208 protein-coding genes, 5 tRNA genes and 2 pseudogenes are annotated in these 207,190 nt (G+C 71.1%); 91 read left to right on the forward strand and 124 right to left on the reverse strand.

Annotated elements, in window-relative coordinates; genetic code table 11:
- Nucleotides 1-180: 180 nt before the first annotated feature.
- On the reverse strand, nucleotides 181-1,236 hold the full coding sequence (gene trpD, locus QUG92_RS10275; protein ID WP_289458938.1) for an anthranilate phosphoribosyltransferase: 1,056 nt from the start codon (nucleotides 1,234-1,236) through the stop codon (nucleotides 181-183).
- 70 nt (nucleotides 1,237-1,306) lie between these two features.
- Here trpD and ctaE point away from each other — a divergent pair, with 70 nt between their 5' ends.
- From ctaE to QUG92_RS10300, 5 genes are all read left to right on the forward strand, one after another.
- Nucleotides 1,307-1,945, forward strand: a complete 639-nt coding sequence (gene ctaE / locus QUG92_RS10280; RefSeq protein ID WP_069710889.1) for an aa3-type cytochrome oxidase subunit III — start codon at nucleotides 1,307-1,309, stop codon at nucleotides 1,943-1,945.
- A gap of 21 nt (nucleotides 1,946-1,966) precedes the next feature.
- Entirely contained in the window at nucleotides 1,967-2,770 is an 804-nt protein-coding gene (gene qcrC, locus QUG92_RS10285) for a cytochrome bc1 complex diheme cytochrome c subunit (protein WP_069710890.1), read from the forward strand.
- 33 nt (nucleotides 2,771-2,803) lie between these two features.
- Nucleotides 2,804-3,871: a cytochrome bc1 complex Rieske iron-sulfur subunit gene (gene qcrA / locus QUG92_RS10290; RefSeq protein WP_069710891.1), complete on the forward strand. Its 1,068-nt coding sequence runs from the start codon at nucleotides 2,804-2,806 to the stop codon at nucleotides 3,869-3,871.
- The gene (qcrB, locus tag QUG92_RS10295) at nucleotides 3,871-5,565 is read left to right on the forward strand and encodes a cytochrome bc1 complex cytochrome b subunit (protein ID WP_182046667.1); all 1,695 of its coding nucleotides are present in this window, start codon (nucleotides 3,871-3,873) and stop codon (nucleotides 5,563-5,565) included. Before qcrA ends, qcrB begins: the two co-directional genes overlap by 1 nt.
- Before the next feature lie 175 nt (nucleotides 5,566-5,740).
- The gene (locus QUG92_RS10300; protein WP_289458941.1) at nucleotides 5,741-6,700 is read left to right on the forward strand and encodes a phosphodiesterase; all 960 of its coding nucleotides are present in this window, start codon (nucleotides 5,741-5,743) and stop codon (nucleotides 6,698-6,700) included.
- 286 nt (nucleotides 6,701-6,986) lie between these two features.
- Here QUG92_RS10300 and QUG92_RS10305 read toward each other — a convergent pair whose 3' ends face one another.
- The 4 genes from QUG92_RS10305 to QUG92_RS10320 form a co-directional block, all read right to left on the reverse strand.
- Nucleotides 6,987-8,540, reverse strand: coding sequence for a stealth conserved region 3 domain-containing protein (locus QUG92_RS10305; protein ID WP_182046665.1), 1,554 nt, complete (start codon nucleotides 8,538-8,540; stop codon nucleotides 6,987-6,989).
- An 86-nt stretch (nucleotides 8,541-8,626) separates the two neighbouring features.
- Nucleotides 8,627-9,073: a DUF6804 family protein gene (locus QUG92_RS10310; protein ID WP_259346147.1), complete on the reverse strand. Its 447-nt coding sequence runs from the start codon at nucleotides 9,071-9,073 to the stop codon at nucleotides 8,627-8,629.
- Nucleotides 9,073-9,657, reverse strand: a complete 585-nt coding sequence (locus QUG92_RS10315) for a GDSL-type esterase/lipase family protein (protein ID WP_289458950.1) — start codon at nucleotides 9,655-9,657, stop codon at nucleotides 9,073-9,075. Before QUG92_RS10315 ends, QUG92_RS10310 begins: the two co-directional genes overlap by 1 nt.
- Nucleotides 9,654-11,186 carry an SDR family oxidoreductase gene (locus QUG92_RS10320; protein WP_289458951.1) on the reverse strand — a complete coding sequence of 511 codons (1,533 nt, stop codon included), beginning with the start codon at nucleotides 11,184-11,186 and terminating at the stop codon, nucleotides 9,654-9,656. The genes QUG92_RS10315 and QUG92_RS10320 overlap by 4 nt, the downstream gene beginning before the upstream one ends.
- 42 nt (nucleotides 11,187-11,228) lie before the next feature.
- Here QUG92_RS10320 and deoC point away from each other — a divergent pair, with 42 nt between their 5' ends.
- The 3 genes from deoC to QUG92_RS10335 all read left to right on the forward strand — a co-directional run bounded on the left by deoC (nucleotide 11,229) and on the right by QUG92_RS10335 (nucleotide 13,783).
- Entirely contained in the window at nucleotides 11,229-11,984 is a 756-nt protein-coding gene (deoC, locus tag QUG92_RS10325) for a deoxyribose-phosphate aldolase (protein ID WP_289458953.1), read from the forward strand.
- 131 nt (nucleotides 11,985-12,115) lie between these two features.
- The gene (locus QUG92_RS10330) at nucleotides 12,116-13,105 is read left to right on the forward strand and encodes an ROK family protein (protein ID WP_289458955.1); all 990 of its coding nucleotides are present in this window, start codon (nucleotides 12,116-12,118) and stop codon (nucleotides 13,103-13,105) included.
- Nucleotides 13,106-13,228: 123 nt separating this feature from the next.
- The gene (locus tag QUG92_RS10335) at nucleotides 13,229-13,783 is read left to right on the forward strand and encodes a type IV toxin-antitoxin system AbiEi family antitoxin (RefSeq protein ID WP_182047526.1); all 555 of its coding nucleotides are present in this window, start codon (nucleotides 13,229-13,231) and stop codon (nucleotides 13,781-13,783) included.
- On the opposite strand, the gene QUG92_RS10340 is transcribed toward QUG92_RS10335, so the two are convergent.
- The gene (locus QUG92_RS10340) at nucleotides 13,770-16,112 is read right to left on the reverse strand and encodes a RelA/SpoT family protein (protein ID WP_289458956.1); all 2,343 of its coding nucleotides are present in this window, start codon (nucleotides 16,110-16,112) and stop codon (nucleotides 13,770-13,772) included. The two genes, QUG92_RS10335 and QUG92_RS10340, sit on opposite strands and share 14 nt — an antisense overlap.
- A 235-nt stretch (nucleotides 16,113-16,347) precedes the next feature.
- On the opposite strand from QUG92_RS10340, the gene QUG92_RS10345 reads away from it, so the two are divergent.
- Entirely contained in the window at nucleotides 16,348-17,058 is a 711-nt protein-coding gene (locus tag QUG92_RS10345) for a hypothetical protein (protein ID WP_289458957.1), read from the forward strand.
- Between the two features lie 81 nt (nucleotides 17,059-17,139).
- Here QUG92_RS10345 and QUG92_RS10350 read toward each other — a convergent pair whose 3' ends face one another.
- The 16 genes from QUG92_RS10350 to ybaK form a co-directional block, all read right to left on the reverse strand.
- Nucleotides 17,140-17,487: a rhodanese-like domain-containing protein gene (locus tag QUG92_RS10350; protein WP_289458958.1), complete on the reverse strand. Its 348-nt coding sequence runs from the start codon at nucleotides 17,485-17,487 to the stop codon at nucleotides 17,140-17,142.
- Complete coding sequence (gene secF / locus QUG92_RS10355; protein WP_182047524.1) at nucleotides 17,487-18,491, reverse strand: protein translocase subunit SecF; 1,005 nt, start codon at nucleotides 18,489-18,491, stop codon at nucleotides 17,487-17,489. Before secF ends, QUG92_RS10350 begins: the two co-directional genes overlap by 1 nt.
- Nucleotides 18,491-20,242 carry a protein translocase subunit SecD gene (gene secD, locus QUG92_RS10360; protein ID WP_182047523.1) on the reverse strand — a complete coding sequence of 584 codons (1,752 nt, stop codon included), beginning with the start codon at nucleotides 20,240-20,242 and terminating at the stop codon, nucleotides 18,491-18,493. Before secD ends, secF begins: the two co-directional genes overlap by 1 nt.
- A 94-nt stretch (nucleotides 20,243-20,336) precedes the next feature.
- Nucleotides 20,337-20,732, reverse strand: coding sequence for a preprotein translocase subunit YajC (locus tag QUG92_RS10365; RefSeq protein ID WP_182047522.1), 396 nt, complete (start codon nucleotides 20,730-20,732; stop codon nucleotides 20,337-20,339).
- 177 nt (nucleotides 20,733-20,909) lie between these two features.
- On the reverse strand, nucleotides 20,910-21,938 hold the full coding sequence (ruvB, locus tag QUG92_RS10370; protein WP_289458960.1) for a Holliday junction branch migration DNA helicase RuvB: 1,029 nt from the start codon (nucleotides 21,936-21,938) through the stop codon (nucleotides 20,910-20,912).
- Nucleotides 21,935-22,555 (reverse strand): Holliday junction branch migration protein RuvA, encoded by a 621-nt coding sequence (gene ruvA, locus QUG92_RS10375; protein WP_182047520.1) that lies wholly within the window; start codon nucleotides 22,553-22,555, stop codon nucleotides 21,935-21,937. The genes ruvB and ruvA overlap by 4 nt, the downstream gene beginning before the upstream one ends.
- Nucleotides 22,556-22,565: 10 nt before the next feature.
- A complete protein-coding gene (gene ruvC / locus QUG92_RS10380) occupies nucleotides 22,566-23,189 on the reverse strand; it encodes a crossover junction endodeoxyribonuclease RuvC (protein ID WP_069710906.1) in 624 nt (207 codons plus the stop codon).
- A 3-nt stretch (nucleotides 23,190-23,192) separates the two neighbouring features.
- Entirely contained in the window at nucleotides 23,193-23,957 is a 765-nt protein-coding gene (locus tag QUG92_RS10385) for a YebC/PmpR family DNA-binding transcriptional regulator (RefSeq protein ID WP_069710907.1), read from the reverse strand.
- 126 nt (nucleotides 23,958-24,083) lie between these two features.
- Entirely contained in the window at nucleotides 24,084-24,680 is a 597-nt protein-coding gene (gene pdxT / locus QUG92_RS10390) for a pyridoxal 5'-phosphate synthase glutaminase subunit PdxT (protein ID WP_411469369.1), read from the reverse strand.
- Nucleotides 24,674-25,594, reverse strand: a complete 921-nt coding sequence (pdxS, locus tag QUG92_RS10395; protein WP_069710909.1) for a pyridoxal 5'-phosphate synthase lyase subunit PdxS — start codon at nucleotides 25,592-25,594, stop codon at nucleotides 24,674-24,676. Before pdxS ends, pdxT begins: the two co-directional genes overlap by 7 nt.
- Nucleotides 25,595-25,606: 12 nt before the next feature.
- Nucleotides 25,607-26,245 (reverse strand): HIT family protein, encoded by a 639-nt coding sequence (locus QUG92_RS10400; protein ID WP_182047518.1) that lies wholly within the window; start codon nucleotides 26,243-26,245, stop codon nucleotides 25,607-25,609.
- A complete protein-coding gene (thrS, locus tag QUG92_RS10405; protein WP_289459136.1) occupies nucleotides 26,245-28,233 on the reverse strand; it encodes a threonine--tRNA ligase in 1,989 nt (662 codons plus the stop codon). Before thrS ends, QUG92_RS10400 begins: the two co-directional genes overlap by 1 nt.
- 94 nt (nucleotides 28,234-28,327) lie before the next feature.
- Nucleotides 28,328-28,870: an adenine phosphoribosyltransferase gene (locus QUG92_RS10410; protein WP_069710910.1), complete on the reverse strand. Its 543-nt coding sequence runs from the start codon at nucleotides 28,868-28,870 to the stop codon at nucleotides 28,328-28,330.
- 217 nt (nucleotides 28,871-29,087) lie between these two features.
- The gene (locus QUG92_RS10415) at nucleotides 29,088-29,321 is read right to left on the reverse strand and encodes a hypothetical protein (protein ID WP_182047517.1); all 234 of its coding nucleotides are present in this window, start codon (nucleotides 29,319-29,321) and stop codon (nucleotides 29,088-29,090) included.
- Nucleotides 29,322-29,958: 637 nt separating this feature from the next.
- Nucleotides 29,959-32,532: an ATP-dependent Clp protease ATP-binding subunit gene (locus QUG92_RS10420; protein WP_289458962.1), complete on the reverse strand. Its 2,574-nt coding sequence runs from the start codon at nucleotides 32,530-32,532 to the stop codon at nucleotides 29,959-29,961.
- 119 nt (nucleotides 32,533-32,651) lie between these two features.
- Nucleotides 32,652-33,137: a Cys-tRNA(Pro) deacylase gene (ybaK, locus tag QUG92_RS10425; RefSeq protein ID WP_069710913.1), complete on the reverse strand. Its 486-nt coding sequence runs from the start codon at nucleotides 33,135-33,137 to the stop codon at nucleotides 32,652-32,654.
- Between the two features lie 67 nt (nucleotides 33,138-33,204).
- Here ybaK and QUG92_RS10430 point away from each other — a divergent pair, with 67 nt between their 5' ends.
- Both QUG92_RS10430 and QUG92_RS10435 read left to right on the forward strand, forming a co-directional pair.
- Entirely contained in the window at nucleotides 33,205-33,495 is a 291-nt protein-coding gene (locus tag QUG92_RS10430) for a DUF6412 domain-containing protein (protein WP_182047515.1), read from the forward strand.
- 56 nt (nucleotides 33,496-33,551) lie between these two features.
- Complete coding sequence (locus QUG92_RS10435; protein WP_289458963.1) at nucleotides 33,552-34,289, forward strand: YidC/Oxa1 family membrane protein insertase; 738 nt, start codon at nucleotides 33,552-33,554, stop codon at nucleotides 34,287-34,289.
- 24 nt (nucleotides 34,290-34,313) lie between these two features.
- On the opposite strand, the gene QUG92_RS10440 is transcribed toward QUG92_RS10435, so the two are convergent.
- Entirely contained in the window at nucleotides 34,314-34,625 is a 312-nt protein-coding gene (locus tag QUG92_RS10440) for a hypothetical protein (protein WP_182047513.1), read from the reverse strand.
- Between the two features lie 125 nt (nucleotides 34,626-34,750).
- Between QUG92_RS10440 and QUG92_RS10445 the strand changes: the two genes are divergently transcribed.
- Nucleotides 34,751-35,632: a hypothetical protein gene (locus tag QUG92_RS10445; RefSeq protein ID WP_182047512.1), complete on the forward strand. Its 882-nt coding sequence runs from the start codon at nucleotides 34,751-34,753 to the stop codon at nucleotides 35,630-35,632.
- A 237-nt stretch (nucleotides 35,633-35,869) separates the two neighbouring features.
- Nucleotides 35,870-37,231, forward strand: a complete 1,362-nt coding sequence (locus QUG92_RS10450) for an MFS transporter (protein WP_289458964.1) — start codon at nucleotides 35,870-35,872, stop codon at nucleotides 37,229-37,231.
- A gap of 300 nt (nucleotides 37,232-37,531) precedes the next feature.
- Here the strand turns inward: QUG92_RS10450 and QUG92_RS10455 are convergent, their stop codons facing one another.
- The 5 genes from QUG92_RS10455 to QUG92_RS10475 all read right to left on the reverse strand — a co-directional run bounded on the left by QUG92_RS10455 (nucleotide 37,532) and on the right by QUG92_RS10475 (nucleotide 42,978).
- Nucleotides 37,532-39,817, reverse strand: coding sequence for a carboxypeptidase-like regulatory domain-containing protein (locus QUG92_RS10455; protein ID WP_289458965.1), 2,286 nt, complete (start codon nucleotides 39,815-39,817; stop codon nucleotides 37,532-37,534).
- Between the two features lie 83 nt (nucleotides 39,818-39,900).
- The gene (locus tag QUG92_RS10460; protein ID WP_289458967.1) at nucleotides 39,901-40,371 is read right to left on the reverse strand and encodes an NUDIX hydrolase; all 471 of its coding nucleotides are present in this window, start codon (nucleotides 40,369-40,371) and stop codon (nucleotides 39,901-39,903) included.
- Nucleotides 40,372-40,408: 37 nt separating this feature from the next.
- Nucleotides 40,409-41,449, reverse strand: coding sequence for an SGNH/GDSL hydrolase family protein (locus QUG92_RS10465; RefSeq protein WP_289458968.1), 1,041 nt, complete (start codon nucleotides 41,447-41,449; stop codon nucleotides 40,409-40,411).
- Nucleotides 41,450-41,571: 122 nt separating this feature from the next.
- The gene (locus QUG92_RS10470) at nucleotides 41,572-41,928 is read right to left on the reverse strand and encodes a PRC-barrel domain-containing protein (RefSeq protein ID WP_069710920.1); all 357 of its coding nucleotides are present in this window, start codon (nucleotides 41,926-41,928) and stop codon (nucleotides 41,572-41,574) included.
- Nucleotides 41,929-42,003: 75 nt separating this feature from the next.
- Nucleotides 42,004-42,978 (reverse strand): glycosyltransferase family 9 protein, encoded by a 975-nt coding sequence (locus tag QUG92_RS10475; protein WP_259346284.1) that lies wholly within the window; start codon nucleotides 42,976-42,978, stop codon nucleotides 42,004-42,006.
- 61 nt (nucleotides 42,979-43,039) lie between these two features.
- Between QUG92_RS10475 and QUG92_RS10480 the strand changes: the two genes are divergently transcribed.
- The 7 genes from QUG92_RS10480 (at nucleotide 43,040) to QUG92_RS10510 (ending at nucleotide 50,137) form a co-directional block, all read left to right on the forward strand.
- Nucleotides 43,040-43,591, forward strand: coding sequence for a D-glycero-alpha-D-manno-heptose-1,7-bisphosphate 7-phosphatase (locus QUG92_RS10480; protein ID WP_289458970.1), 552 nt, complete (start codon nucleotides 43,040-43,042; stop codon nucleotides 43,589-43,591).
- 41 nt (nucleotides 43,592-43,632) lie between these two features.
- On the forward strand, nucleotides 43,633-44,691 hold the full coding sequence (locus QUG92_RS10485; RefSeq protein WP_289459137.1) for a glycosyltransferase family 9 protein: 1,059 nt from the start codon (nucleotides 43,633-43,635) through the stop codon (nucleotides 44,689-44,691).
- 134 nt (nucleotides 44,692-44,825) lie between these two features.
- The gene (locus QUG92_RS10490; protein WP_069710923.1) at nucleotides 44,826-45,827 is read left to right on the forward strand and encodes a glycosyltransferase; all 1,002 of its coding nucleotides are present in this window, start codon (nucleotides 44,826-44,828) and stop codon (nucleotides 45,825-45,827) included.
- Entirely contained in the window at nucleotides 45,824-47,218 is a 1,395-nt protein-coding gene (locus tag QUG92_RS10495) for a glycosyltransferase (protein ID WP_289458974.1), read from the forward strand. Before QUG92_RS10490 ends, QUG92_RS10495 begins: the two co-directional genes overlap by 4 nt.
- Entirely contained in the window at nucleotides 47,215-47,841 is a 627-nt protein-coding gene (locus tag QUG92_RS10500) for a D-sedoheptulose-7-phosphate isomerase (RefSeq protein ID WP_069710924.1), read from the forward strand. The genes QUG92_RS10495 and QUG92_RS10500 overlap by 4 nt, the downstream gene beginning before the upstream one ends.
- Nucleotides 47,838-49,295, forward strand: coding sequence for a PfkB family carbohydrate kinase (locus tag QUG92_RS10505; protein WP_289458975.1), 1,458 nt, complete (start codon nucleotides 47,838-47,840; stop codon nucleotides 49,293-49,295). The genes QUG92_RS10500 and QUG92_RS10505 overlap by 4 nt, the downstream gene beginning before the upstream one ends.
- Before the next feature lie 137 nt (nucleotides 49,296-49,432).
- Nucleotides 49,433-50,137, forward strand: a complete 705-nt coding sequence (locus QUG92_RS10510) for an SDR family oxidoreductase (RefSeq protein ID WP_069710925.1) — start codon at nucleotides 49,433-49,435, stop codon at nucleotides 50,135-50,137.
- A gap of 291 nt (nucleotides 50,138-50,428) precedes the next feature.
- Here the strand turns inward: QUG92_RS10510 and QUG92_RS10515 are convergent, their stop codons facing one another.
- Nucleotides 50,429-51,550, reverse strand: coding sequence for a glycosyltransferase family 9 protein (locus tag QUG92_RS10515; protein ID WP_289458976.1), 1,122 nt, complete (start codon nucleotides 51,548-51,550; stop codon nucleotides 50,429-50,431).
- A 158-nt stretch (nucleotides 51,551-51,708) separates the two neighbouring features.
- Here QUG92_RS10515 and QUG92_RS10520 point away from each other — a divergent pair, with 158 nt between their 5' ends.
- From QUG92_RS10520 to QUG92_RS10530, 3 genes are read left to right on the forward strand one after another with little or no spacing between them, the layout of a single operon-like run.
- Nucleotides 51,709-53,133 carry an aldehyde dehydrogenase family protein gene (locus tag QUG92_RS10520; protein ID WP_289459138.1) on the forward strand — a complete coding sequence of 475 codons (1,425 nt, stop codon included), beginning with the start codon at nucleotides 51,709-51,711 and terminating at the stop codon, nucleotides 53,131-53,133.
- The gene (gene rfaE2, locus QUG92_RS10525; protein ID WP_289458977.1) at nucleotides 53,130-54,686 is read left to right on the forward strand and encodes a D-glycero-beta-D-manno-heptose 1-phosphate adenylyltransferase; all 1,557 of its coding nucleotides are present in this window, start codon (nucleotides 53,130-53,132) and stop codon (nucleotides 54,684-54,686) included. The genes QUG92_RS10520 and rfaE2 overlap by 4 nt, the downstream gene beginning before the upstream one ends.
- Entirely contained in the window at nucleotides 54,683-55,573 is an 891-nt protein-coding gene (locus QUG92_RS10530) for a glycosyltransferase (protein ID WP_289458978.1), read from the forward strand. Before rfaE2 ends, QUG92_RS10530 begins: the two co-directional genes overlap by 4 nt.
- Nucleotides 55,574-55,667: 94 nt before the next feature.
- Here the strand turns inward: QUG92_RS10530 and phoA are convergent, their stop codons facing one another.
- A complete protein-coding gene (gene phoA / locus QUG92_RS10535) occupies nucleotides 55,668-57,359 on the reverse strand; it encodes an alkaline phosphatase (protein ID WP_069710927.1) in 1,692 nt (563 codons plus the stop codon).
- Nucleotides 57,360-57,591: 232 nt separating this feature from the next.
- On the opposite strand from phoA, the gene QUG92_RS10540 reads away from it, so the two are divergent.
- Together QUG92_RS10540 and QUG92_RS10545 are read left to right on the forward strand one after the other, a co-directional pair.
- The gene (locus tag QUG92_RS10540; protein ID WP_182047483.1) at nucleotides 57,592-58,185 is read left to right on the forward strand and encodes a molybdopterin-dependent oxidoreductase; all 594 of its coding nucleotides are present in this window, start codon (nucleotides 57,592-57,594) and stop codon (nucleotides 58,183-58,185) included.
- On the forward strand, nucleotides 58,182-58,979 hold the full coding sequence (locus QUG92_RS10545; RefSeq protein ID WP_289458980.1) for a ferredoxin reductase: 798 nt from the start codon (nucleotides 58,182-58,184) through the stop codon (nucleotides 58,977-58,979). Before QUG92_RS10540 ends, QUG92_RS10545 begins: the two co-directional genes overlap by 4 nt.
- Nucleotides 58,980-59,022: 43 nt before the next feature.
- Here the strand turns inward: QUG92_RS10545 and QUG92_RS10550 are convergent.
- Nucleotides 59,023-59,094 (reverse strand) — tRNA-Gly (locus QUG92_RS10550).
- 280 nt (nucleotides 59,095-59,374) lie between these two features.
- Between QUG92_RS10550 and QUG92_RS10555 the strand changes: the two genes are divergently transcribed.
- The 4 genes from QUG92_RS10555 (at nucleotide 59,375) to QUG92_RS10570 (ending at nucleotide 63,117) form a co-directional block, all read left to right on the forward strand.
- Nucleotides 59,375-59,581: a hypothetical protein gene (locus QUG92_RS10555; protein ID WP_069710929.1), complete on the forward strand. Its 207-nt coding sequence runs from the start codon at nucleotides 59,375-59,377 to the stop codon at nucleotides 59,579-59,581.
- A gap of 163 nt (nucleotides 59,582-59,744) precedes the next feature.
- A complete protein-coding gene (locus tag QUG92_RS10560; RefSeq protein ID WP_289458982.1) occupies nucleotides 59,745-61,265 on the forward strand; it encodes a GNAT family N-acetyltransferase in 1,521 nt (506 codons plus the stop codon).
- Nucleotides 61,262-62,035, forward strand: coding sequence for an amino acid ABC transporter ATP-binding protein (locus QUG92_RS10565; RefSeq protein WP_289458984.1), 774 nt, complete (start codon nucleotides 61,262-61,264; stop codon nucleotides 62,033-62,035). Before QUG92_RS10560 ends, QUG92_RS10565 begins: the two co-directional genes overlap by 4 nt.
- 62 nt (nucleotides 62,036-62,097) lie before the next feature.
- Nucleotides 62,098-63,117, forward strand: coding sequence for a transporter substrate-binding domain-containing protein (locus tag QUG92_RS10570; protein WP_289458985.1), 1,020 nt, complete (start codon nucleotides 62,098-62,100; stop codon nucleotides 63,115-63,117).
- Nucleotides 63,118-63,415: 298 nt separating this feature from the next.
- On the opposite strand, the gene QUG92_RS10575 is transcribed toward QUG92_RS10570, so the two are convergent.
- The 5 genes from QUG92_RS10575 to QUG92_RS10595 form a co-directional block, all read right to left on the reverse strand.
- Entirely contained in the window at nucleotides 63,416-64,567 is a 1,152-nt protein-coding gene (locus QUG92_RS10575) for an LLM class flavin-dependent oxidoreductase (RefSeq protein ID WP_289458986.1), read from the reverse strand.
- Nucleotides 64,564-65,928, reverse strand: coding sequence for an NtaA/DmoA family FMN-dependent monooxygenase (locus QUG92_RS10580; protein ID WP_289458987.1), 1,365 nt, complete (start codon nucleotides 65,926-65,928; stop codon nucleotides 64,564-64,566). The genes QUG92_RS10575 and QUG92_RS10580 overlap by 4 nt, the downstream gene beginning before the upstream one ends.
- Nucleotides 65,925-67,136, reverse strand: a complete 1,212-nt coding sequence (locus QUG92_RS10585; protein ID WP_289458988.1) for an LLM class flavin-dependent oxidoreductase — start codon at nucleotides 67,134-67,136, stop codon at nucleotides 65,925-65,927. Before QUG92_RS10585 ends, QUG92_RS10580 begins: the two co-directional genes overlap by 4 nt.
- A gap of 129 nt (nucleotides 67,137-67,265) precedes the next feature.
- Complete coding sequence (locus tag QUG92_RS10590) at nucleotides 67,266-67,787, reverse strand: hypothetical protein (RefSeq protein WP_289458990.1); 522 nt, start codon at nucleotides 67,785-67,787, stop codon at nucleotides 67,266-67,268.
- A gap of 83 nt (nucleotides 67,788-67,870) precedes the next feature.
- Complete coding sequence (locus QUG92_RS10595) at nucleotides 67,871-69,145, reverse strand: fibronectin type III domain-containing protein (RefSeq protein ID WP_289458993.1); 1,275 nt, start codon at nucleotides 69,143-69,145, stop codon at nucleotides 67,871-67,873.
- Between the two features lie 231 nt (nucleotides 69,146-69,376).
- Here QUG92_RS10595 and QUG92_RS10600 point away from each other — a divergent pair, with 231 nt between their 5' ends.
- On the forward strand, nucleotides 69,377-71,242 hold the full coding sequence (locus QUG92_RS10600; protein ID WP_289458994.1) for a glycoside hydrolase family 43 protein: 1,866 nt from the start codon (nucleotides 69,377-69,379) through the stop codon (nucleotides 71,240-71,242).
- 56 nt (nucleotides 71,243-71,298) lie between these two features.
- On the opposite strand, the gene QUG92_RS10605 is transcribed toward QUG92_RS10600, so the two are convergent.
- From QUG92_RS10605 to QUG92_RS10615, 3 genes are all read right to left on the reverse strand, one after another.
- A tRNA-Val gene (locus QUG92_RS10605) sits at nucleotides 71,299-71,373 on the reverse strand.
- A gap of 15 nt (nucleotides 71,374-71,388) precedes the next feature.
- Nucleotides 71,389-71,462, reverse strand: a tRNA-Cys gene (locus QUG92_RS10610).
- Between the two features lie 82 nt (nucleotides 71,463-71,544).
- Nucleotides 71,545-71,616, reverse strand: a tRNA-Gly gene (locus QUG92_RS10615).
- 458 nt (nucleotides 71,617-72,074) lie between these two features.
- On the opposite strand from QUG92_RS10615, the gene QUG92_RS10620 reads away from it, so the two are divergent.
- The 5 genes from QUG92_RS10620 (at nucleotide 72,075) to QUG92_RS10640 (ending at nucleotide 78,869) form a co-directional block, all read left to right on the forward strand.
- Nucleotides 72,075-72,147, forward strand: a tRNA-Val gene (locus tag QUG92_RS10620).
- Nucleotides 72,148-72,245: 98 nt separating this feature from the next.
- Nucleotides 72,246-73,763, forward strand: coding sequence for a DUF3375 domain-containing protein (locus QUG92_RS10625; protein WP_182047478.1), 1,518 nt, complete (start codon nucleotides 72,246-72,248; stop codon nucleotides 73,761-73,763).
- Nucleotides 73,760-74,548: a DUF4194 domain-containing protein gene (locus tag QUG92_RS10630; RefSeq protein ID WP_289458996.1), complete on the forward strand. Its 789-nt coding sequence runs from the start codon at nucleotides 73,760-73,762 to the stop codon at nucleotides 74,546-74,548. The genes QUG92_RS10625 and QUG92_RS10630 overlap by 4 nt, the downstream gene beginning before the upstream one ends.
- Nucleotides 74,545-77,910: an ATP-binding protein gene (locus tag QUG92_RS10635; protein WP_289458997.1), complete on the forward strand. Its 3,366-nt coding sequence runs from the start codon at nucleotides 74,545-74,547 to the stop codon at nucleotides 77,908-77,910. Before QUG92_RS10630 ends, QUG92_RS10635 begins: the two co-directional genes overlap by 4 nt.
- Nucleotides 77,911-78,578: 668 nt before the next feature.
- The gene (locus QUG92_RS10640; RefSeq protein ID WP_289458999.1) at nucleotides 78,579-78,869 is read left to right on the forward strand and encodes a hypothetical protein; all 291 of its coding nucleotides are present in this window, start codon (nucleotides 78,579-78,581) and stop codon (nucleotides 78,867-78,869) included.
- Between the two features lie 202 nt (nucleotides 78,870-79,071).
- Here QUG92_RS10640 and QUG92_RS10645 read toward each other — a convergent pair whose 3' ends face one another.
- On the reverse strand, nucleotides 79,072-80,535 hold the full coding sequence (locus QUG92_RS10645) for a peptide MFS transporter (RefSeq protein WP_289459001.1): 1,464 nt from the start codon (nucleotides 80,533-80,535) through the stop codon (nucleotides 79,072-79,074).
- 209 nt (nucleotides 80,536-80,744) lie between these two features.
- On the opposite strand from QUG92_RS10645, the gene QUG92_RS10650 reads away from it, so the two are divergent.
- From QUG92_RS10650 to QUG92_RS10660, 3 genes are all read left to right on the forward strand, one after another.
- Nucleotides 80,745-82,850, forward strand: a complete 2,106-nt coding sequence (locus QUG92_RS10650; RefSeq protein ID WP_289459003.1) for an acyl-CoA dehydrogenase family protein — start codon at nucleotides 80,745-80,747, stop codon at nucleotides 82,848-82,850.
- Between the two features lie 84 nt (nucleotides 82,851-82,934).
- Nucleotides 82,935-83,513, forward strand: a complete 579-nt coding sequence (locus QUG92_RS10655; RefSeq protein WP_289459006.1) for a DNA-binding protein — start codon at nucleotides 82,935-82,937, stop codon at nucleotides 83,511-83,513.
- Nucleotides 83,510-84,070, forward strand: a complete 561-nt coding sequence (locus tag QUG92_RS10660; protein WP_289459007.1) for a hypothetical protein — start codon at nucleotides 83,510-83,512, stop codon at nucleotides 84,068-84,070. Before QUG92_RS10655 ends, QUG92_RS10660 begins: the two co-directional genes overlap by 4 nt.
- Before the next feature lie 6 nt (nucleotides 84,071-84,076).
- Here QUG92_RS10660 and csrA read toward each other — a convergent pair whose 3' ends face one another.
- The 13 genes from csrA to QUG92_RS10725 form a co-directional block, all read right to left on the reverse strand.
- Nucleotides 84,077-84,352 carry a carbon storage regulator CsrA gene (csrA, locus tag QUG92_RS10665; RefSeq protein WP_069710943.1) on the reverse strand — a complete coding sequence of 92 codons (276 nt, stop codon included), beginning with the start codon at nucleotides 84,350-84,352 and terminating at the stop codon, nucleotides 84,077-84,079.
- A gap of 4 nt (nucleotides 84,353-84,356) precedes the next feature.
- Complete coding sequence (locus QUG92_RS10670) at nucleotides 84,357-85,340, reverse strand: hypothetical protein (protein WP_289459008.1); 984 nt, start codon at nucleotides 85,338-85,340, stop codon at nucleotides 84,357-84,359.
- The gene (locus QUG92_RS10675) at nucleotides 85,315-87,369 is read right to left on the reverse strand and encodes a flagellar biosynthesis protein FlhA (protein WP_289459009.1); all 2,055 of its coding nucleotides are present in this window, start codon (nucleotides 87,367-87,369) and stop codon (nucleotides 85,315-85,317) included. The genes QUG92_RS10670 and QUG92_RS10675 overlap by 26 nt, the downstream gene beginning before the upstream one ends.
- A complete protein-coding gene (locus QUG92_RS10680; protein ID WP_289459010.1) occupies nucleotides 87,366-88,577 on the reverse strand; it encodes an EscU/YscU/HrcU family type III secretion system export apparatus switch protein in 1,212 nt (403 codons plus the stop codon). The genes QUG92_RS10675 and QUG92_RS10680 overlap by 4 nt, the downstream gene beginning before the upstream one ends.
- 6 nt (nucleotides 88,578-88,583) lie before the next feature.
- Nucleotides 88,584-89,360 (reverse strand): flagellar biosynthetic protein FliR, encoded by a 777-nt coding sequence (locus QUG92_RS10685; RefSeq protein WP_069710947.1) that lies wholly within the window; start codon nucleotides 89,358-89,360, stop codon nucleotides 88,584-88,586.
- A 2-nt stretch (nucleotides 89,361-89,362) separates the two neighbouring features.
- Nucleotides 89,363-89,635, reverse strand: coding sequence for a flagellar biosynthetic protein FliQ (locus QUG92_RS10690; protein ID WP_069710948.1), 273 nt, complete (start codon nucleotides 89,633-89,635; stop codon nucleotides 89,363-89,365).
- On the reverse strand, nucleotides 89,635-90,402 hold the full coding sequence (gene fliP / locus QUG92_RS10695) for a flagellar type III secretion system pore protein FliP (protein WP_289459139.1): 768 nt from the start codon (nucleotides 90,400-90,402) through the stop codon (nucleotides 89,635-89,637). Before fliP ends, QUG92_RS10690 begins: the two co-directional genes overlap by 1 nt.
- A gap of 53 nt (nucleotides 90,403-90,455) precedes the next feature.
- On the reverse strand, nucleotides 90,456-91,052 hold the full coding sequence (locus tag QUG92_RS10700) for a FliO/MopB family protein (RefSeq protein ID WP_289459012.1): 597 nt from the start codon (nucleotides 91,050-91,052) through the stop codon (nucleotides 90,456-90,458).
- A 3-nt stretch (nucleotides 91,053-91,055) separates the two neighbouring features.
- A complete protein-coding gene (fliN, locus tag QUG92_RS10705; RefSeq protein WP_289459013.1) occupies nucleotides 91,056-91,763 on the reverse strand; it encodes a flagellar motor switch protein FliN in 708 nt (235 codons plus the stop codon).
- The gene (locus tag QUG92_RS10710) at nucleotides 91,760-92,641 is read right to left on the reverse strand and encodes a flagellar motor switch protein FliM (protein WP_182048044.1); all 882 of its coding nucleotides are present in this window, start codon (nucleotides 92,639-92,641) and stop codon (nucleotides 91,760-91,762) included. Before QUG92_RS10710 ends, fliN begins: the two co-directional genes overlap by 4 nt.
- 141 nt (nucleotides 92,642-92,782) lie before the next feature.
- Nucleotides 92,783-93,715 carry an OmpA/MotB family protein gene (locus QUG92_RS10715; RefSeq protein WP_182048045.1) on the reverse strand — a complete coding sequence of 311 codons (933 nt, stop codon included), beginning with the start codon at nucleotides 93,713-93,715 and terminating at the stop codon, nucleotides 92,783-92,785.
- Between the two features lie 2 nt (nucleotides 93,716-93,717).
- The gene (locus QUG92_RS10720; protein WP_069710953.1) at nucleotides 93,718-94,533 is read right to left on the reverse strand and encodes a motility protein A; all 816 of its coding nucleotides are present in this window, start codon (nucleotides 94,531-94,533) and stop codon (nucleotides 93,718-93,720) included.
- A gap of 1 nt (nucleotide 94,534) precedes the next feature.
- Nucleotides 94,535-94,837, reverse strand: coding sequence for a flagellar FlbD family protein (locus tag QUG92_RS10725; protein WP_182048046.1), 303 nt, complete (start codon nucleotides 94,835-94,837; stop codon nucleotides 94,535-94,537).
- 234 nt (nucleotides 94,838-95,071) lie between these two features.
- Between QUG92_RS10725 and QUG92_RS10730 the strand changes: the two genes are divergently transcribed.
- The 3 genes from QUG92_RS10730 to QUG92_RS10740 all read left to right on the forward strand — a co-directional run bounded on the left by QUG92_RS10730 (nucleotide 95,072) and on the right by QUG92_RS10740 (nucleotide 99,610).
- A complete protein-coding gene (locus QUG92_RS10730) occupies nucleotides 95,072-96,652 on the forward strand; it encodes a helix-turn-helix domain-containing protein (protein ID WP_289459015.1) in 1,581 nt (526 codons plus the stop codon).
- Nucleotides 96,653-96,825: 173 nt separating this feature from the next.
- The gene (locus QUG92_RS10735) at nucleotides 96,826-97,950 is read left to right on the forward strand and encodes a DUF475 domain-containing protein (protein WP_289459016.1); all 1,125 of its coding nucleotides are present in this window, start codon (nucleotides 96,826-96,828) and stop codon (nucleotides 97,948-97,950) included.
- Nucleotides 97,951-98,029: 79 nt separating this feature from the next.
- On the forward strand, nucleotides 98,030-99,610 hold the full coding sequence (locus QUG92_RS10740) for a Na+/H+ antiporter (RefSeq protein WP_069710956.1): 1,581 nt from the start codon (nucleotides 98,030-98,032) through the stop codon (nucleotides 99,608-99,610).
- A 145-nt stretch (nucleotides 99,611-99,755) separates the two neighbouring features.
- Here the strand turns inward: QUG92_RS10740 and QUG92_RS10745 are convergent, their stop codons facing one another.
- The gene (locus tag QUG92_RS10745) at nucleotides 99,756-100,382 is read right to left on the reverse strand and encodes a DUF2625 family protein (protein WP_289459017.1); all 627 of its coding nucleotides are present in this window, start codon (nucleotides 100,380-100,382) and stop codon (nucleotides 99,756-99,758) included.
- A 320-nt stretch (nucleotides 100,383-100,702) separates the two neighbouring features.
- On the opposite strand from QUG92_RS10745, the gene QUG92_RS10750 reads away from it, so the two are divergent.
- Nucleotides 100,703-100,945 carry a hypothetical protein gene (locus tag QUG92_RS10750; RefSeq protein ID WP_289459018.1) on the forward strand — a complete coding sequence of 81 codons (243 nt, stop codon included), beginning with the start codon at nucleotides 100,703-100,705 and terminating at the stop codon, nucleotides 100,943-100,945.
- Here the strand turns inward: QUG92_RS10750 and QUG92_RS10755 are convergent.
- From QUG92_RS10755 to QUG92_RS10765, 3 genes and pseudogenes are all read right to left on the reverse strand, one after another.
- Nucleotides 100,913-101,257, reverse strand: coding sequence for a hypothetical protein (locus QUG92_RS10755; protein WP_182047966.1), 345 nt, complete (start codon nucleotides 101,255-101,257; stop codon nucleotides 100,913-100,915). The two genes, QUG92_RS10750 and QUG92_RS10755, sit on opposite strands and share 33 nt — an antisense overlap.
- A 23-nt stretch (nucleotides 101,258-101,280) precedes the next feature.
- A complete protein-coding gene (locus tag QUG92_RS10760) occupies nucleotides 101,281-101,667 on the reverse strand; it encodes a VOC family protein (protein WP_182047965.1) in 387 nt (128 codons plus the stop codon).
- 221 nt (nucleotides 101,668-101,888) lie between these two features.
- Nucleotides 101,889-102,512 (reverse strand): annotated as a pseudogene (locus QUG92_RS10765) (helix-turn-helix transcriptional regulator); the annotation flags it as partial.
- A 114-nt stretch (nucleotides 102,513-102,626) separates the two neighbouring features.
- Between QUG92_RS10765 and QUG92_RS10770 the strand changes: the two are divergent.
- Entirely contained in the window at nucleotides 102,627-103,103 is a 477-nt protein-coding gene (locus tag QUG92_RS10770) for a cupin domain-containing protein (protein ID WP_289459019.1), read from the forward strand.
- A 21-nt stretch (nucleotides 103,104-103,124) separates the two neighbouring features.
- On the opposite strand, the gene QUG92_RS10775 is transcribed toward QUG92_RS10770, so the two are convergent.
- The 6 genes from QUG92_RS10775 to QUG92_RS10800 form a co-directional block, all read right to left on the reverse strand.
- Entirely contained in the window at nucleotides 103,125-103,904 is a 780-nt protein-coding gene (locus tag QUG92_RS10775) for an FAD:protein FMN transferase (protein WP_259346272.1), read from the reverse strand.
- Entirely contained in the window at nucleotides 103,901-104,452 is a 552-nt protein-coding gene (locus tag QUG92_RS10780; RefSeq protein WP_259346271.1) for an FMN-binding protein, read from the reverse strand. Before QUG92_RS10780 ends, QUG92_RS10775 begins: the two co-directional genes overlap by 4 nt.
- Nucleotides 104,449-105,903 (reverse strand): ferredoxin reductase family protein, encoded by a 1,455-nt coding sequence (locus QUG92_RS10785; RefSeq protein ID WP_289459021.1) that lies wholly within the window; start codon nucleotides 105,901-105,903, stop codon nucleotides 104,449-104,451. Before QUG92_RS10785 ends, QUG92_RS10780 begins: the two co-directional genes overlap by 4 nt.
- A gap of 124 nt (nucleotides 105,904-106,027) precedes the next feature.
- A complete protein-coding gene (locus QUG92_RS10790; protein WP_182047962.1) occupies nucleotides 106,028-107,392 on the reverse strand; it encodes a sensor histidine kinase in 1,365 nt (454 codons plus the stop codon).
- A 5-nt stretch (nucleotides 107,393-107,397) separates the two neighbouring features.
- Entirely contained in the window at nucleotides 107,398-108,081 is a 684-nt protein-coding gene (locus QUG92_RS10795) for a response regulator transcription factor (protein WP_182047961.1), read from the reverse strand.
- A gap of 77 nt (nucleotides 108,082-108,158) precedes the next feature.
- Nucleotides 108,159-108,890 carry a FadR/GntR family transcriptional regulator gene (locus tag QUG92_RS10800; protein ID WP_289459024.1) on the reverse strand — a complete coding sequence of 244 codons (732 nt, stop codon included), beginning with the start codon at nucleotides 108,888-108,890 and terminating at the stop codon, nucleotides 108,159-108,161.
- Nucleotides 108,891-108,974: 84 nt separating this feature from the next.
- Between QUG92_RS10800 and QUG92_RS10805 the strand changes: the two genes are divergently transcribed.
- The 3 genes from QUG92_RS10805 (at nucleotide 108,975) to QUG92_RS10815 (ending at nucleotide 112,359) form a co-directional block, all read left to right on the forward strand.
- The gene (locus QUG92_RS10805) at nucleotides 108,975-109,889 is read left to right on the forward strand and encodes a proline iminopeptidase-family hydrolase (protein ID WP_289459025.1); all 915 of its coding nucleotides are present in this window, start codon (nucleotides 108,975-108,977) and stop codon (nucleotides 109,887-109,889) included.
- Nucleotides 109,890-110,041: 152 nt separating this feature from the next.
- Nucleotides 110,042-111,433 (forward strand): APC family permease, encoded by a 1,392-nt coding sequence (locus QUG92_RS10810; protein ID WP_289459027.1) that lies wholly within the window; start codon nucleotides 110,042-110,044, stop codon nucleotides 111,431-111,433.
- Nucleotides 111,430-112,359 carry an acetamidase/formamidase family protein gene (locus QUG92_RS10815; protein ID WP_289459028.1) on the forward strand — a complete coding sequence of 310 codons (930 nt, stop codon included), beginning with the start codon at nucleotides 111,430-111,432 and terminating at the stop codon, nucleotides 112,357-112,359. Before QUG92_RS10810 ends, QUG92_RS10815 begins: the two co-directional genes overlap by 4 nt.
- A 166-nt stretch (nucleotides 112,360-112,525) precedes the next feature.
- Here the strand turns inward: QUG92_RS10815 and QUG92_RS10820 are convergent, their stop codons facing one another.
- Nucleotides 112,526-113,083 (reverse strand): DUF6611 family protein, encoded by a 558-nt coding sequence (locus QUG92_RS10820; protein ID WP_353063042.1) that lies wholly within the window; start codon nucleotides 113,081-113,083, stop codon nucleotides 112,526-112,528.
- Nucleotides 113,084-113,220: 137 nt separating this feature from the next.
- Here QUG92_RS10820 and QUG92_RS10825 point away from each other — a divergent pair, with 137 nt between their 5' ends.
- The 3 genes from QUG92_RS10825 (at nucleotide 113,221) to QUG92_RS10835 (ending at nucleotide 115,969) form a co-directional block, all read left to right on the forward strand.
- Nucleotides 113,221-113,988 carry an inositol monophosphatase family protein gene (locus tag QUG92_RS10825; protein WP_289459030.1) on the forward strand — a complete coding sequence of 256 codons (768 nt, stop codon included), beginning with the start codon at nucleotides 113,221-113,223 and terminating at the stop codon, nucleotides 113,986-113,988.
- Nucleotides 113,989-114,239: 251 nt separating this feature from the next.
- Nucleotides 114,240-114,923, forward strand: coding sequence for a DUF1345 domain-containing protein (locus tag QUG92_RS10830; protein WP_289459031.1), 684 nt, complete (start codon nucleotides 114,240-114,242; stop codon nucleotides 114,921-114,923).
- A 203-nt stretch (nucleotides 114,924-115,126) separates the two neighbouring features.
- Nucleotides 115,127-115,969 carry a glycoside hydrolase family 16 protein gene (locus QUG92_RS10835; RefSeq protein WP_289459032.1) on the forward strand — a complete coding sequence of 281 codons (843 nt, stop codon included), beginning with the start codon at nucleotides 115,127-115,129 and terminating at the stop codon, nucleotides 115,967-115,969.
- Between the two features lie 91 nt (nucleotides 115,970-116,060).
- Here QUG92_RS10835 and QUG92_RS10840 read toward each other — a convergent pair whose 3' ends face one another.
- From QUG92_RS10840 to QUG92_RS10850, 3 genes are all read right to left on the reverse strand, one after another.
- The gene (locus QUG92_RS10840; RefSeq protein WP_289459034.1) at nucleotides 116,061-117,959 is read right to left on the reverse strand and encodes an ABC transporter ATP-binding protein; all 1,899 of its coding nucleotides are present in this window, start codon (nucleotides 117,957-117,959) and stop codon (nucleotides 116,061-116,063) included.
- Nucleotides 117,960-118,125: 166 nt separating this feature from the next.
- Nucleotides 118,126-118,605 carry a MarR family transcriptional regulator gene (locus QUG92_RS10845; protein WP_289459036.1) on the reverse strand — a complete coding sequence of 160 codons (480 nt, stop codon included), beginning with the start codon at nucleotides 118,603-118,605 and terminating at the stop codon, nucleotides 118,126-118,128.
- A 62-nt stretch (nucleotides 118,606-118,667) separates the two neighbouring features.
- A complete protein-coding gene (locus QUG92_RS10850) occupies nucleotides 118,668-119,309 on the reverse strand; it encodes a response regulator transcription factor (RefSeq protein ID WP_069710973.1) in 642 nt (213 codons plus the stop codon).
- Between the two features lie 190 nt (nucleotides 119,310-119,499).
- Here QUG92_RS10850 and QUG92_RS10855 point away from each other — a divergent pair, with 190 nt between their 5' ends.
- From QUG92_RS10855 to QUG92_RS10875, 5 genes are read left to right on the forward strand one after another with little or no spacing between them, the layout of a single operon-like run.
- Nucleotides 119,500-120,414 carry a bacteriorhodopsin gene (locus tag QUG92_RS10855; protein ID WP_289459037.1) on the forward strand — a complete coding sequence of 305 codons (915 nt, stop codon included), beginning with the start codon at nucleotides 119,500-119,502 and terminating at the stop codon, nucleotides 120,412-120,414.
- Nucleotides 120,401-121,672 (forward strand): lycopene cyclase family protein, encoded by a 1,272-nt coding sequence (locus QUG92_RS10860; protein WP_289459038.1) that lies wholly within the window; start codon nucleotides 120,401-120,403, stop codon nucleotides 121,670-121,672. The genes QUG92_RS10855 and QUG92_RS10860 overlap by 14 nt, the downstream gene beginning before the upstream one ends.
- Nucleotides 121,669-122,775, forward strand: coding sequence for a Brp/Blh family beta-carotene 15,15'-dioxygenase (locus QUG92_RS10865; protein WP_289459039.1), 1,107 nt, complete (start codon nucleotides 121,669-121,671; stop codon nucleotides 122,773-122,775). Before QUG92_RS10860 ends, QUG92_RS10865 begins: the two co-directional genes overlap by 4 nt.
- The gene (locus tag QUG92_RS10870; protein ID WP_289459040.1) at nucleotides 122,772-123,875 is read left to right on the forward strand and encodes an AI-2E family transporter; all 1,104 of its coding nucleotides are present in this window, start codon (nucleotides 122,772-122,774) and stop codon (nucleotides 123,873-123,875) included. Before QUG92_RS10865 ends, QUG92_RS10870 begins: the two co-directional genes overlap by 4 nt.
- A 25-nt stretch (nucleotides 123,876-123,900) precedes the next feature.
- Nucleotides 123,901-124,827, forward strand: coding sequence for an aminoglycoside phosphotransferase family protein (locus QUG92_RS10875; RefSeq protein WP_289459042.1), 927 nt, complete (start codon nucleotides 123,901-123,903; stop codon nucleotides 124,825-124,827).
- Nucleotides 124,828-124,907: 80 nt separating this feature from the next.
- Here the strand turns inward: QUG92_RS10875 and QUG92_RS10880 are convergent, their stop codons facing one another.
- From QUG92_RS10880 to QUG92_RS10890, 3 genes are all read right to left on the reverse strand, one after another.
- The gene (locus QUG92_RS10880; RefSeq protein ID WP_434533046.1) at nucleotides 124,908-125,660 is read right to left on the reverse strand and encodes an ABC transporter permease; all 753 of its coding nucleotides are present in this window, start codon (nucleotides 125,658-125,660) and stop codon (nucleotides 124,908-124,910) included.
- A gap of 730 nt (nucleotides 125,661-126,390) precedes the next feature.
- Nucleotides 126,391-127,494, reverse strand: a complete 1,104-nt coding sequence (locus QUG92_RS10885; RefSeq protein WP_289459044.1) for a UvrD-helicase domain-containing protein — start codon at nucleotides 127,492-127,494, stop codon at nucleotides 126,391-126,393.
- Entirely contained in the window at nucleotides 127,481-129,166 is a 1,686-nt protein-coding gene (locus tag QUG92_RS10890; protein WP_289459045.1) for an ATP-dependent nuclease, read from the reverse strand. The genes QUG92_RS10885 and QUG92_RS10890 overlap by 14 nt, the downstream gene beginning before the upstream one ends.
- A gap of 790 nt (nucleotides 129,167-129,956) precedes the next feature.
- Here QUG92_RS10890 and QUG92_RS10895 point away from each other — a divergent pair.
- On the forward strand, nucleotides 129,957-130,982 hold the full coding sequence (locus tag QUG92_RS10895) for a helix-turn-helix domain-containing protein (protein ID WP_289459046.1): 1,026 nt from the start codon (nucleotides 129,957-129,959) through the stop codon (nucleotides 130,980-130,982).
- A 143-nt stretch (nucleotides 130,983-131,125) separates the two neighbouring features.
- On the forward strand, nucleotides 131,126-132,136 hold the full coding sequence (locus QUG92_RS10900) for a hypothetical protein (RefSeq protein ID WP_289459047.1): 1,011 nt from the start codon (nucleotides 131,126-131,128) through the stop codon (nucleotides 132,134-132,136).
- Here the strand turns inward: QUG92_RS10900 and QUG92_RS10905 are convergent.
- Nucleotides 132,129-132,767 (reverse strand): hypothetical protein, encoded by a 639-nt coding sequence (locus QUG92_RS10905; RefSeq protein WP_289459048.1) that lies wholly within the window; start codon nucleotides 132,765-132,767, stop codon nucleotides 132,129-132,131. The genes QUG92_RS10900 and QUG92_RS10905 overlap by 8 nt on opposite strands.
- 417 nt (nucleotides 132,768-133,184) lie before the next feature.
- Here QUG92_RS10905 and QUG92_RS10910 point away from each other — a divergent pair.
- Together QUG92_RS10910 and QUG92_RS10915 are read left to right on the forward strand one after the other, a co-directional pair.
- Nucleotides 133,185-133,850 (forward strand): annotated as a pseudogene (locus tag QUG92_RS10910) (malate:quinone oxidoreductase); the annotation flags it as partial.
- Nucleotides 133,851-134,150: 300 nt separating this feature from the next.
- Nucleotides 134,151-134,297 (forward strand): hypothetical protein, encoded by a 147-nt coding sequence (locus QUG92_RS10915; RefSeq protein WP_289459049.1) that lies wholly within the window; start codon nucleotides 134,151-134,153, stop codon nucleotides 134,295-134,297.
- A gap of 9 nt (nucleotides 134,298-134,306) precedes the next feature.
- Here QUG92_RS10915 and QUG92_RS10920 read toward each other — a convergent pair whose 3' ends face one another.
- The gene (locus QUG92_RS10920; RefSeq protein ID WP_289459050.1) at nucleotides 134,307-134,963 is read right to left on the reverse strand and encodes a response regulator transcription factor; all 657 of its coding nucleotides are present in this window, start codon (nucleotides 134,961-134,963) and stop codon (nucleotides 134,307-134,309) included.
- Nucleotides 134,963-136,006, reverse strand: a complete 1,044-nt coding sequence (locus QUG92_RS10925) for a sensor histidine kinase (RefSeq protein ID WP_289459051.1) — start codon at nucleotides 136,004-136,006, stop codon at nucleotides 134,963-134,965. Before QUG92_RS10925 ends, QUG92_RS10920 begins: the two co-directional genes overlap by 1 nt.
- A 295-nt stretch (nucleotides 136,007-136,301) precedes the next feature.
- On the opposite strand from QUG92_RS10925, the gene QUG92_RS10930 reads away from it, so the two are divergent.
- From QUG92_RS10930 to QUG92_RS10940, 3 genes are all read left to right on the forward strand, one after another.
- Nucleotides 136,302-137,102, forward strand: coding sequence for a COG4705 family protein (locus tag QUG92_RS10930; RefSeq protein ID WP_289459052.1), 801 nt, complete (start codon nucleotides 136,302-136,304; stop codon nucleotides 137,100-137,102).
- A 68-nt stretch (nucleotides 137,103-137,170) separates the two neighbouring features.
- On the forward strand, nucleotides 137,171-137,845 hold the full coding sequence (locus QUG92_RS10935; RefSeq protein ID WP_289459053.1) for a DedA family protein: 675 nt from the start codon (nucleotides 137,171-137,173) through the stop codon (nucleotides 137,843-137,845).
- A gap of 8 nt (nucleotides 137,846-137,853) precedes the next feature.
- Nucleotides 137,854-138,603: a COG4705 family protein gene (locus QUG92_RS10940; protein WP_289459054.1), complete on the forward strand. Its 750-nt coding sequence runs from the start codon at nucleotides 137,854-137,856 to the stop codon at nucleotides 138,601-138,603.
- A gap of 637 nt (nucleotides 138,604-139,240) precedes the next feature.
- Here the strand turns inward: QUG92_RS10940 and QUG92_RS10945 are convergent.
- Both QUG92_RS10945 and QUG92_RS10950 read right to left on the reverse strand, forming a co-directional pair.
- Complete coding sequence (locus QUG92_RS10945; RefSeq protein WP_289459055.1) at nucleotides 139,241-139,666, reverse strand: cupin domain-containing protein; 426 nt, start codon at nucleotides 139,664-139,666, stop codon at nucleotides 139,241-139,243.
- A 63-nt stretch (nucleotides 139,667-139,729) separates the two neighbouring features.
- On the reverse strand, nucleotides 139,730-140,698 hold the full coding sequence (locus tag QUG92_RS10950) for an aldo/keto reductase (RefSeq protein ID WP_289459056.1): 969 nt from the start codon (nucleotides 140,696-140,698) through the stop codon (nucleotides 139,730-139,732).
- A gap of 150 nt (nucleotides 140,699-140,848) precedes the next feature.
- Here QUG92_RS10950 and QUG92_RS10955 point away from each other — a divergent pair, with 150 nt between their 5' ends.
- Entirely contained in the window at nucleotides 140,849-141,226 is a 378-nt protein-coding gene (locus tag QUG92_RS10955) for a DUF2255 family protein (protein WP_289459057.1), read from the forward strand.
- Between the two features lie 30 nt (nucleotides 141,227-141,256).
- Nucleotides 141,257-141,586 carry a carboxymuconolactone decarboxylase family protein gene (locus tag QUG92_RS10960; protein WP_289459058.1) on the forward strand — a complete coding sequence of 110 codons (330 nt, stop codon included), beginning with the start codon at nucleotides 141,257-141,259 and terminating at the stop codon, nucleotides 141,584-141,586.
- Here QUG92_RS10960 and QUG92_RS10965 read toward each other — a convergent pair.
- Nucleotides 141,577-142,479: a helix-turn-helix transcriptional regulator gene (locus tag QUG92_RS10965; RefSeq protein ID WP_289459059.1), complete on the reverse strand. Its 903-nt coding sequence runs from the start codon at nucleotides 142,477-142,479 to the stop codon at nucleotides 141,577-141,579. The genes QUG92_RS10960 and QUG92_RS10965 overlap by 10 nt on opposite strands.
- Before the next feature lie 108 nt (nucleotides 142,480-142,587).
- The gene (modA, locus tag QUG92_RS10970; protein ID WP_289459060.1) at nucleotides 142,588-143,391 is read right to left on the reverse strand and encodes a molybdate ABC transporter substrate-binding protein; all 804 of its coding nucleotides are present in this window, start codon (nucleotides 143,389-143,391) and stop codon (nucleotides 142,588-142,590) included.
- A 32-nt stretch (nucleotides 143,392-143,423) separates the two neighbouring features.
- Between modA and QUG92_RS10975 the strand changes: the two genes are divergently transcribed.
- The 6 genes from QUG92_RS10975 (at nucleotide 143,424) to QUG92_RS11000 (ending at nucleotide 149,082) form a co-directional block, all read left to right on the forward strand.
- Nucleotides 143,424-144,344 (forward strand): class I SAM-dependent methyltransferase, encoded by a 921-nt coding sequence (locus QUG92_RS10975; RefSeq protein WP_289459062.1) that lies wholly within the window; start codon nucleotides 143,424-143,426, stop codon nucleotides 144,342-144,344.
- Nucleotides 144,341-145,513, forward strand: coding sequence for an MFS transporter (locus QUG92_RS10980; protein ID WP_289459063.1), 1,173 nt, complete (start codon nucleotides 144,341-144,343; stop codon nucleotides 145,511-145,513). The genes QUG92_RS10975 and QUG92_RS10980 overlap by 4 nt, the downstream gene beginning before the upstream one ends.
- A gap of 10 nt (nucleotides 145,514-145,523) precedes the next feature.
- On the forward strand, nucleotides 145,524-146,474 hold the full coding sequence (locus QUG92_RS10985; protein WP_289459065.1) for a GlxA family transcriptional regulator: 951 nt from the start codon (nucleotides 145,524-145,526) through the stop codon (nucleotides 146,472-146,474).
- Between the two features lie 222 nt (nucleotides 146,475-146,696).
- Complete coding sequence (locus QUG92_RS10990) at nucleotides 146,697-147,383, forward strand: phosphatase PAP2 family protein (RefSeq protein WP_289459066.1); 687 nt, start codon at nucleotides 146,697-146,699, stop codon at nucleotides 147,381-147,383.
- A 110-nt stretch (nucleotides 147,384-147,493) separates the two neighbouring features.
- Nucleotides 147,494-148,420 (forward strand): sensor histidine kinase, encoded by a 927-nt coding sequence (locus QUG92_RS10995; protein WP_289459068.1) that lies wholly within the window; start codon nucleotides 147,494-147,496, stop codon nucleotides 148,418-148,420.
- Nucleotides 148,417-149,082 (forward strand): response regulator transcription factor, encoded by a 666-nt coding sequence (locus tag QUG92_RS11000; RefSeq protein WP_289459069.1) that lies wholly within the window; start codon nucleotides 148,417-148,419, stop codon nucleotides 149,080-149,082. The genes QUG92_RS10995 and QUG92_RS11000 overlap by 4 nt, the downstream gene beginning before the upstream one ends.
- Nucleotides 149,083-149,121: 39 nt before the next feature.
- On the opposite strand, the gene QUG92_RS11005 is transcribed toward QUG92_RS11000, so the two are convergent.
- Together QUG92_RS11005 and QUG92_RS11010 are read right to left on the reverse strand one after the other, a co-directional pair.
- Nucleotides 149,122-150,600, reverse strand: a complete 1,479-nt coding sequence (locus QUG92_RS11005) for a glycosyltransferase family 39 protein (RefSeq protein WP_289459071.1) — start codon at nucleotides 150,598-150,600, stop codon at nucleotides 149,122-149,124.
- Nucleotides 150,601-150,661: 61 nt separating this feature from the next.
- The gene (locus tag QUG92_RS11010) at nucleotides 150,662-150,790 is read right to left on the reverse strand and encodes a hypothetical protein (RefSeq protein WP_289459072.1); all 129 of its coding nucleotides are present in this window, start codon (nucleotides 150,788-150,790) and stop codon (nucleotides 150,662-150,664) included.
- Nucleotides 150,791-150,895: 105 nt separating this feature from the next.
- Here QUG92_RS11010 and QUG92_RS11015 point away from each other — a divergent pair, with 105 nt between their 5' ends.
- Genes QUG92_RS11015 through QUG92_RS11030 form a run of 4 tightly spaced genes read left to right on the forward strand, consistent with a single transcriptional unit; the run spans nucleotide 150,896 to nucleotide 154,051 of the window.
- A complete protein-coding gene (locus QUG92_RS11015) occupies nucleotides 150,896-151,462 on the forward strand; it encodes a DUF2127 domain-containing protein (RefSeq protein ID WP_289459073.1) in 567 nt (188 codons plus the stop codon).
- A complete protein-coding gene (locus QUG92_RS11020; RefSeq protein WP_289459074.1) occupies nucleotides 151,459-152,088 on the forward strand; it encodes a DedA family protein in 630 nt (209 codons plus the stop codon). The genes QUG92_RS11015 and QUG92_RS11020 overlap by 4 nt, the downstream gene beginning before the upstream one ends.
- Nucleotides 152,085-152,858, forward strand: coding sequence for a phosphatase PAP2 family protein (locus QUG92_RS11025; RefSeq protein WP_289459076.1), 774 nt, complete (start codon nucleotides 152,085-152,087; stop codon nucleotides 152,856-152,858). Before QUG92_RS11020 ends, QUG92_RS11025 begins: the two co-directional genes overlap by 4 nt.
- Entirely contained in the window at nucleotides 152,855-154,051 is a 1,197-nt protein-coding gene (locus QUG92_RS11030; protein WP_289459077.1) for an MFS transporter, read from the forward strand. The genes QUG92_RS11025 and QUG92_RS11030 overlap by 4 nt, the downstream gene beginning before the upstream one ends.
- Here QUG92_RS11030 and QUG92_RS11035 read toward each other — a convergent pair.
- From QUG92_RS11035 to QUG92_RS11045, 3 genes are all read right to left on the reverse strand, one after another.
- Entirely contained in the window at nucleotides 154,045-154,296 is a 252-nt protein-coding gene (locus QUG92_RS11035; RefSeq protein WP_289459078.1) for a DUF6458 family protein, read from the reverse strand. The two genes, QUG92_RS11030 and QUG92_RS11035, sit on opposite strands and share 7 nt — an antisense overlap.
- Before the next feature lie 211 nt (nucleotides 154,297-154,507).
- Entirely contained in the window at nucleotides 154,508-155,107 is a 600-nt protein-coding gene (locus QUG92_RS11040; protein ID WP_289459079.1) for a DUF305 domain-containing protein, read from the reverse strand.
- Between the two features lie 106 nt (nucleotides 155,108-155,213).
- Entirely contained in the window at nucleotides 155,214-155,669 is a 456-nt protein-coding gene (locus tag QUG92_RS11045; protein WP_289459081.1) for a hypothetical protein, read from the reverse strand.
- A 204-nt stretch (nucleotides 155,670-155,873) separates the two neighbouring features.
- Between QUG92_RS11045 and QUG92_RS11050 the strand changes: the two genes are divergently transcribed.
- On the forward strand, nucleotides 155,874-156,362 hold the full coding sequence (locus QUG92_RS11050; protein ID WP_289459082.1) for a DUF4396 domain-containing protein: 489 nt from the start codon (nucleotides 155,874-155,876) through the stop codon (nucleotides 156,360-156,362).
- Nucleotides 156,363-156,418: 56 nt separating this feature from the next.
- On the opposite strand, the gene QUG92_RS11055 is transcribed toward QUG92_RS11050, so the two are convergent.
- The 5 genes from QUG92_RS11055 to QUG92_RS11075 form a co-directional block, all read right to left on the reverse strand.
- A complete protein-coding gene (locus QUG92_RS11055) occupies nucleotides 156,419-156,706 on the reverse strand; it encodes an antibiotic biosynthesis monooxygenase family protein (protein WP_289459083.1) in 288 nt (95 codons plus the stop codon).
- Between the two features lie 22 nt (nucleotides 156,707-156,728).
- Nucleotides 156,729-157,637: a cation diffusion facilitator family transporter gene (locus QUG92_RS11060; RefSeq protein WP_434533047.1), complete on the reverse strand. Its 909-nt coding sequence runs from the start codon at nucleotides 157,635-157,637 to the stop codon at nucleotides 156,729-156,731.
- Between the two features lie 143 nt (nucleotides 157,638-157,780).
- Nucleotides 157,781-158,143 carry an ArsR/SmtB family transcription factor gene (locus QUG92_RS11065; RefSeq protein WP_289459086.1) on the reverse strand — a complete coding sequence of 121 codons (363 nt, stop codon included), beginning with the start codon at nucleotides 158,141-158,143 and terminating at the stop codon, nucleotides 157,781-157,783.
- 91 nt (nucleotides 158,144-158,234) lie between these two features.
- Nucleotides 158,235-158,450 (reverse strand): hypothetical protein, encoded by a 216-nt coding sequence (locus tag QUG92_RS11070; protein ID WP_289459087.1) that lies wholly within the window; start codon nucleotides 158,448-158,450, stop codon nucleotides 158,235-158,237.
- Nucleotides 158,451-158,661: 211 nt separating this feature from the next.
- Complete coding sequence (locus QUG92_RS11075; RefSeq protein WP_289459089.1) at nucleotides 158,662-159,654, reverse strand: aldo/keto reductase family protein; 993 nt, start codon at nucleotides 159,652-159,654, stop codon at nucleotides 158,662-158,664.
- A gap of 500 nt (nucleotides 159,655-160,154) precedes the next feature.
- On the opposite strand from QUG92_RS11075, the gene QUG92_RS11080 reads away from it, so the two are divergent.
- From QUG92_RS11080 to QUG92_RS11090, 3 genes are all read left to right on the forward strand, one after another.
- Complete coding sequence (locus tag QUG92_RS11080) at nucleotides 160,155-160,691, forward strand: MmyB family transcriptional regulator (protein ID WP_289459090.1); 537 nt, start codon at nucleotides 160,155-160,157, stop codon at nucleotides 160,689-160,691.
- Between the two features lie 137 nt (nucleotides 160,692-160,828).
- A complete protein-coding gene (locus QUG92_RS11085; RefSeq protein ID WP_289459092.1) occupies nucleotides 160,829-161,113 on the forward strand; it encodes a hypothetical protein in 285 nt (94 codons plus the stop codon).
- 221 nt (nucleotides 161,114-161,334) lie between these two features.
- On the forward strand, nucleotides 161,335-161,532 hold the full coding sequence (locus tag QUG92_RS11090) for a hypothetical protein (RefSeq protein ID WP_289459094.1): 198 nt from the start codon (nucleotides 161,335-161,337) through the stop codon (nucleotides 161,530-161,532).
- Between the two features lie 322 nt (nucleotides 161,533-161,854).
- Here the strand turns inward: QUG92_RS11090 and QUG92_RS11095 are convergent, their stop codons facing one another.
- Nucleotides 161,855-162,865, reverse strand: a complete 1,011-nt coding sequence (locus QUG92_RS11095; protein ID WP_289459096.1) for a S66 peptidase family protein — start codon at nucleotides 162,863-162,865, stop codon at nucleotides 161,855-161,857.
- A gap of 86 nt (nucleotides 162,866-162,951) precedes the next feature.
- Here QUG92_RS11095 and QUG92_RS11100 point away from each other — a divergent pair, with 86 nt between their 5' ends.
- Entirely contained in the window at nucleotides 162,952-163,416 is a 465-nt protein-coding gene (locus QUG92_RS11100) for a GNAT family N-acetyltransferase (RefSeq protein ID WP_289459097.1), read from the forward strand.
- Nucleotides 163,417-163,552: 136 nt separating this feature from the next.
- On the opposite strand, the gene QUG92_RS11105 is transcribed toward QUG92_RS11100, so the two are convergent.
- Nucleotides 163,553-164,359: an isocitrate lyase/PEP mutase family protein gene (locus QUG92_RS11105; RefSeq protein WP_289459098.1), complete on the reverse strand. Its 807-nt coding sequence runs from the start codon at nucleotides 164,357-164,359 to the stop codon at nucleotides 163,553-163,555.
- A 340-nt stretch (nucleotides 164,360-164,699) separates the two neighbouring features.
- On the opposite strand from QUG92_RS11105, the gene QUG92_RS11110 reads away from it, so the two are divergent.
- Nucleotides 164,700-166,193: a toll/interleukin-1 receptor domain-containing protein gene (locus QUG92_RS11110; protein WP_289459099.1), complete on the forward strand. Its 1,494-nt coding sequence runs from the start codon at nucleotides 164,700-164,702 to the stop codon at nucleotides 166,191-166,193.
- A gap of 98 nt (nucleotides 166,194-166,291) precedes the next feature.
- Nucleotides 166,292-167,071 carry an alpha/beta fold hydrolase gene (locus tag QUG92_RS11115; protein ID WP_289459100.1) on the forward strand — a complete coding sequence of 260 codons (780 nt, stop codon included), beginning with the start codon at nucleotides 166,292-166,294 and terminating at the stop codon, nucleotides 167,069-167,071.
- A 22-nt stretch (nucleotides 167,072-167,093) separates the two neighbouring features.
- Here the strand turns inward: QUG92_RS11115 and QUG92_RS11120 are convergent, their stop codons facing one another.
- Nucleotides 167,094-167,579 carry a GNAT family N-acetyltransferase gene (locus QUG92_RS11120; protein WP_289459101.1) on the reverse strand — a complete coding sequence of 162 codons (486 nt, stop codon included), beginning with the start codon at nucleotides 167,577-167,579 and terminating at the stop codon, nucleotides 167,094-167,096.
- 256 nt (nucleotides 167,580-167,835) lie between these two features.
- Between QUG92_RS11120 and QUG92_RS11125 the strand changes: the two genes are divergently transcribed.
- Nucleotides 167,836-168,132 (forward strand): hypothetical protein, encoded by a 297-nt coding sequence (locus QUG92_RS11125; RefSeq protein ID WP_289459102.1) that lies wholly within the window; start codon nucleotides 167,836-167,838, stop codon nucleotides 168,130-168,132.
- 65 nt (nucleotides 168,133-168,197) lie between these two features.
- Here the strand turns inward: QUG92_RS11125 and QUG92_RS11130 are convergent, their stop codons facing one another.
- Both QUG92_RS11130 and QUG92_RS11135 read right to left on the reverse strand, forming a co-directional pair.
- Nucleotides 168,198-168,560: a hypothetical protein gene (locus QUG92_RS11130; protein ID WP_289459103.1), complete on the reverse strand. Its 363-nt coding sequence runs from the start codon at nucleotides 168,558-168,560 to the stop codon at nucleotides 168,198-168,200.
- Nucleotides 168,561-168,716: 156 nt separating this feature from the next.
- Entirely contained in the window at nucleotides 168,717-168,923 is a 207-nt protein-coding gene (locus QUG92_RS11135) for a hypothetical protein (protein ID WP_289459105.1), read from the reverse strand.
- A 172-nt stretch (nucleotides 168,924-169,095) separates the two neighbouring features.
- On the opposite strand from QUG92_RS11135, the gene QUG92_RS11140 reads away from it, so the two are divergent.
- A complete protein-coding gene (locus QUG92_RS11140; protein ID WP_289459106.1) occupies nucleotides 169,096-169,623 on the forward strand; it encodes a hypothetical protein in 528 nt (175 codons plus the stop codon).
- Between the two features lie 67 nt (nucleotides 169,624-169,690).
- Here the strand turns inward: QUG92_RS11140 and QUG92_RS11145 are convergent, their stop codons facing one another.
- Complete coding sequence (locus QUG92_RS11145; RefSeq protein ID WP_289459108.1) at nucleotides 169,691-170,599, reverse strand: alpha/beta hydrolase; 909 nt, start codon at nucleotides 170,597-170,599, stop codon at nucleotides 169,691-169,693.
- 49 nt (nucleotides 170,600-170,648) lie between these two features.
- Nucleotides 170,649-171,134 (reverse strand): Lrp/AsnC family transcriptional regulator, encoded by a 486-nt coding sequence (locus QUG92_RS11150; RefSeq protein WP_289459110.1) that lies wholly within the window; start codon nucleotides 171,132-171,134, stop codon nucleotides 170,649-170,651.
- A gap of 93 nt (nucleotides 171,135-171,227) precedes the next feature.
- Between QUG92_RS11150 and QUG92_RS11155 the strand changes: the two genes are divergently transcribed.
- Complete coding sequence (locus tag QUG92_RS11155; protein ID WP_289459111.1) at nucleotides 171,228-171,788, forward strand: RBBP9/YdeN family alpha/beta hydrolase; 561 nt, start codon at nucleotides 171,228-171,230, stop codon at nucleotides 171,786-171,788.
- Between the two features lie 456 nt (nucleotides 171,789-172,244).
- Here QUG92_RS11155 and QUG92_RS11160 read toward each other — a convergent pair whose 3' ends face one another.
- The 8 genes from QUG92_RS11160 to QUG92_RS11195 all read right to left on the reverse strand — a co-directional run bounded on the left by QUG92_RS11160 (nucleotide 172,245) and on the right by QUG92_RS11195 (nucleotide 177,087).
- Nucleotides 172,245-172,826 carry a hypothetical protein gene (locus QUG92_RS11160; protein WP_289459112.1) on the reverse strand — a complete coding sequence of 194 codons (582 nt, stop codon included), beginning with the start codon at nucleotides 172,824-172,826 and terminating at the stop codon, nucleotides 172,245-172,247.
- A 5-nt stretch (nucleotides 172,827-172,831) separates the two neighbouring features.
- A complete protein-coding gene (locus QUG92_RS11165) occupies nucleotides 172,832-173,860 on the reverse strand; it encodes a hypothetical protein (RefSeq protein WP_289459113.1) in 1,029 nt (342 codons plus the stop codon).
- Nucleotides 173,860-174,120, reverse strand: coding sequence for a hypothetical protein (locus QUG92_RS11170; RefSeq protein ID WP_289459114.1), 261 nt, complete (start codon nucleotides 174,118-174,120; stop codon nucleotides 173,860-173,862). The genes QUG92_RS11165 and QUG92_RS11170 overlap by 1 nt, the downstream gene beginning before the upstream one ends.
- The gene (locus QUG92_RS11175; RefSeq protein WP_289459115.1) at nucleotides 174,108-174,971 is read right to left on the reverse strand and encodes a hypothetical protein; all 864 of its coding nucleotides are present in this window, start codon (nucleotides 174,969-174,971) and stop codon (nucleotides 174,108-174,110) included. Before QUG92_RS11175 ends, QUG92_RS11170 begins: the two co-directional genes overlap by 13 nt.
- 34 nt (nucleotides 174,972-175,005) lie before the next feature.
- Nucleotides 175,006-175,281: a hypothetical protein gene (locus tag QUG92_RS11180; RefSeq protein WP_289459116.1), complete on the reverse strand. Its 276-nt coding sequence runs from the start codon at nucleotides 175,279-175,281 to the stop codon at nucleotides 175,006-175,008.
- Nucleotides 175,281-176,294 carry a hypothetical protein gene (locus tag QUG92_RS11185; RefSeq protein WP_289459117.1) on the reverse strand — a complete coding sequence of 338 codons (1,014 nt, stop codon included), beginning with the start codon at nucleotides 176,292-176,294 and terminating at the stop codon, nucleotides 175,281-175,283. Before QUG92_RS11185 ends, QUG92_RS11180 begins: the two co-directional genes overlap by 1 nt.
- A 10-nt stretch (nucleotides 176,295-176,304) precedes the next feature.
- Nucleotides 176,305-176,445, reverse strand: coding sequence for a hypothetical protein (locus QUG92_RS11190; protein ID WP_289459118.1), 141 nt, complete (start codon nucleotides 176,443-176,445; stop codon nucleotides 176,305-176,307).
- A gap of 165 nt (nucleotides 176,446-176,610) precedes the next feature.
- Nucleotides 176,611-177,087, reverse strand: coding sequence for a hypothetical protein (locus tag QUG92_RS11195; RefSeq protein ID WP_289459119.1), 477 nt, complete (start codon nucleotides 177,085-177,087; stop codon nucleotides 176,611-176,613).
- Between the two features lie 349 nt (nucleotides 177,088-177,436).
- Between QUG92_RS11195 and QUG92_RS17115 the strand changes: the two genes are divergently transcribed.
- A complete protein-coding gene (locus QUG92_RS17115) occupies nucleotides 177,437-177,955 on the forward strand; it encodes a helix-turn-helix domain-containing protein (protein ID WP_353063028.1) in 519 nt (172 codons plus the stop codon).
- Nucleotides 177,956-178,451: 496 nt separating this feature from the next.
- Here the strand turns inward: QUG92_RS17115 and QUG92_RS11200 are convergent, their stop codons facing one another.
- The 20 genes from QUG92_RS11200 to QUG92_RS11295 all read right to left on the reverse strand — a co-directional run bounded on the left by QUG92_RS11200 (nucleotide 178,452) and on the right by QUG92_RS11295 (nucleotide 198,631).
- Nucleotides 178,452-180,671 carry a hypothetical protein gene (locus tag QUG92_RS11200; protein ID WP_289459120.1) on the reverse strand — a complete coding sequence of 740 codons (2,220 nt, stop codon included), beginning with the start codon at nucleotides 180,669-180,671 and terminating at the stop codon, nucleotides 178,452-178,454.
- Nucleotides 180,664-181,854, reverse strand: coding sequence for a hypothetical protein (locus tag QUG92_RS11205; RefSeq protein WP_289459121.1), 1,191 nt, complete (start codon nucleotides 181,852-181,854; stop codon nucleotides 180,664-180,666). Before QUG92_RS11205 ends, QUG92_RS11200 begins: the two co-directional genes overlap by 8 nt.
- Nucleotides 181,855-182,345: 491 nt before the next feature.
- Nucleotides 182,346-183,650 (reverse strand): tyrosine-type recombinase/integrase, encoded by a 1,305-nt coding sequence (locus QUG92_RS11210; protein WP_289459122.1) that lies wholly within the window; start codon nucleotides 183,648-183,650, stop codon nucleotides 182,346-182,348.
- Between the two features lie 195 nt (nucleotides 183,651-183,845).
- On the reverse strand, nucleotides 183,846-185,021 hold the full coding sequence (locus QUG92_RS11215; RefSeq protein ID WP_069710977.1) for a flagellar hook protein FlgE: 1,176 nt from the start codon (nucleotides 185,019-185,021) through the stop codon (nucleotides 183,846-183,848).
- Nucleotides 185,022-185,076: 55 nt separating this feature from the next.
- Entirely contained in the window at nucleotides 185,077-185,508 is a 432-nt protein-coding gene (locus QUG92_RS11220; protein WP_069710978.1) for a flagellar hook assembly protein FlgD, read from the reverse strand.
- Between the two features lie 22 nt (nucleotides 185,509-185,530).
- Nucleotides 185,531-186,922, reverse strand: coding sequence for a flagellar hook-length control protein FliK (locus QUG92_RS11225; RefSeq protein ID WP_289459140.1), 1,392 nt, complete (start codon nucleotides 186,920-186,922; stop codon nucleotides 185,531-185,533).
- 5 nt (nucleotides 186,923-186,927) lie between these two features.
- A complete protein-coding gene (locus QUG92_RS11230) occupies nucleotides 186,928-187,674 on the reverse strand; it encodes a C40 family peptidase (RefSeq protein ID WP_182046725.1) in 747 nt (248 codons plus the stop codon).
- Nucleotides 187,671-188,102, reverse strand: a complete 432-nt coding sequence (locus QUG92_RS11235; RefSeq protein ID WP_069710981.1) for a flagellar FliJ family protein — start codon at nucleotides 188,100-188,102, stop codon at nucleotides 187,671-187,673. The genes QUG92_RS11230 and QUG92_RS11235 overlap by 4 nt, the downstream gene beginning before the upstream one ends.
- Nucleotides 188,102-189,433, reverse strand: a complete 1,332-nt coding sequence (locus QUG92_RS11240; protein ID WP_289459123.1) for a FliI/YscN family ATPase — start codon at nucleotides 189,431-189,433, stop codon at nucleotides 188,102-188,104. Before QUG92_RS11240 ends, QUG92_RS11235 begins: the two co-directional genes overlap by 1 nt.
- Entirely contained in the window at nucleotides 189,430-190,068 is a 639-nt protein-coding gene (locus tag QUG92_RS11245; protein ID WP_289459124.1) for a FliH/SctL family protein, read from the reverse strand. Before QUG92_RS11245 ends, QUG92_RS11240 begins: the two co-directional genes overlap by 4 nt.
- Nucleotides 190,061-191,110, reverse strand: coding sequence for a flagellar motor switch protein FliG (fliG, locus tag QUG92_RS11250; protein ID WP_182046729.1), 1,050 nt, complete (start codon nucleotides 191,108-191,110; stop codon nucleotides 190,061-190,063). The genes QUG92_RS11245 and fliG overlap by 8 nt, the downstream gene beginning before the upstream one ends.
- Nucleotides 191,107-192,783: a flagellar basal-body MS-ring/collar protein FliF gene (fliF, locus tag QUG92_RS11255; RefSeq protein WP_289459125.1), complete on the reverse strand. Its 1,677-nt coding sequence runs from the start codon at nucleotides 192,781-192,783 to the stop codon at nucleotides 191,107-191,109. Before fliF ends, fliG begins: the two co-directional genes overlap by 4 nt.
- Nucleotides 192,783-193,127 carry a flagellar hook-basal body complex protein FliE gene (gene fliE / locus QUG92_RS11260; RefSeq protein ID WP_069710985.1) on the reverse strand — a complete coding sequence of 115 codons (345 nt, stop codon included), beginning with the start codon at nucleotides 193,125-193,127 and terminating at the stop codon, nucleotides 192,783-192,785. The genes fliF and fliE overlap by 1 nt, the downstream gene beginning before the upstream one ends.
- Nucleotides 193,127-193,522: a flagellar basal body rod protein FlgC gene (locus QUG92_RS11265; RefSeq protein WP_069710986.1), complete on the reverse strand. Its 396-nt coding sequence runs from the start codon at nucleotides 193,520-193,522 to the stop codon at nucleotides 193,127-193,129. Before QUG92_RS11265 ends, fliE begins: the two co-directional genes overlap by 1 nt.
- Nucleotides 193,519-193,863 (reverse strand): flagellar basal body rod protein FlgB, encoded by a 345-nt coding sequence (locus QUG92_RS11270; protein WP_069710987.1) that lies wholly within the window; start codon nucleotides 193,861-193,863, stop codon nucleotides 193,519-193,521. The genes QUG92_RS11265 and QUG92_RS11270 overlap by 4 nt, the downstream gene beginning before the upstream one ends.
- A 311-nt stretch (nucleotides 193,864-194,174) precedes the next feature.
- Nucleotides 194,175-194,504, reverse strand: coding sequence for a hypothetical protein (locus QUG92_RS11275; protein ID WP_289459126.1), 330 nt, complete (start codon nucleotides 194,502-194,504; stop codon nucleotides 194,175-194,177).
- Nucleotides 194,494-194,970: a flagellar export chaperone FliS gene (gene fliS, locus QUG92_RS11280; RefSeq protein WP_083263636.1), complete on the reverse strand. Its 477-nt coding sequence runs from the start codon at nucleotides 194,968-194,970 to the stop codon at nucleotides 194,494-194,496. The genes QUG92_RS11275 and fliS overlap by 11 nt, the downstream gene beginning before the upstream one ends.
- Before the next feature lie 11 nt (nucleotides 194,971-194,981).
- A complete protein-coding gene (fliD, locus tag QUG92_RS11285) occupies nucleotides 194,982-196,385 on the reverse strand; it encodes a flagellar filament capping protein FliD (RefSeq protein WP_289459127.1) in 1,404 nt (467 codons plus the stop codon).
- A gap of 97 nt (nucleotides 196,386-196,482) precedes the next feature.
- Nucleotides 196,483-197,694 (reverse strand): flagellin N-terminal helical domain-containing protein, encoded by a 1,212-nt coding sequence (locus QUG92_RS11290; protein WP_289459128.1) that lies wholly within the window; start codon nucleotides 197,692-197,694, stop codon nucleotides 196,483-196,485.
- Between the two features lie 121 nt (nucleotides 197,695-197,815).
- Nucleotides 197,816-198,631 carry a sigma-70 family RNA polymerase sigma factor gene (locus QUG92_RS11295; RefSeq protein ID WP_289459129.1) on the reverse strand — a complete coding sequence of 272 codons (816 nt, stop codon included), beginning with the start codon at nucleotides 198,629-198,631 and terminating at the stop codon, nucleotides 197,816-197,818.
- Between the two features lie 458 nt (nucleotides 198,632-199,089).
- On the opposite strand from QUG92_RS11295, the gene QUG92_RS11300 reads away from it, so the two are divergent.
- The 6 genes from QUG92_RS11300 (at nucleotide 199,090) to QUG92_RS11325 (ending at nucleotide 204,451) form a co-directional block, all read left to right on the forward strand.
- Nucleotides 199,090-199,575 carry a flagellar protein FlgN gene (locus QUG92_RS11300; protein ID WP_182046735.1) on the forward strand — a complete coding sequence of 162 codons (486 nt, stop codon included), beginning with the start codon at nucleotides 199,090-199,092 and terminating at the stop codon, nucleotides 199,573-199,575.
- 7 nt (nucleotides 199,576-199,582) lie between these two features.
- Nucleotides 199,583-200,998 (forward strand): flagellar hook-associated protein FlgK, encoded by a 1,416-nt coding sequence (flgK, locus tag QUG92_RS11305; protein ID WP_289459130.1) that lies wholly within the window; start codon nucleotides 199,583-199,585, stop codon nucleotides 200,996-200,998.
- 2 nt (nucleotides 200,999-201,000) lie between these two features.
- Nucleotides 201,001-201,882 carry a flagellin N-terminal helical domain-containing protein gene (locus QUG92_RS11310; protein ID WP_289459131.1) on the forward strand — a complete coding sequence of 294 codons (882 nt, stop codon included), beginning with the start codon at nucleotides 201,001-201,003 and terminating at the stop codon, nucleotides 201,880-201,882.
- A complete protein-coding gene (gene fliW, locus QUG92_RS11315; protein ID WP_182046738.1) occupies nucleotides 201,879-202,247 on the forward strand; it encodes a flagellar assembly protein FliW in 369 nt (122 codons plus the stop codon). Before QUG92_RS11310 ends, fliW begins: the two co-directional genes overlap by 4 nt.
- A 275-nt stretch (nucleotides 202,248-202,522) precedes the next feature.
- Nucleotides 202,523-203,437, forward strand: coding sequence for a type IV toxin-antitoxin system AbiEi family antitoxin (locus tag QUG92_RS11320; protein WP_289459132.1), 915 nt, complete (start codon nucleotides 202,523-202,525; stop codon nucleotides 203,435-203,437).
- A 72-nt stretch (nucleotides 203,438-203,509) separates the two neighbouring features.
- Entirely contained in the window at nucleotides 203,510-204,451 is a 942-nt protein-coding gene (locus QUG92_RS11325) for a hypothetical protein (protein ID WP_289459133.1), read from the forward strand.
- Nucleotides 204,452-204,598: 147 nt separating this feature from the next.
- Here QUG92_RS11325 and QUG92_RS11330 read toward each other — a convergent pair whose 3' ends face one another.
- Nucleotides 204,599-205,567 (reverse strand): beta-ketoacyl-ACP synthase III, encoded by a 969-nt coding sequence (locus QUG92_RS11330; protein ID WP_289459134.1) that lies wholly within the window; start codon nucleotides 205,565-205,567, stop codon nucleotides 204,599-204,601.
- A gap of 57 nt (nucleotides 205,568-205,624) precedes the next feature.
- Nucleotides 205,625-206,017, reverse strand: coding sequence for a ChaB family protein (locus QUG92_RS11335; RefSeq protein WP_069710999.1), 393 nt, complete (start codon nucleotides 206,015-206,017; stop codon nucleotides 205,625-205,627).
- Nucleotides 206,018-206,115: 98 nt separating this feature from the next.
- On the opposite strand from QUG92_RS11335, the gene QUG92_RS11340 reads away from it, so the two are divergent.
- Complete coding sequence (locus QUG92_RS11340) at nucleotides 206,116-207,087, forward strand: aldo/keto reductase (RefSeq protein WP_289459135.1); 972 nt, start codon at nucleotides 206,116-206,118, stop codon at nucleotides 207,085-207,087.
- Nucleotides 207,088-207,190 lie beyond the last annotated feature (103 nt).

Below are 207,190 nucleotides of genomic sequence, written 5' to 3' on the forward strand. Positions count from 1 at the left end.
CATGGCGCTCACGCTAGGCGCGCGTCCCCGGGAGCGGCAGGCCCTGGTGGTGCCCCCGACGTCACGAACGGGAGGCGGGGGGGGGGGGCGCCCCCCCCCCCCCCGCCCGCGGGGGGGGGGGGGGGGGGGGCGGGCCCCCCGCCCCCCCCCCCGCGCCTCCCGTGCGTGCGCTGGTGGTGCTCAGGCAGCGGGTGCCGCGCCGACCCAGTCGGCGAGCTTGCGGGCCGCGGCGCCGGAGTCGACCGCGTCCGCCGCCACGACGAGCTGCTCGCGGAAGCGCTGCAGGATCGGCCGGTCGGCCTGCTCCGGGTCCTCGGCCAGGCGGAAGGACACGAGACCGGCAGCGGCGTTGAGCAGGACGATGTCGCGGACCGGTCCGGTCTCCCCGGCGAGCACGCGGTGGACGACCGCGGCGTTGTGCTCGGGGTCGCCGCCGAGCAGGTCCTCGGTGCGGGCGCGGGCGATGCCGAGGTCGCGGGGGTCGAGGTCGTGCTCGGTGACCCGCCCGCCCGTGACCTCCCAGATGTGCGAGTGCCCGGTCGTCGTGAGCTCGTCCAGCCCGTCGTCCCCCCGGAAGACCAACGCGGTCGCGCCCCGGGTCTGGAACACGCCCGTGATGATCGGCACCAGTTCGAGCTGTGCCACGCCCACGGCGTTCGCTTCGCAGCGCGCCGGGTTCACGAGCGGCCCGAGGAAGTTGAACACCGTCGGGACGCCGATCTCGCGACGGACGGGGGCGGCGTGCGCGAAGCCCGGGTGGAAGGCGCTCGCGAAGGCGAAGGTCAGTCCGACACGCCGGAAGGTGTCCGCGACGCGCACCGCGTCCATGGAGAGGTCGAGCCCGAGCGCGGCGAGGACGTCGCTCGACCCGGACTTCGAGGAGCTCGCGCGGTTGCCGTGCTTGACGACCGGCACGCCCGAGGCGGCGATGACGATCGCGGCCATCGTCGAGACGTTCACGGTGCCGACCACGTCGCCCCCGGTGCCGACGATGTCGAGCGCCATCGGGTCGACGTCCAGCGGTACGGCGGCGTCGAGGATCGCGTCGCGGAACCCGACGACCTCGTCGACCGTCTCGCCCTTCGCCCGCAGCGCCACGGCGAAGGCGGCGATCTGGGAGTGGGTCGCACGTCCCTGGACGATCTCCTCCATGGCCCACGTGGACTGCCTGATCGTGAGGTCCTCGCGTGCCATGAGGGCGCTGATCACCGCGGGCCAGGAGAGTGGGAGCGACATGCCTCGATCGTACTGAGTTCGGAAGACCCGCCAGTCTGCTGCGAAAACACTGTCACCGGTTTCGGCCATAATGGAACACGTGACTAGCACCCCTCTCTCCAGATCCGCCAGCGGTCCGGTCCTGAACAGGCCGAACGCCGTTGCCGTGGGGACGATCGTGTGGCTGGGCAGCGAGGTCATGTTCTTCGCCGGCCTGTTCGCGATCTACTTCACGCTGCGCAGCACGTCCCCCGAGCTCTGGGCCACCGAGACCTCCAAGCTCGACGTGCCCTACGCCTCCGTGAACACGATCATCCTGGTGCTGTCCAGCTTCGCCTGCCAGTTCGCGGTGTTCGCCGCGGAGCGCTTCCAGGTGCACCGCACGAGCTGGAACCCGAAGGACTGGGGCATGACGGAGTGGTTCTTCGTCACCTACTGCATGGGCGCGATCTTCGTCTGCGGCCAGCTCTTCGAGTACGCGCACCTCTGGCACGACGGGGTCACGCTGTCGTCCAGCGCCTACGGCTCCGCGTTCTACATGACCACCGGCTTCCACGGCCTGCACGTCACGGGTGGTCTCATCGCCTTCCTCCTGACCCTCGGCCGCGGCTTCGCCGCCAAGAACTTCGGTCACAAGGAGGCGACCACCGCGATCGTCGTGTCGTACTACTGGCACTTCGTCGACGTCGTCTGGATCGGCCTCTTCGCCGTCATCTACCTTCTCAAGTAGGAACTGGATAGCCCCCACCGCATGTTCAACAGAAGCAAGTCCAAGAAGGGCCGCCGCTCCCCGATGGCGACCGTGTCGCTCATCGTCGTGGGTCTGATGACCACCGGCGGCGCGTACGCGCTGTTCAGCTCGACGGCCAACGCCGACGACAGCACCACCACCGCTGCGTCGAGCCAGTCCCAGGTGAACGAGGGCGAGAAGCTCTTCGCCTCGAACTGCGCCACCTGCCACGGGCTCGACGCCCAGGGCACCGGCGAGGGCCCGTCCCTCATCGGCGTCGGCGCCGCTTCGGTCGACTTCCAGGTCGGCACCGGCCGCATGCCGATGGCTGCGCAGGGCCCCCAGGCCGAGGAGAAGCCCGCTCAGTTCACGGACGAGCAGGTCGACGCCATGGGCGCCTACGTCGCTTCGCTGGGCCCCGGCCCGTCGGTCCCGTCCTCGTCGCTGACGGACGGCAAGGGTGACGCGGCCGAGGGCGCCGAGCTCTTCCGCATCAACTGCGCCATGTGCCACAACGTGGCCGGTGCCGGTGGCGCCCTGACCGAGGGCAAGTACGCCCCGAACCTGCAGTCGGTGTCCGGCAAGCACATCTACGAGGCCATGGTCACGGGCCCGCAGAACATGCCGGTGTTCAACGACCTGAACCTCACCCCGGAGCAGAAGGCCGACATCATCACGTACCTCAAGTACGTGCAGGACAACAAGTCGCCCGGCGGGTTCGCCCTCGGCTCCCTCGGCCCGGTGGCAGAGGGTCTGTTCATCTGGATCTTCGGCCTCGGTGCCGTCGTCGCGATGACCGTCTGGCTGACGGCGAAGTCCAACTGATCGTCCGTGTCGAACGACACTGAAGGGAACACCATGGCAGAGCACGACGACGAGGCACTGAACTCGTCCTCGGCTGTCGAGAAGCACGGCACGACCAGCACCTCCGTCGGGACGGCTGTCGTCCCCGCCGAGCCGTTCGAGAACCCGGGCGAGCCGCCGCACCGCCCTCGCCGCACCGACGTCGACCCGAAGAAGCAGCGCCTCGCCGAGCGTCAGGTCGCGACGTTCTTCTACCTCTCCGTCGTGGGCAGCGTCCTCGCGATCGCGGCGTACGTCGCGTTCCCGATCGACCCCGAGGACTTCGGAACCGTCCGTGCCGGCAACCTCTGGCTCGGCCTCTCGATCGCGCTCGCCCTCCTCGCACTCGGCCTCGGCGCCGTCTACTGGGGCAAGTCGCTGGTCGTCGACCGCGAGATCTCGGAGATGCGCCACGGCACCCGTGGCACCGACGCGACCCGTGCCAAGGCGGTCGAGGCGTTCCAGCTCGCCGACAAGGAGTCGGGCTTCAGCCGTCGCAAGCTGATCCGCAACTCGATGATCGGTGCGCTGGCGGCCTTCCCGCTGCCCGGCATCGTGCTCGTCCGTGACCTGGCCCCCGCCGAGGACCCGAACGAGCTCCTGCGCCACACGTTCTGGAAGTCGGGCATGCGTCTGACCAAGGACCCGACGGGCTTGCCGATCAAGGCGTCCGACGTCACCATCGGTTCGGTGTTCCACGTCATCCCGGACGGCATGCTCGACTCCGAGCACATGCTCGAGGAGAAGGCGAAGGCCTCCGTCCTCCTCATGCGTCTCGACCCGAAGGACCTCAACCCCAGCAAGGGGCACGAGGACTGGGGCTACGACGGCATCGTCGCCTACTCCAAGATCTGCACCCACGTCGGGTGCCCGGTCGCGCTCTACGAGCAGCAGACGCACCACCTGCTGTGCCCGTGCCACCAGTCGACGTTCGACGTCTCGAACAACTGCGAGGTCATCTTCGGCCCGGCTGCACGTCCCCTCCCCCAACTTCCGATCGCGATCGACGACGACGGCTACCTGGTCGCACAGAGCGACTTCCACGAGCCGGTCGGGCCGTCCTTCTGGGAGCGTGAACGCTGATGACCAGCACCACAACCACCAGCGCACCGACGACGGCCACCCGGCCCGAGCCGACGCGCGGGTCCCGTCTCATCGGGGCCACCGCCAACTACATCGACGAGCGCACCAGCATCTCCGGCCTCGTGAAGGAGGTCGGGCGCAAGATCTTCCCCGACCACTGGAGCTTCATGCTCGGCGAGGTCGCGCTCTACAGCTTCGTCGTCGTCCTGCTCTCGGGAACGTTCCTGACGTTCTTCTTCCAGGCGTCGATGACCGAGGTCGTCTACAACGGCTCCTACGTGCCGCTCAAGGGCGTCGAGATGTCGACCGCCCTGCAGTCGACGCTGAACATCTCGTTCGACATCCGCGGCGGGCTGTTCGTCCGGCAGATCCACCACTGGGCCGCCCTGCTGTTCGTCGCCTCGGTGATGCTGCACATGGCCCGCGTGTTCTTCACGGGTGCCTTCCGCAAGCCGCGTGAGCTCAACTGGGTCTTCGGCTTCGTGCTGTGGGTCCTGGCCATGGCCGAGGGCTTCACCGGCTACTCGCTCCCCGACGACCTGCTCTCCGGCAACGGTCTCCGCATCATCGTCGGCATGATCGAGGGCGTCCCGGTGATCGGCGTCTGGATCGCCTACCTGCTCTTCGGCGGCGAGTTCCCGGGCACCGACATCGTCGGCCGCCTCTACACGCTGCACATCCTGCTGCTGCCGGCGATCCTCGTCGCCGTGCTGGGCGTCCACCTCGTGCTGGTCGTCATCAACAAGCACACGCAGTTCGCCGGACCGGGCAAGACCGAGGAGAACGTCGTCGGTGTGCCGATCCTCCCGGCGTTCGCCGCGAAGGCCGGTGGCTTCTTCTTCATCGTCGCGGGCATCCTGGCCCTCATCGCGTCGCTGTTCACGATCAACCCGATCTGGAACTACGGCCCGTACGACCCGTCCCCGGTGTCCGCCGGTACCCAGCCCGACTGGTACATCGGCTTCGCCGACGGTGCGCTCCGTCTGGTGCCGCCGCACTGGGAGGTCGTGTGGTTCGGCTACACGGTGTCGTTCAACATCCTCGCGCCGATCGCCGTCCTGATGGCCCTCATCATCGCGATGTTCGCCTACCCGTTCCTCGAGGCGTGGGTGACGGGCGACAAGCGTGAGCACCACCTCGCCGACCGTCCGCGCAACGCCCCGACCCGCACGGCCATCGGTGCCGCCGGCATCACGCTCTACGCGTCGCTGTGGGCCGCTGCCTCGTCGGACATCATCGCGACGCACTTCATGGTGTCGATCGAGCACGTGATCCACGTGATCCAGGCCACGACGGTCCTCGGCCCGTTCGTCGCCTTCTGGATCACGAAGCGTGTCTGCCTGGCGCTGCAGAAGAAGGACCGCGAGATCGTCCTGCACGGCTACGAGTCGGGCCGCATCGTCCGACTCCCCCACGGCGAGTACATCGAGGTGCACGAGCAGCTCGACGAGTACGAGCGCTGGAAGCTCCTGCAGTTCAACGAGTACAAGCCGCTCATGGTCCGCCCGGACGCGAAGGGTCGGATCACCGGCGTGCAGAAGGTCCGTGCGAACGTCTCCCGCTTCTTCTTCGAGGACCGCATCGCGCCGGTCACGAAGGCCGAGCTCGAGGCCGCGCACGCCGCACACCACGGCCCGGAGCTGGAGGGCGACCACCAGGCCCAGGCCCCGGCGCTCGGTGCGGCCAACCACTGAGTCCCGGCACCACCGAACGAGCCCCCCGACCACATAGTGGTCGGGGGGCTCGTTCGTTCCGGTTCGGCGAAACCCCGCTTCCGGTTCACCCCCAGTTCACGGTGTCGTGCTGGACTCGTCCAGGACGGTGTGGCAACGTGTTGCACCACGCATCCGCCAACGGAACGAGAGACCGATGGACAGCCGGACGGCCGAACACCCCAGGCCGAACCACTTCCTCCTCCACCTCAGCGACACCCACCTCGTGGCGGGTGACGGCGCGCTCTACGGCGACGTCGACTCCGCCGCGCGACTCTCCGCGATCATCGCCGACATCGAGGCATCGGGCACGCGGCCCGAGGCGATCGTCATCACCGGCGACGTGGCGGACAAGGGCGAAGCCGGTGCCTACGTGCGGGTCCGTGACATCGTGGAGCCGGCCGCCGAGCGCCTCGGTGCGCAGGTCGTGTGGGCCATGGGGAACCACGACGAGCGCGGTGCCTTCCGGCAGGAGCTCTTCGGTCTCCAGCCGACCGATCGTCCGGTCGACTTCGTCTACGACGTGAACGGCCTCCGCGTGATCACCCTCGACACGAGCGTGCCGGGGGCGCACCACGGCGAGGTCACCCCCGCGCAGCTCGACTGGCTCGCCGAGGTGCTGTCCGAGCCCGCGCCGCACGGCACGATCCTCGCGATGCACCACCCACCGGTCCCGAGCGTGCAGGACCTCGCCGTGCTCGTCGAGCTGCGCGACCAGGCCGCGCTGGCGGAGGTCGTCGAGGGATCGGACGTCATCTCGATCATCGCCGGACACCTGCACTACTCGACGAGCGCCGTGTTCGCGGGTGTGCCCGTGTCCGTGGCGAGTGCCACCTGCTACACGCAGGACCTCACGGAGTACCAGGGCGGGACCCGGGGGCAGGACGGCGCGCAGTCGTTCAACCTCGTGCATGTGTACGGCAACAACGTCGTGCACTCCGTGGTGCCGATCGGCCACTACTCGACGGTGGGTGAGCCGGTGTCCGCGGAGCAGACCGAGGCGCGTCTCGGTGCGGCCGGCATCACCATCGCTCCGGCCGTCGAGCCGGCGCCCGTCACGTCGAGCATCCCGGTGTTCACCCTTGACACGGTGCCCACCTCCCCCATCCGTCGCTGACGGTCATCCGTCTTCGACGGCCGGACGTCGCTGACGGCCATCCGAGCTTCCTGGCCGGACGTCGCTGCAGGCCGGACAGCGCTGTGAGGTGACGTCCCTGCCGGGCCCACGCCGAGCCTCCCGTCCGTCCCGCTGTGGCCGGTCCTGCCCGCCGAGCGGGCACGACGTGCCGCGCGCGGTCGTCCGGCGGGCACGACTCGTCGCGCCCGCGCGCCGAGCGTGACAGGAAGGACCCGCTCGCGCGGAGGCGACCGGCCCGGAACAGGCCGGACCGGCCGCAGCCCACTCAGTCGGTCGGCTGCTCCCACGGCGCCGGGAACGGGAAGTACTTCTCGAGGAAGTCCGTCACCCGTCGCGTGCGCTCCTCGTCGGAGACCTCCGGGAAGCTGCCGTCGTTGAGGCAGAAGAAGTCGACGTTCCGCTTCTTGAGCAGGTCCTCGAGCGCCTTGAGCCCGGACTGCATCGTCGTGTCGACGTAGCGGACCGGCGCGTTCTCCTGCACGATGGCCCGCCCTGTGAGCAGCGCGTAGTAGTGGTAGAGCGAGTTCGTGACGGAGATGTTCTCGGCCGCACGGAACCGCGAGGCCATCGTCGCGCGGAACTCGTCCGCGAACTCGTGCTCCATCTCGGTCATGATCGACGCCCGGAGCGGGGTCGGCGCGTGCTCGAGGTGCCGCGTGGTGACGGCGCCGAACCGCTGCTGCAGCAGGCGGCGGTTGACCCGGGCGGAGTTCTCGAACCCGCTGCGAGCCGGGTTGTTCGAGCCGAGCCCGATGCGGGTCGTCGCGAGGATGAACTTCGTCACCGAACCCGGGCTGAAGAACACCGACGGGTCCACGAGTCGCCCGAAGAACATGTCGTCGTTCGAGTAGATGAAGTGCTCGCTGATGCCCGGGATGTGGTGCAGCTGGGACTCGACGGCCTGCGAGTTGTGCGTCGGCAGCACGGACGGGTCGGCGAAGAACTCCTCGCTCCGCACGATCCGCACCTTCGGGTGGTCCGCGAGCCACGCCGGCGCCGGGGAGTCGGTGGCGATGTAGATGCGGCGGATCCACGGCGCGAAGGTGTGCACGGAGCGGAGCGCGTACTTCAGCTCGTCGATCTGCCGGAAGCGGGCCGGGGCGTCGTCGCCCTCGCCGAGCACGGCGTTCGCCTGCGCGGCCTGACGGGCGCGCTGGTACTCGATCGCGTTGCCGTCGACCCACGAGAAGACGATGTCGATGGGGAAGCGGATGTCGGAGACGTGGTCGTCGAACATGTGCTCGACCGTCCGCCAGGTGCGGCCGTACCGCTCGATGTCCACGAGCACGAACTCGTCGATCGGCAGGCTGCGGCGCATGAGCGCGTTCTCGACGGGCGCGAGCACCTCGGTGTCGGTGACGCGCCAGAACTCGAGCTGCACGCTCGTCTCGGCGCCGTACCGGAGGCGACCGAGGGGCTCGAGGCGGGGCCGGAAGACCCGGAGCACGGGCTCGTCGGCGTTGCCGAGGCCGTCGTCGACGACGAGGACCGCGGGCTCCCCCGGCGGCTTGGCGTAGAGCGGCTCGTTCGCGGCGGCCGCCATGACGGCGCTCTCGGCGCGCTGGCGGTCCCGCTCGTCGACCGCGATGACCGGCCGTCGGTCGTTGCCACGGATGAGCAGGTGGTCGACGTCACCGGCGGTGAGCGCGTCGTCGAGGAACAACAGGTCCTCGATCATCGACTGCTGGGGCGTGAGGTGCCCGTTGACCAGGGTCAGCCGTCCCTTGCGGACGACGACGTCGGGACGGTCGAGACCGCCGGAGGACGGTCGAGGGTTCAGCAGAGGACTCTCGGTCGCCGGCTCGGTCTCGTGGCTCATCCATGCCCTTCGGGTCGCGTCAGCCGGACCCCGTGCCCGGCTCCTGCGATCCTACCGTCCGCCGGGAGAACGCGAGCGCGTGCCGGTCACGGCCGGGAGGCACGCCCCGCGTCCGCCTCGCGGGGCACCTTGACCGAGATCCCGACCAGGATGAACGCCGCGGCTGCGACGAGCTGCAGGGCCGCCCAGACCTGTCCCGGGATCGGCACGACGACGACCGGGTTCCAGCAGACCGCGATCGCGGCCGTCAGGGCCACGGCCCACCACGCCCGGCCGCGGACCGCGAAGACGAGCACGATCAGGGCGAGCACCGTCACCCCCCAGCGGACGAAGACGAACGCCGACGAGTCGACGATCGCCACGAAGGCGACGAGGACCACCGCGGCGAGCAGCGACGGCGCGAGTGCGGGGCGCGTGAACGACGGTGTGCCGTCGGTCCCGGCGGTCGCGCCCGCCGGCCGTCGCGCGTCCGGACGGCCCGACGGCACGCCCTGCAGCGACGACCCGGCCGGTGGGCGTCCCTTGCGCGGCATCAGGCGCCGGTCTCCCCGAGGTCGATCGCCTGGATGGAGCGGGACATCGGGGGCAGGTCGCGGACGCGTTCGAGGGCCGGTAGGAGCTCGTCGACGACCGCGCGGTAGCCGTCCTCGGTGAGGTGCAGGCCGTCGTCGGTGTACCGGGCGTCCAGGTGGTCGTCGTCCGCGAGGGCCGGCCACAGGTCGAGGTACTGCGCGTGGCACGTCGCGACGAACTGGCGGAGGTGGCGGTTGGCCTCCTCGATCTTCGCGCACCAGTCGGCCTGCCGCGGCGGGATCGAGACGAGCAGCAGTCGGACCCCGGGCAGCTCGCGGCGGAGCGTCACGAGGATCGACTCCACGCCGCGGACGACGTGCTCGACGCTGGCGCGGTGGTTGCCGAAGTCGTTCGTCCCGATGAGGAGCACGATCACCTCGGGCTGCTCCGCGATGACGTCGTCGAGCCGGGCGAGCACGCCGTCGGTGGTGTCGCCACCGACTCCGCGGTTGCTCGTGCGTTCGCCGGGGAGCCACTGGTCCCACGACCCCTGCTCGGTGATGCTGTCGCCCAGGAACAGGACGCTGGGGTGTTCCGTGGTCATGCTGCCTCCTCGTGTGCCGGTTGCGGGTCCCCATTCTGCTGGGTCCAGTTCCGCCCCGTCGACTCGGTGTGTTCGGACTCGCGCTCGGCCGCCGCGGTGATGCGCTCGACCATGCCGGGGAAGATGACGCCGTGGAAGGGCAGGATGCCGTACCAGTACAGGCGCCCGGACAGCCCCTGGGGGAAGTAGATCGCCCGCTGGTGGTAGTCGCTCCCGCCGTCGTCGCTCGGCGTCACGGTCATCTCGAGCCAGGCGCGGCCCGGGGACTTGAACTCCGCACGCAGGCGGAGGTACCGGCCACGCTCGAGCTGCTCGACGCGCCACCAGTCGAGCGCGTCGCCCTGCTCGAGCCGGCGCTGGTCGCGACGGCCCCGGTTCAGCCCGACGCCGCCGGCGAGCTTGTCGAGCCACCCACGGGCGACCCACGCCAGCGGGAAGGAGTACCAGCCGTTCTCGCCGCCGATCGACTCGACGACCCGCCACACGTCCGCGGCGCTGGCCGAGGAGTGTCGCTTCCGGTCGTCCACGTACACCGTGTGTCCGGCCCACTCGGGGTCGCTCGGCAGCGGGTCGGCGGAGGTCGCCGCGAGGGTCGCGTTGCGCCAGCTCGTCTCGACCTCGCCGTCGCGCATCTTCGTCAGGGCGAGCCGCACGGCACGGCGGTAGGAGGTCAGGCCGCCCTCGGGACGGGGGACGACGTCGTCGATGTCGTGCTCGCGCTGGACGCACTCGAACTGCAGCGACTCGATGATCGGCGTCGCGAGCTTGCGCGGGATGGGCGTCACGATGTTGAACCAGTGCGCGGACAGCCCCGGGGTGAGCACGGGGAGCACCGAGAAGCGGCGCTGCGGCAGCCCGGCCTCGACCGCGTAGCCGTTCAGCATCTGGCCGTACTTGAGCACGTCCGGCCCGCCGATGTCGAAGGTGCGGTTCACGTCGGCCGGGATCCGGAGCGCCTCGACGAGGTAGTACAGGACGTCCCGCACGGCGATCGGCTGGATGCGGTTGCGCACCCACCGCGGCGCGGGCATCCACGGCAGGACGTCGGTGACGTGACGGATCATCTCGAACGAGGTGCTGCCGGAGCCGATGACGACACCCGCCTGGTAGGCGATGGTCGGCACGCCGGACGCGAGCAGCACGTCGCCCACCTCCTTGCGGCTGCGGAGGTGCTTGGAGAGCTCGCCGTCGGGGTGGAGCCCACCGAGGTAGACGAACCGACCGACCCCGGCGTCGCGGGCCTCGCGCGCCATCGTCTCGACGGCGTCCCGCTCGGCCTGCTCGAAGTCGCCGTCCGCGCCCATCGCGTGCGCCAGGTAGTAGACCGCCTCGATCCCCTGCACCGCGGCACGGACGGCCTCGGCGTCCTGCAGGTCGCCCGCGGCGATCTCCACGTCGTCGTGCCACGGCACGTCCTGGAGCTTGCGGGGCGTGCGGACGAAGACGCGGACGCGGTGTCCGGCCTCGAGGAGACGGGGGACGAGACGTCCTCCGATGTAGCCGGTTGCACCGGTGACGAGGACCTGCATGAGGGGCACGGTACGCCGGTCGCCTCCGGGTAGTCTTTCCGGGTGGACAACGCAGCAACCCCCGCAGACCAGGTCCGTCCCGCGCCGCTCGGCGCCGACGAGGTGCGGGCCCTCATCGACCACGCGATCCTCAAGCCGGAGCTGACCCGCGCCGACGTCGACGCGCAGCTCGACGAGGCCGCTGCGTACCGCGTGTTCAGCGTGTGCGTCCGTCCGAGCGACGTGGCCCACGCCGTCGAGCGCCTGCGGGGCACCGGGGTCGGCGTCGGCACCGTCATCGGCTTCCCGCACGGCACCACCACGACCGCCACGAAGGTCGCGGAGTCCCTGCAGGCCCTGGCGGACGGCGCCTTCGAGCTCGACATGGTCCAGAACATCGCCGCAGCACGCTCGGGTGACTGGGAGCGCGTCGAACAGGACGTCCGCGCCGTGGTCGACGCCGCCGGGGACACCGTCGTGAAGGTCATCCTCGAGACGGCGTTCCTGACCGACGACGAGGTCGTCGCGGCTTCGCGTGCCGCACAGCGTGCCGGTGCCGCCTTCGTGAAGACCTCGACGGGCTTCGCCGGTGGTGGCGCGACCGCCGAGCACATCCGGCTCATGCGCGAGACGGTCGGACCGGACACCGGCGTGAAGGCCTCCGGTGGGGTCCGCGGTCTCGACACGCTCGTCGAGATGGTCGAGGCCGGCGCCGACCGCATCGGCACGAGCGCCTCCGCCCGCATCCTCGACGAGCTCGGCCACCGTGCCGAGACGGGCGCAGCCTCCGCCCTCGGTGACGACACCACCTCGTACTGAATCCCCCGGGCCCGCACGAGGCCCGGACCAGCACCGCCTAACCCGACCCCGTCGCCCGGGTCGGCACGCACCGACGCGTGGACGCGTCGGACAGCCGCACCGGGCCTCCAGACCGCCGCATCGGAGCGCGCATGTCCAGCACCGCACCCCAGTCCCCCTCGTCCCCGTCGTCCCCGTCGTCCCCGTCAGGCTCGGCGCTCGCACTCGCCGTGGACCTCGGTGGCACCAAGGTCGAGGCGGCCTTCGTGACCGACCAGGGCGTCGTCGTGCCGGGCACCCGGCACCGCAGCCCGACCGGGCCGCAGCGGACGTCGGACGAGCTGCAGGCGGCGGTGGACGAGGTCGTCACCGCGACGCTCGCGACCCTGCCGACCGACGCGGTCCTCGTCGGCGTCGGCGTGGGGTCCGCCGGGCCGGTCGACGAGGAGCGGGGGCTCGTCTCCCCCCTCAACATGCCGGTCTGGCGCGGGTACCCGCTGCGTGACCGGATCGCAGCGCTCGTGCCGGACGGCGTCCCGGTGACGCTCCGGATGGACGGCCTCGCGATCACGCTCGCCGAGCACTGGGTCGGCGCCGCGCAGGGCTCGGACCACGTCATGGGCATGATCGTCTCGACGGGCGTCGGTGGCGGCCTCATCCTGCACGGCCGGACGGTCAGCGGTCCGACGGGCAACGCCGGCCACATCGGGCACGTCGAGTGCGGCGGGTTCGACGATCCCTGCGCCTGCGGCGGCACCGGCTGCCTCGAAGCGGTCGCCAGCGGCCCGAAGACCGTGGCCTGGGCGCAGCGTCAGGGCTTCGCCGGGACGACCGGCGAGGAGCTCTCCGCCGCGTACGCCGCGGGCGACGAGATCGCGGTCGCCGCGGTCCGACGGAGTGGGCGGGCCCTCGGGCAGGCGATCGCGGCCGCGACCAGCCTGGTCGACCTCGAGGTCGTGGCCATCGGCGGTGGGTTCTCCCACGTCAGCCCGGACCTGTTCACGTACGCCCGGGAGGCCGTGGCCGAACGGGTCGAGTTCGGCTTCGTGACGAAGGTCCGGATCGTGCCGACCGGGCTCTCGCAGGACGGTCCGCTCATCGGCGCCGGCGCCCTGGTGCACCGCGCCGATGTCCTGCGCTGAGCGGGGCGGCAGGGCGGGACCGCGCCGACGTCCTGCGCTGAGCGAGACCCCCGGGAAGGCCGGACGTCCACCGACCTGTGCACAGGGCCCCTGGACGCCCTGCCGGTCGGGCAGGATGAGCGGGTGCCGACCCCGCGCCTGCTGACCAGCGACGACTGGCCGGAGGCGGAGCTGCGCGCCGCGGTCCTCGCCGGCGAGCTCGTCGCCGTCGGACGGTGCTGGGCCTCCCCCGCCGAGCCGCAGGTCCCGGCGCTCCGGGCCGCTGCGCACGCGTGGCGGATCCCGGACCGGCGCCTGGTCGCGGGCGGGCGGTCCGCTGCCTGGATCTGGGGCGCGACGGCACGCGAGCCGGCCGTGCCCGAGGTCGTCGCACCGCCGAACCTGCGCGTGCGCGTCGACGCCGACGTCCGCCTGCGGGAGGTCCGGCTGGAGGACGGCGACGTGGTCGTGCTCGGGACCGTCCGGGTCACCACGCCGCTGCGGACCGCACTCGACCTGCTGCGTGCGCCCGGCCCGTTCGCCGCCGACGCGCGGGACTGCCTGCAGGGGCTCGTCGCGATCGGAGTGGTCGACCCCGATGCCGTCCGGGCGCGACTCGACGCGCTGGGGACGGTGCCGATGGTCCGTCAGGCGGCGCGGCGGCTCGCGGAGGTGACGGGGCCGGTCAGCCGGCGCTGACCCGGTACACGTCGTACACGGCGTCGATGCGGCGCACCGCGTTGAGCACGCGGTCGAGGTGCGTCGTGTCGCCCATCTCGAACACGAAGCGGCTGAGCGCGAGCCGGTCGGACGACGTCGACACGGTCGCCGACAGGATGTTCACGTGGTGGTCGGTCAGCACACGCGTGACGTCGCTGAGGAGCCCCGACCGGTCGAGGGCCTCGATCTGGATCTGCACGAGGAAGACCGACTTGGACGACGGCGCCCACTCGACCTCGATCATCCGGTCCGGCTCGTTCATGAGCGACTTCACGTTGGTGCAGGACGCCTGGTGCACGGACACGCCCTGACCGCGGGTGATGAACCCGACGATCTGGTCGCCCGGCACCGGGGTGCAGCACTTCGCGAGCTTCACCAGGATGTCCGGCGCGCCGCGAACGAGCACGCCGCTGTCGCTGTTGCGCAGCTGTCGGCTCGTCACCTGGCGCGGGAACGCCAGCTCCGGCTCGTCGGTCTCCGACTCCGTCTGGACGTTGCCGAGCACCTTCTCGATGACCGACTGCGTGGAGACGTGCCCCTCGCCGACGGCCGCGTACAGCGCCGAGACGTCCTCGTACCGCATGGACGACGCCACCTCGGCGATGGAGTCCTGGCTCATGATGCGCTGGAGCGGGAGGTTCTGCTTCCGCATGGCCCGCGCGATCGCGTCACGACCCTGCTCGATCGCCTCCTCGCGACGCTCCTTGGTGAACCACTGCTTGATCTTGTTGCGGGCCCGCGGGCTCCGCACGAAGGTCAACCAGTCCTGGCTCGGCCCCGAGTCCGGGTTCTTCGACGTGAAGATCTCGACGACGTCACCGCTGGAGAGCGCGCTCTCGAGGGGCACGAGTCGACCGTTCACCTTCGCACCCATCGTGCGGTGCCCGATCTCCGTGTGCACCGCGTAGGCGAAGTCGACCGGGGTCGCGCCCGCCGGCAGGCCGATGACCTTGCCCTGCGGGGTGAAGACGTACGTCTCCTTGGCACCGATCTCGTACCGCAGCGAGTCGAGGAACTCCCCCGGGTCGCTCGTCTCGGCCTGCCAGTCGGTGATGTGGGCGAGCCACGCCATGTCCTGGTCGTCCGTCGTCGACGCGCTGTCAACGTCGCGTCCCGCTGCCCGCTGCTTGTACTTCCAGTGCGCCGCAACACCGAACTCGGCCCGCTGGTGCATCTCGTGCGTGCGGATCTGGATCTCCACGGCGCGACCCTGGGGCCCCAACACCGTCGTGTGCAGCGACTGGTACAGGTTGAACTTCGGCGTCGCGATGTAGTCCTTGAAGCGCCCCGGCAGCGGCGTCCAGCGCGCGTGCACCGAGCCGAGCATGGCGTAGCAGTCGCGGACGGTCGGCACGAGCACGCGGATCCCGACCAGGTCGTAGATCTCGTCGAACTCGCGCCCCCGCACGATCATCTTCTGGTAGATCGAGTAGTACTGCTTCGGCCGGCCCATGACCTCGCCGCGGACCTTCGCGGCCTTCAGGTCCTTCTTGAGCGTCCCGATGACGTTCTGCACGAACTGCTCGCGGCGCGGCTGCCGCTCCTTGACCAGGCTGTCGATCTCGACGTAGAGCTTCGGGTGCAGGACCGCGAACGACAGGTCCTCGAGCTCCAGCTTGATCATCTGGATGCCGAGTCGGTGCGCCAGGGGCGCGTAGATCTCGAGCGTCTCCTTGGCCTTCCGCGTGGCCGACGCGGACTCGACGAAGCCCCACGTGCGCGCGTTGTGCAGGCGGTCGGCGAGCTTGATGACCAGGACACGGATGTCCTTCGACATCGCGATGACCATCTTGCGGACGGTCTCGGCCTGCGCACTGTCGCCGTACTTGACCTTGTCGAGCTTCGTGACGCCGTCCACGAGCATGGCGATCTCGTCGCCGAAGTCGGCCCGGAGCTCGTCGAGCTGGTAGTCCGTGTCCTCCACCGTGTCGTGCAGCAGCGCGGCGGCGATCGTGATGGTGCCGATGCCGAGGTCGGCCAGGATCTGCGCCACCGCGACGGGGTGCGTGATGTACGGCTCGCCGGACTTGCGCTTCTGCCCGTCGTGGGCGCGCTCCGCGACCGAGTACGCCCGCTCGATGAGCGTGACGTCGGCCTTGGGGTGGTGCGACCGCACCGTCCGGATGAGCGTGTCGACGGCGCCCGCGGGCTGCGCCCGCGAGAACAGGCGGGGCAGGAGGGACCGCAGGGACCCGAGGTTGCCGGTGGTCGTCGCGTTCAGCGGACTGGAGGGCCGTGGTGCGGAACCGGGACGGCTCGCGTCGGGCGACGGCGCACCCTGGGGCGAGGACTCACGGGTGTCCGTCATGTTGCGCCTCCAGCGACCGGTGTCCGGGTACGGTTCGACAAGCCTACGCGGGTCGCGCACGTGCCTGTGACCTGTTCGCTGACGGCCTCTCGTTGGACTGCTGGAGACTGGAGGAATCCCTGAGCACATGTGCAGGTGTATCTGAATGCGTCATTCGGGCCATTGACTTCCTACGAAGCCTGCCGATACGTTCCCGACGAGGACGGACAAGGGGCCCGTCCCGCGAACGGCATCAATGACGATGCTCATCGGGGAGAATTCAATGAAGAAGAAAACAATGCTTGCTGCTTTCGTCGTTCCGATGACAGCCGCTCTTCTCACGGTCGGTGCGCTGCCGGCCGACGCGGTGACTCCGAGCAGTGGCCACGGCGGCTACGTGGTCGTCGATCCGGCTGCGGCGCAGGTCACGGATCAGGGGGTGTTCTACCCGACCGGCAAGATCGGCGCCGACACCGTCGTGGTCGTTCCGGAAGCCGATGGTTCGCTGCCCAACGGCTTGACCACCTCGAAGCTGCAGCAACTCTACGGGTCCCGGGTAGCGCTTCCGGCGTCCGCACGAGGTGGCTCGGAGGCCACGTCCCAGCGCGTGACTGCTGCCGCCGCGTCGAATTACGCCTACCTCGCTTCGAGTGCATCCAGCTGGTCGAGGTCCTTCGCGGGTCCGAACATCATCGGTGCCGACGCCGCGGTGACGGTCAAGTACCGTTTCACCGTCGCGTCGTCAACGGCCCAGACGAACGCTGGTCAGGGCCTGGGCTACTACCGCGGCTACAACGGCAGTCAATTCGGGACCTGGTCGAAGTGGTACAACCTCGGGGTCGCCGACACCCGAACCCCGGGATCGACGAGTGTTCCGTGGGGAAATGTCTCCGCTCAGACGATGTTCCGCGCGAAGTGCGCCACATCGACGATCTGCAGCGGGTCCTTCTCCGCCAGCGGAGTCTGACTCCTGGCAGAGCAATGACAGAGAGGCGGCACCCGAGATGGGTGCCGCCTCTTCGTCTTCGTGTGCAGGGCAGGGTCAGGGTCAGTGCTCGTGACGCGTTTCGCCCTGGGCGTCGCGCACGACCGGCTGGCCCGCCTGCTCCCAAGCGACCATGCCGCCGGTCAGGTTCACCGCGGGGACGCCGGACTGCTCGAGGGCGGCGACCACCCGGGCCGACCGCGCCCCGGAGTGGCAGACGACGATCGCGGGCTGGTCGCCACCGTCGATCTCCTGCCAGCGGGCGACGAGCTCGGACATCGGCACGAGCGTCGCCTCGGGGGCGTGCACCTCGTCCCACTCCCCCTGCTCGCGGACGTCGAACAGTCGGGCGCCCGCGTCCAGCCGACGACGTGCCTCGGCGACGTCGACGTCGTGCACCTCGACCGCCATCAGGCGACCTCGGCCGCGGCGTCGACCTCGCGCTGGCGCTTCTCGGCAGCGCGGGTCTTCCTCGCGTCGGCCTCCTTGACCTTCGGCTCGTTCTCCCGCAGGTGCGCGTACATCGGCGACGCGATGAAGATCGTCGAGTAGGTGCCGACGATGATGCCGATGAAGAGCGCGAGGGAGATGTCGCGGAGGGTGCCGGCGCCGAGCACGTACGATCCGATGAAGAGGATCGCGGCGACGGGCAGCAGCGCGACCACCGAGGTGTTGATCGAGCGGACGAGCGTCTGGTTCACCGCGAGGTTGACCGACTGCACGAAGGTGCGGTGCGACTCCTGCGCGGTGTTCTCGCGCACCTTGTCGAACACCACGACGGTGTCGTAGAGCGAGTATCCGAGGATCGTGAGGAAGCCGATCACCGCGGCCGGCGTCACCTCGAGCCCGACGATGCCGTAGACACCGGCGGTGATGAGCAGGTCGTGCAGCAGCGCGACCATGGCGGACACCGACATCTTCCAGGTGCGGAAGTACAGCGCCATGACGACGGCGGCCAGCGCGAGGAAGATCACGAGGCCGCGGATGGCCTGCGCGAGGACGTCCGCACCCCAGGTGGCACCGATGTAGGTCGAGGCGACCTGGTCGTCGGACACACCGTAGGCCTGCGCGAGCGCGTCCTGCACGTCGCTCGTCTCACGGTCCGTCAGCTGCTCGGTCTGGACGCGGATGCCGTCCTGGCCGACCTGCGAGACGCGCGGGATGCCCTCGGGCACGATCGACTCGACCGTGCGGGTCGCGATGGACTGGTCGAGGTCCTTCGCGTTCGAGATCGTGAACTCGGAACCACCGGTGAACTCGATGCCGAGGTGGTAGCCGCCGCGGAGCCACGGCACCGCAAGCGAGACCACGATGGCGATGATCGCGACGAGGTACCAGGTCTTCCGGCGCCCGACGATGTCGTACGAGCGCTTGCCCGTGTAGAGGTCGCTGCCGAACTGGCTGAAGCTGGCCATCAGTCGTCCTTCCCGTCCGGCGTCGAGCCGTTGTCGCCGGAGGCCTGCTGGGCCTTCCGCTCTGCGATCGTCTGGCGGCGCTGGGCCTCGCCCGCACTCCGCTGGCGCTTGCCGTCGACGACCGGTGCGCGGAACTGCGCACGGCCGCGGTAGACGGCGCCGAGTGCGGACGGGTCGAGTCCGCTGAACCTGTGCCCCTCGCCGAAGAAGCGGCTGCGGGCGATGAGCTGCATCATCGGGTGCGTGAAGAGCACGACGACGACGATGTCGATCAGGGTGGTGAGGAGCAGCGTGAACGCGAAGCCCTTCACGTCGCTGACGGCCAGGATGTAGAGCACGACCGCGGCGAGGAAGTTGATCGAGTCGGACGCCAGGATCGTGCGGAGGGCCCGCCGCCACCCCGCCTCCACGGCGCTCTCGAGGCCGCGCCCGTCGCGCAGTTCGTCGCGGATGCGCTCGAAGTAGACGATGAACGAGTCCGCGGTGATGCCGATCGCGACGATCAGACCGGCAACACCGGCGAGCGACAGGCGGTAGTCCACCCGCCACGACATGATCGCGATGACCAGGTAGGTCAGCACCGCGGCCACACCGAGCGACAGGACCGTCACGAACGCCAGTGCGCGGTACTGGATCACCGAGTAGATGACCACCAGGATCAGACCGATCAGACCGGCGACGAGACCGCCGACGAGCTGGGCGGTGCCGAGCGTCGCCGAGATGTTCTCGTTCGACTGCACCTGGAAGTTGATCGGCAGGGCACCGTACTTGAGCTGATCGGCGAGGGTCTTCGACGACTCGGCGGTGAAGCCACCCGTGATCTGCGCCTTGCCGTTGGTGATCGCGGCGTTGGCCGCCGGTGCCTGGATGACCGTGCCGTCGAGGACGATGGCGAACTGGTTCTGCGGCGGCTGGAGCTGCACGAGGCGACTCGTGACCTGACGGAAGTCGTCCGAGCTCTGCCCTCGGAAGGTCAGGTTGACCGCCCACTCACCGGTCGTCGCACCCTGACTGTCGGTGGCGAGGCCCGAGGTCGCGTTGCTGATGCCCGAACCGGAGACCTCGACGGGGCCGAGGATGTACTTGGCGGCACCGTCCTGGTCACACGTGACGAGCGGCTCGTCGTCCGGCGCCGCGGTGACGTCGTCCGGCGCAGCGCAGTTGTAGTTCGTGTACAGGTCCTGGAGCGCCGGGGTCACCTGCGCGAGGTCACTGCCGTTGGTCGGCTTCGTGCTCGGGGTGGCGTCGAGCGACGCGGGCGGCGAGTACGGCGTCGGCGAGGCGGTCTTGCCGTCGCTCCCGCCGACCGCCGAGTTCGTGGCGGCTTCCGTGTAGAGCACCGGGCGGAAGGTCAGCTTCGCCGCGGCCTCGATCCGGTCGATCGTCGCCTTGTCGGGCTTGCCCGGGATCGACACCACGATGTTGTTCGTGCCCTGCGTGTTGATCTGGGACTCGGAGACGCCGGTCGCGTTGATGCGCTGGCGGATGATGTTGACCGCCTGGTTCAACTGCTGCGAGGTGACGGAACCGCCCTCGGTGTTCTGCGCCGCGAGCGTCAGCTGCGTGCCGCCCTGCAGGTCGAGCGCCAACTCCGGGACCCAGCTCGCGCCGGCGAACCACTCGTTGGTGTCGTCCTTGCTGTTGGCGGCGAGCACCGACGCGGCGGTGTTCAGGCCCGCCAGGGCGGCCATGATGATCACCAACCAGGTGAGCGAGCGCAACGCCTTCTTGACGGGTGTCGATCGTGCCACCGGTCGTCTCGTCTTTCTGTTCAGGACCGACGGCGGCGAGGCCGGCGGCAGGAGGTGTGGTCGCCGGGTCGGTGGACCCGGCGACCGGGGAGCATCAGTCTTCGGTCTTGCGCTTCGCCGGGTCGACCTCGTCGACACGCTCGCCGTAGACCGGCTCACCGTTCAGCTCGGCGACCGGCTTCGGGGCGGTGGTCTCGTCGTCGGCCACGACGGCGGTCTCGACGTCGGACGCGTCCTCGTCGACCACGCGCGACAGGGTCTGGCGGTGCACCGTCACGACCGTGCCGGGAGCGACCTCGACGTCCGCCGTGACCTTGTCGTCGTCGACGGACACGAGCGTGCCGTAGAGGCCGAACGAGAGCATGACGCGGGAGCCCGGGACCATCTTCGTCTGGAGCTCCGCCTGCTGCTTCTTGCGCTTGCGGCTGCTGTAGAACATGAACGCGGCGAACGCCACGATGATGACGATGAGGAAGAGTGATTGGTCCATGGGGGCGGTGCCTTCTCTGGTTGCTCGGATCCAGCCGGAGCGGTCGCTGCTCGGCTTCGGGCCGTAGCAGTCTAGGGCACGGGTGTGTCCGTGATCGGGCAGGTCACCGTGAGCGTCCTGACCGACTGCGAGGGCCGGTCGGGCGAAATACCGTGTACCAGCGTACCGTACAGGCGATCACTCGTCGAACAGGCCGAGCTGTCCGGCGGTGCTGTCCCCCGGGGTCATGCCGAAGTGCCGCCACGCCTGCGGGGTGGCGATCCGGCCACGCGGTGTCCGGGTGACGAGGCCGACGCGCACGAGGAACGGCTCGACGACCGACTCGATCGTCTCGGACTCCTCGCCGACGGACACCGCGAGGGTGTTCAGGCCGACCGGTCCGCCGTCGAAGCGCGTCAGCATGGTCTCGACGACGGCGCGGTCGAGACGGTCGAGGCCGAGGTCGTCGACGTCGTAGAGGTCGAGCGCGCCCTGCACGGCTGCCATGCCGTCCGTCGTGCGGTGCACGAGCGCGAAGTCACGCACCCGTCGCAGCAGGCGGTTCGCGATGCGGGGTGTCCCGCGTGAACGACCCGCGATCTCCCGGAGCGCCGAGCGGTCGATCGCGAGCTCGAGCAGGTGGGCCGCACGGATGAGGACCTGCTCGAGTTCGTCCTTCTCGTAGAACTCCAGGTGGGCGGTGAACCCGAAGCGGTCGCGGAGCGGGTTCGGCAGGAGGCCGGCACGGGTGGTCGCGCCGACGAGGGTGAACGGTGCGAGGTCGAGCGGGATGCTCGTCGCACCGGCACCCTTGCCGACCATGACGTCGATGCGGAAGTCCTCCATCGCGAGGTAGAGCATCTCCTCCGCCGAACGCGCCATCCGGTGGATCTCGTCGATGAAGAGGACCTCGCCGGGAACGAGCGAGGAGAGCACCGCGGCGAGGTCACCGGCGTGCTGGATCGCCGGTCCGCTCGACATGCGCAGCGGACGGCCGGACTCGTGCGCGACGATCATCGCGAGCGTCGTCTTGCCGAGCCCGGGCGGACCGGCCATCAGGATGTGGTCCGGGGTCCGGTCCTGCAGCGCGGCGGCCCGGAGGAGCAGGTCGAGCTGCCCGCGGACCTTCCGCTGCCCGACGAACTCGTCGAGCGACTTCGGGCGGAGCGCCCCCTCGAAGGCGAGCTCCTCCTGCGACTCGGCGCCCGCGGACGTGATGCCGCTCACCGACCGGCTCCGGCCGGACGCAGCGTCCCGAGTGCGGCGCGGAGCAGGGCCTGGGTGCCCATCGCCGCCGCACCCGGGTCGCCGGCGACGACGGCGTCGACCGCGGACTGCGCCGCGTCCTCGCGCCAGCCGAGCCCGACGAGGGCGGTCACGACGTCGACCGCCGCGGGGTGGGCGGTCGCCGCACCGGCGGTGGTGGGGAGGGCTGCCTGCTCGAAGGCGACGAGCTTGCCGGAGAGTGCGACCGTGATGAGCTTGGCGGTCTTGGGGCCGATGCCCGAGACCTTGCGGAACGCGGCGTCGTCCTCGCTCGCGACGGCGTTCGCGACCTGCGCCGGGTCCATGTGGGCGAGGACGCCGAGCGCGGACTTCGGGCCGACGCCGGAGACGCTGCGGAGCAGGTCGAACACCTGCAGCGCATCGGTCGACTCGAAGCCGAACAGCTGCTGCTCGTCCTCGCGCACGATCATCGCCGTGCGCAGGAAGACCTCGGCGCCGTGCCGCATGGTGAGGGCGTGCGCGGGCGTGACCGTGACGGCGTAGCCCACTCCCCCGACCTCGATCACGACGGCCGATCCGGCGACGTCGATGCAGGTTCCCCGGAGGCTCGCGATCATGCCCACGAGCCTAGGGCCGCCCGCCGACGAAGCCGGACCGCCGCGCGGCCGCAGCCTCGGCGCGCGCGAGGGGCGTGTCGGCGGTGCCTGCCTGCGCGTCGCGCCACGCACGCTGCGCCGGGGTGAGCGTCGCCGGGCCGGGGCCGACCCGGTCGGGTGATCCGAGCCTCCAGGCATGGCACACGGCCAGGGCGAGCGCGTCCGCGGCGTCGGCGGGCTTCGGTGCCTCGTCGAGACCGAGCACGCGCGCGATCATCGTCTGCACCTGCCGCTTGTCCGCGTTGCCGTAGCCGGTGACGGCGGCCTTCACCTCGGACGGTGTGTGCAGACCGACGGGCAGGCCCCGGGCCGCTGCTGCGTGCAGCGCGAGCCCGGAGGCCTGTGCGGTCCCCATGACGGTCCGGACGTTCGCCTGCGCGAACACCCGCTCGACCGCGACGGCGTCCGGACGGTGCTCGTCGATCTCGGCCTCGATGCCCTGCGCGATGCGCAGCAGCCGCTGCTCGAGCGCCATGTCGGCCGGCGTGCGCACGACCGTGACGTGCACCAGCCGGGCCCGCCGGTTCGGTGCGACCTCGACCACGCCGACGCCGCACCGGGTGAGCCCGGGGTCGACCCCGAGCACCCGGAGCACCGGCTAGTCCTCGTCCTCGTCGAGCTCGGCCTGGACGTCCGCGGGGATGTCGAAGTTGGCGTAGACGTTCTGCACGTCGTCGCTGTCCTCGAGCGCGTCGATCAGCTTGAAGACCTTGCGCGCGGTGTCCGCGTCGACCGGGACCTTCACGCCGGGCACGAACTCGGCGTCGGCGGAGTCGTAGTCGATGCCGGCGTCCTGCAGCGCGGTGCGGGCCGCGACGAGGTCGCTCGCCTCGGTGATGACCTCGAAGCCGCCGCCCTGGTCGACGACGTCCTCGACACCCGCGTCGAGGACGGCCGTCATGACGGTGTCCTCGTCGAGCCCGTCGACCTTCGTCACCGAGATGACGCCCTTGCGCGAGAAGTTGTAGGCGACGCTGCCCGGGTCGGCCATGGTGCCGCCGTTGCGGGACATCGCCGTCCGGACCTCGGCCGCGGCGCGGTTCTTGTTGTCGGTGAGGCACTCGACGAGCATCGCGACGCCGTTCGGGCCGTAGCCCTCGTACATGATCGTCGTGTACTCGATCGACTCACCGGTCAGGCCGGCGCCGCGCTTGATGGCGCGGTCGATGTTGTCGTTCGGCACCGAGGTCTTCTTGGCCTTCTGCACGGCGTCGACCAGCGTCGGGTTGCCCGACAGGTCGGCACCGCCCATCTTGGCGGCCACCTCGATGTTCTTGATGAGCTTGGCGAACGACTTCGCACGGCGCTGGTCGATGACCGCCTTCTTGTGCTTGGTCGTTGCCCACTTGGAATGCCCGGACACGGTGCTCCTTGGTCTCGCTGAAGATCCGGATCAGTTTACCGGCCCGGGAGGCACGGTGCCGCCCCGGCGCGCTGGTCGCGTGCAGCGTGTGGTCGGGGCGCGGCGGGGCAGGCGGAGCGGACCAGGTCAGGCGGAGCGGACCAGGTCGAGGAAGCGCCGGTGGAAGCGGTCCTCGCCGGCGACCTCGGGGTGGAACGCACTCGCGATGACGTTGTCCTGCTGCACCGCGACCACCTGGCCGTCGGACAACGCGCCGAGCACCTGCACCCCGTCGCCGTGCTCTTCCACCACGGGCGCACGGATGAACACCGCGTGCACCGGGGCGTCGCCGAGCGCCGGCATCGGGATGTCGGTCTCGAACGAGTCGTTCTGGCTGCCGAACGCGTTCCGCCGCACCGTGGTGTCGAGGACGTCGAGCGTCTGCTGCCCGGGGATGCCCGCGGCGATGCGCGAGGACAGCATGATCATGCCCGCGCACGTGCCGTACGTGGGGAGTCCGCCGCGGATCGCCGCCGACAGCGGTCCGGCCACGCCGAACGCACGGGACAGCTTGTCCATGACGCTCGACTCGCCGCCGGGGATCACGACGCCGTCGAGCGCCGCGATCTCCTCCGGCCGCCGGAGCGGCACGACGTCCGCGCCGAGCTCCGTCAGCGAGGCGATGTGCTCGCGGAAGTCACCCTGCAGCGCCAGGACCCCGATGCGGGGCCGGGCGCTCACCAGCCGCGCTCGGCGAGGCGGTGCGGCGCGGGAACGTCGGCGACGTTGATGCCGACCATCGCCTCGCCCAGCCCGCGGGAGACCTCGGCGATGACCTTCGGGTCGTCGTGGAAGGTGACGGCCTTGACGATGGCGGCGGCGCGCTTCGCAGGGTCGCCCGACTTGAAGATGCCGGAGCCGACGAACACGCCGTCCGCGCCGAGCTGCATCATCATCGCGGCGTCGGCCGGGGTGGCGACACCACCAGCGGTGAAGAGCACGACCGGGAGCTTGCCCGTCTGCGCGACCTCCTTGACCACGTCGAACGGGGCCTGGAGCTCCTTGGCCGCGACGTAGAGCTCGTCCTCCTTGAGGTACCGCAGCGCCGCGATCTCCTTCGAGATCGTGCGGATGTGCTTCGTGGCCTCGGACACGTCGCCCGTACCGGCCTCGCCCTTGGAGCGGATCATCGCCGCACCCTCGGTGATGCGACGGAGCGCCTCGCCCAGGTTGGTGGCACCGCAGACGAACGGCGTGGTGAAGTTCCACTTGTCGATGTGGTTGACGTAGTCGGCCGGCGAGAGGACCTCGGACTCGTCGATGTAGTCGACGCCGAGCTCCTGCAGGACCTGCGCCTCGACGAAGTGACCGATGCGGGCCTTCGCCATGACCGGGATCGACACCGCGGCGATGATCTCCTCGATCATCGACGGGTCGGACATGCGGGCGACACCGCCCTGCGCGCGGATGTCGGCAGGGACGCGCTCGAGCGCCATGACGGCGGTCGCGCCCGCTTCTTCCGCGATGCGGGCCTGCTCGGCGTCGATGACGTCCATGATGACGCCACCCTTGAGCATCTCCGCGAGGCCGCGCTTGACGCGGTCGGAGCCGGTGATCGAGGTGCCGTTGGTGCCCGGGGTGCTGGTGCTGTCGCTCATGATGCCGACAGTCTAGTCCGCGGCGGGCCAGCCCTCGGCGACGAGTCGGCGGGTGTCACCGAGCAGCTGGGACATCGACTTCGTCCGCGCGATGATCGGGAAGAAGTTCGAGTCCGAGGCCCACCGCGGCACGATGTGCTGGTGCAGGTGCGCGGCCACACCGGCTCCGGCGACCTCGCCCTGGTTCATCCCGATGTTGAAGCCGTCGCAGTGCGACACCGCCCGCAGCACGCGCATCGCCGTCTGCGTCAGTTCCGCCATCTCGCGGGTCTCCTCCGGCGTCGCCTCGTCGTAGAGCGGGACGTGCCGGTAGGGGCAGACGAGCAGGTGCCCGTTGTTGTACGGGAAGAGGTTGAGCAGCACGTAGGCGTGCGCACCGCGGGCGACGATCAGGCCGTCCTCGTCGGACATGCCCGGGGCGGCGCAGAACGGGCAGTCATCGTCGTGCCCGCGCCCCACGCCTTCCCGACCGGCGTCGATGTAGGCCATCCGGTGCGGGTTCCAGAGGCGCTGGAAGGCGTCCGGTACGGCGGCGCCGGTCGCGGCGTCGCGGATCACCAACCGCTCGTCGGCGGCCTCGGAACCGGCCACGTCGACGACGTGACCGGTCCCCGGGACCTGCTCCGGGCCTCCCGGCCGTTCCTGGTCCATCAGACCTGCGCGCGGTCGCGGATCGCGGTGAGGATGCGGTCCACCGCCTCGTCCACCGGCACGCCGTTGTCCTGGCGACCGTCGCGGAAGCGGAACGACACCGCACCGGCGTCGCGGTCGTCACCGCCCGCGATGAGCTGGAACGGCACCTTGGCCTTGGTGTGCGTGCGGATCTTCTTCTGCATGCGGTCGTCCGAGTGGTCGACCTCGGCGCGGACGCCGTGCGCGCGCAGCTTCGCGACGACCTCGTCGAGGTAGTCGCCGTACTCGGCCGCGACCGGGATCGCGACGACCTGCACCGGGGAGAGCCACGCCGGGAACGCGCCCGCGTAGTGCTCGGTGAGGACGCCGAAGAAGCGCTCGATCGAGCCGAACAGGGCACGGTGGATCATCACCGGGCGCTGCCGGGAGCCGTCCGGTGCCGTGTACTCGAGCTCGAAGCGCTCCGGCAGGTTGAAGTCGAGCTGCACGGTCGACATCTGCCACGTGCGGCCGATCGCGTCGCGGGCCTGCACCGAGATCTTCGGGCCGTAGAAGGCCGCGCCAGCGGGGTCCGGGACGAGCTCGAGGCCCGACTCCTCGGCGACCTCGCGCAGGGTGTTCGTCGCGACCTCCCACACGTCGTCGTCGCCGACGTACTTCTCCGGGTCCTTCGTGGAGAGCTCGAGGTAGAAGTCGTCGAGGCCGTAGTCGCGGAGCAGCGACAGCACGAACTGGAGGGTCGTGGTCAGCTCCTCCTTCATCTTCTCCTGCGTGGTGAAGATGTGGGCGTCGTCCTGCGTCATGCCGCGCACGCGGGTCAGGCCGTGGATCACGCCGGACTTCTCGTTGCGGTAGACCGTGCCGAACTCGAACATCCGCAGCGGCAGGTCGCGGTAGGACCGGGCCTGCGAGCGGTACGCCAGGATGTGCATCGGGCAGTTCATCGGCTTGAGGTAGTAGTCCGCCCCCTGCCGCGTGACGTTGCCGTCCTCGTCGCGGGCCTCGTCCATGTGCATGGCCGGGAACATGCCGTCCTTGTACCAGCCGAGGTGACCGGACTGCTCGAACAGGTCGCCCTTGGTGATGTGCGGCGTGTAGACGAAGGAGTAGCCCTCCTGCTCGTGCCGACGGCGCGAGTAGTCCTCCATCTCGCGGCGGATGATGCCGCCCTTCGGGTGGAAGATCGCCAGGCCCGAGCCGATCTCGTCCGGGAACGAGAACAGGTCGAGCTCGGCACCGAGCTTGCGGTGGTCGCGCTTCGCAGCCTCCTCGAGACGGAGCTGGTAGGCCTTGAGCTGGTCCTTGTCCGGCCATGCGGTGCCGTAGATGCGCTGCAGCTGCGGGTTCTTCTCCGAGCCGCGCCAGTACGCCGCCGCGACGCGCATGAGCTTCGAGGCGTTGCCGATCCACCGGGTGTGCGGCACGTGCGGGCCGCGGCAGAGGTCCTGCCAGACGACCTCGCCCGACTTCGGGTCGACGTTCTCGTAGACCGTCAGTTCGCCGGCGCCGACCTCGACGCTCTCACCGGAGTCGCCCTCGCCCGCGGCGCCCTTGAGCCCGATGAGCTCCTGCTTGAAGGGCTCCCCCGCCATCCGCTCGCGCGCCTCGTCGTCGGTGACGACGACGCGTCGGAAGCGCTGGGCCTGCCGGATGATCCGGTCCATGCCCTTCTCGATCGCCTTGAGGTCCTCCGGCGTGAACGGCTCGGTGACGTCGAAGTCGTAGTAGAAACCGTCGGTCACGGGCGGCCCGATGCCGAGCTTGGCGTCCGGGTTGATCTGCTGCACGGCCTGGGCGAGCACGTGCGCGGCCGAGTGGCGGAGGATGTCGAGGCCGTCCTGCTCCTGCAGGGTGACCGCCTCGGCGGTCTCGCCGTCCTGCACCGCCGCGTCGAGGTCCTTCAGGACGCCGCCGACGCGGATCGCGACCACACCACGCTCGCCGTCGAAGAGCTCGGTGCCCGTCGTGGTCGTCGTCGCGGTGCGGGGCTCGGGTGCCTGGGGCAGGTCTGCGGGCGCTGGTGCGACTGACTCGGTCACGATCGTGGTGCTCCTCGGTTGGTTCAGGGGTGGGTCAAGACTAGTGCGCGGCGGCGGACGCTCAGGCGGGGACGCGGCCGAGTGTGGTGACGGGCAGGCGGGGCTCGAGGCGCTCGCGACCGGCGAGTCCGTCGAGCTCGAGCAGCGACGCGAAGCCGACCGCCTCGTACCCCGCGCGCTCGAGCAGCGTGACGGTCGCCGCCGCGGTGCCGCCGGTGGCGAGGACGTCGTCGACGACGAGCACCCGCGTGCCCTGCGGCAGCTGCCCCGGGCGGAGTTCGAGCTCGGCCTCGCCGTACTCGAGCGCGTACTGCTCGCTGAGGACCTCGCCGGGGAGCTTGCCGGCCTTGCGGACGGTCAGCACACCGACCTGGTGCTGCGCCGCGATGCCGCCGGCGAGGGCGAAGCCGCGCGCCTCGATGCCGGCGACGGCCTGGAACCCGCCGCCGATCGCGAACGGCGCCGCGAGGGCCTCGCACACGCGGCCGAAGGCCACGGGGTCCGAGAAGACCGGCGTCACGTCGCGGAAGAGGATGCCCGGCTTCGGGAAGTCCGGGACGACGGCGGTGAGGCGTTCGACGAGTGCAGCTGCGGTTTCGGTCACCGGACAACGGTACGGGAGGCACGGGGGTGCGTCGTGCGCAGCCGGCCCCTCGCCGCGTGGCCGGCCCCTCGCCGCGTGGCCGGCCCCCACCGTCGAACCACGGAGACGACGTCGAACCAGGCGGGTGACCTGGTTCGACGTCGGTTCCGTGGTTCGATCACCGCCGCGACGAGCGCGGCGGTCGCGGGCGGGCGGGCGGGCTGGGCGCTGCGCCGCGTCAGCGCCAGAGGCGCATCGCGGCGCCCTGCGTGAGCCAGTCGAGCTCGCGCTCGCGCCGCTCGCGTTCGAGCCGCTGACGGGTCGCGAGGTCGACCGAGGGGCGGACGTGGTGCGTCCGACGACTCCAGATGATCAGCGACATGCCGATCCGGAGGGCGATGCGGTCGGCGAGCGTGACCCGGCTGCGCACCGCGCGGGTGCCGGGGGGACGGACGTCGGTGTCGTTCGACACGGTGGTGCCTTTCGTGGGTGCCCGAGGGCATGACGGAGAACCCGACCACCGAGCGCACGAATGCGTCGGGAACGGGTCAGCGAGATCGCCCGGAGAATGCGGGCGAGAATGACCGCAGGGCGCGCAGGAATGCGCACGGCTGCATTGTCGGTGACCGGTTGCGGTCACCGTGTGGAGTCGTCGCGTGAGACGTCCGCCGCTCGCGGTCCGACCTCGGCGCACGCGCACCGTGCCCGGTTGGCCGCCGTCAGCAGGACGGACGACCGCGGACGGCACGGTGTGTGCGGCCCGTCACAGCGGGGCTGTGCGGGCACGACCGGAGCGGCACCACGTCAGGGGTGCGACGACCTCGGTCGGTCGAGGGAGGACGGCTGGAGCGGGACGTCCCGCGTCAGTGCGAACGGAGCGGGGTGCCGTCGATCGCGCGGACTCCACGGAACGGGTTCATCGCGGTGATCATCATTGTCGGCCCCCTCTCGGTCTCGTACAGCCGGTGATGCTCGTGAACACTATCGGCGTCGGGAATGCGAGCGCAACCCTTTCTTCCCACATTTCTGGAATTGCATCGCAGAACACGCGGACGCAGCACGGCCCCGGTACCGCTGGGGTACCGGGGCCGTGCTGCGCGTGGTTGCGGCTAGACCGTTGCCGGGGCGGATGCGCGGGCCACGAGCCCGCCGTCCTCGACGTCGATCCGGACGGTGTCACCGTCGTGCGCCTGCTCGTCCACCACCAGGGTCGCGATGCGGTCGTCGACCTCGCGCTGGATCAGCCGCCGGAGCGGGCGGGCGCCGTACTCCGGCTCGTAGCCGTGCTCGGCGAGCCAGTCGGTTGCAGCGTCCGACACCGACAGGGTCATGCTCTGCGCGAGGAGCCGGAGCGCGGTGTCCTGCAGCAGCAGGTCGACGATCGACCGGAGCTGTCCGCGCTCGAGCTTGCGGAACAGCACGATGTCGTCGATCCGGTTGATGAACTCCGGCCGCATCGACTCGCGCAGCCGGCCCATGACGCGGGCGCGCAGGTCGTCCTCGGTGTAGCCGCCGTCCGCCGATGCCGAGAACCCGAGGGCCCCGGAGCGGGACGCGAGGAACTCCGACCCGATGTTCGACGTCATGATGACGACCGTGTTGCGGAAGTCGACCGTGCGCCCCTGCCCGTCGGTGAGCCGTCCGTCGTCCAGCACCTGCAGCAGCAGGTTGAAGACGTCGGGGTGGGCCTTCTCGACCTCGTCGAGCAGGATCACCGAGTACGGGTTGCGACGGACGCGCTCCGTGAGCTGCCCGGCCTCGTCGTAGCCGACGTACCCGGGAGGGGCACCGACCAGGCGGGACACGGTGTGCCGTTCGCCGAACTCGCTCATGTCGAAGCGGAGCATGGCGGACTCGTCGCCGAACAGCGACCCGGCGAGGGCCTTCGCGAGCTCGGTCTTGCCGACGCCCGTCGGGCCGAGGAACAGGAAGCTGCCGACCGGGCGACGCGGGTCGCCCATGCCGGTGCGGCTGCGCCGGACCGCGGTCGCGACGGCGCGCACGGCGTCGTCCTGGCCGACGACGCGCTCGTGGAGCTCGTCCTCGAGGGAGGCGAGCCGGGAGCGGTCGCCCTGCGTCAGGCGCGTCGCGGGGATGCCGGTGGCGCGGGACACCACCTCGGCGATGTCGGCCTCCGTGATCGTGCGGTCGGCGGGGGTCGGACGGGAGGCGCTGCTCCCGTCACCCGAGGAGGCTGCGGTGATCCGCGCCTCCAGTCCGTCGATCTCGTCGCGCAGGCGCGACGCCTCCTCGTACCGCTCGTCGGCCACCGCGCGGTCCTTGTCGGCATGCAGCTCGGCGACCTGGTCGCGGAGCGCCTCGGTGTCGACGTCGCCCGACAGGGCGAGACGACGACGGGCGCCCGCCTGGTCGACGAGGTCGATGGCCTTGTCCGGCAGGTGCCGGTCCGTGACGTAGCGGTGCGAGAGCTCGACCGCGGCGCGGAGGGCCTCGGGCGTGTACTCGACGTCGTGGTGCTCGGCGTACCGAGGGGCGAGCCCACCGAGGATCGCGACGGCGTCCTCGACGCTCGGCTCCCCCACCGTGACCGGCTGGAAGCGACGCTCGAGCGCGGCGTCCTTCTCGATGCGCCGGTACTCGTTCAGGGTCGTCGCGCCGACCAGGTGCAGGTCGCCGCGCGCCAGTCGGGGCTTGAGGATGTTGCCGGCGTCCATCGAGCCGCCCTCGCCGCCGCCGCCCGCACCGACGACCGTGTGGAGCTCGTCGACGAACACGATGAGCTCGTCGGCGTGTGCCGCGATCTCGTCCATCGCCTTCGTCAGGCGCTCCTCGAAGTCACCGCGGTAGCGGGTGCCGGCGAGCATGCCGGGCAGGTCGAGAGCGACCACGCGCTTGCCCTGCAGGAGGACGGGCACGTCGCCGTCGGCGATGCGCTGCGCGAGGCCCTCGACGATGGCCGTCTTGCCGACACCGGGCTCACCGATGAGGACGGGGTTGTTCTTCGTGCGACGGAGCAGGATCTCGACCGTCTGCTCGATCTCGTCGGCACGGCCGATCACCGGGTCGATGCGACCGTCGCGGGCGCGCTCGGTGAGATCGGTGCCGAACTGGTCGAGCGTCGGGGTGTCGCTCTCGGTCGTCGTGGTGTCGGGCATCGGGCGCCCCTCTCGTGCTGCTGCCGCGGCCTGCTGGGCGAAGTCCTGCACGGCCTGCGGGGTGACACCGGCGCTCGCGAGCAGCTGCCCGGCGACGGTGTCCTGGTCGGTGACGAGCGCGAAGAAGACGTGCTCGGGGTCGGTGTAGGTGCTGCCGAAGCCCTTGGCGGCCTGGGTCGCCTCGAGCAGGATCCGCTGCGCGGTGCCGGTCAGCGTCGGGCGCCCCTCGACGGGCTCGTCGGTCGGGGCGGGGAGGCGCTCCTCGACCTCGGCGGCGAAGCGCTCGGGGTCGACGCCGGCGTGGCGGAGCACCGCGGCGAAGGGGTCGGCGCCCACGAGCACGTGCAGGACGTGCAGGGCGTCGATCTCGCGCTGCCCCTGCGACGCCGCGTACTCGGCGGTGCGCTGGAGCAGGTCGTGCGTGCGGCGGCTGAGCAGCCGCGTGATGTCGACCGGTCGCCCGAACGGTACGGACCGCTGGGCGCCGGACTGCTGTGCCGCGAGCAGGCGGGCGAGGAACGCGTCGAACGCGTCGCTGCTGCCGGTCGGGCCGAACGTCTCTGGCAACGGGACCTCCTGGGGAACTTGAGTGCCTTCGACTCAATGCAACGCAGGAGGCGCCGGGTCATTCCCGGGAGGTGGAAGAAGTTGCGTCGGCTCGACTCAGGTCCGCGCCGGGGTCCTGTTCAGGTCCGCGCGATGGCCGCGGTCGAGGCGTCGGTGACGCGGACGAGGTCGGTCGGAGCGACCTCGATGTCGAACCCGCGACGGCCTCCGGAGACGAAGATGCTCGGGTAGGTCAGCGCCGACTCGTCGACGACCGTGCGGAGCGGCGTCTTCTGCCCGACCGGACTGATCCCGCCGACGACGTACCCGGTCCGCTTCTCGGCGAGGGCCGGCTGCGCCAGCGTCGCCTTCTTGCCGCCCAGGGCTGCGGCGATCGCCTTGAGGTCGAGTCGGTTCGCGACGGGGACGACCGCGACCGCGAGCTGCCCGTCGACCGAGACCACCAGGGTCTTGAAGACCTGCTCCTCGCGGAGGCCGAGCGCCGCGGCTGCTTCCTCGCCGAAGTTCGTCGCCGTCTCGTGGTGCTCGTAGACGTGCGGCGTGAACGGGATCCCCGCCCGCTCGAGGGCGAGGGTCGCTGGGGTGCTCGGCGATCCTGCGGTCATGCCTGTGATCCTGCCCGTCCACACCCGACGGTCCGCCGCGGCACGCGGGCGTTACGCTGAACCGACCATGACCGTCATCGAGCTCCTGCTGCGTGCCGTCGCCGCGCTCCAGCTCGGTGACGCCTCGGTGGCCTCCCCCGCGCCGCTGCTCGCCGTCGCCGCCCTCGGCCTGGCGGCGGTGGCCGCGACGGTCTTCGTCGTCCGCGTGCTCGCCACGGTGCTCGGGCTCGACGTCGACCCGACCGCCGACGGCCGGACGAGGGAGGCCGTCGAACGGCCGACGCGGATCGGGTGGCGGCACCCGGACGCCGATGGTCACGTGCGGTCGCGAGCGCCGGGCGCGGTGACGCCGGCCTGACCACCCGCGGGTGGTCGGGTCACGCGACCGCGTACCCCTCCACCGAACGGATCGTCATGGACGTCACCACCCTGCCCGTCGTCGGGAGCCTGCTGCACGCCGGCGCCGACCTGCTCACCGCCCTCACCGACGGGCTCGCGCCCGTCGCGGGGGCCGCCGCGGCCGCACTCGCGATCGTCCTCGTCACGCTCGCCGTCCGCACGGCGCTCGTCCCGCTCGCCGTGCTGCAGGTGCGGGCCGAACGGGACCGCCGTCGCCTGGCGCCGCAGATCGCAGCACTCCGCCGTCGGTACGGCAGCGACACGCGTCGGCTCCAGGAGGCGCTGCAGCGGCTGTACACGGCGGAGCACGTCTCGCCGCTCGCCGGCTGCCTGCCGGTGCTCGCGCAGGCTCCGGTCCTGTCGCTCGTGTACACGCTCTTCACCCACGCGTCCGTCGCGGGCGCCGCGAACGCCCTGCTCGACTCCACCCTCGTCGACATCCCGCTCGGACACACGCTCCTCGCGGTGCTGGCAGGACCGCTCTGGACGCACGCCTGGATCGTGCTCGTGCTGCTCGGCGTGCTCGCCGTCACGGTCGAGCTGTCGCGGCGTGCCGGTTCCCGCTGGAACCCCGTCGACGCACCGGTTCCCGGAACGCCCGGCGGCGGGACCGGGGCGGCCGTGGCCCGGTGGGTGCCGTTCGTCTCCGTCGCCTTCGCCGCGGTGGTCCCGCTCGCCGCGACGCTGTACGTCGTCACGAGTGCGGTGTGGACGCTCGGCGAGCGGGCCGTGCTGCGGCGACTGGTGCGCTGAGCTCGGTCGGTGCCGCCAGGGTGCCTAGCCGCCCTGGCCCTCCTGCTGCGGGCCCTGGTCGACCGGGTCGTACTCCGACCCGCGGCCCTGCTCCTCGTCGGGCGTCGGCACGTGGCGCTCGGTGCCGCTCCCCCCGGGGCTCGTCGCGACGTAGTCGGCCTCGCCGGACTGGGTGTCGTGACTGAGCGCCTCGAGGGTCTCCGGGTCGGCGTCGTGCCGGACGGCGTCGTGTCGTTCCTCGCCGGGCCGTTCGTCGTGTGGCGCGCCGTGCCGGTCCGTCGTGGGCGGGGTCGTCGGCACGTCGGTGGCGGACGCGGGGTCACGGTCGGGGCTCATGGCTCCCGTCTACCCCCTCGAACTGGGCGGGTACGCGGACCGGCCGGCCCCCGCACCGGGGCGGACGGCGCTGCGCCTCGGTGGGAACATGGGCGACGTCCGGTGCGTCCGGACCGGGAGTGCGCATGGCAGACGACGACGTCACCGCGGAACGGGCACGACTCGAGGCGCTCGCGTGGGGTGCCGGGTCGTCGGCCGAGGCCGCCGCTCGGGCGCGGGCCGCGCTCCGGGACCTCGACGTGCGACAGGACCCCGACGCGCGACCAGAACAGGACATGCGGACGGATCACGACGCCCGGCCGGAGCCCGACGCACGTCTGCACCGCGACACACGACCCGACCCCGGCACGCACCGGGCGTCCGACGGTGGCGCGGCGACGACGACGGGAGCCGAGCCGGCGGGACGGACCGGCACCGCCGGTACCGAGCCGGGGAGCGACGGGGGCGCGGTGGACGACGGGGGTGGGGCGGGCCTCCCGGCCGGACCGACGACCTGGCGGACACGAGCCCGCTCACTGCTCTGGACCGCGCGCCCGCGCGCCTGGATCGCGCTCGGTGCCGCGGCCGTGCTCGGCCTGACGTTCGCCGCCGGGACGCTCGTCGGCACCTCGCACGACCAGCCCGCCGCCGCGCCGAGCACGACGCCGAGTGCCGGGACGGTCACGCTCGAGGAGCTCCTCGACATCCCGCAGACGTACGCCGACCAGCTGCCGGGTCCGGTCGAGGCGCCGGTGAGCCTGCGGACCACGCGGCTCGTGTTCACGAACCGGGCGCTCGACGGCAGCTCGTTCGAGACGCCCTGGAACGTCTGGGCCGGCGTCGGCACCGACCGCGAGACCATCTGCCTGGTGGCGACCGCGAACCGACTCGAGTCGACGACCGCCTGCTACCCGCGCGAGGACGCCCTGCACGGGAACGTCTCGCTCTCGGCGCAGTCGATGAGCGGCACGCTGACCGTCACCCTGCGGGGCGGCGGCGTCCAGGGCACCGTGACGAACGAGAACTGACCGGGGAATGTCCGCTCCCGCGGTGCGTTGGAGCGCTCCTGTGACTTTCCGCGGGGGTCTCGCGCGATCCGGATGCAGCGTGCAACACTGGAGGAGCGCACTCGCCGTGGAGTCGTCCCACAACACCACGTCCGGGTCGGTCGACCCGGACGACGAACCGCGAGCGCGCCCCGCACCCCCACCGTCAGGACGGTGAGCTGCTGCGTGCTCCGGTGTCCCCCGGAGGAGGTCAGCAGCGTGTCCACCAACACCACCACCTCGGCCGTGTCGACGCACACGAGGCCGATCACCGTCACCAGCAGGTCCGTCGTCGGCATCGCCGTGCTCGGTCTCGCGACGTTCTTCGCGATCACGACCGAGCTCATGCCGGTCGGCCTGCTCGGCACCATGAGCCGTGACCTCGGCGTCTCCGAGTCCACCATGGGCGTCGTCGTGACCGTGTACGCGGCGGCCGTGGCGATCCTCGCGCTGCCGCTCACCGCGTTCACCGCGCGGCTCCCCCGCAAGGCGGTGCTCGTCGCCACCCTGGTCGGCTACGCGGTGTCGAACGTGATGGTCGCGCTCGCCCCGACCTTCGCCGTCGTCTGCGCCGGCCGCGTCGTCGGCGGTGTCGCACACGCGCTGTTCTTCTCGGTCGCGTCGGCCTACGCGACCCGCATCGTGCCGCCCCGGCTGGCCGGCCGGGCGATCGCCTTCGTCTACTCCGGCAGCTCGCTCGGCTTCGTCCTCGGGGTGCCCCTGGCGACCTGGGTCGCGCAGAGCACCGGCTGGCGGCCGGCCGTCGGCGGGGTCGCACTCGCCGCCGCGGCGCTCGCCGTGGTCGCCGTGGCGTTCCTGCCGAGCGTCGGCGGGAGCGCGTCGCCGCACATCGGTTCGCCGCGGGCGTGGGCACGCACCGGCCTGCTGGCCGTCGTGGTCGCCGACCTGCTGCTCTTCGCGGGCCACTACGTCGTCTACACCTACATCGGCCCCTACGCGATCGACGCCGGGCTCGACGCCGGCATGGTGAGCGGCGCACTCCTCGTGCTCGGCGGCACCGGGGTCGTCGGGCTCTGGCTCGCCGGGGTCTTCGTCGACCGTGCGCCGCGGCAGACGCTCGTCGCCGCCGTCGCCGTGATGGCGGGGGCCTTCGCCGTGCTGCCGTTCGTCCACGGCTCCCTGCTCGGCACCATGGCGGTCGCCGGCGTGTGGATGGCCGCGAACGGGACGACCGGCACGCTCTTCATGGCGGCGGCCATCCGGACCGGGGGCGTCTCCCCCGACATCGCCGGCGCGCTCGTGAACGGTGCCTCGAACATCGGGATCGCGGGCGGTGCGGCGATCGGCGGCCAGGCCCTCGGGCTCGTCGGGCTGCAGTACCTGCCGTTCGCGGGGGCCGTCGTGCTCGTGGGGTCGCTCGGCGTCGTGCTCGTGGCACGTCGCGGCTTCCCGGTGCACACGCACACGCAGGAGCACCTGTCGACGTCGTCGATCGAGGCGATCACGTCGTCGCTCGCGGTGGTCACCACCTCGGTGCCGGTGGTCAGCCGGGCGATCCAGACGCTGACCGGGTCGGTCGCCGTGAGCACGGGGTCGGTGCGCACGCGTCGCCAGCGCTGAGGCACGTCCCGCGCGCGGCGCTCGGCGGGCAGGTGCGCCGACTCGCCCGATCGCCGGTCGTCGAGGTTCCACGATCCCGGGACCTCGGCGCGGTCGACGTGGCTCCTCGGCACCCCGGGGCTGTGCTGACGGCGAGTCCTGGGACCTCGACGGTGCGCGGCGGGCGGATCGTGCAGGCCCTGTGGCCCGGTGACGCCGGCCGGGAGGCTCGGTGCGGCTCCGGCGGTGCGCCCCGCCTGGTCACGGAACGGGCCGGGGCGGGTCGGCAGTGCGCCGACCCGCCCCGTCCTCGTCACCGGGTCAGTCCTGCAGGTGCGTCGTGCGGCGACGGTTCCGCACGGCCCGGAACGTCAGCAGACCGCCGCCCAGCAGGACGAACGCGCCCGCGGCGATCAGCCCCGGCGTGAGCTCCGTACCGGTGAACGCGAGTCCACCGCCCGTCACGCTGCCACCCGCGCTGCCGACCGGCACGGTCGTCGGCCCGGTGCCCGGCTCGACCGGTGCGGTCGGAGCGGGCGTCGGCTGCGTGGTCGGGGGCACCGCCACGGCCGGCAGCGCGATCGCCAGCGGTGTCGGGGTCGCACCGACGGCGGCCGTCGTCACCGCCACGGGCTCGCTGGCGAGGTCCTCGACGCCAGCGATCACCGAGTAGGCGGTGCTCGGGCGCAGTCCGGTCAGGTCGAACGCGCCGTCCGCGTCCGTCGTGGCCTCGACGGGGCTGCCGTCGGCCGGGTCGACAGGCGTCGCGACGACCTCGGCTCCGCGCACGGCCGCGCCGTCGGCGTCCGTCACGGTTCCCGGCTGCTCCACGGTCGGCAGCGGCAGGACGAACGCGACCGGCGTCGGTGCGGCTCCGGACCCGGCCGAGGTGACGGTCCGGGGGGCCGCTCCGTCGACCGTCAGCACGTAGGGCGTCGCGGGCGTCAACCCGACGAGGTCGAACGACCCGTCGGCACCCGTGCTGCCCTGGACGTCGGCACCGGCACCCGCATCGACCGGGCGGGCGGTGACGGTCTTCCCGGCGACCGGCGTGCCGTCGGTGTACGTCACCGTCCCCGCCTGCGACACGGTCTGCGGGACCGGTGCGACGAAGGGGAAGTCCGCCGTCACCGTGCCGTCGGCCGGGACCGTGACGGCGACCTCGGTCGGTCCCGTGGCCCCCGCCACCGGAGCGACGGTGCGGACCGTGTAGCTCCCCGGACGCAGGCGGAGGTCGTACGAGCCGTCCGCCGCGGTCTCGACCGTCACGACGACCTGGTCGCCCTGCACGAGTTCGATCGTCACGGGCGAGGTCGGTGCCACGCCGTCGAGCGTCACACGACCGCTCACCGTCCCCAGCGGTGCCTGGACGACGATCGGCGGCACGGTCGCCGACGGAGCACCGTCCGCGCCCGTGGTCGCCGTCACCGGCGTCGCGCCGGCGGTGGTGGCGCTGATCGCCGTCCCCGCGGGCAGGCCCGAGGCGCTCCACCGCCCCTCGCTGTCGCTGACCACCTCGGCCAGGACCGTGCCCGTCGCCGGGTCGGTCACCGTGACGGTGGCGTCGGCGACCGGGAGGCCGTCCTCGTCCACCACGGTGCCGTCGACCTCGACCGTGCCGGGAGGCGTGCTGAAGGCGAAGTCGGCGCCGGTGACGTCGCTGCGCAGGGACACGGCGGCCGGTGCCCGGTCGACCGCCGCGTTGTCGGGCGTGGCGATCGACACCCGGTAGCCGTCGGCCTGCGTCAGGGCGTCGAACGAGTACGCGCCGTCGGCACCGGTCGTGGTGGTGTACTCGGTGCCGTTCGGTGCGGTCGCGGTCACCAGGGCCCCGGGCAGCGGAGCGCCGTCGAGGGTCGCGACGCCGGACAGGGACGAGGTGCGGTTCGCGAACCAGGTCTGGTAGACGGGGAACCCGCTCCGCTGCTGGTACGTGATCGTCAGGGTGCCGAGCGAGGCGGTCGGCGTGAACCACGCGGTGGCTCCGTCCGTGTCGCTCGCCGTCGGGTTGCCGACGAGGACGCCGGTCGTCGCGTTCCACGTCGGGACGTCCCGCCCGGTGGTACCGTCGCCGTCCGTGTCGCAGGACCAGCCGCCCGGTGAGCCCGCGGAACACGAGTTGTACGCCCCGGCGAAGCCCAGCTGCGCGACCGAGGCGGGGGTGCCGTCCGCGAGCGTCGCCGTGATGGTGGCCTGGTCGGCGTCGATGTCGCCCAGCACGAACGACCACCCGCCGGCGCCCGGGGTGCCACCCGCGAAGGTGTAGGTGGTGACGGCGGGGCTGGTCGCGTTGTCCGTGTCGGGTCGCTGGTTGACGTACGAGTTGCCCCGGCTGCTGCCGTACTCGGCTCCGGGCGGCGTCGAGGGCCCCTGCCAGGTCGACGCGCCGGAGACCACCTGCGTCTGGCGCGAGGTCGACGTGAACGTGGTCTCCGGGAAGCCCGGCAGCGCGACGGCTCCGCTGTACGCGCGGGCGGACCCGGCGACGGTGAAGACGCCCCAGTGCCCCGCGGTCGCGGCGGAGGCGCTCGTCACGCCGCTCACCGCCAGCCCGGCCCCGAGGACGACGGCGATGCCGCCGGCGGTGATGGTGCGCGATCCGCGCATGTGTGCTCCCCTGTGTCGGCGCCACCTGTCCTTGACGCTTCCTCAGGCTATCCGTGTCCCGCTGACGGGGGCCGGTTCCGAGGTCACGGATCGGTGACGGCGGACACCAGCCGGTCGAGTGCGACCACCTGTCCCGCCACGAGCAGCTCGCGCGCCTCGTCGACCGGGACCCACCGCGCCTCGTCGACCTCCGGCACCTCGACGAAGCGGCCGGACCCGCGCGGCAGCTCGAGCCGCACGGTGTTGCTCCGGACCACGTCGACGACGAACCCCTCGGCCGGCAGGGCGAACACCCGGACCCGCTTGCCCGACGCCTGGCGGACCTCGCCGAGGTCGACGACCTCTCCGTCGGGAGCCGCGACGCCGATCTCCTCGGCGAACTCGCGGCGGGCCGCGGCGAGGGCGTCCTCGCCCTCCTCGAGCAGTCCCTTCGGGATCGACCACGCCCGCGGGCGGCGCCGCCAGAACGGTCCGCCCATGTGCGCGAGGAACACCTGCAGGTCGCCGTCGTGCGGCGAACCGCGGTGCAGCAGGAGCCCGGCGCTGGTGACCACGGGTCGAGCGTACCGAGCGCCGGCGGGCCGGTACCGGTCAGCCCGCGGTGGTCCGCAGCGCGGCCGCGAGCCGAGCGGTGAGCCACGCGACGCCCCGGCCGTTGGGGTGGAGCGCCCCGGGCTCGAGGTCGATGCGGCTGAGGTCACCGGTGCCGGCCAGCGAGACGCCGGCGACGTACGGGCGGGCGGTCGCGCACGCCGAGTGGGCCTGCGAGCGGGCGAACACGTCGAGGAAGGTCACCCCGGCCGCCCGTGCCGCCGCCGCGGACACCTCGTCGAGCTCCTCCTGCACCCCGTGCAGGTAGCGCACGTCGGTGTCGGTGAACGGGTAGGTGTCGCGCGGGAACGAACCCGCGAGCGACCCGAGGTCGAGCGCGGACCGGAAGCACCCGCGCTCGAGCGTGTGCTCGGCGTCGGGGAAGATCGCCGGGTACCCGACGAGCACGACCTCGGCGTTCGGCGCAGCCCGGCGGACGGCCGCGAGCGTGTCGGCGATGCCGAGCGCGACCCGGGAACGGATGCGGACCTCGAGGTCGTCGACGCCGTCGTGCACCAGCGTGCTCCGGCAGGACGGGGCGTCGCGGCCGGAGAACACCGGTCCGCGCGCGGAGAGCGCCAGGCACGACGCGGCGGTCCCGAAGAGGTCGGCGTCGTTCCCGCCGATCGTCAGGGTGACGAGCCGGGTGCGCTCCGAGAGCGCACGGACCTGCGGCGGCACCCCGCGGAACTGGTGGCCGGAGACCACGTCGCGGCTGGTGGCCCCGGCGCAGCTGACGTCGGTCAGCGCGAGGCCGAAGCGCGCGGCGATCCGGTGCGGGAAGTCCCGCGCGGACTGCCCGCACGCGTTCGTCGGCAGCCGTGTCGGGTCCGGCAGGCCGTAGCCGGCCGAGTACGAGTCACCGAGCGCGACGTACTCGCTGCCCGGCGGGATCGCGGGGAGGGTCTCCGCGGGCTGGTCGGTCACCGGGTAGGGCTCCGGGACGGGCCACATGGGGGCCGCAGCGGCCCGCTCACCCGGTCCGGCACCGGGCGACCACGGGAGGACCACCGCCACCGCCACGACGGCGAGCACGGCCACGGCGGCGACGAGCCGCTTCGGGCGGGCGGTGCGCTTCAGGGGGTGCTCCAGGTGGACGAGAGACGGCGACGGGCGGGCCGAGGGCGGACGGGCAAGACTACCCGTCCGCCCTCGCCGTCACGTCAGCGGCGACCCAGGCGACGCTCTCCCCCGCTGCCGGTCTGGTACTGCAGCCCGTAGTGCTCGTACAGCACCGGCTCGGTCGACGCCTCGAGCTCGCCGTCGGTCGGGATGGTCGGCGAGTCCTTCACGAGCTTCTTCGAGAACGCAGCGCGCAGGTGCTTCGGCGCGACCGTCGCCCCGACGAGCGGCACGAACAGCAGCTTCTGGAACCCGGGCAGTCCGGTGGTCACGGCGCCGAACGCCGGGTCGGAGGTCGCGGTGTCGTAGTAGATGCTCTCGAGCGTGCCGATCTTGTCCTCGGTGTCGTCGACGACGGGCAGGCCGATCCAGTCACGGATGTTGGCGGCTTCGAACACGGGTGCTCCTTCCGAGCGGTGGTCCTTCGAGCTGGTGTGCTCCTCGGCGACGCTACCGGTGCGCCCCCGAGCGCTTCACACCGGCTGTGCCCGGACGGGCAGCGAGTCGACGGCGGCGAGCACGTCGTCGACCCCGACCGCCAGGAGCGCCGGGTCCGGGTCCTCGGCGAAGACGTCGCCGCGGCGGACCGAGGCGTCCGTGAGGACGACGTGCGGGCCCGAGGCCGGCGGCCCCCACGCCTCCGGCGGGGCGGGTCCGAACACCACGACCGACGGGATGCCGTAGGCCGACGCGAGGTGCGCGGCACCGGTGTCGACCGTGACCACGAGCGACGCCCCGGCGACCACGCCGGCGAAGGCCTGCAGCTCGAGCGCCCCCGCGAGGACCGCCGAGGGGTCGAGCCCGGCCGCCTGCGCGACGGTGGTGGCGCGCTCGACGTCGTCCGCGCCTCCCGTCAGGACGACGTCGAGACCGCGCTCCCGGAGCCCGCGCACCACGTCGGCGAAGCGGTCCGTCGGCCAGTGCCGTGCCCCGTGGAAGGCGCCGATGTGCACCACCGCGGCACCGGGCGCGACCGAGGGTGCCTGCGGGCGGGCGATGGCGACCTCGTCGGGGTCGGCGGGGATGCCGTGCCAGGTGACCAGGTCGGCCCAGCGCTCGCGCTCGTGCACGTCGTCCGGCCACTCCGGTCCCTCGTACCCGTGCGTCGGGTCGGCGTGGCCGATCACCCGTCGCGCGCCGAGCGCGGCGATCAGGTCCGACGACTCCGGTCCGGCACCGTGCAGGTTCACGGCGACGTCGACCGCGCCGGCCGGCGCGGCGATCGCGTGGTCGAGGCCGTGCTGGGCGAGGTGCACGTCCACCGGCAGCAGCTCGACGACCGGGGCGAGCCACGCGGTCGTCGCGAGCGTGATGCGGTGGCCGGGGAAGGCCCGGCGGAGCGCGTGCAGCGCGGGGACGGCGACGAGCGCGTCGCCGAGCTTGATGGCGCGGAGGACCAGGAGGTCCGGGCGGCCGTCGGACGGTGGCAGGGCGGGGACAGCGGTCACGGTACGACGGTATCCGGACTGCGCTGTGGCGGCACACGGCTCCGGACCGGTACCAAGGAGCATGGCTCTCGCGAAGGACCGCCTCGTCCGCGGTCTGCTCTTCGACCGTGACGACACGATCGTCATCGACGTCCCGTACAACGCCGACCCGCACCGCGTGGTGCCCGTGCCGGGTGCGCACCGGGCGGTCGAGCGGGCCCGGGCCGCGGGGCTGCTCGTCGGCGTCGTGACGAACCAGTCGGCGATCGCCAAGGGCCTGGCGACCCGGGAGCAGGTCGACGCGACCAACGCCCGCGTCGACGAGCTGGTCGGGCCGTTCGACGTGTGGTGCGTCTGCCCGCACGACGCCGGTGACGGCTGCTCGTGCCGGAAGCCCCGTCCCGGCATGGTGCTCGACGCGGCCGAGCGGCTCGGCGTCGACCCCTCGGAGCTCGTCGTGGTGGGCGACATCGGAGCGGACGTCGGCGCGGCCGCAGCGGCCGGAGCGCAGGGCATCCTCGTACCGACGGCCCGCACGCGCACCGAGGAGGTCGACGCGGCCACGACCGTCGCCGCAGACCTGGCCGAGGCCGTTGACCTCGTGCTCGCCCGCGTCCCCGCCCGACGCGCGTGAGCGCGGCGACGGCGGACGCCGACGCCCGGACGGGCGCGATGATGCCCCGGCCCCGCGTCCTGGTCGTCCGCCTCGACTCGTTCGGCGACGTCCTCGTCGCCGGCCCGGCCGTCCGGGCGGTGGCCGCCGGTGCCGCGCACGTCACGATGCTCTGCGGTCCGCAGGGTGCTCCGGCGGCACACCTGCTGCCCGGCGTCGACCGTGTGCGCACGTGGGCCGCCCCGTGGGTCACCGAGACGGCGCGGCCGATCGACGACGCGCTCCTCGGCGAGTTCCGTGCCCTGGTCACCGAGGAGCAGCCCGACGAGGCCGTCGTCCTCACCTCGTTCCACCAGTCGCCCCTGCCGGTCGCGCTGCTGCTCCGCCTGGCCGGCGTCGCCCGGGTCTCCGGGGCGTCGGTGGACCACCCGGGGTCGCTCCTCGACGTGCGGCTGCGCCCGGGCGAGGACCTGCCGGAGGACCTCCCGGAGCCGGAGCGCGCCCTGCGGATCGCGCAGGCGGCGGGCTTCGCGCTGCCCGCGTCGGACGACGGGAGGCTCGCGGTCCGGCACGACGCCGTCGCACCACCCGAGGTGGCCGCCCTGGACCGCTACGTGGTCGTCCACCCCGGTGCGAGCGTGCCGGCGCGGTCGTGGCCCGAGGACCACCACCGCGCGCTGGTGGCGGCCTACGCCGAGCGGGGCGTACCCGTCGTCGTCACCGGTAGTCCGGGCGAGCGCGCGCTCACGGCGTCGGTGGCCGGCGACACGGCGCTCGACCTCGGCGGCCGCACGTCGCCCGCCGAGCTGGCCGCCGTGCTCGCCGGCGCCGAGGTGGTCGTCGTCGGCAACACCGGTCCCGCGCACCTCGCCGCCGCGGTCGGTGCGCGGATCGTGAGCCTGTTCTCGCCCGTCGTGCCCGCGGTGAAGTGGGCGCCGTACGCCCCGGATGTCGAACTGCTCGGCGACCAGGCCGCCCCGTGCCGGCTGAGCCGGGCCCGCGACTGCCCGGTCCCGGGGCACCCCTGCCTGTCCGGAGTGCGCGTCGAGGACGTCCTCGCCGCCCACGAACGCCTGCTCGGCCGTAGCGTGACAGGGGTCCCGACCGCGTTCCGCGGATGAAGCGGAGAAGTCTGCGAAGGGGCGCAGCACTGCTTCCGTAGCGTGCGCCACTGCTCCTCCTGCTCCTGTCGGTCGGCACCCGCGCTGCGCGCGCGAGGCCGCTCGTGGGAACCCGATCGACCGAAAGGCCCTGCATGCGGATCCTCGTGTGGCACGTGCACGGCGGCTGGATGGACGCCTTCGTCCGCGGCCCCCACGAGTACCTCGTCCCGACCACCCCGGCCCGCGACGGCTGGGGCCTCGGGCGCGGCGGCCGTGACTGGCCCGACTCCGTGATCGAGATCGACCCGGCCGACGTCGCCGACGCCGAGGTCGACGTGGTCGTGCTGCAGCGCACCGAGGAACTCGAGGAGGCGCGTCGACTCCTGGGCGGCCGCTCGGTCCCGACGGTCTTCGTCGAGCACAACGCACCGCGGGTCGACGTCCCGAGCAGCCTGCACCCGATGCGGGACCGTGACGACCTCGTCATCGCGCACGTCACGCACTGGAACGCCCTCATGTGGGACTGCGGCACGACCCGCACCACCGTGATCGAGCACGGCGTCGTCGATCCGGGTCCGCTGTACACCGGCGAGCTCGAGCGCTTCGGCGTCGTCATCAACGAGCCGGTCCGCCGCGGTCGCGTCGTCGGCACCGACCTGCTCCCCCGCTTCGCCGAGGTCGCCCCCGTGGACCTCTGGGGCATGGGGACCGAACGGCTGCCGGAGCTCGGCTTCGGCGACCGCGTGGTCGCCCTCGGCGACGTGCCGGCCGACCCCATGCACGCGGCGCTCGCGCAGCGCCGTGCCTACGTCCACCCGAACCGGTGGACCTCCCTCGGCCTGTCGCTCATCGAGTCGATGCACATGGCGATGCCGGTGCTGGTGCTCGCGACGACCGACGCGGCGCGCACCGTCCCCGCCGAGGCCGGCGCGATCGCGACCGACGTCGAGGAGCTGGTCCGCGCCTCCAGGACTCTGCTGGAGGACCCCGAGGAGGCCCGCCGCCGCGGTGCCGTCGCCCGTGAGGCCGCCCTGGCGCGGCACGCGCTCGGCCGGTACCTGGGCGACTGGGACGACCTCCTCGACGACGCCGTCGCGCGTGGTGCGCGACGAGAGCACGCGGCGTCCGCCGCGCTGGAAGGGAGCCTCCGATGAAGATCGCGATGGTGTCCGAGCACGCGAGCCCGCTCGCCGTGCTCGGCGGTGTCGACGCCGGTGGACAGAACGTGCACGTCGCGGAGCTCTCCGGAGCCCTCGCCGACCGCGGCCACCAGGTGACCGTCTACACGCGGCGCGACGACGCCGACCAGCCCGTCCGTGTGCTGCTGCGACCCGGCGTCGAGGTCGTGCACGTCGACGCGGGACCCGCTCGGCACGTGCCGAAGGACGACCTGTTCCCGTACATGGGCACGTTCGCGTCGGTGCTCGCCGCCGAGTGGTTCGTCGACCGCCCCGACGTCGTGCACGGGCACTTCTGGATGTCCGGCCACGCGGCGCTCGAGGCCGTCAAGCAGGTGCAGGCCCGCACGGGTGGCATCCGGATCCCGGTCGTGCAGACCTTCCACGCCCTCGGCGTCGTGAAGCGCCGCCACCAGGGCACCGCCGACACGAGCCCCGCCGAGCGCGAGTGGATCGAGCCCGCCGTCGGCCGGAGCGTCGACCAGGTCGTCGCGACCTGCTCCGACGAGGCCTTCGAGCTCAAGGCCCTCGGCGTCCCGCTGCACGCCATCTCCGTGGTGCCGTGCGGCGTCGACACCGAACTGTTCCGACCGGACGGCCCCGTCGAGGAACGCGGCCGACCGTTCCGCGTGCTGACCGCGTCGCGCCTGGTCCGCCGCAAGGGCGTCGGCACCACGATCGCCGCGCTCGCGAAGCTCCTGGACGAGGGCCGCGAGGCCGAGCTCGTGGTGGTCGGCGGCGCCGGCACCGCCGGGTCCGACCTGGCCGACGACCCCGAGTACCAGCGCCTCGACGCCCTGGCCCGCTCGCTCGGGGTGCGCGAGCACGTCACGTTCCGCGGCCAGCTCGGCCAGCACGACATGCCGGCCGTCTACCGCAGTGCCGACGTCGTCGTCTGCGCTCCCTGGTACGAACCGTTCGGCATCGTGCCGCTCGAGGCGATGGCGTGCGGCCGACCGGTCGTCGCCTCCAGCGTCGGCGGCCTCATCGACACGGTCGTCGAGGACGCGACGGGGCTGCACGTCCCGCCCCGCGACGAGGACGCCGTCGCCGCGGCCGTCGGCGGCCTGCTCGACGACGCCGAGCGCCGCGAGGCGTACGGCCGGGCCGGCCGCGAACGCGCCGAGACCCGCTACACCTGGCACAAGGTCGCTGCCGACAGCGAGCGCGTGTACGAGCGGCTCGTCGCCGGCGGCGTGGCCGCCGGGAGCGGCGCCCCCGCACCGACCAGCGCCGCGGCCGCCACCGGCTCGGCGCCCGCGGAACCCGCGACCCTGACCCCGGGCTCCCGCCCCGGTCGCGCCGGACGGACCGCCCGCCCGACGCCCGCGGCACGGCCGCACCCGACGGAGAGGACCGCACGATGACCATCGAGCAGCAGACCGGCACCCGCGAGCCGGCGACCGAGAGCGACAGCGTCCGCACGGTCGTCGACCACGTGGCCGCCTCGGTGCCCGTGATCGCGTCCCTCGTGGACCACAAGGACCACATCGCCGCGTGGGCGGACGACATCGCCGCACGCCTGGTGGCCGGCCGTCGCCTGCTCGCCGCGGGCAACGGCGGTTCCGCCGCGGAGGCCCAGCACCTGACCTCCGAGCTGACCGGCCGGTTCGACGGGGACCGCCCCGCCTACTCGGCGATCTCCCTGCACGCGGAGAGCTCCGCGGTCACGGCGATCGGCAACGACTACGGCTACGACGAGGTCTTCGCCCGCCAGGTCACCGCGCACGCCCGCGCCGGTGACGTCGTCGTCCTGCTCAGCACGAGCGGCAAGAGCCCGAACCTGCTCCGCGCCGCCGAGGCGGCCCGCGCCGTCGGCGCCCGCTCGATCGCGATGACGGGCCCCGGCCCCAACCCGCTGGCCGAGGCGGTCGACGACGCCATCTGCATCGAGGGTCCGTCGGCGAACGTGCAGGAGGCCCAGCTGGTCCTCGTGCACGCGCTCTGCCGGGCCATGGAGCCGGCCCTCCGCCGCGGTGGCCGCCGGTGAGCGGCGCACAGCGCACCGGCGGTACCTCGCTGAGCACCGGCGGCGGTCTGCGTCGCCGGATCGTCGTCGTCGGCGACACCCTGCTCGACGTCGACGTGTCCGGCACGAGCGAGCGCCTCAGCCCGGACGCCCCGGTCCCCGTCGTCGACGTCCGCACCGACGACCGTCGTGCCGGCGGCGCCGGTCTCGTCGCGACGATGCTGGTCCGCGACGGCCACGACGTGACGCTCGTCACCGTCCTGAGCGACGACGACCGCGCAGCCGAGATCCGCGCCCTGCTGCCCGACGTGCGGGTCGTCGCCGGTCCCTCCGGTGCGCCGACGCCGGTCAAGACCCGCGTGCGGGTCGTCGACCACGCCCTGGTCCGCATCGACGAGGGCTGCGCGACGCCCCCGGTCCCCGAGACCACCGCCGAGATGACCGCGGCACTCGAGGGCGCCGACGCGATCGTCGTCGCCGACTACGGCCGCGGGGTCGCCGCGTCCGCGGGCCTCCGCGACGCGCTCACCGCCGCCGCCCGCACCACGCCCGTCGTCTGGGACCCGCACCCCAAGGGCGCCGCCCCCGTGGTCGGTACCGCGGTCGTCACCCCGAACACGTCCGAGGCACGTCGCTACACGGACGTCCCCGGCGAGGGCGTGCCCTTCGCCACCGACGCCGCCGCGGCGCTCGTCGACACCTGGGGCGTCGACGCGGTCGCCGTCACCATGGGCGACCGGGGTGCGCTCGTCGCGTCCCGCCGTCCCGCCGCGGACGGCGGTGCCGGATCCGGTGCGCTCGACAGCCGCTTCGTGCCCGCCCCGTCCGTCACCGCCGGCGACCCCTGCGGAGCGGGCGACCGGCTGGCGGCCGGCGTCGCGATCGCCCTCGCCGAGGGCGCGGACGTGACCGAGGCCGTCGAGGCGGGCGTGCTCGCCGCGTCCGAGTACCTCGCGGCCGGCGGCGTCACCGCGCTCTTCGCCGACGACGGACCCGCTCCCGTGGCGGTGCCAGGCGTCGACCGCGACGCCCTGCGCGTCGTGCACGAGGTGCGCAGCGCCGGCGGCACCGTCGTCGCGACCGGCGGGTGCTTCGACCTGCTGCACGCCGGGCACGCGCGGACGCTCTCCGCGGCCCGGGCGCTCGGCGACTGCCTGGTCGTCTGCCTCAACTCCGACGACTCGGTCCGAGCCCTCAAGGGTCCGGAGCGGCCGATCATGAGCCAGGACGACCGCGTCGAGCTCCTGCTCGCACTCGACTGCGTCGACGCCGTCGTCGTCTTCGACGAGCACACCCCGGACGAGGCGCTGCGCCGCTTCCGCCCGGACGTCTGGGCGAAGGGCGGCGACTACGCCGCCAGCGAGCTGCCCGAGGCGGCGACGCTCGCCGAGTGGGGCGGCCGGGTCGTCACGGTCCCGTTCCACCCCGGTCGGTCGACCACCCGCCTGGCCGCGGCCCTCGCCGCGGTCGGCTGACGCCCCACCCCGACCACGCGTCGGACGGGAGGCACGGGGCAGCCCCGCCCCGCGCCTCCCGTCCGACGCCCGTCACCACGAACGTCCCGTCGGCACCGCCGACGGACCGGCACCACGCCACTCCCGGAAGGAAGTCCATGCCCGTCCCCACCACCCCCATCGGCCGCGTCCTCGTCACCGGCGGTGCCTCGGGTCTCGGCGCGGCGGTCGTCGCCGCCGTCGCCGAGGCCGGCGGCACCCCGATCGTCCTCGACCTGCGCGTCGACGCCGTGCCGGAGGGCACCGACGCCGTCGCCGTGGACGTCACGGACACCGAGGCGACCGAGCGCGCCGTCCGCGAGGCGGCGGAGCGCCACGGCGGCCTCGACGCGGTCGTCACCGCGGCCGGCATCGACACCCCGGCCCCGATCGGTGCCATCTCGTCCGGCGACTGGGAGCGGATCGTCGGCGTGAACCTGCTCGGCACCGCCGCCGTCGTGCGGGCCGCGCTGCCCGCCCTCGAGGCGACGCACGGCCGGGTCGTCACGATCTCGTCGTCGCTCGCCCTGCGCGGCGTCGGCGACGGCACCGCGTACTCGGCGTCGAAGTTCGGCGTCCGCGGCTTCTCGCAGGCACTCGCCGCGGAGACCGCCGGCCGCATCGGCGTGACGAACATCATCCCGGCCGGCATGCGCACCGCGTTCTTCGAGGGACGCACCGAGCAGTACAAGCCGGGCCCGGACGCGCAGCTCATCGAGCCGGAGTACGTGGCGAACTCGATCCTGTTCGCGCTGTCGCAGCCGGCCGGCTGCGAGATCCGCGAGATGTCGATCATGCCGGCGACGGAGCCGAGCTGGCCGTAGGCGCTCGCCGGTAGGTCGACGGGAGGCGCGGTGCCGGACGGCACCGTGCCTCCCGTCGTCCGTGGGCCGTGCGCCCGGTGAGCGGCGCGCGCGGACCGGTCTGCGGGGGTTCCAGAATCCTGCGCTCTCGGCGTCACCACGCCCCGCTCCTGGAACCTCGGTGGACGCGAGCGGGGTGTCGTGGGACCCCGGCATCCGGCACGCGGGCACGTCGGCGCGAGCGTTCACCGCCGATCGAGTGCGGTCGAGGAGCCCCCACCGACGCCGGCGCCGCCCGCTCGCGGACCGACCTCAGCCCGCCGGCGGGACGATCCGGTCGCGCGGACGCACCGTGGCGAGCAGGTCCGCCACGTCCGCGAGCACCGCCTCGGACTGGACCTCGTCGACGTACGAGGGGTCGTGCTCGCAGCGCTCCGCGGTCCACCCGACCTGCGTGACGTCGACGCCGCACACCGGGCAGCGGGTGACGAAGGACATGTGCACGCGGTGGCGCCCGCGATCGACCGGTCCGGCGTTGACGACGTTCCCGAACCAGAACACCCCGACGGTCGGCGTCCCGACCGCGACCGCGAGGTGCCGCGGCCCGGAGTCGTCGCCGACCACGACGTCCGCCGCCGCGAGCACCGTCGGCAGGTCCGCCAGGGGCAGCGCGTCGGTGTGGTCGTGCAGGCGCTCGTGCAGCGCCGTGGGCACCGCCCCGAGGATCGCCTGCGACGCGGGCACGTCGGTCGCGTCGCCGACGAGCACGACGTCGTCGCCGGCATCGAGCCGTGCCGAGACGACCGCGGCGAAGCGCTCGGGACTCCAGCGGCGACGCGGGTCGGTCGCGCCCGGGTGCACCGCGAGCAGTCGCCCGGTCACGCCGAGCCGGTCGCGGACGGCCCGGCGTTCCTCGGCGGTGACGTGCAACCGCGGGTCGAGCGTGACCGGGGCGGCACCGGCGAGCGAGGCGACCTCGAGCCCGCGGACGACCTCGTGCTGGTAGTAGACGTAGCGGACCCACCGCTCGAGGACCTCGGCGTCCTCGGTGGCCGTGCCCACGGTGTGCCGGGCGCCGAGCCGCAGCAGGAACGGGTTCGAGTTCCGGCCGCCGCCGTGCAGCTGCACCGCGAGGTCGAAGCGGCCGCGCAGCCGCTGCTCGAAGTCCTCGAGCGTCGGGGCCCCCTCGCCGCCGTCACGCACCCCGGGCACGACCGGCAGCTCCTCGAACGCGTGCACGGCGTCCGTGCGCCCGCGCAGCACCGCCGGGGCCGTCGGACCGCCGAGCAGCGTGATGCGCGCGTCGGGGTACGCGGCGTGCAGCGCCTCGAGCGCGGGGACCGCGAACATCAGGTCCCCCAGCCCGCCGCCGCGGAGCACCGCGATCTCCCGGACGTCGTCGAAGCGTTCTCCACCGTTGCCGATCAGTTGCACCACACCCGTCTACCGGAGCGCTGCCGAGAGGAGCCGGAGCAGTGCCACCGTGAGCGCGGCGGTGTGCGCTCCACGGACGAGCGATCGGGAAACCGGGGCAGCGCTCAGGATCGTCCGAGGAACGTGGAGGAACTGCCCGTACATCCGTGAAGGACACCATGACGCTCGCCTCCCCGTCCCCCACCGCGACCGACGCCGACCACCTGGTGGTCACCGACCCCGTCGACGGCTCGATCGCCACGACGACGCCGCGCTCGACGCCGGAGGACGTGGAGAACGCCGTCGCGCGCGCCCGTGCGGCCGCCCCCGCGTGGGCACGCACGGCACCAGCGGAGCGCGGCGCCCTGCTGCACGCCGCCGCGGCCCACCTCCGTGCGCACGCCCAGGAGCTCGCCGACCTCAACACCCGCGAGACCGGAAAGGTGCCGGGCGACGCGCTGGGCGGCGTGGAGGCCGGCATCGGGACGCTCGTGCAGTACGCCGAGCTCGGCCCGGTCCACCGCGGCGAGGCCCTCCGCGGGCAGTTCGGTGCCGCCGACTGGTCGGTGCCGCACCCGCGCGGTGTCGTCCTGGCGCTGACGCCCTGGAACGACCCGGTGGCCGTGGCGCTCGGCATCCTCGGGGCAGCGATCGTCACGGGCAACACCGTCGTGCACAAGGGCAGCGAGCGCTGCCCCGGCACGATCGCCCGGCTGAACGCGCTGCTCGCCGAGGTCCTGCCCGACGGCGTCCTCGTGGGTGTGGACGGTGACGCGAGCACCGGCGAGGCGCTGCTGCAGCAGGACGGCATCGACGTCTACGCACACGTCGGCTCGACCGCGACCGGCGACCGCCTGACCGAGGTCGCCGCCACCACGCGCGCCCACGTCATCCGTGAGAACGGCGGCAACGACGCGGTCGTCGTCGACGCGGACGTCGACCCGACCTGGGCCGCGGCGCAGGTCGCCCTCGGGGCCTTCGCGAACACCGGGCAGATCTGCACGAGCGTCGAGCGGGTCTACGTGCACCGCGACCTCGCCGAGGAGTTCACCGCCGCGCTCGTCGCCGAGGCGGAGCGTCGGACGGCCTCCCCCGCGGCCGAGTTCGGCCCGCTCGTCGACGACCGCCTCCGCCGCACCGTCCAGTCGCACGTCGACGACGCCGTGCAGCGCGGTGCGACGGTCCGGACCGGCGGTGTCACCCCCGGCGGCACCGGGACGTTCTACCCGGCGACCGTCCTCACCGACTGCGCGGACGAGATGCTCGTGATGACCGAGGAGACCTTCGGCCCGATCGCCCCGGTCCGGGTCGTCGAGTCGTTCGACGAGGGGCTCCGCCTGGCCGCTGCCGACCGCTACGGCCTCGCCGCGACCGTCCTGACCGGCGACACGGGCAACGCCCTGCGTGCCGCCGCGGAACTGCCCGTCGGCACCGTCAAGGTGAACGCCGTCTTCGGCGGAGCACCCGGCGGCAGCGCCCAGCCCCGCGGTGCCTCCGGCGCCGGCTTCGGCTACGGCCCCCACCTGCTCGACGAGATGACCACGACCACGGTCGTGCACCTCGAGCCCGCGCCCGCCCGCACCACCTCCGGAGGCACCCGATGACCGCCGACGTCCGCCTGGTCCGTGACCTCGTCGCCACCGTCGACGACCGCGAGCCCCTCGTGGTCGTCATCGGCGACTGCATCCTCGACCGCTGGACCGTCGGCAAGGCCGAGCGCGTCTCGCGCGAGGCCCCCGCTCCCGTCGTCCGCGTCACCGAGACCATCGCGGTCCCCGGTGGTGCGGCGAACACCGCGGTGAACGCCCGTGCCCTCGGCGCCCGCGTCCGCATGGTCGGGCTGATCGGTGACGACGAGTCGGGCCGCGTCCTCCGCGAGCGGCTCGAGACCGCCGGCGTCGACACGACGTACCTGGTCGAGGTCCCCGGCGCGCGCACGACGACCAAGTCCCGCGTCGTCGGCGGCGACCGCGTCGTCGTCCGCGTGGACGAGCTCGCCGCGACGCCGGACGCCCACGCCGGGGCCCGGCTCGCCGGGGCCGTCGCGCGTGCCGTCCGCACGGCCGACGCCGCCGTGGTCTGCGACTACGACCTCGGCGTCCAGCCGGAGGACGTCGTCCCGGTGCTCGACCGCGACCGTCCCAGCGCGGTCGTGGTCGACGCGCACGACCTCACCCGGTGGGCGGCCCTGCACCCGGACCTCGTGACGCCGAACTCCGGCGAGACCGCGGGTCTGCTCGGCCGTGACCTCGGCGCCGGCTCTGCCCGCGTCCCGGTCGTCGTCGATGCCCGCGACGAGGTGCTCGCCCGCAGCGGCGCCCGCGCCGCGGTGGTCACGCTCGACCGTGACGGCACCGTCCTGCTCGAGCGCGGCGCGGACCAGGCCTTCCGCACGCGCGCGACGCCCGCGTCGGAGCAGCAGGCGTCCGGCGCCGGTGACACGTTCTGCGCCGCGGCGACCGTCGCCCTCGCCGTCCGGGCGCCGCTCCGGGACGCGATCGCCGTCGCCCAGGCAGCTGCCGACGTCGTCGTCCGCGAGGCCGGCACCTCCGTCTGCACGGCCGCCGCACTCGTCGAGTCGGTGACCGCACCGGCCGCGACCGTCGTCGACCACGACGACCTCGCCACCGCGGTCGAGGCCGCACGGGCGGCCGGCCGGCGCGTGGTCTTCACGAACGGCTGCTTCGACGTCGTGCACCGCGGCCACACCACCTACCTCCGGCAGGCGCGTGAGCTCGGGGACCTGCTCGTCGTCGCCCTGAACGACGACGACTCGGTCCGCCGGCTGAAGGGTCCGGAGCGTCCGATCAACACCGCGGAGGACCGTGCCGGCGTACTGGCCGCCCTCGCGTGCGTCGACCTGGTGACGGTCTTCGCGACGGACACCCCGATCCCGCTCATCGAGCGCCTGCGGCCCGAGGTCTACGTCAAGGGCGGCGACTACTCGCCGGAGATGCTGCAGGAGACCGGGGTCGTCCGTGCCTACGGCGGCGAGGTCGTCATGGTCGACTACGTGCCGGAGCACTCGACCACCGCCGTGGTCCGACGCATCCGCGAGGCAGCAGCGGCCACCGCGGCAGCGGCTGCTGCGGACGCCGGGACGGACGGCGCCGCGGTCGACACCGCCCCGGCCACCGAACCCGACCCGGCGCCGTGACCGTGGCGCGCTGGTCGGGCGCCTGGGGCCGTCCGGTCGCGGACGACGCGACGACGGCCGAGGTCGACGTCCTCGTCCCCACGGTCGGCCGCCCGGCGGAGCTCGCGACGACGCTCGCCGGACTCGCCGCGCAGACGGACGTCGCCTTCCGGCTCGTGCTGAGCGACCAGTCCGCGGGTCAGGACGCCGCCACCGTGCCGGCGGTCGCCGCCATGCTGCGCGTCCTGGAGGCACAGGGCCGCTCCGTCGTGCTGCTCGCGCACCCGGAACGGCGCGGCCTGGCGGAGCACCGGCAGCACCTGCTCGACCACGCCACCGCCCCCGCGGTGCTGTACCTCGACGACGACGTCTGGCTCGAGCCGGGCACCGTCCGTCGCATGCTCGACGCCCTGCACGACCTGGGGTGCGGCTTCGTCGGGAGCGCCGTGCAGGGCCTGTCGTACCTGCAGGACCGACGTCCGCACGAGACCGCCGTGTACGAGCCCTGGGACGGCCCCGTCGTGCCCGAGGTGGTCCGCCGCGGGACCCCCGCGTTCGACCGGCTGTCGCTGCACAACGCGGCGAACCCGGCGCACGTCGCGGCCGGGCTCGACGTCGAACCGGGCGGCTGGGTCCCCTACCGCGTGGCGTGGGTCGGAGCGTGCGTGCTCTACGACCGGGAGGCGCTCGAGACCGTCGGCGGCTTCGGCTTCTGGCCGGTGCTCCCGCCCGAGCACTCGGGCGAGGACGTCGTCGCGCAGTGGCGGGTCATGGAGCGCTTCGGCGGTGCCGGGATCCTGCCGTCCGGCGCGGTGCACCTCGAGAGTCCGACGACCGTGACCGACCGCCGGGTGGACGCCCCGGACGTCCTGTTCGACGACCACGAGCCGTCCACGCACCGCTCCTGACCGGGCGCGCCTCCGCAGAACGCAACCCCGGCGGTTCCCCGCAGCGCTGTTCCGCTGCGAGCAACCGCCGGGGTTGCGTGTTGCGAGGGGGACGTCAGCGCACGCGGACCTGCGCGGTGGCCTGACGACCGGTCTGCACACCGGTGAACGTCACCGTCGTGCTGCCCCGCTCGGCCTTCCACTGCACCGACGCTCGTCCGTCGACCAGGTCGAGCGTGCCGAGGTCGGTGTTCCCGGCCTGCACCCGGACCTGCCGGTCGCCGGCGAACCGGCTCGCGGTGAACGTGACCCGCTCCCCGCGGTGCGGCGACCGGTCGGACACGTCCACCCGGGCACCACGGCTCAGCGCGGCGACGTCCTCCGACAGGCGCAGTCCGTCGCGGATGGTGGAGAACGTGTCGGTCTGGTCGGAGAGTCCGACCACGTTCGCCGCCCCCGGGCCGTAGGCCGCGATGCGGACCTGTGTGCCGGTGTGCTGCTGCGAGGACCCGGCACCCGCCGTGCCGTAGGACACCTTCATCGTGGTGCCGTCGGCGGTGCGGAGCGCGGTCGACAGCGAGGTCGGCGGCGTGTTGTCGACGATCTGGCTCGAGTGGGCGTGGTCGGCGGTGGCGATGACGAGCGTGTTGCCGTCCTGCTTCGCGAACGCCAGGGCGGCCTGCACGGCCTCGTCGAAGTCGATCGTCTCGCCGATCTGGCCGCACGCGTCGGCCGCGTGGTCCTGCTTGTCGATGCTCGCGCCCTCGACCTGCAGGAAGAAGCCCTTGCCGGACTTCCCGCGGCCACGGTCGAGCAGCTGGATCGACTTGTTCGTCAGCGACTGCAGCGAGAGCCCCGTCGACAGGCGCGCCGGGTTCGCCGTGCAGGTCACCGGAGCCTGGTCCGCACCGCCGACGGTGGCCGTGGTCGGCGCGTACCGGGTCGGGAAGTTGCCCGGCGTGAAGAGCCCGAGGAGCGGCTTCGACTGGTCGGCGGCACGCACGCCCGCGAGCCCCGCAGCGTCGGACACGACCTGGTAGCCGCGCTGCTGCGCCTGCGAGACGAGCGTGTCGCCCTGCCACTGACCGGCCTTCGCCGTCTGCTGGAAGCTCGCCGAGCCGCCGCCGAGGGTCACGTCGGGGCGGGCGTTCAGCAGCTGCTCACTGATCGAGCCGAGGCCGCCGTTCTGCAGGGCGTCGCTGCCGCAGGAGGCGGTGTCCGGGCCGTAGCAGGAGCGGGCGCCGACGTGCGCGACCTGGACCGCCGGGGTGGCGTCCTGGATCTCGGCGGTCGAGACGTCGCCGGTGCGCAGGCCGTTCGCCTTCGCGAGCTCGAGCAGCGTCTGCTGGGGCTTCCCGTCCACGTCGACGGAGATCGCCCCGTCGTACGTCTTCGTCCCGGTCGCCCAGGCGCTGCCCGAGGCTGCCGAGTCGGTGACGTAGTCGGGCTTGCCCTTGTCCGCGCCGTCCTTCACGACCGAGTAGGTCGTGTAGGAGCCCGTGAGCGGCAGTGCGTCGAGTCCGGGCAGACGACCGGCGGCGCCGTACTGGTAGTTGCGGGCGATCGTGATCTCGGAGTCGCCCATCCCGTCGCCGATGAGCAGGATGACGTTCTTCGCGCCGGCGCGCTGGATCGCCTGCTGGACGGTGCGGGTCTGGTCGCCCTGGTGCCGCTGCGCGCCGCCGTGCTGGCTGAGCGCGAGCTGACCGACGGCCTCGGCCCCGGCGGGCACGGCGATGGCGGCTGCGACGAGCGCGGCGCCGAGTGCGAGCGCCCTGCGGCGTCGCTTGGTGGGAGTGGCGTGCATCAGGTGTTCCCCTCGTGATGGCACCCGTTCGGGTGGCATCACGAGGATGACCTGAGCAGCGACTCAGCAGGTGAACGGACGCGGACGCGTCGGTGAACCCTCGCCGCGGACGGGCGGAGACTCCGACGCCGGATGCGGCCACGCGCCTCCCGGCCGCCACCGGCACCCGCGTGACGCGCATCGGTGCCGCACGGCAGGATGGACGGGACCACCCGCGACCACGAGGAGCACCATGGCGACGTTCACCCGAGGGTTCGGCGGCCGACGCGACGACCGCGACGACCCCCGGATCCCACCTGGGCAGACGCTCGTGCGTGACTGGCCCGTGCTCTCCGCGGGCGCCACGCCGGACATCGCGCCGGCGGACTGGAGCTTCTCGATCCGCACCGAGGGCGGGCTGCACACCTGGACCTGGGACGAGGTGCACGCGCTCGGCGTCGAGGACGTGACGGTCGACATCCACTGCGTCACCCACTGGACCAAGCTCGACATGCCGTGGCGCGGCGTCCCGCTCGACCGGCTCTTCGCGCAGGTGGAGACGTCGCTCGACTTCTGCACGGTGCACAGCTTCGGCGGCTACACGACGAACGTGCCGCGCGACGAGCTGCTCGGCGGGCGGTCGTGGATCGCGTTCGAGGCGGACGGCGAGCCGCTGACGCCCGAGCACGGTGGCCCCGCCCGCCTGCTCGTCCCGCACCTGTACTTCTGGAAGAGCGCGAAGTGGGTGCGCGGCATCGTCATGCAGGCCGAGGACGAACCGGGGTTCTGGGAGAACGCCGGCTACAACATGCACGGGGACCCCTGGAAGGAGGAGCGGTACTGGTGAGCGCTCCCACCCCCGTCGACGGCCGGGAGGCCCGGGTCACCCCGGTCACGCCGGCCCCCGTCCGCAGGCGGCCGGCCTGGCACCCGGCGACGGTCGCCGCCGTGACGCAGGAGACGCCGAACGCGCGCCGCATCGTCCTCGACGTGCCGACCTGGCCCGGCAACGACCCGGGGCAGCACCTGGACCTCCGCCTCACCGCCGAGGACGGCTACCAGGCGTCCCGCTCGTACTCGGTCGCCTCGGCGGGCGAGGGCACGCAGGTGGTCCTCGCGGTCGACCGCGTCGAGGGCGGCGAGGTGTCCCCGTTCCTCGTCGACGCGATCGAGGTGGGCGACGCCGTCGAGGTGCACGGTCCGCTCGGCGGGTGGTTCGTCTGGCTGCCGGGTCGGTCGGAACGGCCGGTGCAGCTCGTCGCCGGGGGCTCGGGCATCGTCCCGCTGCTCCCGATGGTCACCGCGCACGCGGAGGCCGACGACCCGACGCCGTTCCGGCTGCTGTACGCGGTCCGGGCCCCGGAGGACGTGTTCTTCCGCGCGGAACTCGACGCGGCGCAGCGTCGGCACGCGCCGCTCGAGGTCACCCACGTGTACAGCCGGCGGGCGCCGGAGGGGTCGGACGCACCCGTGGGGCGCCTGACCCGGGACGCACTCGCACAGGCCGTCCTGCCGCCCGAGGCCGGAGCACTCGTGTACGTCTGCGGCTCGACGCCGTTCGTCGAGCAGGTGCTGCGGTGGCTCGCGGAGCTCGGGCACGACGTGTCCGACGTGCGGGCCGAACGCTTCGGCGGCGCCTGACGCGACGAAGGCCCCGGTCGGTGACCGGGGCCTTCGTGTTCCGAGCGGATGACGAGATTCGAACTCGCGACCCTCACCTTGGCAAGGTGATGCGCTACCACTGCGCCACATCCGCGTACGGGAACACTCTACCCCGCGATCGGCGTGCTGCGAGGATCCGACGCCGTGCCGGGCGCGTCGCGCAGTACCTCGGCGGCCCGCTCGGCGTGTCGACCGATCCGTTCCGCCGTCGGCTCCGGATGGTTCCTCGGTGCCACGAGCAGCGTCGCCCGCGTACCAGGGGCCACCCACCCCTCGTCCGACCGTCCGCGGTGACCCGAACGCTGCGGGCGGTCGGACGGTCTCCTCCTCCCGGCACCGGCGAGTTCACCGGAGCGGGGAGTTCACTGGGCCGCATGAGCTACGTGCACGACAACCCGGGCGGGACCGAGGCCCACGGCGTCGACCTGATCGACGGCGACTCCCCGGCGGTCCGGATCCTCGTCCACGGCGACCTGCCGACGACGATCGAGCACGAGGGTCGGACCTGGCTCGCGACCGGCGACGCCCACGACGACGGCGACGCGTCGGCTCCCCCGATCGCGATCTACCGGCCCGTCTGATCCGGGGCGGGCCGAGCGGTCCGCTTCCTCGCCGGGCTCGATCGTGTGACGCCGCGTTGCGTCCCGTGTCGACGGGTTGCGTCCCGTGTCGCCGGATTGCGCCGCGCGTCGGTCCGTTGCGCTGATCGTTGTCCCGCCCGGTGCACGGCCGTACGGTCGCGCCATGACCGACACGGCAGGGCTGACCCGGCACGCGAACGCACCGCGGCGACTGGTGTTCCGGACGACGACTCCGGACCACCCGGACGCGGCACCGCTGCTCGCCGACCTCGAGCGCGAGTACGACGCACGGTACGGCGAGGACCTCGGCGAACCGGCCTCCGTCGAACTCGCCCGGTGGCCGGCCGAGGACTTCGTCGCACCGCGCGGCGCCTTCGTCCTGCTCCACGAGGACGACCGGCTGGTCGCCGGCGGTGCCTTCAAGCCGTACGACGACGACACGGTCGAGCTCAAGCGGATCTGGACGGCGCCGGAGCACCGGGGCCGGGGCCTCGCCGCCCTCGTCGTCGCGGAGCTCGAGGCCGAGGCGCGGCGTCGCGGGTTCCGGCGGGTGTACCTGACCACCGGACCGCGGCAGCCCGAGGCCGTGCGGCTGTACCGGCGCGCCGGGTACACGCCGCTCTACGACACCGCCCGCCCGGCCGAGGAGGTCGGGATCCACCCGTTCGAGAAGCTGCTCGGACCGGCGCCGGCGCCTGACGACGGCGACGACGACACCGCCACCACCGCCCTCGACGCGGCGTCCCGTGCCGCCCTCGACCGACCGGTGCTGCCGCTCCGGCACCCGGTCCGGTGGGTCGCCGCGGCGCTCGTGCTCGTCCTCCTGCTCAACCTCGTCGAGACCCTCTTCACCAACGAGCAGTGGGGGTGGCCCGCGGTCGGCCGGTGGCTGTTCAGCCCGGCGATCCTGACCGGACTGCAGCTGACGCTCGTCGCCACGGCGCTGAGCGCGGTCATCAGCTTCGCGGGGGGTGTCGTCGTCGCGATCGCCCGGCTCTCCCGGAACCCGGTGCTGGCCGGGCTCGCGTGGGGGTACGTCTGGCTCTTCCGGTCGGTGCCGCTCATCCTGGTGCTCGTCTTCCTGTACAACCTGGGGTCCCTGTACCCGACGATCGGCATCGGGATCCCCTTCGGACCGCAGCTCGAGGTCCCCACGACGAACCTGCTGAGCGACCTCGCCATCGGCGTCGCCGCCCTCAGCCTGAGCGAGATCGCCTACGCGTCGGAGATCGTCCGCGCCGGCGTGCTGGCCGTCGACCACGGTCAGCAGGAGGCCGCGCAGGCGCTCGGCCTGTCGCGCCGTCGGCAGTTCGTCCGTGTGGTCCTGCCACAGGCGCTGCGGTCGATCGTCCCGGCGTTCGTGAACCAGGTCGTCGGACTGCTCAAGGCATCGTCGCTGCTGTTCTACGTGTCGCTCCTCGACCTGTTCGGCGTCGTGCAGAACCTGTCGAGCACCTACCCGACCGACATCATCCCGCTGCTCGTCGTCGCGACGATCTGGTACCTGGCGCTGACCAGCGCGGTGTCCGTCGTGCAGTACCACGTCGAGCGGTGGACGGCCCGCGGGTCCGTGCGCACGCTGCCGCCGACGCCGTGGCAGCGCGTGCGGGCAGCGATCCGGCGCGCCGCTCCGCTCGCCCGGGCCACTCCTCCGGCATCGATCGACGACAGGACCGTCTCATGAGTGCAGCCATCGGCATCCACGGCGCCGTCAAGGCGTTCGGCGAGCACGTCGTCATCGACGGCGTCGACCTCGCCCTGCCGGCCGGCAGCGTCACCGTGGTCCTCGGGCCGTCCGGATCGGGCAAGTCGACGCTCCTGCGGACGATCAACCGCCTCGAAGCCCTCGACCGGGGTGTCGTGACCGTCGGCGGGGAGCCCATCGGCGTCCGACTCCGGACGGGCCGGAACGGACTCCCCCGCTGGAAGGCGCTGCCGGAACGCGCCCTCCGCCGACAGCGGTCCCGCATCGGGTTCGTGTTCCAGCACTTCGAGCTCTTCCCGCACCTCACCGCGCTCGAGAACGTGGCGGAGGGCCCCGTCGCCGCCGGTGTCCCCGCCGCGACCGCGAAGGCCAGGGCCCGGGAGCTGCTCGACCGCGTCGGACTCGGCGACCGCGGTGCCACGCGGCCCCGGCAGCTCTCCGGCGGGCAGCAGCAGCGCGTCGCGATCGCCCGGGCGCTGGCCCTCGACCCGTCCGTCGTGCTGCTCGACGAGCCGACGTCCGCGCTCGACCCGGAGCTCGTCGGTGAGGTGCTCGGCGTGATCCGGGACCTCGCGGAGTCCGGCACCACGCTCGTCATCGTCACGCACGAGGCCGCCTTCGCCCGCGAGGTCGCCGACCACGTCGTGTTCCTCGACCACGGCCGGGTCGTCGAGCAGGGGCCACCGGCCCAGGTCATCGACGCCCCGCAGCACCCCCGCACGCGCGACTTCCTGTCCCGCGTCCACTGACCGTCCCGTCCGCCCCGTCCCGTCCGCCCGTCCTCGCACCGACCACGATCCTCAGGAGCACCATGTCCACGACCTCCCCCGCACGCTGGCGTCACCGCGCCGGAGCCCTCGTCGTCGCCGCCGGCGTCGTCGTCGCCCTCGCCGGGTGCGTCGCGAACGCGACGGCCGACGCCGGCGCCGGCGCGTCCGACGGCACGCTCACCATCGGCGCCGCGTCGAACGGCGCCGCGACGGAGACGAAGGTCACCGTCGCGGAGGACACGGAGCTGCACGACGCCCTGCCGGCCGACGTGAAGTCCTCCGGCAAGCTCACCATCGGCGTCGGCGCCCTGCCGTCCGGGTTCCCGCCGCTCGCCTTCACCGGCGACGACCAGCAGACACTGACCGGCTCCGAACCCGACCTCGGCCGACTCGTCGCCGCGAAGCTGGGGCTCGAGGCCGACGTGCAGAACGCCACGTGGGACAACCTGTTCGTCGGCATCGACAGCGGCAAGTTCGACGCGGGGTTCTCGAACATCACCGTGACCGAGCAGCGCAAGGAGAAGTACGACTTCGCCTCGTACCGGCAGGACGAGCTCGCGCTGCAGGTCCCCGCCGACAGCACGCTCGCGTTCGACGGCGACCCCTCGGTGCTGGCGGGCAAGACCATCGCCGTGAGCTCCGGCACGAACCAGGAGAAGATCCTGCTCGAGTGGAAGACCGAACTCGAGAAGACGGGCGGGACGATCGACGTCAAGTACTACCCGGACGGCAACGCGGTGAAGCTCGCGCTCGACTCGGGCAAGATCGACGGCTACTTCGGCCCGAACCCGACCACCGCCTACGCGAACAAGCAGAGCGCCGGGAGCGCCCACGAGACGAAGACCGCGGGGACGTACTCCGGCGCCGGGTCCTCGCTGCAGGGGCTCATCGCGGCGACGACCAAGAAGGGCAGCGGGCTCGCGAAGCCGATCGCCGAGGCCGTCGACGAGCTCATCGAGGACGGCACGTACGGCAAGTGGCTCACGGCGTACAACCTGTCGAACGAGGCCGTGGAGCACTCCGAGGTGAACCCCGAGGGCCTGCCGCTCGACAACAGCTGAGGTCCCCGCCGCCCCTGGACGACGTCCCCGCTGTCGCACTACGGCGGGGACGTCGTCCGTTGCGTCCGCAGCGGTCGCGCGACACGCCGTCGAGTGATCGCCGAGCGTGCACGACATGCCGTCGGCGGATCGCGGCGCGTGCACGACACGCCGTCCGAACGCCACGAGAGTGACGTTTCTTGCGCGCTCGCGGAAGCCCGAGCCCGAGCCGGGCCCCGGACCCGCGCCGGGAACGACGGGAGGCGCGGTGCTGGCTGGCACCGCGCCTCCCGTCCGGAGCGACCGGGACGGACCCGCGTCAGGCGACCTCGACGGCCGCGGGACGCGCGGCACGCGCGCCCCACTCGGCGGCGAGCAGCTCGTACGACCGGACCCGCGCGGCGTGGTCGTGCGTGATCGTCGTCACGAGGAGCTCGTCGGCGCCCGTGACGCGCTGCAGCACCGCGAGGCGGTCGGCCACGTGCCCGGCGTCCCCCACGAAGCGCGTCGCCACCCGGTCGGCCACCGCCTCGGCGACCGCCGGGTCGACCGGGTGCTCGCGGGCCCACGCCGGGGTCGGGTACGGGATCGCCCCGACGCCCGAGCGGATCGAGTGCACCCAGCGGTCGTACCCGAGCGCGAGCTCCGACGCCGCGGCAGCGGAGTCGGCAGCGACGACGTCGGCGGACACGATGACGTGCGGGGCGTCGAGCACGCCGGGTCGGAACGCCTCGCGGTAGGCGCGGACCGAGTCCAGCACCGTGCCCGGGGACGTGTGGTAGTTCGCGCCGTAGGGCAGACCGAGCGCACCGGCAGCCCGGGCGCTCGCACCGCCGGTCGACCCGTGGATCCAGAGCTCGACGTCGGCCCCGGCTGCGGGGGTGCCGTCGACGACCTGTCCGTCGCGCTCGTACGTACCGGCGAAGAGGTCCCGGATGAGCGCGAGTTCGTCGTCGAACCGCTCGACGTCGCCCGGGACCCGGCCGAGCAGCTCCCCCTGGAGCGCGAAGCGGCTCCCGGGAGCGATGCGGAACGCGAACGGCGACGGCACGAGCAGCCCGTCGACGACCTCGTCGTCGCGGGGTTCGAGCGCCGGGGGCGCCGGAGCACCGGGAGCGGGCGCCCCGGAGCGCCCGAGTCCGAGGTCGAACCGTGGGCCGTACAGACCGGTGAGCGTGCCGAACGCCTCGGCGATCTGCAGCGCCCGGACGTTGCCGACGAGGGTCGCGGCGCTCCCGACCCGGATCGTGGAGGTCGCTGCGGCGACGGCACCGATGACGATGTTCGGCGCGCTGCCCGCGACCCCGGGGTTGAGGTGGTGCTCGGCGAGCCAGTACCGGGCGTACCCGGCGCGCTCCGCAGCGGCGGCGAGGTCGACCGTGTTGCGGAGCGCCTCGGCGGACGTGGAGCCGGACGACACCGGCACGAGGTCGAGGACGGACAGCGGGACCGGACGCTGGACGGCGGTCATGCGGTCACCTGCTGGCGGTCGAGGACGTGCCCGGGCAGCCCGAGCGTCCGGCGGAGGGTCGCACCCTCGTCGTAGGAGGACCGGTACACGCCGCGTTCCTGCAGCAGCGGGACGACGCGGTCGACGAAGTCGTCGAGGCCGTACGGGTTCGTGTGCGGGACGACGACGAACCCGTCGCTCGCCCGTTCCTGCACGTAGCGGTCGATCTCGGCGGCGATCGACGACGGGGTGCCGACGAAGCCGCCGCTGGTCGAGACCTCGATCACGAGCTGCCGGATGGTCAGGTGCTCGGCAGCGGCCCGGTCGCGCCAGGACCGCACGAGCGCTCGCGGGTCCTTCGCGTGCCTCACGCGGCCGCGGGTGATCGCGTCGGCGTCGACGTCCGGTTCGACGTCGGGCAGCGGGCCGTCGACGTCGTACGACGACAGGTCACGGTTCCACACCTGTTCGAGGAACGCGATCGCGGTCGCCGGGCTGACCTGCGCGCGGCGGATCGCCCGGGAGCGCTCCTCGGCGTCGGCCTGAGTGTCGCCGAGGGTGAAGGTCGCGCCGGGCAGGATCAGCAGTTCGTCCTTGCTCCGGCCGACACGCTCCAGTCGGTCGGTGACGTCGGTGTAGAAGGTGCGCGCGTCGTCGAACTCGGTGTGCAGCGAGAAGACCACCTCGGCGTGCCGGGCGGCGAGGTCGCGGCCCTCGTCGGAGTCCCCGGCCTGCACGACGACCGGGTGCCGCTGCGGGCTGCGCGGGACCGGGAACGTGCCGGCGACGTCGAACTGCGGGCCGTGGTGGTCGACGTCGCGGATGCGGGACCGGTCGGCGAACCGGCCGACCGACGCATCGGCGACGACGGCACCCGCGTCCCACGAGTCCCAGAGCTCGCGGGCCAGCTCGACGAACTCGGCCGCCCGTGTGTACCGGTCGGCGTGGTCGAGGAAGCCACCGCGACGGAAGTTCGCGCCGTGGAACGCGTCCGAGCTCGTCACGACGTTCCAGCCGGCCCGTCCGTCGCTGAGGTGGTCGAGCGTCGCGAGCTGCTTCGCGAGCTCGAGCGGCTCGTTGAACGTCGTCTGCAGCGTGCCGACGAGACCGATGTGGTCGGTGACCCCGGCCAGGGCGGCCAGGATCGCGAGCGTGTTCGGACGACCGACCACGTCGAGGTCGTGGATGCGGCCCTTCTGCTCACGGAGCCGCAGCCCCTCGGCGAGGAACAGGAAGTCGAAGCACCCGCGCTCGGCGTTCCGGGCGAAGTGCTCGAAGGACGAGAACGCGATCTGGCTCTCGGCCCGATCATCGCTCCACACGGTGGTGTTGTTGACTCCCGGGAAGTGGGCGGCGAGGTGGACCTGACGCTTGCTGGTCATGCGGAGACCTCCTGGGACGACCGGCCGGACACGGGGCGGGCTGCTGCGTACCGGCTGACCGCCGGGGCGATGCCGAGCCGCGTGCGCAGGTCGGCGGTGGGCCGCGAGGCGACGTCGGCGCGGAGACCGGCCGTCACGAGCGCGGGGACGAGCTGGCGGGCGATCGCGGTCGAGTCGATCGGGATGCGCAGTGGTCGGAGTCGCACGCCGGCGTACCCGAGCGCCCGCAGGTCCCCGATCCGCTCGACGAGGTCGGCGACGGTCGTGGCGAGGACCGTGGTGTCCGAGCCCGACCCGACGGCGTACGGCGTCCCCGCCGCGGCGTCGAGCGCAGCGAGCGCGTCGGCGGCCTCGGCAGCCGACGACGCGATGAGCACCGCGAGGTCCGCGAGGACCGGGCGACGGAGGTCGGAGCCGGCAGCCTGCTCGGCGTCACGGACGAGTGCCAGGGCGCTGCGTGCCTGCACGCCGTCGAAGCCGGGGGTGACGAGCACGACGTCGGCGGTGTCGACGGCGAAGGCGGCCGCGTCCGCGCGGTGCGCCAGCGAGAACACCGGCGGTCGCCCCTGCGGCGACCGCGGGACGATCGAGGCGCCGTGCACCGAGACGTGCGCGCCGACGAACTCGGCACCGTGGATGCGGTCGCGGTCGATGAAGCGGCCGGTGGCGACGTCGCGGATGATCGCGTCGTCGTCCCAGCTGTCCCAGAGGCGGCTGACGACCTCGGCGACCTCGCGTGCCTCGGCGAAGAGGGCGGTCGCGTCGTCGCCGCCGGGGCGGCGGCCGAACAGCGCGGCCTCGCGGGTCGTCGGGCTGACCTGGATCCGCCACCCGGCCCGCCCGAGCGAGACGTGGTCGAGGGTCTGGAGGCCCGTGGCGACGTGGAAGGGCTCGGTGTGCGTCACCGAGACGGTCGGCACCAGCCCGATCGAGCGGGTCGCGGGAGCAACGGCGCTCGCGACGAGCAGGGCGTCGAGTCGGCCGACGACGGTGCGGGTGTCGAGGTCACCGCTCGCGTCGACCGGGCCGGCCGCGAAGGAGTCCTCGAGGGTGACGGCGTCGATGCCGAGGCGGTCCTGCTCGACGATCAGGTCGCGCCAGTGGCGGAGACCCGTGAGCCGCGCGGCGGCAGACCCCGGCACCCGCCAGGCGGCCGGGTGCCAGCCGCTGCCCTGGAGTGCGGTGACGAGGACGGTGCGGTCGGGCATGGGCTACGTCCTCCGTGCGGGGCGGTCGATCACACGGCGACGCTACGTGGGCCGGCCCGCGGAGTCGACGACTGTTGCGGCGCGTGAACGGAGGTTGCGCCGTGTGACGTCGACCAGCAGCCAGTGGTGTCAGCCGCGTCCGGACGCCCCTGCGACCTCGTGCTCGCGCCGGTCGAGCTCCGCCAGCATGACCTCGGTGTTGCGCAGCACGCGCGGGGTCGTGACAGCGGTCGCGACCCCGACGCCGACGGAGAAGACCGCGCCGACCCAGAACGCCGGCTGGCCGGTGACCGCCAGCCACACCGCGAGTGCGGTCATGGGCAGGTAGAACAACGGAGCCGCCCACCGCAGCGGCCGGTACTGCCGACGGTGGTGCGTGAGCGCGCGGCGCCACTCGTCGACGTCGGCGTCGGGCGGGAGGACGCCGCGCCGGACGGCTCGTGCGAACCCCGGCCGACGGGCCGCCGCGCCGTACCGGCGGCGGTTCCGTCCGAACCAGGAGCCCATGCCGACCCCGTAGAGCGCTCCGACGAACGCCGAGGTGAGCGCCCTGGCCCCGAGGCTGGTCTCCGGGATGGTGAGGAACGTGGTGCCGAACCAGGCGACGGCGAACGCGACCGCCATCACGAGCCCCGCTGTCCACGTCGGCATGCGCTGCATCCACCCCATGGACCCAGCCTGCCAGGACCACCGTGGTGGCCGCTGGCAGGCCGGGCCGAGGGACAGCGCGACGGTCAGTGCACGCTGAGCTCGTCGTAGGTGGCGGTGTCGAGCTGCTCGACCGCGCCGCCCGAGGCGGGGACGCGCACGAGCCCGGTGTTCGGGCCGTCCGTCGGCGAGACGAACACGTCACCCGCGCTGTCCGCGGCGGCCTCGGCGTCGGATCCGATGTCGAGCCCGCTGATCGGCACGGTGGTCACGCTCCCGGACGCGGTCCGCTGCCACAGGGAGCTCACCCGCGTGTCCGGGGTGCACGAGCCACTGGCGCGGGACGGCGCGGCGCACCACGTCGTGGTTCGCAGTGCACTGAGGACGTCGGTCCGGGAGAGGGCGACCACACCGTCCGGCTCGAGCAGGCTCGTCAGGGACGACGATCCCGTCGGGGCGACGTCCACCGAGAAGTAGCCGCTCCCGCCCGTCGACCGGTTCCTGATGTAGACGTTCCCGGAGGTGTCGACGCCGAGGGCGACCAGGTAGTTGTAGACCCCACCCGGGATGCTCTGCCAGACACCGGACGGGTCGTACACGAGAACGGCCGCACTCTTGGTCTGCGCAGCGAGCCACCCGTTCGGGCTGACTGCCACGACGTCACCTGGTCCCACCGTCCGGGTGGTGGCCGACCCGTGCGGCAGTTCGATGATGGACCACGACTGGGTGAAGAACAGGTCTCCGGCGTCGTCGGCGAGCAGCGCCCGGCCTGCCACCGAGACACCGGTCGCGACCACCTTGCTGCCGCCGCTCTCGGGGTAGGCGGTGATGGTGTGCCCGTCGGCGCTGGCCACGTAGGCGGTCCCCGCTCCGTCGACGGCGTACCCGGAGCCGGACCCGGTGATGGTCTGCCACGTCCCGCCGGCGACCGGACGCCGGACCAGCGCACCGGCCTCGTTGATCGCGTAGAGCGACTCGACGTGCGCAGCGGGTCGGGTGTACCGGACCGACACCGGAGCGCTCAGCGCGCGACCGCTCTTCGCGCGCACGGTGAACGTGTAGGTCGTCGCCTCCGCGAGGTGTCCGAACCGGGCCGAGAACGTCCGCGGTCCGACGGTCTGGGTGCTGTGGTGTCGGTGTCTCGCCGTCGGCGTCACGGACACGGTGTACCCGGTCACGTGCGCTCGCCGGACCGGCGGACCCGCCGACCAGGTCACGGTCGCGGAGTCGTCCTGACCGGTGACCGCCACGTGCGCGGGCGCTGACGGCTGCGAGGGCGCTGCGTCCGCCGGAGCGGCGGTCGTCAGCACGGCGACGGCGATGAACGCTGTCGCGACGGCGAGCAGAGTGGGTCGTTGCATGGTCTCCCCGATGGTCGGTGCTCGACCTCCGTCGGTCGCGCCCGGGACGAGGGTGGCACCAGGACCGGCTCGACGGAACACCCCGGAGGCATCCGTACGGAACACCGCAAGCGCCCGGCACCGTACGGCCGGCGTCCGACCCGACCGACCGACCCGTCGGAACCGTCCGGCGGCGCGCGGCGTACGCTCGCGCACGTCAGCACGCTCCTCGACGACGAGAGCAGGTCACCCGTGCGCCGACCCATGCAAGCGATCCTCACCGTCGCGACGGTCGCGGCGCTCGCCACCACGTTCCTCCAGGCCGGTGCCGCCACCGCACCCGCGGTGGCGGCCAGCACGACGTCGGCACGTGGTCCAGCCGCGCCGGACCACCAGAACCCCATGACGCTGTCGCTGCCGGACGGCCAGACCGCCGCGAGCTGCGCCGATCCGACGGTCGTGCACGGCGTGGGGCGCGACCGGAACTGGTACCTCTACTGCACCACCGACGCGCTGACCGCGACGGACAAGAACCCCGACGGGTCGCTCGTCCAGCACGTCGTCCCCACGTACCGCTCGACGGACCTGTCCCACTGGACGTACGTCGGTGACGCCTTCACCACGAAGCCGGCGTGGGTCGGGGACGCCAACGGCGTCTGGGCACCTGACGTGGTGTACCGCAACGGCCGCTGGTACCTGTACTACGCGGCATCGGACACCCCGACGGCGACCGCGCCCACGGGTGGAGGGTCGGCCGTCGGTGTCGCCACGAGCTCGAGTCCGACCGGACCGTGGACCGACTCCGGCGGCCCCGTCGTCGCCCCGCAGGCCGCGCCGAACGGCACCGGGCAGCGATGGGAGTTCGACCCGGAGGTGATCACCGACCGAGGATCCACGTACCTGTACTTCGGCAGCTACTTCGGCGGGGTGAACGTGCGACGCCTGACCTCGGACGGGCTGCGCTCGGTACCGTCGAGCGAGCGCGAGATCGCGATCGACAACCGCTACGAGGGCACCTACCTGATGCGCCACGACGGGTGGTGGTACTTCATGGGGTCCGCCACGAACTGCTGCAACGGTGCCCTCACCGGCTACGGCGTCTTCGTCGCCCGGTCCCGCAGCCCGCTCGGTCCCTTCACCGACCGCGACGGTGTCGCGATCACGGCGACCCGGGTCGGCGGCACCCCGCTCCTCGCGCAGAACGGCAACCGCTGGGTCGGCACCGGCCACAACACGGTGGTCACGGACCTCGCCGGTCAGGACTGGATCGTGTACCACGCGGTCGACCGCGACGACCCCTACTACGCCGGACAGGGCACCTACACGAAGCGTCCCGTGCTCATCGACCCCCTCGACTGGGTCGACGGGTGGCCGGTCGTCCGCGGGGGCGCCGGTCCGTCCGACACCGTGCAGCCCGGACCGGTCGCCCAGCCCGGCGAGCGGCCGACCTACCGACCGACCCGTGCTGCGACGGACGTGCCCGGCCGACTGCTGCGCTCCGCGTCGACGTCCTTCGACGGCTCCTCGCTCCCCTCGACGCTCTCCTGGATCCGCGAACCCGACCCGGCCACGTGGACCGTCGGCGGCGGGCAACTGCGCTGGCAGACCCAGGCCGCCGACATCCACCCGCCGACGACACCCCTCGCGTCCGTGCTCGCGGAGCCGGCACCGAGCGGCGACTACGTCGTCGAGACGACGGTCGCGGTGGACACCCCGGCGACCGGCGACGGGGTGAACTACGTGCAGGGCGGCCTCATCGTGTACGGCGACGACGGCAACTACGTCCGCCTGACCTCGAACTCGATCTTCGACACCCGGCAGACCGAGTTCGGCAAGCAGGTCTCGTCGCAGCCCGCCGGGTCGCCGACCTACGGCAACATGGTCGTCGGACCGGTCGGCGACCGCACCACGCTCCGGATCGTGCACCGCGTGGTCGGCGGCCAGCACCAGTACACGGCGTACACGAGCGACGACGGGCGGCACTTCGTCCGGGGTGGCACGTGGACGGCGGACCTCGGGGCGCACCCGCGCATCGGCCTGATCTCGCTCGGCGGTGCCGGGTTCACGAGCACGTTCGACGACCTGCGCGTGAGCACCGTCCGGAGCGTCCACCGCTGATCCGCGGACCCGGCCGCGGGAACACGAAGACCCCCGGTCTCCCGGGGGTCTTCTCGTGGTGGGCGATACTGGGATCGAACCAGTGACCTCTTCCGTGTCAGGGAAGCGCGCTACCGCTGCGCCAATCGCCCAGAGGAGTGTGGAACTGGAGGTGGGGACGGGATTCGAACCCGCGTGGACGGCTTTGCAGGCCGCTGCCTAGCCTCTCGGCCACCCCACCATCGAGGTTCACGTCTCCGTGAGTACCCGAACGGTGGGATACCCTCTGGTGAGTCGTGGTCGTCCGAGGACTCCCACACTCGAGCGGATGACGAGATTCGAACTCGCGACCCTCACCTTGGCAAGGTGATGCGCTACCACTGCGCCACATCCGCACTTCGAACGCCCCGCAGATCTTGCCTGGCCGGGCCGCTCTTGTCTGCCCGCTGTCGCGGCGACGAGAAGAACTCTATACGAACCGGGACCCATCCGCCAAAATCCTCCCCGTTCACCGGGCGTGTCCCCCGTGTTCACGCCGATCGGGGCCCTCGGGAGCGCGGGGCGGACGCATGCCGGCGCCCGTTCCTTCCCATGACGGTTGCGATGCCGAGCGGGAACGGGCGTACCTGGTGATCCCGATCGACCAGGTGCGCCCGGACCGACCAGGGACGCCCGCTCCGACCAGGCATCAGGGCCGCCCGCTCCGACCAGGCCGCAGGCACCGGGAACGCCCGCCCCCGACGAACACGGGTCCGTCCCACCCCACCCGAGCGACCGCGCCACACCCGGGGCGCACGCCGTGTTCGGCCGACCGCCCAACGTCCGCTACTATCGACTGGCACGCAAGTGCAGGGGGCGATTGGCGCAGTTGGTAGCGCGCTTCGTTCACACCGAAGAGGTCATCAGTTCGAGTCTGGTATCGCCCACGTGCCCGTTGAGGGCCCGAAGAACACCCAACAGGAGCCCGGCGCCCACGCGTCGGGCTCCTGTTGTTTCTCCGATCGAACGCACCACCCAAGGACCCATGACCGACGTCGACCTCGAGTTCTCCCGCGTGCGCGCGGTGCTCGACCGCCCGACCCTCCGGCTCATGTCCCGTCCCACGAGCGCCGCGGTCATCGCCGTGTTCCGGACGGTGTTCGACCGCGACGTGCAGTACGTCCCCGCGGACCGGATGCACCTGCAGGTCGAGGAGCACGTCGCCCGGCTGCAGGCCACCGGTGCCCGGGTCCCGGCGAGCGACCAGGCCGAGGGGGACGTCGACGCGCGTCCGAACGGCCGTGCCCTCTGCCGGGACTGGGTCGCGGCGCAGTGGCTCGTCCGCTCGAACTCCCCCGACGGCGACGAGCAGTACTCGCTGACGAGCCACGCCCTCGAAGCCCTGAGCCTCGTCGACGCCCTGAGCGCCGACCGTGCCCTGATCAGCGAGAGCCGCCTGGCGATGATCGTCGACGCGGTGCACCGGTGGGCCGCCCGCGCCGAACCCGACCCCGAGGTCCAGGTGCGGCGGCTCGACGCGCAGATCGCCGAGCTGCAGGCCGAGCGTGACCGACTGGTGCGCGGCGAGGTCGTCGAGGCCGTCGACGACGCCCGGATGCGGGACGGCTACACGAACATCTCGGACCTCATCCGCCAGCTCCCGAGCGACTTCAAGCGCGTCGAGGAGGCGGTCGCGACCATGCACCGCTCCATCGTCGAGGACTTCCGGCAGGAGGTCCGGCCGATCGGCGAGATCCTCGACGACTACCTCGCCCGCACCGACGACCTCATGCAGGCCACGCCCGAGGGCCGCGCCTTCGAGGGGGCCTTCGAGCTGCTGCGCGACGACGCCCTGCTCGTGCGACTCCGCGACGACATCGCCGTGATCCTCGCGCACCCGTTCGCCGAGTCCCTCGCCGCGGGCGAGCGGCGGGCGTTCCGGAACACGGTGAGCATCCTCCGCCAGGGCATCGAGGACGTCCTGGCCCAGCGCCGTCAGCTCACCGCGACCCTCCGCGACCAGATCGTCGCGCACGACGTCGTCCGCGACCGCGAGCTCGAGGCCGTCCTCCGGTCCGTGAACCGCGGGTTGGCGGCGTGGATCGACTCCGGGACCGCCCGCGACCGCGTGCCGCTCGGCCTGCTGCCCGCCACCGCCGAGGTCGGCACGCTCCGCGAGCGGCTCCACGACCCCGACAACGACGCGGTGCCGCCGCCGATCGAGGAGCCCGACGACGACGTCTTCGAGGAGCTCGACGTCGAGTCGCTCCGTCGGCACGGCGGCCCGCTGCTCGCCGAGCTCCGAGCGGCCCTCGGCAGCGCCCCGGACAGCGCGGCGGCGTTCCACGCCCTCCCACCGGAGCAGCGCCGGCCCGTCGAGCTCTTCGGCCTCGCGCACCTGCTCACCGGCAACGACGACTTCGAGACGGCCGCGCACGTCGTGCCGCACCACACGGTGCGTCCCGACGGCGAGACGGTCACCTTCCACATGCCGGTCGCCGCACTGACCCCCGCGCGGCCGGACGACCAGCACGACGACGACAACGGCCTGGAGGCACGGTGAGCGACACGACGCCGGCTCCCGTCGACGAGACGGACCCCGACACGATCGACGCGGCCCCCGCGGACGGGTTCCGGACGGACGACGTGGACGACGAGCGCGAGGAGCGCGACGAGACCAGCTTCGCCCTCTTCGAGGGCGACGAGGGCCGGCTCGACGAACCGCAGCGGCGTGCCCTGGTCGCGCTCCTGCGTCACACCTACGTCAGTACGCGGACGCACGCCGACGAGTGGCGCGCGATCACCGACGGCGAGCACCAGCTCCGGTCGCGGCTCAACGACCTGTTCCTCGAGCTGCACGTCGACCGCGACCGCGAGGTCGCGTGGAAGCGCCAGGCCCGCTCGGAGAGCCAGCGCCGCGCGTTCCCGACCCTGCTGCGCGACGTGCCGTACACCCGCGAGGAGACGATCGTCCTCGTCTGGCTGCGCATGAGGTTGCGGGCCGACACCCGTCCCGGCCTCGACCAGGTCGTCGTCGACCGGTCGGAGATCCTCGGGCACGTGTCCGGCTTCCTGCCCGCGACCACCGACCGCACCCGTGACGAGGCCCGGGTCGCGAAGGCCGTCGAGCGCCTCGTCACGGCCCGGATCCTCATCCGCACCACCGACCCCGACCGCTTCCGCGTCGCGAGCGTCGTCGAGGTGCTGCTCCCCCTCGAGCAGCTCCGCGAACTCGACCGCTGGCTGACCAGCGCGACCACCGACCGCGGCGAGCCGACCGACGGCGGCGACCCGGGCCTCCCGGCCGACCCGACCGACACCGACGACGAAGGCGAGACGGACGCATGACCGACACCGCGATCGACGGCTCCGTCATCCCCGCGCTCTTCGACACCGTCGCGCAGTGGCGCGCGGAGTCGATGCAGGTCGTCAACTGGGGCGGCTTCCACGGCCACCGGCACGTCGAGCTGTCCGGCACCGCGACGCTCATCTCGGGCGCCTCGGGCACGGGCAAGTCGACGCTCATGGACGCCTACCTCGCCGTCATGATGCCGTCGGACGTGCCCTTCAACGGCGCCTCGAACGACGCGACGACCGGCCGCGCCCGGAGTGCCGACCAGCGCAACCTGCTGACGTACCTGCGCGGCAAGGTCGACACCCGCCGCGACCCCGAGACCGGTGCACTGCGCGACGTGAACCTCCGCGGCGACGACCAGACCACGTGGGGCGCGGTCGCGGTGACCTTCCGCAACGACGACGAGCGGCGCTTCACCGTGCTCCGCGCCTACCTCGTCCCGAAGCGGGCGCGCGGCGTCGGCGACATCCAGATGACGATGGCGACCGTCGACGACACCTTCGACCTGCGCCGGCTCGAGGAGTTCGTGCCGTCGCGGTTCCACCACCTCGACCTGACCGGCCGGGTGCCGGGGCTCGTCGTGCGCGACACCTACCAGGAGCTCGCGTACACGCTGCAGACGCGGCTCGGCATCGGTGACTCGGGTGGCGGCAACCGGGCGATGCGGCTGCTCGCCCGCATCCAGGCGGGGCAGCACCTGCCCACCGTCGACGCGCTGTACAAGTCGCTCGTGCTCGAGACCCCCGGTACGTACGAGGCCGCCGACCGGGCACTCGCGCACTTCTCCGCGCTCGACGAGGCGTACGAGGCGATGGACACCGAGGAGCGCAAGGTGCGCATCCTCTCGCCCATCGTCGGACTGCACGACGAGATCGCCCGCGCGAAGGCGGCCGCCGACGCCCTCGACGGCATCGCCACGGGTGCCGAGGTGTCGCCGTTCGCGCACTGGACCGCCTCGCGGAAGCGCGCGCTGCTCGACGCCGAGGTCGAGCGGAACGGCCGGGAGCGGACGGCGGCACGCGCCGACGTCGCCGCGACCGAGGCACGCCACGGCGCACTGGAGGTCGAGCTCCGGGAGGCCGAGGGACGGCTCCGCGACCAGGGCGGCAACGCCCTCGCCCAGCTCGAGGACCGGATCGACCGCCGCACGCGCGAGCGGGACGTCGTGGCCCGGGCACGGCGGACCTTCGACGAGCGCACGGCGACCCTCGACCTGTCGCTCGCCACCGAGGCCGACTTCACGCGCGCGCAGGGCGCGTCGCACGGGTTCCTCGGGGCGTACGCCGCGGCCCGTTCCGAGCTGGACGACCGGCGCGACGCCCTGACCCGCGAGGAGTACCCCCTCCTCGACCGCGAGCGGACCCTCCGGCAGGAGCGCCGGTCGCTCGAGCACCGGCAGGGCGCCATGCCGCTTCCGATGCACGAGGCCCGGCTCGCGATGGCCCGGGCCGCCGGGATCGCCCCGGAGTCACTGCCCTTCGTCGCCGAGCTCCTCGACGTGCTGCCCGCCGAGGAGCAGTGGCGCACCGCGATCGAGTCCGTCCTGGCCCCGGTGGCCCGCACGCTGCTCGTCGACGCCGACCAGCTCTCGGCCTTCAGCGCCGCGATCGACTCGCTCCAGCTGCCCGTGCGGGTGCAGTTCGAGGGCGTGCCGACGGGGCCGCACCTCGACCTCGACGGCGACCCCGCGATGGTGTCCGGCAAGCTCGCGGTCAAGGACTCGCCGTTCAGCACCTGGGTGCGCGAACGCATCGAGTCCGACCGGATCGACGCCCGGTGCGTCGCATCGGCCGCCGAGCTCGGCGGCGAGGGTCGTCGGGTGACGCTGTCGGGCCAGCTCCGCGACGGGCGTCGCGGAGCGCACGGTGACCGGCGGCAGTCGAACGTCATCGGCTTCACCAACGAGGCCCGGGTCGCGTCCGTCGAGCAGGAGCTCGCCGCGATCGCACAGGACCTGACGACGCTCGAGGCCCGCCGCACCGACGTCGCCCAGGACATCGCCGCGCTCGACGCCCTGCGCGCCGCACACCAGCACGTGGTCGACACGACGTGGGACGGCATCGACGTCGTCGGCATCGAGGAGTCCCTCGCCCGGCTCGACGCCGAGCGCCAGGCGCTGCTCGCCGCCGACGACGGCCTCCGCACCCTGCGCGAGTCCGTCGCCCGGCTCCGTCGCTCCCTCGACGAGGCGGCCGACCGCCGCGCGGCCGCACGGCTCAGCGTCACCCGGCTCGAGGAGCGCCACGCCGTGCTCGTCGACGGGCAGGACGCCGCGGCCGAGATCCTGGCGCGCTTCGAGGACACCCCGGAGTCGCTGCCGGACGCCGAGCAGTCGCGGCTGCTCACCGAGACGTTCGCGGAGGTCGGCGCGCCCGACGGCATCGACGGCTTCGACGACGCCACCCGCCGGCTGCGCCGACGGCTCGAGGAACGGCTCGCGCAGGCACTCGACGGCGCCGCGGCGGCGTCCACCGCGCTCACGCTGACGTTCCAGCGCTACCAGGACGCGTGGCCCGACCCGAACCTCGGCACCGGGGTCGCCTCGTACCCGGACTACGCCGCCATCCTCGACCAGATCGTCGCGACGGGCCTCCACGCACGCCGCAGCGAGTGGCGTCGTCGGCTGTCGCAGTGGAGCGGCGAGGACCTCGTGCCGCTCGCCGGTGCCTTCGACCGGGCGGTCGTCGAGATCGAGGAGCGGCTCGAACCGGTCAACGAGATCCTCCGCGAGCTGCCCTTCGGGGCGAACCGGGACCGCCTGAAGATCCAGATCCGCCGGGTCACCCGCGAGGACGTCACCGCCTTCCGCCGGGAGCTCCGGGCGCTCTCGGCCTCGGTCGACACCGAGCTCACCGACGACGTGCTCGAGACCCGGTTCCGCCGGCTCCGGCGCTTCATGGCCGTCATCCGGCCCGAGCCCGGTGCCGCCCGCGGACGCACCACCCAGCGCGACGCCGTGCTCGACGTCCGGCGGCACATGGAGATCACCGCGGTCCGCTACGACACCGAGGGCAACGACCTCGGCGTGTACTCGTCGCTCGGCGACAAGTCCGGCGGGGAGACGCAGGAGCTCGTGGCGTTCATCGTCGGTGCGGCGCTCCGCTACCAGCTCGGCGACGAGACCCGGCCGCGGCCCCGCTTCGCGCCGGTGTTCCTCGACGAGGCGTTCATCAAGGCGGACTCGGAGTTCGCGGGGCGTGCCGTGACGGCGTGGCTCCGGCTCGGGTTCCAGCTCGTGGTGAGTGCCCCGCTCGACAAGGTCACCGCGCTCGAGCCGTCGATGGAGCGCCTGCTGTCGATGCGGAAGCACCCCGAGACGGGCCACTCGTCGATCACGGAGATCGCCCGGGCGTAGGGCGGCGCGGCGCGGCCGGCGGCGAGTCCGAGGTTCCGCAATTGCGGCATCTCGAGGCGCGCCGGACGCAGTCCTGCGACCCCGGCGTCCTGCACGCGGCGAGTCCTGGAACCCCGAGGAGTCGCGCGGCGGTGAGCGCGACCGTCGGCGGGACGGGAGGCGCGGCGCGCTCCCGCCACGAGCCTCCCGTCCGCCGCGTCCACATGCCAGCGCCGAGGTTCCACGATTCCGGCATGTCGGCGCCGGACCGTCCCGTTCCTGAGACCCCCGCGCCACGCACGCGGCGAGTCGACGAACCGCGGCGGCCAGCGGGCAGCATCCGTCACGCTCGGCGCACCCTGGCGACAGGGAACGCCCACTCGGCGGACCGGCCGCGGCGTGTCCCGCCCACCCGCCGGACCGGCCGCGGCGTGTCCCGCCCACTCGCCGGACGGGAGGCACGGTGCCAGTCCGCCCCGCGCCTCCCGTCCGTCGCGTCGCCGGTGCCACGGCGAGTCCCGGCGAGCGGGCAGGATCCGTCAGGCTCGGCGCCGCCTGGCGACAGGGAACGCCCGCTCGGCGGGACGTGCGCGGCATGTCCTGCCCGCTCGCGCGGTCGGTCGCGCGGTCGACGGCACGACGGCGCCGACGCGGGGCGCATCGGCGGCGAGGCACGGTACGGTGGGCGCGTGTTCGGACGACGCTCCCCCGGCCCCCGCCCCGACGACTCCGGCGGGCTCGGCATCGGTGCCCTCGTGCAGGTCGTCACCCTCGACCACGGCGGCGAGCAGTGGGCGGACGAACCGATCGGGGTGATCGTCGCACCCGGCGGCGTGCAGCTCGGTGGCCTGCAGCGCACGTGGACCGTCGCCTTCGACGAGCCCGCGTACACGCAGGACGGCCGCGGCCCCTTCGAGCGCGCGACCGTCCTGGGTCGTCAGTTGGTGCCGGTCGAACCGGCAGCGGTGGACGAGGCCTAGTACTCCTCGTTGCCGCTCTTGAGCATGGCAGCGACCGCCATGCAGAGGCCCACGCCGCCGAGCACGCCGACGCCGATGATGATGCCTGCGATGAGTTCGAGCATTGTGACTCCTTGCGTTCCGGGGCCGGTGTGGCGGTGGCCGTCCTGGCCGGTGTCCAGGCTACCGGATCACGCCTCCGGCACCTGGACACGACGAGCCGTCAGCGGATGCCGCGCATGAGCCGCAGCACGGGCTTCGCGCAGAGCAGCAGGACGACGCCGACCGCGACCGCGACGAGGCCGAGCACCGTGAAGTAGGGCGCCTCGTTCGTGGGCGAGTAGTACTGCGAGAGCACCCCGGTCGCCGCCGTGCCGAGCGAGACCGAGAGGAAGAACAGCGCCACCATCTGCGTCTGGAAGCGCGGCGGCGCGAGCTTCGTCGCCACGGACTGCCCGACCGGGGACAGCAGGAGCTCGGCGAGCGTGAAGACGAGCAGGATCGCGACGAGGGCGAGCAGCGGCGTGCCGTTCTCGCCGGTGCCGGTGAAGGGCAGGAACAGCAGGAACGCGATGCCCATGATGCCGGTGCCGAGCGCGAACTTCGTCGGGGTCGACGGCTGGCGGTCGCCGAGCTTCGTCCAGATCGCCGCGGCCACTCCGGAGAGCACGATGATGAACACCGGGTTGATCGACTGCACCCAGGACACGGGCATCTCCCACCCGCCGAGCGACCGGTCCAGGCGCTGGTCGGAATACTGCGTCACGACGGTGAACTGCTGCTGGTAGAGCGACCAGAAGACCGCGCTCGCGATGAACAGGGGGATGAACGCGAGCACGCGGGAGCGCTCGTCGGCGGTGATGCCGCTGGTGAGGATCACGACGAAGTAGGCGATGGTCGCGACCACGACGACGGCGACCACCACGGTCGGCAGGTTGCCGACGTTCAGCAGACCGGTCAGCACGGCTGCGACGACCACCGCGAGGGCGACGACGACGAGTCCGCCGACGAGCGGCAGGCGACGACGGTCGACCGGGTTCGTGACGTGCCGCACCGACTCGGGCAGCTTCCGGCGGCGGATGCCGTACTGCACGAGGCCGGCGGCCATGCCGACCGCGGCGAGGCCGAAGCCGTAGTGGAACCCGAGCGTCGACTGCAGCAGGCCGGTGAGGAGGGGGCCGGCGAACGCGCCGAGGTTGACGCCGAGGTAGTAGAGCGAGAAGCCGGCATCGCGTCGGGGGTCGTCCCGGCTGTAGAGGCCGCCGACGATCGTCGTCGCGGTGGCCTTGAGCCCGCCGGACCCGAGGGCGATGAGCACGAGCCCGACCCCGACCCCGGTCACGCCCGGGATGAGCGCGAGCGCGATGTGCCCGGCCATGACCACGACGGCGCTGCCGAACAGGGTCCGGTCGGCACCGATCAACCGGTCGGCGACCCAGGCCCCGATGATCGTGAAGAGGTAGACGGCCCCGCCGTACGCGCCCATGATGCCGTTCGCGATGCCCTCGTCGATGCCGAGCCCGCCGCGCGTGACGGTGTAGTACATGTAGATGAGGACGATGCCCTGCATCCCGTAGAACGAGAACCGCTCCCAGAGCTCCACCGCGAAGGGCGTCGACAGCTCGAAGGGCTGCCCGAAGAAGGTGCGTGGCTGCGCCGGAGCGCTCGCCGGGGTGGTGCGGGACATCCCTCCATCGTGCCCCGCCCCACCGCCGACGGGCCAATCGGGTCGGGGTCCGCACAACCCGGCTCCGGCGGGTCTTGGAGGGTTCCCACGACCGTGGTCGGGGTCCGCCGGTCCCGCTTGTGCACCCGCACGGCGTTCGACGAACACACGGTCGCAGTGCCTAGCGTGTGGAGTGCAACACGGTCAGCGCAGTCCAGGAAGGCTCCCCCATGGTCGACACCGCTCCCGCACACCTCACCTCGACGCCCGCGGCCGAGGCCCCCGACGCCGACGCCACCGGCGACCCGGCGGCGGGTACCCCGGTCGGCGCGACGGACACCGACGTCCGCATCGACACGACGCTGCTCGGCGAGCTCCTGCTCGGACGCTGGGCGGAGGACCGCCGGATCTCCCGTCGGCTCACCCTCGACCCGGGCCTGCACAAGATCGAGGGCCAGCCGGTCCCCGAGCACCGCGCCCGTACGCTCGAGCAGCTCCGCGTGCTCGTCGACGCGGGGGCGATCCAGCGACCGTACCCGACCGAGTTCGGCGGGCAGGAGAACCACGGCGGCAACCTCGCGGCGTTCGAGGAGCTGACGACGGCGGACCCCTCGCTGCAGATCAAGGCGGGCGTGCAGTGGGGCCTGTTCGGCTCCGCCGTCCACCACCTCGGCACCGAGCGCAACCACCGGGAGTTCCTGCCCGGCATCATCCGGTTCGACGTGCCCGGCTGCTTCGCGATGACCGAGACCGGGCACGGCTCGGACGTCCAGAGCATCGCCACGACCGCCACCTACGACGCGGCGACGCAGGAGTTCGTGGTCCACACGCCGTTCCGCGGCGCGTGGAAGGACTACATCGGCAACGCCGCACTGCACGGCCGGGCGGCCGTCGTGTTCGCGAAGCTCGTCACGCAGGGCGTCGACCACGGCGTGCACGCGTTCTACGTCCCCCTGCGCGACGCCGAGGGTGCGTTCCTGCCCGGCGTCGGCGGTGAGGACGACGGCGTCAAGGGCGGCCTGAACGGCATCGACAACGGCCGCCTGTGGTTCGACCACGTGCGGGTCCCCCGGACGAACCTGCTGAACCGCTACGGCGACGTCGCCGAGGACGGCACGTACAGCTCGCCGATCGCCTCGCCCGGTCGTCGGTTCTTCACCATGCTCGGCACGCTCGTGCAGGGGCGGGTGTCGCTCGACGGTGCCGCGGTCGTGGCGCAGAAGCTCGCGCTGCAGATCGCGCTGACGTACGCCGCGGAGCGTCGGCAGTTCCCGACCGGTGGCGGTGACGAGGGCGTCCTGCTCGACTACGGTCGCCACCAGCGTCGCCTGATCCCGCGCCTGGCCACGGTGTTCGCGCAGTCGTTCGCGCACGAGCAGCTCCTGCAGACCTTCGACGACGTCTTCAGCGGACGGAAGGACACGCCGGAGCGCCGCGAGGACCTCGAGACCCAGGCGGCGGCGTTCAAGTCGATGTCGACCTGGTCGGCGCTCGACACCCTGCAGGAGTGCCGCGAGGCCTGCGGCGGGGCCGGCTTCCTCGCCGAGAACCGCCTGACCGGGCTGCGCGCGGACCTCGACGTCTACGTGACCTTCGAGGGCGACAACACGATCCTGCTGCAGCTGGTCGGGAAGCGACTGCTCACCGACTTCCGCGCCCGGGCTCCGCGCGACGCCGCGTCCACCGCGCGGTTCGTGGCCGCCCAGGCCGCGTCGAAGCTCGCGGACGCGTCCGGCCTTCGACGACTCGGGCAGACCGTCGCCGACCGCGGGTCCCTCGCGGCGAGCGTCACCGACCTGCAGGACCCGCGCACGCAGCGCGCCCTGCTCGCCGGCCGCGTCGACACGATGGTCGCCGAGATCGGCATCCGCCTGGCCTCGGCGGGCAAGGACCGCGCCCGTGCCGCGAAGCTGCTGAACCGCTCCCAGCACGAGCTCATCGAGGCCGCGAAGGCGCACGCCGAGCTCATGCAGTGGGACGCCTTCACCGAGGCCATCGAGTCGGTCGCCCCCGGGGACACCCGCCGTGTCCTGGTCTGGCTCCGTGACCTGTTCGCCCTCGGGCTGCTCGAGCAGCACCTCGACTGGCACCTCCTGCACGGTCGGCTCACGGCGCAGCGAGCCCGTGCGGTCTCGGCCTACGTCGACCGCCTCGTCGCCCGGATCCGTCCGGTCGTGCCGCAGCTCGTCGAGTCGTTCGGCTACGCCCCGGAGCACGTCCGCGCGCCGATCGCCCTCGGCGAGGAGCGTGCGCGACAGGAGGAGGCCGCCGCCTGGTTCGCGGCCGAGGCAGCAGCGGGACGGCTGCCCGAGCAGGAGAAGAAGCCGCGGCCGTGATCAACCCCGGAGGGTTGATACCCGCGGAATCAACCTTGTAGGGTTGACGGCGGAGGCGATGTGTACGCGGTGACGGTGGACCAGGTGGGGAGTCGCTCGGACGACGACCGCGTCGAGACGGCGATGCGGTCGGTCCGCGACGCCGTCGGCGACCGGTTCGTCCTCGCACCCGAACGCACGGCGGGCGACGAGTTCCAGTTCCTGCTCGACGACGCTGCCGCCGCGCTCGACGTCGTCCTCGCCCTGTCGCGTGCGGGCGGCTGGAGCGTCGGCGTCGGCATCGGCGACGTCGAGGAACCGCTCCCGGAGTCGACGCGGGCGGCCCGGGGCGAGGCCTTCGTCCGGGCGCGCGACGCGGTCGAGCGCGCGAAGGAGGTCCCCGAGCACGTGGCGCTCGAGGTGGCCGGTGACCGGCGCCTCCGCACGGCCGACGTCGAGCCGCTCGTCGCCCAGACCGTCCGGGCGCGCGAGCGCCGGTCCCCCGAGGGCTGGGAGCTGGCCGACCTCGTGCGCGACGGCCACTCGCGGACCGAGGCCGCGCGACTGCTCGGGATCACTCCGCAGGCGGTCGCGAAGCGGTGGACCGCCGCGGACCTCCGCTCGGACGACGCCGTCCACGCGGCCCTCGTGCGCCTGCTCGCCGAAGCGGACCTGCCGGCATGACGCCCTGGATCGTCGGGTCGGTCGTCCTGTTCGTCGTCGCCGTCTTCAGCGTCGTGCACCGCGTGCCCCCGCTCGTCCGGGCCGTCCCGGCGCTCGTCGCCGTCGTCGTCGTGCTCGGCGGGCACCTGCTCGAGCTCGTCCCCGCCGCCCCCACGACGGCCGTCCGCGTGCTCGCCGTCACCTCCGTCGCGGCCGTCGGGGTGCTCGCGGGCAGTGCCGTCACCGGGGCCGTCCTGACCCTGGCGGTCCGCGACGGGGTCGAACGCGGTCCGCACGGCGGCATCCTCGTCTCGCGTGCCGACGAGCCGGCCGTCGCGCGCCGCCGCCCCGAGGTGCTCCGCGGCGGTGCCGCGATCGGCTTCCTCGAACGCTTCGCGGTCGTCGGTGCCGTGCTCGTCGGTCGACTCGAGATCGTCGCCGCGGTGATCGCGGTCAAGGGCCTCGGGCGCTTCAGCGAACTCGACTCGGCGGAGGCGCGGGAACGGTTCATCGTCGGCACGCTCACGAGCATCTGCTGGGCGGGCCTCGCCGCCTGGGCGGCGATCGGTCTGCGGTAGCCCGGATCAGGCGTCGTCGCGGCGCCGACGCTCGCCGAGCGCGGCACGCAGGCGCGCCTCGGCGTCGTCCGCCCCGACCGACCCGGTACCGCTCGCGGCGGCCGCAGCGGCCTCGGCGTTCGCCTCGATCACGGCGCGGACGACCTCCTCGCGCTGGATCTTCACCCCGCGCGGTGCGTCGATGCCGATCCGGACGCCGTCGCCGCGGCTGTCGAGCACCGTGATGACGATGTCGTCACCGACGAGGATCCGCTCGCCGACCTTCCGCGTGAGTACCAGCACCCCGTCAGCCTAGCGACAGGACGGGCACCCCCATCAGGTGCACCGACTCCGGCGTGGCGGTCTCCCCCGCCCCGATCGCGACGACACCGGCGACCGTGGTCCTCGCGGCGACCGCGGCGACCATGCTCCGCGTGTCCTCGGGCTTCCGTCCGACGTCGACCACGACCCACACCTGGTCGGCCGCGAGTCCCTCCGTCGTGGCCGCGTCGTCCCACGCGGCGACCCCGAGCAGCGCGTGGCCGTTCCGGACCCCGTCGGCGCGCGCGAGGATGCCCGACCGCCGGTCCGCGGCGTCGGTCGGTCGCAGGCCGTACCGTCCGGCGAAGACGCCGGCCGCCGCGTCGACGTCCGTCGGCCGTCCCACCAGCAGGACGAGGTCGCCGTCCGCGGCGAGCACGGCCGGCAGCGGGAGCACGGCCGGCACCGGGAGCGCCTGCACCGGCAGCGCGGTCGGGACGGGTGGGACGGACGGCACCGGCGGCAGGGCGGTGACCACCGGCACGTCCGTCACGGGCGCGGCGACCGGCACCGCGCCTCCCGGCAGCTCCGTCCCGTCCTGGAGGCGCGACCCACCCCCGTCGACCCGGCCCGCGTCGGCGACGGCCCGGTCGGGGCGCGGGTCGCCCGTCGTGATCCCGTCCGCCGCGAAGCCGTCGAGCACCGACGCGAACGCGTCGGCCCGCGTCGTCGCCGTGCCGTCGCCAGCGGCGATCCGCGCCTCGGCGGCCTCGGCGTCGGCGAGGAGCGCCGCGATCCCGACGCGCACGACCGGCCCGTCCGCGATCGCGACGCGGGCGGTCGGCGGATCGAGCGGGTCCGGGACCTCGACGACGGCCTCGACGTGCGACCGCCGGAACATCCCCCCGATGCCGGGCGACGTGACGCGCTCGGCGGAGACGATGCGGGCGCCGGCACCGAACTCGGCCCGGACGGCGTCGCGCACCGCCTCGAGCGTCGGGCCCTCACGCAGCGATCGGATCGGCGGCACGGACCACCCCCACGGTCTCGATGGTGGAGCCCGCAGCGGTGGCCTCCTGGTACGACAGCACGGGCAGCCCGTTCGCCTGCGCCGACACCATCCGGTGCACGGCGGGGCGGAGCTGCGGCGCGCAGACGAGGACGGCGGACAGGCCCTGCTCCTCGACGCTGCGGACGGCGTCACGGAGCGAGCCGAGCACCTGCTCGATGCGGTGCGCGTCGAGCACGATCTGGCTGCCCTGCTCGGACGGGCGGAGTCCCTCGAGCATGGCCTGCTCGAGCAGCGGGTCGATCATGATGACCCGCAGCGTCCCGGACTCGGCGTGCCGCGCGGGCAGCGCCGGACCGAGGGCGGCACGGGCGGCCTCGACGAGGCCCTCCGGATCGGTGGAGACCTTCGCGCGGAGCGTCAGCGCCTCGCAGATGCGGCCGAGGTCGTTGATCGGCACGCGCTCGACGAGCAGCCCCTGCAGGACGCGCTGGACCTCGGCGAGGGAGAGCATGCCGGGCACGAGCTCCTCGACCGCCGCGGGGTTGACCTGCTTGACGCCCTCGGTGAGCACCTTGACGTCCTCGCGCGTGAGCAGCCGGGCGGCGTTGTCGCCGATCACGGCCTGCAGGTGCGTGACGAGCACGGAGACCCGGTCGATCACGGTCGCGCCGGTCATCTCCGCGGCGTGCCGGAGCTCGGCGGGCACCCACTTGCCGGCGAGACCGAACACCGGCTCGACGGTGACGGCGCCGGGGAGCCCGTCGAGCTGGTCGCCGAGCGCCAGGACGCTCCGGGCCGGTGCGGTGCCCCGACCGGCCTCGACGCCGGCGATGCGGATCGCGTAGGTCGACGGCGGGAGCTCGATGCTGTCGCGGGTGCGGACGGGCGGCACGACGATGCCCATGTCGACCGCGATCTTCCGCCGGAGCGCGCGGACCCGGCCGAGGAGGTCGTCGGACGAGCCGGACACCATGTCGACGAGGTCGGGGGCGAGCAGGATCTCGAGGGCGTGCACGCGCATCTGCTCGAGGAGGTCCTCCGGCGAGTCCGACGAGGGAGCGGCGGCCTCGAGGGCCTGCTGCTGTGCGGCGGCGGCCTCCCGCTCCTTCGCCTGCCGGGACAGCCGCCAGCCGGCGAACAGGAGCCCGGCGCCGATGAGCAGGAACGGCACGATCGGCATGCCCGGGATGAAGCCCATCGCGATCGCGGCGACACCGGCGATCATGAGCGCGTTCCGCGACTGCGTGAGCTGCGTCGTCGCCGAGGCGCCGATCTCGGTCTCCGCGCCGGACCGCGTGACGATCATGCCGGTCGACACCGCCATGAGGAGCGCGGGGATCTGCGACACGAGCCCGTCGCCGATCGTCAGGATGCCGTACTTCGACAGCGCGTCGGTGACCGACAGCCCGTTCTGCAGCATCCCGATGGCGACGCCGCCGAGCATGTTGATGACGAGGATGAGGATGCCGGCGATGGCGTCACCCTTGACGAACTTCGACGCACCGTCCATCGCGCCGTAGAAGTCGGCCTCGGCGGAGACCGCCGCGCGGCGCTCCTTGGCCTCGGCGTCGGTGATGAGCCCGGCGTTGAGGTCGGCGTCGATCGCCATCTGCTTGCCGGGCATCGCGTCGAGGGTGAAGCGGGCGCCGACCTCGGCCACGCGCTCGGCGCCCTTCGTGACGACGACGAACTGGATGACGACGAGGATGAGGAAGACGACCGAGCCGATGATGATCGACCCCGACACGGCGACGTGCCCGAACGCCTGGATGACGTCGCCGGCGAAGCCCTCGCCGAGCACCAGACGGGTCGACGCCACGTTGAGGCCGAGGCGGAAGAGCGTCGCGACGAGCAGCAGGGACGGGAACACCGAGAAGTCGAGCGGCTTCTTCACGAACAGCGTCGTGAGGAGGATCACCAGCGCCAGCAGGATGTTCAGGATGATGAGCACGTCGAGCAGGAACGACGGCACCGGCAGGATCAGCAGCAGGACGATGCCGACGATGAAGACCGGGACGGCGAGCTTGGGGAGGTCCTTGCGGTTCATGCGGGTGCCCCTTCGGTGGACGGGCTGGTGGAACGGTCGGTGGGACGGGGTGCGCGGAGGCGCCGCGGGCGGGCGTCGCCGCTGAGCGTGGCGGGGTCGAGCACGGTGGCGACCTCGTCGGGCGTCGTCGGGCGCGGGGCCGCGTGCGTGCCGGACGCGGCACCGCGGGCCTTGAGGGTCATCACGAAGGACAGGACGCGGGCGACGGGCGTGTAGAGGTCGACCGGGACCTCCTGGCCGAGGTCGCACGCGGCGTGCAGCGCACGGGTGAGCGGGACGTCGCGGACGATGGGCACCCGGCACTCCTCGGCCTTCGCACGGATGACGTCGGCGACCGGACCGGCGCCCTTCGCCGTGACGCGGGGAGCCGACTTCCCGGGCTCGTACCGGAGCGCGACGGCGAAGTGCGTAGGGTTCGTCATGACGACGTCGGCGTCACCGATCGCCGCGACCATCCGGTTGCGGCTCATCGCGAGCTGTCGGGAGCGTCGCTGGGACTTCACGAGCGGGTCGCCGTCGGTGCGCTTCGACTCGTCCTTGACCTCCTGCTTCGTCATCATCGTGCGCTTGCGGTTGCGGCGCACGACGACGAGCACGTCGATCGCGGCGAGCAGCAGACCGGCCGCGACGGCGGCGCGGAGCAGGGTGCCGGCGCCCCCCTTCGCCGCGTCGAGCACGGACGACAGCGGCAGGGATCCGCTCGACATGAGGACCGGGACGAGCGACTGCACGGCGAACCAGAGCACGAGTCCGACGACCGCGGTCTTCAGCAGGGCCTTCACGCCGTTCCAGAGCGCCTGCACGCCGAACACGCGCTTCACGCCGGCCACGGGGTCGAAGTGGTCCGGCTGCGGGGCCATCCGTCGGAAGTGCACGCCGCCCTGCGCGACCGAGACCGCCGCGACGGCCACCGCGACGACGGCGAGCATCGGGCCGATCGTCCCGCCGATCGAGGCCAGTGCGTCGGCGAGGGCCTCGCGCACGGCGGGCACCGTCGGGTCGGCGATCACCCGCTGGACCACGCGGAGCTGCTGCTCCCCCGCGCCGGCGGCACTGCCGATCGTCGCGGGCATGACGAGCGCCGCCATCGCGATGCCGACCCAGGCGCTGAGGTCCTGCGACCGGCCGAGCTGCCCCTTGTGGTGCACCTCGCGCATGCGCTGCTGGGTCGCCTGCTCGGACCGCTCGCCGCTGCCACCGTCGGACACGTCGCCTCACCCCCGCCCGGTGATCGCGGCCACCGCGTCGCCCGTGAGCGAGGACACGACGGCCGGGAGGGCCATGAAGAGCGCACCGGCGAACACCACGGTCAGCCCGATCTTGATCGGGAAGCCCATCTGGAATGCGTTCAGCGCGGGGGCGACACGGGTGAGCAGACCGAGCCCGACGTCGGCGAGGAAGAGCACCACGACGAGCGGTCCGGCGATCTGCAGCGCGGACAGGAACATCTGACCCGCCGCCGCGACCAGGACGGACGCGAATCCGCCGAGTGCGAAGGTGCCCGGGCTGCCGTCGGCGGTGACGAGGGGCACGGCGTCGAACGACCGCACGAGCCCGGCGACGATGAGCTGGTAGCCGCCGCTGGCGAACAGGAGCGCGAGCGAGGCCATCTGGAACAGGCGGGTGAACTGCGCACCGTTGACCTGCGACTGCGGGTCGTACGCCTGCGCGAGGGTGAAGCCGCCGAACAGGTCGACGAGTCCGCCCGCGGACTGCACGGCCGCGAACACCAGGTAGACGAGGAAGCCGAGGCCGAGCCCGACGACGAGCTGGGTGAGCAGGGCGAGCAGGAAGCCCGCCGTGTCGAGCGACGTGTAGCCGAGCCCGACGCGGGGCGCGACACCGATCGCCAGGCCCAGCCCGAGGATGATCTTCACGGTGCCGGGGAACGCCTTGTACGCGAACGGCGGCGCGATCACGAAGAACGCGACGAGGCGGACGCCGGTGAGCATCGTGGCCTCGATCCGGTCCGCGTCGATGACGAGGTCCACGGCTAGGTCCCCAGCAGCTTCGGGATCATGTCGAAGGCGACGTGGGTGAACGCCACCATCTCCGCGATCATCCAGTTGCCGCAGACGACGAGCGCGATCGCGACGGCGACCGCCTTCGGCACGAACGAGAGCGTGACCTCCTGGATCTGCGTGACCGACTGGAACAGCGAGATCGCGAACCCGACGACGAGCGACGTGACGAGCACGGGCGCGGCGAGCTTCGCCGACACCAGGAGCGCCTGGAGGGTGAGGTCGATGACCGCCTGCTGGTTCATCAGCGCACCACCTGGTAGCTCTCGATGAGGGACGTGATGATGAGTCCCCACCCGTCGACGAGGACGAACAGCAGGATCTTGAACGGCAGCGAGATCATCACCGGCGGGAGCATCATCATGCCCATCGACATGAGCGCCGCGGAGACGACGAGGTCGATCACGAGGAACGGGATGAAGATGACGAACCCGATGATGAAGGCGCTCCGCAGCTCGGAGATGACGAAGGCGGGGATGACGGTGGTCATCGGGACGGCGTCCAGGTCCTTCGGGTTCGCCTGACCGGCGGCGCGGGTGATGAGCGCGACGTCCTCCTGGCGCGTCTGGTGGAGCATGAACGTCCGCAGCGGCTTCGTGCCGACCTCGACGGCCTTCGCGAAGTCGATGTGCCCCGCCAGGTAGGGCTGCAGGGCGTCGTCGTTGATGTGCCCGAGGACCGGCGCCATCACGAACAGCGACAGGAAGAGCGCCAGTCCCGCGATCACCTGGTTCGGCGGGATGCCCTGCAGGCCGAGGGCGTTCCGGGTCATCGCCAGCACGACGAAGATCTTCGTGAACGACGTCATCATGAGCAGCAGGGCCGGGGCGACGCTCAGCAGCGTGATGCCGAGCAGGGTCACGATCGCGGACGACGGCGCGCCGTCGGGGCCGTTCACGCTGACGCTGAAGTCGCCGTTCGTCGGGGCCGTCGGCGTCGCGGGTGCGGTGGGGGCGGTGACACCGGCGGCGTGCGCACCGCCGGCGGAGAGGAGCAGGAAGCCGGCGACCATCGCCAGCCCGAGGACGACGAGGGTGAGGGTGCGGCCGGTCCGCAGCGCGGCCGTCACCCGGCCCGCCGGCCCCGGAGCGCGGCCGCGGCCTGCCGCCACGTGTCCGCGGACAGGACGGAGCCCTGCAGTTGCTGCGCGGTGGGCACGACGGTGCGGCCCGGGCGACGGGCCGATCCGCGGGGCCGCATGGGCAACGGCGTCGCCGTGTCGGCCGGGAGGACCGTGGCGGCACGGTCCTGCCGCTCCAGTTCCGCACGGAACCGGTCGGCGGACGGGGCCGCCGGTGCGGGCTCGGGTGCGACAGGTGCGACGGGTGGGACGGGTGGGACGGGCGCGACGGTCGGCAGGACGACCGGACCGGTGACGATGCTGAGCTCGGGGGCCGGGGTCGGGCCGCTCCGCAGCAAGGAGACGCTCTGCTCGGAGACGCCGAGCACGAGGCGCTCGCCCTCGACGTCCACGACGACGACGCTGGCCTTGCCGCCGATGCCCTGGCGACCGACGACCTCGACCGCGGCGGACCGACGACCGCGGCCCTTCGCCGCGGCCCCGAGGCCGCCCTTCGTCGCACGACGGTGCAGCACCCACATCAGGGCGAGCACGACGCCGAGCGAGACGGCGACCCGGAGGGCCATCCAGAGGGTGTCCACGGATCAGACCGTCTCGGCGACGTCGAGGATCTTGGTGATGCGGACCGCGTAGTCCTGGTCGACGACGACGACCTCGCCGTGCGCGATGAGCCGGCCGTTCAGCAGGACGTCCGCTGGGGCGCCGGCGCTCCGGTCGAGCTCGACGACGGCGCCGGGCTCCATGCCGAGGACGTCGCGGACCGACATCCGGGTGCGCCCGATCTCGACCGTCAGGGTCATCTCGACGTTGTTGATCCGGCCGAGGTTGCCGGTGGGCAGCGCGCCCGCGACCGCCGGTGCCGACACGGTGCCGTTCTCGCGGACCCGGATGCCGAACCAGCCCCCGGCGACGCCACCGGCGGTGAGCTCGAAGACCACCGTGTCGGGGTCGGCGAACAGGGACGCGGCGGACTCCCGCCGGGCGTCGCCGAGCACACCGACGCCGAGCACGCCGGCGGCGGCCTCGAGCGACGGACGGAGCACGTCGGTCACGTCGACCAGGGCGGCGTCGGCACCACCGGCGGCGACGACCGCGGCGAGGTCGGTGAGGACCAGCGCGAGGTCCGCGGAGAGTCCGCCGACGAACGAGGCGACCACGCCGTCCACCGCGGCCTCGAGGGCGACGGGAGCCGCGCCTCCCGGCAGGAGGACGGCGGTCAGCGGGGCGGCCGTCGGGAGCTGCGCCGCGAGCGACTCGGCCGCGGTGGCGTGGAGGGTGGTGGTGGCGCTCATGCGTGCTGCTCCGGATCGGTGGTGGTGACGACGATGCCGGCGAGGCGCGAGCCGTTCGCGCCGACGGCGGCGGTGCCGACGGGTTCGCCGTCGACCGCGATGGTGAGGGGGCGGTGCTGCGGGTGCGGCAGCGGCAGGACGTCGCCGACGGCGAGCCGGAGGACCTGCGTCGGCAGGACGGCGGCCGGCGCGAAGTGCAGGCTGACGCCCACGGGCACGTTCGCGAGCTGGGCGTCGAGCAGGACCTTCGCGTCGGCGGCGGAGACGCTCGTGGTGTCCTCGCCGAGCTGCGGGAGCACCGCCTCGGCGGGCAGCGCGAGCGTGCCCGGCGCCACGCGGTCGCCGACGCGGATCGAGAAGGACGCCACGATCATCAGGTCGCCCTTCTGCGCGGCCTGGGCGAACTGGCTGTTGAACTGGAAGCCACCGGTCGTGACGTCGTGCGCGAGGAGGCCGCCGAACGAGTACCGGAGGTCGTCGAGGGCGTCCTCGACGATCTTGCGGACGAGGGCCTGCTCGATGGGGGTGAAGGTGCGCTCCGGGGTCGGCAGCGGCTTCGACGCGCCGAGCGCGTGCGACACCCACGTGAGCGCGGCGTCGAGCGGGACCTGCAGCACGCCCTTCGGTGCCGTCTCCGCGATCGGCAGCAGCACCATGCCGGTCAGGGCGGGCAGGGAGGCGGCGTACTCGTCGTACGTCGTGAGCTCGACCTGCTCGCACGTGACCTGGCTGACGGCACGCACCTTGGCCGTGAGCTGCGTGCCCCACTGGCGCGCGAACGTCTCGAAGGCGAGCTCGAGGACCCGTGCGTGCTCGCGGGCGAGCGTCGACGGGCGCGCGAAGTCGTACACCTCGGGCGCGGGCAGGGTCTCGGTCACGGGTGCGTCTGTCGGCCGCTGTGCATCGGCCGTCAGTGCTGTACCCCGTACTGGGGCGGTGGCGACACGGGTGCCGGTACCGCCCCGACGCCCGGCGCGGCGGGGTGGGATCGGGTGGTGCGGATCCTGTCCGCGAGCGGTCTAGCCCTGTCGTGCTCCGTCCTGCGCCTTCGCCAGCGCCGGCATCAGGGCGCTCACGTCCTGGTCCTGGTTCGACAGCACGACGATGTCGACCCGACGGTTGAGCGTGTTGTCCGCGTCGCTGACGCCCCGGGCGAGCGGGCGGCTCGACCCGAAGCCGACGCTCTGCACGTGGTCCGCGGGCATCCCGCCGCGCTCGACCAGGTCACGGAGCACGCCCGTCGCCCGGGCTGCGCTGAGCTCCCAGTTCGTCGCGTAGGGCGCGGTCGAGTTCCGCTGGTCGGCATGGCCCTCGACGCTCACGTCGTGCGCGCTGCTCTTCAGGACCGGCGCGATGGCGTCCATGATGCGACGCGCCTGGTCGGACAGGTCGGCGCTGTTCGTGGCGAAGTAGGTCTCGCTGCCGACGAGCCGGACGGTGAGCCCGCGGTCGTCCACGGCGAACTGCACCTTGGACGACTCGCCGGCCTTGTCCAGGTTGCCCTGGATGGCCGCCTCGATCGCCTTGAGGTCGTCGAGCTCCGACTGCGCCGCAGCGAGGTCGGCCTTCGTCGCGACCGGGGGCACCGCCGTCGACGCCGGGTCGACGTTCGTGTCCTCGGCACCCGATGCCGCCGTCGAGTGGTCGGCGTCGGACTTGTCCGTCGCGTACCCCTTGCCGTCCTTCGTCACCTGGGACTTCGACACGATCGTGCCCGACGCGGTGTCGACCTTCTCGGACTTGACCTCGCCGAAGCCGGTCGCGAGCGAGTTCTTCAGCGCGATGTACTTCTCCTGGTCCACCGACGACATGGCGAACAGCACGAGGAACATGCACATCAGGACCGTGATCATGTCCATGTACGACGCCATCCAGCGCTCGTCGGGGTGCTCGGCCTCGTCGTGACCGCCCTTCTTCCGACCGCGTCCGCGGCCGCGGGGGTTCGCGCTCACGGTCAGGCCGCCAGCTGCTGGTCGTCGACGCTGGCCTTCGCGCCCTTGCCCGCCTTGCCGGCCGCACCGCGTGCCGCCGGCGGCACCATGGCCGTCAGGCGCTCACCGAGCAGGCGGGGCTGGCTGCCGGCCTGGACCGCGAGCAGGCCCTCCATGAGCAGCGTCTGCCGGTCCGCCTCGAGCTGCGCGAGCTTCCGGAGCTTCCCGCCGAAGGGCAGCCAGAGGAAGTTGGCGGTGAGGAGGCCCCACAGCGTCGCGACGAACGCGCTCGCGATGAGCGGGCCGAGCTCGTCGGGCTTGCCGAGGTTGGCGAGCACGTGCGTCAGCGAGACGACCGTGCCGATGATGCCCACCGTCGGGGCGAAGCCGCCGAGGCCCATGAAGAAGGCGCTGGCGCTCCGCATCGGCGCGGCGTTCGACTCGATCTCGTCCTCGAGCAGGATCCGCAGCTCGTCGCCGTCCGTGCCGTCGGCGATGTTCTGCAGGGCCTTCTTCATGAAGGGGTCGTCGTGCTTGTCGGCCTCCTGCTCGAGCGCGAGCAGGCCGTTCGACCGCGCGGTCTCGGCGAGTCCGACGACGTCGTCGATGACGGTCTGGGGCGGGGTGACCTTGCCGGTGAACGCCTTGGGCACGGTCTTGAACGCGGCGAGGGCGTCCTTCATGGTCGTGCTCGCGACGCCGCAGCCGATGGTGGCGACGAACACGAGGAGCATCGGGGCGGGCAGGAAGAGCCCCGCCATCTCGACGTGCTCCATCTGCGCCATGCCGAACAGGGCGCCGAAGGCCAGCAGGATCCCGACGATGGTCGCGATGTCCATCTCAGCGCCCCCCGTCCAGCGTGCGGGCACCGTCGCGACGGCCGGTCGCGACCAGCGGGGCGACCGGGGCGAGGGTGGGCTGCGGGCCGGTCGCGTTCCCGGGGAGCTCGGCACCGTAGGCCATGCCGACGATCCGGGCGCGGTAGGCGGCCACGGCGTCGATGACCTCGGCCATGGACTCGCGCACGATGTACTTCGCACCGTCGACCATGATGAGCGTCGTGTCCGGCGTCTCCTGGATGCGCTCCACGAGGTCGGGGTTGACAGCGAATGCGCTGCCGTTGAGTCGTGTGACGACGATCATGGCCCGTCCTGGTTCTCGATCGTCCCGCCGCCGTCCGTGGGGCGGGATGCAGACCCGTCCGTGGGTGTGCACCGATGCCTATCGGCGCGGCGGGCCGACGCGTTAGCGGCGGTGTGCAGACCGACGCTCGCCGAGGCCTCGGGAACTCATGGATGAGTTGAACCGTGGTCGTACCTGCGATGAAGCCGTGTCCGGGACGCTGTTTTATCTCACCACCGTGTTACCGTGGCGTCCATGTCCGACACCACCACCGTCGTCACGCCCGCCGACCCGGCAGCCGCCACCTCGGCCGCCGCGCCCCTCCGCGAGGTCGGCGCCCTCATCCGCGGTGCCCGCAAGGGCCGCAGCATGACCCAGTCCCAGCTCGCCGAGCGCGTCGGCACCAGCCAGAGCGCGATCAACCGGATCGAGCAGGGCGGCCAGAACCTCTCCCTCGAGATGCTGACCCGGATCAGCGACGCCCTCGACCAGCAGATCGTCTCGATCGGCGGCGCCCCGCAGCGGGCGCACCTGCGCGTGCAGGGCGGCCGGAAGCTCAGCGGGTCGATCGCGGTGAACTCGAGCAAGAACGCCGCCGTCGCACTGCTCTGCGCGTCGCTCCTCAACCGCGGGGTGACCCGCCTGCACCGCGTGGCCCGCATCGTCGAGGTCGACCGCATCATCGACGTGCTCCGCAGCCTCGGCGCGACCGTCACGTGGTCGGAGGACGGCGAGACGCTCGAGATCGTCGCGCCGGCCGACCTGCACCTCGACGCCATCGACGCCGACGCAGCCCGCCGCACGCGCAGCGTCCTCATGTTCCTCGGTCCGCTGAGCGGCCGCTACGGCTCCTTCCGCCTCCCCTACGCGGGCGGCTGCGACCTCGGCACCCGCACCGTCGAGCCGCACCTCATCGCGCTGCGCCCCTTCGGCGTCGACGTCGAGGCGACCTCCGGCTGGTACGAGGTCGACGTGGCGAACACCGAGGTGCCGACGAAGTCCGTCGTCCTGACCGAGCGCGGCGACACCGTGACCGAGAACGCGATCCTCGCCGCGGCCGCCCGCGACGGCGTCACCACCATCCGGAACGCCAGCCCCAACTACATGGTGCAGGACCTCTGCTTCTTCCTCGAGCTGCTCGGCGTGCAGATCGAGGGCATCGGCACGACGACGCTCCGCATCATCGGCAGGAGCCGCATCGACGAGGTCGTGGACTACTGGCCGAGCGAGGACCCGGTGGAGGCGATGAGCCTGCTGACCGCCGGCATCGTGACGTCCTCGACCCTGACCGTCACGCGGGCGCCGATCGAGTTCCTCGAGATCGAGCTCGCGACCCTGGCCGAGATGGGCCTGCGCTTCGACGTCAGCGAGGAGTACGCAGCCGCGAACGGCCGCACGCGCCTCGTCGACATCACCGTGCACCCGTCCGAGCTCCACGCGCCGATCGACAAGATCCACGCGATGCCGTTCCCCGGCCTGAACATCGACAACCTGCCGTTCTTCGTCGTGATCGCGGCGATGGCCGAGGGCACCACCCTCGTGCACGACTGGGTCTACGAGGGCCGGGCCATCCACCTGCTCGACCTCACCCGCCTCGGCGCGAGCGTCACCCTCCGCGACCCGCACCGGCTCGACGTCACCGGGCCGACGCACTTCTCGGGCGCCGAGGTCAGCTGCCCGCCGGCGCTCCGCCCGGCGGTCGTCATCCTGCTGGCGATGCTCGCGGCGAAGGGCGAGAGCGTGCTCCGCAACGTGGGCATCATCGCCCGCGGGTACGAGCAGCTGCAGGAGCGCCTGAACTCGCTCGGCGCGTCGATCGAGACGTTCCACGACTGACCCCACCGGCACGGTCGTGCCGACCACCGCAGCCTCCGCGCCCGGCGCACCGACGGCCCGTCCCCGCAAGTGGGGACGGGCCGTCACCCGTCCTGCGGAACGCACCGGTGCCTCCAGGCCGTCTGCCAGGCCGGACGGACACGTCGTCCAGGTGCCACGGGCTGCATGGGGTGATGGCCACGAGATCGCTCCTGACCCTGCCGCTCGTCCTCACCCTGTCGGCGGCCGCCGTCGCGTGGGTCGTCCTCGGCCCCGCCGCCGCCCTGGCGTTCGCGGCGCTCGCGCTGCTCGAGATCGCGATGGCGGCTGATTCCTCCGTCCCGATGGCCGGGATCGCCGGCCGCCTGCACTCCCCCGCACGGCGCCTGTTCCTGTCGCTCGGCATCGTCGCGGGCGTCCTCGCGATGCGACTCGCCCTGCCGCCGGCGGCGGTCGCCGTGGGCGGTGTGACCGACCCCGCGTCGGCGGTCGACGAGGCGGTGTTCGCGCCGGGGTCGTTCACCGCGCACCTCGCCGAGGTCCGTCCCGCCCTCGCCGCCTTCGGCGCCGCGTTCATCTGGCTCGTCTTCGCCGAGTACCTCTTCAACACCGACCGCCTGTCGCGTCGGTCCTGGTTGGGCGGCCTGGAAGCACGGCTCGCCCGGGTCGCGCGTCCTCGCGTCTGGGCGCTGGTCACCGCCGTCGCCGGGGTGCTGGTCACCACGTCGCTCGTGGGGGCCGACGACGGCTGGGCGGTCACCACGGTGCTCCCGGTCGCCCTGGGCGGGGTCGCCGGCACCGGCGCCTACCTCGGGTCGAAGCGCGTCGCCGCGTGGTCGTTGCGCGGCCTCGGTGGGACCGACACCGGGTCCGTCGCGACGGGAGGCTCGTGGCGCGTCCACACCTACGCCTCGACGGTCGTGTTCGAACGCGGGCTCGTCGTCTTCATGCTGTTCGAGATCCTCGACGGCGTGTACAGCCTGTCCGGCTCCGGGCTGCTCGGCGGTGACGGGCTCGGCGCGCTCGAACAGGCGGCGGTCGCGGTCGCGGCGATCGGGGTCGGCGCGGTGTTCCTGGCACGGCTGACCTCGCGCCTCGACCAGGCGGCCGGGCTGCAGCGGCTGCGGTACCTGAAGGCCGGCGCCGCCTACGTGCTCGGCGTCCTGGCGGTGCTGCTCTGGACGAGCCTGCTCGTCCCGGTCCCCGGCATCGTCGTCGCGTGGTTCGGCAGCGTCGTGATCGGGCTCGCGCTGGCCACCTCGCTGCCGTGGCGGGCGTGGGCGCGACGGCTCCGACGACGACGGGTGACCGCGGGCTGAGTCCCGAGGACGCGGATCGGGAAGGTCTCGCAGTACCGGCGGCGTTGACTGACGCGTCCGACGAACCGCGAGGAGATCCGTGCTCGGTCCTGAACTGGTGGTCGCCCTCGGGCTCGCCATCGCCCTGACGGCGGCCGTCGCCGACCGCATCCGGGTGGCCCCTCCCGTGCTGCTGCTCGTGATCGGCGCGCTGCTCGCCTTCGTGCCGACGTTCGCCCGCGTGGAGCTGCCCGCCGACGCCGTCCTCCTGCTGTTCCTCCCGGCGCTCCTGTACTGGGAGAGCCTGACGACGTCGCTCCGCGAGATCCGCAAGAACCTGCGCGGCATCGTCCTCATGGGCACCCTGCTCGTCGTCGTGACGGCCGGGGTCGTCGCCACCCTCCTGCACCTGCTCGGCATGCCGTGGGGGCCCGCCTGGGTGCTCGGCGCAGCGGTCGCGCCCACGGACGCCACCGCCGTCGGCGTGCTCACGAAGATGCTGCCGCGACGCAACGTCACGGTGCTCCGCGCGGAGAGCCTGGTGAACGACGGCACGACGCTCGTCGTCTACGGCATCGCGGTCGCCGTGACGGTGGGCACGCAGGAGCTGACGTTCTGGAACGTGTCCGGCATGCTCGTGCTCTCCTACGTGGGCGGCGTGGCGGCCGGGCTGCTGGCCGCGTGGCTCGGCTCGCTCGTGCTGCGTCGCGTCGACACCGTCGTGCTCGAGAACATGGTCACGCTGCTCGTGCCCTTCGCGGCGTTCCTCGGCGCCGAGGCGATCGGTGCGTCCGGCGTGCTCGCCGTCGTCGCCGCCGGCATCGTGGTGAGCCAGGTCGCGCCGAAGCTCGACCGGGCGGAGACCCGGCAGCAGGTCCGCGCCTTCTGGTCGTTCCTGACGTACCTGCTCAACGGCGCGTTGTTCGTGCTCGTGGGCATCGAGGCGATGGTCGCCGCGCGGCAGCTCGAGGCCCGCGAGCTGTGGACCGGGGTCGGGCTCGTGCTCGCCGTCTCCGTCGTGCTCGTCCTCGTGCGGTTCGCCTTCGAGGGCGCTCTCGGCGGCACCGTCTGGCTGGTGACCCGACGGTTCGGGGGCGAGCCCCGCGAGGGACGGCGCGACCGGCTCGTCAGCGGGTTCGCCGGGTTCCGCGGCGCGGTGTCCCTGGCGATGGCGGTCGCGGTCCCCCGCACGCTCGAGTCGGGCGGCGCCTTCCCCGACCGCGACCTCATCGTGTTCGTCACCGCCGGTGTCGTCGTCGTCACGATCGTCGGACAGGCGCTCGTCCTGCCCGCCGTGCTCCGTCGCGCGGCCCTCCCCGAGGACGAGTCGGTCGGCGAGGAGCGCCGCTACGCCGAGCGGACGGCGGTCGAGGAAGCGCTCGACGCACTCCCCCGACTCGCTCGCAAGGCCGGGGCCGACCGGGCCGCGGTCGAGCGGGTGCGGAAGGACCTCGAGGCGCACCTCGACGTCATCCAGGCCCGCGAGGAGGACGACGACGACCACCCGGCGCTGCAGCGGCACGACACCACGGTCGCGCTCGAGCTCGCGCTGGTCCGGCACAAGGCGGCGACGCTCCTGCGGCTCCGCGACGCGGACGAGATAGACGACCTGGTGCTCCGGCAGGTCCGTGCGGGGTACGACGCCGAGGAGGCGCGGCTCGAGGGGTCGACGCCGCCCTGAGTCCGCCACGGGGCGGCTCGGGCCGCTGCGGTTCCGGGGGCCGCGGCGCCCCAGATGTCGAGGACGCCGTCGACCGCGGCGTCGCGCAGCGTCCGCAGCGGCACCGGCCTTCGCGACCGATGACGGCCCGTCGTCTGATCACGTCTCAGCCACGTCCGTCCGACCGTTCCGACGTCGCCGCCGGCCAGTGATCGCGCGCGACCTCCGTCATCGGGACGTCCCGCCGGTCGCTCGCGTTCGGGTCCTTGCCCTCCGCGGACCAGAGCGGCGGGTACATCGAGAAGCCGCGGTCGAGCGCGAGGGCAGCGACGTCAGCAGCCCATCCGTCCCACCGGAGCGATCCGTAGAAGTGCCCGATCGCGTCGGTGAGCATCGCCGTGAGGAACTCGCTGTGCGTGAGGTCGAGGCCTTCCCACCGGAGGCTGTCGGGGGCGAAGTAGTACACGCGCCCGTCTCCGACACCGAGCGAGCCGCCGTCGAGCGCGAACACGCCACCGAGCACGTCGAAGCCGACGACGCACCGTCCCGACGAGTCCGTGTGGGCGTCCAGCACCGACGGGAGCCGTCCCCCGGCACCGCCGAGGAGGCGGAGCCAGCCGTGGTCGACGGTGATCCCCCCGGTGTGCGCGATCAGGGCGCCGAGGTACGACCGTTCGGTGAGACCGAGGTGTGCCCGGTCTGCGGCGGACCCACCCTCGAGGACCTGCGCGGCCGGTGCCGCAGCGATCAGGCCGGACAGTTCGGGCCAGGCGTCCTGCGAGAGCTTCGTCACCCGGGGATCGTCGCACGGCCGCCGGTCGGCCACGGACCCCCGGACGCATCGATGCGATCAGGTCCCGTGTAGACACGCAGTCGTGAGGAACGACGGGACGGGGCCGGACGGCCGCTGGGCAGTACCGCTGCGCCGCGTCTTCCCCTGGTGGTACCTGATCGGCGCGGCGGCGACGATGGTCGTGCTGATCCTGCTGGACCCCGAGGGTGGGCAAGCGGTCATCGCCCTGTGGGGTCCGACGATCGGCATCACCGTCCGCGACCGGGAGAAGGACGCACCGGGAGCGACTGGACCAGGATCTCCCCGTCGACCGAGCATCGTTGCTGTCGCCGCTCTGGCTCGAACCGGTGTGCGCAGCGCTGATCGCCGGGTTCGCAGTCGGCATCGGCCTCCTGCTCGATGCACTCTTCGGCCACCGGACGTTCGTCACGGTGCAGGTGGGGCTGAGCATCCTCGTCAGCAGCGCGGTCGGGTTCGTGCTGCTGCTCGTCATCCTCCGCGCGCGCCGTCGGCGGAGGAGGACGACCGTCTCAGTGCCGGATCTTCCGCTGCACGCTCCGTAGGAGCGTGAGTGCGACGGCGTCAGGGACACCGGTCGTCGTCTCCCAGTCGACCCCCGACCCGACGACGTCTGAAGCGAAGGCCACCTCCGTCGCCAGGAGCGCCCGACGCCAGTCGGTCGGCGGCAACGCCGCGCCGCGTTCGAGCGACTCCCGGATCCTCCGGCTCTGCTCGAAGAAGTCCGTTGCACCCGCGAAGCCGAACGCCCGGGCCAGGGTCTCGGTGAGGTGTACTGGTCCGCCCCATTCCCGCAGGCCCGCGAGCACGAGCTGTACTTCGTCCTCGATCAGTCCGAGGTCCTCCGCAGATGCCACGGCGTCACCTTCTCACGCGGAAGTCAGTGCTCCGACTCCGCAGTCGTCGGCCTGCTGAACAGGTTGACGACGTTGCCGTCGGGATCCCGCACGAGTGCCGAGCGGTTGCCCCACGGCATCGTGGTCGGTGCGAGCACGACGTCCTCCGGCGCGGGCTGGAGCCGGGCGAAGTCACCGTCGACGTCGGCGACCTCGAACTCGATGAACACGGAGCGGTTCGTCGCCGGGACGAGCGCGCCGCCGAGCATCGCGACGGTCGCGGTGCTGGCGATCGCGAGGACGGCGCCGGTGCCGCCGAACTGCGCGAAGACCGGAGCGGGGCGCTCCGCTCGCTGACCGGTGAGGTTCTCGTAGAACGTGACGAGACCGTCGAGGTCGTCGGTGACGATGCGGACGGATGCGAACGACATGGGGCTCCTTCGGTGGTGCTGATGGTGTCCCACCAGCGTCGCCGGTCGTCGCGACAGCGTCCTGTCGGTGTTTCCGAGATCGGTGTCCCCGAGATCGGTGTTCCCGGGATCGGTGTCGGTGATAAGTCGTCGACGACGGACCGGAGCCGTCCGTACTGGATCGCGAGGTCCTCGGCACGGAGTGCGCGCATTTGCGGTCGCTCGTCGGTCACCCTGATCGAGCGCATCCGGTCGGCACGGAATGCCCGCACTCCGTCGCGGAGTCGGCACCAGGCGATGAGGTACCACTGCCCGTCCTTCTCGATCGACCCCAACGGCTCGACGTCGCGACTGGTCTCCGCACCGGCGGCGTCCAGGTAGTGCAGCTGCACGACGCGGTCGGCGCGCAGTGCCTCGGCGAACTCGACCGGCGCGGCCGGCTCCTCCTCGCTCTCGAGGAAGTGCACCCGGGCTGCGAAGGCGCTGGCGCGCGCCGCTTCCGGGTCCGGCATGACCGCGAGCAGCTTCCGAGCGGCGGTCCGAGCGGAGTGGCGGAACGGGCTGTGACGGAGCGCGCCGAGCCCGATCAGCACCGCGAGGGCCTCGTCCGGCGTGAACCCCGCCGGGCCGAGCGTCGCCGACGCGTCGATGACGTAGCCGCCGGTCCGTCCGGGTTCCGCCCAGATCGGCAGTCCCGACGACTGCAGTGCTGCGAGGTCCCGCTCGATGGTCCGGACGGACACCTCGAAGCGTTCCGCGAGCCGTCGCGCGCTCCGTGGCCGCGGTGACGCGGCGCGCAGTTCCTCCACGAGGCCGTAGAGACGATCGGTCCGGTTCACCGACCCATCATCCGACACGGCGACCACCGCGGCGCCGGCGGGACCACCCCGACCGCTGCCACGAGCACGAAATGACCGGCTCCCCGAGGGAGGTGACGACAGCCCCTCCCAGCGGGCTCCCCGCAGTCGTACGGTCGGGACATGACCGCCGACCCTGCAGCCCAGCGAGAGCGCGACGAGGAGCCCCGCATGACCGACGTGACGTTCGAGCAACCGTTCCCGATCGGCGAGGAGAACGACGCCTACGCCCAGTACTTCACCGGCCGGAGCTACCTCGCGCCCCTCACCGACGGTGTACCCGTCGTCAGCAACGTCACCTTCGAACCCGGCTGCCGCAACGACTGGCACGTGCACCACGGCACCGGCGGCGGCGACCAGATCCTCCTCTGCACCGCCGGCTCCGGCTGGTACCAGGCCGAAGGCTCCGACCCCGTCAGCATGACCCCGGGCACCACCGTCCGCGTCCGTGCCGGGACCAAGCACTGGCACGGTGCGAAGGCCGACTCCTGGTTCTCCCACATCGCCTTCATCACGCCCGGTCCGGACGTGCGCAACGAGTGGCTCGAGCCGGTCGACGAGGACACCTACGGGCAACTACCCGGCACCTCGGCGCCCTGAACACGCCGACCCCGACACCACTCACGCCGAGGAGGCGCTGCTCGCCGACTCCCCGCCGCCCCCGGTCGGCGGGATGGTCGAGCCCACGACCCCTGCCGCACCGGGCGTCGCCCAGACCGTCCCGTCGACGGCGGAGGCCAGCACGTCCACCGCTCCGTCCGCGGTGAGCCGGCGGAGGTCGTCCTCGTCGCCGGCCACGATCGCCGTCGCCAGCACGTCGGCGGTCACGACGTCGTCGGCGATCACGGTCGCCTGCACGAACACGGGCGTGCTCCGGCGCCAGACGTGCTCGCCGCGTTCGGCCGTACCCGAGGTGCACACCGATCGCCTCGACCCGTCGAGGCGCACCACGCCGATCACGGTGTCACGCCGCTCGGGGTCGACGACACCGACCGACCACGGATCGTCGGGGCGGTGTCGTCCGCGCACCAGCACGTCGCCGCCCGCGCTGATCATCCAGTCGTCGGCGCAGCCGTCGAGGACGGCGCCCGCATCGCGGACCGCGAGCGCCTTGACGACCCCGGACAGGTCGACGACCCCGTCCGGGCGGTGCGGTGTGAAGGCGCCGCCGGTGCGGTCACGCCACTCGAGCGCGAGTGCGTAGACGTCCCGGACCTGTGCCGGAGCGTCGGGCAGCCGGAGACTCCCCGCGGCGATCCGGCTGAGCACCGACGCGGGGTCGTACAGGCTGTACCGGTGGTCGTACCCCGCGAAGACCGCGCGGACCGCGGCCGCGGCCTCCGGGGTGGCACCCCGGAGGCTGACGACCGTGCCCATCGTCGCGAAGGTCGTGACGGTCACAGGCCGGCCTGGTCGAGGGCGGACTGCAGCGACGTCGTGTAGCCCTCGCTGGTGAAGGTGGCCCCGCTGACGGCCTGGATCTGCGCCGACTGCGCCTGCAGCGCCTCCTGCCGGAGGATCGGTGCGGCCTGCTGGCTGATCGCGACCGATCGACCGTCGCGGTCGGTGAGGTGCAGCGCGGTCACGTCGGTGATCCTGCCGCCCGCGACGGTGACCTGGACCTGCACGTCGCCGTACTGCGTCTGGGCCACGGCGCCGGTGAAGGTTGCGGAGGCGGCCGAACCGCCGGACTCCGTACCGCCGGACGACCCGCTGCCGGACGACCCGCTGCCGGACGACCCGCTGCCCGACGACCCGCTGCCGGACGTGCCCGACGTGCCCGACGACGTGCTACCGGACGATGCGCTGCCGGTCCCTCCGGTCTGCGTGCCGGCGCTCGTACCCTGCTGCGCCGGCGCGGTCAGGGCCGGCTGCCCGCCGAGCTGCCAGCCGATGACGAGCACCGCGGCCGAGGACACGATGCCGCCGGCGACCACACGGGCCCTCACGACCCGAACCGTTCCTGGTGGATGCGGTGCTCGGGCACACCGGCGAGCCGCGCCTCCCGGACCACCAGGTCGGACCACGCCTGCGGTCCGCAGACGTATAGGTCCGACTCGAGGAGCCGCGGGAACACCGACAGCAGGGTCACCCCCCGGCGCAGGTCCTCCTCGGTGGCCCAGCTCGCCCGGGAACGCGCCCGGTGCCCGACCATCGCGTACAGCGTGGTCCCGGTCGCGGCCGCGAGCTCCGCGGTCTCCTGCCACAGGTACTGCTGGGACGCGTCGGTGCCGCGCAGGAGCACCGTCGCCTCCCCCGGACGCAGGTCGGTGTCCTCGAGGAGCGCCCGGACGGGCGTGATCCCGATGCCGGAGGCGACGAGTGCGAGGTACGGAGCCGTCCGAGCGACGTCGGTGAAGAGCCCGTACGGACCCTCGAGCGACACGGCGGTCCCGGGACGGAGGCGAGCGAGCCGCGCCGACCCCGCGCCGAGCTCGCGCACGGTGATGCGCGCACGGTCCGTACCGGGTACCGCCGAGAAGGACACCGGGTGGGCGTGCCACCAGGTCGTCGCGGACCAGAAGCGCCAGACCCCGTACTGACCGCCACGGACCCCGAGACGGTCGAGGTCCCGCCCCGACAGGTGGACGGAGACGACGCCGGGGGCGATCGGCTCCACGGCGACGACCCGGATCCGGTGTCGCAGGGTCACCACGAGCGGCACCGCGAAGCGGTACAGGGCGACGAGGCCGAGCGCGACGACGTACGCGGCGATCCAGTAGACGCGCTGCCAGGTGCCCTGTCCGAGGACGCTGCCGGCGCTGAGCATGTGCGGCAGGGCCACGAGCACGGCGGCGTAGCTGAGCAGGTGCACCACGTGCCAGACCTCGTAGGGCAGGTGCCGGCGGACGGCGACCACCGAGGACACCACGACCACGAGGAACAGCCCGAGTCCGAGGTAGGCCAGCGGCACGTCCGGCGTCGAGAACAGCGAGACGGTCTCGGCGACCGGTCCGCTGCCGGACGCCGTGCCGTACCCGAGCGTGAGGAGCGCGCCGTGGGCGAGCAGCAGGTACAGCACGGGCTTGCCGAGCGACCGGTGCACGGCGATCGCGGTGTCCTGGCCGAACACGCGGTCGAGCAGCGGCACCCGTGCGGCGAGCACGAGCATGACGAGCACCAGGTCGGTCGCGACGAGGCCGGCGACGATCCCGGCGTCCGTGAGCCAGCCGCCGAGGCCGGACACCGCGTGCGACCCCGGGGACGCGAGCCAGAGGGCGACCGCGACGGCGGCCGACGCCCACGCGGCCACGCCGAGCAGGTCACCCGCGGCGGCTCGGCGGCATCCGTCTCGTCGACGACGGCGTGCGGCGGCCGGCAGTGGCTCCGTCGGGGGCCGGGGGGAGCGCCGCGCGGTGGGGTGGGGCTCGTGGGCGGCGGGGCGAGCGGTGTCGATCATCGTCTCGGTCCTCTCCAGCGGGTGATCGGGTGCCTCCCAGCGTCGACACCGCCGCCATGAAGCAGCCCGGAACGAGCCAGGTCCTTCGTTCGAGTCCTCGAACGGAGGCGCGTGGACCCGGCGGTCAGCGCGCGGGCAGGTGGACGCGGGCCACCGCGCCTCCGTCCGGGCCGTTCTCGAGCGACGCGGACCCGCCGGCACGTTCGGCGGTGCCGCGCACCAGCGCGAGCCCGAGGCCGCTGCCGCCGAGGGTCGTCCTCCGGGCCTCGTCGGCGCGGGTGAAGCGGTCGAACGCGCGCGGCAGGAACGAGTCCGGCACACCGGGGCCGTCGTCGCGGACGGTCAGGACGAGGACGCCGTCGGTCTGCTGGTCGAGCGCGATCCGCACCTCGACGTCGGCCGCTCCCGACGCGACGGCGTTCGCCACGAGGTTGTCGACGACCCGGCCGAACCCAGCGGGTGTCACCGCGTACACGACGGCCGGGTCCGCGACCCGCACGGAGAAGTCGACGTCCCCCGCGCCGGCGATCGCCCGAGCCCGGTCGACGCACCCCATCAGCTCCGTCACGAGCGCCGAGGCAGGGGTGGTCGGCGCCGGCCGGACCTCGTCGAGCCGGCTGAGCTCGAGCATCGTCTCGGCGAGGGCGACGAGCCGCGCGGCGTCCGCCTCGGCTGCCGACAGCTCCCGCTCGAGCGCGACGGCGTCCCCCGACGCCCGGTGCGCCAGCTCGAGCCGTGCGGTCAGCGCGGCGAGGGGTGTCCGGAGCTCGTGGCTGGCGTCCGACACCATGCGGCGTTCGCGGGCGGCGTCGACGCGCTGCCGGTCGAGGAACGCGTTGAGCGTGCGGGCGAGGTCGGCGAGTTCGTCGTCGGAGGGCCCGACCGGCAGGTGCCCCGTGGCGTCCCCGAGGCTCGTGTCGCCACGACGCAGCGCCTCCGCCGTCCGGCGCATCCTGGTGACCGGTCGGAGGGCCACGGTGGACAGCAACCACGCGCCGACCGCGGACGCGGCGAGGGCGAGCAGCGTGCCCGTCACGAGCGACCGGTCGAAGCGCTCGACAGTCTGGTGCCCGGCGCGCCCGTCGTGCGCGGACCACACCACGAAGTCGCCGACGGCGGTCCGGACCGGTGTCCCGACGACCGTGGCCTGCCGGTGGCCGCTCCCGACGCGCCTCGTGGTCGGCTCGCGCGGGACGCCCGGGGGCAGTGCGCCTCGCACGTCGGCGGGGAGCGTGTCGAGCAGCCACGTGCCGTCGTCGTCGCGGATGCCGACGAGGACGCCCTCGGACGGACGGTCCGGCGTCTCACCGGGATTGCTCCGCAGGTCGGCGACGAAGGACGCACCGTCACCGGCGGCGAGGGACCGGTCGGTCGCCAGCGTGGCCTCCTGCACCTGCACGTGCAGGACGAGTGCGACCAGGGTGAGGACCACCGCGCCGACGAGCGTGCTCCCGATCGTGATGCGCGCGCGGACCGACAGGCGCCGCACCCACCTCACGGCAGTGGCACGACGTCGAGCGCGTACCCGACGCCCCGGACCGTGCGGATGACGACGTCGGCTCCCGATGCGTGGAGCTTCTTGCGGACGTAGCTGACGTACTGGTCGACGATCGTCGGGTCGAAGTGCTCGGCGCTCCCCCAGACCTCCCGGAGCACCTCGGCACGGGACCGGGTCTCCGGGGACCCCTGGGCCAGGAACCGCAGGAGCGAGAACTCCTTGACGCTGAGCGGCAGGTCGCGGCCGGCGACCGTCGCCCGGACGGTGACGGTGTCGAGCCGGACGTGCCCGGCCTCGACCACCGTGGCCGACCCGGCGGCTCGGCGTCGGAGGTGGGCGCGCAGGCGTGCGTTGAGCTCCGCGATCGCGAACGGCTTCGTCAGGTAGTCGTCCGCTCCCGCGTCGAGCCCGAAGACCCGGTCGTCGACGGCGTCGCGGGCGGTGACGAGGATCACCGGGAGTTCCTGACCCGTCTCGCGCAGTCGGCGGCACACCTCGAAGCCGCTCATCTCGGGCAGCATGACGTCGATCGCGGCGGCGTCGAACCGGTGCGCTGCGGCGGCGACGAGCGCGGCGACCCCGTCCGTGACCAGGGTCACGCGGTGTCCCTCGCCGACCAGGCCCCGTTCGACGAGCGCACCCATCTCCGGATCGTCCTCCACCACCAGGATGTCCGCCACGTGCGCTCCTTCCGTGCCGCAATCATGCCCGACACCGCTGCCGCCCGCAGCGACGCGCGGCACCGAGCACGACCGGGTCAACCCCGCGGCACCTGCCCCGCCCGCAACATCGCCCGCTCGAGCAGCTCGAGGTCGATCCCCACGTGCCGACGGGCCACCACCCCGGCGTCCACCGGACGGCCGTCGCAGACCGCGTCGACGAGCTCCTCGTGCTCCCGGAGCGCCCGCGCCTCCATCTCCGCCATGCCCTCGGCCGTGCCCCACAGGTGCGCGGGTGCGGCGATGGACACCTGCGACTCGAGTCCGGCGAGCGTAGCGGCGAGCACCTCGTTGCCCGCGGCGTCGATGATCGTACGGTGCAGGACGGCGTCCGCCTGCTGCTTCTCGAACCCGGAGGCGGCCGCCCGGAAGGCGTCCAGCCGGTCGCGGAGCGCCGCTCGTCCGTCGTCGCCGATGCGCTCGGCGGCGGCGGTGGCGAGCGCACCGTGCAGCAGTGCGATCGCGTCGGCGGTGTCGCGGATGCCCGCCCAGCGCGCCAGGAGCGTCCGTCCGACGGCGTCCGACGACGTGTCGGGCCACTGCGTCCGCACGAAGGTGCCGCCGCCGCGGCCGCGTCGGGTCTCGAGCAGGCCGCGGTCGACGAGCCGGGCGAGTGCGGCGCGGACCGTCACGCGTCCGACCCCGAGGAGCACCGCGAGCTCGCGCTCCGGCGGGAGCCGTGACGCGGGCAGGTACTCCCCGACGGCCACGGCCGTGACGAGCCGGTCCTCGACCTCGTCGACCCGGGTCTCCGTCGCGCGATCTGGCACTCCTGCCCCTCCCTGCGTTTCGTCCACGTTACGGGACCAGGAAAGGTATTGCAGGGAACCTTTGGGCGGGCCATGCTGTGCGTCATGTCCCGCATCACCGAAGGCACGATGCCGTTCCGCGACGGCCACACCTGGTACCGCGTCACCGAACCGGACACTCCGGTGCCGGGTGCGCTGCCCCTCGTCGTCCTGCACGGCGGCCCCGGCATGGCGCACGACTACCTCCGGAACCTCGCGGCCCTGGCCGACGAGACCGGCCGCACCGTGGTGCACCACGACCAGTTCGGCTGCGGCCGGAGCTCCCACCGCCCGGATGCCCCGGTCGACTCGTGGACGCCGCAGCTGTTCGTCGACGAGTACACCGACCTGGTCGAGCACCTCGGGCTCGGCGAGCACCACGTCCTCGGCCAGTCGTGGGGCGGCATGCTCGGGTCGGAGATCGCGGTCCGACAGCCGGAGCACCTGCGGTCGCTCGCGATCTGCAACTCCCCCGCGTCGATGCAGCTCTGGGTGGACGGCGCGGCCGAGCTCCGGGCGCAGCTGCCGCAGGACGTGCAGGACGCCCTCACCCGTCACGAGGACGCCGGCACCGTCGACGACCCCGAGTACCTCGCCGCCACGCAGGTCTTCTACGAGCGCCACGTCTGCCGCGTCGTCCCCATGCCGCAGGACTTCGTGGACTCCGAGACGCAGATGGAGCAGGAGCCGACGGTCTACCACACCATGAACGGCCCGAACGAGTTCCACGTCATCGGCACGATGCGCGACTGGACCGTCGTCGACCGCCTCGACCGCGTGGTCACCCCGACCCTCGTCGTCGCCGGCGAGCACGACGAGGCCACCCCCGCCACCTGGCAGCCCTTCGTCGAGCGCATCGCCGACGTCCGCCAGCACGTCTTCCCCGGCGCGAGCCACTGCTCGCACCTGGAGCAGCCCGAGGAGTTCCGCCGCGTGATCGCGGCCTTCCTCGCCGAGCACGACGACCAGCCCACCGGCTGACCCGACCGACCCGCCAGCCGGGAGGCGCGCACCCACCCCGCCACGCGCCTCCCGGCCGCCGCCCCTCCGGACCCGACCGGCGCGCCCACCCAGCCACGCGCCCGGCGTCCGGCACCCCCTTCCCACGCACCGTCTCCCCGAACGGAACCACGATGTCGCAGCAGCACAGCGAGCTCTCTGCACAGCAGCAGCTCGAGGCCTACGGCTACAAGCAGGAGCTCAAGCGCTCCGTCTCCACCACCGACCTGCTCGTCTACGGGCTCGTCTTCATGGTGCCGATCGCCCCGTGGGCGATCTTCGGCACCGTCTACAACGCCTCGAGCGGCATGGTCCCGCTCGTGTACATCGTCGGCCTCGTCGCGATGATCTTCACCGCACTCGCCTACGCGCAGATGGCGAAGTCGATCCCCCTCGCCGGCAGCGTGTTCTCGTACGTCGGCCGTGGCATCCACCCGACCGCCGGGTTCTTCGCCGGCTGGGCGATCCTGCTCGACTACCTGCTCGTCCCGACGCTGCTCTACGTGTTCGCGGCCGAGAGCATGGTCGGCATCTTCCCCGGCACGCCCCGTTGGCTGTGGGCGCTCGTGTTCGTCGCGATCAACACGGTGATCAACCTGCTCGGCGTCTCGTCGCTCAAGGTCGCGAACCGGGTGTTCCTGCTGATCGAGCTCGTGTTCGTGGCGATCTTCGTCGTGATCGCGATCGTCGCCCTGACCGGCGGCACGGTCCCCGGCGCCTCGTTCAGCACCGACCAGGTCTGGGACCCGTCGAAGGTCTCCGCACCGCTCATCGCCAGCGCCCTGTCGATCGCGGTGCTGAGCTTCCTCGGCTTCGACGGCATCTCGACGCTGTCCGAGGAGTCGACCGGTCGCCGCGGCGGTGCCGGCACCGCGATGATCCTCGCGCTCGTGATCGTCGCGTTCCTGTTCGTCCTGCAGACCTGGCTCGCCTCGGCCCTCGCCGCCGGGCGGGACGCGTTCCCCGAGGGCGAGGCCGGCAACGCGTTCTTCACCATCGTCGAGCAGGCCTCGTCGAGCGGGTGGGCGACCGCGTTCTTCGCGGTGAACGTCCTCGCGGTCGGCATCGCCAACGCGATGGCCGCGCAGGCCGCGACGAGCCGCCTGCTCTTCTCCATGAGCCGCGACCGACAACTCCCGGCGTTCCTGCACAGGTTGAACGGCCGCCTGGTGCCGCAGAACGCGATCATCGTCGTGTCGGTGCTGTCCGCGATCCTCGTGCTGTTCTTCGTCGGACAGATCGACACGATCTCGTCGCTGGTGAACTTCGGCGCGCTGTTCGGCTTCATGCTCCTGCACGTGTCGGTGTTCGTGCACCACGTCGTGAAGGGGAGGTCGCGGAACTGGCTGCTGCACCTGGTCGTGCCGCTGATCGGCTTCCTCATCATCGGGTACGTGCTGCTCAACGCCGCGGTCGAGGCGAAGGTCGGCGGGATCATCTGGCTCGTCGTCGGTGCCGCGGTCTTCCTCTACTACCGCTCGACCGGCCGATCCACCGAGGTCGGCTCCGAAGGAGACCCCGCATGACCCCCGACCACCACCTGCCGAACACCCTCGGCGTCCCCGGGTTCGACCCCGCCCGCGAGCCCGTGCTCCGCATCACGCCCGGCACCGGCGAGACGATCGGCTTCGAGACGACCGACGCCGTCTACGCCGAGCTCGACCGGCACCACGACCTGGCGCAGTTGCAGGCCCCGATCAACCCGGTCACCGGACCCGTCTTCGTCGAGGGGGCGATGCCGGGCGACACCCTCGCCGTGCACATCCACGACATCCAGCTCACGACCCACGGCTGGTCGGTGTCGCTCCCCGGCTCCGGGGCGCTCCAGCACGTCATGCCCGAGGGGGTGTTCGCCCGCCGCTGCCCGATCGAGGACGGCGTCGTCCACGTCACCGACCGGCACGCGTTCCCCGTCCGGCCGATGATCGGCTGCATCGGCGTCGCACCGGCGACCGGGACGAACTCGACGATCATGCCGGCGTACGCCGAGGGCGGGAACATGGACGTCACCGAGGCCCGGCCCGGCTCGACCGTGTACCTGCCCGTCCGGGTTCCCGGCGCCCTGCTGTCCATCGGGGACGTCCACGCGATCATGGCCGAGGGCGAGTCGTCCTTCGTCGCGATCGAGGCGCAGGGCACGGCGATCGTGTCCGTCGACCTCGTGCGGGGCGGCCCCGTGCTCCGGGCACCGCGGATCGAGACCGACGACGAGTGGCTCTTCGTCGGCCTCGGCGACCCGGTGCAGGAGAGCGTCCGGCGCGGGTACGAGGACGCCTTCGCCTTCCTCGTCGACGAGCACGGGTGGAGCGCCGACGACGCGTACGCGGTGCTCAGCGCCGTCGGCGACTCGAAGCTCGGCGGGCCGACCGGGTCGGGCGACCCGGACCCGCTGCACCCCTTCGCGGCCGTCGGGGCGGTGACGCTGCACCGGGTGCCGAAGGCGGTGCTGTAGCGCGACGAGGACGGACGGGAGGCGCGTGGCGGGGCCGCCACGCGCCTCCCGTCCGACGAGCGGTCGGGCTGGCCACGACCGCTGCCCGCTCAGTCGTAGCCGAGCACCACCGTCAGGTCCTCCGGGTCCGGGTCGACCGGCCCGGTCGCCGTCCCCACGACGGCGGTCACGAGTGGGCCGTCCGACGAGTCGTCCGCGCGCCGGAGCGGTGCTCCACCCGCTGCGGCCGAGCGGGCATCGCCGCCCAGACCTGCCCCCAGATCGCCTCGTACTCGACGCGGGAGAGCTGCCCGCGCCGCACGGCGGTCTCGGCGAGGCAGAGCAGGTCGAGCGAGGTCTCGAGGAGCCGCACGTCGCCGTGCACCTCCGGGCGGCCGTTGCCGTGGAAGACCGTCACCGTCAGCGTCCGGACGCCGGGACGGAACCGACGGGTGGCCCGGGCGAGGACCACGAACCCGGCGACGTAGACGACGACCGCGAGCACGACCCCGACCACCGGTGCCTCGTGTGCCGCGACGACGAGGCCCACCGCGCCGACGGCTCCGCCGACCGCCCACGCCTGCAGCGCCCGCAGCAGGAGGTGCTCGCCGGTCGTGGTGCCCGGCGGGTGGACCTCGAGCGTGCGGCCGCTCCACAGGGCGCGGGTGACGGGCTGCACGGCGCAGCGGCCCCAGGGGTGCCAGCCGGTCCGTGCGACACGGTGCGGCGGTCGTTCTCGGTGCATGTCCACGACGGCCAGCCTCGTGCCGCGCGCGCCGCGCCGTGCCGGTCCTGACGGCTCCCTGACGGACGACCGGCGCTTCCGTACGGCACCCGTGCGCCCCGCCCGGTCCGAGGGACGGTGCCCGGTACCGTGACCGGATGGACGACCACGCCCTCGCCGCCACCCTCGTGACCGACGCCGCCCGACTCGCCGCCGAGATGCGCACCACCGGCACCGCGGCCGAGCGCAAGACCTCGGCCGCCGACCTCGTCACGGCAGCCGACCGTGCCGCGGAGGACCTCGTGCGCCGGCTGCTCCGGGAGCACCGGCCCGACGACGGGGTGCTCGGCGAGGAGGGCGCGCAGGTCGAGGCGGCCACCGGACGGCGCTGGACGGTGGACCCGATCGACGGCACGTTCAACTACGTCGCCGGACTGCCGGCGTGGTGCAGCGCGGTGTCGCTCGAGGTCGACGGCGTGCTGCGTGTCGGTGCGGTCCGGCGACACCTGCCCGACGAGACCTGGGTCGCGTCCGACGGCCGGACGACGCGCGACGGTGAGCCGGTCCCGGACGTGCCCGACGTGGCACTCGGCACCGGCAGCGTCGCGACCTTCCTGAACGCCTCACACCTCCGCGACGACGCGGCGCCCACGGTGTTCGCGCTGCTCGGCGCCGCGGCGACGATCCGGATCAGCGGATCCGGGTCGTGCGACCTCGTCGACGTGGCCGCGGGCCGGATCGGGCTCTGGGTCCAGACGGACTGCGCCGACTGGGACTGGTTGCCCGGGCGGGCGCTCGTCGAGGGCGCCGGCGGGGTGGCGACGATCGTGACGGCGCACGGCCACGACTGGCACCTGGCCGGGGCGCCGACGGCGGTGCGGGAGGCGGTCGCCCTGCTGACGGCAGGGTCGGACGGCGCCGCCTGACCGGAGCGACCCCGCCCGGCGCGATCGCGGTACTCGCGGCCGCCGCGGCCGCCGCGGGTGCGGTGAGCTGGCGGGCGCTCCGCGCGCCGACACGTCCCTGACCGCCGCTCCGCCCGCCCACCCGCTGCAGCCGTGGCACCGATCGCCGGGCTGCTCCGGTGCGTCCCGACGGCCGTCCTGCTGGACACACCCTCAGCCCCGCCGGCCACCGTCCCGGCTGCCTGGCGGCCGGCGGCGGGAGGCTGCGCGGCGTGAGCCAGCCCGCGTCCCCGTCCACCCCGCCGCCGTCAGCCCCACCGCACGTCGGCCGGACCCGCCGCTACCGGGACCGCCTCGTCCTGACGGTGGTGGTCGGCGCCGTCGTCGCGGGCGTCACGAGCGTCACGGTCGGTCCGCGCTGGGCGGCGTCGATCGGGTGGGCGGCCGCGTGCGCGGTGTACGTCGTCACCGCGCTGCCCCTGCTCCGGGCGGACGCCGACCGGACCGCGCGGCTCGCCTCGCGGGAGGACCCGCGGCGGACGGTCTCCGACCTGCTGCTCGTTGGTGCCGCCGGTGCGAGCGTCGTCGCGCTCCTGGTCGTGCTCAGCACCGCGAAGGGGCTGCACGGTCCGTCGCAGGACCTCGCAGCAGCACTCGGCGTGGTCAGCGTGGCCCTGTCGTGGATGCTCGTGCAGACCCTGTTCACCCTGCGCTACGCCGAGCTCTGGTACAGCGGGACCCCGGGCGGCATCGACTTCAACCAGCAGGAACCCCCGCGGTACTCGGACTTCGCCTACTTCGCCCTGACGGTGGGGATGACGTACCAGGTGTCGGACACCTCGATCACGGCGAGCAGGATCCGGGTGGTGACGCTCCGGCACGCGCTGCTCTCGTTCTTCTTCGGGACCGTCGTCATCGCGAGCGTCGTGAACCTCGTCGCCGGACTCGGGAACTGAACCTTCGGAGCCGTGTCCTGAAGATGTGCTCAGCCGCCAGTGCCCGCTCCCAGCCTGGGGAGTGGGGCGAAAGGGGGACAGCGCGAGGGTGACGCGACACCTTCTTCCCCCCGTTCGGGGGTGGCACAGAAGGTACCGTTCGGCCGCGCTGCGCCCCACCGGAGGGCCGCGCTCAGGGAAACGACAGGGAATCAACTACTCACATGAAGAACGACACACGGAACACGAGCGGGCGCCGGAAGCGTCGCATCGCCACCGGCGCGGCGTTCGCGGCGGCCGGGGCACTCGTCATCGGCATGACGCAGCAGGCGACACCCTCGGAGGCGGCGACGGACTCGCTCACCGCGATGCCGAAGGGCGACCTGTACTCGAACGGCCGCACCTGGAAGCAGTCGTACGCGGAGGACTTCGACCGGGACGCCCGCCTGGGCAGCGTCCTACGGGAGTACCCGGAGATGGAGGCCTACTCCGGCTACTCGGACACCAGCGGGCGCGGGTACTACGCCCCCGACAAGGTGCTCAGCGTCAGCAACGGCAACCTCGACTTCCGACTGCACACGGAGAACGGGCGCCCGCTCGTCGCCACCGTGCTGCCCGACGGGTACGCGCCGCACGAGACCGGCCGGGTCTCGATCCGCTACAAGACGACGGACACGCCCGGCTACAAGTTCGTCGGCATGCTCTGGCCCACCGACGACGACTGGAACAAGGGCGAGATCGACTGGCCCGAGGGCGACCTCGACAGCACGGTGCGCCCCGCAGCGGCCATCCCCGGGACGTGGTCCCGGGGCATGATGCGCTTCGACTCGAGCGTGCAGCAGCACACGTCGACGACGCAGAGCAGCGGGTACCACGTCGCGACGACCGAGTGGGACCACGGCGTGGTCCGCTTCTACTGGGACGACCAGCTCGTCTCGCAGACCTGGTCGGGTGTGCCGAAGGACCCGATGCGCGTGACGCTGCAGGCCGAGACCGCGATCACCGGCGACGTCCCGTGGTGGGCCGACGGCCACGTCGACATCGACTGGATCTCGATCTGGGACTGATCGCGTCCCGACGCGACCGGTGACGGACGGGAGGCGCGTGGCGGCCTAGCCACGCGCCTCCCGTCCGTCCGTCGGTCCGCTCCCGACGGCGTCAGGCAGGCAGCTCCGCGTCCTGCGCGACGGCGTCCTGCTGGACGGCGAACTGGGTCCGGTGCAGCTCCTCGTACCGGCCGCCCGCGGCGAGCAGTTGCTCGTGCGTGCCGCGCTCCACGATCGAGCCGTCCTCGACGACGAGGATCAGGTCCGCACTCCGGATGGTCGACAGGCGGTGGGCGATGACCATCGCGGTGCGCCCCTCGAGCGCCTCGCTCAGCGCGGCCTGCACGGCCGCCTCCGACGTGGAGTCGAGTGCCGCGGTCGCCTCGTCGAGGATCACCACGCGCGGCTGGGCGAGGAGGAGGCGCGCGATCGTCATGCGCTGCCGCTCACCACCCGACAGGCGGTAGCCGCGCTCCCCCACCATGGTGTCCAGCTGGTCGGGCAGCGACCGGACGAGCGGCTCGAGCCGTGCCCGGCGGACGGCGTCCCAGACCTCGTCGACGGTCGCCTCCGGTCGGGCGAGCCGCAGGTTGGCGAGGATCGTCTCGTGGAACAGGTGCCCGTCCTGGGTCACCATGCCGAGGGTGTTGCGCATGGAGGCGAAGCTGACGTCGCGGACGTCCGTGCCGCCGAGCCGGACGGCGCCGCTGTCGACGTCGTAGAGGCGTGCGAGCAACTGGGCGACGGTCGACTTTCCCGCGCCGGACGTGCCGACGAGGGCGACCGTCTGTCCCGGTTCGATCCGGAACGAGACGCCGTGCAACACCTCCTCGCCGCCGCGGGTGTCCAGCGTCGAGACCTCCTCGAGGGACGCGAGCGACACCTTGTCCGCCGACGGGTAGGCGAAGCGCACGTCGTCGAACTCCACCGCCACCGGGCCGTCGGCGACCGTGACGGCGTCCGGCTTCTCCGTGATCAGCGGTCGGAGGTCGAGCACCTCGAACACCCGCTCGAAGCTCACCACCGCGCTCATGATCTCGACGCGGGCGTTCGCCAGGCTGGTCAGCGGCGCGTAGAGCCGGGTGAGCAGGAGCGCCAGGGTGACGACGTCGCCCGTGTTGAGCTGCCCGCCGAGTGCGAGCGCGCCGCCGAGCCCGTAGACGAGCGCGAGGGCGAGCGCGGCCACGAGGGTCAGCGCCGTGACGAAGACGAACTGCAGCATCGCCGTCCGGACACCGATGTCGCGGACCCGGGCCGCGCGGACCCGGAACTCCTCGGCCTCCTCGTCGGGGCGCCCGAAGAGCTTGACGAGCGTTGCGCCGGGGGCCGAGAAGCGCTCGGTCATCTGGGTGCTCATCGCCGAGTTGTGGTCGGCGGCCTCGCGGCGGAGCGCGGCGAGCCGGGTGCCCATCCGACGTGCGGGGACGAGGAACAGCGGGAGCATGACCACCGCGAGGACGGTCACGAGCCACGACGTGCTGAGCATGACGGTCAGGGTGAGGATCAGCGCGACGAGGTTCGTGACGACGCCGGACAGGGTCCCGCTGAAGGCCTGCTGCGCGCCGATCACGTCGTTGTTGAGCCGGCTGACGAGCGCTCCCGTGCGGGTGCGGGTGAAGAACGCGATCGGCATCTTCTGCACGTGGTCGAACACGGCCGTCCGGAGGTCGAGGATGACCCCCTCACCGATCCGCGCCGAGTACCAGCGCGTCGCGAGCGAGGCACCGGCGTCGGCGACCGCGACGACGGCGATCAGGACGGCCAGCGCGACGATCGTGCCGAGCGCCCCGCGGGCGACGATCACGTCGACCACGCGACCGGCCAGGACCGGCGTCGCGACCGCGAGGAAGGCCCCGACGACCGACAGCAGGATGAAGACGACCAGCTTCGACCGGTACGGCACGGCGAACGTCATGATCCGTCGGAACGACTCGCGCGAGAACCCGCGACCGCTGTCCTTCGCCGACGAGATCTTGTACAGCGAGCTCCAGGCTGCGCCTTCCATGCTCATGGCAGTTCCTTCCCGGGGCGCCGGGCCCGGTTCGACGGGCGTGGGCCCGGTGGTCACGTCACGGCGACGGTGCGCCGCGGACCCGAGCCAGCCTACGTCCGCGGTCAGTGCTGCGGGTGCGTCGTCCGCCCGCGGTCGGTGCTGCGGGTGCGTCGTCCGTCCGCCGTCAGTGCTGCGGGTGCGTCCCGAGGAGCAGGTGCGCATCGAGGAGCGGCGCCGCCGTGGCGGAGCGGACCAGCGCCTCCGCTGCCCGTCGCACCGCCCGCCGCTCGTCCTCGGACATCCGGCGGAGCGCCCCGCGGAACTCGGCGGCGCGGCGATCGAGCACCTGCTCGACGAGGGCGGTCGCCGCGGGCTTGGCCGTGACGGTGACCTCGCGTCCGGACACCCGTCTGCTGACCCAGTCGTCGCGGACGAGCCGGTCCACCATCCTCGTGATGCCGGACGGCAGCAGGCCGAGCTCGTCGGCCAGGTCTCCCGCGCGCATCGGGCCGCGGGTCACGAGCAGCACGAGGATCCGGTACTGCTGCAGGGTGACGTGCTCGAGGGCCGGGGCGAGCGAGCGCAGCACGATGCCGAGCCCGACGACCGATGCGTCGACGACGACGGACTCCGTCCCCGCTGCGGACTCCTCGGCACTGGTCACCGCGTCAGCCTAACGGCGTCCCGCGCTCGTCCTCGAGGAACGCTCGTCCTGGACGACCACGCTCACCGGTCGGTGCTGCGGTGGTCCGGCCGGAACCCGTTCTCGGTCCCCCAGAGCACGGCGTCGACCCGGTTCTCCGCCCCGATCTTGCTGTAGAGCGTCCGGATGTGGGTCTTGACCGTGTTCGGGCTGAGGTGCGTCAGCTCGGCGATCTCCGTGTTGCGCTTGCCCTGGGTGATGAGCGCGAGGATCTCGGACTGGCGGTCCGAGATGCCCTCCGCGCGACCGGGCCACCGCACCCCGGGACCGCTCGGCACCCGTCGTCGGGGCGACTCGAGCACGCGCTCGCCGGCAGCGACCCGCTGGAGCCCCTCGGCGAGGTGCTCGGCGGTCGAGCTCTTTGCGAAGTACCCGGTCGCGCCGCGCGCCACCGCCGCGTCGATGAGGTCCTGGTCCATCTTCCACGTGAAGACCGCGACGGTCCGGATGCGCGGGTTCGATGCGAGCCGGTCGATGTCCTCGTCATCGGGTTCAGGCTGCGCGAACGTGTCGTAGAGCGCCACGTCGACGTCCACCGTGACACGGCGTCGAGCGTCGAGCTGCACGACGTCGATCCGGTCGGCGAAGGGCGCGAGCATGTCCGCCAGCCCACGCAGCACGAGCTCGTAGTCGTTGACCAGGGCCACGCGGATGCGGTCGGACATTCCGTTCCCCTCAGGACCACCCCTGGGGGTGAGACGAGCGCCGGATGGCGCTGATTCGTTCGGATGTACCACGCTACTGACGCCGCTGTACCCCGATCCGAGCACCCGCTGGGAACAGGGATGGTTGCCCAGGAGCAAGTTTCTCTGGTCGGCGACGAACCGCCACCATCCCCCTCCGGAAGGACCCCACATGTCGGACGCACTCGCTCCGTGGAACGCGACGCTCACGCTCGCGGAGCACTCGATCATCGTCTACGCACTCTCCGTCGCCGGTCTCGCGCTCTTCGCGTTCTTCGTGAAGTCGCTCGTGTCGACCAACGAGGTCAGCGGCCGGTACCGCGCCGGCGTGTACGCCGGCATGACCATCACCGGCATCGCCTTCCTGTCGTACGTGCTCCTGGTCGTCGAGTTCGCGCTGGGCTACGAGCGCCGGGGCGACTCGTGGGTGCCGAACGCGAACGCGATCCTGTCGTGGGCGCCGCGCTACTTCGACTGGACCGTCACGGTGCCGCTCCTGGTGATCGAGCTCCTCGCGGTGGCCACCCTCGCCGGCGCGGCGGCCCGCCGTCTCCGCGCCGTCGGCATCGCCGCGGCGTTCCTGATGATCAGCACCGGCTTCATCGGCGGCGTCGCCGTCGACTCCGGCACGAACACGGGTGCGCTCTGGCTCTGGGGCGTCATCTCCGGCGTCTTCATGGTGGTCCTGTACGTCCTCGTGATCTACGTGGTCGTCAAGGGCGGCCGTGACCTGGCGGGCACCCCCGCCGCTGCGACGCTGCGCAACGCCGGCATCCTGCTCATCGTGACGTGGCTCGCCTACCCGATCGTCTTCGGCCTCCAGGGCTGGGGCCACGGCGGTGCGGTCATCACCTGGATGCAGGTCGTCCTGTCGGCCGCGGACATCGTGGCGAAGGTCGGCTTCGGCTCGATGATCCACAAGATCGCCAAGCTCCGTTCCGCCGAGGACGTCCGTGCCGGCGTCGACACCCTGCCCGAGGCGCTCTGGATCTCGTCCGAGAAGCTCTCGGACGGCGTCCTGCCCGGCACCGTCACCGTGGACGACACCGCGCTGTCCGGTCGCGGCGAGCGCCGTGTCCGTCGCTGACACCGGCACGACGACGACACCGGGGGCCGGAGCGCGCGTCGCTCCGGCCCCCGGTCCGGTCCGGACGACCCTGCCGGAGCGCGTCGACGTGGCCGTCGTCGGCGGCGGGTGCTCGGGGCTCTCGACAGCCGTACGGCTCGCAGCGCTCGGCGACCGTTCCGTCCTGGTGCTCGAGGGCCGGGCCACCCCGGACCCGCGGTCGTGGTGCTCGTGGGACGACGGCACCGACCCGCTCCCCGAGGCCCGCTCGGCGTCGTGGGACCGGTGGGAGGTCCGGACCGAGGACGGGAGGAGCGTCGGCTCGGATCCCGACCACCCGTACGTCCTGGTGCGGGCGTCCGACCGGTCCGCCGCCGCCGCGTCCCGTGTCGCTTCGGACGGGCGGGTCCGCATCGTCCGGGGCACCCCCGTCGCGGCGGTCCGACGCAGCGACGCCGACACGACCGACGACCGGGACGTGGTGGTGCACACCACCGACGGTCCCGTCCGGGCCGGCCGCGTCCTCGACGCCCGCGGACCCCGGTGGCCCAAGGACGTCCCGGCCGGTCGGGTGCTGCTCCACCAGCGCTTCGTCGGACGGTGGGTCACCACGAGCCGCCCGGTGTTCGACACGACGACGGTGACGCTCATGGACTTCGGCGGCCAGGAGCCGGGCGGTCCCGTGCGGTTCGTCTACGTGCTGCCGGTGACGCCGACCGAGGCGCTCGTGGAGAGCACGCTGTTCACGCCCGACCCCGCGGATGCGTTCGACCACGAGGACCACGTCGCCCGCTACGTCTCGCGACGGTGGGGTCTCCGGGCGGACGAGTGGCACGTGACCGACGAGGAACGCGGGTGCATCCCGATGACGGACGCCTCCGCGCCGTCGGACGCCCGCTGGGCCGCCGCCGAGGCCGTGACCGGGACCACCCGTCCCAGCAGTGGCTACGGGTTCGCGCGGAGCAACCGGCACAGTGCGGTCGTCGCCCGACACCTCGTCGACGGCACACCCGTCCCCGCGTTCTCCGACCGGTTCCGCACGCGTTTCCTCGACGCGGTGTTCCTCCGGTTCCTGCGGGACCGCCCCGAGCAGGCCGCGGAGGCGTTCCGCCGCCTGTTCGCGCTCCCCGGTCCGCTCGTGGTGCGCTTCCTGTCGGAGCGCTCGTCGGTGGCGGACGACCTCCGGATCGTGCTCGCCCTGCAGAAGCGTCCGTTCCTCGCCGCGCTCGTGCGGACCCTCGCCGACGCCGTCGCGCGCCGGCGCGAGGTCCGGCCGTGACGGCGGCGACGGCGGCGACGGCCGTCGACCGGAGCAGGGCCGTGGCGCCGGACGCGGCGGTCCCGCCCGCACTGCGGACCTGGGTCACCGACCGGGTCCTCGCACCGGTCACCACGGCCCTCGCCGCGGTGGCCCTGACGTGCGCGGTGCTCGACCTGACGGACGTGGCCGTCCCGATGGCCGTGCAGCTCGTGCCGTTCGCCGTGAGCGTGCTCGTCTTCGGACTGCCGCACGGCGCCCTCGACCACCTCGTCCCGGCACGGCTGCGTCCGGGGACGAGCACCGTGCGGTCCGTCGTCGTGGTCGTCGTGCTCTACCTGCTGGTCGGGACGCTCACCGCGGCGCTGTGGGTCGTCGCCCCGCTGCTCGGCTTCGCGGTCTTCGTCGGCATCACCTGGTTCCACTGGGGGCAGGGCGACCTGTTCGTCGACCGACTGCTCGGGGACGGGGCGCCCGGTCCGCTCGGGTCCGTCCTCACGGTGGCCCTGCGCGGTGCCGTGCCGATGGTGGTCCCGTTCGTCGTCCAGCCGGACGCGGCGCTCCACGTCGTCGTCGACACCGCTGCGGTCGTCGGCGGCGGGAGCGGTCCGTCGGTGCTGACCGTTCCCCCGGGCGTCCGGATCGCAGGGGCGGTCCTCGTGGTCCTGCTCGTCCTGCTGCACGCCGCTGTCGTCCACCGGGCGGGCGGTCCCCGCTGGCGGCAGCTCTCGGAGGACGCCGTCCTGGTGCTCTTCTTCGCGGTGGTACCGCCGGTCCTCGCCGTGGGCCTGTACTTCACGCTGTGGCACGCGGTGCGGCACGTCCTCCGCCTCGAGCTCACCGACCCGACCAGCGCCGGGCTGCTGCACCGCGGTCGCCTGCTCGCGCCGTTCCTCCGGTTCCTGCGGCAGGCCTGGCCGATCACGACGATCGCGATCGCGGCCCTCGTCGTCCTCGCCGTCGTCGTCCGACGCGCGGACCTCGGGGTCTACCTCGCGCTCATCGCCGCGCTGACGACCCCGCACACCGTCGTCGTCACCTGGATGGACCGCGTCCAGCACACCTGGGGCCGGGCGCCGTCCGACCTCGTCCCGTCTCCCACAGCCCCGGAGGGCACCCCGTGACCGTCTCGAACCCCGCCCCTCGTCCGTCCGGGCTCCGCACCGGTGCCGTCTTCGCCGGACGGGTACTGGTGATCGCCGCCGCGGTCGGCCTGGTCGGGTGGATCGCCGTCACCCTGGCCAACGTCGTCGTCCCCCTGCTCATCGGGCTGGTCGTCGCCGCGCTGCTCGTCCCCTTCAGCGCCCTGCTGCAGCGGCACGGGGTGCCGAAGTGGCTCGCGATCGTCCTCGCGCTGCTGTCGCTGGTCGCCGGCGTCGCCCTGCTCGTGTTCCTGGTCGTCTGGCGCGTCAGCGAACAGTTGCCGAGCCTCGAGGACCGGACGGTCTCGCTCATCGGCAACGTCCAGGAGCTGCTCCGGCACCCGCCGATGGGGCTGCCGTCGGTCGACCTCGACACCGTGACGACCGATGCCCGGACGTTCGTCGAGCGGCACGCTGCCGACCTGCAGCGCGGGGTCGTGGTCGCCGGCGCCACCCTGGTGCACCTGGGCGAGGGGCTGTTCATCGTCACGTTCGTCACGATCTTCGCGCTCACCGGCGGACGGCGGATGTGGGAGTGGGTCGTCTCGCTCTTCCCGAGGGCCGCACACCACCGACTCGGGGTGGCGGGCGAGGCCGGGTGGACCACCCTGACGCACTTCATCCGCGTGCAGGTCGTCATCGCCGCGACCGACGCGATCGGCATCGCCCTCGGCGCCGCCCTGCTCGGGGTCCCGCTCGCGGGGCCGATCGGAGTGGTCGTCTTCGTCGGGGCGTTCATCCCCGTGGTCGGCGCGTTCGCCGCGGGAGCGGTCGCGGTGCTCCTCGCCCTGGTGTTCCAGGGCTGGGTGGTGGCCCTGGTCGTGCTCGGGGTCGTCGTGCTCGTGCAGCAGTTGGAGGGGCAGGTCCTGCACCCGTTCCTGACCGGGTCGGTCGTCGCCGTCCACCCGTTGGCGGTGCTCCTCGCCGTGATCGCCGGCACGACGATCGGCGGCATCGCGGGCGGGTTCTTCGCGGTGCCGCTCGCCGCGACCGCGAACTCCATGATCCGCGCCGCGCGGCAGGACGACCCTGACGTCGAGGTCGCCCTGCCGATCCCGCGGAGCGCCGAACCCGCGGCGTGACGGCGGAGGGGCCATGCTGGCAGCCGTGAGCGAAGCCTTCGACCTCGGACCCGCCCCGCAGCGCGTCCCCGTCGACGCGCAGCTCGTCGCGACGCTCGTGGCGCGGCAGTTCCCGAAGTGGCGCGACCTGCCCGTGCACCCGGTTGCGGACGACGGCTGGGACAACCACACCTTCCGCCTCGGCGACGCCCTGTCGGTCCGCACACCGAGTGCGGCGGCGTACGCGCTGGCGGTCGAGAAGGAACACCGGTGGCTCCCCCGGCTGGCCCCGCAGCTGCCGCTCCCGGTCCCGGTGCCCGTCGCCACGGGCCGACCGGACGCCGGGTACCCCTTCCCCTGGTCGGTGTACCGGTGGCTGGCGGGCGAACCGCTCGCCACGGCACCGGTCGCCGACCCCGGACGACTCGCGGAGGACCTCGCCGGGTTCCTCCTCGCCCTGCGCGCCGTGGACCCCGAGGGAGGCCCGGGGCCCGGTCTGCACGACTGGTTCCGCGGTGGACCGCTGCGGACCTTCGACGGTCTGGCGACGGAGGCCCTGCACGCGCTCCGGGGTCGGGTCGACCTCGACCTCGATCTCGCCCGGGCGGTCTGGACGGACGCACTCGAGACGCCCTGGGACGGCGTCCGGACCTGGTTCCACGGCGACCTCGCCCCGGGGAACCTCCTCGTGCGGGACGGCCGGCTCGGTGCCGTCATCGACTTCGGCACCTGCGGCGTCGGCGATCCCGCGTGCGACGTCGCAGCCGCCTGGACCCTCTTCGACCCGGCCGGGCGGCAGGTGTTCCGCGACCGCCTGCAGCTGGACGACGACACGTGGACGCGCGGACGCGGCTGGGCGCTGTGGAAGACGCTGACGACGGTCGCGAGCAGCACCGGCCGCGACGACGGGACCGCTGCCCGCTCCCTGGCGGTCCTCCTCGGCCTGCTCGAGGACGCCCGGTCCCCACGCTGACAACGGTCGGACACGCGCACCGGTGGTGCGGAGGGACGGACGGGAGGCGCGTGGCGCGGCCGCCCCGCGCCTCCCGTCCGTCAGTGGGTCACGTCGGTCGGTCGCACCGTGACCGGAGCCAGCCAGCGGGTGAGGCACACCGCCGTGCAGGCGCCCGCGGCCGCGATGGCCGCGAGGACGACGATCTGGAACCGACCCGCCTCGACCGGGGACAGCCCGCCGAACACCGCACCGACGAAGGCGCCGGGCAGGGTCACCAGCCCGGTCGTCTTGGTCTGGTCGACCGTCGGCACGAGCGCCGCGCTGACCGCTCGGCGCACCAGGCGCTCGGTCGCACGTCGCGGTGCGGCCCCGAGTGCGAGCCAACCCTCGACCTCGTCCCACTGGTCGGACACGAGCTCGCGGAACCGGCGTCCGCTGATGGTCGCGATCGTCATGGCGTTGCCGATCACGATGCCGCCCACCGCGAGGGCGTAGCGGGGGCTCAGCTCGATGGCGCCGGTGCCGAACACGACGACCCCGGTCACGACGATCCCGGCGGCCATCGACGCCCCGACCGGCAGGGCGGCGCCGGCGATCCCGCCGAGGCGTCGAGCCGCCGTGAGGACCGCGACCGTGAACATCACCAGGAGTGCGACCGCGATCAGCGCCGGTGAGCGGATCACCCCGGACAGCACGAGGCTGATGACGGCCAGCTGCGCCGCTCCGCGGACGATCGCCAGGGCCGGTGCCCACGGCGCCTCGGCCCGCGCCAGAACGAGCACCGCCGTCGCGACGCCGATGAGCAGCAGGACGCCCGACAGCGTGGGCACCAGGTGACCGGTCACTCGCACTCCTCTTGCGCCGGTCGCACCCCGGCGCGCCGCCGTCATCGTCCTCCCGGCCAACATGGTCGGCGGTCCGCCGCGCCGCGAGCACGGCCGACGGATCGGCGCCGGCGACGAGGGGGCGCGAGGGCGACCGTCGGCGTTCGGGTCGGTGACGGTCGCCCTCACGCGTGGACGACTCGGCGGCGCCGTCTCGGTGAGGGCTCGTTCGTCGTCGAACGTGGGCGACGGTTCGGGTCCGCGCAGCTCCCCCACGAGGAGGGTACGACAACGAACCGACGGATGCTCATGGACCAACCTGCATCGTGCGGGAACCCGCACGGCGTCCGACCCGGCGGCTTCCCGACACCTGGCGCGACACGTCGCCGAACGACGGGAGGCACCCCGCACCACGGAATCCCGTGGCGCGACGTGCCTCCCGTTGTGCAGACCGCGACCCGCCCGGCCAGCCGACCCGCCCGACCGACGCGATCAGCCCGACCAGCCCCAGCCCATCTGTCGGAATACAGGGGTGTCTCCTGGGTCGGGGACCCCTTAACCTGTCTCCTCTCGAGCCAAGTGCCACCGCCCACGTGACGCCTAACTGTCTCCTGAAACGCGCACGCTGGCTTCTGACGTTAACCGTCCGCAAGCGGCGGCGCCCTTCGAGCAACGCAGTTCGTCCCGAGAAATGACTCGTTCGGAGCGTCGAGCGGCGCTTACAGCCCAGGAGGATGCGACCGCGACGAGATTCTCGTCAACCACCGCTTACGCGCGGCCCCTCGGACGGCGACCAGTACGGATGGGTGCAGTCCCCAGGCTTGTCCAACACGAACGCGACGCTCTGCTCGGCCCGCGTCACTCCGACATACAACTTCGCTGCCGCCAAGTCTTTGAGGGCTGCACCCTTCTGCAGCAGCGCCTTCATCGGGTCCGTCGGAAAGATCAGGACTCGCTTCCGGGTGAGGCCCTTCACCTCACCAAAGTTCATGAAGCTGAGGTGGCTGTGCGCCTTCGCGGATCCTGCGCTCCACCGCAACGGCTGGGGTGCGAACCGTTCAACGTACGCATCAACATGCTCCGTGCGGATGAGGAAGACCCCGTCGTGCTCGGTGACCCGCTTGTTGCGTGACACCGTCGGCGGGAACTCCCACGTTCCGGCGAACAGGTCGTCCGCGAACGAGGCGATCTCGGGCCGGCATCGCCACGTCTCGGACCGGTGCGTGATGGTCAGCGACTTTCCATCGTGTTGCCGGAACCACTTCACGATCTCCATATTCTTGAACTTGTGGTGCTTGCGTTCTTGAGGGCTGGTGGACAGGATCGCTTGTCGGACGTCGCCCACCATTGTCAGAGGCACGGAACACTTCAGCAGCAGCAGCAGCACTTCGAGGTCGTATCCGGAGAGGTCCTGCACCTCGTCGACGTAGATGTGATCGAAGACCGCCTCGAGCCGTCGCAGCGGTAAGCCGTCAGCGTCGTTGACCATTCGTGTTGCAAGGTGCGCGAGGTGCACCCCGCGCAGCAACCCGCTCGAGGTGAAGTACCGTCGGAGCGCGTCGACCGGGACACCTTGCTGATACTCGCTTGAGTGGTCGAACCCGGCGATGGCGTGCCCCGGGTAGGTGAAGGGCAGGTACGGGCGGATGACGTTGTCGATGAGGAACCTGAACCAGCCGACCACCTCGACCTCCGCCGCGGGATGCGCTTCCGCGAGTCGTCGCCGAAGCTCGGCCTGGTTGACCGTGGTGTACGTGACGACGAGGATACGTTTTCCCGCGGCAGCGGCGACGCACTCGTCGATGATGCCTTGAGTCTTCCGGGACCCGGCGACGGCGAGAACGAGTTCACCACCGGGCATGGACGTGCTCCATCGCTTCCACGAAGTAGGACGGGGCTGTGAGCTGCGTCGGTGAATCGACGATCTTGATGGCCGCTTCGGTCTTGTTGTTGCTCATCCACGTCCTCAAGTCGGCCCGGTTGGTTCGCCCGAGGAGGGTGCGGAGCGTCGCGTCGTCGTTGACGCTGGCAATCTGCGGTTCGAGAGTGTGGCCGTGGTCCACTGCACCGAACAGCAGTTTCCGGTTCGCGTTCAGGAGATCACCGAGGTCATCTCGAAGCGCCTCGAGCTCGTCTTCGGTGCGTCCGTCGTTGTCGCTGATGATGACGCACCGCTTGCCCGCGAGTTTCGCGAGCTCCAGGAACCGCCGCTGGGACAGTCCGCGCATCGAGAACACGTCGACGCCGTCATCGATAGGGCGGTGGCCGTAGCGGTCACAGTAGAAGCGTTCGAAGAGGAGTTCGTCGGAGGGGCCCTCCACGAGCACCAGGCGGTCCGCGAGGACGAGACGGAGCGTGTCGAAGCCGGGAAGTTTCCTGAAGTAGTTGATGGTGTCCTCGGTCATGTCGGTGAACGCTTCAACGGAGCCGTCGGAAACCAGGCGGAGCCGATCGACGCCGAGTCGGTTGAGGACGAACGAACTGTGGGTGGTGACGAACACCTGCTGATCGTCGCTGGAGAGCGTGTCGATCCGATCAAGGAGGACGTTGAGGTTTGCGTGCGACAGGTGGTTCTCGGGTTCTTCGACCATGACGGCACCGGCTGCTTCGGCCTGACGTCGCATCGCGAGGACGATTTTCGTTACCGCCTGCTGCCCCTGGCCGGCTAGGGCGAACGGGATGTCGTCGACGTGTGGAATGACATTGTTGTCCCAGGACGTTCGCGATGACTGGTCCATTGCTAGTGAGACACGTCCCCTGTCGAGGAGTTCGTCTCCGCTCGCAAGCCGAGTGTTCAGTGCGGTGAGGTGCTCGGCCCCCATGTTCTCCTTGACCTGGCGGAACGCTGCAGACACGGCCACCTGCTCGCTGCTGGTGAGGTGCTCGCCGATGAGCTGGCGAAGGTGGTAGTCGACACCGGCGCTGGAGCGAACCGTGCGCGCGTCGATGACGGCCAGGCTGAGCGCGCGAGGTCGTTGGGTGAGCGGTCCACCTTGGAAGGATCGCCAGTCGGCGACGAAGTAGTCCGTCGGGAGCAGCCGCGCGCCCGGGTCCGCCATGTACGCCTCGAACTCGGAGCGGTACTCCTCGTTCAGGTGCACGTGCATTCGGACGCCGGGGGCGTGACCCGTCGGCGCGTAGAGGTCGTCAGCGCCGATGAGCGACGAAAGTTCGTCGCTGTTGTCGAACGTCACTTCTACAAGGATTTCAGGCACGGCCACCGTTTTGCCTGATGCACGGTCGGCAATAGCGGTCGCGACAAGTTCCTTGTTGAACCAATGCGGATTTAGTTCTTCGTTTGCCGGGCGACCGTTCACTCGGCCGGTGATAGCCAGTCCGACCGCTTCGAGCAACGTCGACTTACCGGACTGGTTGTTACCGACGAGCACGTTGAAGGTCGGGTGTGGAAGGAAGTCCAGGTCACGAAACTTCCGGTAGCCGCGGATGCGGACACGTTTGATCACGACGATCCCCAGGTGATAAGGCGGCACATCGGTCTGTGACGCGTCGTCGCCCAGTTTCGCATCAGCCACTGACGCTTCCCGTAGCCGTGCCGATCAGGTGCCGGCATTGAAACGACGCCGGTCCAAGCCCGCCCCCTATGCCTGAAGGTCACTCGATCCGGACGGGACGAGCTCTGTCGTTGACGACACCGTGTCAGGCATGTCGAGCCCCCAGGCCTATTGGCAGTAATGAGCTCGGCGGTGTCGTTAGAGCCCCACGTCGTGCGCAGGTGCGGCGGCCAGCGGAGTCCGTCACCGCTCGTCAAACCTTGCCTCATCGGCGCCTGCCGGACCGCGATCACCCAAGGGCTAGTGCTCGCGGAAGCGGCGATGCTTACGAAGCCGCGGTGCGTGTAGGTGGGCCGAACACCATCACGGTGGCAATCCATGGGATGTTCTCACGGTCCGCAGTTGCGCCATGAGGCTGCCCAGTTGTTGTGGCTGCGGGTATTACGTATCAAACGCGCAGCCTAACTTGTCCAAGGCCTCGCTTTTGACAAGTATCACTGCTTGGACAGCGCCGCTTAGGGGCTGGAGGACAAGTTCCGCTGCGTACGCGCAGGTGCCGCCCAGGCTCGACCGGCTGTGTCGAAGCTTCATTCGATACGGCCACACTTCAGCTGCTGAGGGCATCGCCGAGTCCCGGTACCCCTCCGGCAACAACGCAATCTTCCGTCAGGCCGGGAGCTTCTCCTGGCGCCTCAGTAGCCGCCTGCTCCCGGAGAGCGCACAGGGCCTCTCCTCCCGGCGCTCCTTCCCTGGGGCCGTCGAATATCGGCAACTGCTCGGAATATTCCGTTCCCGGGTGTATGCTGGTTTCATGAACGACCTCTCCCCGCGCGCATCACTCCTCGAGACGGTCAGGCTGTCTCGAGGTCTGACGCAGACTGCTCTCGCGGAGGTATCCGGGTTGTCCCAGGGCACCCTGTCGAAAGTCGAAACCGGTCTGCTCGACCTCGACCCTGAGCGCTGGGCCGCCGTTGCAGACGCACTCGGTGTACCCGTCGAGGCTTTCCTCGAGGCACGGGCGACGATCGTGCCGGCTCGGGTGTTCCACCGAAAGAAGAAGTCGACCCCCAAGGGCGCACTCACCAAGATCGCCGCAGACGCGGCCCTGATGCAGCAACGCGCGGACGCGATCCTTGGCCACGCTCGCTCCGAGCTGCGTCGGCACGACCTCGAGGAGGGGTTCGTCACACCGCAGGAAGTCGCCCAGGACGTCCGCTCCGAACTGCGGCTCGGCCAGGCCCCGATCTCCGACCTGATCGCAACAGTCGAAGCTGCGGGTGTCACTGTCTTGCGGTGGCCCCTCGAGTCCGTGCAGGTCGACGCAATCGCGACGTGGCCGGCCGAAGGTCGGCCAGTCGTCCTCGTCGGCGAACACGTCCCCGCCGAGCGCCAGCGATTCACGATCGCGCACGAGCTCGGGCACGCCGTGATGCACAACGACGCCGGCGGCGACGAGCAGGAACGCCAAGCGGACGCCTTCGCCGGCGAGTTCCTCCTCCCAGGCCGAAAACTGCGGGTCGAGTGGCCAGCAGACCCGAGCCTGGAGACGCTGTTGCCCCTCAAACGGCGCTGGAAAATCTCACTCGCTGCGCTGATCCGTCGCGCCCAGGACGAAGCCCTCATCGACGACCGGACCTACCGCGAATGGAGCATCCGGCTCAGCACCTCTGGGATGCACCGTCGCGAACCAGACCCGATCCCCACCGAACAACCTCAGGCACTCATGAGAACCATCGCCGCCGCCCTCGACGGCGGAACAACGATCGATCAGCTTGCACGCAAGGCACACATGCTTCCACAGGAGTTCTCATCAACGTTCATGGAGGAACACGCATGACGACCTAGTTCTCAGTCATCAACAACACCGCCCTGTCGGCGCTCGCTCCCGCGAGCCCCACGCCCCGTCCCATCGAACAGGACGCCCGCGAGTTGCTCGCCGGCCGACAATTCCACGTCTGCGGTGACAACGTCCTCCACGCGATGGACTCTGTCTCCCGCTACACCGGCGGTATCTTCGCAGCCGGCGCTCACGCCATGTCACGTGTGCAGCGCCTGCAACCGCAGTACCCGACCGTGCCGATGATCGCGGAACCCGATGCTGTCCGGAACTACTGGGCGACGGAAGACGCCCCGTTCCAACTCAACCGGGACGAGAACGAACTGATCCCACCCAACCTCGACTGGCACCTCAGCATGCAACGCATGGCCGGAAGCGCGTTGGCGATGACCCCAACCGGACAGATCAAGGCGGGAGACGCCCGCACCCTCAAGAACGCCCTCCACGAAGCGAACGCCATCGACCGCGACGACGTCCTGTTCACCCTGCCGCTGAGCGCAGGATGGCTGAGCAACCCCGACTACGCTCGACAGGTCGTGAAGGTCATCGACCGCAGCCGCCACCCGGTCGCGCTGACCTTCACCGACAAGAAGAACCCGCTCGAGAGCCGGAAGCGCATGCGCGCATACCGACGACTCATCACCGAGACGACCGGCACCGTCCTCGCGTACCGGGTCGACATGTTCGGCTTCGACGCCGTCGCCCACGGCGCGATCGCCTCAGCGATCGGCGCGTACCCCTCGGTGCGCCGGCTCAACCCGGTCGGCACCCGCGGAAGCGCCATCGACCCCGAAGACATGGCCCCACACATGCTCGTTGGCGACATGCTCCGGTTCGTCCGCACCAAGCAGATACGGCGAGTCTGGTTCGCGGAAGCAGAACCGTTCGTGTGCTTCTGCACCGTCTGTGACGGACAGCCCATCGATCGCCTCTTCGGAACGGACGAAGACCGGAACACCGGGCACCTCCACAACCTGGCGGAGATCGGGCGGATGCACGACGCGACCACAGGTCTCGCACCCAGCGCTCGGCTCGCCGCCTGGGTCGACCAGGTGAAGGGAGCGCTGGACACCTACCCGCAGCTCGAGACCCACATCCACCGGCCACTGCCGATTCCGGACGACCTCGAAGTGTGGGCAGAGCCGGTCAGATGAGGTGACCGCCCGGGAGAAGGCGCAGGAACTGCTCGTACACGAGCTCGGAGAACCGCCATCTCGCGGCAGTCCATCGGCGAGGCCTGAAGGGTGCCGGTTCAAGGACTCGATCGTCCTGCAGGCCGCAGACGATGCCGATGCCGTAATACGAGGCTTCGGTCATCAGCATCGACCAGTCGGCAGTACCTTGCTCTGCAACCCGAACGACGCGTGGGCCGTATCCGACCCACTCGTGGGCGACAGCACACCCTTGCGTCCAGCTGTCCGCCTCCGCGGTGATCTCGAGCACGTCGACCACCGGCCTTAGGATACGGCGCCCCCACACCGCACCCGCGGGATCCGCGACAACAGCAGCAACGGTGTGACCCTCATGACCAGTCAGGGGTGCGGTGAAACGCGGCGGAACCGGAGCCAGATCATCGTCTGGAAGCGTCATCGCAGCCGCCAGCAGATACTCGTCCGGCACCGCAGACACAGCGCTCCGGACACGACGGCGATGTTCGTCTACATCAACCCCGTACACGACGGTTAGCGCAGCGCCGTCGAAGACGCCCGAGTAACAGAACACCCGCTGGTGATCAGGCACCGAGTCGCGAAACGACAGAGGAATCGGGTGCAGCTCCGCCGTCACCTGGCATCACCGAGGACTGTCGCAAGACCCAGGGCGGCGATGATCCGGCATGCGTCATGTTCGCGTTGTCGCTGATCTCGAAGCATCCCAGTTCCTCCCGCTCTCCATGACCCTATGCGGCCGGTCCGACTTCGGCGCCGAACGCGATGGCTGCACAATCGTAATCCGCACCACGACCAGCCCCGTGACCGCTGAGTCGCCTGGATACGACCGCTGTGAGAACTCCCCAGAATCTGTGTGCGGCGGTGGTTGCTCCGACGAGACGCGAGCAGGCCGCACGCCGACGAGCAGTGCGAGCGCTGACCCCTCCTGAAGGCTGCTCGCCGCGTCCTGCGAATGCCGCAAGTGCCTCTGGACAGCATCGGTAACACGACCGTAACCTCGTCGTAGCCTTTTTCGAACAAGCGCTCAACATACTTCCTGCGCACCGACGACCCCGAGGTCGTCCAGAAGCACGCGGCCAAGGTGTACGGCAAGGCCAGCGTCGGGGCGCCGCCGATGTCGGTCCCGCACCTCGACACCCGCATCGTCGACGGCTCGGCCTCGCTGATGTTCGGTCCCCACGCCGGGTTCAGCCCGAAGTTCCTGAAGCAGGGCTCGATGTTCGACCTGTTCCGGTCGATCCGTCCCCACAACCTGCGCCTGATGCTCAGCGTCGCGTTCTCGAACTTCGACCTGGTGCGGTACCTGGTCGGTCAGCTGTTGGCGTCGAAGCAGACCAAGTTCGAAGCGCTGCGTGACTTCATGCCCGCGGCCGAGCCGGGCAACTGGCACAAGATCATCGCCGGCCAGCGCGTCCAGGTCATCAAGCCGGACAAGGACAAGGGCGGGGTGCTGCAGTTCGGGACCGAGGTGATCACGGCCGCGGACGGCTCGATCGCCGGCCTGCTCGGCGCGTCTCCGGGGGCGTCCACCGCGGTGCCGATCATGCTCGGGCTGCTCCGCAAGTGCTTCCCCGACCGCTGGGCGGGCTGGGAGCCCACGGTGCGCGAGATGGTGCCGACGTACGGCACAGACCTCGGCGCCGACCCGCAGCTCGCCGACGAGACCCTTGAGCACACCGCGAAGGTCCTCGGCCTGCATCACACCGCCTCTCAGGGGCGAGGAGTGACTCACGAGACCACCAGCGAAAGGTCGGCGACCGTATAGGTGCACGGCAGATCGCCGAAGTCGACGCGTACTTAGCGTAGGACTGCGAATTCAGGCCCCACAGCTGTCCGATAGCCGATCGGCTATCGGACACCCTGACAAGTCGACTTGCACGGGTCTTACGCGTAGCGATCATGGTCGTCGGGGCGTGCACGGTGGGCTACTCGGCGGAGTGGCTGGCCCGTGACGGTACGTCCAGTCGCTGGGTGGTGGGCGATTCCTTAGCGCGCGGCCGTGATGGTGGGTGTGGAGGTGGTCCGTGTGGTGTGGATCGTGCTGGCGGTCGTCATCGTGCTGCTGTTAGTGGTCGTCGGGTCGGTCGGGGCTGCGCTGCTCGCGGTGGCGTCAGAAGTGGAGCAGGAACCTTTCCTTGACGACTGAGCGGCGAAGTCAGGCTGGGGTGCCGAGCCGGTACCCGACGCCGCGTATGGTGTCGATGAGGTCTCGGCCGGTTTTCCGCCGGATGTAGTGGACGTACGTGTCGACCGTGCCGAGCTGCTCGCCGTTGTCGAACACGGCGGACAGCAGATGCTGCCTTGTGAACGCTCTTGACGGCTCGCTGGTGAGCAGTCGCAGCAGTGCGGTCTCCTTCTCGGTCAGCATCACGCGGCCGGTGTACGGAGAGGTGATGCTGTGATCGTCGGGGTAGAACGACCACCCGCCGATGTCGATGCTGGTGCCGACGCCGGTGTAGTCGCGGGTGAGGGCCCGGAGTCGGGCGGCGAGCTCGTCGAAGTCAAAAGGCTTCACGAGGTAGTCGTTGGCGCCGGCATCCAGCCCGGAGACACGGTCGTGGACTTCACCGAGGGCGGTGAGCATCAGCACGGGTGTGCTGATGCGTTGCTGCCGGAGAGTCTCGACGACGGTGGTGCCGTCGATACCCGGGAGCCGACGATCGATGACCATGACGTCGAAGTACTCCGCGGCGGCAGTCTCGAGCGCCGATTCCCCGTCCGAGCAGAGCGTCACGCTCCACCGCTCACCTAGCTCATCGGCGACGAGCGGGCCGAGGCGGGGGTCGTCCTCGACGAGGAGGAGTCGGGGCATCACGCGCGGGCCTTCCGATCGTGATCCGGTGCGCTGTCATCGGCAATCGGGAGGTGCAACGCGAACACGGTCCCACTGCTGTCGGTGCGTTCGACGACCGCGTCGCCGCCGGCTCGCACGGCGATGTCGCGGACCAACGCTAACCCGATGCCATATCCGGTACGGGTGCTCGTCGTCGTCCCTGTTGCGTCGACTGGAGTGCCGTGGGCGAAGCGATCGAACACCCGTGCCGGTTCAATGCCGCCGATGCCGGGTCCGTTGTCTGTGACGCGGATCGTGACGCGGTTTCCGGTCGTCGTCGCGGTGACGTGGACTCGACCACCAGGGCGTGTGTGGCCGATGGCGTTGTCGGTCAGCGCGACGAGACAGCGGTGGAGCTGCGTCTCCGACACCCGCACGTGGACGCCGATCGGATCGACGTCGAGGTGAACGTCCCGGTCGGCGGCGAGGACGCGCATGTCACGGTGCACCGCCTCCATCGCCGCCCGCAGGTCGGCGCTGCCCTCGGCGTCGGCTGTTCCGGCGGCGGCTTCGAGGAGGTCGTTGACGATGTCGATCAAGATCTGTGTGTCCCCGCGGAGCTCGTCAACCACGGGGCGCCGTCGGTCGTCTGCCGGGGTCATGCGTTGTAGGCGTTGCACGCGGGCGTTGAGCACCGTCAGCGGGGTGCGCAGCTCGTGGCTGGCGTCAGCGACGAAGGTGCGTTGCATCCGTGCGGCTTCGGCAATCGGCCGGACTGCGCGGCGGGCAATCAGCCACGCGGCGATACCGGCGAGCACAATCGCGAGACCGCCGACGCCGATTACCGCGATGCTGAGGTCGACGGTGTCGAGGTAGATGTGGATATCCGTCGGCCCAGGGCGCTCGTGGAGCTGGTTCGGTGTCAACTGCCACAGTACGTACGCCACGACGAGGACGATGATCGCGATGACGAGCGCGGCCGAGACGATCGCGACGCGAAGCGCGATGCCGATGACTGACCGGCGGTACGCCAAACGGTCCGGGTCGGCTTCCGAACTGGACCGGAACGACCACCTGGTCACCGTGTCTGCGACTGCTGACCGCCATCCAGCTGACATCTGATCCCTTCCGTGCAAGCGACGCCGGAACGCGAGGGGGATGCGTTCCGGCGTCACCGTATCGGCACGATCCTGCCTCACTCAGAGCAGCATCGAGCGAACCGAGCCTCACCGCCGCCACCCAAGGAACCGCCAAGAAAGCTCTGCCCCGACTTTCAAACGTCATTCTTGGTGAAGTCTTGCGCGCGTCTTCCTACCGTCGGTGCATCGCCGGTTCCGCGAATCCCGCGGCACGGCCCGTCCCGACGAGGAGAACACCATGTCCCACTCGCCCGCAGTGCCGCTGCCGACCCGGACACGCGCCAACAAGGTGCCAGACCCGACCGCATCGTTCTGGATCATCAAGGTCCTCGCCACCACCGTCGGGGAGACCGCCGCTGACCTCCTCAGCGACACCGTCGGACTGGGGCTGCCGCTGACGACGCTGATCATGGCGGTCGCGCTGGCCGTGTTTCTGGTCCTGCAGTTCCGGGCCCGCGCGTACCGGCCGCCGTTGTACTGGGTCACCGTGGTGCTGATCAGCATCGTCGGGACCTGCGTCACCGACAACCTCACCGACGGCCTCGGCGTGCCGCTCGCGGTCAGCACCACCGTCTTCGGCCTCGCGCTCCTGGCCGTGTTCGCGATCTGGTACCGGGTCGAGGGCACCCTCTCGATCCACAGCATCGACACCGTCCGCCGGGAAGCGTTCTACTGGCTCGCGATCCTGTTCACCTTCGCCCTCGGCACCGCCGCGGGAGACCTCATCGCCGAACAGACCGGACTGGGCTACTTCCCATCCCTGCTGCTCTTCGCCGCAGCCATCGCACTGACCGCTGCCGTCTGGTTCATCGGCCGACGCGGCCCGGTCCTCTGCTTCTGGATCGCGTACATCCTCACCCGCCCCCTCGGTGCATCCACCGGTGACCTGCTGTCCGCGTCGACGAAGGATGGCGGCCTGGGCATCGGGACGATTACCACCAGCATCGTGTTCTTCGTCATCATCGCGGCGATCATCAGCTACCTCGTGATCCGCCTCCGACGCGACACCTCTTCGCAGAGCGTCCGCCTCACCGTCTGACCGAGTCCGCTGGTGTCGCCGTCTATTCGGGATATGGCGACACCAGCCTTTCCTGTGAAAGGCCCTCCGTGCTCCACACCGTTCCGCTTGCCGTAAGCCTCTTCGACGCCGCGTCCGTCCTCCACGCCTTCGGCCCGTACGTCCTCGCCGGCATCGCGCTGCTCATCTTCATCGAGTCCGGCGTCCTGTTCCCCTTCCTGCCCGGCGACTCCCTCCTCGTCACCGCCGCGATCATCAGCAGCACCCTCGGCGTCACACCGTGGCAGGTTGCCCTCGTCGCATCCATCGCCGCGATCGCCGGAGACCAGGTCGGATACTGGATCGGCAAACGGTACGGCCAGCGCCTGTTCAAGGACGACGCCCGCATCCTCACCACCGCCCGACTCGACGAAGCGGAAGCGTTCTTCACCAAGTGGGGTGGCCTCAGCCTGATCCTCGGCCGCTTCGTCCCGATCGTCCGAACGTACGTGCCACTCGCAGCGGGCACCGCGCAGATGCACTACCGCCGGTTCCTGCTGTTCAACCTCATCGGCGCGATCTCCTGGGCCTGCGGCCTCACCGCTGTCGGCGTGCTCCTCGGCGGCATCCCGCTCATCGCCCACAACATCGACGCGCTGATGATCGTCATCATCCTGGTCTCGGTCCTCCCCATCGTCATCGGCGCACTTCGCAAACGCCACGTTGACCGGAAGCACCGCGAAGCATCCGCTTCCCCAGCCGAGCGCACGGCCCGCGAGCGTTGAGCAGCACGATGGCCCAGCAGAACCGGGTTCCGGAACCGACGACGTCGTTCTGGGTGATCAAGGTCCTCACCACCGGAATGGGGGAAGCACTCTCCGACTTCCTCGTCACCCGGTTCGACCCCGCCCCAACGGTGCTGATCACCGCGGCACTCTTCGCCACCATCCTCGCCGTCCAGCTCCGAGCAGACCGTTACCGGCCCTGGCTCTACTGGGGAACCGTGTCCATGGTGGGAGTGTTCGGCACCATGGTCGCCGACGTCACCCACGTTGCACTCGGCGTCCCCTACGCCGTCTCGACACCCGTGTTCCTCATGGGGTTGGTCGTTGTGTTCGTCCTGTGGCGCCGTGTCGAGGGCACCGTCGACGTGCACGCCATCACCAGCACCCACCGGCAGCGGTTCTACTGGGCCGCCGTCATCGCCACGTTCGCGATGGGGACCGCCGCCGGGGATCTCGCCGCCAGCACCCTCCACCTCGGATATTTCAGTGGTGGCCTCGTCTTCGTCGTCGCAACGATCGTCGTTGTTCTCGTTCGCGCCATGTCGGTGCTCGGGCCGGTCACTGCGTTCTGGACCGCGTACGTCCTCACCCGACCAATCGGCGCGTCCTTCGCCGACTACGTCGCGGTCCCGCGCACTCGAGGCGGCCTCGATGTCGGCACTGGGCTCGTCAGCGCACTCCTCCTCATCACCATCGCCTTAGCGGTGGCTTGGAAGAACACGACGCAGCCAGCACCATCCGCCGGACCTGTCAGCTGATCTATACCGCTCTGGGGGCTCCTGGCGTGCGTCCGATAGCCGATGGTGAACAGGTCGCCGCGTCGGCGACGATCCAGAAGCAAGACCGTCGCGTACGTTCCAGTCATGCGCACTCCAAGAGAGACCTTCGGCCTCGAAGGGACGGGACGGTCGTGGACTCAAGTCCTGCTCGACGTGGTGAGCGGCACTGTCGTCCTAACCGGTATCGCGGTGATCGCCGGCAACGCGCCATCCGGTGACTCGATTGCAGTCTGGATCGGAAGCGGGTTGATCGTGATTGGGGCCCTTTGCTGGGCTGTGGGCACCTGGTTGGCCGTTCGGGCAGCCAAACGCAAACCGCGGCAGCCGTCTCGATAGCCGATGGACTATCGGACGCGCCGCGGCCATCACTTCTATGTCGTTGGTGCTGAGTTCGTTCGCAAGTTCTGCCCGGCCGATCGCGCTGGTCCTCGGCGGAAGAGCCATGCGATGTTCGAGGGGCTGGGGCTGAGGCGGGTTGCGGCCTCCGCCATGACGCGTTCTTCGAGGGCGCGGTCACGCGTGAGCTCGTGGATCTCGGCGGATGCACGCCACCAGAACCAGACCCTCGCGATGACCGCGAAGTGTCCGGGTCCCGTCGTCTTGGTCGTATGAGAGGTCATGCGTTCGATGCGTCGACCGTCGTCGTACCGCGGAGGTCGTCGTCGGTGACGTGTTCCTTCCAGGTCGTCGCGGTGGAGGGGTCGTCGCCGAGTTCGAGGAACGCGATGTGCTCCATGAAGCCGTCGTCCGTGGAGGCGTGCCAGTGCTCCTGCTCGGGCGGGGTGTAGAGCGTCTGCCCGGGCTGAACCTCGATGACGTCGCCGTCGCGGGTGCCGAACCGAGCGGTGCCCTGGGTGATGTAAAGGTACTGGCCCTTCTCGTGGGAGTGCCACGCGGTGCGTGCACCGGGCGCAAACCGCACCAGTGCTGCGGTTGCGTGCTGGCCGTCCTCATGGGGACGCACGATCGGCTCGACCCAGACATCGCCGGCGAACTGCTCGGGCGGGTTCTTCACGGTCGGGGTGCGCGGTTCGATGTGCATGGTGGTTCCTTCTGCTCTTTGTCTCGGGTCAGAGTTTGATCGCCGTACGAGTGTTCGCGACAGTCACCACCAGAACGGCGCCTGCGGTCGGTACGGGTCCTCGATCATGGCGACTTCCTCGTCGGTCAGATCGATGTCGAGCGCAGCGACGGCGTCGGTGAGGTGGGCGGGCTTGGTCGCGCCGACGACGGGCGCGGACACGACCGGGTTGCGGAGCACCCATGCGAGGGCGACCTGCGCCATCGGGACGCCCCGCTCTGCGGCGATCCGCTCGACCGCGTCGATGACGGGTGCGTCATCGACGGAGTCGAACGCCTTGGCGACGGTGTCCGTCGCGGACCGGCTCGTCTCGACACCGCGGGGCCTGGTGAGCCGGCCCTTCGCGTTCGGGGAGTACGGGACCAGGCAGACGCCCTGGTCGGCGCACATCGGGATCATCTCCCGTTCATCTTCACGCTTCAGTGCGTTGTACTGGTCCTGCATGCTCACGAACGGCGTCCACCCGTGCACGGCCGCGGCGGTCTGCAGCTTCGCGAACTGCCATGCCCACATCGACGACGCCCCGAGGTAGCGCACCTTCCCGGCCCGGACGAGACCGTCGAGGGTCTCCATGGTCTCCTCGACCGGCGTCTGCTCGTCGAAGCGGTGGATCTGGTACAGGTCGATGTAGTCCGTCCCGAGCCGGCGGAGGGACGCGTCGACCTGTTCGAGGATCGCCTTCCGGGACAGGCCCGCTCCGCCGGGTCCGTCGTGCATCTTCCCGGACACCTTCGTCGCGAGCACGATGTCCTCGCGGCGGGAGTACTCCCGGACGGCGCGGCCGACGTACTCCTCGCTGGTGCCCTGCTGGTACACGTTCGCGGTGTCCCAGAACGTGATCCCGAGTTCCACCGCCTGCCGGAAGAACACCGACGACGCTTCCTCGTCGAGCGTCCACGAGTGCATCCCCGTTGCGGGGTCGCCGAAGCTCATGCAGCCGAGGGCGAGCCGACTGACCCGCAGCCCCGTCGATCCGAGACGTTTGTGCTGCATGCTGATCCTCCTCAGAACCCGCGAAAACCGTGCGCTCAACGGATTTTTACCACCGGGCTCCTGGCCGGAGGGATGCTCCGACGGAACACCCCTCGGCGGTCGCCGTGTCTCTACCGTCGGAGATATTCACGACGGCAGCAGGAGGCATCCATGAGCAACTGGTCACCCGAGACCCTCAAACGGTTCGACGCTGCGGACGACCTGCACGTCAGCCCGTTCCGAGGCGACGGCACCACCCCAGGCACGCCGACGTGGATCTGGTCCGTCGTGGTCGACGGCGACCTCTACGCCCGAGCATGGAACGGCAGACGGTCCAGCTGGTTCCACGCCGCTGTGGAGCAAGCAGCCGGCGGCATCCAGATCGCCGGCGAGCAGCACGACGTCGCGTTCGACGAGCCTGGCCCCGACCTCAATAGCCGGATCGACGCCGCGTACGAGCAGAAGTACGCCGGCAGCAGCTACCTGCCGCCGATGCTGCAGGACGGTCCCACCGCCGCGACCATCCGGATCCGCCCACGCACGGCGTGACCAACACGAACAACCACCGAAGGAGACCCCATGACTGAGCAGCAACGACAGGTCGGCGGTGGCCGGGCGATGTTCGGCGACTTCGCGCCGAAGCTCGCCGAACTCACCGACGACGTCCTCTTTGACGACGTCTGGAACCGACCCGAGCTCTCCGCCCGCGACCGGAGTCTCGCGACCGTTGCGGTGCTCACCGCGGGCGGTCACACCGATCAGCTGCGCTTCCACCTCGGCCGCGCGGTCGAGAACGGACTCACCGAGCAGCAGCTCATCGAGACGATCATCCATGTCACCCTCTACGCGGGCTGGCCGAACGGCATGGCCGCCATGAGTGTCGCGAAGGACCTATTCGGTCAGGACTGACCAGCAGCACTCCGCGTCACACTGGGCGACGGCTTCTGCTCGTGCTCCTTCGTCGCAATCCAGCTCGAGAGCAGGCGCAGCGACTCCGCGGTTGGCGAGCCCGGTTCGGCTGAGTACACGAGGAAGTTCAGCCCGGCCTCGGCCATCGGTTCCATCGCTTCGTAGAGCATGTGCAGGTCCCCGACCACCGGGTGCCGGAAGAATTTGTTGCCGTGCGCGTGGTGACGCACGTTGTGGGCACCCCACCGCGTCCGGAACTCCTCGCTCACCGTCGATAGCTCCCCGATGAGGCTCTGCAGTGCCGCGTCGTGGGGGTTCCGGCCGGCTTCGGTGCGGAGGATCGCGACGTTGATGTCCGCAGCGCCGTCCCAGTTCGGGTAGAACGCACGGGACTGCTCCTGCTGCGAGAAGGTGAACCGCGCCAGGTTTACCGGCCGCTCCGGACGTTCGTACATGTCCCAGTACAGGCCGCGGAACAGCTGATTCTCGGCGAGGACGTCCATCCGCCCGTTCCGGACGAACGCCGGCCCGGCGGTGAACCCGTCCAGCGCCCACTGCATCCCCGGACGTGCCACGCGTTGCGGCGCCGAGCGGCGCTTCCGAACAGGGGAGGCGTTCGCCTCCCGTGCCAGGTCGAACAGATGCTCCCGCTCCGCGTCGTCGAGGAGCAACGCGTCCGCGATCGCGGTCAGGACCGCGTCGGATGCGCCGACCAGGTCGCCGCGCTCGAGCTTGGCGTAGTACTCCACGCTCACCCCCGCGAGCATCGCCACCTCAGCACGACGAAGCCCGGGAACGCGACGGCCCGGGCCGCCCGGCAGCTCCACCTGCTCCGGCGTCACCCGAGCCCGTCGAGAGATCAGGAAGTCCTTGACCTCGCCCTTGTTCTGCATGCAGACACCGTAGAACGAAGCACCCGCGGCAGAGGCGTTCCGACAGAACACCTCACGCCATGAATCGTCTCGATAGCCGATGGGCTACCGGACGAGCAACCCTGGTGCTCAGGGAGCTTGGAAGCCGGCCGCCTGGAGCACCTTCTGCCCGGCGTCGGAGCGGATGTAGTCGCTGAACGCTGCGGCGAGGTCGGGGTTCTTGCTCTCCTTGAGTACGGCGATCGGGTACGTGTTGACGGCGGACGAGGCGTCCTTGAACGTCACTCCGTCGACTTTGCCGGCGGCGCCCTTGACGTCGGTGACGTAGACCAGACCGGCGTCTGCTTGCCCGGAGCTGACCTTCCCGAGCACGTCGGTGACGGACTGTTCCTCGCTGACGGGCTTCAACGTGATGCCGGTGGCCTGCTCGACCTTCTCGGTCGCGGCGCCACATGGGACGGGGCTGGCGCACGTGACGACCTGCACGTCGGCGCCGGTGAGGTCCTTGAAGTCGGTGATTTTCTTCGGGTTGCCGGGTGCGACCGCGATCTCGAGCGTGTTTTTGGCGAAGTCCTCCGGTGCGCCCTGGAGGTCGCTGGCGGTGAGCTTGTCCATGTTCTTCGTGTCCGCGGACGCGAAGACGTCGGCCGGTGCGCCGTTCTGGATCTGGGTCACGAGGTCGCTGGAGCCGGCGAAGGAGAACTCGATCGTCGTGCCCGGGTGCGCGGCCTCGTACTGCTTGCCCAGCTCGGTGAACGTCTTCTGCAACGACGCTGCCGCGAACACCGTGATCGAGCCCGTTGCGGACGTCGACGACGCAGAGGGCGATGACGAGCTGGCTGTCGTGCTGCCGGTGGAGCACGAGGTGAGCAGCAGCGACGCCGCGGCGACCGCGGTCAGGAGGACGGGCAGGCGGGTGGCGCGGTGCGGCATGACGGGGTTCCATTCGACAGGTCGCGCCGCAGATGCGGCGATGTTCCGCCATTCAACACGAATATGCGGAATGGCCGGGCGTCGAGGGTTGGCGTGATCTGTACGGCCGTCGTCCCGATCACCGCTGGCGGTGGGCTCGGGCTCGGCTGTTGGCTGACGTCATGACAGATGAGCGTTCAGTGACGAGCGAAACCGATGGCAGTGCCGGTGATGCGAACTACGGCGTGATCGGGGCCGGGTACGCGCAGTACCGGCGTCCGGAGCCGGCGTTCATCGCCGCGATCCGGGCCGCACTCGGCGACGCGCGAACGCTGGTGAACGTGGGCGCTGGTGCGGGCTCCTACGAACCGGCCGACCTGGACGTCACCGCCGTCGAACCCAGCGCGACCATGCGCGCGCAGCGTCCCGCCGGATTCTCGCCGGCGGTCGACGCGACCGCGGAGGATCTCCCGTTCGGTGATGACACCTTCGACGCGGCCCTGGCGTCGTTCACCGTCCATCAATGGCGGGACCTGACGGCCGGAGTCCACGAGATCCGCCGGGTGACCCGCGGCCCGGTCGTGATCCTCACCTGCGACCCGGCGGCGCTCACCCGGTCCTGGATCAACGACTACGCACCCGAGGTGATCGCCACAGAAGCCAGCAGGTACCCGGCGATCGACGCTCTGCGAGTTGGCCTCGGCGGAACCGTCAGCGTTGAGTCGGTGCCAATCCCACTCGGATGCGTCGACGGGTTCAGCGAGGCGTACTACGGCCGTCCCGAAGCGCTCCTCGACCCCGGCGCCCGGCGTGCGAACTCTGCGTGGAGCTTCGTCGGTCCGGACGTCGAGGCACGCTTCGAGCGCACGCTGCAGGCGGACCTTGACTCGGGCGCATGGGACGCCCGGCAAGGACAGCTCCGCTCGCAGCCCGCGTTCGACGGGTCACTGCGCCTGGTGGTGGGCCGCCCGTGACGACGGAGACGGTACAGCGGCAGGGGAAGGTGCTGTGGCCGGTCGCCGCCTGGTTTTGGGCGCTGCAGTTCGCGGTGCTGAACCCGCTCCTCGCCGTGCTCCTCGTGAGCCTCTACGACGCGACGCCCGCCGAGGTCGGCTGGGTCCTCGGCCTCTACAACGTCGGCGGGTTCGTCGCGTCCCTGCTCATCCCGTCCCTCGCGGACCGGACCTGGAACTACCTGCGGCCGCTGGTCTACTGTGCGCTCGGCGGGGTCGCCCTAGTCGCGGTCCTCGCGGCCACGACGTCACTGCCGGTGGTCGTGCTCGCCCTGGTCATCCTCGGCGGCCCGCCCGGCGTCGGGTCGACGCTCCTGTTCGCGCAGCTCCGCCACGAAGGCGCACCACCCGCGCAGGTCATCCGGACGCGTGCGATCGTCTCCTTCGCCTGGGTCATCGGCCCACCCCTGGCAACCCTTGTCACCGGGGCGGCAGGCTCCCCGGCAGCGCTGGCGCTGCTCGCCGGCATCGGCCTGGTCAACGTCGTCACCGCACTCCTGCTCCTCCGCCGGCTCGGGACCACTGGCACCGATGACGCTGTGCCTCGACCTCGGCTGATGGCGCAGCTCCGCGGCTGGAACCGGTGGGGTGTCGTCGGAGCGTTCACGCTCCTGCAAGCCACGAACATCGCCACCGTCACCATCGCGACCCTGTTCGTCACTCACGACCTCCACGCGCCGATCATCTGGGCCGGCATCACCCTCGGTGCTGCCGCCCTCCTCGAGATCCCCGCACTGCTGCTCATCGGCCGACTCCAGGAGCACCGCTCCGTCTGGCTCCTCCTCGCCGGCGGGTGGGCGTGCGGAGTCGCGTACTACGGCCTCATCGCTCTGGTCCACGAGCCGTGGCACCTCCTCGTCCTGCAGCCACTGAACGCCTGGTTCTTCGCGACCGTCGCCGGCCTCGGCCTGACCGTGTTCCAAGACGTCTTCCCGAGCCCCGGGCTCGCATCGGGCCTGTTCACCAACACCCGCCGCGCCGGAGCCGTCCTCGCCGGCCTCCTCATCGCCGCCCTCGGCGCGTTTACCGCTCCGTACCGGGCCGTATACGTCGCTGCCGCGATCATCGTGCTCACCGTCCTTGGCATCGCCGCTGCGGTCACCACCCGTGCGCACCCCTCTGCACGCTAGGTTCAGGGTCGTGAGCACTGACCGCGACCACCGAGTGGCGGTCCTCGTCCTCGACGGGGCGAAGGCACTCGACGTCGGGATCGCCGCGCACGTGTTCGCGAAGCGCCCGAGCATGCCCTACGAGGTCCGCGTCTGTGCCGAGCACGTCGGCACCGTGAACGGGTGGAACGGTCTCGCGTACGCCGTCAGCCACGACCTCGACACCCTCACCTGGGCTGACACCATCCTCGTCCCCGGCTACCGGAACCCCGCCGACGTCACCACGCCGCCAGCGGTCATCGCGGCACTTCGCGCAGCGCACGAGCGCGGTGCCCGGATCGCCGCGATCTCGACGGGAGCGTTCACCCTCGCCGCCGCCGGCCTCCTCGATGGGCGCCGCGCGACGACGCACTGGCACTACACGAACGTCCTCCGCGACCAGCACCCGAAGGTCGACGTCGACGAGCACGTCCTGTTCGTCGATGCCGGCAACGTCCTCACCAGTGCTGGCGCCGCGAGCGGCATCGACCTCTGCCTTCACCTCATCCGACGTGACCACGGCGTCGCGCTCGCGAACCACGTCGCCCGCCGCCTCGTCAGCGCCCCCTACCGAAGCGGCGGCCAGGCTCAGTACGTGCCCCGGACCATCCCCGAACCCCTCGGCGACATCTTCGCCGCCACCCGAGCCTGGACGCTCGACCACCTCGACGAAGACTTGTCTCTCGCGGTGCTTGCTCGCCAGGCGAACGTGTCTGCGCGGACGTTCTCTCGCCGCTTCACGGCAGACACGGGCATCACCCCGATGCAGTGGGTCCTCCGCGCCAGGATCGACCACGCCCGCGAACTCCTCGAACGCACCGACCTCACCATGACCCAGATCGCAGAAGCCACCGGCCTGCGATCCGATGCCAACCTTCGACGCCACTTCGGCAGCATCATCGGCACCTCCCCCACCGCCTACCGAACCGCGTTCCAGGAGTGACAGGACCATCTCGATGGCCGATCGGATCGATACGCGGCCGCCAGCAGGTTCGTGAGATGAAACGCCCAACCGTCCTGTGCGGGCCGGACGACCGACCCGTCAGGTAGCTGCCGAAGTCAGCCTCGCTCAGAGTGAGCACACTGCCGGGTGGTTCTTCGTCGTTTCTTGGAGACGCCTCGATGCACTGCGTGGGTGCTGAATGAGTCGACCGCGCTCCCTCTGATGACCGCTTCTGCGTGGCGGCGCCCTGTGGAGCGGGCGGTGGTCGTTGTTGTCCTGCTCGTTGTGGCGGGCTTGCTCCTGCGTGGCCATCCGGTCGACGCGCCATCGGCGGCTGCGCTGAACGGTGCGCACACGGGGGTGGTTGGGGCGCTGAGCTCGGCTGTCTACACCGTCTTCGAGCCGGTGCCCGCGATCCTGCTGACGATGGTGCTCACCGCGGTGGTTTGGGCCCGCACGCGATGTCTTGTGGTCGCCGCTGGCTTCGCCGGCGTTGTTGCGTTGACGTGGATCCCGTCCGATGTGCTCAAGGTGGTGGTCGGGCGGCCGCGGCCGGACGGATCTGTGCTGTCGCACCCGTTCGTACCCGCGCAGCCGGACGCGTCGTTCCCGAGCGGGCACATGGTCTTCGTGGTCGCGCTGGTTCTGGCGGCGTTGATGTTGGTGCGCGATGTCCGACGTCGACGAGTGTGGGCGGTGTGCGGCGGCTTGGTGATCGTGGCGGTCGCGACCGCATTGACCGTTGACGGGGTGCACTGGCCGACAGACGTGGTCGCGTCGGTCGTGTGGGCGTTGGCGGTGGCGCCGGTCGCTCGGATCGTCTGGGTCGATGTGGTGCTGCGGCGGGTCACGCAACGGCTGGAGCAGACTGGTCGGCATCGTTCAGGGCGAGGGAAGGATCGTTCGTGAGGAAGCCGGCGCGGCAGCTGTTGATGGTGTTGCGCGGTGTCACGGATCGTGACCCGGATCGTCGGGCCTATCGACGCTCCGCGCTCCGAATCGGTCTCCGGGTTGCTGTCGTGTCGGCAGCGCTGGTGTTCTCGGTCATCATCTTGGTCGCCGTATACATCCTCTGGCAGCTGACGCCGGCGCAGCAGCTCGAGCGGCACGGCCCCGAGGACGTCCACGTGTACCTCGACACGTTCGATCTGCTCATCGCGGTGCTGGTGGTCGGTGCGGCAGCAGTGGTGCTCGCGGGGATTGCGACGTGGCTGATCGCCGGTCGCGCGGTCCGGCCGCTCGCCGAGGCCTACCGGCTGCAGCGGACGTTCGTCGCGGACGCGAGCCACGAGCTGCGGACGCCGCTGACGGTGCTGAGCGCCCGGGTGCAGCAGCTCCAGGCGATGCTCCCCGCGGCGAGTACCGAGCGCGCGGTCGCGGACGAGCTCCGCACGGACACCCGAGCCCTGGCCGAGGTCGTCGAGGACCTGCTCGCCACCGCGGCCGGCCGGACCGACGAAGCCGCGGTGGCGGAGCTCGACGCCGGTCTCGCGGCGGCCGCGAACGACATGGCGGTCCTCGCCCACCACCGGCAGGTGCACCTCGTCGTCACCCCGGGCGAGGGCGTCCTGGCCGTCACGCCCACGCAGCTCCGGCGGTGCCTCGTCGCGCTCGTCGACAACGCCGTCGGGCACAGTCCGACCGGTGGCGCGGTGTGGGTCGAGAACGAGGTCGTCGGCGACCGCGTGGTGATTCGAGTCCGCGACGAGGGGCAGGGCATCACCGGGATCGCCCCGCGGCGGGTGTTCGACCGGTTCGCCCACGGCGACGCCCCGGCCGCCGGCGGACCGACCCGGACGAGCAACGGCATCGGACTCGCGCTCGTGAAGGACGTCGCCGTCCGCGCGGGCGGTGACGTCCGGGTGGAGCGCACCGGTCCGTCCGGCACCGTGTTCGCGCTGACCCTGCCGCTCGCCGGCGGGACCGGGCGGGGGCGGCGAGGATGAGCGGCGGCGGACGGGTCCTGCTCGTCGAGGACGACCCGCGCCTCGGGCCGATCGTGCGGGACGTGCTGTCGGCGTCGTGGGAGGTCGAGCTCGTCACCACCCGGGTGGACGCGCTCGAGGCCGCGCTGCACCGGCTGTTCGACGTGCTCGTGGTCGACCGACGCCTGCCGGACGGCGACGGCCTGGACGTCGTGCGAGAGCTCCGACGCTTCCGGGTCGCCACCCCGGCGCTCGTGCTCACCGCGCTCGGCGAGGTGCGCGACCGGGTGTCCGGGCTCGACACCGGCGCGAACGACTACCTGGTGAAGCCGTTCGACTTCGACGAGCTGAACGCCCGGCTCCGGGCGCTCACCCGCGAGCCGGTCGATCTCGGGCCCGCGTACGAGATCGGCGGCTGGTCGTTCCGGCCGGACGACCACACCGTGCACTCGCCCTACAGCGGTCGCGTGGCCCTGACCGACCGGGAGTCCGACCTGCTCGCGGTGCTCGCCGCGGAACCAGACCGGGTGTTCTCGCGCGAGCAGCTGCTGTCCGCGGTGTTCGAGCACGGCGAGCAGCTCGGCACGGTCGACACGTACGTGCACTACCTCCGGAAAAAGACCGAGCGGGACCTCATCGCGACCGTGCGGGGCAAGGGCTACCGGCTCGGCACCCCGGCCTGACGCCGGCAGCGGGAAGGGCTCCGAGGGTCGCTCGGCGCCTCAGCCGCGGTCGTACCGGACGACCCAGGTGCGGGCGATCTTCCACTGCTGTGTCTGGTGGAAGCCCGCTGGTCGGAGCGCGGCGGTCGCCGTCGCACGGTCGTCCGGTTTCGTGGCCGTAACGAGCCACACCGTCGTCGCGCCGCCCACGGCCCGACCGGCATCTCGGAGGGGCTGCTGCGTCTCCCAGAGCCCGTCACCGGCACCGGCGGGCGTGATCAGGAGCGGATCGTCGAGGCCGGCGAACGCTGCTGGGTAGGTTTCCGCGATGATCCGTGACGTCGCTTTCGGGTGCCGCTGCACGGGGCCGAAGAGCACTGCGTCGCGTGCGATGTCCGATTCGCCGAGCCGTTGCCGCTGGATCAGTGCGGCGACCTGGTTCCAGGCGGAGTCGTCCTTCGCGGTCACGGTCCGCTGCGCCGCCCAGCTCGGCGCCGACAGTCCCACAGCGAGGAGCACCACCACGATGGCGGCCGGTCGGAACCACCGCGTCGGAACCGCGGCGAGGGGGGCTGCCATGAGGAGCGCCGCAGCGGGTGCCGCGAACGCGACGTACCGGGGTGAGTACAGCGGGTGGGTCACCACGGACGCGGCGATGAGCGCGATCGTCGGCACGTACACCCACGGCACCGCCACCGCGAGCACCGGCCGCAGCCGCTCGACCCGGAGCGCGGCGACGAGTCCGCAGCCGGCCAGGACCCAGAGGAGCACCGCGAACCCGGTGTTCTCGTACGAGAACTGCGTGACGAGGAACTCCTCCACGGTGTGGATGCTGATGTGCTGGATCCAGCTGATCTGCGCTGATTGTGCAGAGGACAGCACCGCCAGCGGCACCGCACCGATCAGGACAACGGCAGTGGTGACGACCCATGCTGCGAGTGGGATCGGGGAGGTTTCGTGCCGGATGCGGCGCAGCGCCAGCAAGGTCAGGAAGTGACCGATCGGGACGAGGATCAGGTACAGGAACACGGCGCAGCCGAGCAGCGATACCGCTCCGTAGACCACCCACCAGATCCAGCCGGCCCTTTTCGCGGCGGTGCGGTCGACCGCGGCGAGCAGCAGCAGCGTCGACAGGGTTGCGAGGAGCGCGCCGGTGGCGAAGGAGCGGCCCTCTGCCCCCATCCACGTCACCCGCGGCAGGACAGCGAAGAGCAGACCGGCGGTGATCCCGAGCCGGGCGTCCTCGAGTCGTCTGCCGAGGATCACGACGAGGGCCGCGGTGACTCCGACGGCGATGGCGGATGGCAGCCGGAGCGTGAACGGCGTGTACCCGACCAGGCCGAACCAGACGTGCATCAGGGAGTAGTAGGTGGCGTGCACCAGGTCGACCTGCTGCACTTCCCGGCCGAGAGCGGCCCAGGACCGGGTCGCGGAGGTCACGGTGGCGGCTTCGTCGTACCAGACGCTCGGCACCCAGCTGCCGATCACCGCGACCAGGAACGCCGCCAGCCCGACCAGGACCGGCCCGAGCAGGCGCATTCTCCGGACGCTTCGACGACCCGACGGGGCCGGGTGAGCGGGCACTGTGCGGGGCAGGGTGTCATTCAGCATCGAGGAGTCCCTCCCGGTCCGCCTCAACCGCGACCGCAACGACCGCCGCGCCCGTGCTCACCAGCCCCAGCACAACGACGCCGGCTACAGCCAACCCAATCCAGAGACCCATCTTCATCACCTCGCCATCTACCGTGCGAGGGCCGTCCCCAGAAACCGACAAGACTCTCCCCCGGCGGCCACCTTGGCCGTTTCTGGGAGCGGCAGCGCGAAAGTCGTGGGTATGACTCGCACTCGGTGGACGCACGAACGATGGTTCGACCTGGTGTTCCTCGTCGGATTCGCTTTCAAGGCGATCGATGGGTTCATCGAGCTCGTCGTCGGCATCCCGCTGCTGTTCCTGCGCCCCGGCCAGGTCGACAGCGTCGCCCGGCTCATCACCGCCGGTGAGCTCCGCGAGGACCCGGACGATCTCCTCGCGCACCTGATCCGCCACGGCGTCGCAACCCTCAGCGCCGACGCAACCCTGTTCGCCGCCGTGTACCTGATCATCCACGGCGTGGTGAAGCTCGGCATCGTCGCGGCGATCTTCCGCGGCTCCCGCCGGCTCTACCCCTGGGCCATCGCCGCGCTCGGCGCGTTCGTCATCTGGCAGGGATACGAGTTCGCCCTGCACCCCAGCGTCGGGCTGGCGCTGCTGACCCTGTTCGACCTCGTCATCGTCGCGCTGACCGTCCGCGAGTGGCGGCACCACCGCAGCCTCGGCGACGCGGTCCGCAGCATGCTCGGCCGCACCAAGGACGCTTCCTCCCGGCCGCGCAACACGCACCTCTCGAGGCACGCCGCATGAGCGTCGTCCTCGCCGCTGGCATGTTCAGCGCCGCGTCGGTCCTGCACGCCTTCGGGCCGTGGGTCCTCGCCGGGATCGCGCTCCTCGTCATCGTCGAGTCCGGCGTGCTGTTCCCGTTCCTGCCCGGTGACTCGCTCCTCGTCACCGCTGCGATCCTCAGCGCAACGCTCGGCATCACCCCGTGGCAGGTTGCCGTCGTGGCGACCATCGCTGCCATCGTCGGCGACGTCATCGGGTACAGCCTCGGCGCACGATTCGGTCGGCGCCTGTTCCGGCCGACCGCGCGTCTGCTCACCCCGGCACGTCTCCACGAATCCGAGCGGTTCTTCGCCCGATGGGGTGGACTCTCCCTCGTCCTCGGCCGCTTCGTGCCCGTCGTTCGCACCTACGTGCCCCTCGCGGCCGGAACCGCTCGGATGCCGGTTGCGCGGTTCATGCTGTGGAACGTCATCGGTGCCGTCGCATGGGTCGGCGTCCTCGTCGCCGCGGGAGTCCTCCTCGGCGGTGTGCCGCTCATCGCGGACCACATCGACGCCGTCATGATCATCGTCGTGATCGTGTCGGTGCTTCCCCTCCTCATCGGCGCGCTCCTACGTCGCCGGCGCACTCCCCGGATTCCCCGGTGAGCGCCGACCAGCCGGGCTGGTGGCGTCGGAAGTTCGCGCCGCAGCTGCGCACCGTCAGCAGGAGCGAGCGTGCCGTCCTGCTGCGCGGCGCACTCGTCCTCGCCGTCCTCGGCGCGATCGTGTTCGCGATCATGCTGGTGGGCGTGCTCACGCACACCGGCGTTCAGGGCCTTGATCAGCCCGTCGACGACTGGTTCGACGCGCAACGCGACCCTGGCCGGACCACCGTGATGACCGTCCTCGCGACGGTCTTCGGCCCCGTCGGCATGCCGATCGTCGTCCTGGTCGTCACCGTCACGTGGGCGATCCTCGCCCGGCATGCATGGCGGCCGCTCGTCCTGGCGTGCGGGATGCTCGTCGGTGTCGCGACAGCGCAGGTCCTCGCGCCGATCGTGCAGCATCCCCGGCCTCCGATTGGCGAGATGCTCCTCGGCCCCGACCACACCTTCTCGTTCCCGTCCGGACACGTCCTCGGTGCCAGCGACTTCTTCCTCATCGGCGCGTTCCTGATTGCCTCCCGCACGCACCGCCGATGGGTCACCGTCGGCCTGTTCGCGCTGGCTGCGTTCGCGATCGCCATGCAGATCATCAGCCGGCTCTACCTCGGCTACCACTGGCTGACGGACACGCTCTCCTCCTTCGGCCTGTCGATGATGATCACCGCCCTGACGATCGCGATTGACACCCGCCTCACCGCCCGACTCCCCGACGCGCCGCACGACCACGCGGGACCTGAGCGGGATCACAGTTCCGGCAGAATGGGCCGGTGACGACGACTCAGCAGCCGCCGCCCGTTCGCGGCCTTGCGCCGCTCTACCTCGCCGGCTTCACTACCGCTTTCGGCGCCCATGGCGTCGGCAGCGTCCTCGGTGCCGAGACCGACGACATCGGCCTGAGCCTGCTCGGCCTCGGCATCGTCCTGGCGCTCTACGACGTCGCCGAGGTGATCCTGAAGCCGCTGTTCGGTGCGCTCAGTGACCGGATCGGCGCGAAGCCCGTGATCGTGGGTGGCCTTGTCGGCTTCGTCGTCGCGTCGCTGTTGGCGATCATCTACCCGACGGTGGTGGTGCTCGCCATCGCCCGGCTCGGGCAGGGTGCCGCGGCGTCGGCGTTCAGCCCGGCGTCGTCGGCAGCCGTCGCGCGCATCGCCGGGAAGCAGCGCCTCGGCCGGTACTTCGGCCGGTACGGGGCGTGGAAGAGTCTCGGCTACGTCGCCGGACCGCTCATCGGGATCGTCCTCGTCCAGGCGCTCGACATCCGCGCGCTCTACATTGCCCTCGGACTCCTCGCCGCCGCGGCTGCTGTCTGGGTTGCGGTCGCGATGCCGGCGCTTCCCGTTCAACCACGCCCGCGGTACACGGTCGTCGACCTTGTCCGGCAGACCGCCGACCGGTCGTTCCTGATCCCGACGATGCTGCTCGCGACCACGACCGCGGTGCTCGGTGTCGCGATCGGGTTCCTGCCGCTTCTCGCGAACCGCCTCGACCTGCCGGCGATCGTCGGCGCTGTTGCCATCGCGGTGCTTGCACTGGTGTCGACGCTCGTTCAGCCAGTGACCGGCCGCCTGCGGGACACCGGTCGGATCAGCACGCGGGCCGGCAGCAGCAGCGGGCTCGCGATCGCCGCGGCCGCGCTGGTCCTCCTCGCGGCGGCTCCGAACGTGGTGACGCTGTTCGTTGCGGCGCTCGCGTTCGGGGTGATGATCGGGCTGGTCACTCCGCTCGCGTTCGCCCACCTCGCGGCGGCGACCCCGGAAGAACGCATGGGCCGCACCATGGGCAATGCGGAGCTCGGTCGGGAAGCCGGCGACGCCGGCGGACCACTCCTGGTGGGAGCAGTTGCGGCCGCCTGGACCTTGCCGGCGGCGCTCGGGCTCCTGGCCGCAGGAACCGCGGCGGCGAGTGTTGTCAGCTGGACGACACTGCGCCGCCGCAGACCGGCCGCGGACGAGCCGCTTCAGTAGGTGCCGTCGCGGCGGTCCTGCTGCGTGATCTGCTCGCCCGAGGCGGGGTCGATACCCGATCGGGTCGTCGTGGTGGTTCGGCGGCCGCCGAACGCGACGGCGAGGCTGATGATCAGCAGCACCACGCCGGCGATCATCAAAATGAAGCCGATGAGGTTCAAGTTGATGCCGGCCACCTGGTAGTCGACGGCGAACGCGATGATCGCGCCGATGACGATCAGGGCAATGCTCGATCCGATACGCACGATGCTGCTCCTTCGGTTGGGAGTCCCGACGGTACTGATCGGGAAGATCACCGGTTTGGCGCAGCGGCGCCGGAACACGAGGGGGGGAATGTGTTCCGGCGCCGCCGCGGACCCCCAGCCGTAGCGCTGGTAGGTCGTAGTGCAGATTGCCCTGGCGGCTCCAAGGAACGACCAAGACACGGGTCGGGGCAGCTGTCGACCTACGCCTGGCTCACACGGCCGCGAGCAGGTCCTTCATCCGGGTGATCTGCTCGGTCTGACTCGACACGATCGACTTCGCCATCTGCACGGCGTCGGTGTTCCCTCCCTTGTCGACTTCGGTCTTCGCCATGTCGACGGCGCCCTCGTGGTGCTTGATCATCTGCTCGAGGTAGAGCTTTACTGCGTCCTTCGCGGACGCCTGGTTGAGGTCACTCATGTCGGAGTCCGACATCATTCCGGACATGGCGTGCCCCGTCCCGGAGTGCTCCGTCTCGGTGGGTGCACCCCAGGCCTTGAGCCAGCTGGTGAGCTGCTTGATTTCCGGGGACTGCTCGGCCTTGATCTGCTTCGCGAGGGCGGCGACGTCCGGGTCGACGCCGTCGCCCTTCGCGAGGAGCATGTCGCTCATCTCGACGGCCTGCTCGTGGTGCGGCAGCATCATCTGCGCGAACATCACGTCCTGGCCGTTGTGCGCCGACGCAGCCGACGTCGTCGACGAGGACGAACTGACGTCGGAGCTGTTGTTGCTCGTGGAGCAGCCGGCGAGGGTGAGGCCGAGCGTCAGCACGGCAGTGATCGCGAGGGTGCGCGTGGTCGTTGTGGTGTGCATGGTCTTCCGTTCCCGTGATGCGTCAGGTGTTCCGGGCAGGCGGGTGCCTCCCGGATCTGGGCGTGCGGGAGCCACCCTGCGAAGGCGTGGTCCCGCAGGGGGCGGATCAGATGCGGATGATCTGCAACGCCGTCAGTGACGTTGGTCTCGGAGCCGCGATGCGGCGCGGCAGCTGGCCCGCCAGCGCGAGCAGCCGAGACAGCAGCGCGTGGACGCCGCCGGTCCGTGCGCGCAGCAGCACCCAAGCGAACAGGGCAATCGTCAGCGCGCACGCCATCCCCATCAGCGAGCACATCAGCGCACACAGGCCACCGTCGCAGCCTGAGTTGGTGAGGACTGTCATCACCGCAGTCGTCGGAGCTGTGTGCTCGTCATGGCCGACGGCCGCGACGTGACTGTGCTTGGCGGTAACCGCGGGAGCACTCATTGGGTGCTCGTGGCTGGCGGTGTGCCCGGCCATCGTGTGCATCAGGACCGTGAACCCGACCAGGAGCAGCAACGCCAGCGTCGCCGTGGCTTGCAACAGCAGCCGGCGACGCGGGGAGGCGGTGGTGGTGAGCATCGGTCTTTCGAGCAGGAGGGTCGGGTGAGGGCTTCCATGGTGCGGTACTCCCGCGGGCGGCGGCGACCGGGAGGGCGGATCCACACCGAACCCGGCGGAGACGTCCGGATCGGGAACACATCGCGTGGTTCCGCGTTGCAGCGCATGATACCCCCAGGGGGTACACGTGGACTGTCGGCGTCGGCCGCGTCAGATCGGAGCATCATGGGCACGCACGAGCATCACCAGATGAGCGGACACGAGCACACCGGCCACGGGACGACGTCGTGGGCGATGGCGGCGCGGGCGACGCTGCACTGCCTGACCGGCTGCGCGATCGGTGAAGTCCTCGGGATGGTGATCGGCACTGCAGCCGGGTTCCACAACGCCGGCACCGTCGTCCTGTCGATCGTGTTGGCGTTCATCTTCGGCTACGCCCTGACCATGCGCGGCGTCATCAAGTCCGGCCTGACGCTCGCGGCGGCGGTCGAAGTCGCGCTGGCGGCGGACACCGTCTCGATCGCGGTCATGGAAATCATCGGCAACACGGTCATGATCGCGATCCCGGGAGCGATGGATGCGCAGCTCGACCAGTGGTTGTTCTGGGGCTCGCTCGCGCTATCCCTCGCGCTTGCGTTCGTGGTCACCACCCCGGTGAACCGGTGGATGATCAGTCGCGGCCTCGGCCACGCGGTCGTCCACGGCCATCACTGAGGACGGCACGAAGCGCCGCCCAGCATCTTCGGCTCAGCGGCGCTCCGTCGACTTGGTCAGAGGGTGACGGTCTCGAACTCGAGGAGTTCCGCGCCGGTCGCGACCGGGTTGTTGCCGCCGTGGTGTGCGCCTGCCTGGCCGGTGCGCCACGCCTGGTAGGACTCCTCGTCGGCCCAGGTGGAGACGACGAAGTAGCGGGTGCCGCCGGCGGTGGGGCGGAGGAGCTGGAAGCTCTCGAAGCCGGGCTGCTGCTCGACGTCGTGGTTCCGGCCGACGAAGCGTGCTTCGAGGTCGGCGCCCTTGCCCTCGGGGACGGTGATGGCGTTGATTTTCACGACGGACATGGCGTGTTCCTCTCGATGGTGGTCAGTGCTGGTGGGTGTGGGCGGCGGGCGAGACGGTGAATTCGTCGACGTTGCCCATCGCCTCGTGCACGTGCTCGGCGGCCTGCTCGGCGATGTGCTCAGCGTCGTGCAGGGACGCTGTGGTGACTTCGACGGTGGCGGAGCCGGTGAGGCGGTGGCCGACCCACCGGAGGCGGAGGTCCCGGACAGCCTCGACGCCCGTCGTATGTGCGAGAGCGTGCTCGGCCTCCCCGAGGAGGGCCGGGTCGATGGCATCCATGAGCCGGGCTCCGATCGACTTCACGGTCCCCCAGAGCAGCACCATGATCGAGACGGCGATGAGCAGGCCGATGATCGGGTCAGCGATCGGGAACCCGAGGAGCACACCGATCGCGCCGAGGACGACCGACAGCGACGTGAACCCGTCGAGACGCGCGTGCACCCCGTCGGCGACCAGCGCGGCGGAGCCGATCTTCCGGCCGACGCGGATGCGGTAGATCGCGACTGCTTCGTTGCCGGCGAAGCCGATGAGACCGGCGGCGACGAGCAGCCACGGGTTCTCGATCGGTCGCGGGGTGATGAACCGGTCGATGGCCTGCCAGCCGGCGACGACGGCGGAGAGGGCGACGACGAACACGATGAACATGCCCGCGAGGTCTTCCGCGCGGCCGTAGCCGTAGGTGTAGCGGCGGTTCGCGGCCCGGCGGCCGAGGACGAACGCGATCCAGAGTGGCACCGCGGTCAGGGCGTCGGCGAAGTTGTGGATCGTGTCCGCGAGCAACGCGATCGACCCGGTGAACGCGACGACCACCGCCTGCAGCACCGTGGTCGCGAGCAGGACGAACAGGCTGATCTTCAAGGCGCGGACACCGGCGGTGCTCGCCTCCATCGCATCGTCGATCGAGTCCGCGGAATCGTGCGTGTGCGGCACGAACAAGTCGTAGAGGAACCCCTTCACCCCGCCGTGCGGATGCGAGTGGCCGTGCTCACCGTGCTCGTGACCGTGACCGTGACCGTGACCGTGACCGTGGGGATGGTCGTGGTCAGCGCGTACCGACGCGTGGTCGTGGCCGGTCATGCGCTCTCCCGCTCGCCGCGGTGATGCGGTGCCGTACCGACGACGTGCTCGGCTTGCTTCACGGCGTCGATCACCAGTTCCGACGCATGCTCGTCCGTCAGCCGGTAGAACACCGTCGTGCCCTCGCGACGGGTCGACACCATCCGCGCCAGACGGAGCTTCGCAAGGTGCTGCGACACTCCGGCGGGGCTCTTGTCGACGACGTCGGCGAGGTGGTTGACGCTCATCTCCTTGGCGTTCCGCAGCGCGAGAATGATCTTCACCCGAGTGGCGTCCGCGAGCATCGCGAACACCTCGACCGCGAGCTCGACGTATTCGGACTCCGGGCTGAGTCCGCAAGGCTGCTTGTCTACGTGCACACGCAGATACTACATCATCGATTGAAGCTGTGGAAGGCATCTCATTAGCCGATCGGCTATTGAGACGGCTGGTGCTCGGAGCCGAACGCGATCAGTAGCCGCGTCGGTGCAGCGTTTGGAAGACGAGCATCCACGCGATCAGAACGACGAGCCCAATTCCCCCAACCCACTTCTCAGTCGTGCCTCCCGCGACCAGGCCCCAGGCGCAGAGCACGCCAAGAAGGCCGCAGACGACTGCAATTGGGATGCGGTACGTCGTCGTCCAAGTCTTCCGAGTAGGCCGTGTTGCGTTGTCGCGGTCCGTCATACCGTGAGCGTACGTGTCGTTCGGTGGTGGCAATACGACAGCAAGCAGGGGTGCGGTATCGCGCCAGAGCCTGACGGCGAGGGACCGGCTATCGAATGGTCTGAGCGGCGGCCCACTCGCGATTGAGCATCGGGCGTGAGACGGTGCTGGTACCCGCCTGCCGAGGCGTGTGCTTCCGGCAGGCGAGTAGCCCCTGGTGCATTGGTGTAATTCAGCGGTGCATGACGCCCGGCTTGACGTACATCGCGGGCACCGGCTCGGTGACGGCCACATCGCCGAGTGCGGTGTCGATCGCGGCGAGCGTCGCCGCGTCGAGTTCGACGCCGGACGCCGCCGCGTTCGCGCGCACCTGCTCCGGTCGGGACGCCCCCGTGATCACGGCGGCGACCTCGGAGCGGCGGAGCGCCCACGCGAGCGCCAGCTGTGCCGGCGTGACGCCGAGGTCCTCGGCGATCGGCACGAGGCGCTGCACTGCCTCGAGGACGCCGGGGCGTAGGACCAGGTCGAAGAACCGTGCCTGCTCCGGGTCCGCCGCGCGGGAACCTGCCGGGAACGGCTCGCCGGGCAGGTACTTGCCGGTCAGGATGCCCTGCGCGAGCGGGGACCACACCACCTGCGAGACGCCGATGCGCTCGGAGAGGCCGAACACCTCCGCCTCAGGCGCACGCCACAGCATCGAGTACTGCGGCTGCGATGCGACGAATAGCTCTGGTCCGGCAATCTCGACCGCGGCCTCGATCTGCTCCGGCAGCCACTCACTGAAGCCGATGTACCGCGCCTTTCCCTGGTCGACGACCCGCTGGAACGCCTCGACGGTCTCCTCGACCGGTACCGTCGTGTCGAAGCGGTGCGCGTAGTACAGGTCCACGTGGTCGGTGCGGAGGCGCTCGAGCGATGCGTCGATCTGCTTCGCCATCTGCGCTCCGGACAGGCCGGAGTCGGTGTCGCTCATCGGTCCCCAGACCTTCGTCGCGAGCACGTAGTCGTCCCGCGGGTGCGCAGAGAGGATCTCGCCCCAGGCACGTTCGGCTTCGCCGCGGCCGTACATGTTCGCGGTGTCGAAGAAGGTAATGCCGGCGTCGAAGGCTGCCTCCGTGCAGGCACGGGTCGTGTCGAACCCGACACCGCCGGCGAACGTGACCCACGACCCCAGGGCGATCTCCGAGACCTCGAGGTCCGAGTCGCCGATCTTGCGGTACTGCATGAACGTCTCCTTCCGTCGTGCTGCGTCCGTGCGATGTCGACGGTACGTGCCTCCGGGTGCCGTGTCGTCGCCGGGTCGAGACGCACCCTGACAGGGTCAGGTCTCGCTCCCTGCGCGGCCTGGTCGGCGACGTACGATGCCGACGTGGACGAGACGGACAACCCCCTCGGCGCCTTCCTGCGGGCACGGCGCGAGCGCGTTGACCCCGGTGACCACGGCATCCGCGACGTCGGCCGCCGCCGGGTCCCGGGACTTCGGCGCGAGGAGCTCGCGTTCCTCGCGGGGGTGAGCGCGCGTACTACGCGCGACTCGAACAGGGCCGGGACCGGTCACCGTCCCCGGAGGTCCTCGACGCGATCGCGCGCGTGCTCCGGCTGGACACTGAAGCCGTCGAGCACTTGTACCGGCTCGCCGCGGCGCCGGCTGCGGGGCGACGGGGGCCGGGGCGGCCTGCGAAGCGATCGGCGCCGGGCGCGGGGAGCCCTGGGCGAGGTGTTCCGTTGTCCGGTCCAGCGGAGGTCGTCTCCCCGATGGTGCGTCGGATCGTCGACGACTGGGCGGGGCATGCCGCGCTCATCGTCGGCCGGTACCGGGACGTCCTCGCGGCGAACGCCCTCGCGGCGGCCCTCAACCCCGGATTCGCCGCCGGTCGGAACCTGGTGCGGGACTCGTTCCTCGACCCGGCGGCGCGGAGGCTCTACGTCGACTGGCGCGACGTCGCGCTCGGGTCCGTCGCCGGCCTCCGGGCATCGGCGGGCGAGCGGCCGGACGACCCGGCGCTGCGGGAACTGGTCGGCGAGCTCAGCGTGCGGAGCGAGGACTTCCGCACGATGTGGGCCCGGCACGACGTGCACGCGAAGACGAGCGGTATGAAGCGCTACCGACACCCGGCCGTCGGCAACCTCGACCTGGAGTACCAGACCTTCGGGGTGAACGGGACCGACGGGCAGGTGCTGCACGTGTTCTCCGCCGAACCCGGGACACCGTCGGCGGACGGCCTCGCCCTGCTCAGGATGACCCAGCCCATCCAGACTTGACCCATCTCCTCCAGTTCGCGTCCTTCGCCGCTCATTCATCGACTGTCCGATGGCCGATCGGGCATCGAGACAGTCGACACCCGGCAGGAAGAGGTTGAGTCCTGGCACGGTCGACGGGCGCCGGGTAGCGTTCAAGTATGACGTCGTGGTGGGATCGCACCGATCCGTTAGATCGCGCGGAACTGACGAATCGTATGCCTGCAGGACTCCTCGAGTCGTGGTGGAACGTCATCGCGGGTGCCGCCCTGATGATCGGTCTCCCCATCATCGTGCTCAGTGGCGGCTTCGACGCAGCGCGCGTCGCGTTCGCACTCTTCTGTCTGGCCATCATGGTGGCACTCGAGCTTGTCTTCTTGAGGAAGCTCGTCCAGAGACTCGCCGGTCGGCGTGCGCTTCGCGCGGAGCGCGAGAGCGATTCATGATCAGGTCCCAATGCGCTCGCGCGTCCCGACATCGAACGGCTAACGGAACGCCGCCGTACGCTCCGGTCATGACCCTGCGCGGCTTCCTCGACTACGTCGGCATCACGCGACCGAAGGGCGAGCGCAACTGGTTGCAGAGGTTGCTTGACCGACGCCGCGCCCGCTGACGGATCGGCTAACGGGACGGCCGCTTGGTACCCACGTGTCGCTAGCCTGGGGCGATGAGTAACCCGAATGCTTTTCGAAGTTCTAAGACGGTCCTAGGCTTCATCGGAGGCTTCCTGCTGCTGGTCGGGATCGCGATGGCTGTCATCGGGTTTACCGACTCCGCAGTGTTCCTCGGTGTGGTGGGATTGATCATCGCTGTGTGCGGTGTCGTTGCCGCGGTGTTGGCGCTCCGAAGGAAGGCAACTCGCTGACAGATGGGTAACTGGACGGCTCCTCTGTCACCCGCGGCTTACTAGGCTCCACCCAGATGTGGAGTGGCGCGGCCGATCGAGAGGGTAGCGATGCTGATTCTGCAGTTCCTTGTGCCGGTGGCACTGGTCGCCGTCGCCGTGCTCATCTTCCTCGCGGCCCGCGGAAGCCTCGGCCGAAGCCCGCTTCAGGACCGGCAGGACGCCGAGTGGCGAGTGAGGCGTGATGAGCGACGTCGAGCCCGAGCTGAGCGTCGGTCCGGCGACCGGTAGCGGATCGGCTATCGGGCGGGTGCAGACGATCGTTTCTGACGCAGCTGGCCCGTCAGCACGCAGTGCTCGATGTGCCCACAGCAGCTTCCAGCAGCGACAAGGAGCGGTCCCCCGCATCGAGACGCACACGAGTACCGACCGGCATCGGGAGGTTCGGGCCCGCGTGCCCGATCTCCACGTTCCCGAGTACCGGAATGTCGCGGCTGCCCAGGACGTCAAGGACGATCTCGGTCAGCGTGGGGGACGACCCGCCTGGTTCCAGCCCGGCGACGTCTCGAGGTACACCGACCACCATGCCGGCGATGCGGTCGAGGATGCCCGCGTACCGGAGGACCTGCAGGTAGGACCAGACGTACGAGGCTTCCCCGCCCATCTCCTCCCAGAACAACACCGCTCCGTCGAACCACTCCAGTGGCACGGCGAACCGGGTGGCCTGCACCAGCGCAACACGGTTGATGACGCCGCCGATCAGCGCCCCCTCGGCACGCCCGGCGCGCCAACACTCCCACGTAGGACTGGTCGGCAGCGCCCCGATCGGATCAGGGTCGGTCAGCATGCGGAAGTAGAGGCCCTCGAGCTCGTCGCGCCGTTGCTGCGTCGCCGACAACCAGTTGCCGCCGAAGCCTGGCGTGGCCATGTCGGCGTGGAAGCCGACGAGACCCGTCTGCGAGTAGAGGGCAAGGTGCAGCAACGAGATGTCGCTGTACCCCAGGATCGGCTTTGGGTCGGCTCGGATTGCGTCGAGATCGACGAGGTCTAGATACCCGAAAGCCGTCTGACCGCCATCGTTCGCGACGATGGCGCGGACCTCGGGGTCTCGCAGGAGGGTGTTCAACTCAGCTGCGATCTGCGCTGGATCAGCGGCACTCCACCATCTGCTGTGGCCTGCCTGCAGCAGCGGTGCGCGACGCACCCGGAACCCCATCCGCTCGAGTAGACGCTCGGTGTGTTCGACGTTCGCTTCGTACTCGGGAAGCAGCGGTGCGGACAAGGAGGCGATGACGACGAGATCCCCGGGTTGAAGGGGACGAGGACGAAGGAGTTCGCGAGCGGGTTCCGACACCGTCTGAGTATCCGCCGTTGGCGCCTATTGCGTCGTCCCGATAGCCCGATCGGCCACCGGACGCCGAATGCTGGAACGATGAGCCCGTGACGCTCCACACCGTGACCGAGCATGACGTCGATCCCCTGCGTGCTTTCCTACGCGACGCCGACCTCACCCTTGCCGGTCTCGACGAGCCGACCGTCTACCTCTGGATCGAACAGGACGAAGCCGGGACAGTGATCGGCAGCACCGGCTTCGAGCTGAGCCGGGACGGCACACACGCGCTGATCCGGAGCGTCGCCGTCGCGCCCGACCGTCGTACGGCCGGTGCCGGCTCGCGCCTCGCCATGTTCGCACTCGAACAAGCGGCACAGGCCGGGGCATCGTGCGCTTGGCTGTTCTCTCGACGATCGGGGCCGTTCTGGCAGAAGCTCGGCTTCACCAACGCCGACCGAGACCACCTGGCGGCCGTGCTACCCGAGACGCAACAGGTACGCCTGTTCGTCGGAACCGGCCAGCTTGGCACCGAAGTCGCATGGTCGCGCACCCTCACCGACCTGTCTCGATAGGCGATCGGTCACCGAGACTCTCACCATCAATCTTCGGATCAGCCGAGGCAGACCTTCGACGAGTGAAGAGGACCAACGTCGGACGACGCTGGTCCTCTTCCTTCAGATGCCCGCCAGGCGTGAGGCGCGGGCCTCGTTAGAACAGCGAGTTCAGCTCGCCATAGTCGATGGCCGGCGTTAAGGACCCATACGTGCCAGCAGTCAGCAGCTCGGTAGCGGCCGATCGAGCAATCTCGTACGCGGCCTGCGCCATGCCCGAGCCGACGCTCACACGGGCCACTCCGAGTTCTGAGAGCTGCGCGGTGTTCGGGGAGCCGGGACCGACCATCACGTTCAGCGGGCCGTCGATCGCCTCAACCAGCGCCCTGATCGTGCCGGCGTCGCCAACTCCGGGTACGAAGACACCATCTGCTCCTGCTTCCAGGTACCGGTGCGCACGGTGGAGGGTCTCAGCGAGGCGCTGCTCCGGCGCCACCAGGCCGGCGAGGTACACATCTGTCCGCGCGTTGATGAACATCGGTACCCCGGCACGATCCGCTGCACGTCGAGCCGCCCCGATACGCGCTGCCAGCTCTGCTGGGGGCAGTGCGCCGTCCTCGATGTTGATGCCGACCGCACCGGCCTCGAGAACTGCGTCGACCGTTTGCTCCACGCCGGCTGCGTCATCGGCGTAGCCGATTTCGATATCAGCGGTGACCGGCACGGTCACCGCGCCAGCGATCCGAGAGAGTGCTGCGACGGCCGCCTCGCGCCCGAGCGCGTTACCGTCCGCATGACCGAGCGACCATGCGACCCCGGCACTGGTGGTAGCGATGGCTGGCGCACCCGCGCTTTCAACGAGTCGGGCGCTTGCTACGTCCCAGGCGTTGGCGAGAAGGAGAGGGTGTGCGGGGTCCTGGTGGAGCGTGTGGAAGGCGGCGGCCTGCGTGGTTCTGTTGTTCACCTGCTCAATTCATCCGAGCCGTGGTTCCGTTTCTGGCGGATTTCGGACGACGCGGTCAGCGCTACAGCAGTCTCGATAGCCGATCGGTCGCGGGGCATGTGTCGTGGCTAGCGTGGGACCATGCTCCCCCTCTCCGTTGCGCTACCCCCAGGTGGCGGAGGCTCACCGCCTGTCTGGATTTGGATTCCGATCGTTGTCGTCGTCATCGTCGCAGCGGTCATCCTATTCCTCCGGCGGAGCCGCTGATGGCGTCTCAATAGCCGATCGGCTATCGGACGGCCGTCTTCAGCGCGACACGGTTCACAATTGACCCATGTTCGGCCGTTTGTAGGATCGATGCATGAGCGACGCCGCGGGCAAGCATGTCTTCATCTCCTACGTCAAGGAGGACACCGCTGAGGTCGACAAGCTTTGCCGCCTGCTTCAGCAGGCCGAGATCCCCTACTGGCGCGATCGGAAGGACCTCGAGGTGGGTGACGCGTGGAGACGGAAGATAAGCGAAGCGATCCGAGACGACTCACTGATTTTTGTTGCATGCTTCTCTGAAAACTCAGTGGCGAAGGCCCGGTCGTACATGAACGAGGAGCTCAACCTCGCAGTCTCCGAATTTCGGATGCGGCCGCCAGGTGCGACTTGGCTTTTGCCGGTTCGATTCAGCCCGGTTGCTCTGCCGACGTACGAGCTGAACGGGAACCAGACGCTGAGCGACCTGAACTACGCCGATCTCTTCGGAGAGGGGTACACGGCGGCCGCAATCGGTCTGATCTCGAAGCTGAGCAAGGTGATGGGCGCGGCCTCTGCGAGCCCGACGGACACGGCGGCCGCGATCGAGAGCGCGGAGGCCGGCGACCGCAAAGTCCTCCTCCGTCGAGCGACGAAGGAGATGGTCCGAGATCCAGCCCGCGTCATCGAACTCGACGGGCTCATCAAAGCAGAGACGCGCCGAATCCTTGAGACGCTCAACGATCAGGCTGAGATGCCGCTCGACCGGGACCAGTCATTCAACGACGACCCGGCCGGAACGACCGTCCGGCGCGCCTTGGCCATCGCCAATCTCTCGGAGCCACTCTGCTGGTCGATGCAGGTGGCGGCTCGATGGGCAACACCCGAGACCCTCCACATCTGGACCGAGGCACTCGAAACGCTTGTTCTTGAGGGAATCGCTCCGCGAAGCGGCATGACGAACCTCATCTCGCTCCGCGCGCTGCCGGCTCTTCTGGTGCTGACCACGGGCGCGGTCGCCGCTCACGCCCAGGGAAACTGGGGCGCCCTGCGGGAACTCACCGGCGTGCGGGTCGAGGAGTGGAACGTCGGCAAGGCGACCGCAATCCTGAACGTGGTGCCGCCGTACAAGCCGTTCGTGGATCAGGAGGGGGTCGCAAACCTTCTGGCCCACCTCGCCAAGGGCGACGAGGGCGACGACATCGATGACCTTGTGAGTCGCGCCGCCAAGCTGGCGAAGTTCTACACCCCAGTCGAGGACTGGCTACTCAGTCGTCTCACGCCGACGTTCGAGGATCAGTTCACGAGGCGCGACGACTTCAACGTAGCCTTCTCAAAAGCCGAGATTTTCCTCGGGATCGTGTCGGAAGATGAGGCGCAATCTGACCCCGATCGGCCTTGGCGATCCTCGACCTGGTACGGGCGGGCGACGTGGCAGGACCGTCGCCGGGGACGAAGCGCCCTTGACGAGCTGCGCGAGGAGTTCGAGTTGGCCGGCGTGGCATGGCCGCCCCTCGTCGCCGGCTTCTTCGGCGGCGACGAGGAGCGCGCCCGGGCGCGCTTCGATTCCTACGGCGAGAGCTTCAAGCGGGTGGCGAACACGCGCTGGTAGCGGGCGGCACACCGTCACCCGATTCTGTTTGCCCCGCGACCACAAGCCGTCCCGTTGATCGATCGGCTACCGGTACGGGTTGCTCGTAGTCTTGCTGGGTGATCGCGCGAGTTCTGGGTTCTGGTCGTCCGCTCATCGCTCTCCACGGCTTCGGGGTGGACCACCGCATCATGCTGCCACTGGCGGACGCGGTGCAGGATCTGCCTTGGCGGACGGTCTTCCTCGACCTGCCCTGGGCCGAAGCCGCCGCGGTGACCGCGACCGCGAAGAGCGCGGTCGACGTGGCCGACGAGGTGCTCGCCGAGATCGATGGCCACCTCGGCGACGAGCCCTTTGCCGTCATCGGGAACTCCTTCGGCGGCATGATCGCCCGACATGTCGCGCACGAACGCCGAGACAACGCCCTCGGCGTCGCGACCCTGGCGGGTGTTGTACATCCGGCACACGCAGACCGTGCCGTCCCCGAGCGCACCGTGCTGCACACCGAACCGTCCGTCCTCGAAACCGCCGGCGACGCGCGAGAAGCCTTCGAAGAGGTCAGCGTCATCCAGGACGCCGCCGCGTTCGCAGCGTTCGAGCGGTACGTGCTGCCGGGTCTCCGTGGCGCCGATCCTGCGGTGATGGACCGCATCGCCGCCGACTACGCACTGGACGCCGTGCCGGAGGAGCGCCATCCGGAACCGTTCACCGCTCCAGCGCTGCACCTGTTCGGTCGGCAGGACGACGTCGTTGGATACGAGGACGGGCTCGCACTCCGGGTCCACTACCCGCGAGGGAGCTTTGTCGTCCTGGACGGTGCTGGACACAACGTGCACCTCGAGCAAGCGGGGATCACCGCCGCCCTGGTCCGCGACTGGCTCGCGCGGATCGACCGCTAGCCGATCGGTGAGCGAGGCGGGCTTAGGGGCGGATCGCGTAACGCCGCACGCGCGCCATCCCGTGCTGCTCAACCGATTCGAGCGTCGCCCCGTAGCGTTCAAGCGTCGCGACTGACCCCGCATTGTTGTCAAGACAGAACGCGACCACGGGGTCGACCCCAAGCGACGCCGCGTGACGCAACACTTCACCGAGCGCCCACGTCGCGACACCTCGCCCGCGGGCGGACGGCCGGACCCCGTACCCAATGTGACCGAAGCGCTGCACGCGCTCGTCATCAGCAGCGCGCAGCGCGATCCCGCCAAGGACTTCCCCGTCTTCGACGATCCACCACAGTTCGCTCGGGCCTTGCCTGATCCGAGCGACCCAATCACGGAAACCGTCGACCGTGTCCACGTCATCGTCCGAGGTGATACCGAAGCCGTCCTCGTGCAGCCCGGGTCCCCACTCCCGATGTGCTTCGCTCCACGCCACGAACAGCTCAGCACGCGGTTTCACCAGCTCGAACACACCTCATCCTCGCAACCAGACAGGGCGAATACCAGAAGCGGATTGATGTGACCGGGAGCGCGCTCCGTGTCCGATGGCCGATGGGCCTCCGGGCAGCCCGTATTCAGCTGACGCGGGACACAGGCGGTCAAGCGGACGCTGGTCAAATGATGGCGCACGTGGGATTCGACCCAGATACCGACGCACTCACCTGCTTGAGCAACGGATTCGACCTGGTCCCCCCATTGCCCGCGCCGCCAAGCGCGGACTCGCCGTCGTGAAGACCCTGATCTACGGCGGCCAGCACCTTCTCGTCACCGACGCAGTCGCGTACGTCACCTTGGAATACGCAGCAGCGCTGACCCAAAGCTCCCTCGCCGCCAGCGTCACCGTCCCCACGTTCACCTCGTATGGCACACCAGACGAAGTCGCGCTGGTCCTCGGCCCGACACTGCCCCTTCTGGCAGTTGGAGCACCGGACGACGTGCTCGGCGACGACGCAAGCTGCACAACGCGAACGACGGCCGACTACCTGCAGGACACCGCAGCTCGGGCGCGCATCGTACGGCCGTGACGCCCACACTTCAGATCGTCTCAAGAGCCGATCGGCTGTCGAGACAGTCTCGCTCGCTTCGATGGTCAGCTACTGGCGATCACTCCTCCGTCGAGCACGCAGATCAGCATCCCGAACAGGCAGGCGAAGAGGGCGGGGAGCAGACCAACCCCGCCGATGACGAGCGCCACCCAGCCAACTCGTCGACCGGCGACCCAGCCTCGAACCACGCCGCGGTACCCGAGCGCGATCACGGCGAGGGCGATGGGGAGCGCGGCGACGCCGACGAGCCCGACCATGAACTCCGCCCGAGCAACCAGGACCGGAGGGTCGTCGAACGGGTGCCGTGTTGCGCCTGCGCTGGCGAGGTCCGCCGCCGTGACACGGTTCGCGACCGAGAGCACGAGCGCCAGCAGCGCCGAGTAGAGCGCTACGAGTACGAGGGCCACCCACCCGGCAGACGCTCGCCCCGACCCATCATGGCTACGCACCTCCATCGGATCGCGTTGCTGCCAGAACCGGTCTGTCACGTGCCGAGACTACGGGTCGAAGCGGTGTACGAGTGGGGTGTCCGGTGACCGATGGTCTTCCAGCCGATCCCGTGCCTACTTCTTCTCGTACCGACTCCAGTAGCGCACGAGCGCCTCGCGGCTCGGACGCGCTGTAGGGAACACAACCAGAGCCGCTCCGCCGAAGAGGACGAAGACCGCCACCAGTCGGTCAAGCCTGCCGTCTGACGTGGCCATCAGCACGAACCCGGCGACGATCAGTACAGCGCCGAGCACAGCAAGTAGGACGCGTCGAGTGGTCACGTCCGTGAAGTTACGCCGCGCACATCGGTCCAGTCGCCGTCTCGATAACCGATCCGCTATCGAGATGGCCGGATGAGTTGCGTTCTGTCTTCGTTCTGGACATCAGTCACGTGGACTCTTGTTCCGAGCCATCGGCCGTGCACAATCCAGGTCGTCGTGCCAGGCTCGACTCATGGGGTGGATGAAGCAGCTGCCGACGTGGATGACTGGCGTGGTCATGGCGGTCATGTTCGCGGTCATGTGGTTCGCGTTGGGGTTCATCACAACGCCGGAGCTTCACCTCGGACCGCGGGCGCTAATCTCCGCGTTCACCGGTGCACTGTTCGGCACGGGGATGGGGTTCTGGCTCGGCCGTCAGCGACGTGGGTTCGGACAGTTGGCGCGGCGGCCGGAGTTCGGAAAAGCGGTCCGTCGCGGTGCAGTCCCAGCGGACGCTGACCCCGCCGAGTGGCGGCGCGCGCTGCAGCACCTTCAGAAGCAGTACCGGCCGCTCCGATGGCTGGCGCCCGCGCTGTACCTCCCGATGACGGCGCTTTCTATCTGGCTCGCCGTCACCGGGGAGCCGATGTTCTGGGTCGGCGCCGGGTTCATGTTCACCATTTTCGTCATCACCACGGTCAGCACACCGCGAGTACTCCGCAAGACGACCACGATGCTCGCGGAAGTCGACCGCCGGGACACCGCGCACCTCACACGCTGAGAGGGAGCCTCTGCCTCAGCTGGCGGGCAAAACTCCGATCGGCAAGCGTCGTCCGTTATGCCATCGGCTACTGAGACGGCTTTCGACTCGTTTCGAGCAGGTGCTGGACGGCAGCTTCCAGTACCTGCGGTGGCAACGAATGACCTCCGTCGAATACCCGCGCTGTCAGCAACTCCGGACAGAACGCGTCGAGCACCTCGCGTACTCCGTCCAGCGGGAAGAGCGTGTCCATACGTCCCGCGGCGACATAGATTGGCTGCTCGATGGCGGCCGCGACGAGCGCGACGTCTCCGGCCGATCTGAGCCCCGGCACGAACCAGGCGGGGTTGTGGCGGATGCGCGCCGCTTCGAAAGAGGCGAGCGTCCCGAGGCCACAGCTCACCACTCCCCGAGAGATACGGGGGTCGAGGGCGAGTGAGAAGAGCGCGACTTGACCGCCAAGTGAGTGTCCGATGATGCAGAGCTGGCTCGCGGCCGAATCGAATCCCCGCATCCAGTTGGTCACCACGGCGATGTCGCGGGTGTGCTTGGCCTGCAAGCTGCTGCCGTCTGTCAAGCGGAAGAGCGCGTCGAGGCGTTCGTCGGCTCCGGGGTCGTCAGACCAAAGACGTTGCCGCTCCTCGAAGCCGACGAGATCTGGAACGACCACCCGTGCCCCTACATGGGCGAGGGCGAGGCCGTACGCGAGACTCGGGTCTCCGGCGAGGCCCGCGGGCTCGCTCTTGCCAAGCGTGAAAGCTCCTGCGTGTTGGTGAACGGCGATGACGTCGACGTCGGAGCGCTTGTGGGGCGTGATGAGGATGCAAGGGATCGTGTCGCCATCGGGGGTGTCGAGCTCGATGCGATCCCACCGGGTGGAGCCGTCGAGTCGTAGGTGCTCGCGTCGAACCGCTGACGGATGGATGGTCTCTGGATCCGGGATCGCGAGCAAGTCGACAAGCTTCGATCGAGCGGCACCACCGTGGGCCTGCATCATGCGGGGACGATATCAGCGCCGTCCGGTTGGCGATCGTCATTCGGACGCTTCAAGCTCCTGTGGGTCGATACTGCATGAGGGGCTTGTCGGGGTAGTCGCGCAGCACGAGCGCGGTGCTGACGGGTCCGAATCGGGCGAGTGAGTCGACCACCTGTTCGAGCCGACCGGCGTCGCCGCAATGGACGTCGAGGATGAGGCAGTCCTCGCCGGTCACGCGACGGGTGGAGGTGACCTCGTCGGTGCGCGCTGCGAGTTGCAGCGCTGCGCCGAGGTGCGCGTGGGTCGTCCGAAGGCGGACGACTGCGTGGATGTTGAGGCCGACGGCGGCCGGGTCGACGGTGGCGCGGTAGCCGGTGATGATGCCCTGCCGCTCGAGGCGGAGGATCCGAGCGCTGGCCGCGGGCTGCGACAGGCCGACCCGTCGTCCCACCTCCGCGCCGCTGAGGCGGCCGTCGGTTTGCAGGAGGGCGAGGATCTTCCGGTCGGTTTGGTCGAGCGGTTCCATCGTGTGCAGCGCCTTCCGCTTCGTGATCACTCGCAGGCGGACCGTCCGTGCGATGCCTTCCATCATTCTGGCTCGGGTGAGCTCCTCCGACTGGCGGCAGGAGAACGGAAGCAGGGGTGTCAGGTGATCGGACGCGTGATCGTTCCCGGGATCGGCGGATCCGACGGGACGCACTGGCAGACGCTGTGGCAGCAGCAGTGGGGCGCGGACGCGGTCCGCATCGACCCGGGGTCGTGGTCGCAGCCTGATCTCGATGACTGGGTCGCTGCAGTGGACCGGGCCGTGCATCTCCTCTCCCCACGGGTCGACGGGATCGCGTTGGTCGGGCACAGTCTCGGGTGTTGGGCGGTGGCTGAGTGGCTGCTGCGCACACCAGTTCGAGTCCCGATCGCCGCGTTCCTCGTGGCACCGCCAGACCCGACGGGTGATGTGTTCCCGTCCGAGGACGCTTCGACGTTCGTCACGCTGCAGGCGAGAAGGTTGCCTGTCCCCAGCATGGTGGTGGCGAGCACAAATGACCCGTACTGCGAACTTCAGGTCGCCGAGCAGCTGGCGGCTGCTTGGGGAAGTGATCTCGTTCAGGTCGAGCGGGCCGGGCACATCAACTCAGCCAGCAAGCTCGGAGGGTGGCCGATAGGCCGGGAAGCTCTCGAGCGAATTGAAGACCGCGTGCTCGCGGCCTGAAAGCCGAGAGAGCACCGTCCCGATAGTGGGTCGTTCATCGTCCGATGGTCGCACCCCCGTGGGGGTGCGACGCCGTCGCGTCGCAGATAGCCCGTCCGATTTGAATCTCACCGGGCTGCCGTATGCGGACGCGTGCTGAGCGTCGGTGCTCGTCCCTACAGTCCGTTGTGTGGGTCGTCGTCGTTCTGATCGTGGGGTGCCGCCGCAGCCGTTCTCACTTGAGGAGGAGGCGCGTGGTGCGGAGGTGCGTGAGTTCGAGCGGCCGCTGCCGGTGTACGCGTGGTTCCAGTTCCCGGACCGGCTGATCCGACGTGGTGATGCGTTGGCGTGGCGTATGACGCGGGACGCGGTATGGGTGGAAGCAGGGCGGGGTGAGTTGAAGCTGTCGGCGTGGGTGTGGCGCAGCGGCGTCCACCACCGATCGCCGGCCCCGGGTCCGACAGCGCCTGGGGAGTGCTAGCTGTCGTCCAGTGGGGTGCGGAGATGCTGGTTGGCTGCGAAGTCGTGCTCGCGCGGCAGCCACACGTAGCCGGGTGCTTGGTCATTGACGCCTTCAATGGCGTGCAGTGCGGGGCGGAATTGCGTGACGGCGTCATGAACGGTGACAACCTGCTGCTCGTACACGTCGGCCCGGTACCAATCAGGTCCGACGGCGCCGGGAGTGCGTCCCTGGTGCAGGGTGTCGGCAGGCCAGCTGCTCCACCGCCACTGGAACCCGACGCGGGAGACGTCGCCGCACACGTAAACCCGGTCCGCCCATCCGAGCACCTCGAAGAGGTGCAACTGCTCGAACTCGCCGTCCGCGTTGCGATGTGAGAACCGTCCGATCCCGGCCCATGGGTTCCTGGCCGTCCGGGACCGGATGATCGCCTCGGCTTGCCGGAGGTTGTCGAGGCGTTCCCACTGCGCCTTCGTCTCGTGGTCGTGGTACCAGAGCTCGTCATCCTCCGACGCCGGAGCGCTGTCGAGGAGCGGGCGAGTGGCCAGCGCAGTGTCGGCTGGCGAGTCGACGGTGGGGTCGAGGGTGAGGGGTTGCATGTGTTTCAGTTGGGCAGGTTGTGGCGGAGGTCGTAGCCGGTGTCGGCGAGGAACTGCAGGACGTTCCGTACTTCTGCGAGGGAGGCTGCATCGTCGTCGTTGCGGAGGTCGGCGCGGAGGAGTGTGTTGGCGGTGATGATGTCGTCGGTGCGGTCCCTGTACCCGGCCGCTATCGCGGTGCGGAAGATGGTCGGGTCGGCGGCGAGGACGAGTTCAGTGCCGGCGAGCCCGACCGGGTCGGGTTCGAACCCGAGGCCGATCATGTCGACCCCGTGTTCGGTGAAGGCGACGAGTTGGTACGGCATGGCGCGTTTCTTGATGGCCGGGTAGCCGGGCCGGTCGGAGATGGCCCGTCCGGAGATGCGGCACCCGGCGTCGATGAGCAGCTCGCCCTGCTCCGGCAGCGGCAGGTCTGACGTCCACCGGGTTCTCACACCGCCGGGGCCGGGGTAGCACGCGATCGCGAAGTCCACGAGCCCCCCGACCTGCCGGGATTCCCATCCGATGTCGGTGCGGTGGACGCGTTTGCCGAGCCGGGCGAGGGCGTCGTCGACCTGCCCCGCCGTGAATCCGTTGCTGACGAGTCGGTCGAAGGTGGCGCCGTTGACGGCGAGCATCCGTGCGACGGCGAAGGCGATGTAGATCGGTGCGGCGTCCTTCCACCGATCCGCCGTTCCAAGAACCTGCTTCCTGTCTACCCAGACGCGGCGCCGGTCCACGTCGACCAGCAGCACCGTCGACGTCTGTTCCGCGAGCGCGATCTGTGTCGCGGTCACCGTCCGCGGTGCCAGCAGCAGCAGGTCGACGTCATCCGGGTCCTGGTTCCGGGGGCGCTGAGTGAGGGTCGGGAAGCGTGCACGCCGGCCATCAGGGAGTCGGATCGTGTCGTGTGTCTCCACGGCCGCGCGGAGGCCGGCGAGTTGGAGGACGAGGAGCGTTTCGGTGAGGTCGGTGGTGTCGCCGAGCCCGTACGGCAGGGTGATCTGCGGTCGGCTGGCGTAGGCGGCGGTGAGCCATTCGAGTGCGGGTCCCATCAGCTGCGCTCCTCCAGGGTGTCGGGGCGGATAAGGGCCATCAGCCAGCCGGCTTCAGTGAGATACGGCTCCCACCCTTCCCGCGGGTCGCCGTGGGCAGGGTCAAGCCGGTACTGGTCGGTGTCCCCACTGCCGTGCACGATCACTTGGCGAAGCTCCGGTCCGGTGGGGTCGCGGAAGTACATGTGCCCGTGGACACCGTGAGGGTCGAAGGCGACGCTGATGAGGAACAGGTCCGGCCGCCGGGTCATGAACGCCATTGCCGTCCCCGGAACAGGGCCACGATCGTCGTGAGGGGTCGGCCTTGCCGCATCCAGGTCAGCGGCAGGAGCGCTTCCCCGTCGACGGTGAGGAAGGTCAGGGGTGTGGTCATGAACTCGGTCATCGCTGCCGCATCCAGCAGCGGCTGCGGTGCTGCCGCGTAGAGCAGGTCCAGGCCGGGCAGGAGCGACGACGGCTCACCCCACTCAGGTAGAGCAGGGTGGACGAGTTGCCAGTCGGGGATGCGTTCCTCCCCATCGAGGTCGAAGCTCAGCAGCCGGTTCGCTTCAAACAGCTCACCGACCTCCTTGATGCTGACCTGCAGGGCGGCAGCGACCTCCGGCTCGGTGAGGGTGGAGTCCAGAAGGTGTCGGCGGATGCGGGCCTGCGTGGTCTGCCACCAGTCCTCGGGGACCTCCGCCGCCTCCGCCGGCCGCACCCCGGGCACCCGGGGAAGTTGGCGGCCCTGGTCGGTGTAGGCGTGGACCTGGTCGCGGGTGATCTCTCCGCGGGCGAACGACCACAGCTGCGTTTGCCAGGGCATGTCATCGGGTGCTCCCTCGAGGTAGCCGGAGTGAACGACGGCGCGGACGGCTTGCTCCCGACGGGCGATCTCCGCGGCCGGGATGAGCAGGGTCCGCACGATGCGGTCCGCCTCCCGCACCACCGGCACCTCCAGGTCGTTGAGGACGGCGTTGTGTTTGTCGTAGAGCTCGTACCCGGGGTCGACATCGACAGGGCGGACGAGGATCCGCGCCAGGCCGGCGTCGGCATCCTCGGTGTCTTCGAGGAGGACGTGGCCCCAGAGGATCCGGTCGTTGGACAGGTGCAGCGACACCAGACGCATCATCAGCAGGAACCTCCAAGATCAGCGCGCTGGGCGGTCAGGGTTGTGGGAAGTCGGCGGCGGTGCGGCCGATCCGGTCGGGTGCGGTGCGGAGGACGAATCGCATGATCCGGTCCGCTTCGACCATCGCCGGCACCGACAGGTCCTGCCCGTCGGGGTCGACGTTCACGAGGCGGAACCACGGCGGTTCGTCGGCGTGATCGATCAGGATCGTCGGCGGCGGGTCGTTTGGATGATCCACGTCGGTGAACATGACGGACCCGAAGAACCGGACGTCGTCGAACGCCAACGTCAACGACAGCAACTGCAGCATCAGCCCACCCGGCCCTCACTGCTGCCGCCGGGGTGCCAGCGGAGGTCGTGAGCGAGGTCAGAGCGGAAGTGCAGCAGCTGCCGCAACCCGTTCACCGCATCCGCGTCCACGGTCACCCAGCCGGCTTCGTAGAGGACATGTCCGGTGATGAAGTCGTCCGTGCAGCACCCCTCCGCGGCGGTGAGGACGGTGGGGTCCTGCGGGATGACGACCTTCACCGTCGCGTCGTCCGCCGACGCTGGCACGTAGCCGAGCGCTGCCATGTCGGGATGCTGCGCGAAGAACGCGGTCAACCGGTCCGGGGTGACGAGGACACCGGACTGCTGCGCCGCCCACCGGTCCGACATCACCCCACCCAGCCCGATCAGCTGATCCGCCTGCGCGTCGATTGTGTCGTCGCGGCGCCAGCAGGTGCGGACCCCGCCGTAGCCCGGATAGGCCGCGTAGGCCCAGTCACACAGGGCGGGCCGGTCCCTGGCTTCCCACCCGATCGGCGTGTGGAACACATGCGAACCAAGGGTCTGCATGGCGGCCCGGACCTCGTCGGAGGGGATCCCGGTCTGGTCCGCGATGGCACGCGTGCCACCGCCATGCATGATGATGCTGCGGGCGATCGCGAAGACGGTCCGCCACCCCGTAGTCGCCTCCCGCTGCATCGACGTGCCAGACACTTGCCGACCGTCCGCCCACACCCGACCGCGTTTCCCGTTCACGACGACCAGGTCTGGGTAGCGGCGCACCAACGACAGCACCCCACCCTCGGACCCGCCCGGCAGCAGGATCACGTCATCCGAACGGCCTTTCGCGACGTCGTCGTCGGTGACGGTGGTGGTCGGGTCCGGGGTGGCGAGAAACGCGGTCCGGCCGTCGTCGAACCGGAGCCGGTCGAACGCTTCCACCCGTGCTGGCATGCCGGCAGCGGCGAGGGCCGCGAGGGTCTGGGTGATGTCGATCGTGTAGCCGAGCCCGAACGGCAACGACAGGATCGCCTGCTCATGGCGGATGTTCTGCACCCACTGCCGGTCAGACATCCGCCGGACCTGCCGCTTCCGGGCCACGGCCCACCGAACGAAGCTCGGCCAGCAGGTCCATCACCTGTGTTGCGGCGTCCAGCAGCGCGTCAGCGGGGTCCGTCAACGGTGCCCCGTTGAGCAGCGTGAACATCCGCCCTCCGCCGTCGTGCGGACGTTGACGGTCCGCTGCAAAACCGCGGCACCGGTGGAGTTCGTGAACGTCATCCCCGCCACCGTCGGCCAGGTCACGGCATTGAACTGCGCCGACAACGACCGCAGCCGCATCGGCACCGGCTCGAACCGTGGCGCCCGACGCTCAGGCATCGCGAGCCAACCGCGGGTCGTCCTCCGAGAGTCGTTCCAACCCGAGCCCGGACGCGTCGAGGATCGCGTTCTCGGACTCCTCGGTGGCGACGAACGACCCGATCTGCGCGTTGATCGCGACTAGCGTCCCGATCCGACTACGCGCGTCCAGCACGATCGCGGCGACCTCGTTATCGGTGCAGTCTGACGTGAGTTCCGGCTTCGAGGGGTGTAGGGCGGGGAACTCGAGCTGCTGCACTGGTGGGTGCCACTTCACTCCGATGCGCAGGACCCGGCCGTCGGCGTCGTTGCGGTAGAACATCGAACCGAACGGGTGACCCACGTCGAGGGTGAGGTCTGCGCCGTAGAGGGTCCAACCGGTGGCTGTGTTGGCCGGATCCCACCGGCGGACTGTGAGAGCGCCGATGCCCATCTTGAGGTCCGGGATGAGGGCCTCGCTTTCACGAACCGGAACGTAAAGCTCCGCCAAATCTGGAGGCGTGCTCTGTCGAAGGACGGAAAGCGGGATTCGGCTCAGGCTCGGACTGGGCATCTGCGTCCCGTCGCCCGTCATTGCCGCTCCCCCGACTGACGCTCCGGAATCGCTGCGGCGCCAGCTAGCGGCTCGACTCGAGCGATCGGAAGGCCCTCCACCGTCAAGACCACGTGTCCCTGCCCATGAACGAGAAGGACCCATTCGACAGCATGCGCCCCGAAGTCGGTGGCATCAACGTAGCGAACGGCACCAACGGCTGAAGCCTCGGCTGATGTCATCGGATCCCACCATCACTGCGGTTATACAGCGCCAGCCGGATGACGCCCCTGGCTAGCGTGGCGGCATGACAGCCACCTCGAGAAGCGCTCCGCTGCCGACGCCTTCGAGCTGGGTACCTCAGCTGGTTCCGCTGCGTCTGGTGCCTCGCGTCGATCGTTCGGCCTGCGCGGTCGGTCCTGCTGCTGCTTGGTTGGCGGGTGCACGCCGGTGCGGAGCGCCGCGGGAGCGGCCGCCACGCACTCAGTTCTGCCATAACCGACAAGATAGCGAACATTTGTTCACTGCGCTCGTCGAGTTTTCACGCAACCGTCGAGGAGTGTCCCACCGCAGCGAGCCGAACCTCTCGGCACTCCGTCTCGCGGTGCAGCAGGCCCGGCATGACGCAGGCTTGACGTGGGACGAACTCGCAGCGCGATCCGGGCTGCAGCGCCGAAGCGTTCAGTACCTCGTCTCAGGCGAACGGGTCGGTACGCTCAGCGCGTGGTGGAAGCTCGCTCGCGGCCTCGACGTCCGGTTCGGTGAGCTGGTAGACAGCCTCGATGAACCAGACGCAACCAGCGGGGCATCCGCTGACGGTCGATGATCACAGCAGCCCTGCTACGGAACCGCCAACGATCATGGCTACTCGAGGATGCGGAGCGGCCTCACCTTTCGACCATCCGCTGACGCGAGCTGAGCTTCAAGGTCAGATACGTGCTGGTGTAACGCGAGGGCATAACGTCGCACCTGATCCTGCGTCTCGTTCAAGGTTCGGATCTGCTCCCGCAGATCACCTATAGTCGCCTCGCGTTCCGTCAACTCGGATCGAAGTTGGGTTACCGTGACCGGATTCCGGTCGTCGTCGCTCATGCGACTGACTTCCGCCGGGATCCGTTCCTGCAGCGCTACGAGGAGCTCGTTGTAATGCTTGTGTGCACTTCCGTGCGAGTACTGGCCGATACGTGCCATGCCAGCTTTACTCACGGGTTGGCCGTTGGCTGAGAGGACCGTTCCCGCGATCAGAGATTGCAGTGGCACGGGTAGGGCTTCGCTGCTCCCGAGGAGCGAGGCTAGGAGGGCTGCCAGCTCTCGATTCGTCATTACGCCGGCACCTGACGTCGCGCAGCGGTGGCGTAGCTGCCCGGCAGTTCGTTAAGGATCAACTCGATCAAATCGGGATCCGTGAAGTTCTCAAACTCTGGCTTGAGTTCCGGCATGTCGACTTCGATCTTTTTCCTAGCGCGCTCAAAAACGCCTTCGCGCCCGACATGTTCCCTGCGTGCAAGTTCCTGTCGTGCTCGCTGGCCGATGGTCATAGCGGAGTTACGGCAGGCACCAGGGCGGCAGAGCCGGAAGTTGGCCTCGTGCACTCCGCCGCAGAGGCCGCCGGGGCCGAACACACAGATCGTGAAGGTACCCACGGTGACATTCTTGTTGTCTTTGGCTATCTTGACCAGTTGCTTGCCCGTGACGGGTTCGTTAGTGAGTTCGTACACCTCTGATCGACGAAGAGCGTCATCCAACCGCTGGTCTCCCCGGCCGTGAACGGCGGCTTCCATTCCGAGTTCGGTGATGTCGGCCGCGACGTTGACGAGTGTTTGCCCGAGAACGACCTGCCGAACTTCTTCGACGGACTCGGGGTCAGCGATGAAGACACTGTTGGGGAGGTGTCCGTAGTAGCCTTCCGCCACCTTGCGGCTGGACCAATGCGCTTGCGCCGCTGCCAGTGCATCTCCCCAGGGCTGGCTTGCGTAGCACTGAATTCCGGTGATTCGGATGACGCGGTGCGACAGCCAGGTTGGCAGTTCCGGTAGCGCGGCAATCAAGCCGCGATTGGAAAGGAACTCGCCCGCGCGCTCGAAACGGCGAAGCCACTCATGTTGGAGCACCATGGAGTCGGTTTTTGTCACCGGTCCGAGGCCCAGCCCAGGATGGAATAGGATTTCCTCGCCGGTGAGCGGATGCAGTCTCGGGGAGAGGCGGAGAGCTTTCTTGAGCCGCTTCACGATTCCAACGGCTCGGACCACGTCCTCGCTGATGACCCAAGTCGCAGGCCGCGGCTCCGGGACGTTCTTGATCAGGAACCCTCGCATTCTCGTGACGGGAATGTCGGCGTCGCCTCGCTCATAGGTGTCGGATCGGATGCAGTCATCGGGAAGCGCGGAGAACTCACGGTCGCGAACGGTAGTGAGCAACGCGACGACGTACGCGCATGCGAACGCCAACAGCGAGGTCCAGTAGTCCAAGCCGTTCCCGTACCGGGTTGCGACGAGCGAGTCGGTCCACTGGCGGAGCGATCCGTCGAGTGCCTCGACTTGCCGGATCGGAAGATCAAAGCCGTCTTCGGTGGCTGATACGCGTCGCTCGTCCCGCAGCGCAGCCCACGCCGCAACCGCGGGTCCGACTGGATTCTTCAGGACCTTGTTCGAGCATCCGGCCATCTTGACGAACGTCGCCCAAGACGGTGCGGCCGTCACCGTGTCACCGCGAAGCCCCACTGTTGCAGGGAGCGCCCGCCCGGTCTCTCTCCAGCGATGCAGTTCGATCATGACTGCAGCGAGTTGTTCATCGCGACTCAAGTGGGTCCGGTCAGGCAGGGCAGCGAGGTGTTCACGGCGCGTCAGGATGTCCTCGGCGCAGTGATCCATGATCCAGAGGCTCAACCCGAGGATCGGTCCGCAGATCTCTGGGTCCGGGCGTGCAGTGTTCGGGCCTCGCTCGGGCACTTTGAAGACCTTCATCACGCTTTCGCCGGCAAACGGTCTGCCGCCGAACATGTTTGGAAGACCTAGGACATGACGCGCTTTCCAGAGAGCTGGAAGTTGAAGGGCGCACAGTGCGTTGGTGAGTGGGGCGTTGCCAGCGTCTCGAGCTTCAACGGAGGCAACGACGGAGTTCCAGTCCTGTGGGGTGAGCGATGTACCGTGCGCGTCGACGATGGGCAACGTCACCTTGAAGGTGAGAACGTAAGCGATTGCGGTCATCATGGTCACGGGCGGTGCCGCGGCCAACGCGAGCGCGTTGGAAGCGGTCGTGTCCAAGCCGCTCATACCGTTTCTTGCAAGCGACGGATTGAGACGAAGCAGGATCCAATCTTTGACGACGGAGCGCCAACGTCTCGGAATACCTGTGAAGTCGATGCCCTTGACCGATTGATTGACGACGGGATACCCATCGACGCCCCAGACGTCGTCACCGTAGCGGACGGGCTTGCGGATCTGAACCCCGCGCGGGATGAATGCGCGGACGTCGGAGTCGTGACTCAGCGTTGACTTCGCACCTTGAACAGGTAGGGGTTGAATGAGGTCAGCGTCAGTCACGGAGTCTCGTTTCGTAGTAGGCGCAGGCAACAAGTGCTCGACCGTTGTCGACTGCTGTATTGGGTGCCGCGTCGACCAGCGCTTTCGGAAACTGCTCGAGGCTGCGCTGCGCGAACGCGTAGAGGAGCGGCGCCTCACCGTCCACCCATTCGGTTGGCTCGTACTTTCGGATGTTCAGGCTGAATTCGACAGCCGCGATGAGACCCGGGATCACTTCCGGGGTCCGAAAACCCTTCGAGCAGGTGAAACATGCGATTGGTCCGAGACCGCAGGGCAGTGCGGGATTGATTGGGGACTGTCCGTTGGTGATGCAGGCAGCGACCCCAACATCCATGATCCCCTCCGCGGCCTCGATCGCAGCCTTTGCCTCACGTTCATGAGGATTTAGCTCATTCTCGGCCGGCACGTCGGCTGACGTCAGCGTTGTCCGGTCTCGCCACCGTTGCGCGACGGAATCCTGCGTCGCAAGAAGGAGGGGCACTTTGATGACGTCGGGGACGGCATCGGCCAGATAGATCCGGGACATCTGTTCGCCCTGGCCAATAATCTTTTGCCCGGCGCTTCTTCCGCGATTTGCGGCACCCTTCCTCAGCCTGCGGAAACTGATTGTTTCCGGGAGACCACGCCGATCAGCCGCAGCCGCGACTTGCGACGACCACCACTTGCCGATAGGTGCATGGTCAAGCACTTCGTCAGCTCCGGTCGGGATGAAGAGCAGACGGTCGAAGTCGAAGGAGTGTTGGCGGAACACACGGTCAACGCTCGTGGCTGCAGTCACGAAGTCAAGGAGTCCGACGAAACTGAAAAGCCCACCCGCTGGCGCTGGTGTTCGAATGACCTGATTGTTGCGCGCCTTGACGCCGGTCGCGAATCCAGCTGTTTCGCTCGATCGCTCGACGGAATCGGAGGTGAATGACCGGATGATAGCCAGGTTGGGTCCGAGATTGTCGAGGGTGGCGAGCAGGATCATCGCTGGAATCAGTTCGTCCTCGGTGGTCGCAAATCCCTTCGGGAGCTCTGTGTCGTGCGGGGCGAGGTCAGACGCGTCGAGTTGTAGCCAGTTCTGTGGCAGGCTTCCGTATGCGTCTTGGACTGCTCTTCGGTAGCGCTGGAACCACGCGGCCACCCGGTCCTTCATCATGGCTTCGATGGCGTCCACGACGTGCGGCGAGTAGCCCGTCACCGCTGGCTTCGTGACGGGAATCGTGTAGCTGAAGAGCGCTTCCGACAGCGCCGCTCCGTTCGGATGCCACCGCTCCAATGCTCCACACACACATCGGCGCAAGTTGCGTCGCTTTGATTCATTGCCAGCTGCGCGGCCTATCGCATCCCACAGGCCGGCTGCGCTTAGCGATGCGTCATGAAGACTTGTGGACCCAGTAGAATCTTCGAGGTCGACCAGGAACTGCCGAGCCCCACTCGCCACGGTTCTCACCGTGGTAGCGGATGCCCACGTGCCTCCGTGCAGGTGGATGGTTCTAAGGAGATGTTCGGTGAGTTGTTCTCCTGCCTCGGTCATTCTAAGTTGTCGGATCAAAATGGGGTATCGGGATCCGCTGACAATGAGGCGAAGGTCCCCGCTCGGCGTCCTCGTGGCTTCTGTGATGAAGTTGGGGTTGACGCCGCGTTGGTCGGTATTCCGCGCTCTGAGGTAGAGGCGGTCGTTGTCCTGCCTCATCGCTGTTCCCGTCCGAGGAACGCATTGATCGAATACTGGCCGGCCATCAGTCCGACTTGTTGGATGTAGAGTTGTGTCGTTCTCGCGTTGATGTGACCGAGACCGGTCGATGCCATCTTCACAGCGGATTGAATGTTGACGCGATGCGGTTTGCCGTCGAGGTCTCGACCAGCGCTGGTCGGAACCCCGAAGTAGAAAAGCGCTGCGAGGTGCGTTGCGTAGGTTCCCCGGAGATCGTGGGTTGTGACGTGGGGGAAGACAGTCCCGGCTTGTTCAGCGCGGTGCTCGGCTTCAGCGGAAACCGTGCTGACGATCTCCTCGGCCGAGCGCTCACTCAAGGGGCGCCCTCGATGCACTGTCAGGAAGATCATCGCTGGTTCGTTCGTTTCTGTGACGAGTCGCCGTCGGTCCTCTGCTGTCATCGTGTTGAAGCTTCTCCGATTGCCGTCCGTGTCAACGATGCCGCGGAACTTGGCGGTCGGCCCGGTTGCCACCCGGATCGCGTTCTCTGGAGGCGTCCACCGGTCGAGTTGGTGTCGTCGTGCCCCCGTTTCCGGATTGATGAATCTGCGGACACGGTCGAGGTGTCGTCGTATGGCGGGCAGGACGACTTCTCGATTCGTCTTCGACACTGCGGCAGGAAGGCGCATCTCGATGAGGTCGCCTTCGATTGGACTGGGATTACGTAGTGTGGATCGAGGGGACTCCGGAATCTCATAAGTGAGAAGGTGAGCGAGGGTGTCGGCTCGAGCGCCGCAAGCGAGTCCGAGTGAGATGAAGGCTGCGTCGCGGGCTGCTGTGTAGTTCTGGCCGTTGTTGCGTGTGGTCGCGGCTGCGAGGAGTTCGTCGATCTGTGGGGGCTCGAGAGGTGTCTGGGCGGCACTGGCCTTCGGGATGCCTCGTCCTTCACGCATTGAGAGGACTGGACCGTTGGGAGTCCGCAATTCGTCGAGTGTGATCGGGAGGGGTATGCCGCGCTCGTCGCGCAGCCACTCGTAGAAGCCGCGGATCGTCGAGCGATCGGAAGCGATCGTGTTCCCGGACACTCGCTTCGGTCCGGTTGTGCGGGTACGGATGTAGCCGATGATGTGCGCGTTTGTTGCACCGCGGATCGACGTGTTTTGCGCGAGGACGTAGTTCAAGAAGGATCGGAGGCTGTCGGCGCGGGTGAGTGCCGTTTTAGTCCTGCGGAGGCCGGAGCGTGCATCGACTTCGCGGAGCCACGCTGTTGCGTCGTTTTCTATGATCCCGTCGATCGTGATGACGGGCGCGGAGACCGGTGGCAGGTCATGCGGAACCACGCCGAGCAAACGTCGAACGATGCTCGGATCCCACGCACCCCCCGTGTGCACGCCAACTCTCGCCACTGGGTGACCTCCCGCTCGGTGAGGCCAGTATGGCCTGCCGAAGGTGCTGGAGACAGGGGTATTCCGGATGAGTACGCAGAAACCCCCCTGCCAGCCCTTGGGCAGGAGACAGGGGGGTTTTCCGGATCTTTACCGCTTCAGGTTCGTCAGCTCCTGCAGCACCTCGTCCGAGGTCGTGATGATGCGCGCGTTCGCCTGGAACCCGCGCTGCGCCACGATCAGGTTCGTGAACTCCTGGGACAGGTCGACGTTCGACATCTCGAGCGTGCCCGAGGCGAGCGAGCCGATGCCGGCCGACCCGGGGACGCCGACGTTCGCGTTGCCCGAGTTCGCGGTCGCGCGGTAGCCCGACGCCCCGGTCTTCTCGAGGCCCGCGGGGTTGGCGAAGGTCGCGAGGGCGATGCGGCCGATCGCGAGCGAGGACCCGTTCGAGAAGGAACCGACGAGCGTGCCGTCCTTCGAGATGGAGTAGCCCTGCAGCGAGCCGGCCTCGTGGCCGTTCTGCGACGAGATCGACGCGGTGTTGAGCGTCGCGAAGCCGGACAGCTGCGTCATGTCGACGGTGATCCCACCCACCTGCATGGTCTGGCCGCTGGTGATCTTGCCGTCCGCGCCGAAGGTGATCGCGCCGGTGGCCGAGGTGCCCTGCCCGTTCGAGGCGGAGACGGACCAGCCGCCGGCGGTGCGGGTGTAGCCGAGCGACAGCGTGTGCTTGGTGCCGTACTGGTCGTAGACCGTGGCGTCGCGGTTCAGCGTCTGGCCGACGGCGGTGTCCGACGGCAGGTTGCCGCTGACCGTCGCCGAGCTCGTGGCGGTCGCCGGGGCGGCCGCGTCGACCGGCAGCATGATGTCGCTCAGGCCGCCGCCGTCGTTGACGACGCCGTTCGTGGCGGAGTAGCCCTGGACGATCTTGCCGTCGGCCGTGACCAGGCGGCCGTTCGCGTCGAAGTCGAACGCACCCGCCCGCGAGTAGACGGTGTCGTTGCCGAGGCGCGTCACGAAGAACCCGTCGCCCGAGATCATCAGGTCGGTGGCCTTGCCGGTGGCCTGCGCGGAACCCTGGGCGAAGTTGGTCGAGACGCCGGCGACCTGCACGCCGAGACCGATCTGTGCGGGGTTCGTGCCGCCGATGCCGGTCTGCGGTCCCCCGGCGCCCTGGGTCATCTGCGACAGGGTGTCCTGGAAGACGGTTGTCGACGACTTGAAGCCGACGGTGTTGACGTTGGCGATGTTGTTGCCGGTGACGTCGAGCATCTGCTGGTGCGAACGGAGACCGGAGATGCCGGAGTAGAGCGAGCGGAGCATGGTGCGACCTTTCGTGGAAGGAAGACGAGGTGGGGAAGAGGGAGGAGGGAGCGGGTCAGGCGGACTTGATACCGGAGATCACGTCGAGGTCGACCTCCTTCCCGTTCACGGTCACGGTCGGCACGCTCGCGGCGTACGACACCGCGGTGGCGGTCCCCGAGACCGCGGTCCCGGTCGTGGCGTCGGTGTAGCTGACCTGCTTGCCGACGAGGTTCGCGGCGGCCATGCGCATCTGCAGCGAGAAGTTCTCGTTGGCCGTCGTGGTCTGGTTGCTGACCTGTTCCATCATCGCGAGCTGCGTCTGCTGGCTGATCATCTGGTTCGTGTCCATCGGGGACGACGGGTCCTGGTTCCGGAGCTGCGTGACGAGCAGCTTCATGAACACCTCGGAGTCCATCGTCTGGGACTTCTTCGCGCTCGCGGTCTGCGCGACCGCGGCGGCCTGGGTGGCCGCGTCCACCGATCCGGTGATGCCGTCGAGGGGCATGGTGGTCCTCCTTCGGTCCGCGTCAGGCGAGGACGTCGAGTCCGACGGATCGGACGGTGGTCGGGCGGGTGGTGACCGGTGCGGTCGTGGTGGGGCGGGCCTCCGGGCCGGCTTCCGGTCGGAAACCTGCGGGGGTCCGCCGGTCGTCACGGCCGGGCTGCGCGTCGGGGTGGTTCTGCGACGACAGGTCGAGCGTGGTCACGACCGCGCTGCCGGCGGCGTCGCGGCGCAGGTCGGGCAGTACCTGGCGGACCGCGTCACGGCCCGCGTCCGACGCCGCGAACAGCTCGACGTGCATCCCGTGCGCGGTGACGTGGGCGCGCACCGTCACCGGACCGAGCGCGTCGGGCGAGACCTGCACGGTCACGACGTGCTCCCCCGGACCCGCCTGCGCGAGGGTGAACAGCGGACGTGTGAGCTGCTGTGCGAGCGGGGCCGGAGCGTTCGCCGTGGCGGCACCGGCGACGGTCGCCGGCGCAGTCGACGCCGGGGTGGGGACCACGAACGGCGTCTCGCCGCCGCGGGTCGGGAGCACGGCCGGGAGGCCCGCGTCGCCCTGCCCGGTCGGCCCGCGGTCCGCCCCGTGGCCGGTCCTGCCCCCGGTGGCCGGTCTGGTCGACACGACCGGTGCACCGGTGGTCGCGGCCGTCGCCGCCGGGGCCGGCTGGCCCGGACGGACGGCCTCCGCGGCGTCGCGCTGCGGGGCGGCGACCGGGACGCCGGCACCCGGCGTCGGGGTCGCCGGGGCGGCAGTGAGGGCGGGTGCACCGGCGGGGGCGTCTTCCGGGGTCGGGGTCGCCGGACCGACCGGCTGCGCCGCGAGGGCGCGTCCGGGCACCCCGGTCGCGGTCGGGAGGGGGCTGCTCGTCGCGGCTCCGCTCGCCGCCGGGGCGGTGCTGCTGCTCGGGGTCGAGGGCACGGGCGCCGGGACCACCGACGCGGTACCGGCGCTGCCGGCGACGTCCTCCGTGGTGGTCCGGCCTGCGGCGGGCACGGCGAGGGCGGCGACGGACGACGCGTCGGCGCGTGCCGGGGCGAGGGCCGTGGCCCCCGCCGCGGGGGCGGTCGGCGCGCTCGTCGCGGGAGCAGCGGCGTCGACGGGCACGGTCGGCACCGGGGTCGGGACGGGCAGCGCCCCGAGCAGGGCCGGGTCGACGAGCGAGGCCGACACGGCGACGGTCGGAGCGACGACGGCCGGAGCGACGACGGCCGGGATGACGACGGCGGGAGCGGTCGTGGTGGCGTCCTCCGTGCCGGAGCGATCCGGGCCGGGCTGCTGCACGCAGTCCGCTCCGGTCCCGGTGACGGCGGCGAGGGCGGCGTCGAACGGCACGGACGACGTACCCGCACCGGACTGCGCGCCGGCGGGGCTCGCGGGAGCGGCGGGGCGTGCGGGAGGGGCCGCGATCGTCATCGTGCTCACGCGGCGCTCCCCGATCGCATCATCGACAGCAGGGCCGCCGTCTGCAGGTCCGTCGCGGACTGCAGCGCGGTCGCCGACGATGCCGCCGGGACCGCCGCGGGTGCGGCCGCCTCGCTCGGCACGATGCGACGGATGGTCGCGATGTCCGAGTCCTTGTACCAGTTGTCGACGATGCGGACGTCCTTGCCCGGACGCGGTGCGTGCAGGACCTTGCCGTCGCCGACGTAGATGACGATGTGCTGCTCGCCCTTCGGGATGATGAGGTCGCCGGGCTTCGCCTCCGCGAGCGATCCGACCGGCACGCCCATGTCCGCCTGGTCCGGCACGACGCGGGGCATGGTGACCCCGAGGTCCTTGAACACCGTCTGCACGAGGCCCGAGCAGTCCATCCCGGAGCGGCTCTCCCCACCGAACACGTAGGGCACCCCGAGGTACTTCTTCGCGGCGGCGACCACGTCGGACCCGGTGGCGCCGCTGCCGGTCGCGAGGGTGCCGCGCCCGGCGTCGACCGAGGTCGCGGGGGCGGCGGTCGCCGGTGCCGTCCCCGCAGCGGTCGCCGCGGCGGACGCGCCCCCGGGAGCGGACGCGGTGGCGAGGGCGTCGGCGAACGCGCCGGTCGACGCCTCGGTCGAGGCGGTCGAGCCGGTCGTCGAGCCGTTCGTCCGGTCGGTCGTCGGTGCGCGCAGGGCGTCGATCTGCGTGCGGATCTCGGCGATCCGGGAGAGCACGGCGTCCACGCTCATCGGGCACCACCTTCCGTGCGGCGTCGTGCCGCGATCTCGTCGAGGGCGTTCTGTTCGGTGCGCAGGTCCTCGGCTGCCTGCTCCCGGTCGTGGTGCGCCTCGAGCTTCTCGAGCCCCAGGGCGGCACGCCGCGCGGTGTTGTACGTGGTCTGGGCCTCGTCGGCCTCGGTGCGTCGCGACCGCGCGACGGCGTCGAGCTCCTCGAGCATGCCCCGTGTCGAGGCGCGCGCCGCGGCGAGGGCACTGAGCGTCGCCGCGTCGGTCACCGCGCTGGTCTCCTCGCGGTCGGCGAGGTTCCGGCGGGCCGCGATCCGAGCGTCGGCGGCGTCCCGGACCCGGTCGTTGGCGGCGGCGAGGGCGGCCGCCGCGCGGTCCTGCTCGGCATGCCGGAGGCGGAGGAGCCCGGCGAGGGGGAAGCGTCGGGCCATCAGGCGGCCACCCCCAGCCGTGCGACGAGGGCGTCGAGCGCGCGCCACGACGTGTCGGCGTCCGCCTGCTCGTCCATCCCCTGGCGCAGGAACGCGTCGATGGTGTCCTGGTGGTCCACGGCGGCGTCGACGAGGGGGTTCGATCCGCGCTGGTACGCCCCGACGTCGAGCAGGTCCTGCGCGTTCCGCCGGGCCGCCATCACCTTCCGGAGCGCAGTCGCCGCGGCGCGCTGCCACGGCTCGGTGACCTTCGAGGCGACGCGGGAGATCGACCCGAGGGCGTCGACCGACGGGAAGTGCCCGGTGACGGCGAGCTTCCGGTCCAGCACGACGTGCCCGTCGAGGATGCTGCGGGCGCTGTCGGCGATCGGCTCGTTGTGGTCGTCCCCGTCGACGAGCACGGTGTACAGCCCGGTGATGCTCCCGACGCGGTCGGTCCCGGCGCGCTCGAGCAGTCCGGCGAGCACCGAGAACGTCGACGGCGGGTACCCCCGGGTGGCCGGCGGCTCCCCCACGGACAGGCCGATCTCGCGCTGCGCCATCGCGACGCGGGTGAGCGAGTCCATCATGAGCACGACGTCCTGCCCGGCGTCGCGGAAGGACTCCGCGATGCGGGTGGCGACGAACGCGGCGCGCAGGCGCATGAGGGCCGGCTCGTCCGAGGTCGACACGACGACGATCGAACGGGCGAGCCCCTCGGCGCCGAGGTCGTCCTCGAGGAACTCGCGGACCTCGCGCCCGCGCTCCCCGACGAGGGCGATGACGTTGACCGCGGCGTCGCTGCCGCGGGCGATCATCGACAGCAGCGACGACTTGCCGACACCGGACCCGGCGAACAGGCCCATGCGCTGCCCGCGCCCCACGGTGGTCAGGGTGTCGAGCACCCGGACGCCGAGCTGCATCGGCGCGTCGATCCGGGTCCGCGCCATGGCGTTCGGGGTCGGGTGGTCGAGCGGCACCCAGCCGTCGGTGTCGAGCGGCCCGCGGTCGTCGATCGGCCGGCCGAGGCCGTCGAGCACGCGCCCGAACAGCCCGGCACCGGTCGGCACGAGCACCGGCCGACCGGTCGGACGCACCGGGGTCCCGGCGGTGACGGCGACGAGGCGGCCGAGCGGCATGCACCGGACGCCGGTGGCGTCGGTGGCGACGACCTCGACGGCGGTCTGCGGGCCGTCGTCGGCGCCGACCGTGACGACGTCGCCGATGCGGGCGTCGAGGCCCGCGACGGTGAGCCCGAGGCCCACCGCACTGGTGACGACGCCGACGCGCTGCGGGCCGGCCTGCGCGACGGCCTCGTCGAGGCCGCGCGGGCGGAGGAGCGTCGCGGTCACCGGGTCACCCCGAGGGCGTCGCGGGCGCGGTCGAGCGCGGCGCCGAGCCGCGCGTCGAGCATCCCGTCCGGCAGGTCCACGACGGCGTCGCCGTCGCGGAGCGACGGGTCGCCGACCACCGGGACCGTCAGTCCTGCGTCGGCGACACGCGCCGCGTCGGCGGGGCTGACCCGGACGGCCAGGGCGACCGTCGCGTCGACCGCGGCGAGTGCGCGCCGGACGGTGGCCTCCGCACCGGGGGCGGGCGGCGCCTCCCGGCCGTCGTCGACACCGTCGGCCGCCGACCTGGCGGTGCGGACCGAGTACCCGACGACGGCCTCGGCGAGGTCGAGGGACGCCTGCACGAGCGACTCCTCCGCGTCCCGCAGGACCGGCACGACCTGCGACAGCAGCGCGGCGGTGGCGGCGTCGAGGACCTGCACGCGACGGACCGCCTCGGCGTGCAGCGCGGCGAGGCGCGCGGCGTGCTCGGCCTCGAGCCGGGCGCGGAGCGCGTCCGTCTCGGCCTGCGCGGCGCGGAGCCCGGCCGCGTAGCCGGCGGCGTGCCCCCGGACGTCCGCAGCGGCGGCGAGGTCGCGCGTGGTCGCGCTCCCGAGGACCGGGAACGCGACGCGCTGGACGACGGTGTCAGTCAACGAGCTCGTCCTCCTCGGCGCGGTGGACGGTGATCGTGCCCTGGGCCTCGAGCTCGCGGACGGAGCGGACGACCTCGGCGCGCGCTTCCTCGACCTGCGACACGCGGACCGGCCCCATGTTCTGCAGCTCGTCGTCGAGCACCGAGCGGTTGCGCTCGGAGACGTTCGCGCGGATGGTCTCGACGACCGGCGCGGGTGCACCCTTCATCGCGGTCGCGAGCAGCTTCGAGTCGATGCCGCGCAGCACCTGCTGGATGTCGCGCGACTCGAGCTTGACGATGTCCTCGAAGGTGAGCATCCGCGACCGGATGTCCTCGGCGAGCTCGGGGTCGCGCGCCTCGAGTCCCTCGAGCACGGCCTTCTCGGTCGCGACGTCGGAGCGGTTGATGATCTCGACCAGCGGCGCGATGCCGCCGACGACCTCGACGCTCTCGCGCGGCGACACGACCGCGCCGGCGCGCTGCCGCAGCACCCCGGCGACGATGCCGACGGCCTCCGGGGTGGCGGTGCCCATCGTCGCGAACGCCTGCGCGACGTCCGTCCGCGTGCGGTCGTCGACGCCGGCGAGCACGGCGCTGGCCTGCCCGGGCTTCAGGTGCGCGAGCACGAGGGCGATGGTCTGCGGGAGCTCCCCCTCGAGCAGGCTGACGACCTGGCCGGGTTCGGCGTCGTCGAGGAACTCGAACGACTGGCCCGCGAGGTTCGACGCGAGCCGGTCCATCACACCCGCGGCGCGCTCGGACCCGAACGACGCCTCGAGCAGCCCGAGCGCGGCGTCCTTGCCGCCGCGCTTCTGCACGCGACCGCGCTGGGTGATGCGGTGGAACTCGGACATCGTCCGGTCCACGACCGTGTCGTCGACCCGACGCATGCGCACGATCTCGGCGGAGATCTCCTCGGCCTCGAGCTCGGTGAACTGCTTCATCACCTCGGCGGCGCGCTCGGTCTCCATCTGCATGAGGATGAGCGCGACCTTCTGCGAGCCGGTCAGGGCGCGGTCGGCGGTCCCGCCGCCCGCGGGGACCGGGACGAGGGCGCTCACACCGAGGTCCGGTCGTCGAGCAGGCCGCGGAGGAGGTCGGCCGTGCGCTTCGGGTCGCGCTCGGCGAGGGCGGAGATCTCCTGGCGGCGACGCTCGGCGCTGATCTCGTCGGTCGTGAGCACCTCGGTCGGGGCGTCGTCGTGCGGCAGGGTCGGCAGGGCGACCGTCGGCGCGTCGACGTCGCCGAGTGCCAGGTCGTCCTCGACGCCGAGCGGCAGCTCGAACGTCTCACCGGCGAAGGCGTCGAGCTCGCCGACGTCCACCGCCTCGCGGGACTGGCGGCGACCGCGACGGGCCAGGACGATCGCCAGCACGACCGCGGCGGCGAGGACCGCGGCGATGATGCCGGCCGTGCGGATGGTCGACCACATGGCCTGCTGCTGCTCGTCCTGCTGCTGCTGCTGCAGTGCCTTCGCGGCGTCCTTGGCGGCGGTGTCGTCGAAGTCCATCATCGCGACGCGGACCTGGTCGCCGCGGGTGTTGTCCGCTCCGGCCGCCGCCGACACGAGGTCGTTGATGCTCTGCAGGTTCGCGTTCTGCACCGACTGGGCACGGGAGTTCAGCGCGACCGAGATGGTCTGGCGCTGCACGCCGCCGGCCGGGATCTGCGTCGTCTCGGTCGTCTTGTCGACGGCGTTGTTCTTCGTCGTCGACTCGTTCTCGTAGCCGCCGTCGCCGGAGGCCGCGGTGCCGTTCGTGCCGTTCGCGGTGCCGTTCGGCACGGCGATGTTGTCCGGGCCGAGGACCCCGGTCGCACCCGCACCCGCGCCGGAACCGGAGCCGTACTGCTCCTTCGTGCTCGACTCGTTGAGGGCGACGGGGCCGCTCGTGGGCTGCGCGAAGCTCTCCGACGTCCGGGTGCCGGACTCCTGGTTCATGGTGGCCGAGACGACCACGCTCGCGTTGCCCGGGCCGAGCGTCGTGTCGAGCAGGTCCTGGATCTTCTGTCGCGTCGTGGTGTCGTAGTCGGCGGCCTGGTCGGCCCCGCTGCCGGTCGCGCCGGTGCCGACGGCCGACAGGGTCTGCCCCTTCTGGTCGACGACCGACACGTCGGTGGGCTGCATGCCCTCGACCGCCGCGCTGGTCAGGTGCACGATCGACTGCACCTGGTCCGTCGTCAGCTGGGTGCCGTTCTCGGTCGCGACGAAGACCGACGCGGTCGGGTCCTTCTCCTCGGACACGAACACGGTCTTCTCCGGGATCGCGAGCTGCACGGTGGCGGTCTTGACGCCGTCCATCGCCGAGATGGTCTTCGCCAGCTCGCCCTCGATCGCCCGCTTGTACGTGACGTCCTGCTGGAACTCGGAACTCGTGACGCCCATCTTGTCGAGCAGCGAGTACCCGCCCTCGTTCGAGGACGGCAGGTTGTTCGACGCGGCCTTGAGCCGCTCCGAGTAGACCTTGTCCTGCGGCACGAGGATCGTCGCGCCGCCGTCCGTCAGCTGGAACGGCACGCCGTCGGTCTGCAGCTGGTCGGTGATCGAGCTGGCGTCCGCCGCGGCGAGACCCGTGAAGAGCGGCGCGTAGGACGCCTTGCCGAGGAAGCTCGCGAGCGCGACGCCGCCGAGCACCAGCGCGGCGATGCCGATGACGGCGATCGTGCGCTGTGCGGCGGAGAAGCCCTTGACGTAGCCCGTCAGGCGGGCCCACGCGTTCTGCATCGCGGCGGGCATCAGGCCTGCATCCGCATGATCTCGTTGAACGCGTCGACGCCCTTGTTGCGGACGGCGGCGACGAGCTCGAGGGTGACCTGGGCGCGCGTGGACGCGATGGTGGCGTCGTGGATGTCGTCGAGGTTGCCCGTGACGGCCTTGAGCGCGAGGGTCTTCGACGTGCTCTGCAGCTCCTGCAGGCCGTCGACCGCGTTGGTCAGGCTGCTCGCGAACCCGTCCCCGGTCGCGGTCGCGGCGCCGGTGCCGGTGGTGCCGGTCGAGGGCGCGGTGCCGGTGACGTCGGTCCCGCCGAAGGCGCGGGTCATCGCGTTCGTGGTCACACCGTTCAGTGCGTCGATGGGCATCAGTTCTTCCCGATCTGCAGTGCCGCCTCGTAGGCGGTCTTCGCACGGTCGACCACGGCGGCGTTCGCCTGGTAGCCGCGCTGGGCCATGATGAGGTCCGCCATCTGCGTGCCGAGGTCGATGTCCGGCATGCGGACGTAGCCCTCGGCGTTCGCGAGCGGGTTGTCCGGGTCGTACGTCACGCGACCGGCGGCGCTGCCGAACGCGGCCCCCTTGACGTAGGCGCCCGAGGTGCCGGCGCCCTCCTGGACCTCGACGTAGCGGGCCTGGAAGGCGGAGTCGTCCATCGACCGGACGGTGTTGACGTTCGCGATGTTGTCCGAGATCGCGTCGAGCCACTTCCGGTGCACGGTGAGGCCGGTGCTCGCGATGCCGATCGCGTCGAAGGTCGTCACGAGTTCGTCCGCATCGCCGTGCGCAGGCTCGTGGCCTCGCCACCGACCGCCTGCGTCGCGAACTGGTACCGGAGCACGGTGTCGATGTTCGACAGCGTCTCCTGGTCCAGGTTGACGTTGTTGCCGTTCGTGTTCGTCGGCTCGAGGCTCCGGGCCGTCGTCGCCGTCGCGTGTCCGTCGCCGTGCACGATCGAGTCCGCGAGGGCGTCCTCGAAGCGGACCTTCTCGGCGCGGTAGTTCGGCGTGTTGATGTTCGCGATGTTGTTCGCGATGGTGCGCTGTCGCAGCGACAGCCCGTCGAGCGCACTCTGCAGCGCGACGCTCGTCACGGAATCGAACACGTGGGACCGGTCCCCTCGGTGCGCGACGTCGTCCGACGTCGCCGGGTTGGAGGTGGCCGATCCGTGGCCGGGAGTGGTGAGCGATCCGTGCTCGAGGTGCGCTATCGACGGCGGCCGTCGGCGGCGTAAGTGCTCGCCCCGAACGGGGGGCCGGGTGCGGCACGGGTGCGCTCGCGCGTGGTCGGCGCGCGTTCTGCGACACAGCACGTGTCGATCGACACGTGGATCGTCGTCCCGTGCGCGTGCATCCAGTGCGTGCGCATCGTGCGACGTCCCGCACGTCGATCGACACGCGCACCGTCGCGGTCCGGTCAGGCTGAGGCGTCCAGGTACACGGACCCGCGCGGCTCGTCGGTCTCCGCGACCCGGCGGAGCGCGCCGAGGTGCTCCAGCGTCCGCCGTCGCTCCGTCTCGAGGTCGGCGGCGCGGTCACGCTGCGCGGCGAGCAGCCGGGAGGCACGCCCCACCAGGTCGCGCGGCACCGGTCCCAGCCCGGTCGGCTCGGTCCACGTCGTGGTCGCGTCGGCGGACAGGTCGCGCTCGAGCGCGTCCAGCGTGGTCACCCAGGCGTCGTGGGCCGCGGCCTCCTGCTCGTGCACGGGTGCCGACCCGGGCGCGAGCGCGGGCGTCTCAGGCGACACCGAGCGCTCCCCCGGTGCCGGTCGACACGGTCTGCGCCGCCGGCAGTGCCGCGGCGGCCTCGTGCCACGACTGCCGGAGCGGTTCGAGGATCCGGATGCAGTCCCGCGTCGCCTGCACGTCACGGTGCACGTTCGCGGTGATGAGCGACGTGGAAGCGTAGTTGTAGATCGCCAGCAGTCCCTCGCCGCCGTCCCACACGTCGATGCGGAGCGTCGAGGACAGCTCGCCGACGATGGCCTGGGCGTGCAGGAGCTGCTCGCGCGCGGTCTCCCAGTCGGACGTCGTCTGCGCGGCCTCGGCACGGTGCAGGTCGAGGAGCAGGCGGTCGTACAGCATGGTCACGAGCTGCGCCGGCGTCGCCGAGAGCACGGCCTCGTTCGTGTACTGCGCGCGACGCTGGTCGGTCACGGTGCGGGGCTGGGCGGCCTGCCGGAAGGCGGCGGACTGCAGGTCGAACGCGTTCATGGTCGTTCCCGTCAACTCGTCGACGTCGATGCCAGCTGGCTGGAGAGCCAGGAGGACTGGGACTGGAGCTTGCTGAGACTGGTCTCGAGGGCCGAGTACTGCGCCTGCAGCGTGGCGCGGCGCAGGGTCAGCCGGTCGGTCCAGTTGTCGATCTGGGTCGTGAGGTCCTTCGCCACGGACTGCTGCCCGGTGATGGACGTCGTGATCGACCCGTTGTACTTGTCGGACGCGGCCGTGGCGGCGGCCCCGACGTTCGCCGCGACGCCCGACAGGACCGCCTGGGTGCCCGCGGGGTCCGACGCGAGCGCGTTCTGGAACGCGGTGGCGTCGAAGGTGAACGAGCCGTCCTTCGTGATCACGATGCCGATGCTCGACGGCGACTTCCCGTTCACCGGCGCCGACATCGTTGCCGTCAGGCGCTGCACGACGTCGCGCGTGGTGCCGTCGCCGCTGAGCACGCCCGCGGTCGTCGAGGTCGTCCCCGTGGTCGGGCTCGTCGTGCTCGTCACCGCGGTGTTCGACGCGTAGTACGAGGTCACGGCGTTCAGCGCGTCGACGAGCCCCGAGGCCACCGACTGCGCCTTCGTCGTGTCGCGCGCGACGGTCACGGTGACGGGGTCGGTCGTGGGCTGGGACACGGTGACGTCGACACCGGGCAGCAGGTCCGTGAAGGTGTTCGAGGCGCTCGTGATGGTCTGGGCGGCGGCGGTGCCGGCCCAGAGGGTCACGCTCGCGTCCTTCGCCGGCGTGACGACCGCTGCGCCCGGCTGGGCGAAGACGTCGGTCGCGGTGCCCGCCGTCACCTCGTCCCCGGTCCCCCGGTAGAGCGAGAAGGCCCCGGCCGCGCCGGTCGTCGTCGCGGTGAGCTGCAGCCGGAACGTCTTCGTGCCGTCGGCGGCGCTGCCCGAGGCGACCTTCGTCGCGGTGACACCGGCGCCGGCCTTGTTGATCGCAGCGACGGTGTCGTCGAGGGACCCCGACGCCGGGGTGAACGTGGTCTGCTTGCCGTCCGCACCGACGAGGGTCAGCGGCTCGGCGGCGGACGACCACGTCGTCGACGCCGCGGTGACCGCGACCTGTGCGGAGGCCGTGGAACCGACCTGGAAGCTGAGGGAGCCGGCGCTCGCGTCCGCGCCCGTGGTGACGCTGACGCCCGACGAGGAGCTCTTCGCGGAGAAGACGTCGAGCGAGGCGGCCTTCGACGCGTCCCCGGCCTTCGTCGCCAGGGTCTGCACCAGCGAGTTGATGGTCTGCAGCGACGAGATGAACGAGTTCGTCGAGGTGAGCTTGCTCTTGAGCAGGGTCTGCGGGACCTGCTCGATCGTCATCAGCGAGTTGATGAGGTCGGTGGTCTTGAGACCGCTGACCAGGCCGTCGATCGCGAGACTGTTGCCCGACACGGACGACGTCGACATCGGTGGCTCCCTGCCGTGGGGTGGTGGACGTGGTGGGGGTACGGCGACGCCGCCGCCCGGAGGACTCGAACTCCCCCGGACGACGGCGTCAGGTCCGCTAGCGCAGGAGCGAGAGCACGCCCTGCGTGCTCTGGTTCGCCTGCGCGAGCATCGAGGTGCCGGCCTGGCTCAGGATGTTGTCGCGGGTGTACTTGACCATCTCCTGCGCCATGTCGACGTCGGTGATGCGCGAGCCGGCGGCCGTCAGGTTCTCCTTGGCCACGTTCGTCACGTTGATGGCGTGGTCGAAGCGGTTCTGGACCGCACCGAGGCTCGAACGAGCCGACGACACGGCGGAGATCTGCTGGTCGATCAGCTTGATCGCGGCCTGGGCGTTCGCGGCGGTGTCAAACTTGACGCCACCGGTGACCGACGTGCCCTCCTTGCCGGCGTCGATCCCGGCTGCAGCGACCGTCGCGTTGTCGGCGTCGAGCAGCTTGCCGCCGTCACGCGCCGACACGACGATGCCCGTACCAGCACCGTTCGCGTCCTTCTCGACGCTGACCGTGAACTTCGCCGAGAAGGCGTCGTCACGCGACAGTGCAGCCGCGTAGTCGTCGACGCTGGTGAAGGTGCTGACGTCCTTGCCGTCCGCACCCTTGAGCTGGCCCGTCGAGACCGAGGTCTTCGTGCCGTTGGCGTCGGTGGAGACGAACGTCGCCGCCTTCGACCCGTCGAGCTTGGAAAGGTCGATCGCGAACGAGCTGCCCGTCGCGGCGGTGTCACCGGAGCCGAGGGCCTTCGCGATCGCCGACACGTCGGCGCCCTTCAGGTCGACGACGATCTGGCTGCTCTTGTCGCCGTTGGCGCCGACCTGGAACGCCAGCTTGCCGGTGCCGCCGTTGGCGGAACCGTCGAGCAGGTTGATGCCGTTGAAGTTCGTCGACGACGAGATGCGGCCGAGTTCCTTCTGCAGCTCGCCGACCTCGGTGGAGATCGCCTTGCGCGAGGCGTCGTTGTTCGAGTCGTTGCCGGCCTGGACGGCCAGGTCACGCATGCGCTGGAGGATCGAGTGGGTCTCGGTGAGGCCACCTTCAGCGGTCTGCACGACGGAGATGCCGTCCTGCGAGTTGCGGGCCGCGACCGTGAGGCCACCGACCTGCGACTTGAGCCCCTCGGAGATCGACAGACCGGCAGCGTCGTCGGCAGCACGGTTGATGCGGAGACCGGTCGAGAGCTTCTCGAGGGACTTCGACAGGTCGTTCTGCGTGGAGCTGAGGTTCCGGTACGTGTTGAGTGCCGAGAGGTTGGTGTTGATGGACATACCCATGGTGGTTTCCTCCGTGAATCCTTGGGTGGTGGTGCCTGCCCGTCCATGGGCTGACATCCGGGACTCTCGGCCGTCGGGCCGAGGTCGTTAGGGGATCGGCGAGATTTCCCTCGCCGAAGGGCTAGCCCGCCGCGACGGCCGTCGGTGCGGAGGCGTCGTGCACGGCCCGCGCGACACCGGCGGCGGCGTTCGCGGCGACCCGGGCGAGGTACGCGCTGCGGCGGGCGGCGGTGGTGCGGGAGACCGGCTCGACCGCGGTGCCGTCGCCGTAGTGCTCGGCCAGGCCGTCGCGCAGGAGCCGCATCGCCTCGGAGCGCTGCTGCGACACGGCGGAGTGCGTGATCCCGAGCTCCGCGGCGACCTCAGTCACCGAGCGGTCGCCGAAGTACACGCTCTCGACGACGTACCGCATGCGCTCCGGCAGCGCGGCGACGGCGGCGCGCAGGTAGCGGCGCTTCTCGGCCTCGAGCAGGTCCTCGCCGGGGAGCGGCTGGTCGGTCGCCACCGTGTCGTGCACGGTCTCGTCGATGGGGCTGACGGTGCGGGCGGCGTCGGCCATCGCGGCGGCGGCGGTGTCGCGGTCGACGCCCATGGCATCGGCGATCTCCTGCACGCCGACCGACCGACCGAGCCGGGCGGACAGCGCCTCCTGCGTGGCGAGGGTCTCGCGGATGCGCTTCCGGGTGCCTCGGGAGGCCCAGTCGGCGGAGCGCATGTCGTCGGCGATCGCGCCGTTGATCCGGGTGCGGGCGTAGGCACCGAACGGCACGCCGAGGTCCGGGTCGAACGACTCCGCTGCGGCGACGAGCGCGAGGGACCCGACGGCGGCCAGGTCGTCGCGGTCGAGGTGGGTGGCACGCGCCCGGACGTCGGCGACGATGTAGCCGACGAGCGGCAGGTGCTCCACGATCATCGCGTTGCGTGCGTTGCGGTCCATGTGTGTTCCCCTGGTCGACCTGCTGACTGACCCGTCCGTGGGCACGACGGACACCGGCCCTCGGGAGGCCGGCGCGGTCGTCGAAGAACCACCCGGATCCTCCGGGCGGTGCGTTCCGCGTCCCTGCGACGCGGTGCGGGGTGTCCCCCGCGGTGCGGTTCGAATGTATCGGCTGGGAAAGTCCCCGGGGAGGCTGGGAACGTCCCCAGTGCGGGGGGACGACGGGCCGGAGCGGTCCGCACTTCGGCGGACATCCGCCCCGGAACCGCCGAGATTGTCCCCCGATCTGGGTCCGGTACGGCCGGACGGGAGGCGCGGCTCGGCCGGGTCCGGATCGGCGCGCTGTCCGGAAGCCGCTTACGTCGCGCCCCGCCGGACCGATAGTCGTCGGTGTCCACCGGAAGGCGGACCGGAACGACCCGAACGTCGCCGACACCGAACCCGTACCGGGAGGAGCCATGAGCGTGAACGACCTGTCCGCCGTCCTCTGGCGCGAGCGTGAACTGCTCGAACTGCTGACGTTCAAGCTCGAGGAGGAGCAGCTCCTGCTCGCCGCCGGCCGCTCCCGCTGGGTCTCGCACGCCAGCCGCGAGGTCGAGCAGGTCCTCGAGCGCCTCCGCAGCACCGGCCTCGAGCGGGCCGCGTCGAGCGCCGCCGTCGCCGAGGAGTGGGGCGTCGACCCCGCTGCTCCCCTGCGCGACGTCGTCGCAGCCGCACCGAACGGACCCTGGGGCGAGATCCTCGCCGCGCACCTGACGGCGATGGTCGAGCTGACCAGCCAGATCGGCGCGCTCCGCGACGAGAACGACCGCTTCCTCCGCACGGCCGCCCAGTCCACCGAGGAGACCCTCGCCGGGACCGTGACCGACGCCGCGACGTACGACGCATCGGGGACCTCCGGCTCCCGCGCCGACGGCGCCCGCCTGTTCGAGGGGACCCTGTAGCACCGTGGTGAGCACCTTCGGATCCCTCGCGACCGCCTACTCCGGCCTGACCGCCGCACGCGCCGGCATCGACGTCACCGGGCAGAACATCGCGAACGCCGGCACCGTCGGCTACACCCGCCAGCGCGTGACGCAGTCGTCCGTGCCCGCCGTGCAGACCGGGTTCGTCCGCGGCACCGCGGCCCTCGCCGGGCAGGGCGTGTCCGTCGACGGCATCGCGCGCCTCGGCTCCCTGACCCTCGACGCCGGGGTCCGGGCCGCGACCGGATCGTCGTCGTGGGCGCAGACCCGGGCGACCGCGCTGTCCACGCTCGAGGACGGCCTGCAGGAGCCCGGGAAGAACGGCCTCGCCACGAAGCTCGACGGCTTCTGGTCGTCGTGGGGCGACCTGGCCGCGCACCCGGACGACCCCGGTGCCGCCTCCGCCGTGATCGCCGCGGCGTCCACCGTCGCGAGCACCCTCGCGAGCGGTTCGCGGGCCGTCGAGGACCAGTGGTCCACCGTCCGTGCCACCGCCGCCACCCAGGTCGGCCAGCTCAACGACACCGCCGCGCAGGTCGCCGACCTCAACGGGAGGATCCGGGCGACGCTTGCCGGCGGCGGGAACGCGAACGAGCTCCTCGACCAGCGCGACCAGCTGACGCAGCAGATCGCGGGCCTCGCCGGCGGCACCGTCCGCACCAACACCGACGGCACGGTCGACGTGCTGCTCGGCGGCAACCCGCTCGTGCAGGGCGACACCGTCCGCACCGTCGCCCTCGAGGGCGGCGCACGCCTCGCCGACGGGCAGCCCGTCACCCTGCGGTGGACCTCCGGCAGCGCCGGCACGGTCGGCCTCGACGGCGGGTCGATCGGCGGGGCGCTGACCCTGCTCGCACCGGCCTCCGGCGGCACGGGCGGCGCACTGGCCGAGGCGTCCGCGTCCTACGACCGGGTGGCGACGCAGCTGGCGTCGACCGTCAACGCGGCACACGCGCAGGGGACCAGCCCCGGTGGCGCCACCGGAGCGCCGTTCTTCGCGCTCGCGACGGGGACCCCGGCCGCACGCGGCCTGTCGGTCGTCCCCACGGACGGCAGCGGCCTGGCGACGCGGAACGCGGCGGGGGAACTCGACGACTCGTTCGCCGATGCGCTCTCGCGACTCGGGTCGGTCGTCGGTGGTGCGGACAGCACCTGGGCGACGTTCGTGGCGGGGGTGGGCAGCGCCTCCCGGACGGCCGCATCGGAGACGACGCTGACCGGGCTCGCGCTCACCAGCGCCCGCACGCAGCAGCAGTCGGGTGCCGGCGTGGACCTCGACGAGGAGAACGTGAACCTGCTCAGCTACCAGCACGCCTACCAGGGCGCGGCGCGCGTCCTCACCGCGGTCGACGAGATGCTCGACACGCTCATCAACCGCGTCGGCATCGTCGGGAGGGGCTGACCGTGATCACCCGAGTGACCACCCAGATGACCATGGCGGCGGCCGGCGAGCGCCTGCAGGCGAACGCCGCGCGCGTCGCCGAGGCGACCCAGCGCGCCACCACGCTGCAGGCGATCGCGAAGCCCTCCGACGACCCGGTGGGCACCGGCGCCTCGATGCAGGTGCGGAAGGAGCAGGCGGCCGCCGCGCAGTACACGCGGAACGCGGACGACGCCGTCGGCTGGCTCGCCACGACCGACAGCACCCTCGGCAGCGCGTACTCCGTGCTGACGAAGGTCCGCGACCTCACCGTGCAGGCCGCGAACTCCGGCACGATGGGCGACACCGACCGCGACGCCTTCGTGACCCAGTTCCGTGCCCTCAAGGCCGATCTCGAGGCGACCGCCAACACGAAGTACGGCACCCGCTCCGTGTTCGCCGGGTCGTCCACGGCCGCTGCCGCGCACACCGACGACGCCGGATGGGCCGCCGCCACCACCGCGGTCACCCGCCGGGTGGGCGACGACCGGACCATCCGCGTCGACACCTCCGGCGCCGCGGCCTTCGGCACCGGGGACACCTCGGCCTTCGCGGCGATCGACCGCATCGTGGCGGACCTCCAGGACGGCGTGAACGTGAACCCCAGGCTGAACGACCTCGACACCGCGATCGACTCGGTCCGCGCCGCACAGGCCGACGTCGGGGTCCGGCACGCCGCCGCCCTCGCCGCACAGGACACGCTGAAGACCGCCTCGGTGTCGCTCGAGAACCGCCGCGCCGGGATCGAGGACCTCGACCTCGCCGGTGCCGTCCTCGACCTCCAGGTGCAGCAGACCACCTACCAGGCAGCCCTCGCCGTCACCGCGAAGGTCCTGCAGCCGACCCTGATGGACTACCTCCGATGAGCATCGACCTGACCTTCCCCGTCCCGCCGTTCGGGCTGTCGCCGGAACCCGTCTTCGCGCTCGCCCCGGTCGAGGGTGCCGAGGGGCTCTTCGCGCTCACCGGCGGCGACGCGCGGCTCTACCTGCTCGACGCGGCCGTGCACCTGCCCGACTACGCGCCGGAGCTGACGGACGAGCAGGCGACGACGATCGGGCTGACCGACGCCGCCGACGCGATGCTGCTCGTCGTGGCGAACCCCGGCGAGGACGGGACGACCGTGAACCTGCTCGCGCCCGTCGTGGTGAACGGCCGCACGGCGGTCGGCGCGCAGTTCATCCTCGAGGACCAGGACCTGCCGCTGCGCGCGGAGCTCGCCCGGCGGTAGCGCGCGGGGCTCGGCGCGCGGCGTCGCGGCGCTCTGCGTCGCGCGCGTCCTGCGACATCGCGCGCGTCGATCCACACGTGCAACGTCGCTTCCTGCGTCCGCATCGGATGCGCGTGCATCGTTCGACATGCCGCGCGTCGATCGACGTGTGCCGTGTCGCATGATGCGCGGGCATCGACAGGGCATCGTCCTGCACAGGACGCCGTCCGGTCGTCGTTCCCCACCGGCAGCGCCGTCGTCCTGCGGCGCCGCTCCCCCACCGCCAGGCTCGGAGCATGACCGAGGCGGACGACATCGACCTGGTGCGGACGGCGCACCTGCCCAGCGCGGAGCGACGCGCACTCGAACGAGCGACGGCGCGTGGCGAGTACGAACGGATCCGCCCCGGGGTCCTCGTCCGCCGCGGGAGCACCACCGGGCTGCGACCGGATCAACGGCACGTGCTGCTCGTCCGCGCCTCGCTCCCCCGGCTCCGCCCGCAGGACCGACTCAGCCACGAGTCCGCCTGTGCCGTGCTCGGCCTCCCCGTCGTGGGCAGCTGGCCGTCCCGCGTGCACGTGGCAGACCCGACGGCCGACGGGACACGCGTGAGTGCCTGGTTCGTGCGGCACGGCGTCGCGGGCAGGCCGCCGTCCGACCACCGGGACCACCGCGGACTCCCGACGACGTCCCCGGCGCGGACGGCGGTCGACATCGCCTCGAGCCGCCCGCTGCTGCTCGCACTGCCCGTGCTCGACCACGTCCTGCGGTGGCGGTGCGCCACGACCGAGGACCTCGGTCGAGAGGTCGGACTGCTCGGGCCGAAGGGTCGGTCGAAGGCGGCGTCCGCCGTGGCGATGGGGTCGCCGCGCTCGGACTCGCCGGCGGAGTCGATGTGCCGCGTGCGCTTCCGGCTGCTCGGGACGCCGGAGCCAGAGCAGCAGCACGTCTTCTCGCGGCCCGGAGAGCGCACCGCCGTGGTCGACTTCTGGTTCCCCGACCACGGCGTCGTCGTCGAGGTGGACGGTCGCGCGAAGTACGGCACGGCCGCCGCCGACGTCGCCGCCGCGCACTGGCAGGAGAAGCAGCGCGAGGACTTCGTGCGCTCGTTCCCCGAGGTACGGACGGTCGTCCGGGTGGTCTGGACGGACCTCGTGGAACCGGAACGCCTGCGCGCGAAGCTCCTCCGGGCCGGGGTGCCGTGCTCGTGAGACCCGCACGCGCGGTGCCGCCGGCCGAGGATCCCGGAGGAGTTCCCACCGCCCGGGCGTACCGTCACCCGCATGGCCCGACAGCACAACGACGGGGCGATCGTGCCGATGCCGCCCGCCCCGGTCCAGTCCGACTCCCGCGACGACCGGACCCCCACGCCGGACGGTCCCGGCGGGTGGACGAAGATCCTCGACCGCGTCATCGCCGTCCAGCGCCCCGTGGTCGTCGCGCACGTGAACGCCCTGCGCCGCCGGCATCCGGACGCGAGCCCGGCCGAGATCGTCCAGATCCTCGAGCGGCAGTACCTGACCGCCGTCACGACGGGTGGTGCCGCCGTCGGTGCGAGCGCGGTGATCCCCGGCGTCGGCATGGTCGCGGCCCTGGGCCTGAGCGGTGCGGAGACCGTCGGGTTCCTCGAGACGACCGCCCTGTTCGCACAGTCGATCACCGAGGTGCACGGCATCGCTCTCGACGACCCGGAGCGGTCGCGCACGCTCGTGATGGCCCTGATCCTCGGCGCCCCGGGGACGCAGCTCGTGAAGCAGCTCGCCGGCCAGGCCGCCGGTGGCCCGGCACGGAACGCGTTCTGGGGCGAGATGGTGACCTCGACGCTGCCGAAGCAGGTGGTCAGCGGCATCGGGGGCAAGGTCCGCGACCAGTTCATCAAGCGCTTCGCCGCCCGCCAGGGCACGTCGGTGCTCGGTCGTGCGCTGCCGTTCGGGATCGGCGCCGCCGTCGGTGGGCTGGGCAACCACGCCCTCGGCAAGCGGGTCATCCAGGCGTCGCGCGAGGGCTTCGGCCTGCCGCCGCGGCACTTCACCGTCGTGCTCGAGGCGAAGCCGACGAAGGACCGGAAGGCGTCGGACAAGGCGGACAAGACGGACCAGGCGGACCAGGCGGACAAGCCGGACAAGTCGGGCGACCGCGAACGCCGTGCGCTGCCGTGGCGTCGGAAGGACCGCGACGACGAGGACCTCTGGGCGGAGACGCCGCGCCGCGACGACCGCGACTGACGACCGGCCGAGCCCAGCCGAGCACAGCCCGGCCGAGCCCAGCTCGACCGCACGCAGCCCGTCCCGACCCATCGAGCCGCGCGCTGACCGACGGGAGGCGCGGTGCCAGCCGGCACCGCGCCTCCCGTCCGTCAGCGGATCACGCCGTCACGCACGCCGCTTCGGCGTCCGCACCACCTGCCCGGCGTGCGCGAACCCGCCCCCGAAGCCGAACAGCAGCGCCAGCGCGTCCTCGGGCAGCTCCCCGCGCTGCCACGCCTTCGACAGGCCGAGCGGCACGCTCGCCGCGGACGTGTTCCCCGACTCGACGACGTCCCGCACGACGTACTTGTCCGCTCCGCCGAGCGCCTCGGCCAACGGCTCGATGATCCGCAGGTTCGCCTGGTGGAAGGCGAAGACCTCGATGTCGTCCATCGTGAGCCCCGCGGCCTCGACGACCGCACGGGCGTGCCCCTCGGCCTCGGTGATGGCCCAGCGGTAGATCGAGCGCCCCTGCTGGGTGAAGTACTCCGGGTCGCGCGTGACGAGCACGGCCTCGTTGAGGTGCGGCACGCTCCCCCACGAGACCGGCCCGATCTCCGCAGTGTCGGCGAAACCGAGTACCGCGGCGCCGGCTCCGTCGCCGACGAGCACGCAGGTCGAGCGGTCCGTCCAGTCGGCGATGCTCGACAGCGTCTCCGACCCGATCACGAGCGCGGTGTCGGTGGCGCCGACCCGGATCGACTGGTCGGCGAGGGCCATCGCGTACTCGAAGCCGCTGCAGGCGGTGTTGATGTCGATGGGCGCGGGACCGTTCGTCATCCCGAGCGCGGCGGCGACCCGGCCGGCGGTGTACGGCGACCGCTCCCGGTGCGTCGTCGAGGCCACGATGACCAGTCCGATGTCCGACGGCTGGAGACCGGCGTCGGCGATCGCGTTGCGGCCGGCCTCGATCGCCAGGGACACGACGCTGTCGTCCGGCCCCGCGATGCGGCGGGTCTTGATGCCGGTGCGGGTGGTGATCCACTCGTCGTTCGTGTCGACCATGGTCGACAGCTCGTCGTTCGTCAGGACACGGGAGGGCTGGTGGTGGCCGAACCCGAGGATCCGGCTGCCACGGAGTGCTGGGGTGTTCATCCGCGGCACGCTACTCCCCCGACCGGACCGCTCATGCCGGGCACGGCATGCACCGGCTCACTTCCGCGCGGCCGCCGTCGCCCGGTCGTTCGCGTGCTTGATGGCCTGCACGAGCTCGTCCTTGTCCATCGTCGATCGCCCGTGCACGTCGAGCCGCTTCGCGACCTCCATGAGGTGTGCCTTGGTCGCGTTCGCATCGACACCGCCCTGGGTCTCCCCCGACCCGCGGGTGCCGGCTGCGCCGTCGTCGGACGGGCCGGAGGACTCCTTCTCCTCCCAGTGGTCACCGACCTTCTCGTACTCGTGCTTGACCGCGGCGAACGCCGTCCGGTGCGCCCGCTCGCCGGGGCCGTACGTCTCGTTCGCCGAGTCGAGCGTCTTCGCGAAGATCTCCTGCGCGTGCTCCGGCGACCGCTGCAGGGTGCTCGGGATCTCGTCCTTGGCCGGCATGGCGGCTCCTTCCGTCGGGACCTCCCGTTCTACGCCCCGCACGTGACCGGTACCCGCAGGGCCTGGTCCGCACACCGCGACGCGCGTAGACCGGGGTGATGGACTACACACACCTCGGACGGACAGGGTTGTCGGTGTCACGGGCGGTGCTCGGCACCATGAACTTCGGACCGGAGACCAGCGAGGACGACTCGCACGCGATCATGGACCGGGCGCACGAGCTCGGCGTGAACTTCTTCGACACCGCCAACGGCTACGGCGGCTCGGTGGGCAAGGGCGCCACCGAGGAGATCATCGGCCGCTGGTTCGTGAAGGGCGGCGGCCGGCGCGAGAAGACCGTGCTCGCCACCAAGGTCTACGGCGAGATGATCGACTGGCCGAACGGTGGCAAGCTCAGCGCGCTGAACATCCGGCAGTCGCTCGACGCCAGCCTCCGCCGGCTGCAGACCGACCACGTCGACCTGTACCAGTTCCACCACGTCGACCGGGCGACCCCGTGGGACGAGATCTGGCAGGCGATCGACGTCGCCGTGCAGCAGGGCAAGGTCCTCTACGTCGGCTCCTCGAACTTCGCCGGGTGGCACATCGCCCAGGCGCAGGAGGCCGCCGCCCGTCGGGGCACGCTCGGCCTGGTCAGCGAGCAGTCGATCTACAACCTCGTCGTCCGCGACGTCGAGCGCGAGGTGCTGCCGGCCGCCCGCGAGTACGGCCTCGGCGTCATCCCGTGGTCGCCGCTGCAGGGCGGCCTGCTCGGTGGCGTCATCGAGAAGACCGAGAACGGGTCCCGCCGCCTCTCCGGCCGCAGCGCCGAGTACGTCGAGGGCCACCGCGACCAGCTCACCGCCTACGAGTCGTTCGCGAAGGAGCTCGGCCACACCCCGGGCGAGCTCGCCCTGGCGTGGCTGCTGCACCAGCCGGGCGTCACCGCGCCGATCACCGGCCCGCGCACCATGGAGCAGTGGGAGTCGGCGGTCCGCGCCGTCGACATCCGTCTCGACGAGGCGGCGCTGGCGCGCCTCGACGAGATCTTCCCGGGGCACCAGACCTCGCCGGAGGACTACGCCTGGTGAGTCGCTGACGCGACCGTCGGACGGGAGGCGCGGTGGCGGCGGGCCCCCCCCCCCCCCACCCCTCCCGCCGGGCTACGCGGCGGGCGAGGAGACGGGACCCGGG

It is taken from the genome of Curtobacterium citri, from assembly GCF_030362955.1.
GTDB lineage: Bacteria > Actinomycetota > Actinomycetes > Actinomycetales > Microbacteriaceae > Curtobacterium > Curtobacterium citri.

Excerpts from the sequence above, each read along its gene's own strand:
- qcrC (WP_069710890.1), top strand. The coding sequence starts at position 1,967 with ATGTTCAACAGAAGCAAGTCCAAGAAGGGCCGCCGCTCCCCGATGGCG.
- QUG92_RS10855 (WP_289459037.1), top strand. The coding sequence starts at position 119,500 with ATGTCGGACGCACTCGCTCCGTGGAACGCGACGCTCACGCTCGCGGAG.
- QUG92_RS10635 (WP_289458997.1), top strand. The coding sequence starts at position 74,545 with ATGACCGACACCGCGATCGACGGCTCCGTCATCCCCGCGCTCTTCGAC.
- QUG92_RS10690 (WP_069710948.1), bottom strand. The coding sequence starts at position 89,635 with ATGAACCAGCAGGCGGTCATCGACCTCACCCTCCAGGCGCTCCTGGTG.
- QUG92_RS10430 (WP_182047515.1), top strand. The coding sequence starts at position 33,205 with ATGACCGTCATCGAGCTCCTGCTGCGTGCCGTCGCCGCGCTCCAGCTC.
- QUG92_RS10945 (WP_289459055.1), bottom strand. The coding sequence starts at position 139,666 with ATGCACATCGAACCGCGCACCCCGACCGTGAAGAACCCGCCCGAGCAG.
- QUG92_RS10760 (WP_182047965.1), bottom strand. The coding sequence starts at position 101,667 with ATGTCGTTCGCATCCGTCCGCATCGTCACCGACGACCTCGACGGTCTC.
- QUG92_RS10975 (WP_289459062.1), top strand. The coding sequence starts at position 143,424 with ATGCGGCGATGTTCCGCCATTCAACACGAATATGCGGAATGGCCGGGC.
- QUG92_RS11300 (WP_182046735.1), top strand. The coding sequence starts at position 199,090 with ATGAGCGTGAACGACCTGTCCGCCGTCCTCTGGCGCGAGCGTGAACTG.
- fliE (WP_069710985.1), bottom strand. The coding sequence starts at position 193,127 with ATGCCCATCGACGCACTGAACGGTGTGACCACGAACGCGATGACCCGC.
- QUG92_RS10835 (WP_289459032.1), top strand. The coding sequence starts at position 115,127 with ATGAAGAACGACACACGGAACACGAGCGGGCGCCGGAAGCGTCGCATC.
- QUG92_RS11175 (WP_289459115.1), bottom strand. The coding sequence starts at position 174,971 with ATGATGCGTCTGGTGTCGCTGCACCTGTCCAACGACCGGATCCTCTGG.
- QUG92_RS10625 (WP_182047478.1), top strand. The coding sequence starts at position 72,246 with ATGACCGACGTCGACCTCGAGTTCTCCCGCGTGCGCGCGGTGCTCGAC.
- QUG92_RS11335 (WP_069710999.1), bottom strand. The coding sequence starts at position 206,017 with ATGCCGGCCAAGGACGAGATCCCGAGCACCCTGCAGCGGTCGCCGGAG.
- QUG92_RS10580 (WP_289458987.1), bottom strand. The coding sequence starts at position 65,928 with ATGACCAGCAAGCGTCAGGTCCACCTCGCCGCCCACTTCCCGGGAGTC.
- QUG92_RS10585 (WP_289458988.1), bottom strand. The coding sequence starts at position 67,136 with ATGCCCGACCGCACCGTCCTCGTCACCGCACTCCAGGGCAGCGGCTGG.
- QUG92_RS10645 (WP_289459001.1), bottom strand. The coding sequence starts at position 80,535 with ATGTCCCGCACCACCCCGGCGAGCGCTCCGGCGCAGCCACGCACCTTC.
- QUG92_RS10560 (WP_289458982.1), top strand. The coding sequence starts at position 59,745 with ATGACCGACACGGCAGGGCTGACCCGGCACGCGAACGCACCGCGGCGA.
- QUG92_RS10720 (WP_069710953.1), bottom strand. The coding sequence starts at position 94,533 with ATGGACATCGCGACCATCGTCGGGATCCTGCTGGCCTTCGGCGCCCTG.
- QUG92_RS10805 (WP_289459025.1), top strand. The coding sequence starts at position 108,975 with ATGTCCCGCATCACCGAAGGCACGATGCCGTTCCGCGACGGCCACACC.
- QUG92_RS10350 (WP_289458958.1), bottom strand. The coding sequence starts at position 17,487 with ATGGCGGTCGAGGTGCACGACGTCGACGTCGCCGAGGCACGTCGTCGG.
- QUG92_RS11070 (WP_289459087.1), bottom strand. The coding sequence starts at position 158,450 with ATGACGGACCGCGACAACGCAACACGGCCTACTCGGAAGACTTGGACG.
- QUG92_RS10495 (WP_289458974.1), top strand. The coding sequence starts at position 45,824 with ATGAAGATCGCGATGGTGTCCGAGCACGCGAGCCCGCTCGCCGTGCTC.
- QUG92_RS11225 (WP_289459140.1), bottom strand. The coding sequence starts at position 186,922 with ATGACGATCGCGGCCCCTCCCGCACGCCCCGCCGCTCCCGCGAGCCCC.
- qcrB (WP_182046667.1), top strand. The coding sequence starts at position 3,871 with ATGACCAGCACCACAACCACCAGCGCACCGACGACGGCCACCCGGCCC.
- QUG92_RS11340 (WP_289459135.1), top strand. The coding sequence starts at position 206,116 with ATGGACTACACACACCTCGGACGGACAGGGTTGTCGGTGTCACGGGCG.
- QUG92_RS11045 (WP_289459081.1), bottom strand. The coding sequence starts at position 155,669 with ATGCTCACCACCACCGCCTCCCCGCGTCGCCGGCTGCTGTTGCAAGCC.
- QUG92_RS11230 (WP_182046725.1), bottom strand. The coding sequence starts at position 187,674 with ATGAGCGTGGACGCCGTGCTCTCCCGGATCGCCGAGATCCGCACGCAG.
- QUG92_RS10315 (WP_289458950.1), bottom strand. The coding sequence starts at position 9,657 with ATGACCACGGAACACCCCAGCGTCCTGTTCCTGGGCGACAGCATCACC.
- ctaE (WP_069710889.1), top strand. The coding sequence starts at position 1,307 with ATGGAACACGTGACTAGCACCCCTCTCTCCAGATCCGCCAGCGGTCCG.
- QUG92_RS10330 (WP_289458955.1), top strand. The coding sequence starts at position 12,116 with ATGTCCAGCACCGCACCCCAGTCCCCCTCGTCCCCGTCGTCCCCGTCG.
- QUG92_RS10990 (WP_289459066.1), top strand. The coding sequence starts at position 146,697 with ATGACCGCTTCTGCGTGGCGGCGCCCTGTGGAGCGGGCGGTGGTCGTT.
- QUG92_RS10565 (WP_289458984.1), top strand. The coding sequence starts at position 61,262 with ATGAGTGCAGCCATCGGCATCCACGGCGCCGTCAAGGCGTTCGGCGAG.
- QUG92_RS11220 (WP_069710978.1), bottom strand. The coding sequence starts at position 185,508 with ATGCCCCTCGACGGCATCACCGGATCGGTGGACGCGGCCACCCAGGCC.
- ruvA (WP_182047520.1), bottom strand. The coding sequence starts at position 22,555 with ATGATCGCGAGCCTCCGGGGAACCTGCATCGACGTCGCCGGATCGGCC.
- QUG92_RS11010 (WP_289459072.1), bottom strand. The coding sequence starts at position 150,790 with ATGAAGATGGGTCTCTGGATTGGGTTGGCTGTAGCCGGCGTCGTTGTG.
- fliS (WP_083263636.1), bottom strand. The coding sequence starts at position 194,970 with ATGAACGCGTTCGACCTGCAGTCCGCCGCCTTCCGGCAGGCCGCCCAG.
- QUG92_RS10770 (WP_289459019.1), top strand. The coding sequence starts at position 102,627 with ATGACCGCCGACCCTGCAGCCCAGCGAGAGCGCGACGAGGAGCCCCGC.
- QUG92_RS11005 (WP_289459071.1), bottom strand. The coding sequence starts at position 150,600 with ATGCGCCTGCTCGGGCCGGTCCTGGTCGGGCTGGCGGCGTTCCTGGTC.
- QUG92_RS10960 (WP_289459058.1), top strand. The coding sequence starts at position 141,257 with ATGACTGAGCAGCAACGACAGGTCGGCGGTGGCCGGGCGATGTTCGGC.
- QUG92_RS10895 (WP_289459046.1), top strand. The coding sequence starts at position 129,957 with ATGAACGACCTCTCCCCGCGCGCATCACTCCTCGAGACGGTCAGGCTG.
- QUG92_RS11090 (WP_289459094.1), top strand. The coding sequence starts at position 161,335 with ATGAGTAACCCGAATGCTTTTCGAAGTTCTAAGACGGTCCTAGGCTTC.
- fliF (WP_289459125.1), bottom strand. The coding sequence starts at position 192,783 with ATGCCCGCCGCGATGCAGAACGCGTGGGCCCGCCTGACGGGCTACGTC.
- QUG92_RS10950 (WP_289459056.1), bottom strand. The coding sequence starts at position 140,698 with ATGCAGCACAAACGTCTCGGATCGACGGGGCTGCGGGTCAGTCGGCTC.
- QUG92_RS10810 (WP_289459027.1), top strand. The coding sequence starts at position 110,042 with ATGTCGCAGCAGCACAGCGAGCTCTCTGCACAGCAGCAGCTCGAGGCC.
- QUG92_RS10730 (WP_289459015.1), top strand. The coding sequence starts at position 95,072 with ATGTCCGACACCACCACCGTCGTCACGCCCGCCGACCCGGCAGCCGCC.
- QUG92_RS11075 (WP_289459089.1), bottom strand. The coding sequence starts at position 159,654 with ATGCAGTACCGCAAGATCGGCGACTCGGACCTCGAGGTCTCGGAGATC.
- QUG92_RS10440 (WP_182047513.1), bottom strand. The coding sequence starts at position 34,625 with ATGAGCCCCGACCGTGACCCCGCGTCCGCCACCGACGTGCCGACGACC.
- QUG92_RS11040 (WP_289459079.1), bottom strand. The coding sequence starts at position 155,107 with ATGCACACCACAACGACCACGCGCACCCTCGCGATCACTGCCGTGCTG.
- QUG92_RS10575 (WP_289458986.1), bottom strand. The coding sequence starts at position 64,567 with ATGACCGCCGTCCAGCGTCCGGTCCCGCTGTCCGTCCTCGACCTCGTG.
- QUG92_RS10660 (WP_289459007.1), top strand. The coding sequence starts at position 83,510 with ATGACGCCCTGGATCGTCGGGTCGGTCGTCCTGTTCGTCGTCGCCGTC.
- QUG92_RS10815 (WP_289459028.1), top strand. The coding sequence starts at position 111,430 with ATGACCCCCGACCACCACCTGCCGAACACCCTCGGCGTCCCCGGGTTC.
- QUG92_RS10340 (WP_289458956.1), bottom strand. The coding sequence starts at position 16,112 with ATGACGGACACCCGTGAGTCCTCGCCCCAGGGTGCGCCGTCGCCCGAC.
- QUG92_RS11110 (WP_289459099.1), top strand. The coding sequence starts at position 164,700 with ATGAGCGACGCCGCGGGCAAGCATGTCTTCATCTCCTACGTCAAGGAG.
- QUG92_RS11165 (WP_289459113.1), bottom strand. The coding sequence starts at position 173,860 with ATGGGACCCGCACTCGAATGGCTCACCGCCGCCTACGCCAGCCGACCG.
- QUG92_RS10520 (WP_289459138.1), top strand. The coding sequence starts at position 51,709 with ATGACGCTCGCCTCCCCGTCCCCCACCGCGACCGACGCCGACCACCTG.
- QUG92_RS10445 (WP_182047512.1), top strand. The coding sequence starts at position 34,751 with ATGGCAGACGACGACGTCACCGCGGAACGGGCACGACTCGAGGCGCTC.
- QUG92_RS10455 (WP_289458965.1), bottom strand. The coding sequence starts at position 39,817 with ATGCGCGGATCGCGCACCATCACCGCCGGCGGCATCGCCGTCGTCCTC.
- QUG92_RS10310 (WP_259346147.1), bottom strand. The coding sequence starts at position 9,073 with ATGCCGCGCAAGGGACGCCCACCGGCCGGGTCGTCGCTGCAGGGCGTG.
- QUG92_RS10675 (WP_289459009.1), bottom strand. The coding sequence starts at position 87,369 with ATGAACCGCAAGGACCTCCCCAAGCTCGCCGTCCCGGTCTTCATCGTC.
- QUG92_RS10955 (WP_289459057.1), top strand. The coding sequence starts at position 140,849 with ATGAGCAACTGGTCACCCGAGACCCTCAAACGGTTCGACGCTGCGGAC.
- QUG92_RS11295 (WP_289459129.1), bottom strand. The coding sequence starts at position 198,631 with ATGGACCGCAACGCACGCAACGCGATGATCGTGGAGCACCTGCCGCTC.
- QUG92_RS17115 (WP_353063028.1), top strand. The coding sequence starts at position 177,437 with ATGACAGCCACCTCGAGAAGCGCTCCGCTGCCGACGCCTTCGAGCTGG.
- QUG92_RS10850 (WP_069710973.1), bottom strand. The coding sequence starts at position 119,309 with ATGTCCGACCGCATCCGCGTGGCCCTGGTCAACGACTACGAGCTCGTG.
- QUG92_RS11330 (WP_289459134.1), bottom strand. The coding sequence starts at position 205,567 with ATGAACACCCCAGCACTCCGTGGCAGCCGGATCCTCGGGTTCGGCCAC.
- QUG92_RS11320 (WP_289459132.1), top strand. The coding sequence starts at position 202,523 with ATGACCGAGGCGGACGACATCGACCTGGTGCGGACGGCGCACCTGCCC.
- trpD (WP_289458938.1), bottom strand. The coding sequence starts at position 1,236 with ATGTCGCTCCCACTCTCCTGGCCCGCGGTGATCAGCGCCCTCATGGCA.
- QUG92_RS10735 (WP_289459016.1), top strand. The coding sequence starts at position 96,826 with ATGGCCACGAGATCGCTCCTGACCCTGCCGCTCGTCCTCACCCTGTCG.
- QUG92_RS10365 (WP_182047522.1), bottom strand. The coding sequence starts at position 20,732 with ATGGACCAATCACTCTTCCTCATCGTCATCATCGTGGCGTTCGCCGCG.
- QUG92_RS10840 (WP_289459034.1), bottom strand. The coding sequence starts at position 117,959 with ATGAGCATGGAAGGCGCAGCCTGGAGCTCGCTGTACAAGATCTCGTCG.
- QUG92_RS11085 (WP_289459092.1), top strand. The coding sequence starts at position 160,829 with ATGACGTCGTGGTGGGATCGCACCGATCCGTTAGATCGCGCGGAACTG.
- fliN (WP_289459013.1), bottom strand. The coding sequence starts at position 91,763 with ATGAGCGCCACCACCACCCTCCACGCCACCGCGGCCGAGTCGCTCGCG.
- rfaE2 (WP_289458977.1), top strand. The coding sequence starts at position 53,130 with ATGACCGCCGACGTCCGCCTGGTCCGTGACCTCGTCGCCACCGTCGAC.
- ybaK (WP_069710913.1), bottom strand. The coding sequence starts at position 33,137 with ATGACCGCAGGATCGCCGAGCACCCCAGCGACCCTCGCCCTCGAGCGG.
- QUG92_RS10570 (WP_289458985.1), top strand. The coding sequence starts at position 62,098 with ATGTCCACGACCTCCCCCGCACGCTGGCGTCACCGCGCCGGAGCCCTC.
- QUG92_RS10555 (WP_069710929.1), top strand. The coding sequence starts at position 59,375 with ATGAGCTACGTGCACGACAACCCGGGCGGGACCGAGGCCCACGGCGTC.
- QUG92_RS10480 (WP_289458970.1), top strand. The coding sequence starts at position 43,040 with ATGGCTCTCGCGAAGGACCGCCTCGTCCGCGGTCTGCTCTTCGACCGT.
- fliD (WP_289459127.1), bottom strand. The coding sequence starts at position 196,385 with ATGTCGACGTCGTCCGTGTCGGGCAACAGTCTCGCGATCGACGGCCTG.
- QUG92_RS10400 (WP_182047518.1), bottom strand. The coding sequence starts at position 26,245 with ATGGACCAGGAACGGCCGGGAGGCCCGGAGCAGGTCCCGGGGACCGGT.
- QUG92_RS11180 (WP_289459116.1), bottom strand. The coding sequence starts at position 175,281 with ATGCTGCAGTTGCTGTCGTTGACGTTGGCGTTCGACGACGTCCGGTTC.
- QUG92_RS11190 (WP_289459118.1), bottom strand. The coding sequence starts at position 176,445 with ATGTTCACGCTGCTCAACGGGGCACCGTTGACGGACCCCGCTGACGCG.
- QUG92_RS11015 (WP_289459073.1), top strand. The coding sequence starts at position 150,896 with ATGACTCGCACTCGGTGGACGCACGAACGATGGTTCGACCTGGTGTTC.
- QUG92_RS11050 (WP_289459082.1), top strand. The coding sequence starts at position 155,874 with ATGGGCACGCACGAGCATCACCAGATGAGCGGACACGAGCACACCGGC.
- fliW (WP_182046738.1), top strand. The coding sequence starts at position 201,879 with ATGAGCATCGACCTGACCTTCCCCGTCCCGCCGTTCGGGCTGTCGCCG.
- QUG92_RS10900 (WP_289459047.1), top strand. The coding sequence starts at position 131,126 with ATGGACTCTGTCTCCCGCTACACCGGCGGTATCTTCGCAGCCGGCGCT.
- QUG92_RS10510 (WP_069710925.1), top strand. The coding sequence starts at position 49,433 with ATGCCCGTCCCCACCACCCCCATCGGCCGCGTCCTCGTCACCGGCGGT.
- QUG92_RS11140 (WP_289459106.1), top strand. The coding sequence starts at position 169,096 with ATGGGGTGGATGAAGCAGCTGCCGACGTGGATGACTGGCGTGGTCATG.
- QUG92_RS11055 (WP_289459083.1), bottom strand. The coding sequence starts at position 156,706 with ATGTCCGTCGTGAAAATCAACGCCATCACCGTCCCCGAGGGCAAGGGC.
- QUG92_RS10965 (WP_289459059.1), bottom strand. The coding sequence starts at position 142,479 with ATGCAGAACAAGGGCGAGGTCAAGGACTTCCTGATCTCTCGACGGGCT.
- QUG92_RS10345 (WP_289458957.1), top strand. The coding sequence starts at position 16,348 with ATGACGATGCTCATCGGGGAGAATTCAATGAAGAAGAAAACAATGCTT.
- QUG92_RS10650 (WP_289459003.1), top strand. The coding sequence starts at position 80,745 with ATGGTCGACACCGCTCCCGCACACCTCACCTCGACGCCCGCGGCCGAG.
- QUG92_RS10320 (WP_289458951.1), bottom strand. The coding sequence starts at position 11,186 with ATGCAGGTCCTCGTCACCGGTGCAACCGGCTACATCGGAGGACGTCTC.
- qcrA (WP_069710891.1), top strand. The coding sequence starts at position 2,804 with ATGGCAGAGCACGACGACGAGGCACTGAACTCGTCCTCGGCTGTCGAG.
- phoA (WP_069710927.1), bottom strand. The coding sequence starts at position 57,359 with ATGCACGCCACTCCCACCAAGCGACGCCGCAGGGCGCTCGCACTCGGC.
- QUG92_RS10820 (WP_353063042.1), bottom strand. The coding sequence starts at position 113,083 with ATGCACCGAGAACGACCGCCGCACCGTGTCGCACGGACCGGCTGGCAC.
- QUG92_RS10485 (WP_289459137.1), top strand. The coding sequence starts at position 43,633 with ATGCCCCGGCCCCGCGTCCTGGTCGTCCGCCTCGACTCGTTCGGCGAC.
- QUG92_RS11170 (WP_289459114.1), bottom strand. The coding sequence starts at position 174,120 with ATGGCGTTCATGACCCGGCGGCCGGACCTGTTCCTCATCAGCGTCGCC.
- QUG92_RS10500 (WP_069710924.1), top strand. The coding sequence starts at position 47,215 with ATGACCATCGAGCAGCAGACCGGCACCCGCGAGCCGGCGACCGAGAGC.
- QUG92_RS10940 (WP_289459054.1), top strand. The coding sequence starts at position 137,854 with ATGGCCCAGCAGAACCGGGTTCCGGAACCGACGACGTCGTTCTGGGTG.
- QUG92_RS11235 (WP_069710981.1), bottom strand. The coding sequence starts at position 188,102 with ATGGCCCGACGCTTCCCCCTCGCCGGGCTCCTCCGCCTCCGGCATGCC.
- QUG92_RS10885 (WP_289459044.1), bottom strand. The coding sequence starts at position 127,494 with ATGCCCGGTGGTGAACTCGTTCTCGCCGTCGCCGGGTCCCGGAAGACT.
- QUG92_RS10540 (WP_182047483.1), top strand. The coding sequence starts at position 57,592 with ATGGCGACGTTCACCCGAGGGTTCGGCGGCCGACGCGACGACCGCGAC.
- secF (WP_182047524.1), bottom strand. The coding sequence starts at position 18,491 with ATGGCCAGCTTCAGCCAGTTCGGCAGCGACCTCTACACGGGCAAGCGC.
- QUG92_RS11145 (WP_289459108.1), bottom strand. The coding sequence starts at position 170,599 with ATGATGCAGGCCCACGGTGGTGCCGCTCGATCGAAGCTTGTCGACTTG.
- QUG92_RS10590 (WP_289458990.1), bottom strand. The coding sequence starts at position 67,787 with ATGCCGACGTGGACAGCGGGGCTCGTGATGGCGGTCGCGTTCGCCGTC.
- QUG92_RS10930 (WP_289459052.1), top strand. The coding sequence starts at position 136,302 with ATGTCCCACTCGCCCGCAGTGCCGCTGCCGACCCGGACACGCGCCAAC.
- QUG92_RS11290 (WP_289459128.1), bottom strand. The coding sequence starts at position 197,694 with ATGGGTATGTCCATCAACACCAACCTCTCGGCACTCAACACGTACCGG.
- QUG92_RS10785 (WP_289459021.1), bottom strand. The coding sequence starts at position 105,903 with ATGATCGACACCGCTCGCCCCGCCGCCCACGAGCCCCACCCCACCGCG.
- QUG92_RS11215 (WP_069710977.1), bottom strand. The coding sequence starts at position 185,021 with ATGCTCCGCTCGCTCTACTCCGGCATCTCCGGTCTCCGTTCGCACCAG.
- QUG92_RS11020 (WP_289459074.1), top strand. The coding sequence starts at position 151,459 with ATGAGCGTCGTCCTCGCCGCTGGCATGTTCAGCGCCGCGTCGGTCCTG.
- fliP (WP_289459139.1), bottom strand. The coding sequence starts at position 90,402 with ATGGTCGCCGGCTTCCTGCTCCTCTCCGCCGGCGGTGCGCACGCCGCC.
- QUG92_RS11160 (WP_289459112.1), bottom strand. The coding sequence starts at position 172,826 with ATGCAACCCCTCACCCTCGACCCCACCGTCGACTCGCCAGCCGACACT.
- QUG92_RS10435 (WP_289458963.1), top strand. The coding sequence starts at position 33,552 with ATGGACGTCACCACCCTGCCCGTCGTCGGGAGCCTGCTGCACGCCGGC.
- modA (WP_289459060.1), bottom strand. The coding sequence starts at position 143,391 with ATGCCGCACCGCGCCACCCGCCTGCCCGTCCTCCTGACCGCGGTCGCC.
- QUG92_RS10725 (WP_182048046.1), bottom strand. The coding sequence starts at position 94,837 with ATGATCGTCGTCACACGACTCAACGGCAGCGCATTCGCTGTCAACCCC.
- QUG92_RS10305 (WP_182046665.1), bottom strand. The coding sequence starts at position 8,540 with ATGAGCCACGAGACCGAGCCGGCGACCGAGAGTCCTCTGCTGAACCCT.
- QUG92_RS10825 (WP_289459030.1), top strand. The coding sequence starts at position 113,221 with ATGGACGACCACGCCCTCGCCGCCACCCTCGTGACCGACGCCGCCCGA.
- QUG92_RS10300 (WP_289458941.1), top strand. The coding sequence starts at position 5,741 with ATGGACAGCCGGACGGCCGAACACCCCAGGCCGAACCACTTCCTCCTC.
- QUG92_RS10490 (WP_069710923.1), top strand. The coding sequence starts at position 44,826 with ATGCGGATCCTCGTGTGGCACGTGCACGGCGGCTGGATGGACGCCTTC.
- QUG92_RS11325 (WP_289459133.1), top strand. The coding sequence starts at position 203,510 with ATGGCCCGACAGCACAACGACGGGGCGATCGTGCCGATGCCGCCCGCC.
- QUG92_RS10595 (WP_289458993.1), bottom strand. The coding sequence starts at position 69,145 with ATGCAACGACCCACTCTGCTCGCCGTCGCGACAGCGTTCATCGCCGTC.
- QUG92_RS11000 (WP_289459069.1), top strand. The coding sequence starts at position 148,417 with ATGAGCGGCGGCGGACGGGTCCTGCTCGTCGAGGACGACCCGCGCCTC.
- pdxS (WP_069710909.1), bottom strand. The coding sequence starts at position 25,594 with ATGAGCGACAGCACCAGCACCCCGGGCACCAACGGCACCTCGATCACC.
- QUG92_RS10920 (WP_289459050.1), bottom strand. The coding sequence starts at position 134,963 with ATGCCCCGACTCCTCCTCGTCGAGGACGACCCCCGCCTCGGCCCGCTC.